Below are 230686 nucleotides of genomic sequence, written 5' to 3'. Positions count from 1 at the left end.
CCGCGCGCCGCCAACGGCACCACCATCAACGAGTGGACGCCCAGCTCGAGCGCGCGCTCCCCCGGCTCCGGGGTGCCGGACGACCACGGACGGCGGCTGTCGAGTTGCGTTTCGAGGATCGGGCGTTGCTCGATCACACACCGGAAGTGCGGGGAATCCGGGGGGAAGGACGTCACGTCGCCGACCGGGACCATGACCTGCGACATCTCCGGCGGGACACAGTGGACGGCCATCCTGCGCGCCGGTCCGGACGCCCCCGGCATCGGCTCGTCACCGCGGATCACCGGCTGCAGCAGGTCCACGGAGGCACAGTCGGCCAGGTCGGGCACCACCGCCTCGGCCAGTTCGCGAGCGGTCTTCGCCACGTTCAGGGTGGTGCCGATGCGGCCACTGGCCTCGTTGAGCAGCGCCAGCCGGTGGCGGGCCCGGTAGCGGTCGGTCACGTCCTCGACCGTCTGCGCCACCCCGAAGACCCGCCCGGCGGGGTTCTGCATCCGGAAGGCGGAGACCGACACGATCATCTCCCGGGCAGGGTCCAGGGTGGTCCGGCAGAGCTGCTCGGCGAAGAGCGAGGACGTCCCCGACTCCAGTACCTCCCGTAGTTGCGCGTCGACCGCCTCAGCATCCGGCTGCAGCAGGAAGTCGCCCACCCGTCGGCCGCTGTGTTCCTCCGCCGAGAAGTCGCTGAACTTCGCGATCGCCCGGTTCACCCGCAGGATGCTCAGGTCCGGGGCGAACACCGCGAGTCCGATCGGGCACTTGCGGAACAGCCCGTACAGCAAAGACCGCTCCGTCTCCCAGCGGTCCACGTCTTCGGCCGGGGCGCCGACGAAGATCCACTCCCGGCTGGAATCGGGCCTGACGACAGCCCTGGCGCGGCAGCCCAGCTCCACGCGATGCCCATCGCGGTGCCGCACGGGCACGACGCCGAACCATCCCCGGCCATCCCGGCATGCCGCCACCGACTCCATGACCGCTTCGCGATCACCGGGGTCCACCAGGACGTCACAGGCCGGGCGGCCGAGCACCTCTTCGGGCGAATGGCCGAGCAGCTGCTCGGCAGGCTCACTCCAGCCCACGACCGTTCCGTGATCGTCGAGTACGAGCGAGGCCGCGGGACCCACCGCGAATGGGTCCTCCGGCCCCTCGCCGAACAACGACGCGTCCATCACCACCACCTCGTGCCTTCCCAGCGGGACCACGCGGGAGCACCGCTCGAGGGTGGCTCCTCACCGTGACCCGATGGCAGCACCTACGATGCTGAACCCAGTATCGGCCCCGGGCGCAATCCTCGCGTTCTCGCGATCGCACGCCGCGGGGTCACCCGGTTGCCGCGGATCGGCGACGGTACGCCCCCGCGGCGCTCATTCCGAGGCCCCCAGCGCTGCCCGGTACGAGGGCAGCCCGCGAGCCGGGCCTGAACGTCACGGCGCCGCGCCCCGCCCGCGTTCATGGATGAGGGACGGACCGCTGCCGCACCCTTGTCAGCGCCTACCTCCCGTTGAGACGTTGCGCGAACCCTGCGCGGAGAAGTCGCTCGTCCCGCGTACGAAGCGAGCGCCGCTCGTGATCCGGCAACAGACGCTTGGAGAAGCCATGCCCACCCTGACCCGCGGTGCCGCTCGGATCCACTACACCGATACCGGTGCCCCCCGGAGAAGCCCGACGCCCCGACGATCGTCTTCGGGCACGGTCTGCTGTTCAGCGGCTGGATGTTCGAGCCGCAGGTGCGGGCGCTGGCACACGAGTTCCGTTGTGTGACGCTCGACTGGCGGGGGCAGGGCGAGTCGAACGCACCGGCCGGAAAGTTCGACATGGACACCCTCAGCCTCGACGCCATCGCGCTCATCGAGCATCTGGACGTGGGGGCCGTGCACTTTGCCGGGCTCTCCATGGGGGGTTTCGTCGGCATGCGGATCGCCGCACGCCGCCCCGAACTGATCCGCTCGCTCACGCTCCTCGACACCAGTGCCGGTCCCGAGGACCCCGACAAGGTGTCCCGCTACCGCCTGCTCGCAAGCGTCTACCGGCTCATCGGCATCAAACCGGTCAAGAAGCAGGTGCTGCCGATCATGTTCGCGCCGAGCTCCCTGTCGGATCCCGCGTTCGCGGAGGTCATCGACGAATGGGTGGCGCGCCTTGCAAGGGTCAAGCGGTCGGGAATGACCAAGGCGATCCACGGTGTCACCGACCGGGAACCGATCGAGGGCGAGCTCGGCGCCGTCACCGCGCCGACGCTCGTCATAGTGGGCCAGGACGATGCGGCGACCCCCGTGCACAAGGCCGAACTCATCGCCGAACGGATCGCCGAGGCCCGCCTGGAGGTCGTCGAGGACTGCGGACATTCGAGCAGCGTGGAACAACCGGCTCGGATCAGCGAGTTGATCGCGGATTTCATCCGCGGTCACTGAGGGTTTCTCCGGGCGCGGGGCACTCCCCGGCGCCCGGCCCGCTCCTCAAGTGCAGGGGCCCCGTTCGCGGGCTGGGCCCACAGACTCGCGAGGGCTCTCGCACATCCGCTGGATGCGGCCGAGGCCGGCCAGCCTGCCCCGGGTCCTTGGTACCAAGCCGAGTTGAGCAACGTTGAGCAAGACGACGGATACGGGGCCGACTTGGGGGTATCGCTCGCCGTTGCAGGCGCGGCAGGCCAAGGGCCCACCCGGGCCTGCGCCTTGACCACTGTGCGCGTAACGGTCGGGCCCCCTCTCTCTCCCGGCCGGGACCCGCGCGACTCGCGCGTAGGCGTAGCGCCGCGGTGAACCCCCGTGTGTGGCGGTGGAAATCGCCCGTTCGGGGAGTATTGTCGCCGACCACATCGCGGCGGGAGGCCTCCCGCCGGCGCCGGTCCGGCCCGCCGACTGCACCGATCGGGGGCCCCAGGACGCACGCACCGCATCAGACGGAGGTCGTCGGTGCGACGACCGGCTCCGGAGGGCCACGCGACCACCGGCGAGAGTCCGGTCAGTGCGGTCGGGATGGCCGTCCCTGTCGCCCCGACCGGTCCATGAGGAGCGCTGACCCATGAATCCCCCTCCCCAGGAGAGCGCACAGCCCCAAGAGCACGCGCAGCCGCTGTGGTTGAACGACAACCTCGTGTATGTCCACGTCGGCGGCGAGCAGTCCGGCGGCGCGTACAGCCTGAGCGAGACCTTGGGTGCGCGCGGCAACATGCCTCCGCTGCACGTCCACCGGCGGAACGAGGAGACGTTCTACGTACTGGAGGGCGAGGTCCGGCTGTTCCTGGGCGATCGCGAGGTCGTGCTGACCGCCGGCCGGGCGGCGCTCGCTCCGCGCGGAGTACCGCACACCTACAGGGTCGAATCCGAACGAGCCCGCTGGCTCGTGATCAACTCGCCTGCAGGGTATGAGGAGTTCCTGCGCGCCACCGCCGAGCCCGCGCCCCGCGCCGAACTTCCGCCCGCAGGCCGGCGCAGCGACCCGGCCGCGCTCGCCGGTGCAGCGGCAGAGCAGGGCATCGACATCCTCGGCCCTCCCGGGACGCTTCCCACGCAGCTGTGAGCGTGACCAGCACCCGACGTCACCCCGTGAATCCCGGTGCCGACCCTGAGGCCGGTTCCACCCCGCGCTCGGCAAGCCTGCCGAGTGGCCGCCGGTCGCCGGATCGTGCCCGGAGGCAGCGGGTGAAGCGGGCGGTCGCGAGACATCTGGTGCACCCGCCACCGTTCTCACACAATGGGCACGCTCGGACAGACCGTCCGATAACGGGCTCAACACGCAAGCTGTGGCGGGCAGTTCAGCAATTCGGCCGCAGCGCAGCCAACCAGGAGGACTCGACGATGAGATCACGAAGATCCCGAAGACCCGACGCAGCCCCGCGTGCCGGGACGCGCCGCCGCCTTGCCGCAGGTGGCGCCTTACTCGCCGTACTGCTTCTCGGTTCACTGCCCGCGCAGGCCGCACACGCAACGCCGGGCGCGGACGCGTCCGTTGCGGCGAGCACTGACACGCAGCAGAACCGGCACGCCGCCAACCGGCAGGTGACCGTCCGAGGCGGAGACTCCCTCTACGCGGCAGGGCGCGTCTGCACCGTGAGCTTCAACGCCACCGACGGAACCAACGACTACGCCATCAGCCCGGGCCACTGCGTGGAAGGCGCGACCACTTGGTACGCCGACCCCGCCATGACCGTCGCCGTCGGCACGACGGCCGGCTCGTCCTTCCCCGTCAACGACTACGGGCTGATCCGCTACACCAACCCCGACGTCGCACGCCCGGGCGAGATCAATACCGGCAGCGGCGGGACGGTCGACATCACCCGCGCCGCCTCCCCCACCGTCGGCCAGTCGATGTGCCATGTGGGACGCGTCAGCGGCTTCCAGTGCGGCACCGTCCAGGCGGTCAACGTCTCGGTCAGCTACCCGGAAGGCACCGTCAACGGCCTCTTCCGGTCCACCGCCCACTCGGAGCCGGGCGACCAGGGCGGACCCGCCTTCTCCGGTGGCACCGCCCTCGGCTTCATCGTCGGGGCAAGCGCCGGTTCGACCTTCTACCAGCCCATCACCGAAGTCCTCAGCATGTACGGCCTGAGCCTCTCCTGATCCGCGCGCGTAGCCGCTCAACGGCCGCCGCCCGCTGTGCAGGCCGGCGGCGGCCGTCCGTCCATCCCGTCCACCCCCGTCCGTCCGGCGGACCGAGGGATCGGCGCACTGCCGAGGCGGGGCGCCGACAGGTGTGAATACTCGCTTGCACGGTGGCCCACGGCTCGGCATCGTCAACAAGGTGAGCGACGTACCCGAGCGGTGGAGCCAGGCGAACGTCTACCCGGACATGTGGGCGGACCCCGACGAGGATCCGCGCAACAAGGACGGGGCCAGCCCTGACGGCGAGTTGGCGACGCTGCAGGACTTCCTGAGCGGCTATCGGCTGACCCTGCGGATGAAGTGCGAGGGGTTGGATCCGCAGCAGCTGGCGCGCCGGTCCGTACCGCCGTCGACCATGTCCCTGCTGGGACTGGTCCGCCACCTTGCCGAGGTGGAGCGCGACTGGCGCAACTGGCTCCTGCCGGAGGACCCGGCACCGAAGCTGTACGGCGCGGGCGACGGCGACTTCGAGGGCGCCGTCGCGGAGCAGGCGGTCGTCGAGGGCGCGTTCGCCGACCTTGCTCGCGAACAGGCGGCGACCGATGCGGTGCTGGAAGAGCACTCGGATCTGGGCGCGCGGGTGGGTCAGGACGGCACCGCTGTCCGGGAGTTGTGGGTGCACCGGGTCGAGGAGTACGCCCGCCACTGCGGGCACGCCGATCTGCTGCGCGAATGCATCGACGGCCGGGTGGGGCAGTAACGCGGTAACCCCTCCGCGCCCGCCGGGCGCAGGGCCCGTGCGTCGTTCTCCGGTGGTCAACGAAGCGGCGCGGGGCGGGCGTTGGTGCCGGCAATGCCCGGCCCGGCATCACCCAGCGGTCAGAGGCTGGTGAGCAGTTCGTCGAGTGGGGCGGGTGTGCGGCCGGGTTCGAGGGCCTCGACGAGGACTCGGCCGTAGCGGATCTTGCGCCCCTTCTTCGTGCCGAGGAAGCGCCGCAGCTGCTGCTGCGAGGTACGGCCGCGCTGTGCGGGCTGGCGCAGGAAGGTCCGCAGTGCGCGCAGGTCGCCCTCCGCCCGGACGAGCTCCTCCACCCGTGCGGGGCCCAGCGCGCGGATGAGTTCGTCCTCCAGATCCGCCGCGCAGACGAAGAACCCTTGCTCTGCCGCGCCGGCCTGCGCCAAGCCGCGGGCGTAGTAACGGCGTTCCCCCTCGTCGCACAGTCCGGTGAGGCGGAGGCCCAGGCCGGACGGGCCGAGGATGCGGGTGAAGCGCCCGACGCTCATCGCCCCGCCCATCGCCAGGACGCAGACTCCTTCGGCGGCCAGGTTCCGGCCGCGGCTCGCGGCCAGCGCGCTGACCGCTGCGACATCGCTCGGCCCTTCGACCAGGACGACTGTCCGGACGGGCAGGCGCGCGGCCAGCTCTCGTGCGGGGTCGCCGGGACCGCCGGCCGCCCACGCGGTGACCGCCTCACGGAACGCCCCCATGTCAGACATGGGACGAGTCTGCGCCCTTTCCGGCCGCGGCGGTACGGAATTTTCTCCGGGGCGGGGTCCCGGCGGGGCGTGCCGTGCGCCCGTCAGGAGCGGTGGCCGACCGTCACGCGCCACCGTCTTCGCTCGTTACCACAGCACCGGACGTCCCCGCCCTACGCGCCGCCGCCCGCAAACTGGTGGTCGCCGTGGGGCGGGATTCCCGTAGCAGGAACCGCTGCACGGTCCAGCCTCCCGGCTGGCGGAACTGCTGGACCGGCAGCTCGCCGAATTCCCGGGCGGCCACGTCGGCTGCACCCAGTATCCGCAGGAGTTCGCCGAACAGCTGATCACCGTGCTCGACCAGGCCTGGTTCAGAGTTCCTTCGTCATGAACACCCTGCTCGTGCCGGGCGGCAGGCAGGGAATCGCGCCGAAGACGGACCAGCCGTTCTTCTGATAGAAGCCCGGTGCCTGAAAGCTCAGTGTGTAGAGGACGGCGTTGCGGCAGCCGCGCCGGCGTCCTTCTTCCTCGGCGGCTCTGAGGATCTCACTGCCCAGGCCGGAGCCCCGTGCCTCAGGCGGCAGGTGGAAGGAGTCGACGAAGAGGAGACCGAAGGATGTCCGGCCGACCAGGCCGCCGATCACCTTGTCCGTTGCGGGGTCCTTCACCAGCACGGCGAGCTCGCGCTGATCGTCGGCGCCCGTCTCCTGGGTGTTGAACTCGTCGAGCCCGTTGGAGATCGCGGCTGTCTCGTCCTCGCGTGGCCTGTCCGTCACGCACACGGTCGGTGTCAGCATTCCGTCCTTCCTGCTGCTCTCGCTGCCCGCGCGGGACGGGACAACGGCGGGACGAGCGGCGTTCAGCTGCATCAACTCAGCGCTCTCGCCCGCTGGTTCGCTTCATCTCCAGCTGGTCCGCGTCCTCGGTGCTCCGGGCCGGCGGTTGCTCTCCGCTTCGGCCGGCAGTTGCTGCTCGGCAGATCGGTCATGGCTGCGCTCCTTGTGGGGGTGGCAGGGTCGTCCGGCTGCAGGAGAACGGAGTCTCAACTGGTCAACTGCGGCAGGACCTTGGTCCGGTAGAAGTCGAAGAACCCCCGTATGTCGGGGCCGATCTGGCTGACGTTGACGGCGTCGAACCCGGCATCGGCGTAGGCCTTCAGGTTGCTGACGTGTTCATCGGGGTCGTCACCGCACGCCATGCCCGCGTCCAGCACGTGCTGCCGCGTCACCAGTTGACTCGCCTGCTCGAAGTGGGCGGGCGTGGGCAGCACCTGGTTCAGTTCGCCCGGCAGGAACATGTTCGGCCAGCGGTCACGGACGGTCTTCACCGCCGCCGCGCGGTCCGTGTCGTAGCAGACCTTCAGGCCGCCGAGAGCCGGCTTCTGCCCTCCGCCGCCGCGCCTGAACCGCGCGACGGACTCCTCGTCGGGGTCCATGGTGATGAACCCGTCGCCGATCCGGGCGGCCAACTCGACTGCGGCGGGACCGAAGCCACTGACGTCGATGGGCACGGGCTCGGACGGCACGTCGTAGAGCCGGGCGTTCTCGACGGTGTAGTGCCTGCCGCGGTGGCTGACCTGGTCGCCGCTCATCAGCTGCCTGATGACCCCGACGGCCTCCTCCAGCATCTCCAGGCGCACCGGCGCCTCGGGCCAGGCCTTCCCGAGGATGTGTTCGTTGAGCGCTTCGCCGCTGCCCACGCCGAGCCTGAACCGGTCCGCGCCGAGCATCACGGCACAGGTCGCCGCCGCGTGCGCGACGACGGCCGGATGGGTGCGCAGCGTCGGACACGTCACGGCGGTCTCCACCGGCAGCGAAGTGGCCTCCGCCAGCGCCCCGATCACGGACCAGACGAAGGGCGAATGACCCTGCGTGTTGTTCCAGGGGTGGTAGTGGTCCGAGATCCACAGCGACGTGAAGCCCGCCTGTTCGGCCATGCGGGCTTGCTCCACCAGCTCGCGGGGCCCGTGGTCCTCGCAGGCCAGGAAGTATCCGACGGTCATTGCCCGGTGAGTCATGCGGGACGGGTTACCAGCCGGCCGCTGAGATAACGGGTCCTCGTCGGAGACATCGGAACGGCTCCTGACCCGTATTCGGAACGGCTCCTCACCCGTATCAGGTTTCGCCCGGCGCTCCGTGGACACGCAGGGCCCGAGTGCTTCGGCCAGCAGGCATCTCACGGGAGACAACAACGCCCCCGCCGTGCGCGGTTCGGGGCGTCGGCTCGTGCAGTGCCGTTGCTCCCACCGGAATCTCCGTACCGAGACTGGCAGGAGCAGCGAGACGAGTGCCGCACCGCAGCAGGCCGTGCGAAGGCTTCGACGCCCCCGCGTCCCCGGACGACCCCGACCACGGCACACACGCACGGGCACGGACACGCACAGGCACCGCACAGGCACCCGCACCGGCGCGCGCACACGCTCCGTTCATGCCGCGGACGGCCCGACCCGGTCGGCCCCGTTGGCGCGTCGCCGCTCGGCGGCCGAAAGGCCACCCCAGACCCCGTCGTACTCACCGAATCCGAAGGTCTCGCACTGACTTCTCACAGGGCAGACGCGGCAGACCGCCTTGGCCTCCTCGATCTGCATCAGCGCGGGCCCCGATGAGCCGATGGGAAAGAACAGCTCAGGGTCTTCGTCCCGGCACGCGGCCCGGTACCGCCAGTCCATTGCGCACCCTCCAGAGCGCTTGTCGCGGGGGACCACCTGTCGCCGCCCACCGAGTCCCGGGGGCAACCGAGAGACAGGTGCCCGGTACCGCCTCGAAGCCGTTCCGACGTCCGAGGCTCACGTCCGTTTGACCCCGTACGCGGCGTTCAAACCGGAGGTCCCGCGTCGGCGAAGCATTCGAGCCGCTCTTCCGGGTCGTGAGGGCCGTGGAGCGCGGCGAGTTGGGGACGGACACCGAGCGGCAGGGAGCACTCCGGAAGGACCGGTCAGCAGCAGCCAGAAGGGAGTCGTGGAGCACGTGCAAGAAGCCAATGACCCGATGATGAGTCCCCCGGGCAACGCCCGCCGGGCCGTCGAATGGTTCCGCCGTGTCCGGCGGGCCGAGGGCTACGAACGTCACCTCGTGCTTCTCGTCGTGAAGAGCGCCTTTGCCGCGACGCTCGCGTGGGGCGTGGCCCATGAACTCATGGCAGCTCAGGCCCCGGCCTTCGCCCCGTTCTCCGCCGTGCTGATGATGCAGGTGACCGTCTACCAGTCGGTGGTGCAGTCGCTCCGGTACGTCGTCGCCGTGGCCGCAGGCGTGGTCCTGCAGGGTCTGCTGGCGTTCGCGCTGGGCCCGAACCTGCTGGCCTTCGCGGTCATGGCACTTGTCGCGCTGACGCTCTCCCGCTGGCCGAAGCTCGGCGCCCAGGGCACGCAGGTGAGCACCGCCGCGTTCTTCGCCTTCTCCCTCTACGTGATGGCCACGCAGACCGTGGCTCGCTTCGAGCAACTCGGGCAGATCCTTCTGCTCGTCCTGATCGGCTGCGGGTTGGGAATCGCCGTGAACATGCTCGTCTTCCCGCCGATGCGTTACCGCAGCGCCGAAAGGGGAATCCAGATCGTCTGCCGCTCGATGACGGATCTGTTCCGGGACGTCGTCTCGGGAGTGCGCGAGGGTGACCTGGAGGCCGAACGCACCAGCAACTGGCGCCATCGTGCGGGGGAGTTGGAGAAGACCGTTGCCCAGGCCCGTACGCACGTGGCCACCGCGTGGGAGAGCATCCACTACAACCCCCGGCGCAGCGCCCGCCACCACCGGCACACCGGATTCTCCACCTACGGCCCACTGGTTGAGGCGCTGGACCGCATCACCCGGCAACTGGTCTCGATGACCCGCTCGTTGGACCTCTGGTACGAGGAGACGTGGACGTCCCCCTACGCCGACTTCCTGCGCGAGTACGCCGACTTCCTCGGTGCCGTCAGCGACGTGACGGACGCCCTCTGCGATCTCGGCTCGGCCCCCCGGACCGAACAGCTGAAGGAGCTCCAGGACTTGGTCCGGCGCGCCGACGAGCGCCGCGTCCGGCTGGCCGACGGCGCCGACGAGCGGGGTTTGCCCAGCGGTGACCACTCCCGGCCGTACGGCGTCCTTCTCGTCGAAGCCACCCGCCTCACGGAGGAGTTCCGGTACGTCTGCGAGATCCTCGGCAAGGGCGACGACGGCAACCGGCCCGACTGACCTCGTCCGGCACCGAATTGGCACCCCCGCCCCGGAGCCCGACCGCAGGGATCCGCCCATCGAGGGCACTCCGTACTGCATTCGGAACGACATCCACGGACGCAGCGGGAAGGCCGACGGCTCAGCGCTCGTCCGGCTCCTCATCGGCACCAGGATCGAAGGCGTCCAGCAGACGAGCCGGAGCGGCCTGCCTCCAGGAATCGGCCAGGATGTCGCGCATCTCGTCACGGTCGTCCAGAGCGGCGATACGCACGCGCACCCACGGCGTACCCGCCTCGTGCGGCGGAACCCAGAACTTCTCCGGCTCGGCCGCGATCAGTTCGCCCCGCTCGTGCCTGGGACAACGCACGGCGAACGACGTCTCGTCGTCGGGGACCGTGATGAACATCTTGCCGGCGACGCGGAACGTGGGCATGCTCCACGCCTCCTTCTCCACTGTCTCCGGGAATGACAGCGCGATACGGCGGACGTCCTCTGAGTCGAGCATGGCACCAACCTATGGCGGCCCCGGGCCGCTGCTCCCTCACAGCGAGCTTCGCCGTGTCATCCGACGACGCCCTCCGGCATCACGCCGTGCCACGACTTCGGCGGTTGTTCATCCTGGCGCCCCCATCGCACACGCTCCCCCTGAAAGAATCTTCGGGCCCGCTCCCCACACCCCGCGAGGTCGCAGACTCATGCCAGGACTCGATCGACGCCGCTTCCTCAAGATCGCAGGCGCGACCGCGGGCTTCACCGCCCTGTCGAGCAGCATCGAGCGCGCCGCCGCGATTCCCGCGGCGCGCCGTTCGGGCACCATCCAGGACGTCGAGCACATCGTCGTCCTGATGCAGGAGAACCGGTCCTTCGACCACTACTTCGGCTCCCTCAGGGGAGTACGCGGGTTCGGCGACCCCCGCCCGGCGTCACCTGGCGGAAGCAAGACGGTCTGGCACCAGTCGGACGGCACCAAGGACGTGCTGCCCTACCACCCGGACGCCGAGAACCTCGGCATGCAGTTCATCGAGGGCCTCAACCACGACTGGCCGGGCGGCCAACAGGCCTGGCACGAGGGCAAGTACGACCAGTGGATCCCCGCGAAGGGCACCGGGACGATGGCGTATCTGACGCGCCAGGACATCCCGTTCCACTACGCGCTCGCCGACAACTTCACCGTCTGCGACGCCTACCACTGCTCGATGATCGGAGCCACCGACCCGAACCGCTTCTACATGTGGACGGGTTACACGGGTAACGACGGCAAGGGCGGCGGTCCCGTCCTCGGCAACGAGGAGGCCGGGTACGGCTGGACGACGTATCCCGAGCGCCTGGAGAAGGCCGGGATCTCGTGGAAGATCTACCAGGACATCGGCGACGGTCTGGACGAAGAGGGCTCCTGGGGCTGGATCGAGGACGCCTACCGGGGCAACTACGGGGACAACTCGCTGCTCTGGTTCAACAGTTACCGCAGCGCCGAGCCCGGCAGCCCCCTCTACGACAAGGCCCGCACGGGCACCGACGCCAAGAAGGGCGACGGCTACTTCGACGTCCTCAAGTCCGACGTGCGGACCGGCAGACTTCCGCGGATCTCCTGGATAGCCGCCCCCGAGGCCTTCTCGGAGCACCCCAACTTCCCCGCGAACTACGGCGCCTGGTACATCTCCCAGGTCCTCGACGCCCTCACCTCCGACCCGGACGTGTGGAGCCGCACGGCGCTCTTCATCACCTACGACGAGAACGACGGCTACTTCGACCATGTCGTCCCACCGTTCCCTCCGGCCTCCGCCGCCCAGGGAGCCAGCACCGTCGACACCGCGCCCGACCGCTACACAGGTGGCGTCAGCGGCTATGCACCCGGCCCGTACGGACTCGGCCAGCGCGTCCCCATGCTCGTCATCTCCCCCTGGAGCACGGGCGGTTACGTCTGCTCGGAGGTCCTCGACCACACCTCCATCCTCCGCTTCATGGAGCGCCGCTTCGGCGTGCGGGAGCCGAACATCTCGCCCTGGCGGCGCGCGATCTGCGGCGATCTGACGTCGGCGTTCGACTTCGCCCTCAAGGACACCGACCCCGCCTCGCTCCCGGACACCGACGCATACGAGCCCCCCGACAAGGAGCGGCACGAGAGCTACATACCGAAGCCGCCCGCCAACCCCTCCCTCCCCAAGCAGGAGGCGGGTTCGCGGCCCACGCGCCCGCTGCCGTACGCGCCGCGCGTCGACGGGGCGGCAGGGTCCGGGGAGGGCACGTTCACGCTCACCTTCAGCGGCGGCGAGGCGGCGGGTGCCTGCTTCCTGGTCACGTCGGCGAACCGTACGGACGGCCCTTGGACGTACACCGCGGAGGCCGGCAAGGAGCTCGCCGACACCTGGAACACGGTCCACTCGGGGGGCACTTACGACCTCTCGGTCCACGGGCCGAACGGATTTCTCCGCGTCTTCAAGGGGCCCGGCGCCACCCGGGGGCCCGAAGTGACCGGCCGCCATCTCCCGGCGAGCGGTGACGTCGAGCTGACCATGACGAACCGGGGTGACGCCGACTGCCACCTCACGCTGACGAACGCGTACACCGGATCGAAGGAGACGTTCACCGTGCGCGCCGGCGGCCGCAAGGTGCACCGGGTGAACCTGCGGGCGAGCAAGCGCTGGTACGACCTGTCCGTGTCCTCCGAGACGGACGATTCGTGGCGGCGCCGTCTCGCGGGACATGTGGAGACGGGCGCCCCGGGCGTCAGCGACCCGGCGACGATGACGAGCTGAGCCGGCCGGGACCTGGTACCGGTTCCCCGGGCATCCGACGCCTCCACGGCCGTTCACCGAACGGCAGAATGCCGACATCGCTTCTCTTGCGACGCTGCTCCCCGGCCCTGCGGGAAGAGACAGTCCGCACAGGATGCACACTGTGCGCATTTGCGCTCACATCATGCGACATGGCATCCGAATCAATTGATTGTCCCTGGACAGCGAGGGGAAATCCGAAGTGTGGCCCGGGCACTTCTCCCGCGATTCGGATTGAGCCACGGATCAGAATGCGCCACATCGTGCCGCACATGGCTTGTGCTTTCGCATCGTCCTGCAGAGTCTGCTGTTTCTGGACAATGACGCAACGATCCGGAAATCGCGAACAAAGCTTGTCCGGGGCCCACGCGTCGCGCATGTTTCCTGTTGCTCGGCAAGCCTGCCCGAAGAAGCGAACTCGCCCGCACAGCAGGGGAGTTGGCGCCGTGACGTTTGTCACGGAGCGAGGCATCGACAAGCCCACCGCCCATGTGGTCGAAGTCGAGCCAAACGGGCATTCCACGAACCATTCTGCCCGCATTGGTTCACGGACGTGCGATACGTTCCCGCGTCCGTATTGCGAACCGGGCAATCCCTGTTCGGTCGAGGGGTAGCCATTCCCTGCCGCCCTGCATCAGATTGTGACTGCGGAAGTATTAGCGTCTCCCCGCGCCATTCGCATGTGCGACAACCTCTGGCCGGACAAAGGAGGGCGCCGACCCATGAACCGCAGGATTCTTACGTCACCCGCCCTGGCCGGGCTGCTTGTCTCCGCCCTCGTTGCCTGCAGCGCCGCGGTGGACGGAAAAGAGGACCAGGGAAAGACCATCGTGGTGGGTACGACGGCGAGGGTCGCGGTCACCAAGGACGCTCCCGCGCCCTTCGACCCGGCCGCCTCCTACGACATCAGCTCCTGGAACATCATGCGCAACACCTTCCAGACGCTGCTGCGGCCGCCCCGCTCGGGCACGGAACCGGTGACGGACGCGGCACAGAAGTGCGGCTTCACCGACAAACGCAACGACCGGTACAGCTGCACTCTGCGGGACGGGCTCACCTTCTCCAACGGCAACGAACTCAAGGCCAGGGACGTCGAGTTCTCCATCAAGCGCCTGCTCCGCATCAACTACAAGGCCGGCCCGGCCTCGCTGCTGAGCAACGTCGGCAAGGTCGAGGCTCAAGGCGGCAACAAGGTCGTCTTCCAGCTGAAGAAGCCCGACGCCACCTTCCCGTACAAGCTCGCCACGCCTGCCGCCGCGATCGTCGACAGCCGGACGTATCCCGCCGACCGCCTCGTCAAGGGCTTCAAGGGAACCGGCTCGGGTCCGTACGCCATCGACGACTTCGACCCCAAGGCCCGCAAGCTGCTCCTCAGCGGGAACGAGGACTACCAGGGCGGTTCCGCGGCCAAGAGCGACAAGGTCGAGCTGCGCTTCTTCACCACCGCGGCCTCCCTGCAGAAGGCGATGGACTCCGGCGACATCGACGTGATGAACCGCGGTATCACCTCGCGGTACGTGCAGCGGCTGGAGGCGGACCGGGACGATCACATCAGGCTCGTCGAGCAGCCGGGACAGGGCGTGCGCTACCTCGTCTTCGACACGGAGGACAAGACGGTGGGACGGCGTGCGGTGCGGCAGGCCTTCGCCCAGGTCGTCGACCGCAAGCAGCTGGTCGGTGACGTGTACTCGCGTACCGCCGAGCCGCTGTACTCCATCGTCCCCGGCGGCCTGCTGGGGCACACGAACTCCTTCTTCAACGAGTACGGCGAGCCCAACGTGAAGGCCGCGAAGCGCACCCTGCGCAAGTCCAAGGTGAAGACGCCGGTGAAGATCTCGCTTCACTACCCTCGAACCGGCCGGGGCAGCTCGTCCGCCAACGAGTTCGCGGTGCTCGAGAAGCAGCTGAACGAGAGCGGAATCTTCGACGCGACGGTCAGGCCCGAGGCCCCGAATTCCTACAGCTCCGCAGCGTTCGAGGGGAAGTACCAGGTCTACGGCTTCGGCTGGCTCCCGGACTTCCCGGACGCGGACAACTTCATCGCACCCTTCCTCCAGAAGAACAACGTCCTCAACTCGCCTTACTCCAACAAGGAGATCAGGGACGAGCTGATACCGCGGACCCGGCGCGAGCCCAACCGCGCGGACGCCACGAAGAGCTTCGCGCGCGCCCAGAACATCGTCGCCGGCGACGTCCCCGTGCTGCCGCTGTGGCAGGGCAAGCAGTACGTCGCGGCCCACGACGACATCACGGGCGTGGAGTGGGCGCTCAACTCCTCGGCGCTGCTTCAGCTTTGGGAGCTCGACCGCGGGGTGAGCAGCTGAGGCGTGCGGCGCACCCGGACCGCGGCGCCGGCCGGGACGGTTCGAGTGCCCCGGGGCCGGCACGGGACGAAACTCCCTGTCGGCCCCGGGGCTTTGTTGCGCCGGCTGTTCCCGGTGTTTTCCGAGCGTCGCGTGACCGTCACATGCCGCATCCTCCCCACGGACCGGCCTGTGCAATTCAGGACCAACACCCCTAACCTGGACACAGGAACGCAATGAACGGATGTGGCGCACGGGGCCACCGATCCGGGCGCCGCGTTCGCACCTCGCGACGGTTCAGGAGTGAGGACCATGACGACCCAGACATCGAATGCGACGTACTACGTCGTACGGACAGGCGACACGCTCAGCGAGATCGCCGAGATGTACGGGACGACCGTCGAGCAGCTCGCCAAGTGGAACGACATCCCAGACGTCGACGTGATCAAGGCCGGACAGAAACTGATCGTGAGGAAGTCGGCCTCGCCTCACGAGACCCACTACACGGTCAAGCGTGGTGACACGCTCAGCGAGATCGCCGAGATGTACGAGACGACCGTCGACCAACTCGCCAAGTGGAACAACATCCCAGACGTCGACGTGATCAAGGCCGGACAGAAACTGATCGTGGCGAAGTCGGAGCACTCCGCTGCGGCAGCCTGACGGTCCACCCGGGCCGCCGAAGCCGGTCCGAGCAGGCGGGTGGGGACGGAACACAGGTCACGCCGAAGGCCGAGGCAGTGACCCGGGTCTTCGGCGTGGCCGGAGAATGCTCGGGCTCGTCAGGCCCCATGGCCGGGACCGTCGTGGCGGGCGCCCGCCGCTACCCGGCCCGCCCCGCCGGAGTTGCGCTCAGGACTGCGGCCGGCCGATGTTGACCATCCAGGGGATGCCGAAGCGGTCCGTGCACATGCCGAACACGTCGCCCCACATCTGCTTCTCCAAGGGCACTGCCACGTCGCCGCCGACGGACAACTTGTCCCAGTAACCGCGCAGTTCGCTCTCGTCGTCGCCGCTGAGGCTCACCGAGAAGTTGTTGCCCGGTGTGTGCTCCATTCCCGGAGGAGAGTCGGCGCACATCAGCGTGAAGCCGCTCGGCGTCTCCAGCATGCCGTGCATGATCTTGTCGGCCTCCGGCGTACCGGCCTGGCCGAACTCCGCGTAGGTGTTCAGTGCCAGCGTGCCGCCGAAGACCTCCTTGTAGAACTCCATCGCCTGCCGGGCGTCGCCGCCGAAGCTGAGATACGGATTGAGGCGCGTGGCCATGAGAACCTCCTGAATTCGAGCAAATCGGTCGGATTCAGCACACTAGCCGGAACTGATGACAAACGGCACCCCCCCTCTCCGCTTGGAGCCGGACCTCGGCGCGACGTACCGTCGGGGCCCCTCGGGCCGCTGCCCAACTGGCTTGCAGCCACGGAAGGTTGACAGCAGAGGCGTCTCCCACCACCCTTTCACTACTTGATTAGTGAAAGGGTGGTGGAGGTGCGTGCTCACGTTCCGGATCGACCGGCGCAGCGGAGTGGCCACGTACCTCCAGATCGTCCAGCAGACCAGGCAGGCACTCCGGCTCGGTCTGTTGGAGCCGGGCGACCGGCTGCCCACCGCCCGCGAGGTCGTCGAGGCGACCGCCGTCAATCCGAACACCGTGCTCAAGGCGTACCGCGAGCTGGAACGCGAGGGGCTCGTGGAGGCGCGCCGCGGCCTCGGCACGTTCGTACGGAGATCACTGGACGGCGCGTCCGCCGGCTCACCTCTCGGCACGGAGCTGGCCGACTGGCTGAAACGCGCACGCGAGGCGGGACTTGACCGCGACGTCGTCACGGCGTTGTTCAATTCCGCACTGGACCAGGAGTTTCCCGAGGGGGATCGATGACTGAGGCCGAGGACGCCGAGGAGAACGGGAACAGCGAGGCCGGGCAGAGCGCCGGACGGACCGCCGGACAGGCCATCGGGGAAGCCGGGAGCGGCGAGGGGACAACCGCCGCGCTCGAAGCGTTCGGCCTCGGCATGGGCTATGCGCGCAGCCGCCGGCACGTGCTGCGGGACTGCACCTTCCGGTTGCCCGCGGGGCGCATCTGCGGGCTCGTCGGGCCCAACGGCGCGGGCAAGTCCACCCTGCTGGCGATAGCGGCCGGGCTGATGCGGCCGACCGAGGGGACCGTACGGCTGCTGGGCACGACCCCGGCAGCGGCACGTGAGCGCATCGCGTACGTCGCCCAGCACAAGCCGCTCTACCCGCAGTTGACCGTCGAGGCGACGCTGCGGCTCGGCGCCGAACTCAACCCCGGCCGCTGGGACCAGGACGCCGCCGAGCGCATCGCGTACGGCGGGGAGGGGATCACTCCCCGGGCGAAGATCCGGACACTCTCGGGCGGCCTGCGCACGCGCGTCTCGCTCGCCCTCGCGTTCGGCAAGAGTCCCGAACTGCTCCTGCTGGACGAGCCGATGGCCGACATCGACCCGCTCGCACGGCACGAACTGACCGGCGCCCTGATGGCCGACGCGGCCGAGCGCGGCACCACCATCGTGATGTCCTCGCACGTCGTCGCCGAGCTGGAGGGCGCCTGCGACTACCTGCTGCTGCTCGGCTCCGGCCGTATACGGCTGGGCGGCGACTACGACGGCATCCTCGACGCGCACCGGGTGCTGACGGGGCTGAGCGAGGACTTCGGCCCGCACGAGGTCGTCGAGGAGTACGAGGCGGGCCGCGGCCGTACGGTGCTGGTCCGTACGGCACCGGTCGGCACGGCACCGGTCCGTACGGCACCGGTCCGTACGGACGGCGAACTTGCCGCCGCGGCCGATGCGTTTGCCGATGAGCCGCGCGATGCTCCCGCCCCGGAGCCCGAGCCCGGCGCCGAGCCGGACACCGAGTCCGGCGCCGGGTCCGACTCCGACTCCGTCGCCGAGCGCGACGCGGGGTCCGGCGCCGGCTCCGATTTCGAGCCCGATTTCGAGCCCCGCGCCGAGTCCGGTTCAGAGTCCGGCTCCCGGCCGCGCGACTCGGAGGGGCTGGCCGGCTGGGCCGTGGAGGAGCCCACGCTGGAGGAGTTGCTCCTCGCCTATCTCCGCAACCCGGACGTGCCGGACCTGCTGCTCGCCGACGCGGTGCCTGCCGGTGCCGTGCCCGAAGCCCGTCAGGAGGCCGTCGCATGAGCGCGCCGAACGTCACGCTGATCGAGGCATCACCGGAGCCGGTCGTTCGTCTCAGGCCCCGCGGCGCGGTCTGGGCGGTGCTGCGCGTGCACCGCGCCGCGCTGTGGATGTGGACCGGGTTCGTAGTTCTCGGCGTCGCGGGGCTCACCTGGCTCCACTTCGCAGGCATGGAGGTCCACGAAGCACGGAAGGCCTGCGCGGGGCCGGTACCCCAGGGCATGTGCTCCGAGGCGTCCGCCGTACTCCCTGGCTGGGACTACACGAGTCTCATAGACCTGGCGGCGTTCCTGATCGCGGGCGTGCCGTTCGCCGTCGCCGCTTACGCCGGCGGTGTGCTCATCGGACGCGACGTGGAGACGGGCACCGTCGACCTCGTCTGGACGCAGTCGATCAGCCCGCTCCGCTGGCTCGCCGTCAAACTCGGCGTCGCGGCACTGCTGATCGCGATCGGTACGGCAGCGACGGCAGTCGCCTTCCGCCTGATGTGGCTCTCGGGCGAGAAGAGTCTGCTCGACCCCTGGTACGCGTCCGACGTCTTCAACGCCATGGGGCCGACCGTCCTCGCCTACTCGATGTTCGGACTGGCCGTCGGCGCGCTGGTCGCGCTGCTGACGGGCCGGGCGCTGCCGGCTCTGGGCGCGGCCTTCGGCGTGACCCTGCTCGTGCGGCTGCTCGGCGACGTCTTCCGCTCCGAGCTGTGGCCGAAGGTCCGCTGGGACTGGAAGGGCCGAATGCCCGACGACGCGCAGGAGTTCCTGTACGAGGTGCCGGGCTCGCCGGGCCGGTTCCCGAACGTCCCGTCGCGGTATGCCTCCGGCGCCACGCGCGAGATCATGCAGATCCATCCCGCCTCGCACTTCTGGCCCATCCAGTACGTCGAGGCAGGTCTCGTTCTCGGCATGGCGGCACTCGCGGCCGCCGTCGCGTTCTGGGTGCTGCGGGGCCGCCTGCCGTGAGGGCGATCGCCCACCCGGACTCGGCGCCGCCGCTGCCCGTGAACGGCCCACATGGCCGCACCACTTCATGTGACGGCGTGACGGAGCCCGACGAGGAGCAGGCCGCGGTGGCGGACCGGGGTGGCGAACCGCCGTGGCGGACCGGGGTGCGGTCAGGACCGGCCCCGGTTCTCCTTGCGGCGGACGAACTTCAGCCCGGACCAGTCCTCGCCGAGGGCGGCCACCTTCACGTCGACGATGCCGAGCGGCAGGAAGAGGTCCCGCAGGGCGTTCTCGGTGATGTCGCTGTCGTGGCCCGCCGCACGCCGCGGCCAGGCGATCCACAGCATCGCGCGGTCGGCAAGGTCCCGGACCAGACCGGAGGACTCGGCAGTCGCGTCGGCGAACGCACGGTAGAAGGCGACGGCGACATCGGCACCCTCCGGGCCGCCGTCGGCGACCGTGCAGCCGTCGGGCAGGCCGGGGATCTCCCAGGCGCGCGGTCCGTGGAGGAGGCGGACCTCGTGCCCGTCCTTGATTCCGATCTTCCTCGCGAGAGGCGTGCCGGAGTATCCGCCGCCCGCCGTGGAGGCGGCGCTCATGCCTGGATGAGGGTGAGGACGTTGCCCGCGGGGTCCTGGACCTGGGCCTTGGTCACCCAGCCGTTGTCGGTCGGCGGCATGACGACGGTGCCGCCCAGTTCGCCGGCGTGACCGATCGCCTGCTCGAGGTCGGGGACCGCCACGCCCAGGACGACACCCGGGTGTTCGGCGCCGACGATCGCTCCGCCCAGGCCGGACGGAGTCTCCACCAGCGCGTAGCCCGGACCCTTGGGGTCCACCTGCCAGCCGAGCAGGCCGCCGTAGAAGCGGTGCAGGTCCTCGTCGTCGGAGCCGCTGATGTCGAAGTGCACCACCGCGTTGGCGGGGCGGCCACTCTGCTCACTCATCTTCAAGCCTCTCTCCTGGGGCGTGCCGGTTCTCCTCGTCATGAGTGGCGGCCGGAAAGGTCTCGCCGATCAACTCCGTGAGCCGGCACAGCCGTTCGGGACAGGCCCGGTAGAGCCGATACGTGCCGTCGGCCCGCATCGTGACCAGACCCGTCTTGCGCAGCACCTTCAGATGCTCCGAAACGCTCGCCGGAGCCAGGCCGAGCCGTTCGGTCAGCTCTCCCGCGCCGCGCTCACGCCTCCACACCTCGAAGAGGATCCGACGTCGGTGTCTGCTGGCCACGGCGCGCAGGAGTTCATCGAGATCATCCGGTTCCACCACGGTGCACAGTCTATTTCGGGAGAACCCGAAATTACGATGGGGGCGACGACGGCTGTCCCGCTACCGTTTGCGTCACCCGCGACGGCACGTACGGGCCGCGGGCAATGCGGGGTCCCGGCCGCGAGGCCGCGCCAGGCCGGGACGGTCCGTGAAGCACGGAAAGGGTGATCGCGTGATCGAGTTCCGTTGCGCCGGCCCGGACGACGGGGACGTGCTCGGCGAGATCCATGCCGCCGCCTGGGAGAGGGCCTACGCCCCCTTCTTCGAGCCGGAGTTCGCGGCGCGCGCCGTTCGGAGCAGACGTACGCGATGGCACGAGCGGGTCGCACAGGGGACCGGAACGATCCTTCTCGCCGCACTCGACGGACGCCCCCTGGCCCTGTCCGTCTTCCTTCCGTCGCCGGCCCGGCCGGGCTTCGCGGAGATCGGCAGCTTCTACAACCACCCCGACGGCTGGGGCTGCGGCGTCGCAGGTGCACTGATGACAGAGACGCTGCGCTGCATTCAGGACGAAGGATTCGACCGTGCACACCTGTGGACGCTGCGCGACACCGCGCAGTCGCGACGCTTCTACGCCAAGTGCGGCTTCGCCGAAACGGGCGCCGCGCGAACCTTCGACTTCGGCGACGGCAACCCTCTCGGTCAGGTCGAGTACGCGCGGCCCTGCTGACGAGGGCAAGCACGTTGCCGGCCACACTCGGACCCCCCGCCGGGACCCCTCACCGGGACGCGGCCCGCTGACGGCCCGGATCGAGCGCTCCGCGCGGCTTGCATCCCCGGGTGCAGACGGACGTACGGTCCCCGGCACCGAACGTCCGTGATGGACCGGGGCTTCGGAGGGTCCCGGTCAGGTGTTCCAGGTGTCTCGGACCGGTCAGTTGGTGTCCTGCTTGAGAGCCGTGTCGACGGCGAGCGCGGTCGCGACGATGAGGCTGCGCAGAGGCTCCTCGGACTGACGGTGGACCTCCAGGACGTAGTTGTCCGCGGTGGTGAACGCCGCCTTGGCCAGTCCGGCCCACTTCTTGGTGATGCGGGCGACCTCGGTGCCGCTCCTGTCCGTGATGGAGAAGTTCCAGGCGCGCCAGTTCTCGGCCTTCAGGGTGCCGATCTGCCGGCCCCCCGCCTCCATCGAGAAGTTGATCTTCCCGAAGACGTTCTGCTGCACGATCTCGCCGACCTGAGCTCCGTCGGGACGCTCGACGATCATGCGGGACTTCACGATCTTCCTCGGCCGGGTGAGGACGAGCTGCAGGGCTCCGTGGGCGTCCCGTACCTCGAGGCGGTGCGTGAGGAACTGGTCGGCGTCGGTGAGGAACCGGACCACCTTCTTCGCCTTGCTCTGGCCCGCCTGCACGACGGATCCCAGAACCCGGCCCTCCCCGTCGAACACCCGGTATTCATTGGTGAGCTCGACCAGCTTGCCCTTCTGGTTCACCACGACGACCGGTGAGTCGAAGAGAGTGTGGCCGCTCGGCGCTGCGTGCTGCGATGTCATGCCCAGGAACCTAGGCCCGGTTGTGCCCTGGAGCCCTGAGTAAGGGCTACTTGTGACGGGGGGCACATCGAGAGGGCACAGCCGGATCGAAGAGTCGTGCTTGCGGCAGCCGGTCGATCAGCGCCCGTTCCCGGCGGCGGGTGCGCAGTAGCCTCGGGTTATGCCCGGGACATCAGTGGCCCGCTTCTACGACGAACTGGCCGACGACTACCACCTGATCTACGCCGACTGGGAAGCGAGCATGCGCCGCCAGGGGCGCGCGCTGGACGCGCTGATCGGCCACGAGCACGCGACGGTCCTGGACTGCTCCTGCGGCATCGGCACGCAGGCCATCGGCCTGGCGCTGCATGGCCACAGCGTCACGGGGACGGATCTCAGTGTGCGTGCCGTCGCCCGCGCGTCACACGAGGCCGGTCGCCGTGGCCTGGCACTCAGCACTGCCGCCGCCGACATGCGGCAACTCCCCTTCGGCGACGGCCGGTTCGACGCCGTCGTCTGCGCCGACAACTCGCTGCCCCACCTGCTGACGGAGCAGGACGTGCACACCGCGCTGGCCGGGATGCGCCGTGTGCTGCGTCCGCGGGGGCGCCTGCTGATCAGCACCCGGCCGTACGACGAACTGCTGCGCGAGCGCCCCTCCTCGGCGCCCCCGTCGGTCCACAGGATCGCCGACGGGGAAAGGACCATCACCTTCCAGCTCTGGCACTGGCACGACGACGGCGAGCACTACGACCTGGAGCTCTTCCAGCTCCTCCCGGAAGGCGGGAGTTGGCGCGTCGAGGCCCACCGGACCACCTACTGGGCGCTCGGCCGGGACCGGCTGGCCGGCCTCGCCGCCCTCTCGGGTTTCGTGGACGTCGAGTGGCGCATGCCGCAGGAGACGGGCTTCTTCCAGCCGCTGCTGGTGGCGCGCGCGTCCGACGACTAGCCGATCGCCGCCGGAGGAGAGGCCCGGCGCGACCAGGGCCTGTCCGGTGAGTCGCGTGACCATTGAGTGTGCTGATCCTTCCGGCCGACATGGGGCGGGGTGACTCGACGAACGAGGAGCCGCTTCACCTCAGCAGGCGCAGCAGGGCGTGGGCGGTCTCTTCAGGCGCATCTTCGGCGGGGAAGTGCCCCGCCGCGGACAGCGTTTCCAGGCGGGCTCCCGGGATGGCGCGGGCGAGGCGCCGGGCGGTCGCGGTGCTGAGCCACTCGTCGCGCTCGCCCCACAGGACCAGCGTGGGGACGGCGATCTCGGCCAGCTGGGCGACGACCTCTCTGGTGTCCTCGAAGCTCACGCTCTCCACTTGATCGAGCCAGCGGTGCTGCCCGGCCGTCCCCGCCCAGGGCCGCAGATACGCGGCGACGACTTCGGGTGGCATGGGGTGGTGGGTGGCGGACTGGAAGCGTGTGGTGACCAGGTCGGTGAAGGCGTCGTGCGGCATGGTGCGGTAGGCCTCCGCGTGGCGCTGCTGGTGCTCCGTGAACGGGGTGTTCCACGGTCCCAGTACGGCGGCGTCCAGCAGCGCGAGGCGGCGTGCGGGCGTCCGGTGCAGCAGGTGGGCGCGGAGCACGATGCCGCCACCGATGTCGTGGCCGACCAGTGCGGGGTCCGTCAGCCCCCAGTGGGCGAGGAGTTGGGTGAGGGTCGCCGCCTGTCGGGCGATGGAGGGGCAGACGCCGGAGTCGGGGCGTGAGTCGCCGAAGCCGAGCAGGTCCCAGACGTGCACCGTGCAGTGTTCGGCGAGCAGTGGAATGACCTTGCGCCACAGGTAGGACCACGCGGGCGTGCCGTGGACAAGGACGACGGGCGGGCCGTGGCCGAAGACGCCCGTGGCGACCTCTCCGCCCTCGACCCGTATCCGGTCGGGAAGTTGCCACCCGCCGTACGCATCGCTCCGGACGTGGTCAGGTGCGTGTGGACTGTCGTGCTGAGCGTGCGCGGGCATGCGGCCTCGCCTCCGAACTAAGAGGTAAAGTCTTCTTTCTCCGCTTACATCGGCTACGGTAACCGTTGCGGCAGCGGGAGGTAAGGCGTGCAGATCTATTTTTCCGATTACACGGTGGGTGCGGGTGTGGCCACTGCCATGGCGAACAGCTCACCCGCGATCCGCCTGCGGACCAGCGAGACGCTGGGTGACCCCGCCGCGCTGGCGCGCTTCCTCGCCGAGCACGCTGTCGAGTCCGCGGACACCCGCCGGATCACCCGACGCGATCTCGCCCAGGTGCACGCGCTGCGCGAGGAGGTGCGCGCGGCCCTGGCGGCACCCACCGAGCGGGAGGCGGTCGAGCGGGCCAACACGCTGGTCCAACGCGCCGGCCGGGGACCCCTCTTGGTGCCGGATGCGGACGGTTGGCGCTGGGTTGTCGGCACCGCACCCGAGGCGAGCGTCGCCGACGAACTGGCGGTCCTTACGGGCGCCGGGCTGCTCGGCTCGCTCCACGCCCTGGGCCACGACCGGTTCCGGGACTGCGCGGCGCCCGAGTGCGCGGGGGTGTTCGTGGATACCAGCCGCGCCGGACGCCGCCGTTACTGCAGCCCCCAGATCTGCGGCAACCGCCACAACGTCGCCCAGCACCGGGCACGCCGGAAACGCAACTCACCGGACGGGCCCTAGGTGTATTGACCTGATGCGTTGTTCACGCGGCTGATGGGTGGCTTGCCTCCGAGAGCGGTGTGGCAGCGGTGGTAGTTGTAGCTATGGAGGAAGTCTGTCAGGGCTGCGGTGCGTTGGGCGTTGCTGGTGTAGGGCCGCAGGTAGGCCCATTCGTCGAGCAGGGTGCGGTTGAAGCGCTCTACTTTCCCGTTGGTCTGCGGCCGGTAGGGGCGGGTGCGTTTGCCGGTGGCGCCCAGATGGCTGAGGGCTTGCTTCCAGGCGGTGCTGTGGCGGTAGGCGAAGGCGTTGTCGGTGATGACGCGTTCGATGCGGTCGATGCCCAGGCGGGCGAAGTGGACTGCTGCTCGGCGCAGGAAGTCGGCGCAGGTGGTGGCCTTCTCATCGGGGTGGATCTCGCTGTAGGCGAGGCGAGTGTGATCATCGACGGCGGAGTGGATGTAGTCGTAGCCGACTCCGGTCTTGGTCGCACGGGAAGCTTGGCGACCGAGGACTTTGTGGCCTCCCCCGTCGGGGATACGGCCGAGTTTCTTCACATCGACGTGGAGGAGTTCGCCGGGTCGGTCACGTTCGTAGCGGCGGATGACTTGGCCGGTGGGCCGGTCAAGGAAGCACAGACGGTTCAGCCGGTTGCGGGTCAGGACACGGTGGACCGTGGAGGGCGGCAGGCCCAGGATCGGTCCGATCCGGGCCGGCCCGAGTTTGTGTTCGGTGCGAAGAACGCAAACGCGCATCTCCACGTCCGGCGGAGTGCGGTTCGGCAGCCGGTGCGGGCGGCTGGAACGATCGGCCAGACCGGTATCGCCTTCTGCAGCGAATCGCCGCATCCACTTGTGTGCGGTGGTGCGAGAAACGCCCATCTGGGCAGCCACATGCGCTACCGGAAACCCCGAGCGGACACGTTCGACCAGCAACCGCCTGCCGTGCACGGTCAGCCGGGCATTACGGTGGGACACGAAGACCTCCGTTGTGCGGTGAAGCCTAGACACCTCCACCACACCGGAGGTCTTCGCCATGATCAAGACCCACGAACGTCAACAACGCTCGTGATCAATACACCTAGGCCCTGTCTGACAAATCCCGTCTGGGTTGCGGTGTCTGGCACGCACGTTCGCTGCGTTGTCGTTCGTCGGCGCAGCCCGCTGCGCTCTCCTCCTCCGCCTTGCGACCGCACGCACCAGACACCGCAACCCACGTCCTGACGGACGTACCACGCTATTTGTCAGACAGGGCCTAGAAAGCACGGTGGCAACTGCCCCCGTACCGCCCGGCGTTGAAGCCGCTCGGCCAGGTCAACGCCCCATGACCACGCCGAACCGGGCCGGGACCGCGTCCCGTTGTCAGGATGTGCCGTGGAGGCGGCGGTGCAGGTCGCGGACCTGATCGTCCAGGCCCGGGACCGGGCCCTCCACCACTGCTCCCGGGACGACCTCCTGGATCGGGAGGGTCCGTACAGGAGGCGCGGGAACTCCCAATTCGGCCAGCCACGCCGCGAGTTGCTCCGAAGAACTCGCGTAGACGATGCGGCCCAGCCCGACCCAGCCGTGCGCGGCGGCGCACATCGGGCAGTGCTCGCCCGAGGTGAAGACGGTCGCCGCCGCCCGTTCGCCGGGAGTCATGTTGGCGACGGCCCAGCGCGCCAGTTCGAACTCCGGGTGGCGGGTCCGGTCGCCGAGGGCCACGCGGTTACGGTCCTCGGCCAGGGCCGTTCCGTCCGCAGCGGCGAGTACGGAGCCGAACGGCTCGTCGCCCGCCTCCAGGGCCTCGCTCGCCAGTTCCACGCAGCGGCGCAGGTGCCGCAGATCGACGTCATCCATCGTGATGCCCCCAGAGTGCGATCGTCCGCGGATGCTAGGCCCCAGGCCGTCCCGGCGCACCCGAATTGGGGCCTGCTCGATAATCAGCCGCTTTGTTTTCCACAGGAGTCCGCCGCGCCGTATGAGGGCATGTTCACGCCAACATCTGAGCTCTGTCCCCCACCAGGAGGCTGATGTGTTGGTCCGAAATGTCGTCAGAGCGACCCTCGCCGGGACGCTGACGCTTGTCGCACTGCTGGGCGGCCAGGCGGTGGCCGCCCCGGCGGATTCCCCCCGCGCCGCCGCACCGAGGGTCCTCACCTACGACTCCAGCGGGTCCGCCGAGTTCGCCGACGCGGTGGACGCCGGCGTGCAGGTGTGGAACGAGAGCGTCACATCCGTCCGTCTCGAGAAGGCCGGGAGCGGCGAGCAGGCCAATGTGCGGATCGTCGCCGACGACGGCTGGCCGCGCGCCGTCACCACCAGCCTCGGCAACGGCACTGTCTACTTCGGCCGTGAGGCGGTGCAGCAGGGCTACGACACCACGCGCATCGCGTCGCACGAACTCGGGCACATCCTCGGCCTGCCCGACATGAAGCCGGGTCCGTGCTCCAGCCTGATGTCCGGGTCCAGCGCCGGGGTCTCGTGCACCAACCCCAACCCCGACGCCGCGGAGAAGGCCGAGGTCGAGGACAACTTCGGCAGCGGCGCGGCCGGGGCGGCCGACCGGCAGGGCACCCTGGTCTTCCAGGACTGACCGGCCGAGCACCAGCTGCCGAGGCCGCGGTGGACCGCGCTCGTCCCGCGGTTCACCGCGGCCTCGCGTTGTGTCGCCACTCTCCGGCGCGCCCCCGGCGCTCGTCCGGCCTGCACGCCCGCGTCCACCGCGTCGGGCCGCCGCGGGAACCGATCCCGCGTACCCCCTGCTGGTGGCTCCGATGATGGCCGCCGGGTTCGGAACGTCGTTCGCGCTCACCGGCTCGACCGCGTCGGTGATGGGCGCCGCACCGCCGGAGTACTCGGGCGCCGCCTCCGGCCTGTTCAACACCGCCCGCCAGATCGGCAGCGCCACCGGCGTGGCGCTGAGCGGCAGCCTCCTCGCCACGGCCACCGGTGCGGGCAGCGGGCTGCGGGCTGCGGGCTGCGGGCTGCGGGCTGCGGGCTGCGGGCTGCGCACCAGCATGGCCATCGGCGCCCTCGCCTACCTGATCGCCGCCGGGCTCGCATGGCTGTGCGTGCCCGCGAAGCCCGAAAGGACGAAGGGTTCTTGAGGCCGCCGGACGTACGGGGACAGCCTGCGCCTCAGCCGGCAAAGGGGGATCGCCCGGCGGGACGGAGATAGAACCCCGGTCGGGAATACAAGATCGGCAGGGCCTTCCGGTTCCGTCCGCGAGCGGGTTATCCCTGAACGGAACGCCCGTGGACCGGGGAGTTCTCCAGAGGGAAGGGGACCTGTCATGGACGGCTGGTACGTGGACGACCGCTGCACCAACTGCGACGCCGCCCGCCAGTTCGCGCCCGGACTCGTCGATGAGAGAGCCGGGAAGTCCGAGATCCTGCGCCCGCCGCGCGACGAAGGGGAGTTGCGGCGATTGCACGCCGCCGCGTTCGCGTGCCCCACCCGCTCGATCCGTCCCGTGTCGGGTCGGCCCGACGATGCGCTCGACCCGTTCCCGATGGCTCTCGACGACAAGGTGCTGATCTGCGGGCACAACTCCGGCCGGACCGCGGGCGCCAACTCGTACCTGCTCGTGCGCGCATCCGGCGCGGTGATGATGGTCGACACCCCGCGCTGGAGCGCCGAACTGGCCGGTCGTTACGCGAAGTCGGGCCGCGTCACCGATGTGCTGCTCACCCATCGCGACCACGCCGCGCACGGCCGCCGCTATGCCGATCACTTCGGAGCCAGGCTGTGGATCCACGAGGGTGACCTCGCCGCGGCTCCGGACGCGGACCGGGTGATCCGGGGCGTCGAGCCCGTGGAGATCGGCGAGGGGGTCACCGCCCTTCCGCTGCCCGGGCACACCGAGGGCAGCGTGCTCTACCTCGCGGACGACCGGTACTGCTTCAGCGGCGACAGCTTCTACTGGTCGCGCTCGACCGGCGATCTGGAGGTGGCGGAGAGCGTGACCTGGTACTCCATCGAGGAGCTGGCCGCCTCGCTGACCAGGGCCGCCGGACAGGTGCGGTTCGAGTGGGTCCTCCCCGGGCACGGCGACCGGCGCCGGCTCCCCGCGGATGAGATGTCCCGCCGGTTGCAGGCCCTGGCGGAACGGACGGGGCGGCTGCGTCCCCGTCCCGTCGACTTCACGGCCGTCAGGTGGTGAGGGCGCCGGACCGGCCCTGCTGGGCCGAATGAGGTCCGGCGAAGAGGAGCCGTCACCGCCCGGGGCGTCCGGGAGCCGGGCATCACCCGTCTGCAGCAGCGCGCCGCCGTTGAACCCTTGAGCCCAGCGCGGCACTCCGAAACGAAAGTGCCAGGCCAGAGCGTTACCGGGCGGCGATGCGAGCACGCGCGCTGCGCGGCCGCCGGTGCTGTACTGGCCGGGTGAAGCGCAAGCACACATCGGCCACTTCCTCGCCGGCCGGGCAGTCCGGCAAGGCGGCTTCCGAGTCCGGCAGGACCCCGCAGCCCGAGGAGCAGCGCCGCAGGGTCCGGCTCATGATCGAGATCACCGCTCGGGCAGGGGCGTACCGGAAGGGGCTCGTGTCGGCCGTCGGCCGCCTCAGCCCGGATGAGGCGACGATCCTCGCCGACCTGGAGCGGAACGGGCTGCAGGTGCCGCAGCTGCACGACGTACTGTGCGGCGGCCACGTGCTGGTGGACGATCCGCAGCTGTACGAGGACTGGCGGTCCGCCAAGGGCAGTCGGGCACGGCTCTCCAGCCACCACCGGGACATCGACAAGGAGCGCTATCCCGACATCGGGATGCGCGGCCAGGTCGTACGGGAGAAGCTGCACGGCCGCACGACGCAGGGCACCTGGGTGCAGCTGGAGAAGACCCCGGCGGCCTTCGGCAAGAGCAAGCTGCCCAGCCTGAACGACCTCCGGCATCTCGCGGACTACGTGGTGTACCGGGTCACCCGCAGCAACGTCGGGCCCTGGGGCCTGTCGCGGATGACCGAGCGCTACCCGATGTACCTGTCGCCGGTCCTGGCGGTGCCCACGTCCCTGACGCCTCCGGTCGCGCGGTCGCTGACCCGGGCGCTGCGCCGGATCGAGACGGACGACGATGTGACCGCCGTTTCCCGGGACTTGGCGTCCCGGTTCCCTCCCCCCGACCGGGAGGACCTCGCCGGCGAGCTGGGGCAGTCGCTGTCCGGCAGGGCCGGAAGGGGCCTGTTCGGCAGCTCCGAGGTGTGGGTGACCGAGACGCCGTCGCGCAGCGCCGCCGCAGTTCTGCGGGAGGAACCCCGACCGCCCAGTACCGCCCGCGCCTGGCTGGAGCGACCGGAGAGACGGGACAGACCGGAGAGAGGGGCAGCATGAGCGACGCGGAACGTGACGGGTCTTCACCGGAGCCGGAGATCGGCGATGCGTCGGTCCCCGAGGGACTGGTCTCGGCCGTGCTGCATCTGGTGGACACGGGGCCGGTGCTGCTCGGTGCGTACACGGTCGCCGAACTCACGGCCGTGGACGCGATCGTGGACTTTCTCGAGGCCCGGCCGTCCGACGAGGTGCTCGCCGAGGCCGTCCGCTCCCTGGCGGCACGCCAGTTGCTCGTGGCGGGATCCGACGGCGAGCAGGTCCAGGTCAGAGGGGACCTGGGCATCACCGTTGCGTTCCAGCGGCGGGCCCGGATGGTGCTCGACGCCCGTACGACGGGCACGGGCCCGGGGGAGCCGTGGCGGATCCTGCTGCTCCCCCAGCCCGAGCAGATCTGCCTGATGGTCCGTATCGACGCGCTCGGCGTCCACCAGATCGGCCTGTACAAGCTCGAGGAAGCGCTCCGCATGCTCACGGACTGGCTGCCACGAGGCCATCTGGCGGACCCCGACCAGCCCATGGACACCGATGCCGTGCTCGCCGCGTCGGAGCGTTCCGCGCTGGTCACCGTCACCCACTACTCCGCGCAGGGATCGGCCGAGGTCGCGTCCGACAGCACCGATCTGATCCTCGCCCGCAACGACGGACGGCTCCATGTCCTCTCCCGGGATCCGCGCGACCGGGAGACGCTGGTGCCGGACCGGGCGGACGGCAAGGACGGCGTGCGCGACAGGCTCGTCGGCCTGCTGGGATAGCCCTGGCCAGGGACGCGGCCCGGACGGTCGCCCGGTCTGGCCCACCGGGGCAGGCACCGCCAGGGCCGTTCGACCTGCCGGGCCATGGCCGGGGCGCGGCGGCGACGGGCACGGTGGAGAGCGATCCATCGACCGGAATCAGCTCAGCGGGAGGGCCGCCATGACTTCCAGAGCAACGCTCCACCGCAAGGACTGGCGGACCGCCCTCGACGAGTTCGATGCCGGGCACAAGGGAGAACTGGTCACCATCGAGGTGCTGGACCCGGCGGTCGGGCACCAGTACGAGGCGGAGCGCCTGCCGTTCTCCTCGCTCGCATACGACCCGAGGGACGACACGGTGATCGTCGCCGTCGGCGGAGTCCCGCCGCGGTATCCGGTCGTGCTGCGCCACATGGTGCCGCACCCCAAGGAGGTCGAGGTCGCGACCCGGGACGTCCCGGAGCCCGTGGTCCGGCTCGTCGATCAGGACGGGAGCATCACCTTGATCACCTTCTACCCGGCGGAGTCCGGGAAGCGATCCTGAACTCGTCCCGGCCGGCTCACCGCCCCTCAGGCCGGTCCGGGGCGTCCCACGTGGCTGCGCGGCGCCTGCGCGTGATCCGAAAGAACGCCCCTCCGGCCGGAGGGGCCATTCGCGTCCGATCGGCGGCTTTCGGCCACAGGGCGTCGGGCGGTGGGGCAGGCGGTGACCAGGCCCGGCCGCCGGTGGTCAGCTGCGCAGGGTGTGGCTGGGCAGCTGCCCGAAGACGTCCTGGTAGGCGGCCGAGAACTTCGCCGGGTTGGGGAAGCCCCAGCGTGCGGCGACGGAGTCGACCCTCGCGCCGGACGTGGGGTCGGCGAACTGCAGGTCACGACGCGCGCGTTCGAGGCGGACCCGACGCAGATACCCCAGCGGACTCGTTCCGTACTGGCGGACGAACCCGTGCTGCAGCGAGCGGGGAGAGACGGACACGGCCGCGGCGATGTCGGTCAGCGTGAGGGGCCGGTCGGCGTTCGTCTCGATGAACGCGACGGCCCGGCGCAGCACTGCAGGCGCTATCTGGCCGGGACCTGGCTGGTAGTCGGCCGTCATCGTGCTGTTCGGGAACGTCTTCACCGCCGCCGTGCCGAGCAGATTGAGGGTCCGTGAATAGACCAGCGGCTCGGACAGAGGGCTGTCGGGGGACTCCAGCTGACTGGCGACGAACCCGACCGTGGAGCGCCAGAACCTGTCCATCGCCGGGTTGACCGGTGTCGTTCCGACGAAGCCGAATCCGCCTTCGGTGCCGTACTCCTCCGCTGCTTCCTGAGCGGCCTGGATGGGCACCGAGATGACTTCCTTGTTGAGCCGGTCCCAGCTGATCGTCAGGGGAACGCCGGTCGGACAGACCGCGGTGTCCCCCATGCGGAGCCTGGTCTCCGTGTCACCACCGGCGAAGGTGAGGGTGCCTCCCCGGACGAAGACGAACATCAAGTAGTTGAGAGGAGCGCATTCGATGCTCATGGCCGAGTGCGTGAGATGGTCCAGGCTCATCTCCCCGGCGCTCGTACGCCGGCCGTCGAATGTGAATCCCTCGGTCTGGCCGTACTGCGGATGGAAGGCGCCGTACATCTCGGCGCTCAGAACCTCCGCGGCTCCCGGATCCGTCGTACGGAACTCGGACTGCTCGACCGGCAGCCGCTCGACATCCACCGACATGGTCGCCTCCCCGCTCAGCACGGGCTGCGCTTGTTTCAGGCCTTCTCATTCGACCGTACTCCTCACCGCGCCGGGCACGGACCGACGGCGGGAGAGCGAGGGGCGGCCGCCACATCTAGGCCCGTCATGCCTGCTCAGGGGGGAGTGCGCTCACATACGGAGGTCCGCGGACAGAGGCTGTCCGGCCTGGTTCGGGGGTGCCGGAGCAGGAGCCGGGCCGCGGTGCCAGGGACGGGCGGCGCCGGGCGCCGTCGGCGGAACTGACAGCTCCACGGTCCCCGGGCGGGCGTGCCGGGGCCGCCGTGCCGGACGGGGCGGGCGCTCGTGATGTGCGGCGCTGACGAGCCGTACGGGCAGCACCAGGTGGCGCCCCGGCACGGAGGCACGTGTGGGTGGCAGCGCCGCGTTGCGTACCCCGGAGAGGCGCTCGTGCAGGCCCAGCCCCCGGGGATGCCGCAGGACGGTCAGCGGCATCAGCGCACCCAGGCCGAGCGCCGTGGCAGCGAGGGCGATCTCCTCGGAGTACGCGTCCACGCGGACCGCCGCCTGGGCAAGATCCGCCGGCCAGGCCGAGGAGGCGAGGGCGAAGGGTGAGGGGTGCTGGGCGAGCGTCAGGCCCGCGACCAGCAGCAGGGAGAACAGTGGCAGCACCACACCGCCCAGCAGCATGACGCGCAGCACGAGCCGCCACAGCACCGCGGCTCCGCCGTGCTCCGTGACCAGGCACAGGCGCAGCAGCCGCTTGCCCGGTGTCGCACCCGTCGCATACGGGAGCACCACGAACCAGACGGCGATCACCGCCAGGGGCACCCCGAGGAGCGAGCCGGAATCGTCCCAGTAGCCGCTGTACGCGGCCACGACGACACAGACCGCGCCGGTCAGCGAGACCCCGATCAGATCGACGAGCAATGCGGTCAGGCGCCTGCCGAAGGGCACGGGAACGCGGGAGAGCGCCTTGCCGTCCAGCACCTCCAGCGTGGGCAGCAGCCTCGTGAGAGGTCCCGTGAGGGCCCAGCCCAGAACGGCGCCCGAGGTGTTGATGGCCAGGTCGTCGACGTCGAAGAGGCGGTACGGGCACTCGTAGATGCCCCACACGCCCGTCCACTGGGTCAGTTCGAAGGCGAGCGACAGTCCGAATCCGGCACAGGCCGTGCCGCACAGGCCGCGCCGGAAGTGGTAGCGGAGGAAGGCGCCGAGCGGGACGAGCAGCAGGAGGTTGAAGAGGGCCCCGGCCACGGCCGGGTTGTGGATCACCAGCGCACCCGGAGCGACCTGGTGGTGGGCCTCCTTCCACACGTCCCCGAAGGTGTTGCCGGGAGTGAGCTGCGGCGACTTCATCACCGCGTACCGGACGCAGACGTCCACGCTCCTGCTCGGCAGCGGGACGACCGTCATGCAGGCGGCGGTGAGCAGGTAGTGGACGAAGGCGAACACGGAGAGGAAGCGGCCGGAGGTCATCACGCCGTGCCGTCTGTAGAGCACCACCGCGGTCGGAAGCAGAAGTAACAGCGCCAGCAGCGGGAAGAGCACCGCGGCCGTCTTGATCGGCAGCAGATACGTGTGGGTCATGGACGGACTCCGGGGCATGACGGGCCGGCAGGGTTGGACCACGGCTCCGTCGGGCCCGGAGAGGGTCCTGCTTGCACGGGTTCGAACTATACACTCGCTGTATACATCGCGTGCATAGTTGACGGATCCCCTCGCCGAGCAGCCGGAGAATGCCGGTTGAGCAGGGATTTCACGGTCTCAGGTCAGGGGCTCACGTCCGATCGCGTCCGCTGACGGCGCCCCGCATCGGCCCCGTCGGCTCACCCGATCCGGTCGCCCCGCGATCCCCCGCGGCTCCTCCCGGGCCCCCGCCCGCCGGTCACCGAGAGGTGCGCACGCGCTGACCGCAGTGCGGGCAGTCCGGATCGCCGTCCGCCCAGCGCCAGCAGAAGAGGACTTCCGCCCGGGTCTCCTCCGCGAGGCGGCCCGCGAGCACGCGGCCATGCTCCTGGTGGACCTCACGATCCGCGTCCGTCGCCCGGCGGCGGCCGGACCACTCACTGTGGGCGTCGATCCACTCCGACCACGCGAGCAGATCCGCGGCCAGTCCCGTGGAGATCCCCAGGTGCGCGGGGTTCAGCATGCCGTGCAGCTCACGCCGGGGGCGGTCACGGACGGGCGGCGCGGTGAACCCACCCCACACCGGGAAGGCCCCGTAGTCGTGGAACACGTCCAGCCGGCGCGTGCCGTCGGGCCGGCCCTGAGGACACGTGTAGTGGTGACGCCGGAACTCCTCCATGACCGCCTCCCGCTCCCGCCGCGCAGGCTCCTTCCCGTTGCGCAGATACGGGGCCCAGCCTAGGCACGGCCGCCACCGACGGGCGTCCCGTACGACGGAAGAGGCCGGCGGCCACGCGTCGTCGCGCTGCACGGGGCGGGCGGCGCGCGAGCATGTCGGGACCTGGAACTCCTCCCGCACCGAGGCGATCTGATGCCCGACCACGACAGGCCCGCCCTGCCCACTGCCGACGCGGCACTCACGTGGCTCCGGCGGTACCGGCCGCATGAGCACGCGCTGTTCGGGGTCACGTACGGGCTCGTACTGGCCAGCGCGCTCGTGGCGGCGGTGGAGAACCCGGGGGAGAACCCCGACCCGGAGGCGGACCTGCTGTGGGTGCTGCTCACCGCTGTGGCGACGGCCGCCGCCCACGGCTACGCGCACGTGGTCGCCCACCGCGCCGCCGAGCGCCGCGCCACCACGACGAGCACCGCGGGGACGGTGCTTGCCGAGTGGCCGCTGATCGCCGCCGTGCTGCCCACGGTCGTGCTGATGTGCTTCTCCGTTGCCGGGTGGTGGAGCGAGGCCGAGGCCGTGGACGCGGCGCTGTGGTTCAACACAGCCGCGCTGTTCACCTGGGGCACCTGGGCCGCCCGCATCGCGGGGCGCGGATGGCCGGCGTCGTTCCGTTCCGGCGGCGTGGACCTCGCGATCGGACTCGTCATCATCTTCGCGAACTCCCTCATCCACTGAAGCGTGTCCGGCGATTGACTTCAACGAAGGTTCAAGTTGAAGACTCGCGCCATGACCACAAGCGAAGCGCCCCCGAGCGGGGCCGTCCTCATGCACAACACGATGAAGATCACCGAGGGGCATCTGGAGGGTTTCAGGGAGGCCATCCGGCGTGCGGTCGCCTTCGTCGAGGAGCACGGGCCGCAGCTCATGGTCAGGGTGTTCGTCGAGGAGTCCGAAATGCGGGCCCACAGCTTCCAGTTGTACGGGGACTCCGAGGCGATCCGCACCCACTGGAAGCTGTCCGACCCTTATATCGCCGGGGTGATGGAGCACTGCTCCGTCGAACGGCTGGACCTCTACGGCGATCCGGACGAGGACGTGCGGGCCGCCCTCGCACCGGGAGCCGCGGGCCCTTTTCCGGTGAGCATCACTCCGCTCTTCACGGGATTCCTCCGCCTGACCGGCACGGGCACGGCCGGCGGCAGAGGCCCGGACGCGGCCGGGGAGGCGAGCACGCACGGGGGAACGGACACGGGCACGGACGGGGCAGCACACACCGGCACCCGATAGATCCGGAGCGGCTCGTACCGCCGTGACCTGCACATCTGGTGACGTTCACTCCGCTTCGGGGAGATCCCGGAGCGGAGTTACGCATGAGTAGCACTTACTCACGAATACCTCCTCGGCACGTGTTGGGCTCGGGCACAGCGGTGGCACGGCTGCGATCCATGACGGCCGCGCCGCCGCGTACCGATGACCGATCAAGTGCTGAGGAAGACCATGCGCAACCGTCTCCGGCTCCACGCCATGAGTACGACAGTCCTGGCCGCCTGTCTGGTGATCACCGGCTGCGGGCCCGAGGACAAGTCCGGCGCCCCCGCCACGCCCACCAGCTCGACGTCCAGCCCCGACGACCCGTCGAAGGGAGCCGGCGGCAAGGGCAAGGACAACCAGGGCGCCGGTGAAGGCGGTTCGGCAGGCGGGGAGGCCGGGGACGGCGGCACCGGCAATCACAAGCCGGACCCGAAGGCCTGCACCTCGAAGAACTCCTCGATCACCATCAGGACGTCCGTCGGCTCGGGCAAGGGCGCGATACAGCTGATCAACAACAGCGGCAAGGAGTGCTCCGTCTACGGGGCGCCGAACCTGGTGCTGAAGTCCTCCGGCGGCGTGGTCCTCAACGACGATCCGCGCACCGACGAGACGAAGGAGGCACCCCTCGTCGCCGTCCCGCCCAACGGCGGCCTGGTCAGCGCCGATCTGAGCTACGAGAGCGGCCCGGTGAGCGAAGGCGGCTCCCAGGACGGGATCACCTGCGGCGACGCGGCGGCGTCCGCGGAGGTCTCCAACCAGGACGCGACCTGGCAGGCGGAGATCCGCGCCAACGAGCCCGGGAACGCCGACCCGGTCGAGGACGGCATGATCGTCTGCGGTCCGAAGACCACCGTGGGGCCGTTCCAGGAGTGAGTGCGCGGTGTGACGACGGCAGCGCCGGCGCCGGAGGGTTCCGTTCCGGAATCGCCCGGGCCGGCCGCCGTGCACCGTCCGCATGCCTTCCCGGGTACCGGGCCTTCGCAGGGGAGTAGTGATTACTCATGCGTACCTCCCCGTTCCGTTCGAGAATCCTGGCTGTCGAACGGACCCCGTACGACAGGCCCCTCGCGTGACCGGCGAGGGGCGCTTCTTCCAATGACCGTCCCCCGCGGCCCCCCCACTGTCGCGGGCGGCGGTTCGAGCGAGGAATGGGGATGGGCCTGGTGCCGGTTTCACGTCGCAAGATGCTGACCTTCGCCGCGGCGGGTGTCGCCGCGGCAGCCATCGACGCGGGCGGCGGGGGCCGTGCCGCGCTTGCCGTATCGGAGCTGTTCTCCTCGGGCACCCCACTGCCCAGGAAGGGAGCCGGCACCACGCTGGACCGTACGGTTCTGCCGGGGCCGCCGGACGGGAAGGGCTTCAGGAAGCTCGTCGAGGGTCAGGGTGAGAAGCATCTGCTGCGCACGGACATCACGTCCGTACGGGCCGAGAAGCTGAAACCGCTCGTGGCGTTCGGGCACCTGAGCGATCTGCACATCGTCGACGACCAGTCGCCGTCCCGCGTGGAGTTCCTCGACCGCTACAACGACGACCCGGACTCGGGCTATCCCTTCTCGGCCGGCTACCGCGCGCACGAGTTCCTCTCGCTGCACCTCGTCGACGCCATGTGCCGTTCGCTCAGAGAGCTCGGCGAGGGCCCGAGAACGGGGCTCCCCCTGTCCTTCACGGTGGTGACGGGTGACGCCGTCGACAACGCCCAGCTCAACGAGACCCGTTGGTACATCGACCTGCTCGACGGAGGTAAGTCCGTCCAGGCCGACTCCGGTTCGCCGGACGAGGACGAGAGCGTCGCGAACGGGACCTTCGGCCGCAACGATCACTACTGGCGGCCCGAGGACCCGGTGGATCCCGCGAACCGCTACGGCAGCCGCGGATTCCCCCAGATCCAGGGCCTGCTGGGCGCGGCGCGCAAGCCCTTCACCGGCGGCGGCCTGGGGATGCCCTGGTACGCCGTCTACGGGAACCACGACGTGATGGCGCAGGGCAACCTGCCCATCGACACCGACCTGCCGTTCTTCCACTCGCTCAAGTACCACACCGTCAACGGCTCCAAGTGGACCGAAGGCCCCGAGCTCCCGGACAAGTTGGAGGACGTGGACCTCTTCGACGTGATCAAGGCCGTCTTCGACGGCGTCGAGTCCGAGGACGTCACGGCCGATCCGGCCAGGCGCCTGCTGAGCCCCGGGGAGTTCGTCGAGGAGCATCACCGCACCAGCGGCCTGCCGCAGGGCCACGGGTTCGAGGCCGGGAGCGAGAAGGCCTACTACGCGATACCGGCCGGCGAGAACGACGTCATCCAGTACATAACCCTGGACTCGACCAACCCCGGCGGGCTCGACAACATCACGCACAACGCGAACGGCGGGATCGACGAGGACCAGTTCAACTGGCTCGAGGAGCGGCTGAAGGAGTCCAGCAGCACCTACTTCGACGCCTCGGGCAACCCCGTCACGCAGCAGGGGGTACGGGACAGGCTCATCGTCGTCTTCTGTCACCACCCGATTCACACGATGACGAATCTGGAGAACGACTACCGTTCGGGAGAGGAAGTGGAAGCCCTGCTGCTGCGCTTCCCCAACGTCGTCCTGATGGCGAACGGCCACACGCACCGCAACGAGATCAGACCCCACGCACGGCCCGCGGGCCACGCCAAGCCGGGCGGGTTCTGGGAGGTCTCGGCGGCCGCGCACATCGACTGGCCCGTCCAGAGCCGCGTCATCGAGATCGCCGCTGGTCAGGACAGTGCGGGCAAGGAGTCGATCTCCGTCTTCACCACCGTGCTGGACATCGACGCGCCGCTGTCCAACGGCGGCGACCTGAGCAACCCGCGTGCACTGGCGTCGCTGGCACGGGAATTGTCGGTCAACGACATCCAGGTCGACGAGAGCCACCGCGGCGGCGAGAAGGACCGCAACGCCGAATTGCTCCTGCCGGCTCCGTTCCCCGTATCCGGAATGAAAGCGCCGCGTAAGGGCTCTGTCGCGCGCCGCTCCGGAGCTCGCGAAGAGCCTGTGCATACCGGCTGACGCGGGCGTTTGCGTGCGTAGAGTTGCGCCATGGAGGACTCTCGTATGCCGGCGTCAGGGGCGGGCTGGCCCCTGTACGGACGGGACGAGGAGCTCGGCCGACTCACGGGGGCACTGACCGCCAACCGCTTCTCCGGGCTCATCGTCTTCGGCCGGGCCGGCGTGGGCAAGTCGCGCCTGGCCGAGGAGTGCCTGGCGGTGGCGGCGCGGGCCGGTTTCCGTACCGGGCGGGCCGTGGCGAGCAACGCCGCCGCGGCCGTGCCCCTCGGTGCCATCGCGCACCTTCTGCCGACGGGGGTGGACCTCTCCGACCCGGTGAGAGGGTTCGCCGCGGTGGCCGAGGCCATCCGGGGCGGCCGTGGTCCGCGGGAACGGCACGCGGTGTTCGTCGACGACATCCATCTGCTCGACGCGACGTCGGCAATGCTGCTGCGCCAGCTGATGGACGCGGGCGTCATCACGCTCATCGCGACGATCCGCACGGGAGAGCACGCGACCGAGGCGGTGCAGGCGCTGACCTCGGGCGAGACGATTCTCCACGTCGGGCTCGACGCGTTCGACCTCCAGCGGACCGAAGGGCTGCTCCAGGAGGCGCTGGGCGGACCGGTCGCCCGCAGCACCGTGCGGGACCTGCACGAGGCCTCCGGCGGGAACGTGCTCTTCCTGCGCGAACTCGTACGCGGAGCGCTGGAGAACGACACGCTCACCAGCGACGGCGAGGTCTGGGAGGCGGTCCCGGGCGACTGGACGACGGTGCGGCTGGCCGAGCTGATACGCGTGAAGGTGGACGCCGTCGCCGGGCCCGGCCGTGACGCTCTCGAACTCCTCGCCAGCTGCGGGTCACTGCCACTGACGGCTCTCGAGGCGGACGTACCGCAGCACGTGCTGACGGAGCTCGAACGCAAGGGCCTCATACGCTTCGGCACGGACGGGCGCCGCACACGCGTCTCGCTGGCGCATCCGCTCTACGAGGAGGTCCTGCGCACCGAGGTCCCGAATCTGCGGCACAGGGCGATCCAGCTCGAACAGGCCGACAGGATCGAGGCGTTCGGGGCACGCAGACGCGGTGACGCGCTGCGCATCGCCACCTGGCGGCTCGACGCCACCGGCAAGGCCGATCCCGCGCTGCTGCTGCGGGCCGCCCGCCTCGCCCACTACGCGCACGACCACCCGCGGATCCTCGCCTTCCTCAACGCGCTGCCGGAGTCGCACCACGACACGGCGACCCGGCTCATGCTGGGCGAGGCATACTTCATCACGGGCAGCTGGGACCTCGCCGACGCCGTACTCGCGCAGGCGGCCGAGTCCGCGAGCGACGAGGCGGAACGAATAGCGATCACCGTGACCAGGACGACGAACCTCCTGGTGAGCAACACACCTCTCGACGAGATCCTCGAGGTCAACGAGGCCGCGCGCAACGCAGCGTCCCATGAACTCCTCCGCGAACCCCTACTGGTCAACGAGGGGTTCCTCAGGCTCGCAAGCGGACAGCCCGTCGCCGGACTGGAGTTGCTGGACCGGCTCGACCCGCACGCCGACCAGTCCATCGACAGACGGATGTGGCTGTGCGGAGCGGCGGTTCGAACCCTTGGGCTCGCCTTCGTGGGCCGCGTCAAGGAGGCCGTGGACTGGGCGGAAGGCGCCTACGCCGCACATGTTCTGACGGACGAGGAGGCACGCCCCGCGCACCCGGCCGTGCAGCAGGGGACCATGGTCCTCGCACTCGCGGAGGACGGACGGCTCGGGGAGGCCGCGGCGCTCTGCGAGAGCGTGAGCGTCGATCTCGCCATCCACAGCCCCCTGTTGAGGATCTTCCCTGCGCTGCTGAGCGCCCGTACGCAGTGGCTTGCCGGTCATCCCACGACGGCCCGCCGCATGTACGCCGAACTCGCCGCGCTCGCCCGCCGGGAACACCAGGTCAAAGTGCTGCGCTTCGCCCTGAGCGGGCTCGCCGCGTGCGCGGCCGTCCTCGGGGACACCGAAGGGGCGGGGAACGCGCTCACCGAGCTGAACGCCATGGCAGGAGGGGCCCCGGGCTACTTCTCCGTCGGGGAGGAACAGCTCGGCGAGGCCTGGCTGCTGGCGGCGGGCGGTCATTACAGCAAGGCACGAGGCGTGCTGATGAAGGCGGCGGACGCGGCGCACGCCACCGGCCACGTCGCGTCCGAGGGGCTGCTGCTGACCGACGTCGCACGCCTGGGCGGTGCGGACGCCGTCGCCGCGCGCCTCGACGGCATCGCCGAGCGGTGCGACGGCGAACTGGCTGCTGTGCGTGCCCGGCTGGCCACGTCGCTCGCGACCGGCGACCCCGACCAACTCCTCAAGGTCACCGATGAGTTGGAGGCCGTGGGCGCTCATCTTCCGGCCGCGGAGGCCGCCGCCGCTGCCGCGGGGATCTGGCGCCGTCGTGGTGAGAGGCGTCAGGCGACGGCCGCGTCGGTGCGCTCGAGCTCCATCGCGGAGGCGCACTGCGAGGGGGCCAGGACCTTCCTGCTCGACACGGTGCGGGCCGCGACTCCCCTGACCGACCGGGAACGTGAGATCGCGACCCTGGCCGCCGCCGGTGAGCCGAGCAAGGAGATAGCGGCGGCGCTGACCTTGTCCGTGCGTACCGTCGACAACCATCTGCAGAAGGCCTACGCCAAGCTCGGCATCGCCACCCGTCGCGAACTCGCCGCCCACCTGGGGAACTTCGGGTCGCCCGGATCGTGAGCGACCTTCGCCGGGCCCCGATTCGGCTCCGGCTCCGCTCGTGATCCGCGACCGGTCAGCCGTCCGAGCCGGTGGCCGACGGCGGTACCTCCACGACGAAGAACAGGAAGCACGTCTTGGTCGAGAGGTCGTGGAAGTCGTCGGGGAACAGCTCACGGGCGGCCGGATCGGGCTGCGGCTCGCTGATGGCGGAAAGGCGGAAACCGGCGGTGGTGAAGGCGTCGGTCATCGCGTGAATCGGCTTGCGCCAGAACCTCATCGGGACGGACTGCCCGTTGAACGTCCAGTCGAAGGTGTAGCTGGTGGTCGCGAAGTAGTCGGGCCGAGGATCCTGGAACGTGTAGGCCACGAAGGGGTGTTCCACCGACGCGATCAGCCGGCCGCCGGGCCTGAGCACTCGCCTCAACTCGGCCAGCGTCGGCCCCCAGTCCTCCAGGTAGTGCAGCACCAGCGACGCGACCACGTCGTCGAACGCACCGTCGGCGAACGGCAGTCGGTCGCTCAGGTCGACCACGTGCAGGGCCACGTCGTCACCGAGCCGCCGCCTGGCCAGGGCCAGCATCCCGGCGCTGGCGTCGATGCCGGTGACGAGAGCACCGCGGTCGCGCAGTGCGGCGGACAGCGGGCCCGAGCCGCAACCGGCGTCCAGGATCCGGCGGCCGGCCACGTCTCCGGTGAGGGCCAGCATCGCGGGGCGCTCGTAGTAGGCGTTCACGAGGCTGTTCTCGTTCTCCGCCGAGTACGCCTCGGCGAAGCTGTCGTAGTCGTTCGCCCGGTCCCGGACTGCGGACGGGGCCAGGTTCTCGGGCACGTCGGTCACGCGATCCATCGTCGCAGCGCGATAGGGACCGATTCGCCGGAAGGGCTAACCGCGACCGTATTTCGCCTCGGCCTTCCAGAAGAAGACGAACCCACCGGCGCCGAGAAGAACGGCCCAGAGGGCAGCAGCGAGCCACACGTGCGGCGGCAGGTTGGACGAGGTGTATCCGTCGATCAGGGCGAACCGGATCAGGTCCATGTAGATCGCCGCAGGGTTCCATTGGAGCAGGTCGATGACCCAGCCCGGCACGCCCTTTCGCCCTTCCAGCATCAGCGGGATGCTGAACATCACCCCGGACGCATACATCCATGTGCGAAGAACGAAGGGCATCAGCTGCGCCAGGTCCGGTGTCTTGCTGCCCAGGCGTGCCAGGACCATCGCCAGCCCGGAGTTGAAGACGAACTGGAGCACGAGGGCAGGAATCACCAGCAGCCAGGAGAGTCGCGGGTAACTGCCGAAGGACACGACGAACGCGAGCACGACGATCATCGAGAAGAGCAGTTGCTGGAGCTGCTGCAAAGACAACGAGATCGGCAGCGAGGCGCGGGGGAAATGCAGGGCCCGGACCAGGCCTAGGTTTCCTGAAACCGCTCTGACGCCGGACAGGGCGGAACTCTGGGTGAAGGTGAACACGAACACGCCGGTCACGAGGAACGGTATGTAGACCTCCGTCGCCATACCTCGGCCCGTCTGCAGGATCAGTCCGAAGATGACGTAGTAGACACCGGCGTTGAGAACCGGCGTCACGACCTGCCACAGCTGCCCCAGCTTGGCCTGGCTGTACTGCGCCCGCAATTTCGACCGCGAGAAGGTCAGAATGAAGTGGCGCCGGTGCCAGAGTTGCCGCACGTACTCGGGAAGGCTCGGGCGGGCTCCGCTGACCGTCAGCCCGTACTTCTCCGCCAGCTCCGCCGGAGTGAGTCCGGCGTCTTCTGGATTTCCGGGAGGGCTGGTCGTTGATTCCTGAGTGACAGTCATCGAAAGGTCCTGGATCCCCGTTTTCGCATGGTTTGTACGTGGTCGCGAAATGGTGGCCCGACGGCCGCCGCCTCAATTGCGATACTCCCCCTCGTCGCACGAATTCGCCACCGCATCGGGAAGTCGAGGACGCGGGCCTTCCCGTACGGCCCGCGGTCGCGCGGGAGCTTTCGGCGTCGTCCTACGAGGCCCCGGGAAGAACCTGCTCCGTCCAGATGACCTTGCCGTCCTTCGTGTAGCGGGTGCCCCAGCGGTCGGCGAACTGGGCGACGAGGAAGAGGCCCCGTCCGCCCTCGTCCGTCGTCGCGGCGTAACGCAGATGGGGCGAGGTGCTGCTGTGGTCGGAGACCTCGCAGATGAGGGCACGGTCGCGCAGCAGCCGCACCTTGATGGGCCCGGAGGCGTACCGGATGGAGTTGGTGATCAGTTCGCTGAGGATCAGCTCGGTGATGAAGCCCTGTTCCTCCAGGCCCCACTGGGCAAGCTGGGAGGAGACGGCAGCGCGCACTCCGGCGACGGCCGAGGGGTCCGACTCCACGCTCCACTCGGCGACCTGACCGGGATCCAGCACCCGCGTACGGGCGACGAGCAGGGCGATGTCGTCGCCCTGGCGGTCGGGAAGGAGCGCGTCAAGCACCGCGTCGCAGCTCTCCTCGGGCGTCTGGTCCACGTGCGCCACGGCATCGCGCATCAGCTGGAGCCCGATGTCGATGTCCTTGTCGCGGCGTTCGACGAGGCCGTCCGTGTAGAGGACGAGCCTGCTGCCCTCCGGAAGCCGCAACTCGGCGGCCTCGAAGGGCAGTCCGCCTATGCCGAGGGGCAGTCCCGGCGGCACGTCGGGGAACTCCACGGTCCCGTCGGGGAGTGCCAGCGCGGGCGTCGGGTGGCCCGCCCTCGCCATCACGCACGTACGGGCGACCGGGTCGTAGACCGCGTACAGGCAGGTGGCGCCCGTTATCGCCGTCTCGTCGCCCGCGTCGATCGCGTCCTTGTCGATGCGGGCGGCCAACTCGTCGAGGTGACCGAGGATTTCGTCGGGCGGCAGATCGAGGGCGGAGAAGTTGTGCACGGCTGTGCGCAGTCGGCCCATGGTGGCGGCCGCGTGCAGGCCGTGCCCGACGACGTCCCCGACGGCGAGCGCGACGCGTGCGCCCGGCAACGGGATGACGTCGAACCAGTCGCCGCCGACTCCCGCCTGCGCGGGCAGATACCGGGAGGCCACCTCGACGGCGCTGTGCTCCGGCAGGGCACGCGGCAACAGACTCCGCTGCAGGGCGACGGCCATGCCGTGTTCGCGCGTGTACCGGCGCGCGTTGTCGATGGACACCGCGGCGCGGGAGGCCAGTTCGGCGGCGAGCGAGAGGTCGTCGTCCTCGAACGGCTCGGGCTTCTCCGAGCGCCAGAAGTTGACCACGCCCAGCAGCACCCCGCGGGCGCGGAGCGGCGCCGCGATGAGCGAGTGGATCCCGTACTCCAGGACCCGGTCGGTGCGTTCGGGGTCCTGCTCGCGCCAGCCGGCCGCCTCGCTCAGCCGCGGCTCGATCACCGCCTGCCCGCTCTCGAAGCAGCGGCCCTGCGGCGAGAGCGCGTCGAACCTGATCAACTCCTTGAGCGGATACAGGGGTTGGTCGTCGCGGATCCCGTGGACGGCGGTGCGCCGCATGGACGGGTTGCCGCCGCTCGGTTCGTCCCCGCGCAGCACGGCCTCCGCCAGGTCCACGGTGACGAAGTCCGCGAAGCGCGGGACGGCGACCTGCGCGAGTTCCTCGGCGGTGCGCCGCACACCGAGGGTGGTTCCGATGCCGCCGCTGGCGTCGTAGAGCAACTCAAGGCGTTTGCGGGCCACTTCGACCCTGCTGGAGAGGAGGCGCAGCTCGGTGGTGTCGCGGATCGTCGCGACCCAGCCGGGAGGGCCTCCGTTGCGGTCGGTGGAACGATTGTTCACGGCGAGCAGCCGGTCACCCGCGGGCAGCACCTCGTCGGTGGCCACGCGCCCCGGGTACAGCAGCCCGCTCATGGGTGCCTCGAGGCCGAGCTCGGAGACGTCGCGCCCTTGGGCGTCGGGAGGCAGGTCGAGCAGCCGGGTCGCCTCGTCGTTGGCGAGCAGCAGCCTGCCCTCGCCGCTGACGATCAGGACGCCCTCGTGGACGGCGTGCAGCACCGCGTCGTGGTGCTCGTACATGCGCGTCATCTCGAGCGTGCCGAGGCCGTGGGTCTGTCTGCGCAGCCGCCTGCTGACCAGAGCCGTACCGCCCGTGGCGAGCGCGAGCCCGGCGGCCGCGGCGAAGAGCAGGATCGGCAGCTGCCGGTTCACGACGCCGCTGACCTTGTCGACCTTGATCCCCGCGGAGACGAGGCCGACGACCTTGCCGTCCTGTCCGGTCACGGGCACCACGACCTGGACGATGCGGCCGATGGTGCCCTCGATGGTCTCGGCGTGCACACGTCCGGCGAGGGCGGGCCCGAGCGTGCCGACGAACTTCTTCCCGATCCTGTCCCTGAGCGGGTGGGTGTACCGGATGCCCTGCTTGTTCATCACGACGACGAAGTCGACGCCGGTACGTTTCCGTGCGGCCTCGGCAGGCCCCTGGAGCCGTGCACTCGGATCGGACGAGCGGAGAGCGCTCACCGTCCCCGGCGAGTTCGCGAGGGTCTCGGCGACGGCGAGCGACCGGTCGCGGGCGGCCTGCGTGCCGTCCCGCCGCACCTGGAGCACCAGCGCCACGACGGCCGCGACGACGAGCAGCAGCACGACGACGACCTGCAGGACGAAGACCTGCCCCGCGACGCTTCCCCCGCCCAGCAGCGGCCGCCGCAGGCGCCTGCCGGGGTTCAGCGTGGCGGCCAGGGCCCGGGGACGTGTCAGCGGTCCTGCCATTGCCCCTGTTTACACTGCTTGTCCCTGTCAGTCGACAGGCGGTCGGCTGGCTCGCAGGTGCGGTCGGGTACGGGGCGGCCTGCCCGCACGCCCCGTACCCGCTCCTCGCGCGCTCCCTCGGGACTCCTCACGTCATCAGGCTTCGGCCTTCTCGGCGCCGCTCTTCACGGGTTCCTCGAGCGCGGTGCCGGGCTCGGCGGTGCCGCGCGGCATGAGGATCAGGGCGGCCATGGCGAGCACGCAGCAGCCGACCATGTACCAGCTGATGCCGATGCTGGAGTCGGTGCTCTCGAGGATCGCCGCGGCGATGAGCGGAGCCGGGCCGCCCGCGATCACCGAGGCGAGCTGGTAGCCGAGACCGGCGCCGCTGTAGCGGACGTTGGCCCCGAAGCTCTCGGCGATCAGCGCGGCCTGAGGCCCGTACTGGATGTCGTGGAAGAACAGCGACAGCACGATCGCGGCCATCACCAGTCCCGAACTGCCGGTGTTGAGCATCGCGAAGTACGGGAACGCGAAGGCACCGACGCAGGCGATGCCGATCCCGTACGTCAGCCGGCGCCCGATGATGTCGGAGAGATATCCCCACAGCGGCACGCTGACCAGGCCCACGGCCGCGGCGATGAGGGTGTCGTTGAGCAGTTCCTCCTTGGACAGCCCCACCTTCTCCGTGCCGTAGGTGAGGACGAAGGTGATGAAGAGGTAGAACGGCGCCTGCTCGGAGAGGCGCACGAAGGCGGAGGTGATGACCTCGCGGGGCTGATCGCGCAGCACGCGCAGCACCGGCATCTTCACGACCTCCCGCTCCTCCTTCACCTCCTGGAAGGCGGGGCTCTCCAGGACACGCAGCCGCACGTACATGCCGATGCCGATCAGCACGAAGCTCGCCAGGAACGGCACGCGCCAGCCCCAGCTCTCGAAGCCGTCACCCGACGCGGAACTCATCAGCTGGACCATGGCGGTCGAGGCGAGCAGCCCGACCGGGACGCCGAGTTGCGGCCAACTGGCCATCAGCCCCCGGCGCTTCTTGGAGCCCCACTCCATCGACAGCAGGACCGAACCGCCCCACTCGCCGCCGACACCTATGCCCTGGATGATGCGGAGGAGGACCAGGAGCACCGGCGCCGCGATACCGATCGACGCGTATGTGGGCAGCAGCCCGATGAGGAAGGTGCTGACTCCCATGAGCATGAGCGTGATCACGAGGGTGGACTTGCGGCCGACGCGGTCTCCGAAGTGGCCGAATATCGCGGCGCCGATGGGGCGCGCGGCGAAGCCCACGAACTGCGTGCCGAAGGCAGCGAGCACGCCGACATAGGTGGACGATTCGGGGAAGAAGAGCTGCGGGAAGACCAGGGCCGCGGCGGTGCCGTAGAGGAAGAAGTCGTACCACTCGATGGCGGTGCCGACCGTGCTGGCGACCACTGCGCGGCGTCGCTGGCTGCGCACGGTCTCCGGCTCGGTTGCGGGTGTGGACGTGGTCATGGCGGACTCCTCAGGGTGGACTGGCCAGTGATCCACTGAACGCGAGATGCCGGAAGGTTCGAGCCAATGGGCCGCCCTGTCAAGGGAATGCGTCGCACGGGCCGCGGACGGGGCGGCGGCCGGTGGAGAACGAAGCACGACGAGGCGGATCCTGTGAGGAAGTCGGTGGAAGGGTGCCGCCTTCGCCGGGCCGGCCGATGCTTCGCCGGGTCAGCCGGTGCCTCGGCCGGGCCCCCCGGTGGTCCCGTTCGTCAGTGGTCGCCAGCGGTCCCCAGCGGTCCCCAGCGGTCCCCAGCGGCCTCAGCGGCCTCAGCGGCTGAGCTTCCGGCGGATCCCGTCATAGGTCAGCCCGTCCCAGCCGAGGCGGGCGAGTGTGCGCCCGGTGCGCCGGTAGTCCTCGCCACCGAGCGCGGAGAACAGGCTGACCAGCGCATCGGTCATCGGTGTCGGCACGGCGGCGCGTTCCGCGAGCTGCGTCAGGGGGACGAGCGTGGAGGCCACGTCCTCCCTGAGAAAGCGGTGGTCCAGGGAGCGCGGCGCGGTGATGTCCCGGTAGACGCGCACGCTGCGCATGGCCTCCAGCAGCGTCTCGCCCTCGCAGCCGTAGTACCGGTCCAGGAGTTCCACCATGGACGGGACGGGCGCTTCGTACGCCTCGCCGACGCGCTGGAACTCGCGTTCCACCTGCTCCATGAGGACCACGGTCCGCTCGGAGAGCCCCTCGCGGTAGAAGAGGAGCTCCTCGGCGCGGTCGATGCGGCTGATGTTGGCCAGGGCGATCGTGGCGTGCGCGACCGCGCCGAAGTCCGTGAGTCCGCGCTGCACTTGGCAGCTGGCGCGCTCGAGTCCCGGGAAGAGGCCGCGCAGACGCTCCTCGTGCCGTTCGGTCGCCGCGCGGTCGAGGCCCGTGAAGAGGTTCCACTTCTTCTCGCCGTGGATGACCACGCCCTCGTCCTCCCAGGCGCGTGCCGCGAAGAGCGCGTCGGTCTCCACCACGTCGACGGGGGCGGCTCCGCATCCGGCCAGCGCATGGCCGAACTCGGCGCTGCCGCACAGCTTTCCGGAGAAGAGCACGACGACGTGACCGGAGCGGAGATGAGGTGCGAGGGCGGCGGCGACGGACCGGTAGGCGGTGGTGACCGTCGCGACGAAGAGCACTCCGCACCGTTCGGCGACCTCCTCCAGGTCGCTGCTGACGGCCGCCAGCGGGAAGCGTCCCTGGAGCAGTCCCCGCGCCCGGATCTCACGGGACCGGCCGATCGCCCGGATCCGTCCCGGGTGGCGAGTGTGCAGATGGACCGGCTCGCCGCGGGACGCCAGGTGCGCGGCGAGAGCCAGACCTTCGCTGCCGGCTCCCAGAACCCCGGTCTCGCCGGAGCGGCGTTCAGGGGACACGCCCGCGGTACCTCCCGTGGTCCTCGCCGGCGGGTGGTCGGTCCGCCCCGGCGTGCACCAGCGTAGATCGCGCGGATCATCCGCCTGAAGGCGCCCTCCCGTCCCTTTCGTACAACCCTGTACCACACGGTGAACCGACCGGCGATCGCGGGTACGGCGGGCGGACCGGCGCGGCCGCTCACGCCGAACGGGACGGCACCCGGCGGCAGTTGCTCACTCCCCCGTGGTGGTGACCGGCGGCGTCCGACGGCCCATGCGGTCCCGGATCGGGGCGTAGTGCCTGACGATCGCTCCGCGCAGCAGCGCGCTGTCCGCCGCTCCGATCGCATCCAGGACGGCGACGTGCACGGAGGCCGTCTGAGCCAGGTCCGTCGTGCCGGGCAGCGCGCCGAGGGCGATCGAGTGGACGTCCCAGAAGGCACCGGTGAGCTGGACGGCGAGCGCGTTACCGGTCGCCTGCATCAGCAGCAGGTGGAACTCCCGGTCCTCCGCGAGGAATTCCTCCCCGCGCGCCGCCCGCTCGTGCATCGTCGCGGTCAACTCCCGCATGGCGGACATCACTTCGGGAGTCGTCCGCTCGACGATCACCTCGGCGAGGCTCGTCTCGATCAGCTCGCGCACGTCGATCAGGTCGGCCATGACGTCCTGGTCGTCCTGCGCGTTGAGCATCCCGCGGAAGGCCAGCGACTCGACCATCGCCGTGAGGCCGAGCCGGCCCACGTAGGTGCCGTAGCCGTGCCGCACCTCGACGATGTCGAGCGCCGAGAGCGTCTTCATCGCCTCGCGGATGCGTGACCTGCTCACGGCGAGCTGCTCGCTGAGCTCGTTCTCGGTGGGCATGGGATCGCCGGGCGCGAGCCTGTTGAGGAGGATGTACTCCTTGATCCGGTCCACCACGGACAGCTCCGCCGGGCGGGACCCGCGCAGGTCACGGCCTAGGAGACCGGGCCGTTCACGCGGATCGCGGGAGTCGCGGAGGCGGCGGGGATCGCCGGGGCCGTGCTCCGCGGGAAGCTTCTTCGCCGGCATCCGAGGGCGGACCTCCGAGGTCAGGAGCGACCTTCGCGGTCGCCCGGAGCGTGTGCGTCCTGACATCGGACATCCTATGTCCGCCCCGGCAGGTCCCGGCCGGGGGCCGAGGTGGTCTTGCCGGGCCGGGCGGCACCCTCTAGCGTCAGGACATCAGACATCCGACGTCCGATGTGGGGGGCGAGGGCGGGCCATGACCGACAAGAGCGAGAGCCCGGAACGGCGGACGGCCTGGTACCGGGAGGTGTCCCGCACCCAGTGGCGGTCCTTCACCGCCGCCTGGCTCGGCTATCTGCTCGACGGCTTCGACTTCGTGATCATCACCCTCGTACTGACCGAGGTGACCGACGAGTTCGGCCTCTCACCCGTGACGGCCGCGGCGCTGGTCTCCGCAGCGTTCATCTCCCGGTGGTTCGGCGGCCTCGCGCTCGGCGCGTTCGCCGACCGCTTCGGACGCAGGAACGCCATGGTCGTCAGCATCGTCCTGTTCTCCGCCGGGTCGGCGCTGTGCGCGCTGGCCCCCGCCTACTGGGTGCTCTTCGCGGCCCGGCTGCTGATCGGGCTGGGCATGGCAGGCGAGTACGGATCGAGCTCGACGTACGTCATCGAGTCGTGGCCGGAGCACCTGCGCAACAAGGCCTCCGGCTTTCTGATCAGCGGGTTCTCCATCGGGGCCGCGCTGTGCGCCCAGGCCTACCGCTTCATCGTGCCCGAGTGGGGCTGGCGGGCCCTGTTCGCCGTCGGGCTCGTGCCGATCGTGGTCGCGCTGTGGTTGCGCCGCGCCCTGCCCGAGTCCGGCGACTGGGAGCGGGCGCGTGACGCGCACAAGGCGGGAGCGCGGGGAACGCCCGACATGTTCCGCACGCTCTACCGGGGTGCGCGCGCCCGCGTCAACGCCGCCAACACGGTGCTGACGCTCGTCGCCTTCGGCGCTCTGCTGCTCGTATTCGCCGGAATCGTCCAGGGCGCGCTGCCCGTGACGGGCCTCGCCGTCGTGGTCACCGCGGTCTTCGTCTGCTTCATGGCGCAGTTCTCGGGCCGCAGGTGGCCGACGGGAGTCACGCTGATGATCGTCGTCTTCACGGCGTTCCTGTACTCGTGGCCCATCCAGGCCCTGCTGCCGACGTATCTCAAGTCGGACCTGGGTCTCGACGCCGGGCACGTCGCCGACCTGCTGTTCTTCTCCGGCTTCGGCGCGGCCGCCGGCTGCGTGCTCGGCGGCTTCCTGGGCGACCGCTTCGGCACGCGCAGGGCTTACTGGACGAGCCTCGTCGTCTCGCAGGTCCTCGTCTTCCCGGTCTTCCTCGCCGGGGGCGGGTCGCTGTTCCTGCTCGGGGCGCTCCTCTTCCTCCAGCAGGTCTTCGGTCAGGGCATCTCGGGTCTGCTGCCCAAGTGGATCGGCGGCTACTTCGCGGTGGAGCAGCGGGCGGCGGGCCTCGGCTTCGCGTACAACGTGGGTGCTCTGGGCGGTGCGGTGGCTCCCGTGCTCGGTGCGGGACTGGCGCAGACGATGCCGCTCGGCACGGCGCTGGCGGTGCTCTCCTTCGCACTGACGGCCGTCGTGATCGTCCTCGTTGCGGTGAACGCACCGCTCCGCGCGCAGCGAGCGCTCGCGCCCGCGCACGTGTGGGAGACGGACGCCCTCGATGTCATTCCACGCGCTCCGGCGCCGGTGGCAGCTGCCGACGCCGGCCGGGAAGGCATGACCACATGACGACCTCCGCGAACCCCGGCTCGACCGGCACAGGCCCCGCGACCCCACGTCCGCCGCTCACGGGCGGCGTCGTGCCACCCCTGGTCACCCCGCTCACCACGGACCGAACGCTGGACGTCCCCTCGTTCGAGCGGCTGATCGGCCGGCTCCTCGCGGCCGGGGTCGACGGGCTGTTCGTGCTCGGCTCGACGGGTGAAGCGGCGTTCTGCACCGACGAGTTGCGGGCCCGGGTCATCAGGGAGGCCGTGCGTGCCGCGGCGGGCCGGGTGCCGGTCCTCGCGGGCGTGATCGACACCCAGACGGGCCGGGTCCTGCGGCAGCTCGACGCCGCTCAGGAGGCGGGTGCGGACGCGGTGGTCGCGACCGCGCCGTTCTACGCCGTCACCCACACCCCGCAGATCAGGCGCCACTTCGAGATCCTCGGCGAGCGGGCGGACGTCCCGGTCTACGCGTACGACATCCCGCTCTGCGTGCACACGAAGCTCGACCCGGACATGCTCGTCGAGCTCGGGCTGGGAGGGGTGCTCGCCGGGGTGAAGGACTCATCCGGCGACGACATCTCCTTCCGGCGGCTCGCGCTGCGCAACCGCGCCGAGGGCGGCCCGCTCACCCTCTTCACGGGGCACGAGGTAGTCGTCGACGGGGCGTACCTCGCGGGCGCGGAGGGCGTCGTGCCCGGCCTGGCGAACGTCGATCCGGACGGGTACGTACGCATGCACGCGGCCTTCCGCCGGGGCGACTGGGCGGCGGTGCGCACCGAACAGGACCGGCTGGCGGCCCTCATGGAGATCACCCGCACCGCCTCGTCCGTCACGGGTTGGGGCGCGGGCGTCGGTGCGTTCAAGACCGCGCTGATGCTGCAGGGCGTCATCGCGCACAACCAGCTCCCCGAGCCCTTCGAGGCGCTCGACGGCGACGACGTGGAGGCCGTCAAGGCGATCCTCGGCACGGCGGGCCTGCTCCCACCGTCTCTCCCTCCGCTTCCCTGACAGCGTTCTTCCCGTTCTTCCCGATCTTCCCCCCGCTTCCGTGACCGTGCGAACACACCTCCGCACGACCGGTGTCACTTGTCTATCGTGCTGGCAAAACCCTGCTGCCAGGGCACCGTCCACGTCGTACGCTTCCGGCGCGGCCGGTCCGTGATCACTGGTCCGCCGTGACACCACCGCGCCAGGCACGGAAGGACCCTCGGGTTGTCGCTCTTCACGCGTTCGCTTCGGCAGCAGCGGAACAAGGACAAGGAAGATACGGAGAAGGGCGTGAACCCTGAGGCCGGAACCGGCTCCGCCGCGGCCGCGACCACGGACGGGACCACGAGCGGGACGACCACGGACGGGACCGGGACCGGGACCAACAGCACGGACGCGGACGCCGCCGAATCCACGGGCTGCGCGGATGCGCCCGAATCCACGGACGCCGCGGATGCGCCCGGCGCCGATGACGCCTCGCCCGGCGCGGACGCCCCGGACGCCTCCGCCGGTGACGGCGGCGACGGCAGCGCCGGTGCCGGCAGCGGCGGCGGCTGGCGCGGACGGCACCCCGCCGCGGCCCGCGCCGTCTCCGTCACGACCACCGTCCTGGCGGCCGCCCTCGTGCTCGCCGCGCTCCTCCTGCCGAACGCGCTCATGCGGCTCACGCCCAGCGCCTTCGCGCGAATACCCGTGGAGGGGATATTCGGCGCGGTCGTGCTGCTGGTCCTGCCGCCACGGGTCAGACGGTGGGCAGCCGTCCTCGCGGGGGCCCTGCTGGGCCTGGTGACCATCCTGAAGTTCATCGACATGGGCTTCTACGAGGTACTCGCCCGCCCCTTCGACCTCGTCCTCGACTGGATCCTCTTCGACGACGCGAACTCGTTCCTCAAGGACACCCTCGGCCGGACCGGAGCCGTCGTCGCCCTCGTCGGCATCGTGATCCTGGCACTGTCCGTCGTCGTCTTCATGGCGCTGGCTGTGCGGCGGCTGAGCCGCATAATGTCCCGGCACAGCGTGGCGACGGGCCGCGCGGCTCTCGCGCTCGGGACCGTCTGGATCGTCTGCGCCGTCTTCGGCCTGCAGACGGGCGACCACGTCAACGTCGCCTCCAGGAACACGGCCCTGCTGGTCCAGCACCGCGTGAAGGCGGTCAAGGCCGGCATGGAGGACGAAAAGGCGTTCGCCAAGGAGTCCCGCGTCGACCGCTTCGACGGCACCCCGGGCGACAAGCTCGTGCCCGCCCTGCGCGGCAAGAACGTCATCTTCACCTTCATCGAGAGCTACGGCCGCAGCGCGATCGAGGACCCCGAGATGGCTCCGGGAGTCAACTCCGTACTCGCGGACAGGACCAAGGCGCTGGACGACGCCGGCTTCTCCTCCAAGAGCGGCTGGCTCACCTCACCGATCTCCGGAGCGGGAAGCTGGATGGGCCACTCCACTCTGATGTCGGGCCTGTGGATCGCGAACCAGCAGCGCTACCGCAGCGTCACCTCGAACGACCGCCTCACCATCACCAGGGCGTTCCGCAGGACGGGCGACTACCGCATGGTCGGCATCATGCCGGGCGTGCGCCGCTCGTGGCCCGAGGCGAAGTTCTACGGCATGGACCACGTCTACGACTCCCGCCAACTGGGCTACAAGGGCCCGTACTTCAGCTGGTCGCCCGTGCCCGACCAGTTCAGCCTGAAGGCGTTCGAGCGGCTGGAGCACAGCAAGGCCGACCACAAGCCGCTGATGGCGACGATCATCCTCGCCTCCAGCCACAACCCGTGGTCGCCGCTGCCGACGATGCTGCCCTGGGACGAGCTCGGCGACGGCTCGGTCTACAAGCCCATCCACGACGCCGGCGCACGGCCCACGGAGGTGTGGAAGGACCCGCACCGGGTGCGCGCCCAGTACAGGAAGGCCATCGAGTACTCGGTCCAGAGCCTCACCGAGTACATGGAGAAGTACGCCGACAAGGACACCGTGCTCGTCTTCCTCGGCGACCACCAGCCCGTGCCGACCGTGACGAGCGGCAGCAAGAACAAGGACGTGCCGATCTCCATCGTCGCCAAGGACAAGAAGGTGATGGACAAGATCTCCGGCTGGGGCTGGAACGAGGGTCTGAAGCCGGACCACAAGGCACCGGTCTGGCGGATGGACAAGTTCCGCGACCGCTTCCTGACCGCGTACGGGTCGGAGCCCGAGTCCAGCTCCAAGTCCGGGTCCGAGTAGGGGGATTGCGGCCTGGGCCCCGGGCGGCCCGTTGACCTGCCGCGAACCCTTCGTCCACAGTGGCGGGCATTCCGGCCCGGGCGGTACGCCGTCCGGACCGACGGCTCCGTGTGCGAGGAGGTTGTGGACGTGACCCCGACGACCCGCCGGCACCCCGCGATTCCGGACGCGGCCGGGCATGCGTGCCCGGGACACCGTCACGCCCGTGCCCTCCGCCGCCTCGCTCCCGACGCACTCGCCGGCGCCGCGCACCCCGTACGGACGGCGGAAGGATGAGCGCCTACGCGGAGCGCCGGTGGCTCGGTCTGTACACGGAGGGCACTCCGTCCGGCATCGTCCCCGAACACGGCACGCTGCTGGAGATGTTCCGCGCGTCCCTCGAACGCGGCCCCGGCACCGAGGCGATCCGCTACTTCGACGGCGTACTCACGCTGGCCGACCTGGACGAGGCATCCGACGCGCTCGCCCTGGCACTCGCGGACCGCGGCTTCGCGCGCGGCGACCGGCTCGCGGTGTACGTGCAGAACAACCCCGCCTTCGTCGTCGGCCTGCTCGCGGCGTGGAAAGCGGGTGGCAGCGCCGTTGCCGTCAACCCGATGAACAAGGCACGCGAAGTGACGTATCTGCTCGCGGACTCCGGTGCGACGGCGCTGCTCTGCCTGGACGAGCTCCACGAGAGCGTGACCGCCGGGGTGGTCGCCTCGGGGGACACGCGCGTCGGCACCGTCGTCACGTGCTCGGCGCGGGACTGGCAGACCCGCGACGACCCCCGGCTGTTCGCGTCCCCGGACGGGCGCGCGGCAGCGGACGCGGCCCGTGACGCGGGCACGCTCGATCTGCTCACCCTCGTCGAGGAGAACGCGGGACGCACGCCCGAGCCGCACCCGCCCGAGCCGGACGACGTCGCCGTGCTCACCTACACCTCCGGTACGACGGGTGTGCCGAAGGGCGCGATGAACACACACGCAGGGATGGTCTTCAACACCTGCACCTACCGGGACTGGATGGGCCTGACCTCGGCGGACAGCGTGCTCGGCGTCGCCCCGCTCTTCCACATCACCGGCCTGATCGGTCATCTCACGCTCGCGCTGCTGCTGCCGTGCCCGCTGGTGCTGGCCCACCGCTTCCACCCGGAGGTGATGCTCGACGCGCTGCGCGAGCACAGGCCGACCTTCACCGTCGGCGCCATCACCGTGTTCATCAGCCTCTCCACGACGCCCGGTGCCCGGCGGGAGGACTTCTCGTCGCTGCGCGTCGTGTACTCGGGAGGAGCGCCCGTCGCTCCCGCGGTCACGGCCCGGCTGCGGGAGGCCACCGGGATGTTCGTCCACAACTGCTACGGACTGACGGAGACCAACTCGCCGTCCCACATGGTCCCGTTGTACGCGGACGCGCCCGTCGACCCCGCGTCCGGGGCGCTGTCGGTGGGAGTGCCGGTCTTCGACACCTTCGTGCGCATCGTGGACGACGACGGCCGCGAGGTCCCGGTCGGGGACGCGGGGGAGATCGCCACGTCCGGCCCGCAGGTCGTCCCGGGCTACTGGGGCAAGCCCGAGGCGACCGCCGAGTCGCTGCCGGGCGGCGAACTGCGCACCGGCGACGTCGGGTTCATGGACGAGCAGGGCTGGTTCTACCTCGTCGACCGCAAGAAGGACATGATCAACGCGGCGGGCTACAAGGTGTGGCCACGCGAGGTGGAGGACGTCCTCTACGGGCACCCCGCCGTGCGCGAAGCGGCAGTCGTCGGCGTCCCGGACGAATACCGCGGCGAGACGGTGAAGGCCTTCGTCTCCCTCAACTCCCCCGACGGGCAAGGCGCGGAGGGGGCCGGGGGAGGGGAACCCGTCACGGAGGACGCCCTGATCGCCTACTGCAAGGAGCGGATGGCGGCGTACAAGTACCCCAGGTCGGTCGTCTTCCTCGACGACCTGCCGAAGACGTCCACGGGCAAGATCCTCCGGCGCCAACTGCGCGCGGGCACACGGGAGAACGACCAGCCCGCCTGAGAAGCGCCGCTTCTGCGGCTGCCCGACGCTCCTCAGGCTGCTCGGCTCTGTCGGAGCGCGACCGAGCCGTGCTAGTTTTTTGGTCATTCGCCCAAGGCGAATGCCCAGTCCAGGACGGAGGGCTTCACATGCCCCGTGGCTACGAGCGATTCGCATCCCGCCGACGTGCCGAACTCGATGCCGCCGGCACCCTGCTCACCACGCGCGCCGGAACCGTCGAATACGCCGAACTCGGCCCGGCCACGGGCCTGCCGGTCCTGTTCTTCCCCGGCGGCCACGCCGGCCACGACCAGACACAGCTCCTCTCCCGCATCGCCGCGTCGGGGTGCCGGGTCATCGGATGGTCCCGGCCGGGATATCTGCGCACGCCCCTGACCACGGGTAGCAGCTTCGCCGCACAGGCCGACGCCGCAGCCGCGCTGCTCGACGAACTCGCCGTCCCAGGTGCGGTCGCATACGGGATCAGCGGAGGCGGACCCATGGCCATCGAGTTCGCACGCCGGCATCCCATGATGGCGCGGGGCCTCGTGCTGGAGTCGGCGGTGAGCAGGCGCTACGCACCGAAGATCTCGCCGCTCGCCAGGGCGCTGTTCCTCACGCCTCGCGGCACCTGGCTGACCACCCGGTTCGCGCATCGCCTGCCACGGACCTACACGGCCGGCTTCGTCCGCCAGGAGTCGACACTCGACCGCCGGAGCAGGCGACAGGTCGTCGACTGGATACTCGCCGACAGCAGGCGCCGTGCGATTCTGCGGGCCGTCACGGACCTCATCACTCCGTACGAGGACCGTGCCGCGGGTTCGCGGAACGACCTGCGCCGGTGGGCCGCGCTCGACGACTCACTCACCGCCGGCGTCCGCTGCCCCACTCTGGTGCTGCACGGCAGCCACGATGGGGACGTCGATCCCGCGCACGCGCACCACTCCGCCTCCACTATCCCGGGCGCGCGCCTGCACATGGTCGAAGAGGGCTGGCATCTGCTGCCGCTCTCGATGGGCGGCGAGTCGGCGTACGAAGCCACGTGCTCCTTCCTCGGCATCGGCGCCGCGGACCGGCCGGATCAGTGAGCGCCGTTGCTGAGGCCGCGCATGTAGGTGCGGCGGGCGTGCTCCACGAGGGCGATCAGCACCTCCTTGGCCGATTCCCGCTCCCGGGCGTCGCACAGCACGACGGGTGTCTCCGGGTCCAGGTCGAGAGCGTCACGTACGTCCTGGGACGCGTAAGTGTGCGCTCCCGTGAAGCAGTTGACGGCGACCACGAAGGGCAGACCCCGGCGCTCGAAGTAGTCGACGGCCGGGAAGCAGTCCTGGAGACGACGGGTGTCCGCGAGGACCGCCGCTCCGAGCGCCCCGTTGGCCAACTCGTCCCACAGGAACCAGAACCGGTCCTGGCCGGGGGTGCCGAATAGGTACAGCGACAGGGTGTCCTCGAAGGTGATGCGCCCGAAGTCCATGGCGACCGTCGTGGTCGTCTTGGCCTCGACGCCGCCGAGGTCGTCGATGGGCCGACCGGCCTCGGTGAGGCGTTCCTCGGTGCGCAGCGGGCGGATCTCGCTGACCGCGCCGACGAAGGTCGTCTTGCCCACGCCGAAGCCGCCGGCCACGAGGATCTTCAACGACACGAACGAGCCGCCGACCCGGTCGGGCCTTCGCTCTTCAGAGTGCACGGAGTCCATTGATCACTTCCCTGAGAATGCGCTCATCGGGCAACTGGGCCGGTGCCAACGGCCTTCCGACGCTGATGTGGCCGGCGTCCAGCAGGTCGCCGAGGAGCACGCGCACGACGCCGACCGGAAGGTCCGAGTCGGCCGCGACGTCGGCGACGGACCGCGAGGCGACTCGGCACAGCGAGACGATCGCGGCGTGCTCGGGCGACGGGAAGGGCGGCGCGTCCTCGGGGGGCTCCGCGGCGTGGATGATCGCGATCAGGTCGAACGACTCACTGGTGGGACGCGCTCGGCCCGCCGTCATCGCGAACAGGCGGACGAGCGGCCCCGCTTCGTCGTCGAACCACTCCGGGTGCTCCGGCGGTGCCTCCGGTTGCGGTCCGAGCGGCGCGACATCGTGCGAACCGTCGTCGAACCAGTTCCTGTGGGAGTCGGTCATGGCGGTCCGGTCACTCCTGCGCGGCTGTGGCGGGCAGCGATCCGTCGGAGCGTGTCGGCACCCCGAGGTGCTCGGCCACACGCCTCACCAGGCGGGCCATCTCGTAGGCGACCAGGCCCACATCGGCGTCGGCGTCCGTGAACAGGGAGAGGCACGACCCCTCGCCCGCCGCGGCGACGAAGAGGAACCCGCCTTCCAGTTCGACCATCGTCTGCACCACGTGACCTGCCTGGAAGTGACGGCCGACCCCCTTGGCCAGGCTGTGGAAGCCCGAGGCGATGGCGGCGAACCGCTCGCCCTCGTCCCGTGAGAGTTCGGCGGACGCCCCGATGGCCAGGCCGTCGCCAGAGAGGACCACCGCATGTCTGACCTGCGGCACCTGGGAGACCAACTCATCGAGCAGCCAGTTGAGTTCGCCGGTTGTTTCCATCGTCCCGGACATCAGGCGTCGTCTCCTTGTGACGGTGTCTCGGCTGTCTCCCCCGTCTCGGACCTTCCGGCGCTCTCGCCGGGGTGGCGCGGCACGGACGGCGGCCGCTCCTCACCGGCCGCGTTCCCGTCCGCGTGTCCGTCCGCGTGTCCGTCCGTGTGTCCGGCCCCGGGTCTGCCCCAGTGGCCGTCCGCGTCGCCGCCCGCGGGTCCGTCGGCGCCTGCGGGCCGCGCGTGTTCACCGGCGCGGCCTCCGCTGAGCCATCCGCTGCGCAGGGCCGACATGGTGGCGCGGGCCCGGTCCGGCGTCCGCTGAGCGGCGGGAGCCGGCGGTGCCGCGGCCGCCGGGTCGTGCGGCGAGGCGGCCGGGGGGCCGGGCGGTGCGTCGCGCAGCTGCGGGGCGAGGCTCGCCTGCCGCACCCGGCGCGGCAGCGGCGCGGGCTCCCCGGGTTGGGACGGTGTCCGCGGACCGGCTTCGGACGGTGCCTGCGGCGCGGCAGGGTGAGCCCGCGCCGTGGGGTGGTCGGGCGCCGTTGGGCCGTCCGTCGCGGTGGAGTGGTCGGGCGCCGTGGGGTGGTCCGTCGCCATGGGCCACTTCGGCTCCGTGGGCCGCTCGGGCTCGGGGCGCTGGTCCGGCCGGACGGGCCGGTCCGGCTCGGCGACGGGCAGCGGACCCGGAGGCGCCGATGACGCCCTGCCGGATCCCAGGACGGTGCGCACCGGGGCGACGCCCGCGTCCGCGTTGTGGGAGTGCCCCGCCCCGACCCGGTCGCGGGCCCTGTGCGCCGCGGTCCGCCGGGCCTGCAGTACGGGGAACTCCCCCGTCGGCGGCTGGTGTTCGGGCATGCTTCCGTCGGCCGCACCGGGCTGCCCCGCCGAGCCCTCCCTCTCCAGCAGCTCCTCGGGGATGAGCACGACGGCCGTGACGCCGCCGTACGCCGAACGCTGCAAGGAGACCTGGATGTTGCGGCGGTGAGCGAGCCGGTTGACCACGAACAGGCCGAGGCGGTCCGTGTCGAGCAGGTCGACCTGGGAGGCGTCCGCGATCTTGCTGTTGGCGTCCTCGAGGGACTCGCGGCTCATGCCCAGGCCCCGGTCCTCGATCTCCAACGCGAGGCCGGTGCCCACGCGTTCGCCGCGCACCCGCACCTTGGTGTGGGGAGGCGAGAAGACCACGGCGTTCTCGACGAGTTCGGCGACGAGGTGCGTGAGGTCGGCGACGGCCGAACCGGACACGCGGACCGACTCCGGCACCCGTACCTCGACGCGGGTGAAGTCCTCGACCTCGGCCACTGCCGCCCGCACGATGTCGAGCATCGGCACGGGCCTGCGCCAGCCGCGCACGGGCGCGGCACCGGAGAGGATGATCAGACTCTCGGCGTGGCGGCGCATGCGGGTCGTGAGGTGGTCGAGCCGGAAGAGGTCCTCCAGCTCGGCCGGATCGTCGACCCGGCGCTCCATGCTGTCGAGCAGGCTGAGCTGCCGGTGCAGCAGCACCTGGCTGCGGCGCGCCAGCTTCACGTAGACACCGGAGATCCCGCTGAGCACCTCGGCACGCTCCGCCGCGGCTTTGATCGCGGCCCGGTGCACCGCGTTCAGCGCGGCGCCGACCTGCCCGATCTCGTCCTCGCCGCGGCGCTGGACGGGGGCCTCGGCATCGATGTCCACGTCCTCGCCGGAGTGCAGCCGCCGCAGCGACTGGGGGAGTTTGTGTCCCGCCATCTCCAGAGCGGAGTTGCGCATTCCGACGAGCTCGACGACGAGCCCGCGGCCGATCTGCATCGAGATCAGCAGCGAGAGCAGCACACCCGCCAGGCCGAGGACGACCGCCACACCCGAGCTGCCGATGACGTCGAAGGAGAACGGATCGGCCTTGCCGGCCGCGGTCGTGCTCGCCTTGCGCTCCGCCCCCCGCAGATCCCGCAGGACGGATCCGGCGGCCTCGTCCCATGACACGGCGGAGACTCCGGATGCCACGCTGCCCGCTCCCGCCTCCTCCAACTCCCGTTCCATGGCGGTCAGTTGCTTGTACTGGTCGCTGCCGGCGGCGGCGCGGAAGGCGGGACGGTCGGCGGGCCGCAGATCCTCGACGGCGGACTTGAACAGAGTCCTGTGGGCGGCGACGGAACCCGTGAAGAGGCGGTAGCCCTCCTTGGTCATCTGCTTCCCGGCGAGTGCGGCGCCGACGACGGCGTCCTCGCGGGCGATCATCTCCCGGGCGCGGGAGAGTTCCTGGACGACGCGTGCCTCGGAGGCGACCGCCTCCTCCTCGTCCTGTCCCGGCCCTGAGGGATTCACGCCGGTCAGCGCGCCGCCCACGGCGAACCCTCGCTCGATGGTCTCCGAGTACGCGGTGTAGGCGTCCTCCCAGCCGGTCTTCTCCGAGGTCACGCGCTTGCGCAGGGCCGGCAGCTTCTTCGACGCATCGGTCAGCCGGTCCGCCCTCGCGGGGAGTTCGGACTGGAGCGCGGCGGTGTCGGTACTGCTTGCGTTGATGCCGCGCCGGAGACTTGCGGCGGCGGAATCGGTGGACTTGGCCCGTGTGTTGAGGACGCCGAGCCGCGCGGAGTCAGGCTTCGCCAGAAAGCGGGCCGCGGCGCTCCGCTCGGCCTGGACCGCGGTGATGTAGTCGCTCGTGGGGGCGAGGAGGCTGGCGCTGACCTCCTTGAACCGGGAGATGTCGGAGACGCTCTGCGCCGTCGTGACCGTCGCGAAGCCCCACAGCGCCATCAGCGAGACGACGGGGACCATCAGCAGCGAAACGATCTTCGCTCGTACGGACTTGGGACGCAGCCGTCCCGGAACCGGAGACCACGGGCGGCCGGGACGCGATGCCTGCGGCTCGCGGAATGCGTGCTTCGGTCCGCTCTGCGCAGGCGGTGGCAGCTGCGGCGGGCTCTCATCATCGTGGCGGCCCTCGACCAGGACCGGCGCGCGGGTTGGACGCATGACTTCCTCGATAGGGAGTGACGAAGGGGCGGGCGCCTGGTCAGGGCGTTGGTATCTCGGTGCTGGCAGGAAGGGCAGTCAAGGGACTTCGCGGGCCGGGGCGCGTCAGGGCGCCATCTCGACTCCGTGCGCCTCCACGTCGTGCAGGCGTTGTACGGCCGACTCGGATTCCCGGCGCTGCTGCGCGGTGGGCGACAGCGCGACGAACGCGGAGGTGAGGAAGAGGAAGGAGCCGAGGACCACCGTGAGCGGGAAGATGAACTCCGTGGCGGTGGCGCCGGAGAGCACCGCCCGGCCCGGCGAGAGCTGGATGCTCACGGCGGCCATGCCGGTGTAGTGCATGCTGCTGACGGCCAGCCCCATGACGAGGGAGGCGGCGGTGGCGCCGGCGGCGCCGTGCACGGTGAGCGCCGCCCACAGGCCGGCGGTCGCGGCGGCCACCGCGATCAGCACGGAAAGGCCCACCAGCACCGGGTCGTAGTCGACGCCGCCGTGGAGACGCAGCGCTGCCATACCGATGTAGTGCATGGCAGCGACACCGACGCCGGTGCCGAGCCCGCCCATCAGCAGGTAGCTGACGCGTGAGCTGCCCTGCCCGACGGTGAAGACTCCGGCTCCCACGACGAGGACGGCGACGAGGAGGCTGAGCACGGTGAGGGGTACGTCGTAGCGGATCGCCGAGCCCGAGACCCCGAAGCCGAGCATCGCCACGAAGTGCATGGTCCAGATGCCCGAGCCGATGGCGAGGGCGGCGGTCAGCAGCCAGTTGCGGCGTGAGCCGGGCGTCGAAGCGGCGAGTGCCCGGACGGTACAGCGCAGGCCGAGCGCCGAACCGACGCACGCCATCACATAGGACAGGACGGGCGTCAGCCATCCGTAAGTGAAGTGATGCATCTGTTCCACAAAGGTCCCCTTCGCGACTGCTGCTCTGGGGCGTCGGACGCTAACACAGGAAATTCACACTCGGCAGAATTCCTTCCGCATTCAACAGCTCACAGGCACGGATACTCGCTGGTATACCTCTGGTAACGATGCCCACGTCAGAGGCCCCGTCAGGGGGTGCCGAGCCGTGCACGGAATTACGAACTCCCCCCGCACGGAGGCGAGTTGGGACGGCGGCCGAATTCTCCACCCGGCCCTGCCATGTGAATGTGACGGGCAATCAGGAAATCGCTGAAATCAACTGCGCTTCACAGGATTCCAATTCAGACATTACGGTCAAGGAGGAACCCGGACAGAACGCCGTCCTCGGCGCCCAGTCGTAGCACCACAAATACGCCTTCGGAACCATTCGGGCGCTGACGCCCGCAAGCCCGGACTGGCGCCTTGTGCACCAAATGGTCCCTACGTCTCTTCCGTTCTTCCTCGTTCCCGCCGGCCCGCCCGCGAATCGGGCGGCTACGCCGACCCGATGCCGGACACCCGCAGGATCGCGCGGTCCAACCACCGGTCGCTCAGCACACGTCGGAGCATCAGCAGCCCCGTGCTCAGCCGGCCGGCGCCAGCACCACCCACACCTGACCGCGCGCGAAGGCGAGCCGCTTCCCGTCTGCGTCGGTGAACGTCGTGCCGTCCGTCGCCGACGGACGCTTCCAGCGGGCCTCGTGCTCCTTGCCGTCCCGCAGCACCAGCGCCCGTCCCTCGCCCACCGTCTCGTTGAACGGCGTGATGTTGCCGCCCTTGTCGCCGAGCTCGGAATCGCGGATCTTCACGTACTGCACCACCACGGTGGACGCCTCCAGCCGCCCGTCATCGGTCGTGCGGGCCGGGGAGCCGTCGAACGAGACGAGCCAGCGTTTCTTGTCCGCCGACCAGTCGAAGGTGTAGCGCGCGGACGGGAAGCGGACGGTGCGCCCCGAGGTCTTCTCGCCGCCCTTGGGCGCGGAGCCGAACCGGAAGCCGATGTCCTTGGGCGCCCCCACGTCGGAGGCGGCGTCCGAGTCGAGGGCACGGCTTGGGCGCAGAAAGAGGTTGTGCGGCGCGGGCCGGCCGCCCTTCCGCACGTACGCCTCGCGGACACGGCCGGGGAACAGCGCGGCCAGCGGCGCGGACTCGATCTTGGAGCGGAGCTTGGACTGGACGCCCGAGTAGGCGAGCCCCGGGTGGTCGTACTGGCGCAGCAGCTCCAGGTCGGACTCGCGGGCGCTGCGCACGGGCCCGACGATCGACGGCAGCCGGGAGGCGAAGACGGCCATTATCCGGGTGAGGCCCGCCTCGACCTGCTCGATGTAGACGATGTCGGCCTTCTGCAGGCCGGTGTGCGGCCGGGCGGCCTCCACGTTGTCGATCTTCACGGCGAGCACCTTGTCGCCGACGCCCTCCCGGCCGGTGAACGGCGAACGCTCCGGCTCGTCGCCGCCTCCGCCACCTCCCCCGCCGTTCCCCGAATCACAGGCGGCCCCAAGGAGCGACAGCCCCGCCGTGAGCAGCACCGTGCGCCGCGTCCCCGTCCACTCCATGGCGACCGCCTCCTCCGCGCTTTGGGGGTGAGCTTTCCACGTGATCGGGGCCTGACGGCACATGGCGGACGAGAAATGTCCGTATGGCCGCCGCGGGCAGCCGGGACGGCGGGCCGGGGGCCGCAGCCGGTGGCCGGCCCCGCTCACGTCGGCATTCCCGGACGGGCGGTCGGTGCGGCCGCGCCGCCCGGTCTCTCCCCGGACGTGGGCGGGCCCCGCACACCGGCTGCCGGTGTGCGGGGCCCGCGTGATGTCCGCGGCGTGCGCTCAGCCGCCCGCGTACGCCTTGCGCAACGCCTCGATGTCGAACTTCGTCATCGACAGCATCGCCTCCGTGGTGCGCCTGGCCCTCTCCGGATCGGAGTCCGTCATCAGGTCGACCAGCTCGGACGGATCCACCTGCCAGGCCACCCCGTACTTGTCCCTGAGCCAGCCGCAGGCGACTTCCTGCCCGCCGTCCTCGGTCAGCCTGTCCCAGTAGTAGTCGATCTCGTCCTGGTTCTCGCAGTGGATCTGGAACGAGACGGCCTCGTTGAACTTGAATTCCGGCCCGCCGTTCAGCCCCAGGAACTTCTGGCCGTTGATCTCGAACTCGACGGCCATGACCGAGCCCACGGGGCCCGGACCGGCCTCGGTGTGCCGCATGACCCTTCCGGGCTTGGAGTCCTTGAAGACGGACATGTAGAACTCCGCCGCCTCTTCGGCCTGCCCGTCGAACCACAGGCATGTGGTGAAGCCGTCGGCCGTCATGGTTGCCTCCCGAAGGTGCGTGTCTGTGTCAGTACGGACCGGGCGGGGGCGGGGAATTCATCGCAGGCGGGTGAAGGATGCCGGATGCGCAAGTCGTGGATCACCTGTGCTCGGGGTTCTCGTGGTCGTGACGGCAGCCCGCCTCCCAGCCCGTCCGCTGGTTCCCGTACGCGGGAATGCCGCCGGCGTCCTTCAGCATCCGGGCCATGTGCATCAGGTTCCACGTCATGAAGGTGACGTTGCGATTGGTGAAGCTGTTCTCCGGGCCGCCGGAGCCGGGGTCGAGGTACGAGGGCCCCGGCCCCGCCTCGCCGATCCACCCGGCGTCGGCCTGCGGCGGGATGGTGTAGCCGAGGTGCTGAAGGCTGTAGAGCACGTTCATCGCGCAGTGTTTGACGCCGTCCTCGTTCCCGGTGATGAGGCAGCCGCCGACGCGCCCGTAGTACGAGTACTGGCCACGGTCGTTGAGCAGGCTGGAGCAGGCATAGAGACGCTCGATGACGCGCTTGGTCACCGAGCTGTTGTCGCCGAGCCAGATGGGGCCGGCCAGCACGAGGATGTCGGAGTCCAGGGCCTGCTGGTACAGCTGTGGCCAGGCGTCGCTCTCCCAGCCGTGCTCCGTCATGTCCGGCCACACGCCCGTCGCGATGTCACGGTCGACGGCTCTGACGACGTCCACCTGCACGCCCTGCCCGGTCATGATGGCGGCGCAGCGGTCGATGATTCCCCGCGTGTTGCTTCGTTCCGGGGACCGCTTGAGCGTGCAGTTGAAGATCAACGCACGCAGATCGTCGTAGCGCGCGGGCGGCGGTCCCTGCTCTTGCTGGGCCTGCTCCGGTTCGTGGGGGGCGGCGGACGCGTTCACATGCGCTCCTTCTCGGGACCGGCGGCGGCGTCCGGCGGGCCGCCGCCCGGGCGGGGAGTTGATGCCTCCGGTCGACGGGCCGCGGGCCACCGGACAGGGCACGGGTCACGGCGCCGCCCGCATCAGGCCGTGCGCCGTGACCCCCTTGCTTGCCGGTGTGTGCAGCCGACCCGTCCTGTCAGTGGTGCGCCCGGACGGAGGCGGTGTCCGTGCTGGCCTTGTAGGCGTCGGTACCGGGGAAGGACGCGCGGTAGCCGTTGCGGAGCAGATCACCGTAGAGACGGTCGATCTGCGACTTGCTGCCGCGCACCGTGGCGTCGCACCGGGCCACGCCCTTTCGGTCGGTGACCGCCCGGCACAGCGACCTGCTCTGCGATGTGTTGCTGAACTTGACCGTCCGGCCGGCGAGAGGCTTGCCGTGCGGCCCGGTCAGCTTCGCGGAAAGGCCCCTCACCGTCAGCAGCGGAGGGTGGAACCGGCGTTCGGCGGTGGCGGGCCGTGCCTCGAGCCGGGTGCGGACGGCCTCCTGCCGGGTCACGAGGCCGACGGGCGTCGTCAGCCCCACGAAGGGCACGGTGGTCTGTCCTCCACCGCCCGCGGACACCCGCACGACCCGGTCGTTCCCGAAGTCCGCGACGTACAGGTTGCGTGCACGGTCGAGCGCCAGCCCCTGCGGGCTCGCGAGGCCGTTGGTGGGCACAGTCGTCTGCCCGGAGCCGGCCGTCGGCACCCTCACCACACGGTTGTTGCCCGAGTCCGAGATGAAGAGCCGGTTACCGCGCGGAGCGAGCGCCAGGCCGGTCGGCTGGGAGAGACCGGTGGTGGGAACGGTCGTCTGCCCGCCACCGCCGGTCGGCACCTTCACCACACGGTCGTTGACGAAGTCGGAGATGTAGAGCTCGTTCCGCTTCTCGTCGAGCGCCAGGCCGTCGGGGTGCAGAAGGCCTTCCGTGGGGACGGTCGTCTGCCCGCCGCCCGCCGCCACCTTCACCACGCGGTCGTTGAAGCTGTCGGCGATGTAGAGGTCTCCGGCCTTGCTGAGTGCCAGCCCGAGGGGACGCAGGAGGCCCTCCGTCGGGACCGTCGTCTGCTCGCCGTCGGCGGAGACCTTCACGATCCTGCTGTTGACGGTGTCGGAGATGTAGAGCGCGCCGGTGCGGTCCAGCGCCAGGTAGGTCGGACGGGACAGGCCCGTGGTGGGGACCGTGACCTGCGGACCTTGGGGCAGGAAGAGCCTCTGGATGTCGTTCGCGGCGAAGTCGCTGACGTACAGCGACTCACGGCCCGACCCGGACGGCTTGTCGCTGCCCGGCGCCGGCGACGCGGAGGCGGAGGGAGAGGACGAGGCGGCGAGACCGGCCGTGCACAGCACGGCGACCGCCGCCATGGCTGTCGCGCGGCGCCACGAACGGCCGCGCCGGAGAAGGCGTTCGCGCCACGACTCCCGTTCCGCGCGGGGTGGCGGTGACGGTCGTCGCGAGTACGGATCGCCGCAGTTGCCGGGGAGTGAATAAGGGCTCATCGACACCCACCTGTTCTGGGCCGCAGACATGTGCCGTGGGCCCGAGGGGACAGCGGGCGCCCCCGCGGGTCGCACTTGGGAAGCGAGGGGGCGCCGGTTGACATGACGAGCCGTCATCGCGTCCACGTCCTGAGCGACTCAGGCCGGGCCACGCGGATCGGTCCGTCAGCGGCGACACTAGGAAGCCGCCGCGGCGCCGCGGACTCACCACGCCATGAGCCGCGGGCGTCCACCCGAAGGCGGGCGGGCTGGAGCCGAGCGCGTCGGGGCGGGCTGGACAAAGCGCGCGCAGATGGTGTGTAGTCTGTATACAGGCTGTATGCAAGAAGCTGTGTGCAGCACGACCAACACGGGGGCCGTGGCCGGGCCGGGCGGAGTGCCCCGGGCAGGCCGGGCGCGGACGACGCCGGCGGGGAGGCTGGCTGTGGCATCCGGACGTGAGAAGGCGTACAGGTTTCTCAAGGAGACCGTGCTGACCGATCCCGCCATGCAGGGCGAGTTCCTCTCCGAGCAGATGATCGCCGACCGCGTCGGCATCTCCCGAACCCCCATCCGCGAGGCACTGCTGCTGCTCGCCGCCGAGGAACTCGTCAGTCTCGTCCCGAAGCGCGGGGCCTACATCGCGCCGCTCTCGGGCCGGGAGATCAGCGAACTGATGGAGATGCGCGCCTTGCTGGAACGGTACGCCGCCCGCCGTACGGTCGAGGCGGGCACGGCGCCCGTCGCCGAGATGGACAGGATCCTCGAGGAGCAGGCGCAGCTGCGCGGCAGCGACAAGGCCAAGGAGTTCATCGAGGCCGACCACCGCTTCCACGCGACCCTCATCGCCGCCGCCGGCAACAAGCTGATGGCCAAGCAGTACGAGGCCCTGCGCAGCCGCCAGGTCAGGGCCGGTGTCAGCGCCCTGTACCGCTCACCGGGACGGCAGAGCGAGGTCTGCGTCGAACACCGCCACATCGTCACGGCGTTGGCGGCCGAACGCGCGGACGTCGCGTGCGCGGCCATCGACGACCACATCGCGGCGACGCGGCGCATCCTCACCGAGGGCTGACCCGGACGCGGCGGGCCCGCCCTCGCGGACCCGCCCGGCGTCGCCGGGACCGGCCGGGCCACCGGGACCGGGGCTCCGCCGGCAAGCGGTTCACAGCCGGCGGTTGTCCAGGACGGCCACCGCTCGGCGGACCTTGGCCACTTCGTCCACGTCCACGTCGGACACGATCAACTCGGGTGTCTCCCCGGCCTCTTCGTGCACCCGGCCGTCGGGGCCCACGAGCAGGCTGTGCCCGATGCCCGTCGGCGCCTTCGTCGGCTGACGGATGTCCGCGTCGGGGCCGGGCGGCGCCTGGCCGACCGCGGCCACCCACAGCGTGGCGTCCAGTGCGCGCGCCCTGGTGAGCAGCCGCCAGTGGTCGAGCTTCGCGGGGCCCGCGCCCCACGACGCGGGAAGCACGGAGAGCACGGCACCCTCGTCCGCGTGAGCGCGGAAGAGCTCGGGGAACCGGATGTCGTAGCAGGTGGCCAGGCCGACGCGCACGCCCGCGACGTCGATGGTGACGACCTTGTCCCCGGGAGCGACCGTGTCCGACTCGGAGAAGCCGAACGCGTCGTACAGATGGATCTTGTCGTATGCCGCGTCGACGTCCGGGCCGGTGGCGAGCAGGGTGTTGGTGACACGGCCGTCGGAGGACCCGGTGAACATCCCCGCCACCACGGTGAGTCCGTGACGGCGGGCGACCTCGCGCACGCCCTCCGCCCACGGCCCGTCCAACGGCTCGGCCACCGGTCCCAGCGGGATGCCGAAGCGGGCCATCGCCGCTTCCGGGAAAACGGCCAGCTGGGCGCCCTCCCCGGCCGCCTGCCCGGCCATGGTGTCGATGGTGCGCAGGTTCTCCTCCGGGTCGGTGGACGCGGTGAACTGGCACAGCGCTGTGCGGAGCGTCGTCACTGCATGTCTCCTTTCCGCACGGTCGAGTGGTCGGGTCGAAGGTCCGGCACGGGACTGTCGGGCTTCGAGCGCCGGGACGCCCGGCCCGCGGTCACCGCGATTTCGAGGCGTACGACGAGGAGGCCGCCGGCTCCGCGCCGCCCGCCCCGTGGCCGTGGCCGCCGTCGCCGTTGCTGCCGACCAGCCTCGTGTACTCCTCGTCCTCCGCGTGGTCGGCGTCCCGTCCGAGCAGCACACCCGTCACCGTAAGCACGGCGGTTAGCACGATGTACCCCGCGAGCGGCAGCCATGTGCCGAACTTGCCCAGCAGCGCCGTGAACACGAGCGGAGCGACGGCGCCGCCGATGACCCCCGCCAGCGTGTAGGCGAGCGAGGAACCGGTGTAGCGCAGCCGCGGGCTGAACTGCTCGGCGACGAAGGCGGCCTGCGGGCCGTAGAGCATCGAGTGGATGACGAGCGCGCCGATGACGCCGAGCACGATCAGCAGCCACGAACGCGTCTCCGCCAGCGGGAAGAAGACGAACGGCCAGACGCCCGCCGCGACGGCCGCCCCCAGGTACAGGCGCCGGCGGTTCCAGCGGTCGGAGAGCGCGCCCGCGAGCGGAATGAGGAAGATCTGCAGCCCGGAGCCGATGAGCACCGCGGTGAGTGCCTGGCCGCTCGGCATGCCGAGTTCCTCCGTCACGTACGTCAGGACGAAGACGGTGAACATGGCGTAGAGGACGTCGGGCGCGACCCGGGAGAGGATCGCGGCGACGAGCGGCCTGCGCTGCTGGGCGAAGACCTCACGGACCGGCGCCTCGGGGCGTTCGCCGCCCGCTTCCACCGCCTTGAAGACCGGCGTCTCCTCCAGGTGCGTACGGACCCACAGCCCGAAGACGACCAGCACGCCGGAGAGCAGGAACGCGATGCGCCAGCCGAAGGAGAGGAACTGCTCCTCCGTGAGCATCGCTCCCAGTGCGGCCAGGGCGCCGTTTGCCATGAGGTTGCCGACGGGCGGCCCGACCTGGGCGGCCGAGGCCCAGAACCCTCGCTGCCTCGTGTTGCCGAACTCGCTGGTGAGCAGCACGGCGCCGCCCCATTCGCCGCCGACGCCGACGCCTTGGGCGAAGCGCAGCAGGACCAGCATCGCGGGGGCGACCGGTCCGGCGACGGCGTGGGTGGGCAGGCAGCCGATGAGGAAGGTGGCGACGCCGACGAGGACGAGCGTGGCGACGAGGACGCGCTTGCGCCCGATGACGTCGCCGAGGCGTCCGAAGACGAAGCCGCCGACCGGGCGCGAGACATAGCCGACCGCGTACGTGGAGAAGGCGAGCAGCGTGCCCGTGAGCGGGTCACCGGAGGGGAAGAAGAGCTTGCCGAAGACGAGCGCGGACGCCGCCGAGTAGACGGCGAAGTCGTACCACTCGAGCGAGGTCCCGGTGAGGCTGGCGGTGAACGCCTTCATCAGGTCCTTGCGGTGTGCACGGCTCCCTCCGCCGTCCTCGGCCGGATCGCCCGTGCCGCTGTGCGGATGGGGCTCCTCCGCTGCCGCCTTGTGCGACGTGTTGTGGTCCACGGGGGCTTCCTCACGTTCGGGTTCCTTTCGGGTACGGGGCATACTTGCTGTATACAGCTCGTATGCGCAACCCTCGGGGCGTGGAATTTACCCCTGTGAAACCGAGAACGACCTGGAGGAATCCCATGACCGGCCTGTCCTTCACGCTGCCCGACGGCACCCGGCGCACCGTGACCGTGAAGCGTCTCCTCAACGCCGGCTACGCCGGCCGCAGCCAGGAGGACGTGGCCGCGCACGTGGCTGAGCTCGCCGAACTGGGAGTGCCGGCACCGTCCACGACTCCCGCGCTCTACCCCGTCTCGCCCTACCTCGCGCAGCAGACCGGAACGGTTCTCGCGCAGCACGGTAAGACCTCCGGCGAGGCCGAGTGGGCGCTCGTCGTCGACGACACGGGGGACCTGCTGCTGACGGCGGCCTGCGACCACACCGACCGCGAGCTGGAGACGTACGGCGTGGCCTGGAGCAAGAACGCCGCTCCCGACGTGCTCGCGACGAGCGCATGGCGGCTCGACGACGTCGCCGACCGGATCGACAGCCTCACCCTTCGCGCCTGGGTGAGCGGCACTCCCGAGGACGCGAGCGGCACCGGCACAGGCACCGCGGAGCAGCTGATCCAGGACGGCACCGGCGCCGACCTGCTCACCCCGCACCACTGGGCGGAGGTGCTGCGTGAGCGGGGCGAGCTGGAGCCCGGCACGGTGCTGATCTCCGGGACGATCCCGATGCTCAACGGCGACGGCCAGTTCGCCGGGCACTGGCGCGTGCAGCTCGGCGACCCGGCAACGGGCCGCGAGATCTCCCTGGACTACGACGTGGTGCCCATGCCGGAGCCCATCGGCTGAGCCCGTCACGCGCCTTCGGCGTCCCGGGCTCCCCGGGCGCCCAGGCGTTGGGCGTAGGCGGCGACGATCTGCCTGCGGGAGTCCTCCAGGTACTCCCGCAGCATCCGCTCCGCCCTCGGCGCGTCGCCCGAGCGCAGGGTCCGCAGGATCTCCCGGTTGCGTGCGAGGTAGGGCTCGTGGAGGCGGCGCGGGCTGTCCATGACGTGGAGGGCGAGCCGCAGTTCGGCCAGGACGCTGCCCATCACCTCGTCCGTGCGTGGGCTGCGTGCGAGCGCGACCAGTTCGCGGTGGAAGTGGATGTTCGCAGTCGCCAGGTCCTTCCATCGCCACTCCCGCGCGGCGCTCTGCCCCTCGGCGACGGTCGCGGCGAGCGCGTCCAGCGTGAACGGCGGCCCCGTGCCGGCCAGTTGGTGGACCACCCCGCACTCGATGAGTTTCCGCACGCGGTAGATGTCGAGCACGTCGTCGACGGTCAGGACCCGGACGAAGACGCCCCTGTTGAGCTGGTGTTCCAGCAGCCGTTCATGGGTGAGCAGCCGGAACGACTCCCGCAGCGTGTTGCGCGAGACTCCGAGCGCGCCGCCGATGTCGCCCTCCGAGAGCCGGACCCCCGGCGGGAAGAACCCCTCCGCGATGCGGCTGCGCAGCACGTCCGCGACGCGTTCCGCCGTGCTGGTACGGCTCAGCAGCACGCGGTCGCCCGCCAGTTCCCCGTGCCGGACGGGAACCGCGGGCGTCGCCGCGGGTTCCCCGGGTTCCCCGGTGGACGGCACGACCGAGGGCACCGCCGGTTGTACGGCAGGAAGTCGTGCGGGCTCCGGATCTGTCGTCCCCAACTCGCGCCCCCTTCTTGCGTCCCGGCTCCTCCCGGGTGTCCGCCGCGCATACAGCGCTACGAACCCCTTGAAGGATCGTTCAACGATCCTCTACGTTATCCCGGACATCGAGCAGGCACCACAGGCCGGCCCACATCCGCGGCGGCACCCTCTTCCCTCTGCGAGGTGCACATGAACAGCAACCCGATACCCGACGCCCCCCAGGAGGGCACAGGGTCCGAGAGTGTCTCCGTCCGGGACTCCGGCGGCGAGTCCGGCGCAGGCCGGGGCGAGAGCGGCGGCGGCCCGTTCGCCTGGTTCAAGGAGCTCGGCGCCTCCGGACGCCGTGCGTTCGCCGGCTCGTTCGGCGGCTACGCGCTGGACTCCTACGACTTCTTCACGCTGCCGCTCGGCATGGTCGCCATCGGGGCGTACTTCAGCCTCGACCCCGGCCAGACCGGTCTCCTCACCACCGTCACGCTCGTCGTCTCCGCCGTGGGCGGCGCGGTCGCGGGCATCCTCGCCGACCGCATCGGACGCGTCAGGACGCTGATCCTCACCGTCGTCACCTACGCCCTCTTCACGCTGCTGTGCGGCTTCGCGCCCAACTACGAGACGCTGCTGGTCTTCCGCGGCCTGCAGGGCCTCGGCTTCGGTGGCGAGTGGGCCGTCGGCGCGATCCTCGTCGCCGAGTACGCCACGGCGAAGCACCGCGGACGCACCCTCGGCGTCATCCAGAGCTCGTGGGCCGTGGGCTGGGCACTGGCCGTCATCGTCTACACGGCCGTCTTCCAGCTCTTCGACGAATCGACCGCCTGGCGTGTGCTGTTCTGGACCGGTGCCCTTCCCGCGCTGCTGATCCTCTATGTGCGACGCAACGTCGAGGACGCGCCGCAGGCGGCCGCCCAGCGCAAGAGCAGCCGCGAACGCGGTTCCTTCTCCGCGATCTTCACGCCTGAACTGCGCCGCACGACGATCTTCGGCGTGCTGCTCTCCACCGGCGTGCAGGGCGGGTACTACACGCTCGCCACCTGGGTGCCCAGCTACCTCAAGACGGACCGCGGACTCACCGTCGTCGGCACCGGCGGATTCCTGACGTTCCTGATCTCCGGCGCCTTCATCGGCTACCTCACCGGTGGTTATCTCACCGACAAGCTGGGCCGGAAGCGCAATGTCGCGGTGTTCGCGGTGCTCTCAGCGCTCGCCGTCCTCGCCTACACCAACGTGCCGACCGGCTCCAACACGCTCGTTCTGCTGCTCGGTTTCCCGCTCGGCTTCTGCATGTCGGCCATCTTCAGTGGCTTCGGCTCCTTCCTGAGCGAGCTCTACCCGACGGCCGTGCGCGGCACCGGGCAGGGCTTCGTCTACAACACGGGCCGCGCCGTCGGCGCCTTCTTCCCCACGCTGGTCGGCTTCCTCGCCAACAGCTGGGGCGTGAGCGGTGCGCTCGTCTTCGGTGCCGCCGGCTACGGACTCGCCCTCGTCGCCCTGCTCGGTCTGCCCGAGACCAAGGGCCGGGCGCTCGTCTGACCACCCGCCGCAACCGCGTGGCCGGGGCCGGGAAACACCGGTCCCGGCCCACCGGTCCGCACAGTGCGGCTCTCCCGACCGACGGAGGTCACACGTCATGTCCCCTACGACGCACGGCACTTCGGCCGCCCGCCCGGGGCGGACGCCCACACCCGCCGGCCCCGCCGAGGCGCGGACGCTGATCCGCGACGGCGATGCCGGCCCCACCACCGGCAGGGCACCCGGATACACACAGGCCAACCTCGTCTCCGTACCGCGCGACTGGGCCTACGACGTGCTGCTCTTCTGCCAGCGCAACCCCAAGCCGTGCCCCGTGCTCGACGTGACGGACCCCGGCGAGACCTCCACCGTGCTCGCGCCGGGTGCCGATCTGCGCACCGACCTGCCCGCGTACCGGGTCTGGGAGCACGGCGAACTGGTCGAGGAACCTGCCGACGTGACGGGCCGTTGGCGGAAGGACCTGGTGACCTTCCTCATCGGGTGCAGCTTCACCTTCGAGTGGGCGCTGGCCGATGCCGGGGTTCCGCTGCGCCACATCGAGCAGGGGCGCAACGTCGCCATGTACGTCACGGACCGCCGCTGCCGCCCCGCGGGCGCGATGCACGGGCCGATGGTCGTCTCGATGCGGCCCGTGCCGCAGGAGTCGGTGGCGACCGCGGTCCGGGTGACGGGCCGCATGCCCGCGGTCCACGGCGCCCCCGTGCACACCGGCGACCCCTCGCTGCTCGGCATAGCGGACATCGACGAGCCGGACTTCGGCGACCGCACCGCGATGCTCCCCGGAGACGTGCCCGTCTTCTGGGCCTGCGGCGTGACGCCCCAGGCGGCCGTGATGGCGTCCCGGCCGCCGTTCGCGATCACTCACGCGCCCGGCCGGATGTTCATCACGGACGTACGGGACGAGGAGTATCTCGTCGCGTGAGAGTCCTGCCGGCGGCGAGCACCCCGGAGTTCATGCAGCTCGGTGAGACCTGGCCCTTGATCCGTCGGGACGGTCGCCGCTGCGCAAGGACCGGCAACGGTCCCGGTGCCGGCGGCGGGACGTCCGCCCGCCGCCGACACCACAGACCGCACGCGCGTCGGCGCGTGAGGCGTACGAGGCGTGCGCCGGGGCTCAGGCCTCCTCGTAGACGAGCCAGACGTTGCCTCGGTCGAAGGGCATCCGGTCGCCGTCGGGAAGCGTGAAGGTCGTGCCCGACTCCGCGGTCGGCCGCTCCCACTTCGTCTCGTACGCCTTGCCGTCGCGCAGCACCGTCGCCTCGCCGCTGCCGACGGTCTTCTCGTACGGGGTACCGCCGTCGTCCGGCGGCATCTCGACCTTCTGCACGATCACGGTCTTGCCGCCCAGCCGCTCGCCGCCGGTGCTCGTCGCTGGAGCGCCGTCGAAGGAGGTGAGCCAGCGGTCCTCCTTCTCGGACCAGTTGAAGGTGGTCTCGGCCGAGCCGTAGTCGACGGAGCGCTCGTTGGTGGGCTCGCCACCGGCCGGGGCGTCGACCGCGAAGCGGAAACCTATGTCGGCGCTCTTGCTGGCCTCCGGCGCGGTGTCGAGGAGCTCGTCGGGGTGCACGTAGAGGTTGTGCGGGGCCTCGTTGTCGCCGCCGCGGAAGTAGGGCGCCGGGTACTTGTCGTGCGAGCGGGCGTGGAGCGTCGACTTCTCTATGAGGTCCTCGACGCCCGCGCGCGCACCCGAGTAGGACAGCGCGGGGCGGTCGAACATCCGCAGCTGCTCGACGTTGTACGCGCGGGCGCTGCGCACGGGCCCGAGCGAGTCGGGGAACTTGCTCGAGTAGATGCCGAGCAGCCGGCTCAGCCCGCCCTCGACCTTCTCCACGACGGTGATGTCGGCGTCCTCGAGCGCGGTGTGGGGCCGTGCGTCCTTGTGGTTGTCGATCTTCACCGCCAGCACCGGGGCCGGTTCGGCGGGCAGCCCGGTGAAGGGGGACGTCGCCTCCTCGGGCGACTTGGGGGGTGAGTCCTGGCGGGGCTGCTGAGCACTGTCCGTCCTCTTCCCCGCGGCCGCCGAGTCCTGGGCGGACGAGGGACCCGCACCGCTTCCGGCGGCCAGCGCCACCACTGTCAGCGTGGCCAGGAAGCGTGCGGTCCTGCGTATGCCTCCCGCTCTGCCGTCGGGGGAGGGCGAGCCGGTGGTCATGCCCTGCATGTGAACTGCCTTCCGTCATGTGGGGGTAGGACAGCCACCTCACCGGCGCCGGGCCGGACCGTCAATACCCCGCGTAGCTCTTCGCACACGGCGGCAGCCGGGCATCGCAACGGGCAAGGAGAGAGAGGCGCCCCGACGGCCGCGGGCCCGGCCCGGCGGCGGAGCCCCCGGAAACCAGGGACGCGCGGGCCGCGGACCCACCCCCGACGGCTTCAGTGCTCCGCGGGCACGGGCGAGTCCACGAGCGAGACCCGGATCTTGGACTGGCCGTGTGGCAGCTTCTCCCAGTCGTCCATGAAGCGGGCACTGAGCCCGTGCTTCTCCGCGAGCGCGACGAGCGTCGCCGTCCGGTAGTAGAAGTCCTCACGCAGCACCTGGTGTTCGGCGCCCTCCGTACGGTCGAAGGTGAAGTCGAAGAAGCCCGTCGGCTTCAGGATCCGCCCGACATTGGCCAGGCACTCGTCGATGACCTCGATCGGTGAGTGGGAGAAGACGCTGTGCGCGTGCACGACGTCGAAGTGCCCGCTGGGCAGGAAGTCGAGCTTCAGGTCGTGCGTGATCGTCAAGTGGGGGAGTTTCTCCTGCAGTTCGTAGTGGGTGAGCGTCTTCTTCGCGGAGATGAGGATGTCGGGGGAGATGTCGATGCCGTAGTAGTTGCCGGCGTCGAGGTACTGGATGAACCGCCAGCCCGCCCGCAGATTGCCGCAGCCGATGTCGAGCATGCGGTGCTGCGGCTGGAGGCCGTGCTGCTTGAGGAAGCCGAACTGCATCTGCCCCAGCGCGAGCCACCGGTCGTGGCTGCCGCTCCCGACGGCCGCCTCGGGGTTGTTCGCCGTGTCCGAGGCCATCACGGCCCGGTAGTAGTCGACGTGGCTCGGGTGCCGGAAGCGCAGCCAGCGGTCACGGAGCGCTCGGCGCACGTACGGGGCCACCCGTGCCGGGTTGCGCAGGGCGTACGCGGCCTTGTGCGACAGCTTCGAGCGGTCGGCGGCCAGCGATCGTGCGGTCTTCTTGGGCATGACGTTGTACTCCTCGGGTGTTGCTGCGCTGCCCCCGGCGGCGCTTTGACACTTGGCGGAACGAATGACAGTGCATGTCGGACACGTTCAAGTACGGGGCCTGGTCGGCGACATGGCCTTGTCGTGCTGGGAATCGGTTCGGGATCGGTGATGTGAGGGCATCCGGCCCGCGGCGGCGTGGCGCCCCCCGGCTCAGCCGGTGGCCGGGCGTCTGCCCTTGTGGACGCCCGTCTCTGTAGTGTCCGCGCCCTGCTCCGTACCGCGAGCGGCGACAACTCCGCTCTCGTAGGCGAAGACCGCGGCCTGCGTGCGGTCACGCAGTGCGAGTTTGTCGAGGATGCGGCTGACGTGGGTCTTCACCGTCGACTCCGCGACCAAGATGTGCTCGCCGATCTCGGCGTTCGAGAGTCCCTGCGCCACCAGTGCAAGCACCTCCGTCTCCCTCCCGGTCAGTTCGGCGACGCGTGTCACGAGCGGGGCGCGCAGCCCGCCGGGGGCTGCGGGCGTGCGGCTGAACTCCTCGATCAGCCTGCGGGTGACGGTGGGCGCGAGCAGAGCGCCTCCCGTGGCCACGACCCTTATGCCTTCGGCGAGTTGACGCGCCGGGGCGTCCTTGAGCAGGAAGCCGCTCGCCCCTGCCCGCAGCGCCCGGTAGACGTACTCGTCCACGTCGTACGTCGTGAGTATCAGCACCTTCGTCGCGGGGGAAGCCGCGACGATCTCACGGGTGGCCTCCAGCCCGTCCATGCCGGGCATCCGCACGTCGAGGAGTGCGACGTCGGGGCGCAGCGCAGCCGTCTTCTCCACGGCGTCGAGGCCGTCGACGGCCTCGCCGACGACGTCGATGCCGGGCCGGCTCGTGAGCAGCACGGAGATGCCTTCGCGCACCATCTCCTGGTCGTCGGCGATCAGGACGCGTATCGCGGGCTCGTCAGCCATCGGCGGCCTCCACCCGCTCGTGGGCGCCGGTCCCGGCGACGGCCGCGCTCGGCAGGAATCCCGTCACCTCGAAACCACCTTCCTCCGTCGGCCCGGCGTGCAGTTTCCCGCCCAGCATGGCAACACGCTCCCGCATGCCCGTGAGCCCGTGGCCGGCGCCGGGCGAGGGCGGAGCCGGGTGTGCGGACGGCTCGTTGACGATGCGGAGGTCCAACCCGTCCCGCCCGTACCGGAGTTCGACGGTGACCGGTGCCTTCGGAGCGTGGCGTACGGCGTTGCTCAGCGCCTCCTGCACGATGCGGTACGCCGACAACTCGACGCCGCGCGGCAGTTCGCGCACCTCGCCCGTAACCGTCTTGCCGACGGGGGTGCCGACGGCGCGTACGCCCGTGAGCAGGGCATCCAGATCGGCCAGGGCCGGCTGCGGCGCCTCGGCGCCACGGTCACCGGACGCCGCGGCGGGCGGCGCCGACTGCTCCGCCCGTACGACGCCGAGCACGCGGCGCAGCTCGGCGAGAGCGGCGACGGCGTTCTCCCGCACATCACCGAACGCCTTCACGAGTTCGGGCGGCGGCGCCTCCACGCGGTACGGCGCGGCCTCGGCCTGGATCGCGACGACGGACATGTGATGCGCCACGACGTCGTGCAACTCCCGTGCGATGACGGCGCGTTCCTCGAGCAGCATGCGGCGCGAGCGCTCCTCCTCGGTCGCCGCCGCGTGTGCGGCCGCCTCCGCGCGGGCCTCACGCAGACCCGTCGCGACGAGGGCGGCCAGCGGCATCGGCGCCGAGACGAGCGCCATCGCCCAAGTGCCCACGCTCAAGGGGCCGTTGCCGGCTGCCGCGAGCGCGACGACGAGACCCCACAGACAGACCACGGCCCGCAGCCGCAGCCTCAGCGCGACGATCGTCATCACCGCGAGGAAGGCCAGGAGGCCCGCCGTCGCCCACGGCCGCCCCTGGGAGTCGTAGAAGAGCAGGCCGGGCCAGGACCTGACGTCGGCGAACGGGAAAGGGCCCGCCAGGCCGCCGGGGTGGAAGACGCTGACCGCGGTGGCGGCCACCAGCAGCCATCCCGAGAGAACCGGCCGGTTCAGCGTCAGCAGCAGCGAGCCCACGACGAGCGTGACGCCCGCGATCTTGTCGGCGTCCCCGACACCGGCCTCGTACTGGAAGCTCACCAGGAGCAGGACCAGCGCCAGCACCGCCGCGTGCGGCGCCCGGCGAAGCACCGCCCCGGCCGGGGCAGGCAGCACCCGGCGGGCCCGCGCCGGCAGCGGCAGCCGGGCCAGGGGCGGCAGCGGACGCCGGGCGAGGGCGTCCCGTACGAGATCGCCGAAGAGTTCGCGCACGAGCTGGACGGGCATGGCAGCGACCATATGAGGGCCGCCCGGCGTGAGCATCCGCCGCAGGTCGCATCGGTTCGCGTCCCTCTCAGGGACTACGCGGAAGCGCGCGGAGGACTTAAGGTCCACGTCAGGGGGCAGGCCACCCGGATTCCCCGCACGGCTCCGCAACCCGGGCGCCGTGGCCCGGTGGCCCCCGGATGACAGTGAATTCCCGACAACACCGTGGTCCGCCGAGACCCGTGGTCCCCGTGATCCCGTACGAAAGGAACGACCGTGCGCGTCGCCGTCCTTGACGACTACCAGCAGGCCGCCCACCACTTCGCCGACTGGCAGAGTCTGGACGCCGAAGTCACCTTCCTCCACGAGCACATCACCGACGACGACGCACTCGCCGAGGCACTGCGCGGCTACGACGTGGTCGTCGCGATGCGCGAGCGAACACCGTTCACCGCCGAGCGGTTCGAGCGCCTTCCCGACCTGCGGCTGCTCGTCACGACCGGGATGGCCAACGCCTCGATCGACGTAGCCGCCGCCGAACGCCACGGGGTGACCGTCTGCGGCACACAGAGCCCGGCGACCGCGACGCCGGAACTCACCTGGGGGCTCATCCTCTCCCTGCTGCGCCACATCCCCGCCGAGTCCACCGGGGTGCGCGAGGGGCAGTGGCAGCACTCCATAGGCGGCGACCTGTACGGGCGCACCCTCGGCATCGTCGGCCTCGGGCGGCTCGGATCGAGGGTGGCCGCCGTCGGCCGGGCCTTCGGCATGCGCGTACTGGCCTGGAGCAGCAACCTCGAACCGGCCACCGCCCGCGAGCGCGGTGCCGAGCCCGTCAGCAAGCAGACGCTGTTCTCCGAGGCCGACATCGTGACCGTCCACTACAAACTCAGCGAACGCAGCATGGGGTTGATCGGCACCGAGGAGTTGTCGTGGATGAAGTCCACGGCGTATCTCGTCAACACCTCGCGCGGGCCGCTGATCGACACCGAGGCCCTCGTCGACGCCCTGATCGAGGGCCGCATCGCCGGCGCGGGCCTGGACGTCTACGAGGTGGAGCCGCTGCCCGCCGACGCCGCGCTGCGCACCGCGCCCCGCACCGTGCTGACCCCTCACATCGGATACGTGACCGAGGGGACCTACCGGGTCTTCTACGGGGAGGCCGTGGAGGACATCGCCGCCTGGGCGGCGGGAGAGCCGGTGCGCAGGCTCACGCCGTGAACGGGCGGCGTGGCTGCCGGGGCCGGCTCCGGTCGGGCCGGTTCCGGCTCCGGTCGTGATCCGGGCGGGCATGGCTCCGGGGCCGGTCCTGGGTCCCCTCCGGGTCCGGTCCGGTCCGGTCCCGGGTCCGGCGCACGGCCCGGGGCGGGCTCCTAGGGCGGCCCCCGGACCTGGCCCTTCGGCCGCTTCCGGCCCGCCGCGCGTACCGCCCCGGCCGATGCGACCCTGGCGGGTGACGGACACCCGAGTGAAGGGACCGCGGCATGGCTAAGCGAGTGGTGGCCGACTCCTACGGCGGCCCTGAAGTTCTCTCCCTCATCGACTCCGACGTCCCGGCCCCGGGACCCGGCGAGGTCACGGTGCGCGCCATGGCCATAGGGGTCAATCCCGTCGACTACAAGCTCTACAGCGGCGACATGGGCGCCGACCCGGCGGCGCTGCCGATGCCCGTGGGGCTGGAGCTGTCCGGAGTGGTGACTGCCGTCGGCCGGGACGCCCGGGGCCCGGCAGGGCCCCTGTCCGTTGGTGACGAGGTGATGGTCAACCCGGCGCCCGGCGCCTACGCGACCGAGTTGACGGTGCCCGCGTCGAGCACCGCGCCGAAGCCCCCGGAACTCTCGTGGGAGGAGGCCGCCGGGCTGCGGCTCGCCGGTTCGACGGCGGTGCACGCACTGACGGTCATCGGTGTGTCCGCGGGCGAGACGCTGCTGATCCACGGTGCGTCGGGCGGCGTCGGGCTCCTCGCCGTGCAGATCGCGGTGGCGGACGGCGTGAGGGTCATCGGCACTGCGAGCGAGGAGCATCTCGGTGTCGTCGAACGTTATGGGGCGACCGCGCTGCGTTACGGCGAAGGCCTGCGTGAACGCGTGCTCGAGGTGGCGCCCGGCGGCGTGGACGCGGTGATCGACACCTCCGGCAAGCGTGAGGCGATCGACCTCTCCCTCGAACTCGTGCCGGATCCCTCCCGCATCGTGTCCATCCTCGCCTTCGACCGTGGCGACACGGGCATCAAGCTGATCGGCGGCGCCCCGAACGCCGATCCCGGCACGGAGATCAGAGCCGCGTCGTGGCAGCGGCTCGCCGACCTCGCGCGCCAGGGCGAGTTGGAGGTCCGCGTCGCCCGTACGTACGCGCTGTCGGAGGCGGCCGAGGCGGACCGGTTCGTCGCGGAGGGCCACCCGGGCGGCAAGGTCGTCCTCCTGCCCTGACGGAACCCGGCGGGGCGTTGCCGCCCGGTGGCCACGGCGCCGCGCGCGGCGGGCGCCCTGCCGACCCGCCACCGGAAGTCAGCTGCGGCTGGTGCCGACCGCGGTTTCCGCAACGGCGGGGACGCTGCCCCGGGGCATCCGCGGGGCCCGCCGCCGGTTGGGTGGGACGGCGAGGCGGGAGAGGGCCGACCGCTTGGCCGCAAAGGGCCACCTCGGCGGCGAGGTCGTCCTCTGCCCTGGCGGAGCCGGCGGGGCGTTGCCGCCCGGTGGCCACGGCGCCTGTCGCGGTGGCGCCCCGACCACCCGGCCACCTCGGGAAGCCGCAGCGAACGGCGCTGACCGCGATGTTCGCAGCGACGCGAGGGTTGACACGGAACGGCCCCGTCCCGTTGTGTGAAGCAACGCACATCACGCAAATCGATTTGCACGATCGATTCACACGAACTCGGACCGGCCGGAGGTGACGCGATGCCGCAGCAGAAGGACCGCCCGAGCATCGCCAGCGTCGCCGCGGCCGCCGGCGTCAGTCCGACCACGGTCTCGCACGCGCTCAGCGGCAAGCGGGCCGTCTCGCCGCACACCCGCCGGCGGATCCTCAAAGCCGTCGAGGAGCAGAACTACCGCACGAACATGGTCGCCAGGAGCCTGCGCAGCCGGAAGACCCACTCGGTGGCGCTGCTCCTCGTCGACATCGCCAACCCCTACTACCCGGCCGTCGCGCGCGCCGTGCACGACGTGCTGGCCACCGAGGGCTACGTGTCGTTCATCGGGAACACCGACGGCGACGCCGCCACGGAGCGGCGGCTGCTGGAGGAGATGGCGGCACGGGGCGTGGACGGCGTGGCCATGCAGCCCATGGCGCTGACAGCGGCCGAGGTGCGCGAGATCGTCGGCCCTGCCATGCCGCTGGTCCTGGCGACCCCGGAGACCGGCGACGTGCCCGCCGACCGCGTACTGACCGACGACACCCGCGGCCTCACCGAGGCCGTCCGTCACCTCGCGGACCAAGGCGTGCGCGAGATCGGGTTCGCGGGCGGAACGACGGACGCGGCCGCAGGCCCGCTCCGCGTCGCCGGCTTCGAGGCGGCCATGGCCGCCGCCGGGCTGGAGGTGCGGCAGCAGTGGATCGAGCACGGGCCGTTCACGCGCGGCGGCGGCGCGGGGGCCGTGGCCCGGCTGCTGAAGCGCAAGGACCGGCCCCGCGCCGTCCTCTGTGCCAACGACCTCATGGCGATCGGCGCCGTGGAGGCCGCCCACGAGGCGGGCCTGCGCGTGCCCGACGACCTCGCGGTCATCGGGTTCGACGACATCGAGACGGCGGACCTCGTCACACCGCGGCTGACCACCGTCGTCAACCCCGCTGCGGCCGTCGGGGACGCCTGCGCGCGCACCATCCTCTGGCGCGTCGAGCAGGGCCCGGACGCCCCGTACCGCAGCGTCCTCCTACCGACCCACCTGGTGGTCAGGCAGTCCGCCTGACCGCACCTGCCCCCGAACCGACCACGACTCGACCCGCCCCGGCGCATCCGATCCGAATGCAAAACGATTTGCATCCCACCCTGACCCACCCCGACCCGTCTCCCGCACCCGCCACCCACGTCGCACGACGTCCCCGGCCCACCGAAGAAGGAAGCCGAGCACATGACCCAGCCGTCTCACCGCTCCGCCCCCGAGCTCGACGAGGCGTACCGGCACAGCACCTTCGACGCGTGCCGGCCGCGCGACCTCCTCGCGGACGAGGTCGCCCAGCGCCGTGAGAGCGGATACGACGTGGACGACGTGGTGCGCGCCGCGAACGGCACCGACCCCGAGGACCGCGCCGCCGTGCTGGCCCTGGTCGACTCGATGGAGGACAGCACGCGCCTGCCCGGCTGGTCCTACGAGGAGCCCGACACCCTCGACGGCATCCGCACCGCCGCGGACCCCGCGCCCGCCGCCGCCTCCGGCTCCGTGACCGGCAGCGACCGGTACGCCGACCGCGTGCACGCCGCGTGGCTCGGCCGCATTGCCGGATGCAACCTCGGCAAGCCCGTCGAGTACGGCGACCACTGGACCGTGGAACACATCCGCGACTACCTGACGCTCGCCGGCGCGTACCCGCTCACCGACTACTTCCCGGTCCTCGACCCCATGCCCGAGGGCTTCGAGTTCCGCGACTGCTGGCCCGAGACGACCCGGGGCGGCATCGCCGGTTCGGCGCGCGACGACGACATCGACTACCCGATCCTCGCGCTGCACCTGCTGGAGACGCACGGCCGCGCGCTCCGTCCCGAGCATGTCGCCGAGGCGTGGACGACGCTCTTCCCGGTGCTGCAGATATTCACCGCCGAGCGGGCCGCGTACATCAACCTCGTGAACGGCCTGCGGGTGCCGCGTGTGGCACGCTTCCGCAACCCCTACCGCGAGTGGATCGGCGCCCAGATCCGCGGTGACGTCTTCGGCTACGTCAACCCCGGCGATCCCTGGGCCGCCGCCGAACTCGCCCACCGGGACGCCTCCCTCTCGCACACCGGCAACGGCGTGTACGGGGAGATGTGGGCCGCCGCTCTCGTCGCGAGCGCGTTCACCGCGTCCGACGCGGCCGGCGCCGTCGAGGCCTCGCTCGGCGTCGTCCCGCCGCGCTCGCGTCTGCACGAGGCGCTCAGTCACGTGGTGCGGATGCACGCCGAGGGCGCCACCTGGGAGTCGGCGCTGGCCGCCGTCCGCGCCGGTTACGGCCACTACTCGTGGGTGCACACCGTCAACAACGCGGCCGCCGTCACCGCTGCCCTCCTGTGGTCCGGCGACGACTTCACCAGCGCCGTCGGCAAGGTCGTCATGAGCGGCTGGGACACCGATTCCAACGGCGCGACCGTCGGCTCCGTCGCCGGCATCCTCGCCGGCACCGCCGCGCTGCCCCCGCACCTGATCGAACCGCTGCACGACCGGACCAGGTCCGCCCTGTTCGGCTTCGACAACTCCGTCATCTCCGACCTGGCCGACCGCACCGTGCGGTTCGCCCGGGCCGGCTGACGCAACAGGCCCGCACCTCAGGCCCGTCCACCACCCTTCGAGCAACGGAGAAGAGGATGCCCCCAATCACCCGCCGCAGGCTCCTGGGAGCCGGTGGTGCGCTGGGCGCGTCGGCGCTCCTCGGCGCGTGCGGGCCGGGTCCGGGCGGGCCCGCGGGCGCCGTCACGATCTGGAACAACCTGGCCGACGCGAAGCAGAACGCGTACTTCCGCAAGCATCACGTCGGCAAGTACCGCGGCCCGCGGCCCGTCCGGTTCAGCCCGAAGCCCAGCGGAACCATCGACCGGCTCATACAGACGGCGCTGGCCGCGGGCGGGGGGCCCTCGATCATCGTCACCCCGGGCCCTTCGAGTTTCGTCTCCGCCTACGACTCGGCCGGATACCTCGCCGACCTCACGCCGTACGCCCAACGGTACGGCTGGCGGAAGAAGTTCGCGCCGTGGGCGCTGGCGGCCTCCGAGGTGGACGGCAAGCTCGTCACCCTGCCCGCCTCCTACGAGACGATGGCCTTCTACACGAATCCTGCCACGCTCGACGATCTCGGACTCGAACCCCCCACCACCCGCGAGGAGTTCGAGAACTTCTGCACCGAGGCGAAAGGCAGGGGATACATACCGCTCGCCGCCGGCAATGCGGACTACAAGGGCGCCAACGAGTGGTTCGCGGGCGTCGGCCTGAACCACGGCGCCGGGCCCGAGGCGGTGTACTCCGCTCTGCGCGGCGAGACGAAGTGGACCGACCCGGTCTTCGTGGACGCGATCGACCGACTCGCGTCGTACTTCCGGAAGGGATGGTTCGGCGGCGCAGTCGACCTGTACTTCACGAACAGCTTCCCCACGGTCTACCGCCAGCTGGCCACCGGCAAGGCAGCTGCGATGATCTCGGGCACGTGGGAGTTCGCGACCCTGCCGGTGTACTTCGGCAAGTCCGCCGGCAACGACGCCACATGGGAATGGAACACCCTGCCGTCGCTGGGTGACGACGTGCCGCGCGTGGTGTGGGACCTGGCCATCGGACAGTCCGCCGGCATCAACACGAACTTCGAGGACACCGCCGCGGCCGCCGACTTCCTCGACTTCTACACCACGGACGTGCGGACCATCATCGCCGGCGTCGAGGAGATGAACTTCGCGCCGCCGCCCGTCCGCATCCGCGCCTCCGACTTCTCCGCGCGTGCCGACCGCCGGATCGCGCGCCTTTACTCGGAGCTCTCCGCCGCGACGTCGATCGGCTATACCACCTGGACCTTCTTCCCGCAGCAGACCGAGACCTACATGATCGACTACTTCGAGAACGTCATCACCGGGCAGATGAGCGCCAAGCAGTACTGCCAAGGCATCGCGACGCGCTTCGTGGCGGAGAAGTCCAAGGGCGCGGTGCCCACCGCGCCGAAGCCGGGCGGAGGGCTGTCATGACGACTCAGCAAGCTGCCGCGGCGGCGGGCGGCACGGTCACCGGACGCCGCACGCCCGCACCGGCCTCCCGACGCCGCCTCGCCGCCCGGCTGCGCGACCGCAAGGTGGCCGGCTGGCTGTTCCTCCTGCCGCTGATCCTGGTCAACCTGTTCATCGTCCTCATCCCGAGCGTCTTCTCGGTGTGGTACTCGTTCACCGACTGGACGGGCATCAGCGGCCGGGCCGGCTTCGTCGGCCTCGACAACTACCGCAACCTCCTCGGCGACCCGGAGTTCGTGCAGGGCCTGGTGCACAACATCCTGTGGACGCTGTTCTTCCTGACCGTGCCGATGGCCATGGGGCTCTTCGGCGCCTACGCCCTCTCACGCATCCGCCGCTTCCGGCTGCTGCTGCGCACCCTGTACTTCATCCCGTACGTCGTGGCGAGCGTGGTGAACGCCTCCATCTGGCGAAGCATCCTCGACCCGCAGACCGGGCTGGGGAACCTGTTGGGCATCAACCCGCTGGGCGACCCGCGACTCGCCCTGTGGTCGGTGGAGTTCGTGAACAACTGGGCGTGGTGGGGATTCCTGGTGGTGGTGTTCCTCGCCGCGATGCAGGGCGTGGACCCGACCCTCTACGAGGCCGCCACGGTCGACGGCGCGGGAGCCGTACGGCAGTTCTTCTCCGTGACGCTGCCCGCCATCCGTCCCACCTTCGCCTTCCTCGGGCTGATGACGATCATCTGGTCGTTCCTCGCCTTCGACTACGTGTACATCCTGACGAAGGGCGGCCCAGCGGGCGCCACCGACCTGCTGTCGACGGTGCTGTACCGGGACGCGTTCTCCAACCTCCAAGCCGGCTACGCCTCGGCCATGGGCGTCGTCATGGCGCTGATCAGCGGTGTGGTGGTCGCCGCCTACCTCGTCATACGCAAAGTGAGGAAGTGGGAGACATGAGTGCCCCTGCATCACCGCAGGCGCCCGCCCGCGACGCCGCGGGCGGTCCGTCCGCGCCCCGTTCGAAGACCGGCGGCCGCCGCCCGTCGGTCGGCCGCACGGCCGTCCACATCGTCCTCGCCGCCCTGGCGGTCTTCTCCATCGGCCCGATCGTCCTCTTCTTCTTCAACGCGCTGAAGACGAACGGCCAGTACGCGGCCGACTCCCTCGGCCTGCCCAGGAGCTGGGAATGGGGCAACTTCCTCACCGCCTGGACGCAGGCCAACATGGGCGCCGGGCTGTGGAACTCGGTGGTGATCGTGCTCGGCACCGTCGCCCTCACCTGCGTCGTGTCGTGCTGCGCGGCCTACGCGCTGGCGCGGCTGCTGGTGCACGGTGCCTCGGCGTTCATGACGTATCTGCTCGTCGCGAGCGCGCTGCCGGCTCAGATGTTCCTGGTGCCTCTGTTCTACATGTGGGCCAAGGCGGGCCTGTACGACTCGCGTTTGGGGCTCGTCCTCATCTACTGCGGCCTCTTCTCACCGTTCGCCACGCTCCTGCTGCGGTCGTTCATGCTGGGCCTGCCGCAGGAGATGGAGGAGGCGGCACGCGTCGACGGAGCCGGCGAACTGCGCGCCTTCACTCGCATCGTGCTGCCGAACGTGCTGCCCGGCATCCTGACGGTGGCGCTGACGACGGGTCTGTCCGCCTACAACGAGTTCCTGTTCGCGGTGACGATGATCCAGACGGACGAGATGATGCCGCTGTCGACGACGTTCTTCACCTTCCAGCAGGGCTTCACTCAGAACTTCACGCTGATCAGCGCCGCCGGCTTCATCATGATCGCCCCCATGCTCGTCCTCTTCCTGCTGCTTCAGCGCAGGTTCATCGACGGGCTGGCGAGTTCCGGGCTGGGAGGCAAGTGAGCGGAGGTGGGCGGCGGAGACCGCGCCGCCGCCGGCCCTCCTCCGAATCAGATCCCGCCGGGCCCGCCGATGCCCGGACCGCGCCGACCGCCCGCCGGCGGGCCGGGCCGCTCAGAGCCGCTCGCCGAGGAAGGTGAGGGTGCGCTCCCAGGCGAGGTGCTTCGCATCCGGGTCGTAGGTGCCCAGGTGGTTCTCCTCGTTCGCGAAGGCGTGGCCCGCCGGATAGCGCTCGATGGTCACCTTCGCCCCGGACTCCCTGCGGATGCGGGCGGCGATCTCCTCGGCGCGCTCCGGTGTGGCGTTCTCGTCCAACTCGCCGTAGTGGCCCAGGACATCGGCGCTGAGGTTCGCGAAGTTCACCTCGTCGTCGCTGGCCACGCCGTAGTACGGAACGGCCGCGGCGATCTTCTCCCCCGCCTCCGCGGCGAGCGCCAGGACGAAGCCGCCGCCCATGCAGAAGCCCACGGCACCCACGGCGTCTCCCCGTACGGCCTCGTGGCCGAGCAAGTAGTCGACGGCGCCGACGAGTTCGCGCACGGCCCGGCCCATGGGCAGCTCCGAGGCGAGACGCGCCGCGTCGTCGCTGTCGTGGGTGGTGCGGCCGCCGTAGAGGTCGGGGGCGAGCGCCACGTAGCCGGCGGCCGCGAACTCGTCCGCCACCTCGGCGATCTGGTCGGTCAGCCCCCACCACTCCTGGATGACGATGACTCCGGGACCGGTGCCGCTCTCGGGGAGCGCCAGATAGCCGTAGATCTCCACGCCGTCGGCGTCGAAGCGCAGGTTCTGGCGCAGCGGTGGTGCAGACACGGGTGTCCAGCCTTTCTGCTCGGTGTCGTCCGTACGGACACGACTGGTGACGGGCCGCGCGCCGGCCCGCGAGTCCGGAGAGTGCCCGGCCGCGACGCAGATAACCCGCCATGGCCGAATCACACACGTACGGGCCCGGACGCGAGCCGTTCGTCAGGCGCCCCGGGCTCCGGCGCGGTGGGTGCGCATCGCTCTGACGTGGCAGGACGTGACGTGGCGGCGTGTCAGCACTCCCCGGGCACCGAGGAGTCCGCCGCGAGTTGCCGGACCCGCTCCGGCGTGGGGTAGTCACCGGTGTGCTCGAAGCCGGCGAGCGTCGCGTGGCGGCCGGACAGGTAGCCGGTGCGGAAGAAGTCGTTGCCGGTGGTGGCGTCGAGAAGCCAGCTGGCCGCGGTGCGCATGCGGGCGTTGCCGGTCCTCAGCGCCGCGAGGTGGTAGCCACGCGTGACCAACTGGGCGGGCAGACCGCTCAGTTCGACGCCGAGCGGACGCGCCAGGGCGTCCAGCCCGCCGAGGTCGACGACGAGTCCCAGGTTCTTGTGCTCGTAGGGCCGCGTGGGCCTGCCCCGCAGCACGGCCGCGACGTTGCTCGCGGCCCGCCGCCCCTGGCGCATCGCGTGCTGCGCGGTGGGCGGGCAGAGGGGAACGCCCTCGTCGCAGGCACGGCCGTGGTGCCTGGCGCCGCCCGCCGCCAGATCGGGCACGGCCGCCGCGTCACCGAGCGCGAAGACGCCGTCCCTGCCGGGCACCCGCAGGTCCGCACCGACCGCGAGGCGCCCTTTGACGGTCTCGGCGCCGAGTGTGGCGATCAGCGGGCTGGCGGCCACTCCCGCCGTCCAGATGAGCGTGTGCGTGGCCAGCGAACGCCCGTCGGTGAGCCCGACCGTGCGCTCGGACACGTCCGACACGGAGACACCGAGCGAGACCTGCGTGCCCCGTGCCTCGATGATCGCCAGCGCCTTGCGGCCGAGGCGGTCGCCGAGTTCAGGCATCAGCTTCGGGGAGTGGTCGACCAGGTGCCACTTGATCCAGCGCGGGTCGATGCGGCGGTAGCGGGACGCGGCGGCGGCCGTCAGCCGCTGAAGGCAGGCGACGCTCTCCGTCCCCGCGTAGCCGCCGCCGACCACGACGAACCGCAGCCGCGCCGCGCGCTCCGCCTCGTCGTGCGTGACGGCGGCGAGGTCGAGCTGGGCGATGACGTGATCGCGGATGTAGGCGGCTTCGGCCAGCGTCTTCATGCCGCGCGCCCGCCGGTCCAGCCCCGGGATGTCGAAGGTGCGGGTGACGCTGCCCGGCGTGAGGACGAGACAGTCGTAGCGCTGGTTGACCAGCTCGCCTGTGATCATCCGTACGACGCACACCTTCGCGTCGGTGTCCACGCCGATGGCGGTGCCCGGGACGATGCGCGTACGCCGCAGGACGCGGCGCAACGCCGGTGCGACGGCCTCGGGGGTCAGCACGCCCGAGGCGACCTGGGGAAGGAGCGGCAGGTAGAGCTGGTAGTCGTCCGGGGTGACCAGCGAGATCTCGGCCTCGCTGTCGTCGAGTTCGCGCTCCAGGCCGAGCGCGCACCGCACCCCCGCGAAGCCGCCGCCCACGATGAACACCCTGGGTCGGTCCATGGCTGCTTCGCCGCCCCTCGCTCGCCAGGGTTCGTCGGTCCGGACCCGTCCGTCCGCGCAGGGGCGGCTCCGTGCGAAAAGGCTCGCACGGGGCGGGTGGGGCCGCATCCGCACGCGTACGGACGGCTATGGCCTACCCCGCCCCGCAGGCCGCTCGGCCCCCTTGCCGGTGGACCGGACCCCACCCGTCAGTGCAGGAGCTTGAGCCCGACCACACCGGCGACGATCAGCAGCAGACACAGCACGCGTGCCGCCGTGACGGGGTCGCCGAGCACCGCCATCCCGTACGCGGCGGTGCCGATGGCTCCGATCCCCACCCAGACGCCGTAGGCGGTGCCGAGCGGGATGTGTGCCACCGCGTACGACAGTCCGGCCATGCTGCACGCCAGCGCCCCGACGAAGAGCAGCGAAGGCCACAGCCTGTGGAAATTGCCGGACGCCTCCAGGGCGCTCGCCCATACGGTCTCCAGCACCCCCGAGACGATGAGAACCACCCAGGCGAGAGTCATCCGACGCGCTCCACTCCGCTCGCTTCGCACGCTGCCGTGCCGACTGCCGCTCAGCAGTCGATCACACGCGTACGGCGGCCGGTGCCAGGAGGCTCCCGTCAGACGCCGATGTCACCGCCGTCCTTGCGCCAGACGCTGACGACGGAGGGGCGTACGTATGCGTCCGGTCCGTCGGGCCACTGGGAGGCGGGCTTCTCGACGCTCGCGCCGTCCTCCTCGCCCGGGTGCTGCACGGCGACCAGGACGCGCCGGTCCTGCACGATGGGCCCGCAGGTCTCGGCGGCGTTGGGCATGGTCAGGAACTGCCGCACCTCACCGCGCCGCGGTCCCGACGTGGCCACGCCGAACAGGCCGTCGTGGAAGCCGAGTTGGGCGTCGTCGGTGGAGATCCACAGATTGCCGAAGTCGTCGAATGCGACGTTGTCGGGGCAGGAGATGGGGCTGACCTGGTCTTTGGGGAAGCCGCCGAAGTAGGTGTCCGGGTCCTCCGGGTCGCCGCACACCAGGAACAGCCGCCATGTGAAGCGGCGGGCTGCCGGGTCGTCGCCGTGCTCCGCGAACTCCAGCACGTGGCCGTGCTTGTTGCCCTTGCGCGGGTTGGCCTCGTCCGGGCCCGCCTTGCCCGAGGCGCCGCGGTCGGTGTTGTTGGTGAGGGCGGCGTAGACGCGGCCGGTGCGGGGGCTGGGTTCGACGTCCTCGGGGCGGTCCATCTTGGTGGCCCCGGCCTTGTCGCCCGCGATGCGCGTGAAGACGTAGACCTCCTCCGCGGTCATGCCCTCCACGTGCGACTCGTCGCCGGTGGCCAGCGGGATCCACTTGCCGCGGCCGTCGAACTCGTGGTCGTCCGACGGCAGTTCGCCCGAGCCGTCGATGTCGTCCTCCGGGCTGTCACCCGTCAGCTTGGCGACGTACAGCGTGCCGTGGTCCAGGAGCGTCATGTTGTGCTCGTGGTCGGACCGGCTGTCGCCGCGCCGCATCCGCTTCGACGAGACGAACTTGTAGAGGTACTCGAAGCGTTCGTCGTCGCCCATGTAGACCACGGCCCGGCCGTCGCTCGTCAGCCGCGGCTGCGCGCCCTCGTGCTTGAAGCGGCCGAGCGCTGTGCGCTTGCGGGGCTTCGAGTCCGGGTCGTACGGGTCGAGTTCGACGACCCAGCCGAAGCGGTGCGGCTCGTACGGCTCCTTCGTGACGTCGAAGCGGTCGTCGAACCGCTCCCACTTCCGCTCTGTGTCGGTGCCCTTGAGGGCGTACCGCTCCAGCCGCTTGCGGTGCTCGTCGTCCTTGACCTTCTCGGTGTTGGCGAAGTACTGGTCGACGTTCTCCTCGCCGTGCAGCGTCGTGCCCCACGGAGTCGTGCCGCCCGAGCAGTTGTTGAGGGTGCCGAGCACCGTGGTGCCGTCCGGATCCGCCGAGGTGCGCAGCCACTTGCTGCCCGCGGCCGGGCCGGTGACCTCGAAGGGAGTGGTACCGGTGACGCGGCGGTTGAGGCGGTGGCGCGGCACGGCCCGCAGCGCGCCCGAGCCCTTCTCGCCCTCGACGACCACGACGGAGAGGCCGTGCGCGGCCCAGCCGATCTCTGCCTGCTCACGAGTGGGGTCGTCCGCGTCGTAGCCCGCGAACATCAGGACCTCGTCGGTGTACTCGTGGTTGGCGACGAGCAACTGCCGCCTGCTGCCGCCCTCCTTCTCGCTCAGCGGGAGCAGCGACAGGAAGTCGTTGTTGTAGCCGAACTGTCCTTCCTGCGCCTTCGCGGACTGCTTCTCCGGGTCGAAGTCGGGAGCACCGCGCAGGATCGGTTCGCCCCAGCGGATCACGATGTTCTGCTCGTAACCCTTCGGGACGGTCACCTTGTCGTCGGTGTTCGGCTCGACGGGCGTGAAGCGCAGGCCCTTGGCGGGCTTGCCCTTCGCCTTGCCGTCCGCGGCCGACACCGCGCCGGCGGAGTCCGAGCTGCAGGCCCCCGTACCGGCGGCGGCCACAACGCCGGCGACGGCACCGGCACGCAGCACTGAACGGCGCGAGAGCGCGCGGGCGATGAGGTCACCGGCGTACTCGTTGCCGCTGGTGTTGGGCGCCTCGTGGAAGCAGGCGTCACCACACCGGTAACGGCAGGTCATGGCCGACCTGCCGCCCGGGTGCGAGCCGAGCACCGTCAGCAGCTTGCGCATGTTCCCCTCCGGATCTCCGTGCATACGGCGGTGAAGCGACGCTATGGGCGCAGGCCCGCGAGGAGACGACCTGACGATGAACCCCGGGTGAATCCCGGCCCAGCCTCAGGAAGCGGCGTCAGGGAGACGCCGGACCGGGCGGCGCGCCCTCCCTGCGCCCTGTCGGACCCGCGCTCCCTGCTGGTTCGATTGTCGCGCTGACCCCTGTCCGTCCCGAGCCCGTGGAACAGGAGTTTCCGTGACGATGACGATCCGCGCCGCCGAGAACCGCGACGCCCTGGCAGTGGCCGAACTGATCGAGGAGGTCGAGCGGTTCTACGCGGCGCGCGTCAAGGCGCCGGAACCGCCCCTCGAGGAACGCAGGCGCGATGTCGAGGAGGCTCTCTTCGGCTCGCCGCCCATCGCCTCGGCGCTTCTCGCGGTCGACGGCGCGGGCGGCGTCGTCGCCCTGGCCGCGTACTCGTTCCTGTGGCCCGCGGCGTGGACGTCCCATTCGCTCTTCCTCAAGGAGCTGTACATCCGCGACGCGGCACGCGGGAAGGGCCTGGGCACCCGGCTGATGCGGGAGTTGCGGGCCATCGCCGCCGCGCGCCCCGGGTGCAGCCGCATCGAGTGGACGTCGGACACCGGCAATCCGGACGCGCGCGCCTTCTACCGGTCGCTCGGCTTCACCGAACTGGAAGGCAAGGTCATCTACCGGGTGGACGCGGGTGTGCCCTGAGCCCGTCGGTTCAGCACGGCGGATCGGAGCAGGGGTCCGGCGCGATCCAGTCGACGCGGTGCTCCAGCCAGACCCCGCAGGCCCATGACAACAGCAGCAGTGTCAGGGCCACCACGGCTGCGATGACCACCGCCCGCGTGCCGCGCCGGCCCCGCCCGCGGAAGACGGCGCGCGTGAGGGACCAGGTGAGCAGCGCGATCAGGGGGAAGCCGGCCACCATGCCCGGCAGTTCGATGTACAGCAGGCTCCAGTCGCGCTGATCCTCGAAGCCCCCGATCACCCCGGAGCGCGCGACGGCGAACCACACCCCGAACCCGGTCGCCGCCGCGACAGCGGCGACGAGGCACCCGGCAGCGGCAGCGCCCGTCCCCTCACGCCCGTCACGGACCTCACGCGATTCCATGCCAACACGGACGCCCCGCTTCGGCACGGCAGTTCCCCTGCGCGGCGTCTGCGAGCCATCTCACGGACCGTGCGCCCGGACCGGGTCGGTGGGACGGTCCCGCGCTCCCGTGTGCTGCGGCGACGAGGACGGATCAGGCGTCGCGGACCAACACGCCGCGGACCAACACGCCGCGGATCGACGCGCCGACCGGATCAACGCGCCTGGCGACGCCGCTTCGCGGGCGCCGGCGCCGGGGTCGGCGCCGACGCGGGGGCCGGGACCTTCGCGCGGACCATCAGCGTCCCCACGTTGTCCGGGTCGGGCGCGGGCAGGACGCACGCGTCGATGCCCGTGAAGCCGTTGCGCTCCAGCAGGTCCGCCCACATCTCGGTGGAGTACGACCAGCGCAGCACCGTCAGCCGGCGCCCGCTGAGGCCGTTGCCGTACATCGCCTGGGGACCGTAGAAGCCCTCGATGGGCTCGGCCTGCGAAAGGGCAAGCACACCACCGGGGTTGAGCCGGCGGCGCACCAGCGGCACCAGCCGCTCGGGGTCGGTGAACCAGACGGCGCCCCACCGCGAGAAGATTGCGTCGAACGTCGCCGTCGTCTCCGCGAGATAGTCGCAGGCCTCCGCGGTGACGAAGGAGAGCCCGGGGGTGCCCTCCCACCACAGCCGCGCGCGTGCGGTCTGCGCGGGCGAGAAGTCGAGCGCGGTCACCTCGACTCCCGTACGGGCGAGGAAGACGGCCTCCTTCCCTTCGGCTGAGCCCAACTCCAAGGCCGTGCGCGGCTCTCCGATGAAGCCCGCTCCAGGGCCGTGCCCGGGGTACTGCGTCCACTCGAACGAGTCGACAGCGGGGGCGGACGGCGTCCCGTCCCCCTTGTGCGGCTTGTAGGTGTCCCAGTACTCGGGGAGGCTCTTCGACGTGAGAGGCATGTGCGTGTTTCCTCGCGGGGTGCGGGCGCTGATGTCACCTGCCCCGTCACCGTAGGGTCCGCCTCCGCCGGTCCGGGCCGTGACGGCCTTGCTTCACCCGAACGTGCTTCGGCTCGTACGGACGGCTGGGCCGCGGCCTGCCCCACGGCCCGCGACGTCCCGAACTCGCAGCCGGGCTCCGTCCGTTCGGCCGACGAACGAGCCCCAATCCGCCCGGTGCGCCGCCACGGTGCGGGCCCCGCTTCCGCGGGACGACCCGGCGGATCGCCGTCACCGGGGTACGGTCCGCGACCCCGGGTACGGTCCGGTCAGCGCAGGCCCTTCCCGGTACGCACTTCCCGGGAAGGGCGCGAGGATCCACAGAAAGGCGGCGAGAGGCCCGTGAGCACATTCGATTCACCCGTCCCGCGGTTCCATCTGGCCATGCCCGTCAACGACTTGGAGGCCGCCCGCCGCTTCTACGGTGAGGTGCTCGGCCTCGAGCAGGGGCGCAGCTCGCAGACGTGGACGGACTGGAATCTCCACGGGCATCAGTTCGTCACCCACCTCGCGCCCGGCGACGGCGCTCGCCGCGCGCACAATCCCGTCGACGGACACGACGTGCCCGTACCGCACTTCGGCCTGATCCTCGCCGTGCCCGAGTTCCACAGGCTGGCGGACCGGCTGCGCGCGGCGGGCACGGAGTTCGTCATCGAGCCGTACGTGCGCTTCGAGGGACAGCCGGGCGAGCAGTGGACGATGTTCCTTCGCGATCCGGCCGGCAACGCCCTGGAGTTCAAGGCGTTCGCCGACGACTCGCAGGTCTTCGCGACCGGCTGACGCCGCCCCTCCGGGCCGTCCGGCCGCAGCTCACCGCACAGCACAAGGGCCCTGGCACGCACAACTCGCATGCGTGCCAGGGCCCTTGGCACCAGTGGTGCCAGTGGTGGAGCCGGTCAGCCGACGATGCCGGAGGCACCCTCGACGGCGGGGACACCGGCGTTCAGCGTGGCGCTGACGCCGCCGACGCCGGGGACGGCACCGCTCACGGTGGCGGCGGCACCGCCCGGGCCGGGGGTGACGTCGACGCCGGCGAGGCCCCCGGGGAGGGAGGCGCCCACGCCGCCGGAGACGTTGTCGAGGTCGGCGTCGGAAAGCTCGGCGGTCTCGATCTGGTCGCGCATGAAGGTTCCAATCAACGAGCGGGGAACGTCTGTCCGGTGATACCGGAGGTGAGGGATCAGAACATCTCCGCGGTCCCTGCTGCCACTCGTCACACTCGTCTCTTTCATCATCGTCACGTGATCTTCCGATTCGTTACCGATCTCTGCATCGGTGACGGCCCGGGGCCGCAGAGGCCCGGAATGACCGGGGCACGCACAAGGGCCCCGGCACGCATGCTTCACATGCGGCTCGGGGCCCCTGAGAGCGAAGGTGCTCAGGCGCGCGCTCAGCCCACCAGGCCGGTGACGCCGCCGACGCTCGGAACGGCGCCGGTCAGACCGGAGGCGTCGCCGCTGACGCTGCCCGTGACGCCACCGACGCCGTCGACGGCGCCGGCCACGCTGCCGGTCACGCCTTCCAGGCCGGCGGCGAGGTTCCCGCCGACGGAGGCGCCCACGCCGCCGGAGACGTTGTCGAGGTCGGCGTCGGAGAGCTCGGCGGTCTCGATCTGAGGTGTCATGTCACGCATGGAAGTTCCAATCAACGAGCGGGGGGAACGTCTTTCCGGTGAGACCGGAGGTCCGGGGATCAGAACATCCGGGGAGCGCTCGATTCCACTCGCAGAAACCTTCTCCATTCGATCCTCACGTGATCTCTCGATTTGTCACGGTGATCTGACCAGTAGACCCGCGACGCGCACAGAACCGTTTCACTCGACGCCAGTTGTGGCCGCGACTCCTCCGGCTCGGAGCCGGAGCGGCACGGCCGTGAACTCGCAAACCGCCGCGGGCAGTTGGGCCCCGGCGCGTCGGCGCCCCGGCGGGCGTTCAGCGCCGCGACGTGGCGGGGAGATCGAGGCGGGCCCACACCTGCTTGTGGTCGGAGTGCTCCGAGTGACTCAAGGTGCCCGACCGGACCCGCACCGACGGTGAGACGAAAACATAGTCGATCTTGCCCTTGCTGTGGCTGGGCTGACCGGACCGGCACGGCGCGTACCTGGCGCGCGGCAGCTGAGCGGCACGGCGCTCGGGCTTCATCGCGTCGAGGCAGGGGCCCGATGCCTCCTTGAACGCTCCTCGGGCCCCGTGCCCGTAGTCGGGGTGGTAGAGGCGGTCGAGGACGCCGGAGAGCGGGAGGTCGTTGATGTCCCCGCCGAGCAGCACCGTGTAGTCCTTGTACCGCGAGGTCAGGATCCGCTGGACCGTGGCGACCTCGCGCTTCCGGCTCGCCAGGTAGTCGCCCCCGGACGGCGTGAGGTGGGCGGAGCAGACCACCAGCTTCCGGGGCTCGGAGCGCACGCAGACCATCTCGCGGTACTCGTCACCGGAGGTGGAGCCCAACTGGTGGACGTCGGTGTCGTCCTTGTCGAAGCCGAGGCCGTTGCGGAAGACGATCGTGTTGCCGAAGTCGGTGGGGTGATGGCAGCGCGCGGGCGTTCCCGGATTCCTCTCCAGGTTGTCGACGGGGCTGAACAGCACCGTGTAGCCGGGCAGTCGGTCCTCGAGCCGCTCGTCCCAGTCCTGGCAGGTCTCCTGCATCGTGAGGAAGGCCGCCTTGCGGTCCTTCACGTCCTCGGCGAGCGCGTCGGGCGCGGTGTTGCCCTCGTCGCCGTACTCGGTCGTCCCGCCGGCCATGTTGAACTGGCCGATCACGAACGTGTCCGGCTCCGGCTCGGACGGTTCCCCCGGATCCGACCCGGTGAGCAGCACGCCGGCGGCCACGAGGCCCGCAACGACCACAGCGGAGAGCGGAGCGATCACGCGACGGATAACGCCCTCCATGGTCCGGTCCCCGTGTGTGAAGTTCGGTACGCGCGCAAGCATGCAGAGGCGCGCGAGAAGCGTCAACAGACGGACCCGGCCGCAGCCCCGCCCGCGCCCGCACCCTCCGCACCGTTCCCCCGGCGGTCACACAGGGTTATGGGAAGGAAACCGGTGCCCGCGGACAGTTAGGATTTCGACCATGGCGGCCACTGGAACAGAGCAGACGGGATCGAAGGCGTACTACGTCACGACCCCCATTTACTACGTCAATGACGCTCCCCACCTGGGCCACGCCTACACGACCGTCGCGGGCGACGTGCTCACGCGCTGGCACCGTCAGCGCGGCGAGAAGGTGTGGTACCTCACCGGCACGGACGAGCACGGTCAGAAGATCATGCGCACCGCCGAGGCGAACGGGGTCTCACCGCAGGAGTGGTGCGACCGCCTCGTCGAGGAGGCATGGAAGCCACTCTGGGAGCACCTGGAGATCGGCAACGACGACTTCATCCGTACGACGGAGAAGCGGCACACCGAGCGCGTCGGCGAGTTCGTCCAGGATCTCTACGACAAGGGCGAGATCTACCAGGGCGGATACGAGGGCCCGTACTGCGTGGGCTGCGAGGAGTACAAGACCTACGGCGAACTCCTCGACGGAGAGGGGGAGTTCGCGGGGCAGAAGCTGTGCCCCATCCACCGCACGCCGGTCGAGATGCTCCAGGAGGAGAACTACTTCTTCAAGCTGTCCGAGTACGGCCCGAAGCTGCTGGAGCACTACGAGCGGCACCCGGAGTTCATCCAGCCCGAGTCCGCGCGGAACGAGGTGATGAACTTCGTCCGCCAGGGCCTGGACGACCTGTCGATCTCACGCTCGACCTTCGACTGGGGCGTCAAGGTGCCCTGGGACGACAAGCACGTCATCTACGTCTGGATCGACGCGCTGCTCAACTACGCCACGGCGGTGGGCTACGGGGCCGACCAGGAGCGCTTCGAGGGGACCTTCCCCGCGGACGTGCACCTCGTGGGCAAGGACATCCTCCGCTTCCACACGGTGATCTGGCCCGCGATGCTGATGGCCAACGGACTGCCGCTGCCCGGCAAGATCGTCGCCAACGGCTGGCTGATGGTCGGCGGCGAGAAGATGTCCAAGTCGAATCTGACGGGCATCTCCCCGCAGCAGCTCACGGAGCACTTCGGAGTCGACGCCTACCGCTGGTACTTCATGCGGGCAATCGCCTTCGGGCAGGACGGCTCGTTCTCCTGGGAGGACTTCTCCGCCCGCTACACCAGCGAACTGGCCAACGACTACGGCAACTTGGCCTCCCGCGTCGCCGCCATGGTCGGCAAGTACTTCGGCGGCACACTGCCGGAGGCGACGGCGCACGGCGAGGCTGAGCAGGCCGTCGTGGACGGTCTCGCGAAGGCGGTCGCCTCGGCGGACGAACGCATCGGCGACGAGCTGGACTTCGCCGGCGGCATCGCGGCGGTCTTCGACTTCATCAAGCAGGTCAACGGCTATCTGACGGAGCAGGAGCCCTGGAAGGTCGCCAAAGCCGTGTCGTCCGATGCCGCTGACGCGGCGGCGACCGGCGAGGCCCAGGCCCGGCTGGCGACGATCCTCTACACCGCGGCAGAGTCGCTGCGCGCGTGCGCGGTGCTGCTGAACCCGATCATGCCGCAGTCCTCGGCGAAGCTGTGGGCGTCGCTGGGCGCCGAGCCGCACCTCGGCCGGCTCTCCGACCAGAACATGGGCGATGCCGCCCGCTGGGGCCAGCTTCCCGCGGGAGCAACGGTGACGAAGGGCGCGTCCCTCTTCCCGCGCCTGGAGGACCCGGCCAAGTAGCCTTCACACAGCGGTGAACCCCCGGGCTCTGCCCGGGGGTTCGTCATGTCACGGGGCGGTCCGGCAGCGGCGGACCACCGGGCAGCGAGCCGTCCACAACGATCAATCGCCTTTGCCCTTGCGACGAGCTTCGACGCCGTCGTGCGTGGAAAGGTCTGCGGAGCTGACGGCGTCTCCGTAGAGCGGGAGGCAGGACGTGTCGACCGGAAGTGTGAACGGGGACGGCAGCAACAACTCCTCGCCGTACCTGCCGTGGAGGACTCCCTGGTAGCTGCCGTCCCGGGGGTGTGTGTACAGAGCCCAGGCGCCTACGCGCGGATCAACGACCAGCAGGGTGCGCACCCCCGCGGCGGCATACCAGCCGTTCTTCGCGGTGACGTCCTTCGCCTTTTCCGACTGGGAGATGACCTCGACCGCCAGCTCCGCGTCCCGGGGGTCGGCGAGCCACTCATCGTCCTCCTCCCACTCGGTCGGCAGGACGACGAGATCCGGCGTGCAGTAATCGTCGGTGTCGTCCGGGAGGGCAATGGACGACATCTCGTATGCGTCGAGCCCCTCCGGAAGCTGCGGTGAGAGCTGCCGGAGCAGCCGCTTGACCGTACCCGCGTGCTTCCCTCGCGGCGTCGGGGACGTCACGAGGCTTCCTCCGAGGATCTCCACCCGCAGGCCGGTCGCCCGCTCGATCTCCTCCGCGACCTCGCGCAGGTTGCCGGGGCGGGAACTCAGGGCGGGCACAGTCATGATCGTTCGCTTCCCTCGGCGGCCGTACGGGTCTGCGTACGACACCACGTTACGGGCGCAGGCCGGGCCTGACACTTTCCTGCCGGTCAACGGCGCGCAAGGACAACCCCGGCTGCTACGGGCCCCGCACCCGGCACCCGCGCGATCGCCCGTACGCAGCGAGCCGGAACCCGACCCGCCGCCCGCCGAAGGGGGCCCGCCGAAGGCTAGAGCTTCGGCTTGCGCACCGAGAGGTGCAGCTCCCGCAGGCGGGCCTCGTCGACCTCGCTGGGGGCGCCCATCATCAGGTCCAGCGCGTTGCCGTTGAGCGGGAACGCGATCGTCTCGCGGATGTTGGGCTCGTCCGCCAGCAGCATCACGATGCGGTCGATGCCCGGGGCGATGCCGCCGTGCGGCGGGGCGCCGAAGCGGAACGCCCGCAGCATGCCGCCGAATTCGCGCTCGACGTCCTCGTTCGAGTAGCCCGCGATCTCGAACGCCTTGAACATGATGTCCGGTTCGTGGTTTCGGATGGCGCCCGAGGAGAGCTCCACGCCGTTGCAGACGATGTCGTACTGCCACGCCAGGATCGACAGCGGGTCCTGCGTCTGCAGTGCTTCCAGACCGCCCTGCGGCATGGAGAAGGGGTTGTGGGAGAACTGGACCGCGCCGGTCTCCTCGTCCTTCTCGTACATCGGGAAGTCCACGATCCAGCAGAAGCGGAAGACGCCTTCCTCGAAGTGGCCGGCGCGCTTCGCGGCCTCGACACGGACCGCGCCCATGATCTTCGAGACCTCGTCGAACTCGCCCGCACCGAAGAAGATCGCCGTGCCCGGCTCGGCCTTCAGCGCGGTCAGCAGCTGCGTGACGTCGTTCTCCTCGAGGAACTTGGCGATCGGTCCCGTGAGCGTGCGGTCCTCGCCCACGCGGACCCATGCCAGGCCCTTCGCGCCCTGCTCGACGGCGAACTCGCCCATCTGGTCGAAGAACTTGCGCGGCTGGTCCGCGGTGTCCGGCACCGCCAGCGCCCGTACGTGCTTGCCTGCGAAGGCTTTGAAGCCCGATGACTTGAAGACGTCGGAGACGTCCACGAGTTCCAGCCGCGCACGCAGATCCGGCTTGTCGGAGCCGTACTTGAGCATCGCCTCGCGGAACGGCACGCGCGGGAACGGCGAGGTGCACTCGCGGCCGCCGCCCAGTTCTTGGAAGAGCTGGGTCATCACCCGCTCGATGACGGCGAAGACGTCCTCCTGCTCGACGAAGCTCATCTCCATGTCGAGCTGGTAGAACTCGCCGGGCGAGCGGTCGGCGCGGGCGTCCTCGTCACGGAAGCAGGGCGCGATCTGGAAGTAGCGGTCGAAGCCCGCGATCATCAGCAGCTGCTTGAACTGCTGCGGCGCCTGCGGCAGCGCGTAGAACTTCCCCGCGTGCAGCCTGGAGGGCACCAGGAAGTCCCGCGCACCCTCGGGCGAAGTGGCCGACAGGATGGGCGTGGCCAGCTCGTTGAAGCCCTCGGCGACCATCTTCTCGCGGATCTTCGCGATGACCTGCGAGCGCAGCACGATGTTGCGGTGCATGCGTTCGCGGCGCAGGTCCAGGAAGCGGTATTCGAGGCGCTTCTCCTCGTTGACCCCGTCCTCCGCGTTGATCGTGAAGGGGATCTGCTCGGAGGCGCCGAGCACCTCCACCTCGCCGACCTCGACCTCGATCTCACCCGTCGGCAACTCGGAGTTGACGTTGTCGGTACCCCGCGCCCGGACCTTGCCGTCGACGCGTACGACGGACTCCTTGGACAGCGAGCTCAGCTGCTCCTGAACCTCGGTCTGCTCGGGCCGCACCAAGAGCTGCACGATCCCGTAGTGGTCACGGAGATCGATGAAGAGGATGCCGCCCAGGTTCCGCCGGTTGTGCAGCCAGCCGCTGAGGCGGACGTCGGTACCGACGTCCGGAGCACGGAGCTCGCCGCAGGTGTGGGAACGGTACCGGTGCATCAGTCATCCAGTCGTGGGTCGGCAGCATCTGGGCCAGTTACTTGGGGGCACCCCCATGCCGGAGGCTATGGGGGAGGTCGGCCCTTCAGACTACCGCCCTGGCTCAGCCCCACTCGCCCCGTTTTCCCCAACGCACATAAAGTGGGGCAATGCACACCGAGGACGTGCTGAGGGCCACCGGGACCGGGCTGTGGCGTTGGGACAGCGAGACCGGTGCTTCCACCGTAGACGTCCTCACCGCGGAGCTCCTCGGCGTCCCGTTCAGACGGGGGGACGTGACGGACACCGACCGTTCCGTCTCCGTCGCCGGACCGGGCTCGGACACCCCCTCGGAAGAGGCCGGACCGGGCCGCCCGCAGGACGTGCCCGCCGAGGGCGGCACCCTCACGCTCGCCGAGCCCTCCATCCGCTCCCGGATCCACTTCTCCGACTACGTGGAACTGACAGAGACCGCAACCCTCGCCCTGGCCGAGTGGACCCTCGTCGAAACGGTGCTGCGCATCGTCGACGAGCAGGGCGACGTGGTGCGCAGGGTGCGGACCCGGATCATGCCCGTCGACGAGGACGGGACGATCTCCCTTATCGGGACGATCTCGCTGGTGCCCGAGCCCGGCGCCGCGGAGCCTGCGGCCGCCGAGCACGTGCGGCGGCCGTCCGGGGTGCCGTCCGGGGAGGAGGACACCCTTCAGCAGAACCGGGAGGCATTCCTGCTGCACACGGGCCTCGCGCTCGCGGAGGCCCGCACCACCGCGGAGGTGCTGCGGATCGGGGGCTCGCTGGTCATCCCCGGCTTCAAGCCCCGCGCCCTCGCCGTCTTCAGTCTCGAACGGGGCCGGCTGATCCTGGTCGGGCCTCCGGGCCAGCGGCCGGTGCCGCAGCATCTGCTTCCGTTCCTCGAAATGCCCGTCGAGACCGACCATCCGGCCGCCGCCGTCGTACGGTCCGGGCGGCCGGTCTACCTGCCGGCCCCGGAGGACTACCAGCGCGAGTTCCCGGCCGCCTGGCCGCAGGTGGAGCCGGTCGGCAACCGGGGCTGGGCGTTCCTGCCGCTCACCGTCTCCAAGCGCACGCTGGGCGCGTGGATGGTGGCCTTTGGGGAGCCCGTCCGGTTCACCCCGGAGGGCCGGTCGCTGCTGGCCAACGTCGCGCGGATGCTCGCCCAGGCGATCTCCCGCACGTCCATGCACGAGACGGAGCTCCAGCTCTCCTCCGGCCTGCAGCGCACACTGAGGCCCACGCGCAGGCCCGGCATCGAGGGCATGAAGCTGGCGGCCCGGTACATGCCCTCGGGCGGCGGGCTGGAGGTCGGCGGCGACTGGTACGACGTGATCCCGCTGCCGTCGGGCCGCACGGGACTGGTGATCGGCGACGTGCAGGGCCACGACGTGCGCGCGGCCGGCGTCATGGCGCAGCTGCGCATCGCGCTGCGCGCCTACGCGGCGGAGGGCCACCGCCCGGACGCGATCCTGGCGCGTGCCTCGCGCTATCTGGCGGGGATCGGGCGGCCCGAGGTGATGACGGGCGACCCGGGAGAAAGGCCGAGCGACGAGGCGCCCGCGGTCGGGGCCTTCGGAGGTCTCCTCGAGGACGAACGATTCGCCACCTGTCTCTACATGGAGGCCGACCCCGTCACCGGCACCCTCGACATCGCGCGCGCGGGCCATCCCGACCCCGCGATCTGGCTGGCCGACGGCACGATGCTGATCAGAGCCACCGCGGGCGGACTGCCGCTGGGGGTGGAGCCGGGCACCGAGTACCCGACGACGCGGCTCGTGCTGGAGCCGGGCGAGACGCTGCTGGTGTGCACGGACGGGCTGATCGAGGTCGGCGGGCACACCATGGACACCGGGTGGCGGCGCATCCAAGCCGTCTTCCGGGATCAGTCCGCCAAGGACTCGGGAACGCCCACCGACCTGGAGCAGCTCGCGGACGCGCTCATCGGCTCGGCGCAGCAGCCGCTCACCGGTGAGGCCACCGGCCCGCTGGCCGACCGCCGCGAGGACGACATCGCGCTGCTGCTGCTCACCCTCGACCCCGCTTACGCGGCCGGGCGTGCGGCGGCGGCCGCCGGCATCGCACGCCGCACGACGTTCACCGTCGCGCAGGCGGAGCCGGACCGCATCGGCGAGGCCCGGCACCAGCTCCAGGGCATGCTCTTCGACTGGGAGAGCGAGGACCAGATCGACGGGGCCGTGCTGATGCTCTCCGAGATGCTGACGAACGTCCTGGTCCACACCGAGGGCGACGCCATGATGGTCGCCGAGTGCAGCGGCGAACGGGGCAACAGGCTGCTGCGCGTCGAGGTGGCCGACACCAGCGACGCACTGCCGCACCGCCGCACTCCCGGCGAACTGGCCTCGTCCGGCCGGGGGTTGATGATGATGGAGCTGCTGGCGGGATCGTGGGGCGTCGACCCGCGCGGCGAGGGCAAGAGCATCTGGTTCGAGATGCGCGAGAACGTTTCGTCACCGGCCTGGGCGTGATGCCCCCTAAGGCGGCTCGGCCTGACGCGCAGACCGGCGCCGTCTTCACGCCGCCGGACCCGGAATATCCAAGGGACCGGCCGCAAGGCTCAGGGGCGAAACCGCGCTCGGCTCACCCGCCGGGGCACCCTCAGCCGTACATGCGGCGCATCGCGAAGTCGACCATCTCCTCGACGGCCTTCGCGTCGATGACCACGCGGTGCTCGCCCTCCATGTCCAGCACGAAGCCGTAGCCGGAGGGCAGCAGGTCCAGCACCTCGGCACCCGTGATCACGAAGTAGCGGGACTCCTTGCCCGCGTAGCGCCGCAGCTCCTTGAGCGTCGTGAACATCGGGATCACCGGCTGCTGGGTGTTGTGCAGCGCCAGGAAGCCCGGGGTCTCACCGCGCGGGCAGTAGACCTTCGACGTCGAGAAGATCGACTGGAAGTCCTCCGAGGTGATCGTTCCGTTGGTGAACGCGCGCACGGTCTCGCGCAGTGACGGCGGCGACGCCTGCTCGGGGTAGAGCGGCTGCCCGTTCCCTGGCTGACCTTGCTGCCCGTAGGGGGGAGGGGGCGCCTGCTGGGCTGCGTACTGCTGGTGAGCGGCCTGCTGATGTCCGGCCTGCTGCTGGTGGCCGTACTGCTGCCCGGCGTGTGGGTAGCCCTGCCCCGCGGCGGCGGTCTGGTCGTAGCCGTACATAGGAGAAAGAGTAACGAGTCACAGATGGGCGGTTAGGGGTTGCTTCTTATTACCGGCCGGTAGCATCATTGTCCGTAGACACAGCTGACTACCTGTCCGTCGAGTGAGACCACACGGAGCCGTTGCCATGGGGCACTACAAGTCGAATCTCCGCGACATCGAGTTCAACCTCTTCGAGGTGCTCGGCCGCGACACGGTGTACGGCACCGGACCGTTCGCGGAGATGGACGTGGACACCGCGAAGAGCGTGCTGACCGAGATCGCGCGCCTCGCCGAGAACGAGCTGGCCGAGTCCTACGAGGACTCCGACCGCAACCCGCCGGTCTTCGACCCGGAGACCAACACGGCTCCCGTTCCCGAGTCGTTCAAGAAGAGCTACAAGGCCTACATGGACGCCGAGTGGTGGCGCCTGGGCACCCCGGAAGCCATCGGCGGCACCACCGCGCCGCGCTCGCTGCTGTGGAGCTTCGCCGAGACCGTGCTGGGCTCCAACCCGGCGGTCTGGATGTACGCGTCCGGCCCGGCCTTCGCCGGTGTCATCCACGACGAGGGCACCGAAGAGCAGCTGAAGGTCGCCCAGTTGATGGTGGACAAGCAGTGGGGCTCCACGATGGTGCTGACCGAGCCGGACGCCGGTTCGGACGTCGGCGCGGGCCGCGCCAAGGCCACCCAGCAGGACGACGGCAGCTGGCACATCGAGGGCGTCAAGCGCTTCATCACCTCCGGTGAGCACGACCTCTCCGAGAACATCGTGCACTTCGTGCTCGCGCGCCCCGAGGGCCACGGCCCCGGCACCAAGGGCCTCTCGCTCTTCCTCGTCCCGAAGTACGACTTCGACTGGGAGACCGGCGAACTCGGCGACCGCAACGGCGTCTACGCCACCAACGTCGAGCACAAGATGGGCCTGAAGGCCTCCAACACCTGCGAGCTGACCTTCGGCGCCAACGCACCGGCCAAGGGATGGCTGCTCGGCGAGAAGCACGACGGCATCCGCCAGATGTTCAAGGTCATCGAGTTCGCGCGGATGATGGTGGGCACCAAGGCCATCGCGACGCTCTCCACCGGCTACCTCAACGCCCTGGAGTACGCCAAGGAGCGCGTGCAGGGCGCCGACCTGGCGCAGTTCACCGACAAGACCGCGCCGCGCGTGACCATCACGCACCACCCGGACGTGCGCCGCTCGCTGATGACGCAGAAGGCGTACGCGGAGGGTATGCGCGCGCTCGTCCTCTACACCGCGTCGGTGCAGGACGAGATCGTGATCAAGGAGTACCGCGGTGAGGACGCCTCCGCCGCCGAGCGTCTGAACGACCTGCTCCTGCCGATCGTGAAGGGCTACGGCTCGGAGAAGTCCTACGAGCAGCTCGCACAGTCGCTGCAGACCCTGGGCGGCTCCGGCTACCTGCAGGAGTACCCGGTCGAGCAGTACATCCGCGACGCCAAGATCGACACCCTCTACGAGGGCACCACCGCGATCCAGGGTCAGGACTACTTCTTCCGCAAGGTCGTACGCGACCAGGGCCAAGCGCTCACCACGCTGTCCGAGGAGATCAAGAAGTTCCTGGCCGAGGCGAAGGGCGGCGAGGAGCTGGCCGGCGCCCGCGAGGAGCTCTCCCGCGCGGCGGTGGAGCTGGAGGCGATGGTCGGCGCGATGCTGACCGACCTCGCCGCCACGGAGAAGGACGTGAAGTCGATCTACAAGGTCGGTCTGAACACCACGCGCTTCCTCCTCTCCTCCGGCGACGTCGTCATCGGCTACCTGCTGCTGCGCGGCGCCACGGTCGCCGCGGAGAAGCTGGCCGACGCCTCGCTGACGCTCTCCGCCAAGGACAAGGCGTTCTACCAGGGGAAGGTCGCCGCGGCGAAGTTCTTCACCGCCAACGTGCTGCCCTCGGTGGCCGTCGAGCGCACCCTGGCCGAGAACGTCGACTCCTCCGTGATGGAGCTCGACGAAGCGGCCTTCTGACCCGCTCTTCCGCCCGCTCGGACCGAGCGCCGGATCCCCCCATGCGGAACGTCCTTCTCCTCCCTCCGGGGCAGGAGAAGGACGTTTCGCCTTCGTATGCTGAGCGTATGACCCCACGCTCCCAGAGCCCCGCGCCGCCGCACCACGCGGGCCGGGCACACACCGACGGCCTCATCGGCTTCCTCTCGGACTCACCCACGCCGTACCACGCGGTGCGCAGCGCGGCGGAGTTGCTGGAGAAGGCGGGCTTCCGGCAGCTCGACGAGACGGAAGCCTGGGACGCGGCCGGCGGCGGCACGGGCGGCCGCGGCCACTACGTCGTGCGCGGCGGCGCGCTGATCGCCTGGTACGTGCCGGCCGGCGCGGGCCCGGCAACTCCGTACCGCATCATCGGCGCTCACACCGACTCCCCCAATCTGCGCGTCAAGCCGGTCCCCGACACCGGGAGCAACGGCTGGCGGCAGATCGGCATGGAGATCTACGGCGGCACCCTGCTCAACACCTGGCTCGACAGGGACCTCGGCCTGGCCGGACGCCTCTCGATGCGCGACGGAACGACGCGGCTGGTGGACATCAGCCGGCCGCTGCTGCGCGTGCCGCAGCTCGCCATCCACCTCGACCGGCAGGTCAACGACGGGCTCAAGCTGGACCGTCAGCGCCACATGACACCCGTGTGGGGCCTCGGCACGCCGCGGGAGGGCGACCTGATCGGCTTCGTGGCCGAGGAGGCGGGCGTCGCCCCCGAGGAGATCACCGGCTGGGACCTGATGGCGCACAGCGTGGAGCCGCCCGCGTACATCGGACGGGACGAGGAGCTGCTGGCCGGCCCGCGCATGGACAACCTCCTCTCCGTGCACGCCGGTGCCGTCGCGCTCGCGGACGCGGCCGCGCGCGGCGAGCTTCCCGCCATTCCCGTGCTGGCCGCCTTCGACCACGAGGAGAACGGCAGCCAGTCGGACACCGGTGCCGAGGGACCGCTCCTCGGCTCGGTACTCGAACGCTCCGTCTTCGCCCGCGGCGGCGGCTACGAGGACCGCGCGCGGGCGTACGCGGGGAGTGTGTGCCTCTCCTCGGACACCGGCCACGCGGTGCACCCCAACTACTCGGAGCGGCACGACCCCGGGCACCTGCCGAAGCCCAACGGCGGGCCGATCCTGAAGGTCAACGTCAACCAGCGCTACGCCACGGACGGTTCGGGCCGTGCGGTCTTCGCGGCGGCCTGCGAGCGGGCCGGGGTGCCCTGGCAGACGTTCGTGTCGAACAACGAGATGCCCTGCGGGACGACGATCGGGCCCATCACCGCGGCCAGGCACGGCATTTCGACCGTCGACGTCGGCGTGGCCATCCTGTCCATGCACTCGGCGCGTGAGCTGTGCGGCGTGGACGACCCGCACCTGCTGACCCGTTGCATGAGCGGATTCCTCACGGGCTGAAATCCCGGCAGGCGGAGCGCGGGTGGATCCATGCATCCCAACGCCCGCGCTCCGCCTCCCCGTTGGCGCCACCGCACAGGTACGGATTGATTGACGTTCACTTCGGGGGGCACCCGGACCGCGTACGAAAGCCGTACAGCAGGACAACCGCCAATCGGAGGCAAGGAATCCATGGGCATCGTCTTCTGCATCGGCATGCTGGCAGTGGGGGCCATCCTGACCTTGGCCGTCGACATGAACACCGACGTCGTCAATCTCGATGTGGTGGGGCTCGTCCTGATGGCCGTCGGGCTGATCGGTCTCTCCGTCTACGTCAGCATCTTCAAGCGCCGCAAGACCCAGCCGCCGTCCCCGGCCGCACCGGTGATGGTGGAAGAGGAGCGCCACCACCTGGGGTGACCGGTGAACCGCCGGAACGCCCCCGGGCGATCCGGTGAGATCGGCACACTCGCGGTCCGCGGCCTCCGCACGCAGCGGAAGCCGCGGGCCGCTCCCGCAGGTCTCGTGCTCGGTGCCGGAGACCGCCCTCGTGACCCGGTCGGACGGGCCGATCAGCGCAGCCCGGCGAAGAGATCGTTCTCGGGTACGGCCGCGCCGGTGGCGTCCTTGACACGTACGAAGGTCTCCATGCCCATCAACTCGCCGAACCTCTCCTTGCCCATCTTGAGGAAGAAGATGTTCTCGCCCTGACTGGCGTGCGCGGCCAGCGCATCGAACTTCTGACCGCTGAATGCGACGGTGTCCACCCACGTGGTGACCTCATCGTCGGGGAGGCCGATCTCGGCCATCGCGGCGGCCTCTGCAGGATCCGGCTCCGGCATGTCCTCATCGAACTCGCGCAGTGTCTCCCCGAACCGCTGCATCATCGAGCGGGGCACCGTCGTCCAGTACACCTTCGGCCTCAGCTCGGTCATCTCCAGCGCCGCCATCGTGATGCGGTGGGCCTGGATGTGGTCGGGGTGACCGTAGAAGCCGTTCTCGTCGTAGGTGACGACCACATCGGGCCGGTAGTGCCGCATGAGTTCCGCGAGCCGGGCGGCGCCTTCCTCCACGGGGGTCTGCCAGAAGGATCCGGGGGCGTCGTTGCTCGGCCAGCCCGTCATCCCGGAGTCGGCATAGTCCAGCATCTCCAGATCGCTGACCTTCAGCACGTCACAGCTCGCCTTGAGTTCCTGACGGCGCATCAAGGCGACGGCCGCCGGATCATGTCTGGGGTCGCCCGGCTTGACACCCCCCGGTCCGTCACCGCAACCGCCGTCGGTACACGTCACGAGAACCGTGCGGATGCCCTCGGCCGCGTACCGCGCGAGGATCCCTCCGGTTCCGGTGGCTTCGTCGTCGGGATGGGCATGTACTGCCATGAGCGTCAAGGGCCGGTCAGTCATGAAACAGTCCTCCTGCAGAAATACGTCCTGGTCCGAGTGGGCGGCGGGCGCACCGCGATCGTGGGGGACAGATCCTGGCGGGGCTCATGACCTTGTGGTCTCCGTGTTCCCCACCCGTGCGGCACCGGTCCCTCGGTCGATGCAACCGTGCCGACCGGACCGGCTGTTCCCGGCAAGACCAGGCCGCTTTGCCATCCATGCGCGGGCATTCCGTCGCGAACGAGGCATAAGGCGCCACCCGCGCCTCTCAGGGGCTGCCTGGGCGTCCGCTCAGGAAGGCGCATCAGCAGCAGCCGCCCCCGAGTCCATGCCCGCGAGCACGAGCGGCAGCCGGGACGTGCCCGACGCCGTGACACGGACCGGGACGCCCCAGTCCTGCTGGTGCACATGGCACGCCGGGTACTCCACCGGCTCCGCCGACCCGTCGGGGTCGTCGCACGAGGCCGCCATCGCCGACACGTGCAGCACGCCCTCCGTCACGCCGTCCGCGAGCCGCACTGCGCGAGTCAGGTCCGTGCCCGTACCGGCTCCCTCCGCCAGCAGGTCCTCCGGCGTCGAGCCGACGAGCAGCCGGGTCGCGGGGCCGTACCGGTCGTCGAGCTTCTGGCCGCCGGGCGCCTGGAAGACGACCTCCAACAGCAGCTCCCCGGGCGCCACTTCGGTCGCCGAGCGCTGTGTGCGGTGGGCCACCGGCTCGACCCGTACGGCCTCCTCGGGGAGCCGCAACCGCGTCAGCCGGTGACGGGCCGACTCGACGACCACGATCTCGGTCCCCTGCCCGGGCCCGTCCCGTCCTTCGTGGTCGTCCACGAGCAACGCCCCCGAAGGCTCACGCAAGTCCGTGGCGAGGGTGGTGACTTCGCCGCTCTCCGGGTCGTAGCAGCGCAGCGCGTTGTTGTAGGTGTCGCTGACGGCGACCCGCCCGCCGGGCAGCGCCGTGACGCCCAACGGGTGCTGGAACAGGGCCTGTTCGGCGCTGCCGTCCCGGTGTCCGAAGTCGAACAGGCCCGTGCCCACGGCTGTGCGCACCTGGAGAGCCCTGCCGGCCCCCGTCCGCTCGATCCGGCGCAGGGCGCTCGTCTCCGAGTCGGCGACCCACAGCCGCTCACCGTCCGCCGAGGCCGACAGGCCCGAGGGCTGGGCGAACCACGCCTCGGCCACCGGCCCGTCGACCAGGCCCTCGTTGGTGGTCCCTGCCTCGACCCGCACGCGTCCCTGCCGCTCACCCGCCCCGGGCGGCGTCCACGACCACAGCTGGTGCACGCCCGCCATGGCGATCCACAGCCGCCCGTCGAACCACTCCACGTCCCACGGTGAGGAGAGGGCGACCTCAAGGGCGGGCCCGTCCGTCGCGGCGCCCTGCCACCACTGCTCGCCGGTGCCCGCGAGCGTGCCCACCTCGCCGGTGACCGGATCGTAGGAGCGCAGCGCGTGATTGACGGTGTCGGCGACGACGACCGTCCTCCCGTCGGGCAGCAGCGCGAGTCCCTGGGGCTCGCTGAAGCGCGCCTGGCCGGGGCCGCCGTCCACCAGGCCGCGCTCGCCGCTGCCCACGCGGCGCAGCACGGTCTCACCGTCGGGAGCCAGCTCGACCAGCTGATGGCGGGTGGTGTCGGAGACGAGGAAGTTCCGTCCCCCAGGGCCCGTGGCCTCGGTGGGGCCCCTGCCAGGCAGCCGCAGCGCCTTCCCGGGGAAGCGCAGTGCGGTCGGCTCGGGCTCCGGGGGCACATACGGGCCGTCGCCGCGCCGCAGCGTGCCTTTCGCCTCGTGCTCGCGCTCCAGATCCTCCACGAGCGTCGCGATGGCGTGCGCGTGGCCCTCGCCGGCGTGCTGGGCGACGACGTAGCCCTCGGGGTCGATCACGACGAGCGTGGGCCAGGCCCGTACCGCGTACTGCTTCCAGGTCGCCAGCTGAGGATCGTCCAGCACCGGGTGCTCGACCTGGTAACGCTCCACGGCGTCAACGACCGCCTCGTGATCGGCCTCGTGTGCGAACTTCGGTGAGTGCACGCCCACGATCACGAGGGTGTCGCGGTGCCGCTCCTCGAGCTCGCGCAACTCGTCGAGCACATGCAGGCAGTTGACGCAGCAAAAGGTCCAGAAGTCGATCAGAGTGATCCGCCCCCGCAGGTCGGCGAGGGTGAGGTCCCTGCCGCCGGTGTTCAGCCAGCCGCCCTCCCCTTGCAGCTCGGGCGCCCGTACGCGTGCGTGAGAAGCCATGGCCGGAGCAACAATCGCCTCCGGGCGAGCATTCCGCCGCCGTGCGGGGAAGTCGTCTGCCATGAGGTATCTCGTACGCGAACGGATCTTCGGCATCGGCGACGACTACTGGATCGACGACGAGCACGGGGAGCACGCCTTCCTCGTCGACGGAAAGGCGCTGCGGGTACGGCAGACGTTCCAGCTCAAGGACGTGCAGGGGGAGGTCGTCGCCGTCATCCGACGGAAGATGATCAGCCTCTGGGAGACGATGGAGATCGAGCGCGGCGGCCAGAAGCTGGCGACGGTGCGAAAGAAGCGGTTCACGCCCCTGCGCCACCGCTTCAAGGCGCGGCTCGCGGACGGCGGTGCGCTGTCGGTGCACGGCAACGTGCTCGACAAGGAGTACGACATCGAGCTCGGCGGCGGGCGTCTGGCACGCATCTCCCGAAGGTGGTTCAGGGTGCGCGACACCTACGCCGTGGACATCGAACAGCCGGGCGCCGACGTGCCGTTGCTGCTGTCGCTGGCGGTGTGCGTCGACGCTCTGACGGGCGACGACTGAGGGGCGCGCGGGCATCCACCGGGGCACCCGCGGGACGGCCGCGTACCGGGTGCCGCAGGCCGGACGAACCGGGGCGTACGGCAGGCGAATTGACCGCTTTGCATGACTTCATACGTGTTCGTACCGAACAGGCGCGCACAGTACCACCGCCGGTGCGCAAAAGGGGTCCGAATGGGCCTAGCATCGTGCCCCGAAAGCACTGCCGCGTGGGCCGCGCGCAGCGTAACTTGAGAGCACCGCACGCACCGAAGACGACGAACGTCCGTACCGCCCGAGGGGTCTCGTGACCGACCACCCAAGCCTTCAGCCATACGTCGACGCCTGGACCGAGTCCATCGAAGCGATATCCGAACTGGTGAGGCCGCTCGTAGAGGGCGAGTGGAACCGGCGCACCGCCTGCCCGGCGTGGTCGGTCCGGGATGTGGTCTCGCACATCATCGGCATGGAGTGCGAACTTCTCGGCGATCCGCGGCCGATCCACACCCTGCCGCGCGACCTCTACCACGTCGTCGACGAACCCAGCCGGCACATGGAGATCCAGGTCGACGTGCGGCGGCACCACACCGGTCCGGAGATGACGGGCGAGCTGGAGTACACGATCATCCGCCGCTCCCGTCAGCTGCGCAACGAGAAGCGTGCGCCGGACGCCGAGGTGCGGGACATCATGCCGGGCGGCACGAAGATCACCCTCGAACACCAGCTGCGGCTGCGGGCGTTCGACCTGTGGGTGCACGAGCAGGATCTGCGCAGGGCGCTCGGCAAGCCGGGCAACCTCGACTCGGCGGGCGCGACCGTGGCGCGCGATCTGATGGTGGAGGGCCTGCCGAAGGTGGTCGCCAAGAAGGCGGGCGCACCCCCGAACACGGCGGTGGTCTTCGACGTGAGCGGTCCGCTCGAGTTCATGCGCACGGTGCGGGTCGGCTCGGACGGACGGGGCACGGTCGACGGCAGCCCGTCCCTGGGTCCCGCGGTGACGCTGTCTCTGGACTGGGAGACCTATGTGCGGCTCGCGGCCGGGCGGGTGCGTGCCGATGCCGTCGCGGACCAGGTGAAGATCGAAGGCGACACCAAGCTGGCGAAGGCGATCCTGGAGAACTTCTCCGTCACGCCGTGACGGGGCCGGTCACGGCTTGACCCGGGCGGTCATGGCGTGACCGGCGGTCACGCCATGAACGGCAGTCACGCCATGAACGGGCGGCGGGCGGCGCCGTGAGCGCGCCGCCACATGCCGCTCCGGCCACTGCCCGCACCCGTTCCCTTGCGCGCACCGGCCCGGCGCCGTCCGGCGCACAGCCCGTCGGGCCCGTGCCGGGACCGTCCCGTCCCGCCTGTTCCGTCCCGTCCGAAGGTCAGGAGACCGGGACGTGCACCGCCTCCACGCGGCTGGCGACCACGCGCTCACGCTCACGACGGTGCGCCCGCTTGCGGAGCCTCAGGATCTGCGCGATGCCCAGCGCCTCCAGCACGAAGATGCTCGCGAAGCCGGCCCGGAAACTGCCGCCGGTGAGGTCCAGCAGGACGCCGACGGCCAGAAGCGTCGTCATCGAGGCAGTGAAACCACCCATGTTGACGATTCCCGAGGCCGTGCCCTGCCGCTCCGGAGGGTTGGCCGGCCGTGCGAAGTCGAAGCCGATCATGGACGCGGGCCCGCACGCGCCCAGCACCGTGCACAGCAGCACCAGCAGCCAGACCGGGGCATGGCCCGGCCAGAGCAGGACCGTCGCCCAGACCCCGGCGGTCACGGCCACCGTGCCGAGCGCGAGCGGGGCGCGGGCCGCGTGGTGACGGGAGATCAGCTGCCCGTAGACCAGACCCACGACCATGTTCGACAGCACGATGAGCGTGAGCAGTTCACCGGCGGTGGCGCGTGCGAGCCCCTGCCCCTGTACGAGGAACGGCATCCCCCACAGCAGCAGGAAGACCATGCCGGGGAACTGCGTCGTGAAGTGCACCCACATGCCGAGGCGGGTCCCGGGCTCCCGCCAGGCCCGTACGATCTGGCGCCGTATGTACCCGCCGCCCATGTGCGGCACCGGGACCGGCGCGTACGACTTCGGGTGGTCCCTGAGGAACGCCACGACGAGGACGAGCAGCAGCACGCCGCCCACCGCGCTCCCCGCGAAGGTGGCCGTCCAGCCGAAGGCGTCGAGCACGCGGGCCAGCACCAGCGTGGTGACCAGGTTGCCCGCCATGCCGATGAGGCCGGCGATCTGCGCGATGACCGGACCGCACCTGGCCGGGAACCAGCGCGATCCGAGCCGCAGGACGCTGATGAACGTCATCGCGTCGCCGCATCCCAGCAGGGCGCGGCAGGCCAGCGCCGCGGCGTAGGAGCCGGAGAAGGCGAAGCCCAACTGCCCCAGGGTGAAGAGCACCACGCCCAGCGTCAGCACCTTCTTGGTGCCCAGCCTGTCCACCAGCAGCCCGACCGGTATCTGCATCCCCGCGTAGACGAGCAGTTGGAGGATGGAGAACGTGGAGAGGGCGGAGGCGCTGATGTCGAAGCGCTCGGCGGCGTCGAGCGCTGCCACGCCGAGGCTCGTGCGGTAGGTGATGGCGACGAAGTAGACGGTGACGCCCAGGCCCCAGACCGCGACCGCTCGGGAGCCCCCGGGCGGGTCGCTGTGGACCGGGAGGCCCGCGGAGGTGGGTGCGCTCACCGCACATCACCGTGCACCAGGTCCCGCACCCATGTGACGTGGCGGCGTACGGCGCCCGCGGCGGCGTCCGCGTCACCGGCGCGCACAGCCTCCACGATCTCCGCGTGCTCGGCGATGCTCTTGGCGATCCTGTCCGGCTGCGCGTGCATCATCGCGACACCCATCCGCAGCTGCCTGTCGCGGAGTTGGTCGTACAGGCGGGTGAGGATCTCGTTGCCGGTGCTCCGGACGATCTCCGCGTGGAAGCAGCGGTCGCTGACCGCGAACGCCGTCAGATCGCCGGCGTCGGCGTGCGCGCGCTGCTCCTCCAGCAGCTCCTCGAGGCGCGCGATCAGCCCGGCACGCACCGGGTCCGAGGACTTGCGGACGGCGTGCTGCTCGACGAGGAGCCGCGTCTCCACGACGTCGGTGATCTCCTGCGCCGACACGGGCAGTACGAGGGCGCCCTTCTTCGGGTAGAGCTTGATCAGCCCCTCGACCTCGAGGCGAAGCAGCCCCTCCCGTACGGGCGTTCGCGAGACGCCGACGGCCTCGGCGAGCTCGCCCTCCGTGAGCAGCATCCCGCCCTCGTAACGGCGGTCCAGCACGGCCTGTTTGACGTGTGCGTACACGCGCTCGGCAGCGGCCGGACGCCGTGCCGGGGCAGTGGTCGTGAGGTCGGTGGAAACGGACATGTGCACAGCTTAGATACAACAAAGATGCGTGCGTGTTCGCGTCCGCGATATGGACGCGAGCCCTCCCGGGACGGGAACCCCGGTGCTCGATCTCGGCGAGACTCCCACGCCGGAGCCCGGCGCGCAGCAGCATGTGTTGCCGGGGGAGAACCGCGGAACAGCCAGGGGGCCGTGCGCAGGAGTTCACGCGCGACGCCGTCGCCGCGGCCTTCCAGGACGGCGACGAGCTCGTCCCTGCTCGGCACCGACGGGGGCGAACTCACCCGGCAGGACTGCGACCTGGAAGCCGACGATGTCGCAGCCGCGTTTCACCGCGCACGCCCTGGAATGAACGAGCCTGCGCCGGCCGCAACACCTCGCACCCGCGCTGCCGCGCATCCGCGGTGAACACCCTGTCACCGCACCCCTGATCACGTGACCGACCGGGCTCCCGCCAGCAGCGCTACTCCCGGCACGCAGATGCCGGGCACCTCCTGAGGAAGGTGCCCGGCATCGTGCTCACTGCCTCGCGCGTGCGGCCCGGCGTCAGGTCCAGGTCATCAGGCGCTTGGGGTGCTCCAGGACCGCCGCCACGTCCGCCAGCACCTTCGAGCCCAGTTCGCCGTCGATCAGACGGTGGTCGAAGGCGAGCGCGAGCGTGGTGACGTCGCGCGGCTTGACCTTGCCCTTGTGCACCCACGGCTGCTGCCGGACCTGCCCGAAGGCCAGAATCGCCGACTCGCCGGGGTTGAGGATGGGCGTCCCAGTGTCGACGCCGAAGACGCCGACGTTGGTGATCGTCACCGTGCCGCCCTGCATGTCCGCCGGACTCGTCTTGCCCTCGCGGGCAGTCGTTACCAACTCGCCGAGTGCTTCCGCGAGTTCGGGCAGGGTCTTGGCCTGCGCGTCCTTGATGTTGGGGACGATCAGGCCGCGCGGTGTGGCCGCGGCGATGCCCAGGTTGACGTAGTGCTTCTGCACGATCTCCTGATTCGCCTCGTCCCAGGCGGCGTTGGCCTCCGGGTGGCGGCGCAGGGCGACCAGGAACGCCTTGGCGACCAGCAGCAGCGGGTTGACCCGCAGCCCCTGCATGTCCGGGTCCTGCTTCAGTTCCCGTACGAGCTTCATCGTGCGCGTCACGTCGACGGTCACGAACTCCGTGACCTGCGGCGCGGTGAAGGCGCTTTCGACCATGGCCTGAGCCGTGGCCTTCCGTACGCCGCGCACCGGGATCCGCGTCTCTCGCGCGGCCGGGCCGCCGGCCTGAGCCCCTGTCTGCGGTGCGGCGGCAGCGGGAGCGGGAGCGGCGGCCGGTGCCGGCCCCGCCGGGGCGGGGACGCGGGCGCCCGCTGTGGCCGCCGCCGCGTGCACGTCGTCGCGCGTGATGACGCCGTCGGGCCCGGTCGGCACCACCGTCGTGAGGTCGATGCCGAGGTCCTTGGCCAGCTTGCGCACCGGCGGCTTGGCCAGGGGACGGTCCACGGCACCCGGTGCCTCCGCCACCGCTCCGACGGTGGGCGCGGCGGCCTCGTGGTGACCGTTCAACTCGCCCTGGACGGCCTCCTGTACGGACTCCTGCTTGCCGTTCCCGTTCTGTGCGGTGTCCGACGGGGGCTGCTTGCGCGGGCGGCGCTTCGTCGGGGACGCCGCGACGCCGTAGCCGACCAGCACGGGCTTCCGGCCCTCTCCCTCTCCTTCGTCGGCGGACGCCTCGGCAGGCGCCTCCTCCGCGCCTGCTCCGCCCTCCGGCGGCCCGGCCGAGGGGTCGGTGTCCACCGCGATGATCGCGGTGCCGACGTCCACGGTCGTGCCCTCGGTGAAGCGCAGCTCGTGCACGGCTCCGTTGAAGGGGATGGGCAGTTCGACGGCCGCCTTGGCCGTCTCGACCTCGCAGACGACCTGGCCGTCCGTGACCGTGTCACCGGGCTGGACGTACCACTTGAGGATCTCCGCCTCCGTGAGGCCCTCACCCACATCGGGCATCTTGAACTCGCGGATGCGGGTAGCGCTCTCAGTCATCGTCACGACTCTCCTCAGTACGCCAGCGCGCGGTCGACGGCATCGAGCACCCGGTCGAGCCCCGGAAGGTACTCGTCCTCCAGCCGGGCCGGCGGATACGGCGCATGGAAGCCTCCCACGCGCAGCACCGGAGCCTCCAGGTGGTAGAAGCACCGCTCCGTGATCCTGGCAGCCACCTCCGAGCCGGTTCCCAGGAATACGGGTGCCTCGTGCACCACCACAAGCCTTCCGGTCTTCTCGACCGACTTCTGGATGCTGTCGAAGTCGATCGGCGACATCGAGCGCATGTCGATCACTTCGAGGGAATGCCCCTCCTCCTGCGCGGCGGCCGCAACCTCCAGGCAGGTCTTCACCATCGGCCCGTAGGCGGCCAGCGTCACGTCGCTGCCCTGGCGCGCCACGCGTGCCGCGTGCAACGGCGCCGGGATCGCGGTGACGTCCACCTCGCCCTTGTCCCAGTACCGGCGCTTGGGCTCGAAGAAGATGACGGGGTCGTCGCTCTCGATGGACTGACGCATCATCCAGTAGGCGTCCGAAGCGTTCGACGGCGAGACGCACTTGAGGCCGGCGACGTGCGCGAACAGCGCCTCCGGGGACTCGCTGTGGTGCTCGACGGCGCCGATGCCCCCCGCATACGGGATGCGGATGACGACGGGAAGCTTGATCTTGCCCAGCGCGCGGGCGTGCATCTTCGCGAGCTGCGTGACGATCTGGTCGTACGCAGGGAAGACGAAACCGTCGAACTGGATCTCCACGACGGGGCGGTAGCCGCGCAGCGCGAGTCCGATCGCGCTGCCGACGATGCCGGACTCGGCGAGCGGGGTGTCGATGACCCTCTGCTCGCCGAAGTCCTTCTGAAGGCCGTCCGTGATGCGGAAGACCCCGCCGAGCTTGCCGACGTCCTCCCCCATGATCAGGACCTTCGGGTCGTTCTCCATCGCGGTGCGCAGGGATTCGTTGAGCGCCTTGGCGATGGGCATCTTCCGCACGTCCGGGGTCGTGGACGCGGCGGCGGTCGAAGTAGCGGCAGCGGCCATGTCAGCGGCCCTCCCCTGCGGAGTCGGCTGGGTCGGCGAAGGACGCGAGGTACTCGGCGAACTGGGCGCGCTCCTCGTCGACCAGCGCGTGACCGTCCGCGTAGACGTTCTCGAAGATGGCCATGGTGTCAGGGTCGGGCATGGTGCGGATCGCTTCGCGCACGTGCTTGCCCATGGCCTCGCTCTCCTCCTCGATGGAGGCGAAGAACGCGTCGTCGGCCAGCCCGTCCTTCTCCAGGTACGCGCGCAGCCGCGCGATCGGGTCCTTGGCCTCCCACTCCGCCCGCTCCTCGTCCCGGCGGTAGCGGCTCGGGTCGTCGGAGGTGGTGTGGGCGCCCATCCGGTAGGTGAAAGCCTCGACGAGCATGGGCCCTTGGCCGCTCCGCGCCCGTTCGACGGCGGCGCGGGTGACGGCGAGACAAGCCAGCACGTCGTTCCCGTCGACGCGTACACCCGGGAAGCCGTAGCCGGCGGCACGCTGGTAGAGCGGCACGCGGGACTGCCGCTCGGCGGGCTCGGAGATCGCCCACTGGTTGTTCTGGCAGAAGAAGACGACCGGTGCGTTGTAGACCGCGGAGAAGGTGAACGCCTCGGCCACGTCGCCCTGCGAGGAGGCGCCGTCGCCGAAGTAGGCGATGACCGCGGAGTCGGCGCCGTCCAGGTTGACGCCCATCGCATAGCCGGTGGCGTGCAGGGCCTGGGAGCCGATGACGATCGTGTAGAGGTGGAAGTTGTTCGACGTCGGGTCCCAGCCGCCGTTGTTCACGCCTCGGAACATGCCCAGCAGCTTCGTCGGGTCGACGCCGCGGCACCACGCGACGCCGTGCTCGCGGTAGGTGGGGAAGACGTAGTCGTCGTCGCGCAGCGCGCGCCCCGAGCCGATCTGCGCCGCCTCCTGGCCCAACAGGGAGGCCCACAGGCCGAGTTCACCCTGGCGCTGGAGCGAGGTCGCCTCGCTGTCGAAGCGCCGGGTGAGAACCATGTCGCGGTACAGGCCGCGGAGTTCCTCGGCGGTCAGGTCGATGGCGTAGTCGGGGTGCTCGACCCGGTCGCCCTCGGGGGTCAGCAGCTGTACGAGTTCGGTGCCGGATCCATTCGCGGCGGGCGCCGCGGCGCGTGGCTTCGCGGACTTGGCGGTCTTCGCCGTCCGGGCGGTCTTGGCGGGCTTGGCCGTCTTCGCGGGCTTCGAACGCTTCGCGGCCTTCGCCGTCGTCCCGGTCGTGCCTCCGGCGTCGCCCGGCGCGGGCGCCGCCTTCTTCGTCTCGCGCTTGCCTCCGGCGCCGCTGCGGCGCGACGTGCTGCGCGCGGCAGTGCTCTCCACGGTCACGTGTGCTCCTCTTCTGTCCGGCCCCCGGGGTCGCCGGTGGCCTGGGGTTCCTCCACCCGGGGGTGGAGGGAGGCTCGCCCGGTCCCGTACGGCGCACGGGGTGGGTGCGGCACGGACGGCAACCGGACGGTGAAGCTGTCTCGGTTGAGGCCCGCTGAAGCAGTTCCCAGGACTCCATACATGCATGAAGCAGCCCTGACCTGCAACTTTGCTCGGATTTCCAAGTAAACGAACCGGAAGTCCTGGCGAGCTGAAGGATCAGGGACATCACTGGTCACAGCCTCGCGGGCCTCGTAGACCTCTGCACGGTATCCCGCGGCTCCAGAGTGCGGGAAGGGCGGAGCGGAGACCAGTGTGTGAGACTGAAAAAATGGAAGAAAGCACGCAAATCACTGTCTTCCTGCTCGATGATCACGAGGTGATCCGCCGCGGCGTGCACGAGATGCTCGCGGCGGAGACCGACATCGAGGTGATCGGTGAGTCGGACAACGCGGCCGATGCGGTGAAGCGCATTCCCGACGCCCGTCCCGATGTCGCGGTGCTCGACGTACGCCTCCCGGACGGCAGCGGGATCGAGGTCTGCCGTGAGCTGCGCTCCCGCGATCCGCGCATCGCGTGCCTGATCCTCACCTCGTTCCCGGACGAGGAGGCGCTCGTGCACGCCGTGCTGGCCGGGGCGTCCGGCTACGTGCTGAAGGGGATCCGCGGCAAGGAGCTCCAGTCGGCGGTACGGGACGCGGCCGCCGGGAGGGTGCTGATCGGCCCCGACGCCGCGCGCCGCGTGGTGGAGCGGCTGCGCAGAGGGGCGAGCCGCGCGGACGCGGGCGGCGAGGGCAAGCTCTCCTCGCTCACCGGCCAGGAACGCATCATCCTGGATCTGATCGGCGCGGGCATGACCAACAGGGCCATCGGCGACGAGCTGAACCTGGCCGAGAAGACGATCAAGAACTACGTCTCGCAGCTGCTCTCGAAGCTGGGAATGAGACGCAGGTCCCAGGCCGCCGCGTACGTCGCCCGCATGCAGGCGGAAGGCGGCGGAGGGGACGGCCAGGGCGTCTGAGCCATCCCCTGGTGAGCGCTTCGCCGGCGGACACGCGGGGACTGCCGTCGAGATGGCCCCCGCCCCGTTCGGGCCGGCCGCCGCGTCGCCTCCGACGGCGGGGCCGGCCGGTCAGGTCACTCCTCGGGTTCTCCCTGGCCGCTGTTCTCGCCGCCCTCGTCGGCGCCGCCGGTGTCGCTGGGCGTCTCGGTCGGCGTGCCGGTGGGGCCGCCCTGGCCGCCGCCGTTGCCGGAGTTGCCGCCGTTGCCGGAGTCCGTCTCGCTCGGGGTGCCGGTCGGCTCGTCGGAGGGCGAGCTCTCGGTCTCGCTCGGCGTCTGCGACGGCGTCTGGCTGGGCGTGTTCTCGCCGGTGTCGCCCGTCGTGGTGCCCGGCTCCTGCTCGGTCTCCGTCGGCGTGGGGGTCGGCTTGTCCTTGGTCTTCTTGTCCTTCGGCTCCGTCGTGGAGGAGTCCGGGGTGGTCTTGTTGCCGCTGTCGTCTTTGAAGGCCGTCGCGAAGTAGATGCCCGCCGCGGCCACGATCACGGCGACAAGGGCGATGAACGCGTTCCTCACGCCGTTGCCGCGCCTGCCGTCGCGGCGCGGCCCGCCCTCGAAGCCTCCGTCGTCCCGGCCGGGGGCGCCCATCAGCATCCCCGGGGCCAGCTGCGAGGTCTCGCTGTGCGCGGGGTGCTGCATGGCGCCCGCGCCGGGGACGCCCATCGCCGGGGTCGAACCGCCGGCGTGGGCGACGGGGCCGGTGTTCCACATCCCGCCCGTGTGGCTGCCCTGCTCGTGCAGCATCTGGAGCGCGTACTGGGCGAGGCCGCGCATCTCCTCGGCGCTCTGGAAGCGGTCGTCCGGGTCCTTCGCCAGGGCACGCATCACAAGGCCGTCCAGCTCTGGCGGGACGGTCTCCGAGGATTCGGACGGCGGCGCCGCCTCGTCCTGCACGTGCTGATAGACGACGGACAGCGGCGTCTCACCCGTGAACGGGGGTCTGAGCGTGAGCAGTTCGTAGAGAAGGCAGCCGGTGGCGTACAGGTCGGAGCGGATGTCGACCGTCTTGCCCAGCGCCTGCTCGGGGGAGAGGTACTGCGGCGTGCCCATCACCATGCCGGTCTGCGTCATGGTGTTGGAGGCGCCGTGCAGCGCCCGGGCGATGCCGAAGTCCATCACCTTCACCGCGCCGGTGTTGGTGATGATGACGTTGGCCGGCTTGATGTCGCGGTGCACGATGCCGTGCTGGTGGCTGTAGGCCAGGGCCTCCAGGACACCGGAGACGATGATCAGCGCCTGGTCGGGCGGCGGCGCCTCCGCGTTCATCAGCAGATCGCGGATCGTACGGCCCTCGACCAGCTCCATCACGATGTACGGCGTGACGCTGCCGCCGATGATCTCCTCGCCGGAGTCGTAGACCGCGACGACGGCGTGATGGTTGAGGCCCGCGACGGACTGTGCCTCACGCGTGAAACGGGCCTTGGAGACCGGGTCCTCCGCGAGGTCGGAGCGCAGCAGCTTCACCGCGACCGTACGGCCCAGGCGCAGATCCTCGGCGGCGAAGACCTCCGCCATGCCGCCGCGCCCGAGACGGTGCGTGAGGCGGTAGCGGCCGTCACCGACAAGGCCGTTCCTCCCCCACAGCTCCGGCGATTCGGCCATGGAGCCGCCCATGGCGTCAGGGTCCGAGGGACCCCCGCCGGCCTGCGTCTGTGCCATCTGTCCTCGCCGTGGATCGAAATGCCGTCATGCCCGGGTCGCGCGGATGCCCCTACCCCCTGACCCTTGACTCATGCCCGTACGCCGGGAGCGCCCCGCTCCCGCTTTGGAGGCTACAGGCTCAGGGGAGTCGCATGGACGGGGACGGATCAGCCATCCAATCGGCTGCGGTACCCGGCTGGCAAGTTCGCAGGCGACGGCCCCGAGGCCTGGCCGGACGGCATCCGAGCCCATGAGCACGGGGCGCACACCCCGATTTGTGGTGCAAGAGTCACGAAGCAGCAGAGCTGCCACAGTTGTGGCCTCAGGTTGCGCATCCGGTTACGGAACGGGCACTGCGCTTGACGTAGAGGTGCCCTCCGGCAGACTTGGGCGGGTATAAGAATCAGGGAGTTCCGGGGCTTGAAATCTGCCCTGAAAAAACTGTGCGGGGGCATGCCGCCGAGGGGGAGCAGTCAGATGAGTGACGACGGCGGACAGACAGACGCGGAGTACGCGGGCCGCACGGTCGGGAACGGCCGCTTCGAGCTGCAGAGTCTGCTCGGCGCCGGCGGAATGGCGTCGGTCTACCTCGCATACGACTCCGTCCTCGACCGCAAGGTCGCGGTCAAGACCCTCCACACCGAGCTGGGCCGCGAGCAGTCCTTCCGCGAGCGCTTCCGCCGCGAGGCACAGGCTGTCGCGAAGCTCACACACACCAACATCGTCTCGGTCTTCGACTCCGGCGAGGACGAGATCGACGGCTCGATGGTGCCGTACATCGTCATGGAGTACGTCGAGGGCAAGCCGCTGCGCTCCGTGCTGGACGAGGACATCGCGAGCCTCGGTGCGATGCCCGCGGAGAAGGCGCTGAAGATCACCAGCGACGTGCTGGCGGCGCTCGAGGTCAGCCACGAGATGGGGCTGGTCCACCGGGACATCAAGCCCGGCAACGTGATGATCACCAAGCGCGGTGTCGTCAAGGTCATGGACTTCGGCATCGCGCGGGCCATGCAGTCCGGGGTCACGTCGATGACGCAGACCGGCATGGTCGTCGGCACGCCGCAGTACCTGTCGCCGGAACAGGCCCTGGGCCGGGGCGTGGACGCCCGATCCGACCTGTACTCGGTCGGCATCATGCTCTTCGAACTGCTCACCGGGCGGCTGCCGTTCGACGCCGACTCCCCGCTCGCCATCGCGTACGCGCACGTACAGGAGGAAGCGCCCACGCCGTCGGCGATCAACCAGTCGCTGACTCCGGCCGTCGACTCGCTGGTGGCGCGGACCCTGCGGAAGAACCCGAACGAGCGCTTCGACTCCGCGGAGACGATGAACGAGGAGTGCACACGCGTCGCGCGGCAGGCCGCCGGCGGCGCTCCCTCGATCATCCAGGGCGGACTGCCGTCGCAGAGCGGCGCCGGTGTCGGGCATGCCGTCTTCCCGCAGGTGGGCGAGGGCACCCCGCCACCGCCCGGAGCACAGCAGCCCTACCCGCCGCAGCACCAGTACGGGTTCGGGCCCTCCACGCCCCCGCCGCCCAGCACGGCTCCGATGGGCCAGTACGCGCCGTACGGTCAGCAGCGGAGCGTGGGCCAGCACACCCCTCCGCCGTACACGCTCTCCCCGCAGCCGCCGGGCGGCGGGGGGCGCAAGAACAACGCCCCGTTGATCGTCGGTTCGGTGGTCGCGGTGGTCGTCGCATTGACCGCGGTGATCGTCGCGGTGCTGGTGAGCAACGGCTCGGACGAGGACGACCCGAACGCCATCCGGACCAGCCCCTCCGCTTCGGCACGGGCCCCTGAGGTGGAGCCCACCGACACGGGTGAAACCGGCGACGATGCAGACGGGGTCGGTGGGTTCAAGCCCGAGGACAAGTCCAAGACCATCGAGACCACGCGGTGCACGAACGCGTCCGACAGCTACTCGGACAGGGGCAAGAAGATCGTCCCCGACTTCACCTACAAGAACCTGGACTCGGTGAAGAAGTGCATCAAGGCGGCGGGCTGGAAGCTCGGTGAGATCTCGCACGAGGACGAGAACATCTGGGGCAAGAACATGGTCCTGGAGCAGTCTCCCGACGGCATCGAGTACCTGGACCCGGAGAAGGACAAGATCGACCTGACCGTCTCCACCGGCAAGCCCAGCGACTGACGGGCCCACCCGGCTGGTTCCGCAGCCGGCCGAGCCGGAAGGGGCGCCCGACGCGCATCGCATGCGCCGGGCGCCCCTTCCGTCTGACGGGGTCCGCCTGCCGATTCCGTCCGACGGACCCGCCGGTATGACGGGCACGTCCGACGGTTCCGGCTGACGGTCGTCTCAGCCTTCCGCGGGCGCGGACTCCGCGGGCCTGCGCACCTCGACGGTACGGAAGCGGTCGGCCACGAACGCGCCGTCGCACAGCGCGGCGTTCGCGGCCGGATTGCCGCCGGAACCGTGGAAGTCGGAGAAGGCCGCGGTCTGATTGACGTAGACACCGCCGGTGAGGTTGAGGGAGAGCTGCGCGCACTCGTCCATGCAGGCGTCCTCGATCAGGCGCTCGGCAGCCGGTGACGTGGTGTACGCACCGACCGTCATCGCGCCCTTCTCACGCACCGTGCGCCGCAAGAGCGCCACGGCGTCGGCGGTGGAGTCGACTGCGACCGCGAAGGAGACGGGGCCGAAGCACTCCGAGAAGCACACCGCCTCGGACTCCGGCTTCGCGGACTCCAGCTTGACGATGACCGGCGTGCGCACGTGGGCCCCCGGGAACTCGGGGTGCTCGACCGACCGTGATTCCAGGGCCACTTCACCCAGCGAGGACGCCGACTCGACGCGCTCACGGACCTGCTGGCTGACGATGGCGCCCAGGATCGCGTTCGCACGGGCGTCGTCGCCGAGCAACTTGCCCACGGCGGTGGCCAGATCGGCGACCACCTCGTCGTAGGTCTTCTCACCGGCGTCCGTGCTGATGCCGTTCCGCGGGATCAGCAGATTCTGCGGGGTGGTGCACATCTGGCCGCTGTAGAGCGAGAGCGAGAAGGCGAGGTTGCCCAGCATGCCCTTGTAGTCGTCGGTGGAGTCGATCACGACCGTGTTGACCCCTGCCTTCTCTGTGAAGACGCGGGCCTGGGGGGCGTTGCTCTCCAGCCAGTCACCGAAGGACGTCGAGCCGGTGTAGTCGATGATGCGGATCTCGGGGCGGACCGCCAGCTCCTTGGCGATGCCCTCGCCCTCGCGCTCGGCGGCGAGCGCCACGAGATTGGCCTCGAAGCCGGCCTCCGTCAGCACCTCGCGGGCGATGCGGACCGTCAGCGCCAGCGGCAGCACAGCACGCGGGTGCGGCTTGACCAGCACCGGATTGCCCGTGGCGAGGGAGGCGAAGAATCCGGGGTAGCCGTTCCACGTCGGGAAGGTGTTGCAGCCGATCAGCAGCGAGATGCCGCGGCCGACCGCCGTGAACCGCTTGCTGAGTTCGAGCGGCTCCCGCTTGCCCTGCGGCTTGGACCACCCCGCGGCCTCGGGCGTGCGGACCTGCTCCGCGTAGGCGTAGGCCACGGCCTCCATGCCGCGGTCCTGAGCATGCGGGCCGCCGGCCTGGAACGCCATCATGAAGGCCTGGCCGCTGGTGTGCATGACCGCGTGCGCGAACTCGTGCGTACGGGCGCTGATGCGGGCCAGGATCTCCAGGCAGACCGCCGCCCGCACCTTCGGACCCGCCTCGCGCCACGCCGGCATCGCCTTGCGCATCTCGGGCAGCAGCACGTCGATGTCGGGCCGCGGATACTCGATGCCCATCTCGAGGCCGTACGGCGAGACCTCGGTCGAGGCCCAGCCGCCCTGCGGCCCCGCGGTGCCGGGCTGACCGTCGATCTCGAAGCGGCTGCCCCGCAGCGCGTCGAACGCGGCCTGGCCCTGCCCGGCGCTCAGCGAGCCGGCGATGGCCGACTCCTCCCCGTACGCCTTGGGGTGCTCGGGGTGCGGCGACCAGTACTCGCGGCTGCGGATCGCCTCCAGCGCGCGGTCGAGCGTGGGACTGTGCTTCTCGATCAGCCCGGCCGCGGAGAGCGGGGGGCTGCCGGCCGTAGTCGCGGATGTGGTCACGGGTGCGGTCACGAACGACCAACTCCTCGTCGAGCTGGGGGCTGGGTGGCTGGCGCTGTGCTGCGCTGCATCGCCTGCCGGCCCTGCGTGGATGTGCACGGCTGTGCAGGCCCTGCATGGCTGCGCGGGCTGTCGGTCCTGCAGCGACAGGTAGATACTGCAACCGAACGATCGGTCGGTGCAAGGGGGGAAGGTCAGCCTGTGGACAACGCGGATAGCATCGGCCGCATGCCGGTCAAGCGCGACACCTACACGCCCGATTCGCTGCTGAAAGTCGCCGTGGAGGTGTTCATCGAGCGCGGTTACGACGGCACCTCCATGGAGCACCTGTCGCAGGCCGCCGGCATCTCGAAATCGTCGATCTACCACCACGTGCGCGGCAAGGAGGAACTCCTGCGCCGCGCCATAAACCGCGCCCTAAGCGGGCTGTTCGGCGTCCTCGACGAGCCGCGCGCCCGGGAGGGACGTGCGATCGACCGGCTCGAACACGTCACGCGCCGCACGGTCGAGGTGCTCATGGCGGAGCTGCCCTACGTGACGCTGCTGCTGCGCGTCCGCGGCAACACCGACACGGAGCGATGGGCGATGGCGCGCCGCCGCGAGTTCGACCACCGCGTGTCCGAGCTGCTGAAGCGGGCGGTGGCGGACGGCGATCTGCGCGGCGACGTGGAGGTCCGGCTGGCGACCCGGCTCCTCTTCGGCATGATCAACTCCATCGTGGAGTGGTACCGGCCCTCACGCGCGGGCCGTGCCGGCGCGGCCACCAGCGACGAGGTCGCGGAGGCCGTCGTACGCGTCGCTTTCAGCGGCCTGCGCAACTGACCAGCCGTCACAGGCACCGGCCGCCGGAAGCGACCCGTTCGAAACGCGACCGGCGGGCCCGGCGCCGAAGGCCCGTCAGGCAACCTCGCGCGGCGGCGGGTCCATCAGGACGCCCGGGTTGAGGATGCCTCGCGGGTCGAGCGCCGACTTGGCGGCCCGCAGGGCGAGGGCGAACGGCTCCGGGCGCTGGCGGTCGTAGCCCGGTCTGTGGTCCCTGCCGACCGCGTGATGGTGGGTGACCGTGGCACGGTGCGTCGCGAGGATCTCCATGGCGGCGCTCTTGATCTCGTCCCACATCGCGCCCTCCGCTCCGCGGCGGCCCGTGGCGATCACCGTGTAGTACGGGGCGGCGCCGTCCGGATACACGTGCGTCATACGGCAGTTGACGAGCCCCGGGCTGCCCGTGACCTCCTCGACGGCTGCCCCGATTCCGGTGCGTACCGCCTCGTGGAGTTCCGTGAACCGGTCCCATGTGCACGCGGTCTCGAACGTCTCGGTGATCGCGCTCATCCGTGCCAGCCCGTCCCGCAGATACGGCATGCGCAGGAACGCCGACCGCCAGGCGCCCACGGCCGTATCGCCGCCCCCCGAGTCATCGCCGCCGGAACCGCTGACGGTGCCGCCGTGGTCGCGGGCGAGGGTGCGCAGCTCCGCGAGACGCCCGTCCACCGGGTGGTGCGCCGACTCGACGCCGAGCACCAGCACGCTCTCCCCGTCGTGCGCGGCGCCCGCGAGAGCCGCCTCCCCCGGATCGAGCAGCCTGCAGTTGGCCGGATGGAGCCCGGCCTGCGAGATCGCTCGCACGGCCTCCACGGCGTCACCGAATTCGGCGAAGCGAACGGCGGTCGACGCCTTGTGCACGGGACGGTCCTGAAGACGCATCCACGCCTCGGTGATCACACCGAGGGCGCCCTCGGAGCCCAGGAACAGCCGGTCGGGGGACGGTCCAGCGCCTGAACCGGGCAGCCGCCACGACTCGCTGGTCCCGGCCGGGGTGACCACGCGCATCGATTCGACGAGGTCGTCGATGTGCGTGTGCAGGGTCGCGTAGTGGCCGCCGGCGCGGGTGGCCAGCCAGCCGCCCAGCGTGGAGAACTCGAAGCTCTGCGGGAAGTGGCGAAGCGTCAGGCCCCCGCCCTGCTCGCGCAGCTGGTCCTCCAGCGCGGGCCCGTACACGCCGGCCTGGATGCGGGCGGCCCTGCTCCTGGTGTCGACCTCCAGCACCCGGTCCATGGCTGACAGATCGAGGGAGAGGACTCCGGCGTGGTCACCACCGCGGTACTCGACTCCGCCGGTGACCGAACTGCCGCCGCCGTAGGGGATGACGGCCACGTCCGCCGTGCCCGCCCAGTCGAGCAGGTCCACCAGGTCGGCCTCCGAACGCGGGTGGGCGACGAGGTCGGGTGCGGGGGTCATGTCGCCGTGCAGGGCGCGTACGACGTCCCGGTATGCCTTGCCGTAGGTGTGGGAGGCGCGGTCCGCAGGCCCGTCCGAGACCAGGTGCGCGAGCGCGCCGGGCGGCCGGACGCGCGGCGGCGCAAGGGTCAGCTCGCCGACGTCGGGCACCGGAAGGGGATCCGGCGGTAGACCCGGGAGCAGTGCGGCGAGAGCCGTGCATTCGCTGTCCGGCAGGGCCTCGTCCGTACGTCCCCAGCCCCACCACGACCTGCCCGAACCGGCAGGTGCCGTCCCGCCGGGGCGGGCGGGAGCGCCGCTCGCGCCCGATGGGTCCTCCGTAGCCGCCATGAGTGACCTTTCGCTCCGGCCGGGCCGCGGCCGGGGCGACCGCGGCCCGGAAAGTTACCGAAGGGTAAGGACGCGCGGGTTCCCAGCGCAAGATCCTCCGGGCCCCGGTCCGCGGACGCTCAAGACCTTGTCCAAGGACGTGAACAGACCACGTCCCGCCAGGTCTCCGTGCCACGGGGCCGAACCGTTGCCTCCGTGACCGCCCGTTCGTCCTCACATGCACGTCGGCACAGGTCTTGACGCACCGATTCCGCACTTCTACGTTGTGTCCGCCAACTTGGACTGCGTTTTCATATATGGACGGTTCCGCTTCACCCCTGCTGCATCCACGCTGTGTCCCGGCCGCCGGCCCGATGCGCGACGGCCCTGGAGGAACGAGATGCCACTGCCCTCGACGCCCGAGCTGCACCCGCCGCCGCGGCCGTCCCGGTGCCGCCCCGGGTCCCGGTTCGGCGTCGGGCCCGGGTTCCGCGTCGCCCTGGTGCGCCGGCGCCGCACGGCGGTCGCGCTCCTCGCCGCGGGCTCCGCGGTCCTCGCCTCCTCGTGCACGGTGGCCAACAGCGACTCCCTGGGCGGCAGCGGTTCGGGGCTGCGCATCGTGCTGCCGGAGGAGCCGCCGACCCTCGAACCGTGCGAGTCCTCGCTCACCTCGACCGGTGTCGTCGTCCGCTCCAACATCACGGAGCCGCTGATCGAGCGGGACCCGAGTACGGGCGACCTCGACCCCCTCCTGTCCACGGGCTGGAAGCGCACCTCGGACACCGAGTGGACGTTCACGATGCGCAAGGACGTCAGCTTCCAGGACGGCTCACGGTTCGACGCGCACGACGCCGCCTTCTCCATCGAGCGCGCCGTCAACTCGAAGCTCGGCTGCAACGTCGACGGCTACGTCTTCGGCGAGGACCCCCTCGACGTGGAGGCGGCCGACGCGAGGACGCTGACCGTGGAGAGCAAGGAGCCGGACCCGATCCTGCCGCTGCGGCTGTCCTTCGTGGAGATCGTCCCGACCTCCACCAGCACGGCCAAGAAGGTGCGCCGGCCGGTGGGCACGGGCCCGTACGAGATCGGGCGCTGGGACACCGGCCTGAAGCTGCGCCTCGACCGCAATAAGCGCTACTGGGGCAAGGCACCCGCGTACGAGGACGTCACCTACCAGTGGCGCACCGAGGGCACCGTGCGGGCCGCGATGGTCACCAGCGACGAGGCGGACATCGCCCTGAAGCTGGGGCCGCTCGACGGCGCGGGCGACCTCGGCGTCAACCACCCCAACAACGAGACGACGGCGCTGCGCCTGTCCGGCAAGGAGCCGCCGCTGGACGACCCGCGCATCCGCCGCGCGATCAACTACGCGCTCGACAAGCGGGGGATCGTCAAGTCCCTCTTCAGCGGGCTCGGGGAGCCCGCAGGTCAGCTCGTTCCGCCCCGCGTCGTCGGCCACAACCCGGCGATCAGGCCGTGGCCGCACGACCTGAAGAAGGCCAGGGCACTGGTGAAGGCCGCGAAGGCGGACGGAGTGCCGACGGACAAGCAGATCCTCATGGTCGGCCGCCACGAGCTCTTCCCACGGGTCTCGGAGACCTCCGAGGTGCTCCAGGAGCAGCTGACGCAGGCCGGTCTCAACGTGAAGCTCAAGATGGTCGACGAATCCGCCCATCTCGAGTACCAGCTGCGGCCGTTCGTGCCCGGCGCCGGACCGGTCGCACTGCTGATGCAGCACGGCAACCAGGCGGGCGACGCGGCCTTCACCGTCGACCAGTACATGACGTCGAAGGGCGCGCAGAGCGTCATGGGCACCAAGGCCTTCGACAAGACGATCGAGCAGGCGGGCCGGAAGTCGGGCAAGGAGCGGCAGGACGCGTACGCGGCGCTTCTGAAGCAACAGAACAGCGAGATCACGCAGTTCGCCCACATCGCGCACATGCGGGGCGTCATCGCGGTCTCGCCGCACGTCTCCTACAAGCCCAACCCCGCGACCAACGACGAGATGCGTCTCGCCGACGTACGGCCCAAGGGCTGAGAGGAGAATGCCGGTGATCACCTTCCTGCGGCGCCGTGCCCTCTCCAGCGTCGTCCCGCTGGTCGTCGTCGTGCTCGGCGTGTTCTGCCTGGCGCGGCTGACGGGCGATCCCGCCAGCCTCTATCTGCCGCTCAACGCGACGGACCGGATGCGCGAGGAGTTCGCCGAGCGCAACGGCTTCGACCAGCCCGTGCTGTCCCAGATGTTCGACTATCTCGGGGGCGTGCTGCACCTCGACTTCGGTGAGTCGCTGCGTACGGGACAGGCCGCGGGCGGCATGGCGCTCGACGCCTTCCCGGCAACGCTTCAGCTCGCCGGGTTCACGATGCTGATCGCCGTCCTCGGGGCGGCGGTGGTGGGCAGCTGGGCGGCGCTCCGGCCGAACGGACTGGCCGACCGTGTGTGCAGCACGATGTCGATGGTCGCGGCCAGCGTGCCCGACTTCTGGCTGGCCATCGTCGGTGTGTGGATCTTCGCGGTCACGCTTGGCTGGCTGCCGACCTCCGGTGTGACGGGCCACGGCATCTGGATCCTGCCGATAGCCACCCTCGCGGTGCGGCCCTTCGGGGTGCTCGTACAGGTCGTGCGGGGGGCGATGGTCTCGGCGCTGTCCTCCCCGTACGTGAAGCTCGCGCGCAGCAAGGGCGCCGACGACCGCCGTGTCGTCACGCACCACGCGCTGCGCAACGCCGCCGCGCCCGCGCTGACGGTGGCAGGCGACCTCACCGTCGGGCTGGTCAACGGCGCCGTCGTGGTCGAGACGATCTTCGGCTGGCCGGGCATCGGCAAGCTCATGATCGACTCGATCCTCCAGCGGGACTTCGCGGTACTTCAGGCCGCGGTCCTGGTGACGGCCGTGGCGATCTTCGTCCTGAACATCCTCATCGACGTCTGCTACGCGCTGCTCGACGCACGCGTGCGGCAGCCCGTTGGGGCGACGTGACGAGAGACGACGTGACGAGCGACGACCTGACCAGCCACGACGTGACGAGAGGAGGCCCGATGTCCCACACCGCACAGGAACCGCAGGACTCCCCTTCAGAGGGCGGTCCCCGTCCCGCGGCAGCGCACGCGGACGGACCGGGCACGGAGCCCGCTTCCGCTGCGGGGTCCGCCGCCGGGCCCGGCCGCGACGCCGGGTCGTCCCCCCGTGCACAAGGCCGTGGCCTGCTCAGGCTGCTGCTGCGCGACCGGGCGGCCGTCGCCGCCGCCGGCACCCTGCTGCTGGTCGCGCTGACGGCGGTCCTCGGTCCCTGGCTGATGGGCGATCTGGCCACCAGGCAGAACCTCGACGCCGTGAACACCGAGCCCTTCGACCCGGACAACGGCTGGGCCTACCTCCTGGGCAGCGACTCCCTCGGGCGCTCCATGCTCGCCCGGCTCGTCGTCGCGACCCGCACCACGCTCTCCGTGGCCGTACCGGCCGTCGCGATCTCGCTGGTCGCCGGATCGATTTGGGGCATGTGGGCCGGATACCACCGGGGGCGGCGCGAGACGGTCAGCATGCGGATCGGCGACGTCATCCTCAGCTTCCCCTCGCTGCTGCTCGCGGTCGTCGTCCTGTACGTCTTCTCGCCGAGCGCCGCGAACATCGTCGCGATCCTCGCCATCGCGCGTATCCCGGTCTATCTGCGTACGGCGCGAGCCGAGTCCGCGGAGCTGCGCAGCCGGCTCTTCGTGGACGCGGCACGCACCTTCGGCACCCGCAGCGGCGCGATCATCCGCAGGCACGTGCTGCCGACGGTGCTGCCCACCCTGCTGACCGTCGCGACGGTCGACTTCTGCTTCGTCATGCTCTCGGAGTCCTCGCTGAGCTTCCTCGGCATAGGCATCCAGCCGCCGGACGTCAGCTGGGGGCTGATGACCGCTCAGGGACGGCAGTACCTGCAGACGTCCTGGTGGATGTCGATCTTCCCCGGGCTCGCCATCGTCATCACCACGGTGTCGGCGTCCGTGCTGGCGTCCTGGTTCCGCATGGCCACCGACCCCGCCCAGCGGCGGCTTCTCGGGCTGCCGCGCCGGAAGCGGTCGTCCCGCAAGTCCGGTCAGGAGGTACCGCGATGAGCACCGAGGCGACCACGACCGCCCCCGGCCCGGCCGCTGAGTCCGCCGTCGCGCTGGAGGTGACGGGCCTGACCGTGCGCATCGACACCGCACGCGGTCCGGTCGTCGCGGTCGACGACGTCGGATTCCGCGCGCACTCCGGGGAGACGCTCGCGCTCCTCGGGGAATCCGGGTGCGGGAAGAGCATCACGGCGCAGGCGATCGCCGGTCTCCTCGATCCCGTCGCGGAGGTCTCCGGCGGGGAGGCCCGGCTCGGGGACGTCGATCTGCTGAGGCTGGACCCCGCCGCCCGGCGTGCGACGGCCGGACCGGAGCTGGCGATCGTCTTCCAGGACGCGCTGACCGCGCTCAACCCCGTCTACACGGTGGGCACCCAGCTCGCCGAGCCCTTCCGGATCCACCAGGGCCTGAGCGCCGCGGCCGCACATGAGCGTGCCGTCGAACTGATGCGTCGCGTCGGCATACCTGAGCCGGAGAACCGGGCCGGTGACCATCCGCACCAGTTCTCCGGTGGCATGCGTCAGCGCCTGCTGATCGCGATGGCGGTCGCCCTCGGCCCGCGGGTACTGCTGGCGGACGAGCCGACCACCGCTCTCGACGTGACCGTCCAGGCGCAGATCATGGAGCTGCTGCGGGACCTGCGCGCCGAGCACAGCATGGCCGTCGTGCTGATCACCCACGACCTCGCCCTCGTCTCCGAGCAGGCCGACCGGGTGGCGGTCATGTACGCGGGAGCCGTCGTCGAGACCGGGCCGGTCCACGAGGTGTTCGGCCGGCCTCTCCACCCGTACACACGGGGGCTGTTGGACTCTGTGCCCTCGGCCGGGCCCGGCCCCGGAGGAGACGGATCCGCGGAGGGTGCGGGCGGCCGTCGCCGGGAGCTGGCGTCGATTCCGGGTGCCCCTCCGGACCTCCACTCGATCCCCTCCGGCTGCGTCTACCAGGACCGCTGCCCGCTGGTGCGGGACGTCTGCCGCACTCGGCGGCCCGCCCTCGAGGCCACCGGCGAGGACCGGACGTCCGCCTGCCACTTCTGGAAGGAGCTGGAACATGGCTGACGCCGCTCCGCTGCTGGAGGTCTCCGGCCTGACCAAGACGTTCCGTGTCGCGAAGGGCCCGTCGGGCGACGGGTCTTCGTCCGGCAGGCTGCGCGCGCTGGACTCCGTCGGCCTGACGCTGGGACGGGGCGAGACGCTGGGCCTCGTGGGCGAGTCGGGCTGCGGCAAGTCCACACTCGCGCGCACGCTGCTGCGGCTGGAGCAGCCCGACGAGGGGCGCATCCGCTTCGACGGCGTGGACCCCTTCCGTCTCAAGGGGAAAGAACTGCTGGCCTGGCGGCGGCGGATCCAGATGGTCTTCCAGGACCCCTTCGCCTCGCTCAACGCCCGCATGACCGCGGCGGAGATCATCGCCGAGCCCTGGTCCGTCCACAGGGACCTGTACCCGACCGCCCGCCAACGGGCGGCACGCGCCGCCGAGTTGCTGGAGATGGTCGGGCTGCGCGGCTCCGACGCGGACCGCTGTCCCCAGGAGTTCTCCGGCGGGCAGCGGCAGCGCATCGGGATCGCACGTGCGCTCGCTCTCGACCCCGACGTGATCGTCTGCGACGAACCCGTCTCGGCGCTGGACCTGTCGGTGCAGGCCCAAGTCGTCAACCTGCTCGGTGAGTTGCAGCGGCAGCTTTCGGTGTCGTACCTCTTCATCTCGCACGACCTGTCGGTGGTCCGGCACATCGCGGACCGGGTCGCCGTCATGTACCTGGGCCGGATCATCGAGACGGGCAGCACCGAGGACGTCCTGGACCGGCCACGGCACCCCTACACCGCCGCGCTGACCGCGGCGGCGCCCGTCCTGGACGTCACGCGGAGTGGAGGGGCCACCCGGGCCGCCAGGCCCGTGCTGAAGGGCGAGATCCCGTCACCCACCAACCCGCCCTCCGGCTGCCACTTCCGCACCCGGTGCGAGCGGGCGGAGGACCTGTGCGCACAGCGGACGCCCGCGCGGGAGCCGGTGGGCGAGCCGGGCGGGCGTGCGGACGGCGGTCCGCACGCTGGGACGGACGACGGGGCGGGCACTGCGGGCGCGGCGTGCACTGCGGACGCTGCTGCGGGCAGTGCCGGCGCGGCGGCGCACACCGCGGCCTGCCACTTCCCGCTCGATGGCGGCACTCCGCCTCGCTCTGCCGGGCGGACCCCCACGCGTACGGAGCCCGGGGGAGGACCGGAGGACGGGACGGCGGAGGGAGCACAGCTCACGGTGAACCCGTGAGCGGTCCCGACTTCGTGCTCGTCGCGGCTGCCATCACCGCCGCTTCCTGCCTCCAGGCGTCGATCGGGTTCGGCATCGGCATGCTCGCGGCGCCCGTGATCGCCCTCGTCGATCCGACGCTGATCCCGGGGACCATCATCATGCTCGCGACCGTGGTCACCTTGCTGATCACCGTCCTCGACCGCACCCATCTGGACCTCGGCGGGACCGGCTGGGCGCTCGCCGGGCGGCTGCCCGGTTCGGCGCTGGGAGCGCTGCTCGCCGTGCGGCTGCCGTCCCGGCTGCTCGCGCTGCTGATCGCCGCCGTGGTGCTCGCCGGTGTCGTGGTGACGGCGGCCGGCTGGCGGCCGAGGCCCCGGCGGCTCGCGCTGCTGTCCGCGGGCGCCGTCTCCGGCGTCATGGGAACGGCGACCTCGATCGGCGGTCCGCCCATGGCGCTGGTCTGGCAGCGGTATCCCGGGCCGCGGCTGCGGTCGAACATGAGCGCGTTCTTCCTCGTGGGCTCGGTGGCCTCGCTGGCGGCCCTGTGGCTGACCGGCGGCGTCGACGGTTCCACCGTGGGGACGTTCGCGACGCTGGTGCCTGCCGCGTTCGCCGGGTGCGTGCTGTCGCGGTTCGTCAACCGCCGGCTGAACCGTGAGCGCCTCCGGTGGACGGCGATCGCGGTGTCGGTCGCCGGAGCGGTCACACTCATCGTCCAGCAGTTCGTCTGACGGGTCCGGGCCGAGGGGACGGTACGAGGAGTCCGTTACAAGGAGGGGAGGTCCCCGGGCGGGATCCGGCGCGTCCCGGTCAGCCCGCGGCGGCCCGTACGACGTTGAGGAGCGGCTCCCCCTGCGCCAACCGCCGGATGTTCTCGGCGATTTCGCGGGCCCGCGCCTCGAACGTGTCCCTGGTGTGGCCCGAGTTGTGCGGCGTGAGCACGACGTTGTCCAGCTTCTCGAACGGGTGGCGCGACGGGATCGCGCGGCCGTCCCCCTGCGCGTCCCACCACACGTCGAGCGCGGCCCCGGCGATCGCGCCGCTGCTCAGCGCGGCGAACGCGGCGTCCTCGTCGACGACGGGCCCGCGGGCGACGTTGATCAGGAACGACGTGGGCTTCATGGCACGGAATTCCTCCGCCCCGACGAGGCCGCGCGTGTCCTCCGTGAGCGGCGCGCTGACGACGACGGCGTCGGACGTGGCCATCAGCCGGCGGAGTTCGCCCACGCCGCCCGTCCACTCCAGCTCGACGCCGGGAGGCGGCGGGGCGTCCGGGTTCCTGCGCACCGCCTGTACGCGCATTCCCAGCGCCGACGCCAGACGTGCCGTGCGGGCCCCGGTCTCGCCGAGCCCGATCAGTCCCATCGTCCTGCCCTCGAGCGTCGTCCCGAAGGGGGTCCCGGGATCGGTCGCGACGGTGCGCCAGAGCCCGGACCGCAGCTCGCGGTCGGCGGTCAGCACCCTGCGGGAGAGCATCATGAGGCACATCAGCACGTGTTCGGCGAGCGAGCGCCCGTGGTGGTAGGTGTTGGCGACCGCCGTGCCGGGGGCGAGGGAGCCGAAGGGGATCCCTTCGCACCCCGCGCCGCCGACCTGCACCAGCCGCAGTGCCGAACCCGCCCGCGCCATGTCCGCTGACATCCCGTTGCCCGTGCAGACGAGCACGTCGGTCTGCGGGAGCAGCTCGCAGACCTCGGCGGGCGTGAGGCCGACGGCATTCGTCCAGAGGTTGCCGTCCCGGCCCTCCGAGGTCAGCTCGGACTCGAACCGGCCGATGATCTCGTCCGTGACGAGGATCCGCAGCGGCGACGGGGGCGGCGACGGAGCCAGGGGCGGGGTCAGGGGCGGGCGCGTCGGTTCTGCCGGTTCGGCCACGGAGGACGTTCCTTCGGTCGCGGCGCATTGCCGTCCGTACGGGCGTCCGAGTCTCCCATTGGTTCATGGATGAGGACAACGGCCAGGATTCGTTCTCGTATGTGACCGCACTTGGTCGCGCCTGCAACCCTCCGAGCGCCGCCGGGGCCGCGACCCGTCACCGCCCGTCAGATGTCGGGCTCCAGATGGGTCTCCTCGAAGACGAGCAGCGTGCGCGTACTGATCACCTCCGGGATCGAATGGATCCGCGTGAGCACCAGTTCGCGCAGCGACCTGTTGTCAGCCGTGTGCACCAGCAGCAGCACGTCGAAGTCGCCGCTGACCAGCGCCATATGGGCGGCTCCGGGCAGCCGCAGCAGTTTCTCGCGGACGCTGCGCCAGGAGTCCTGCACGATCTTGAGCGTGATGTACGCGGAGGCGCCCTGCCCCGCCCGCTCCTCATCGATGCGGGCACTGAAGCCGCGGATGACGCCGTCGTCCACCAGACGGTTGATCCGGGCGTAGGCGTTGGCGCGTGAGATGTGGACCTGCTCGGCCAGCGCGCGTACAGACATCCGGCCGTCCGCGCGGAGCAGCCGCAGTATGTCCCTGTCGACGGGGTCGAGCGGGCGGACCGGAGGGCGAACTTCCAGTCCGTCGGGCCCGGTTGGGCCGGCACCCTCGGGACCGCTGGACGAATCGGCAATCTGTCCGTCCGGCATGCCCTGCGACCTCCCCTCGTTGGACGTCTTGCATCCATCGAACGCACGATCGCTCAACTTGTCCACAGCCTGGCGCCGCCTGTAGCCAAAATGTGCCGTCAACCGAACAATCGGTAGGGGAGCGCAGGAGCAACATGCCTCCACGCCCATCGGGGCCTGTCCGGGTACCCGCACCCGGACAGGCCCTGGCTCCGCTCAACCCGGCCCCCTTCGAGTGAGGTGCTCACCCATGACGGTTCTCGAGCAGTCCGGTGCCTACCACCTCGCACCACCCCCGGCCTGGCGCCCCCGCCGAGACCCTGACCCGCTGCTGCCCGACCGTGAGCCGCTGCGGCTGCTCGGGACGGGTGCGGAACTCGACGGCGAGCTGCTTCTCGAGCTGTACGGGCAACTGGTGCGGGGCCGCCGGTTCAACGAGCAGGCCACGGCGCTGACCAAGCAGGGCCGCCTCGCCGTCTACCCGTCCTCCACCGGCCAGGAGGCCGCCGAGGTCGCTGCGGCGCTGGCCCTGCAGGAGCAGGACTGGCTCTTCCCCAGCTACCGGGACACCCTCGCCGCCGTGGCGCGCGGGCTCGACCCGGTCGCCGTGCTGTCGCTGCTCCGCGGCGACTGGCACAGCGGATACGACCCGCGCGCCAGCCGCGTCGCCCCGCTCAGCACGCCCCTGGCCACCCAGCTGCCGCACGCGGTGGGGCTGGCGCACGCGGCCCGCCTAAAGGGCGACGACGTGGTCGCGCTCGCGATGGTCGGCGACGGCGGCACGAGCGAGGGCGACTTCCACGAGGCCCTCAACTTCGCGGCCGTGTGGCAGGCCCCCGTCGTCTTCCTCGTGCAGAACAACGGCTTCGCGATCTCCGTACCGCTGGCGAAGCAGACGGCCGCGCCGTCCCTCGCGCACAAGGCGGTCGGTTACGGCATGCCCGGCCGCCTCGTCGACGGCAACGACGCGGCAGCCATGCACCACGTGCTCACGGACGCGGTCGAGCGGGCCCGCAGGGGCGAGGGCCCCTGCCTCGTGGAGGCCGTGACGTACCGCCTGGACGCACACACCAACGCCGATGACGCCACCCGCTACCGGGAGGCCTCCGAGGTGGACGCCTGGCGCGAGCACGATCCGCTCGTGCTCATGGAGCAGGAGCTGCGCTCGCGCGGACTCCTGGACGACGCGGGCGCGCAGAAGGCCGGAGAGGAGGCCGAGCGGATGGCCGGCGACATGCGCGAGCGCATGCACCAGGAGCCCGAGCTGCACCCGATGGACCTCTTCGACCACGTCTTCGCCCACAGGACGACGCAGTTGCAGCAGCAGGCCGAGCGGCTGCGCGCCGAGCTCGAGGCCGCCGAGGCGGAGGGGATCCCGGCGGCCGGCGAGCAGGACCGGCACGGGCAGGCGCACACCGACGAGCAGGGGAGCCGGAAATGAGCACAGCGACCGGCACGTCGCTGCAGCCCGGTGCGCAGCCGCCACGGGAGCCCGCACGCAAGCCGTCCACGATGGCGCAGGCCCTCAACCGCGCGCTGCGGGACTCCCTCGCCGCCGACCCGGACGTGCACGTCTTCGGTGAGGACGTCGGCACGCTCGGCGGTGTCTTCCGAGTGACGGACGGCCTGGCGGCGGAGTTCGGGGAGGACCGCTGCACCGACACCCCGCTGGCCGAGGCCGGCATCCTCGGCACGGCCGTCGGCATGGCCATGTACGGCATGCGGCCCGTGGTCGAGATGCAGTTCGACGCCTTCGCGTACCCCGGTTTCGAGCAACTGGTCTCGCACATCTCCCGGATGAGGAACCGCACGCGGGGCGCCCTGCCCATGCCGCTCACGGTGCGCGTGCCCTACGGCGGCGGGATCGGCGGCGTCGAGCACCACAGCGACTCCTCCGAGGCGTACTACATGGCCACGCCCGGGCTGCACGTCGTCACGCCGGCGACGGTCGCCGACGCCTACGGGCTGCTGCGCCGCTCCATCGCGAGCGACGACCCGGTGATCTTCCTGGAGCCGAAGCGGCTGTACTGGGGCAAGGACGACTGGTCGCCGGAGCAGCCGGCCGAGGTGCCCGCCATCGGCCGCGCCGTGGTCCGCCGCCCTGGCACCTCCGCGACGCTCATCACCTACGGCCCGTCGCTGCCCGTCTGCATGGAGGCCGCCGAGGCCGCCGCGCGGGACGAGGGCCTGGAGCTGGAGGTCGTCGACCTGCGCTCGCTGGTCCCATTCGACGAGGAGACGGTGGTGGCGTCCGTGCGGCGCACCGGGCGTGCCGTGGTCGTGCACGAGTCGACGGGCTTCGCCGGTCCGGGCGCGGAGGTGGCGGCACGAGTGAGCGAGCGCTGCTTCCACTACCTGGAGGCGCCGGTGCTGCGCGTCGCGGGCTTCGACATCCCGTATCCGCCGCCGATGCTGGAGAAGCACCATCTGCCGGACGTGGACCGGGTGCTGGACGCCGTCTCCAGGCTCCAGTGGGAGAGCGAGTGGCGCGACGGCGAGGGCAGCGGAAGCGCAGGGGAAGGGGTCCGCTGATGGCCTCCGTACGGGAATTCACCCTCCCCGACCTGGGAGAAGGGCTGACGGAAGCGACCGTCGTGCGGTGGCTGGTGGCCGTGGGCGACGTGGTGGCGGTGGACCAGTCCGTCGTCGAGGTCGAAACGGCCAAGGCACTCGTGGACGTTCCCTGCCCATACGGCGGTGTCGTCACGGCGCGCTACGGGGACGAGGGCGCGGAGATCCCGGTCGGCGCACCCCTGTTGACGGTCGCCGTGGGCGCGCCGCAGGGCGAGACGCAGCCCACCGGCACCGGCACCGGCCCGGGCACCGAGGCGGACGTCCTGGCGGGAGCGGGCGCCGCGGCGGAGAGCTCCGGCAACGTGCTGGTCGGCTACGGCACGGCAGCCCCGGCGGGCCGCCGTCGCCGCGCACGGCCGGTGGACGGCTTCCGGCCCGATGCCGTGCCGTCCCATCCGGCAGAGCCGGCTCCCGCGGCTGTGCCGCAAGGCCCCGTCGCGGTCATCTCCCCGCTCGTGCGGCGGATCGCCCGCGAGCACGACCTCGATCTGCGCGGTGTCACAGGCTCGGGCCCGGACGGGCTGATCCTCCGCGCGGACGTCGAGCGCGCGGCCCGCTCCCGCACGGCGCCGACCGCCCAGCCGACTGCCCAGCCACCTGCACAGCCGCCGGTGCGTCCTGCGCCGCTGCCCGAGGCCCGGCCCGTCGCGCCGCGGCCCGAGGAGTCGGCGACCCGCATTCCGCTGACCGGATTCCGCCGCACCGTCGCCGACAAGATGTCCCGCAGCCGCCGGGAGATCCCCGACGCCACCTGCTGGGTCGACGTCGACGCGACCGAACTGCTCGCCGCGCGCAGAGCGATGAACTCCCACTCGTCGGTGGCACAGGGCGACTCGCCCAAGGTCTCCCTGCTGGCCCTGCTGGCCCGCATCTGCACGGCGGCGCTGGCACGCTTCCCCGACCTCAACGCGACCGTCGACACCGAGGCGGGCGAGGTGGTGCGCCATTCCGCGGTGCATCTCGGATTCGCCGCGCAGACCCCACGGGGCCTCGTCGTCCCGGTCGTACGGGATGCGCACAGGCTCGACGCCGTCGGGCTCAGCGAGGAGCTCACGCGGCTCACCGGGTCCGCCCGCAACGGCGAACTGAAGCCGGCAGACATGACCGGCGGCACCTTCACCCTCAACAACTACGGCGTCTTCGGCGTCGACGGCTCGACCCCGATCATCAACCACCCCGAGGCGGCCATGCTCGGCGTGGGCCGGATCGCCGAGAAACCGTGGGTCCACGAGGGGCAGCTGGCCGTGCGCCAGGTCGTGCAGCTCTCCTTCACCTTCGACCACAGGGTGTGCGACGGCGGGACGGCGGGCGGCTTCCTGCGTCACGTCGCGGACTGCGTCGAACAGCCGGCGGTGCTGCTCCGTACGCTCTAGGGCGTGACACCTGACGCCCGAGCGCACACGCACGACGCCGTCGTCCTCGCGGGCGGCGGCGCCAGGCGCCTCGGCGGCACCGACAAACCGTCGCTGACCGTCGGCGCCCGCACCCTCCTCGACCGGGTGCTGGCCGCCTCCGCCGGCGCGTCCACCACGGTCGTCGTCGGCCCGCGCATGCCCACGTACCGGCCGGTGAAGTGGGTGCGGGAGGACCCGCCGGGCGGCGGCCCGGTCCCGGCGCTCGACGCGGGTCTGCACGGCGTCACCGAGGAGACGGTGGTCGTCCTCTCCGCCGATCTGCCCTTCCTGCGCCCGGAGACCGTACGGACGCTCCTCTCGGCCGTTGCCGCTGCGCCGGGCGCGTACGCGGAAGGCGGCGCGAGCGGAAACGGGGAGACGGAAGGGGAGACGGAAGGGGACGAAGCCATCGAGGGTGCGCTCGTGAACGACGGCCGCGACCGGCCGCTCCTCGCCGCGTACCGGACCGAATCCCTGCGCCGCGAACTGGCTCTGCTGCGCACCGAATACGGAAGCCTCAGCGGTCTCCCCTTGCGGCTGATCCTTCCTGAGCTGAGACTTCGTCGCATCGACATCGATGGTGGTCGCCGCCCGACCGACTCCGATGCCCTCGACTGCGACACCTGGGAAGACGTCGCCGCGGCGAGGGCCCGTATCAGGGAGCATGACACTGTGCTGTACGAATGGATGGCCGCAGCGAAGGCCGAACTCGGCATCGACCTCGATGTCGACACCGCCGCGCTGCTCGACCTGGCCCGCGACGCGGCACACGGCGTCGCCCGGCCCGCGGCGCCGCTGACGACCTTCCTCGTGGGTTACGCCGCCGCCCAGCGGGGCGGCTCCCCCGAAGACGTCGCGGAGGCCCTGCAGAAGACGGCCCGGCTGGCCGCGCGTTGGGCCGAGGAGGGCGAAAGGGAGCAGGGCGACGGGCGATGAGCGGCGCCGACGAACTCGACGAGGCCATCGCCCTGGCCAACGGCGCTGCCGGCGGCGCCCGTCGCGGTGACGGCCGGGCGGCTCCGGCGGACAGCGAGGCTCCGCGGCCCCGCAGCGGCGGCGGAAGCACCCGGAGCAAAGGCGGCCACGAGCCCGGCCCGGGCTCCCACGGCTCCGGCACTCCTGCCAACTCCGGCTCCGGAGGCTCGGCCTCGGCGACGGCCTCCGGCGACGGCGACGAACTGGCCGCCCCGGACTGGCTCACCCCCCGCTCCGCCCGAGCGGGCGGCCGCGGTTCGGCGCGGCCGGCGGAGGACACCCCGTCCCACGCCCGCGACGCCCCCTGGCCCGACGCCCGCACGTACGCCTCACGGGCCGCCGGCCCGCTCCCCTCCCTCGCCCTGCCCCTCGAGCAGGCGCTGCACCACACCCTCGGCGCCCCGATCGACGCCCTCACCGACCTGCCGTCCTTCGACACCTCCGCCATGGACGGCTGGGCCGTCGCCGGCCCCGGCCCGTGGACCCTGGAGGAAGACCCCACGGGCATACTCGCCGGGGCCGTGTCCGAGCCCCGCCAGCTGCCCGACGGCCGCGCGATCCCCATAGCTACGGGTGCGCGCATACCGCCCGGCGCGAGCGCGGTGCTGCGTTCCGAGTACGGCGAGCGCGACGGAAGGCGTCTGCGCACGACGCGGCGCCCGCAGCCCGGAACGGACATCCGGCCCCGCGGGCAGGAGTGCCGCTCCGGCGACCGGCTGCTGCCCACCGGAACCCGGGTCACCCCCGCCGTGCTCGGACTCGCCGCCGCGGCGGGCTACGACCGGCTGACCGTCACCAGGCGCCCGCGCGCCGAAGTCCTCGTGCTGGGTGACGAGTTGCTGCACCGCGGCGTACCGCACGAAGGCCGCATCCGCGACGCGCTCGGCCCGGCTGTCGCGCCCTGGCTCGCGGCTCTCGGTGCCGATGTGATCGTCACCCGCCGTCTCGGCGACGACGCCGAGGCGCTCCACGAAGCCGTCGCCACGACGACCGCCGACCTCCTCGTCACCACCGGAGGCACCGCACGCGGCCCCGTCGACCATCTGCGTCCCACGCTCACCCGCGTCGGAGCGCGTCTCCTCGTCGAGGGCGTACGCGTACGCCCGGGGCACCCCATGCTGCTGGCCCGGCTGCCGGAGCGGCGGGAATCCGGCCCGGACGGCGGTCCGCTTCTGGTGGGGCTGCCCGGCAATCCCCTCGCGGCGATCTCCGGTCTGATGACGCTCGCCGCGCCGCTGATCCGTGCGCTCGGCGACCAGCCCGCCGAGCGGGAGGTGTTCGCGCGGATCACCGATGACGTGCAGGGCCATCCGCGCGACACGCGACTGGTGCCGGTCGCCTTCGCGCCCGCGGCCTCGCGGGCCCGGCCGCTCCACTACAACGGGCCGGCCATGCTCCGCGGTGTCGCCACCGCCTCGGCCCTCGCCGTGGTCCGGCCCGGCGGCGCCGCCTCCGGCACCGACGTCCAGGTGCTGCCGCTCCCCTGGTTCACCTGGTGAGGGGCAGGACCGACGGGAGCGACCAGTACCGGATACTGCTGCCGCGTTCCGAGGTCAGCCCGCAGCTCCAGGTCGGACGACGCATACTGGCGGCGCTCGCGGTGCTGTTCCTGACCGTCCTGATCGTCTACCTCGACCGCGCCGGCTACAACGACAACGCCGACGGCAAGGTCTCCTTCCTCGACGCCGTCTACTACACGACCGTCACCCTCTCCACCACCGGCTACGGCGACATCGCGCCCGCGAGCGACAGCGCCCGCATCGCGAACGTCCTGCTCGTCACGCCGCTTCGCATCCTGTTCCTGATCATCCTCATCGGCACCACGCTCGAAGCTCTCACCGACCGCACCCGAGAGCAGTGGCGCCTGTCCCGCTGGAGGTCCCAGTTGCGCGACCACACCGTCGTCGTCGGCTTCGGCACGAAGGGCCGCTCGGCTGCGCAGACGCTGCTGTCCACCGGTGTGCGCCGGGACCGGGTCGTGGTCATCGACCCGAACCACCACGTCGCGAAGGCCGCGAACGACGAGGGCTATGTGACCGTCGTCGGCGACGCCACCCGCAGCGACGTGCTGGCACGCGCCGAGGTGCGCCGCGCCAAGCAGATCGTGATCGCGACCCAGCGCGACGACACCGCGGTGCTCGTCACGCTCACCGCGCGCCAGCTCAACCGCCGCCTCAAGATCGTCGCCGCGGTGCGCGAGGAGGAGAACGTGCCGCTGCTGCGGCAGTCGGGAGCGGACTCCGTGATCACGAGCGCCAGCGCCGCCGGCCGCCTCCTCGGCCTCTCCGTGCTCAGCCCGAACGCCAGCTCCGTGATGGAGGACCTCATCCAGCAGGGAGCGGGGCTCAGCCTGAGCGAACGTCCCGTCACCAAGGCCGAGGTGGGCGGTTCGCCGAGGGAGTGCAGGGATCTGGTCGTGACGGTCGTACGGGGCCACCGCCTGCTCGGGTACGACGATCCGCAGGCGGATCCGCTCCAGTCCACGGACCGCCTCGTGGTGATCCACCGTTCGGCGGCGCCGCACCCGGCGGAGGCGCGCGGCAGCACCGACCCCACGCACAGCGGCACCGGCGGCGTCACGGGCGGTGCCGGCGATTCCGGGGACGAACGGGGTCCGGGCGGTACATCCGGTCCCGGCACCGTCGGCTTCTGGCGCGGCGACCGCGGGGGCGGCAGCTGAACCACCTGCCGCGGCCGGCCACCCGCTTCCGCGGTCCGACGGCCCCGGCGCGGCAGCGCCCGCGGGAGCGCCGGGAGTTGGGACGCAGCGGCGGCCCGCCACCGGGGTTCGGGCGGTGCACCTGGAGGCCGAGACGGCCCGCGGGCGCGGAAGTTGAGCGCGTGCCCGCCCGCCGGGCGCGTGGGAGGGCCACGGATACGAAGTGCGGGGCGGTGCCGTACCGGTCGGTCCCCGGAGTAGCGTTCGGCCCCATGGGTACGTCCAACTCCACGATGCACGCGGTCACCATTCCCGAACCAGGCGGCCCCGAGGCCCTCGTCTGGGCCGAGGTCCCCGTCCCCGAACCCGGCGAGGGCGAGGTGCTGGTCGAGGTCGCGGCGAGTGCCGTCAACCGCGCCGACACCCTCCAGCGGCAGGGCTTCTACGATCCGCCGCCCGGCGCCTCCCCGTATCCCGGCCTCGAGTGCTCGGGCCGGATCTCGGCACTCGGCCCCGGCGTGAACACGTGGGCCGTCGGCGACGAGGTCTGCGCGCTGCTCGGCGGCGGCGGTTACGCGGAGCAGGTCGCCGTCCCGACCGGCCAACTGCTGCCCGTACCGGACGGCGTCGACCTGAAGACCGCCGCATCCCTGCCCGAGGTGACCAGCACGATCTGGTCGAACGTCTTCATGGTGGCGCATCTGCGTCCCGGTGAGACGCTGCTCGTGCACGGAGGCGGCAGCGGCATCGGCACCATGGCGATCCAGCTGGCGAAGGCCGTCGGCGCGAAGGTGGCGGTGACCGCGGGCAGCAAGGAGAAGCTCGACCGCTGCGCGGAACTCGGCGCGGACATCCTGATCAACTATCGCGAGCAGGACTTCGTCGAAGAGGTGCGCGCGGGCACGGACGGCAAGGGTGCCGACGTCATCCTCGACATCATCGGCGCCAAGTACCTGGAGCAGAACATCAAGGCGCTCGCGGTCAACGGACGTCTCGCCATCATCGGTCTGCAGGGCGGACGCAAGGGCGAGTTGAACCTGGGCGCGCTGCTGGCCAAGCGGGCTGCCGTGACGGCGACTTCGCTGCGCGCACGTCCCGCCGCGGAGAAGGCGGCGATCGTCGCCGCCGTGCGCGAACACGTGTGGCCGCTGGTCTCGGACGGCCGGGTGCGGCCCGTCGTCGACAGGACCGTGCCGATGAGGAATGCCACGGACGCGCACATCGCCATGGAGGAGAGCAGCCACGTGGGAAAGATCCTGCTGGTTCCTTAGAGTTCTTCGGAGCACAGGACGCGGCCGACAGAGACCCTTCCGGATGCCGGACTTGTCCAATTATGTAACGCTGATTGCATTATTGGACGCTCCGCAACGGGAGGGTCTCTGCCGTGCGGCACAGACGCGACACCCTCACCCCTGCCCCATCTCGCAGACTCCGCGTGACCGCGGTGATGCCCTGCGTGGCCGCGATGCTGGTCGCGGCCCTCACCGGGGCCGTACCCGCTCCCGAATCACCCGCCGACGGACACGGGGGCTCGTCCAGGGTCTCCGCAGTGGTGCGCGAGGACACGGACACCACTGCGAAGTCGCCGGATGATCACGGTACTTCGCAGGACGGTCCCGCTCCGGCGGCTCCACACCGTCCGGATGCGGGCGGCGGCCCCGAGAGCGGCGGCACCGGCGAGGACGCCGGAGGCGGCGCGGGGGTCTTCGGCACTCACGATCTCTACGAGCCCGACCCGGGCGCCGAAGAGGACTCCGCCCCGTCCTCGCAGCATCCCCCCACGACGGCCGCCACGGGCGAGGTCTCCCCCGTGCTGCCCCTCGGCGCAGGGATGACGCTCATCGGTCTGGGACTCGCCCTGATCGCGCTGAGGTTGAGGCACTTGTGACGCACGGGGACGGCGGGCGGCTCCGCCGGGCCCCTGACCCGTACCGAGCCCTGTGAGGGACTCCGAGGACATCGGGCCACGGCATCAGTGCAGAATGGGGGTCATGACACAGCCGAACAACGAACGCCCGAAGGAGAACAAGCACGTCCTGGTGGTCGGACCGGACGGCATGGCTCTGGGCAGCGCCGACTCCACGGCCGGCGGCGAGGACGGCGAAGAGCAGGCTGAGGTCCCGGTCACGGAGATGGTCGAGCAGCCCGCGAAGGTCATGCGCATCGGCAGCATGATCAAGCAGCTGCTCGAAGAGGTGAAGTCGGCCCCGCTGGACGAGGCGAGCCGGGTGCGGCTGAAGGAGATCCACACCAGCTCCATCAAGGAGCTCGAGGACGGTCTCGCACCGGAGCTGATCGAGGAACTGGAAAGGCTCTCGCTGCCCTTCACCGAAGACACGGTGCCGACCGACGCCGAGCTGCGCATCGCACAGGCACAGCTCGTGGGCTGGCTCGAAGGGCTCTTCCACGGCATCCAGACGGCGCTCTTCGCCCAGCAGATGGCCGCGCGGGCCCAGCTGGAGCAGATGCGCCGGGCGCTGCCTCCGGGGACGCTCCCCGAGGACGGCACCCTCGGCGACGAGGAGCCGGGGCGCCCCACCCGCTCGGGCGGCCCGTACCTGTAGACCCTGGGGACACCTCCGGCCGGAGACGGCCGCCGGGCGCTCAGCCCTGCCCCGGCGCGCCAGCGACGGGCTCCTGAGCCCGCCCCGCCATCCAGTGGTAGAGCGTCATCGCGACGCTGGTGGCCAAGTTGTAACTGGAGACCTGCGGCTGCATCGGCAGGGCCACCAGATGGTCGGCCCGGTCCCGCAGCCCGTCGGAGAGCCCGTGCCGTTCCGAGCCGAACGCCACGAGCGCGTCGTCGGGCAGTACGAGACCGCGGATGTCCCGTCCGGCCGGGTCGAGCGCGTAGAGCGGTCCCGGCGGCAGGCCGGACGGTTCGCACCGCCGCACGGCCGTCGCGAAGTGGAGCCCCGCGCTCGCCCTGACCACATTGGGGTGCCACGGGTCGACGGTGCCGGTCGTGAACACACCCGCCGCACCGGCTCCCGCGGCGAGCCGGATCACCGCACCCACGTTGCCCAGATGGCGTGGGTTGTCGAGCACGACGACGGGGGCCGTACGGACGTCCGGCACCTGCCCGGAGCCGCGCACGGCGAGCGCCGCGACGCCCGTGGGATGGGGGCGGGGAACCAGCCCGTTCAGCGTTCCCCCTGGCACCTCGCTCAGCAGCCCGTCCAGCGTCTCCATGAGATCGGGCGCGAGTCCGGCGGCGAGCGTGAGCACCGCCGCGCGGTCCTCCGTCAGCGCGAGCGGTACGACCGCGCCGAAGCGCAGCGCGTGCTTGAGCGCGTGGAAGCCGTCGAGCAGCACGCTGCCGTCCGCCAGCTCCCGCCACTGCCGCAGCACCGGGGCAGTGGACGCGCCGCCGCCGCCCGGTCCCGGGAAGGCGGCGCCCGCCCCTTTGTCCTCTCCGGCGATCATGGCGTCAGCGTACGGAAATCCCGTCGCCGCTCCGCTGCTGAGGCACCTGAGAGGCATGGGAAGTCCCGCCGGCTTCACCGTCACCGCTGTCGCCGGGACCGCCGCCACCGCGTCCGCGGTCGCCCCGTCCGGGAGCGAGCCGCGCGAGCACCCGCCGCCAGCCACCGTGGAAGCGGTCGCCGACCCAGATGAGAAGGACGGTCGGCAGGAAGACGGCATCCGCCGCGATCATGGCCATCGAGAAGAACGGCAGCCCGAGCAGTACCGCGATGCTCAGATGCTCCGTGATCATGGCCGCGAGGAGGACGTTCTTGACGCGCCTGTTGAACAGCGTGAACGGGAAGGCCACCTGGACCGCGACCGTGCCGTAGGTGATCAGCAGTATCAGCAGGCCACTGGCCGCCATGAACGAGCTGATCTCCGGCCAGGGTGAGAAGTAGTCCAGGTTCATCGGGTAGTAGACGGCCGTGCCGTCCTGCCACCGCGAGCCCTGGATCTTGTACCAGCCGGCCGTCGCGTAGATCAGGCAGACCTCGACCACGATGACCAGCAGCGTCGCGTTGTGCACGAGGTTGGCCAGCATGTCGCAGACGGTCCGCGCCTCGCTGCCGGGCATGTAGCGGTTGACCATCCACCAAGCGGCCTGTGCGGCCCACAGCGCCCAGAAGAACAGGCCCCAGCCGATGCTGAGCGCTCCGCCGACGGTCGACACGAGCATGATGACGCCGAAGACGGACCACAGCACGACGCCGGTCGCGTCACGCCCGCGGGGAGCGTACGGGTCGCTGCCCGCGGCGGCCGCCTTCCTCCGCTGCCGCCGTGCGTCCAGGGACCAGACCTCGGCGCAGCGCGTGAGGACCACGTACATCGCCATCAGGTGGATCACGTTGTCGCCGCCGTCGCCCATGAAGACGCTGCGGTTCTGCAGGCCGAGCACGCCCACCATGTAGACGACGGAGGCGGTGCGCGTGCGCCAGCCGAGGACCACCGCGAGGCTGGCGGCGATGGCCACCAGATAGACGAACTCGAACCATGCGGCGCTGTCGGACCACATCAGCACGGTGAAGGCGTTGTTGGACCCGATGAGCCGCTCGGCCAGCTTCCAGCTCCAGGGACCGTCGGGCCCGTACAGCTCGTGACGGTGCGGGAGTTCACGCAGGAGGAAGAAGAGCCAGGTGGCGGCGAAGCCGATCCGTACGACCGCTGTCTGGTACGGGGCGATCGCCTCCGAGGTCACCCGGGCGATGCCGCGCGCGACGAAGCTCTCGTCCGCCGGCTCGGCGTGGGACTCCTCGGGACGAGGGCGCTGCAGTTCGGTCACTTGTCCCAGCCCCCCGGAAGGTCGGCGCTGGCGATCTGCCACCAGGGCTGCACCCGGTAGTCGGTCTTCGAGTCCGTCTTCTCGTCACTCCAGGAGGGGGGAGCGACGGGCGTCGTCGCGGAACGGACCTGTATTCGCTCGACCGTTCCGCCGTTGAGCTCGGGGCCGAAGCGCAGCATCACTATTCGCTTGATGTAGCTCTCGGACAGCTCGCCGCGCAGGCCGAGGGGCTTGCCCTTGTCGTCGTGCGAGCCGCGGTAGAACTCCCAGCCCCTGCGGAGTTCGTTCTGCTCCGTGTGGCTGGGCGCGAGGCTGTGGTCGATGGCCTCGCCGTCCATCTTCGAGAGGTTGACCCAGCCCGTCGTCTCTGTGCTGCCGTCGTCCTTGGCGACGCGGGCGCGCGCGTGCACGTGGATGTTCTGCTGGAGGGGGTTGGGCGCGAAGAGCTTCCAGTTCTGCTCGAACTCGGGATAGACGTAGTCGTCGATGCCCTGACCGTGCTTCTTGCTGAGCGTGTTCGAGGGAGCTACGTGCAGGAAGACCATGGACAGGTGCACGGCGACGGCGAGGACCGCGGCCGCGGCGGCCACCGCCACGATCGTGCGGCCGAGGCGGGACAGCCCTGCCGGCCCCGGAACCCCGGCCTCGGCCGTGGCCGGCCCGGGGGGACCCCCGCCCTCCTGCGGTGGCCCGCGCCGCGCCTCCGCCTGCGGCGCCTGCTGCTCTTCTTGCTCCATGCCCTCCCCTGCTCCCCGCGTTCATGCGTCGATCGGCCGATACGACCTCAGACATTATCGAGCCTTGACACCCTGTGGGCCCTCGGCTCACCATTGAACCGAACGATCGGTCGGTTGGGATAGCGGCTTCGGCCGCCGGCAAGGGGGTCGGGATGACATCGGTGCTGCTCGGCGAGGGCGCACAGGCCGCCGGAGAGCCGGCGGAGCCGCTCGCGGCCTTCGACCGCGCCATCGCCGCGGACGAGCGGATCGAGCCGCGCGACTGGATGCCGGACGACTACCGGAGCACGCTCGTACGTCAGATGGCCCAGCACGCGCACTCCGAGATCATCGGCATGCAGCCCGAGGCGAACTGGATCACGCGGGCGCCGTCCCTGCGCCGCAAGGCCATCCTCATGGCCAAGGTGCAGGACGAGGCGGGGCACGGACTGTATCTCTACAGCGCCGCGGAGACGCTCGGCACGAGCCGCGACGAGCTGCTCGACAAGCTGCACTCCGGCCGCCAGAAGTACTCCTCGATCTTCAACTACCCGACGCTGACCTGGGCCGACGTCGGCGCGATCGGCTGGCTCGTCGACGGCGCCGCGATCACCAACCAGGTGCCGCTGTGCCGCTGCTCCTACGGTCCGTACGCGCGGGCGATGATCCGCATCTGCAAGGAGGAGTCCTTCCACCAGCGGCAGGGCTTCGAGCTGCTGCTCGCGCTGAGTCGCGGCACCGAGGCCCAGCACGCCATGGCACAGGACGCGGTGGACCGCTGGTGGTGGCCCTCGCTGATGATGTTCGGCCCGCCGGACGACGAGTCCGCGCACAGCGCCCGGTCCATGGAGTGGAAGATCAAGCGGCACTCCAACGACGAGCTGCGCCAGCGCTTCGTCGACATCTGCGTGCCGCAGGCCGAGGCGCTCGGCCTCACCCTCCCCGACCCCGAGCTGAGCTGGAACGAGTCGCGCGGGCACTGGGACTTCGGCCCGATCGACTGGGAGGAGTTCCGCCAGGTGCTGAAGGGCAACGGGCCGTGCAACGAGGAGCGGCTGAGGCGCCGCCGGGAGGCCCATGAGAACGGCGCCTGGGTGCGTGACGCCGCGGCGGCGTACGCGGCGAAGAACGCGGCCCCGGGCCGTGGCAGGGTGCGTGAGCAGGATCTGACGGAGACGGCGGTGAGCGCGTGATGAGCGGTACGGACTGGCCCCTCTGGGAGGTGTTCGTACGCAGCAGGCGCGGCCTGTCGCACACGCACGCCGGGAGTCTGCACGCCCCCGACGCCGAGATGGCCCTGCGCAACGCGCGGGATCTCTACACACGGCGCTCCGAGGGCGTCTCGGTGTGGGTGGTGCCGTCCCACGAGATCACAGCGTCCTCGCCGGACGAGAAGGACCCGTTCTTCGGGCCCGCCGCCGACAAGCCCTACCGCCACCCGACGTTCTACGAGGTGCCGGAAGGGGTGCGGAACCTGTGACGGGCACGGAGGGGCTCTCCTCGCGCAGCGCCGCCGCGCTCGACAACCCGCTGCTGCCGCTGGCGGACGACGCGCTCGTCCTCTCCCACCGCCTGGGGGAGTGGGCCGGGCACGCCCCCGTGCTGGAGGAGGAGCTGGCGCTTGCCAACATCGCCCTCGACCTGCTCGGCCAGGCGCGCGCCCTCTACGCCGAGCTCGGCGACGAGGACGAGCTGGCCTTCCTCCGTGAGGAACGCGCCTTCCGCAACTGCCAGTTGGCCGAGCAGCCCAACGGCGACTTCGCCCACACGATGATCCGCCAGCTGTACTTCTCCGCCTGGCAGGAGCTGCTCTACGGCCAGCTCGCCGAACTCGGTCAGCCGCTCGCCGCCAAGGCGGTCAAGGAGTCGGAGTACCACCGCGACCACGCCGAGCACTGGACGCTGCGGCTCGGCGACGGCACGGAGGAGAGCCACGAGCGCGCCCAGCGCGCAGCGGACTCCCTCTGGGGTTTCACCGGTGAGCTCTTCGAACCCGTGGAGGGGCCCGGGCCGGTCGGCGAGGTCGACTGGGATGCTCTGCGCACGGGCTGGACGGAGCGCATCACCGGGACGTTCGAGAAGGCCACCCTCACGGTGCCCGCGTCCCCTCAGCTCGGGGCCTGGAAGGCCGGAGCGGGCCGTCAGGGCCTGCACACCGAGCCCTTCGGCCGGATGCTCGCCGAGATGCAGCATCTGCACCGCAGCCATCCCGGAGCGTCGTGGTGACCGTCCCCCTCGGCCCCGGAGGACCTGGGGGAACCCCCACCGGGGCCGGCGCGGAGCCGGCCGCGAAGCGGCAGCGAGACCTGGAGGCGTGGGCCGGTTCCGTTCCCGACCCGGAGCTTCCCGTCATCACCCTCGCCGAGCTGGGAGTGCTGCGCGGCGTCCATGAGACGGCACCGCACGGCCCCGTCGAGGTCGAGCTGACCCCGACCTACACGGGCTGCCCGGCGGTGGAGGCCATGACCACCGACATCGAGCAGGTCCTGCGTGAGCACGGCGTCCCCGAGGTCACCGTGCGCGTCGTACTCGCGCCTCCGTGGAGCACCGACGACATATCCGACGAGGGGCGACGCAAGCTCGCCGCACACGGCATCGCGCCGCCACGCGCCGGCGTCGCGGGCGGCAGCGCCTCGCGGGGGCCGATCCCGCTGACGCTCGCCATCCGCTGCCCCAACTGCGGCTCAACGGAGACGACGCTGATCAGCCGTTTCTCGTCCACCGCATGCAAGGCGCTGCGCCGCTGCGAGTCCTGCCGGGAGCCGTTCGACCACTTCAAGGAGGTGTGAGGGCGCCGTGAGCACCTTCCATCCGCTGCGCGTCACGGCCGTCGACCGGCTCACCGACGACTCCGTCGCCCTCACCTTCGCCGTGCCGCCCGAGCTTCGCCCCCTCTACGGCTACTCGCCGGGTCAGCACATCGCGCTGCGCCGGCACCGTGCCGGGGCGGACACCGTGGTGGCGAGCGCCGAGGTCCGGCGCACGTACTCGCTCTGCGCGCCCGCCCACGACGAGCCGCCGGAGCTGCGCATCGGAATACGGGGCGTCGAGGGCGGCGACTTCTCCAGCTACGCGGTGAAGGAGCTGAGGCCCGGCGACACCGTGGACGTCCTGCCGCCCACGGGCCGCTTCGTTCTGGAGCCGCGCCCCGGCCGCTTCGCGGCCGTCGTGGGAGGCAGCGGGATCACCCCGGTGCTGTCCATCGCGTCCACGCTGCTCGCGCGTGAACCGGAGGCGCGCTTCTGCCTCGTACGGAGCGACAGGTCCGCGGCGTCGACGATGTTCCTGGAGGAGGTCGCCGACCTCAAGGACCGCTTCCCCGACCGCTTCCAGCTGGTCACGGCCCTCTCCCGCGAGGAGCAGCAGAGCGGGCTGCCGAGCGGCCGTCTGGACGAGGCACGGCTGAGCGGGCTGCTGCCGTCGCTGCTGTCCGTGCAGGACGTGGACGGCTGGTATCTGTGCGGGCCTCTGGGCCTTGTCGAGGAGGCCTCACGGGCGCTGCGCGGCCTCGGAGTGCCGCGTGCCCGCATCCACCAGGAGATCTTCCATGTCACGGAGGCGCCTTCGGCACCCGCCGCGTCCAGGCCGGACGTTGGCGGTTCCCGCTCGGCGTCCGTGACGGCCAACCTCGACGGCCGCTCGGGCTGCTGGCCCATGGCCGACGGGGAATCCGTGCTGGAGACGGTGCTGCGCCACCGCGCGGACGCGCCGTTCGCGTGCAAGGGCGGGGTCTGCGGCACCTGCCGGGTGCGCCTTGTCTCCGGTGAGGTGCGCATGGAGCGCAACTACGCGCTGGAACCGGACGAGTTGGAGGCCGGCTATGTGCTGGCCTGCCAGTCCCACCCGGTGACCGAGGCCGTGGAGGTCGACTTCGACGGCTGAGGCGCCGCCGCGCCGCCGGGACCGATCCGGGCGCTCCGGCGGTGCAGCCGGAGCGCCGGTGCGGGCTCGGAGTACGGATTCAGGACGGGCTCAGAGCACGTACGCGCTCTCGGCGTCGGCAGTCAGCGGCCGTCCGGCCGCCTCCCACGCGAGCATGCCGCCGTCGACGTTGACCGCGTCCACGCCCTGCTGCCGCAGATACTGCGTCACCTGAGCGGAGCGCCCGCCGACCCGGCAGACCACGTAGACCCGCTCGTCCTCACCGGCGCGCTCGGTCAACTCGCCCAGCCTGCCGACGAATTCACTCATCGGAATGTGCAGTGCGCCCTCGGCGCGCCCGGCTGCCCACTCGTCGTTCTCCCGGACGTCCAGCAACAGCGCGTCCGCCGGCACCGATGCGACATCGACCTGCGGCAACTGACCGAATTCCATGACGAAAAGCTCTCTCTCAGCTCTCTTGCTCACCGGCGCCGGCGTTCCCGGCCGCTCCGGCGTTCCCGGCCGCTGCGGCATTGCCTGCCGCTGCGGCGTCGCGCTGCTCCACGAGCCGCGCCAGTTCGCGCTCGCGATCGGCCACCTGTTCAAGCAGCTGCTCTGCGATCTCGTCGAGCAGCGCGTCGGGATCGTCGGGCGCCATCTTCAGCATGGCGCCGATCGCGCTCGCTTCCATCTCGGCGACCATCGCCGTGAGCACTTCCTTGCGCTCCGCCAGCCACTCCAGTCGTGCGTAGAGGAGTTCGCTCTGCGGCACCCGCGGTTCCGGTTCCTCTTCGCGCGGACCGTTCTCCCACTCCTCCAGCAGGTTCCGCAGGGCCTCCGCATCACCGTCCGCGTAAGCCTTGTTGACGCGTACGAGGAAGTCCTCGCGGCGCTGCCGCTCCCCGTCCTCCTGCGCCAGGTCGGGGTGCGCCTTGCGCACCAGCTCCCGGTACGCCTTGCGTGCCTCCTCGCTTGGACGCACACGTGCGGGCGGCTGCACGTTCTGCCCGGTGAGCATGGCGGTGGCCTCGGGCGGCATGCCGTCGGAGTCGATCCACCCGTGGAAGAGCTCCTCCACCCGCGGCATCGGCAGCACGGCGGCCCGCGCCTCCTGCGCCTTGCGCAGATCCTCGGGGTCTCCGCTGATCTCGGCGGTGACCTCGAGTATCGCGGCGTCCAGCTCGTCGAGACGCGCGTACATCGGCCCGAGGCGCTGGTGGTGCAGCCGCGAGAAGTTCTCCACCTCGACCCGGAAGGTCTCCACGGCGATCTCGAACTCGATCAGCGCGGTCTCGGCCGCCCGCACCGCCTTTTCCAGACGCTCGGTACCGGGTTCCGCGGAGCCACCGGCCTCCTGCGGCGCCGCGGCTTCGCCGGACGGCTCGGGCTTCTCGGGCTGTTCCGGCCGCTGCTCCGGCTCTTCGGCTTCCGCTTCCGGGTTCGCTGTCATCGGGCCCACCCTACGGAAGCACTGCCGGCCTTTCCCAGCTCGCCCGTGGATCAGGCCCTGAACTCCGTGGGGCAGCCCACCGCTTCGTCCGGAAGGTGGGTGTCGGCCCACCGCGTCAGCTCCGTCATCGCCGGGCGCAGCGCCAGCCCGGCCCCCGTGAGCTTGTAGCTGACCCGCAGCGGCGGGCCCTCCTCCACGGTGCGTACGACGAGGCCCAGCGACGCCAGCTCGGTCAGCCTGTCGGAGAGCATCCGCTCGCTGATGCCGGGCACCGCACGGCGCAGCTGCGCGAAATGGCCCGGCCCGTTCATCAGCGCCGCGAGAACGAGCCCCGTCCAGCGCTTGCCCAGCACCTGGAAGACGCGCGTGATGCTGCTCTCGGGCTCGCTGCACCCGCCGGCGGCGCCGAGCGTCCCCTCCTGCTGCGTCTGTTCCCGGGGCTCTGCCATGCCTCAAGAGTACTGCGCCCACACAAGGGGGTGCAGAAAAGTAAGTACCTGTGTTATCAATAGCTACGTACGCAATGCCACCTCCTTACGTACCCCAAGGAGCTTCCCTCATGGCCACACTGCTTCACCTCGACTCCTCCGTCTTCCCGCAGGACGCGTCCGTCTCCCGCGACGTCGCCGCGTCCTTCCGCAAGGCATGGGAGGCGGAGCACCCGGACGGGAGGGTCGTCCACCGCGATCTGGCCGCCGACCCGCTGCCGCACCTCGACGGCGTGGCCGCCTCCTCGGCCTTCGTGTCCCCCGAGGCCCGCACTCCCGAGCAGGCCACGGCCTACGCGCTGCGTGACGAGCTGGCCCGCGAGCTGGAACAGGCGGACGCCGTGCTGATCGGCGCACCCATGTACAACTTCACGATCCCCTCGACCCTCAAGGCGTGGATGGACCAGGTGATCCTCAACGGGCGCACCTTCGGGACCGACTCACCGTCGGCGGCGGGCACCCCCACCGTCGTCGTGGCCAGCCGCGGCGGCGGCTACGGGCCCGGAACGCCCCGTGAGAGCTGGGAGTTCGTGCAGAACTACCTGGGCAAGGTCCTCGGCGAGGGCATGGGCCTGGAGCTGGAGTTCATCGTGCCGGAGCTCACACTGGCCGGCCGCACCCCCGGCATGGAGTCCCTGGTCGACGTCGCCGAGGCCTCACGGACCAAGGCCCACGAGGAGGCCGGCACCCACGGCAAGTCCCTCGCGGCCCGTCTGGCTGCGGCAGCCTGACGCCGGCGCGGTGCGCCGTGTCGTCCCACCCCGCCCGTCCCGGAACGGTCCGGCCCACGGTCCGCCGCAGGACCGTGGGCCCGACGGGCGGGGCCGGCGCATCAGCCACGGCCGTCGGGGCCGCGTCCGCTCACCCCAGGTCGAACCGCACGTCCACGACGCCCGCGACCGAGTGGATGAGCCGCGCGGCGACCGGCGCCAACGAGGGATCGGGCAGCCGCCCGCGCACGGTGGCCACTCCCTTCTCGACCTCGACCCGTATCTCCGCCCCCGCTCCCGGCAGCAGAGCGAGCGCGTCCCGCCGGATCTCCTCGGCGATCTCCTCGTCCTCCCGCAGGAACACCTTCAGAAGATCACCGCGGCTGACGATGCCGGTCAGCCTGCCCTCGCCGTCCACGACCGGCAGGCGCTTGACCTGCTTCCGCGCCATGATGCGGGCGGCCTCGGTCAGCCGAGCGTCCTCACGGACGGAGACGGCGGGGCTGCTCATGAGGTCGCCGGCCGTCCGCGCACCCGACTTCAGCAGCCGCTCCCTGCGCTCGCGGGGCTCGTTCAGGCCCGGGGCCCCGTCGCGGTACTCCTCCATGGCCAGCAGATCGGCCTCGGAGACCACGCCGATGACGCGTCCGTCGGCCTCCAGGACGGGGACCGCACTCACGCGCCACTCCTGCATGTTCCGCGTGACGTCCTTGAACGCGGCCTGCCGCCCGACGGCGATGACGGCATGCGTCATGACGTCACCGACGGTTCGCGGCGATGCTCCTGCCTCCGGGTCCTGTCCATGAGCGCCGACGGGCCGCCGGGCCTGGTCGCGTACGTCGGCATCGTGTGCCATGTCGGCTCCCCTTCCCGGGCCGGTCCCCTTCGGGACGGAACGGCGAGCTCAGCGAGCTGCCGTGCGGGGCCTCTCCTTCGGCTCGGCTCCCTGTCTCCAGCGTGGGATCCGTCCGGCACGGCGAACCAGCTCCGAAGGGGCCTTCCCGGGGGAGCCGAAGGTCCCGGCCGCCGGGCCACTGCCGGAGTCACGCGGCCTCCCGGTCACTCGCACCGTCCGCGGAGGCGCCGCCGGTCCGCGGTGTCCCGTATCCGCCGCCGCCCGGCGTCTCGACCACCAGCACGTCGCCGGCATCCACCTCTGCCGAGTCGCACGCACCCATGACGAGGCTGCTGCCGTCCGCGCGTTCGACGCGGTTCGAGCCCAGTGCGCCCGTACCGCCGCCCGCCATTCCGTACGGAGGCACCCGCCGGTGACCCGAGAGCGTGCTCACCGTCATCGCCTCACGGAAGCGGATCCTGCGCACCGCGCCGTCGCCGCCCCTTCGCCGGCCCGCTCCTCCGCTGCCGTGCCGGACGGCGAACTCCTCGACGAGGACGGGCAGTTGCCATTCGAGGACCTCGGGGTCCGTGAGCCGCGAGTTGGTCATGTGCGTCTGCACGACGGACGCCCCGTCGAATCCGTCGCCGGCGCCCGAGCCGGACGCGACGGTCTCGTAGTACTGGTGGCGCTCGTTGCCGAACGTGACGTTGTTCATCGTCCCCGAGCCCTCCGCCTGCACGCCCATGGCGGCGTAGAGCGCACCGGTGATCGCCTGTGACGTCTCGACGTTGCCCGCGACGACGGCTGCCGGGTGCACCGGGGCGAGCATCGACCCGGGCGGAATGATGATCCGCAGCGGCCGCAGGCAGCCGTCGTTGAGCGGGATGTCGTCCGCGACGAGCGTGCGGAAGACGTAGAGGATGGCGGCGGTCACCACGGAGGTCGGAGCGTTGAGGTTCGATGCGAGCTGTGCCGAGGTGCCGGTGAAGTCCACTGTCGCGGAACGGTGTTCGCGGTCGACCGAGACCCGTACGGAGATGACCGAGCCGGAATCGGTCTCGTAGCGGTACTCGCCGTCCTCCAGCGCGTCGATGACCTTGCGCACGGCCTCCTCGGCGTTGTCCTGCACGTGGCGCATGTACGCCTGCACCACGTCCAGGCCGAAGTGGCCGATCATCTGGGCGACTTCCTCGACGCCCTTCCGGTTGGCGGCGATCTGCGCACGCAGGTCGGCGAGGTTCGTGTCCGGGTTGCGGGAGGGGTACGGCGCCTCGGTGAGCAGCCGCCGCGTCTCCTCCTCGCGGAGCCTGCCGTCCTCGACGAGCAGCCAGTTGTCGAAGAGCACACCCTCCTCGCGGATCTCCCGGCTGTCCGCGGGCATCGAACCGGGGGTCAGCCCGCCGATCTCGGCGTGATGCCCGCGCGAGGCGACGAAGAAGAGGATCCGCGCGCCGGCCGGGTCCTCGCAGCCCGCGGGATCCTCGAAGGCCGGGGTCACAACGGTGACGTCCGGCAGGTGCGTGCCGCCGTTGTACGGGTCGTTGACGGCATAGGCCTCACCGGGCTTCATCGTCCCGGCCCGGCGCCGGATCACTTCCTGGACGGTGGTGCCCATCGAACCGAGATGCACGGGGATGTGGGGCGCGTTGGCGACGAGATTGCCCTCCGGGTCGAAGAGCGCACACGAGAAGTCCAGCCGCTCCTTGATGTTGACCGACTGCGCCGTCGACTCCAGCCGCGCGCCCGTCTGTTCGGCGATGGACATGAAGAGGTTGTTGAAGATCTCCAGGAGGACGGGATCGGCTTCGGCTGTGACGTCAGCCTCCGTGGGCGCCGCCACGCGCTCCACGAGCAGGTGTCCCGTGGGCATCATGGACGCGCTCCAGTCCGCGTCCACGACCGTCGTGGCGTTGGCCTCGGTGATGATCGCGGGCCCGGTCACGCGGTCGCCGGTTCGCAGCGATCCGCGGCGGTGCAGGGGGACGTCACGCCATTCCCCGCCCGAGCAGAGCCGCACGGTGCCTCCGGCCGGCACCTCGCTCCCGCCGGGGCCGCCGATCCCGTCGTCCGCCCGGCCGTCCGGCTCGCCGGGGTCGCCGGGGCCGGGCTCCTCCGTGACGCCGACCGCCTCCACCGCGACGGCCTCCACGACGATGGGACGGTCCAGGAGGAACGAGTACATGGCGCGGTGACTCGCCTCGAACTCCTCGGTCATGGCGGCGCGTTCGGTGAGTTCGACGGGCACGGTCGTGTCCGTCCCGTCGTAGCGGAGCTGTGCGCGCCGCACCACGCGGACGTGCTCGTCGCGGACGTCCTGGTCCCGGAGTTCGGCGCGGGCCGCCTCCTCCAGGTCCGCGGCCTCGTCCCGGATCCGCTCCATGTGCCGCTCCTCCAGCGTGAGTTCGACGGACTGCTCACGCATGGCGGTGGTGTCGGCGAGGCCCATGCCGAGGGCGGAGAGCACGCCTGCCATCGGCGGTACGAGGACCGTGCGGATGCCCAGGGAGTCGGCGACGGCGCACGCGTGCTGGGCGCCGGCACCGCCGAAGGTGGTCAGTGCGTACCGCGTGACGTCGTGGCCCTTCTGGATCGAGATGCGCTTGATCGCGCTGCCGATGTTGGCCACGGCGATGTCGAGGAAGCCCTCGGCGACCTGCTCGGGGGAACGGCTGTCGCCCGTGCGCGCGTGGATGTCCTCGGCGAGGCCGGCGAACCGCTGCCGCACGGTCTCACGGTCCAGCGACTGGTCGCCCTCCGGTCCGAACACGTGGGGGAAGTAGGCGGGTTGGACGCGGCCCAGCATCACGTTGGCATCGGTGACGGTCAGCGGGCCGCCCCCTCGGTAGGAGGCCGGGCCGGGATGGGCGCCCGCGGAGTCCGGACCCACCCGGTAGCGGCTGCCGTCGAAGTGCAGGACCGATCCCCCGCCCGCGGCGACGGTGTGGATGTCCAGCATCGGAGCCTGGAGGCGTACTCCGCCAACCTGTGTGCTGAACACCCGCTCGTAGTCGCCGGCGTAGTGCGACACGTCCGTGGAGGTGCCGCCCATGTCGAAGCCGATCACCTCGTCGTAGCCCGCCAGCCGCGACATCCGGGCCATCCCGACGATGCCGCCCGCCGGGCCGGAGAGGATCGCGTCCTTCCCGCGGAAGTGCCCCGCCTCTGCGAGGCCGCCGTTCGACTGCATGAACATCAGGCGCACGCCCCGCATCTCATCGGCGACATGGTCCACGTAGCGCCGCAGAACCGGGGAGAGGTACGCGTCGACCACAGCGGTGTCGCCGCGCGGCACGAGCTTCATGAGGGGACTGACCTCGCTGGAGAGCGAGACCTGCGGGAACCCGGTGCGTGCGGCGAGCTCTCCGACGGCCCTCTCGTGCGCCGGGTGCAGATGGCTGTGCAGGCACACCACCGCGACCGCCCGGATGCCGTCGTCGTAGGCGCGCCGCAGTTCGGGCGCGAGCGCGTCGAGATCCGGGGCGCGCAGTACCGTGCCGTCTGCCGTGATGCGCTCGTCGACCTCGATCACCCGCTCGTACAGGGCTCGGGGGAGCGTGATCGCCCTGTCGAAGATGCGGGGACGGTTCTGGTAGCCGATGCGCAGCGCGTCGCCGAAGCCCCGTGTGATGATCAGGGCCGTCCGCTCGCCCTTGCGTTCCAGCAGGGCGTTGGTGGCCACGGTGGTTCCCATCCGTACCGCTTCGACCCGGCCGCCGGGGACGCTCGCGCCCTCCTCACCGCCGAGCAACGTGCGGATCCCTGCCACGGCGGCGTCGTCGTAGCGGTCCGGGTTCTCCGACAGGAGCTTGTGGGTCAGCAGCGTGCCGTCCGGGCGCCGGGCCACGATGTCCGTGAACGTGCCGCCCCGGTCCACCCAGAACTGCCACCGTCCACCGGCGCCGTCCGTCACGTCCGCTCCGCGTCCCACGCGTCAGACCCGGGCCCGCTCCGAGCGGAGCCGGGCCGCGATGTCGCCGCCCCAGGCGCTCACTTCCTGCTGGTCGCGGAAGTCGCCTCCCGGTCCCTCCCCGAGGAGCTGACCGGCGAGTACACCGCGCGCCCCGTCGGTGAGCCGGCCACCGAAGGTGCGGTGCTCCTCCGCGCCGAGCCTCCTCGCGATCCGCGCCACGCGCCGCGGGGGCGGTATCGGCTCCTCCCTGCCGGAGGTGTCGCGACGCCCGCTGCTGAAGAGCCACACGGGCATGCGCAGCAGCTGACGCCGGTGAAGGGCGGCGAAGCGCTTCGCGTCGCGGCGCCACCGTCCGGCGTAGACGGCGGAGCCCAGCACCACCGCGTCATAGCGGGTCACGTCGTGCGCCTTCTCCGCGGCGGTGATGTCCGCCTCCAGCCCTCTGTCACGCAGGGTCTCACCGATCCACGCGGCGATCTCGGCCGTGGAACGGTTCCTGCTGCTGTAGGCGACGAGTACGCGGAGCAGAGACATAGAGTCACCCCATCGTTGGTGCTCTCTCTCCCCAGGGTCGGCCCTTCCGGCACGGTGTGCCAGGACCGGTGGGCCCTGTAGGGGGCGGGCCGAAGGTCCCTGCCGGTCCGCCGCAGGCCGCCTCCGGCCGCTCGACGTCAGGGCGGCGTCAAGATCGCCCGTTGGGGCGTCAGAGGTTCGTCAAGGGCGTCCGCGCCCGGCGCCCGCGGGGAGTTTCCTCATGCGTGAGCTCGCGACCGCGGGCATCACCGGCCCGAGTTTCCCGGGAGCAAGCGGATGGCCGATCCGGCTTTCGTCGTCACCGTGGTCGCGGGTGTTCGCGCTGGTGGTTCTGGTCGCAGGAGGGGTGGCGAAGCTGTGAGCGCCGAGAACATCGCCGGTCTGGTCCTGTGCGTCCTGGTGCTGGGTTACCTGATCGTCTCGCTGATCTTCCCGGAGAGGTTCTGACGATGAACACCCCCAGCGGCGGCCTGACCATGGTGCTCACCCTGGCGACCGCTCCCGGCAGGACCCCCGCACGGCCCGATCTTCCCGCGGGAGTCACCTCATGACACGATCCACCCGACCCCAGGCGGACACGCCACGGCCCGAGGGAGGACGGATGCCGCGGGTCCTCGTCGTCGACGACGAACCACAGCTCGTACGGGCCCTCACGATCAACCTGCGCGCCCGCAAGTACCGCGTGGACTCCGCCCACGACGGTGCCACCGCCCTTCAACTCGCTGCCGCCGGGCACCCCGACGTGGTCATCCTCGACCTCGGGCTGCCCGACATCGACGGCATCGACGTCATCAAGGGGCTGCGCGGCTGGACGCGGGTGCCGATCATCGTGCTGTCCGCCCGCCACACCTCCGACGAGAAGGTGGACGCCCTCGACGCCGGCGCCGACGACTACGTCACCAAGCCCTTCGGCATGGACGAACTCCTCGCCCGCCTGCGCGCCGCCGTTCGCAGGGCGACCCCGGCCGACGAGGAGGACGTCGTCGTCGAGACCGAGACCCTGAGCGTCGACCTCGCGGCCAAGAGGGTCAGGCGCGACGGCAGCGACATCCGGCTCACCCCCACCGAGTGGCACGTCCTCGAGGTGCTCGTACGCAACTCCGGGCGCCTGGTCACCCAGCGGCAGCTGCTGCGGGACGTGTGGGGCCCCACGTACGAGACGGAGACGAACTACCTGCGCGTCTACATGGCCCAGTTGCGCCGCAAGCTCGAACAGGACCCGGCGCACCCGCGGCACTTGATCACCGAGGCCGGAATGGGCTACCGCTTCGAACGGTAGCCGGGCCCGGAATCCCGCCGGTCGACCGGACGGGACGGCCCCCGCCACCGGCGGATCCACCCCCACCACGACCGGGACACCGCAGGCGGAGAACGCCGACAGGGCAGCGTGCCCCGGCGCGGTGCCGGAGAACGCCGCCCCTGGAGCGGGACGAGCCCGCGGCCAGGCGGCCCGCAAGCCCGGGTCCTCTACTTCGGGTCGCGGTTGAACAGCGACTGGGACCAGACGTAGCCGAGGACGGCCAGTCCCACGCACCAGGCCATGGCCAGCCACCCGTTGTGGCCGATCTCGCTGCCGAGCAGCAGGCCGCGCAGGGTCTCGATGGCCGGAGTGAAGGGCTGGTACTCGGCGACCGGCTGGAACCAGCCCGGCATCGCGTCGACCGGGACGAACGTGCTGGAGATGAGCGGCAGGAAGATCAGAGGCATCGCGTTGTTGCTGGCCGCCTCGGCGTTCGGGCTGGACAGGCCCATCCCGACCGCGATCCAGGTGAGCGCCAGGGAGAACAGAACGAGCAGCCCGAGCGCCGCGATCCACTCCACAACGGTGGCATCCGTTGACCGGAAGCCGATGGCCACGGCGACGGCCCCGACGAGGACCACGCTCATCACGCACTGCAGCACGCTGCCGACGACGTGCCCGATGAGCACCGACCCGCGGTGGACCGCCATCGTGCGGAAGCGGGCGATGATGCCTTCGTTCATGTCCATCGCGACGGACACGGCGCTGCCGATCGTGGTGCTGCCGATGGTCATCAACAGCAGGCCAGGGACGAGGTAGGCGATGTACTCGGACCGGTCCGCCCCGCCGCCGCCGATCCCCGCGCTCATGGTGTCGCCGAAGATGTAGACGAAGAGCAGCAGCAGCATCACCGGCGTGAGCAGCAGGTTGAGGGTCAGGGACGGATAGCGGCGCACGTGCAGCAGGTTGCGGCGCAGCATCGTGGACGAGTCGCGCACGGCGAGCGAGATCCGGGCCGGGCGGGCGGGAGCCAGAGAAGTACTCATGGGCGCAGTCCATTCCTTGGAAGGGTGGCGGGGGGCGACGGGTGGGAGCTCATCGGACAGCCTCCTTCGGCTGGTCTGTCTGATCTGTCTGGCTGGTCCGGCCGGTCTCGCCGGAGCCGGTGAGGGCGAAGAACACGTCGTCGAGGTCGGGCGTGTGCACGGTCAGCTCGTCCGCGTCGATGCCGACGGAGTCGAGCCGGTCGAGTACGGAGCGCAGCTCGCGCTGGCTGCCGTCGCTGAGGATCTGGAGCGACAGCGCCTCGTCGTCCCGGCCGGCCTCGTCCAGGGCGGATGCGGCCGACCGGTACGCCGCCGGGTCGGAGAACCGGAGCCGGACGTGCCCGCCCGGGATGAGCCGCTTCAGCTCGTCGGCGCTCCCCTCGGCCACGATCCTGCCGTCGTTCAACACCGCGATCCGGTCGGCGAGTTCGTCGGCCTCGTCCAGGTACTGGGTGGTGAGGAAGACGGTGACGCCGTCGGAGACGAGCTCGCGGATGATCTGCCACATGTTGTGGCGGCTGCGCGGGTCCAGGCCGGTGGTCGGCTCGTCGAGGAAGATGATCCGCGGCCTGCCGACCAGGGTCATGGCGATGTCCAGGCGCCGCTTCATTCCGCCCGAGTAGCTCTGGGCGGGCTTCCCGGCGGCGTCGACGAGGTCGAACCGCTCGAGCAGTTCGGTGGTGACCTGCCGCCCCTCGCGCTTGGACAGGTGGTGCAGGTCCGCCATGAGGAGCATGTTCTCCTCGCCGGTGATCAGCCCGTCGACGGCGGAGAACTGCCCGGTGACGCCGATCGCGGCGCGCACCCCGTCCGGTGAGGTGGCGATGTCGTGGCCCGCGACCTGCGCCTGCCCGCCGTCGGCGGTGATGAGCGTGGACAGGATCTTCACGGCGGTGGTCTTGCCGGCCCCGTTGGGCCCGAGCAGCGCGAACACGGATCCGGCGGGGATACGCAGATCGATGCCGTCGAGGACGGTCTTGTCGCCGTACGACTTGCGCAGACCGACGGCGGAGACGGCGGCGGGCGAGGAGCGCCTGCCAACGCTTTTGGACGTGGGCATGACAGATGAAGCCATGGGAAACCCTCCTGTTAGAAGGCTGAAATGGTGGGAGGAGTGGGTGAGTTGGCGGAGCGGGTGCTCAGGCCCGGGCGCGGAGGACGTCGATGGTGCCCCAGTTCGTCCGTGCGCGGACCTTCACGGCGTCCTCGGTCTGTTCCGGGGCGTCGGATGCGGCGAGCCTGTTGCGTACCTGCCCGTGGGTGGAGCTGACGTCGAGCCAGGCGGCGGTGTCCTCGCGGATGCCGACCTCGATGGCGCCGTAGTTGGTCTCCAGCTGGACTGTGCCGCGCGCGACATCGGCGACGCGCAGGGTGCCGTGGGCGGTGGTGGCGGCGACCGAGCTCTCGGCTCGCGCGATGTCGATGTCGCCGTGGGCGCCGCTCACTCGCAGGTCACCGATGACCGCGCCGACGGTCGTGGTCCCGTGCGAGTTCTTCAGGACGGCGGTGCCCTCGACGGTGCCGACGCGCAGGCTGCCGGAGCTGGAGGTGATCTCGGCGTTGCCCTCGACCTGGTCGACGGTGATCGAACAGTGCGAGGCCGTCAGCCGGAGCGGCCCGGTCGTGTCGAGGCGGACGTCACTGCCCGAGGTCTTCAGCCGGACCTCCCCGAGCCGGCCCTCGCCGAGCACCTGGGTCCAGGAGCCGGTCATGTCGACGCGCGAGCCTGCGGGCAATTCGACGGCCACGTCGACGGAACCGGTGGGCCCGACGAGGCGGCGCTCCTTCGTCCTGACGGTCAGGACTCCGCTCACGTACTTGACCTCGGTCTGCTCGGCGGTCCGAACGTCCTTGTCCCGCTTCGGGTTTCCGGGCCGCACCTGGACGACGGTGTCGAGCCGGTCGCTCGCTGTGAACCGGATGGAACCGGCGCCGACATGGGCGGTGACCGAGATCGGTTCGGGGGTGTCGAAAGTAGGCATAGCTGTCCCGTCCTCTTGGGTCTCGATGACGTCCCCGCTGGTGGGACGTGGTGTGGGTGAAGTGGTGCGGGCGGGCGAGGAGTCAGCGCACCCAGCCCGTGAAGCTCTGTCCGATGGTCTGTGTCTTCTCCGTCGTACGAGGCCGCGTGCCGCCGTCGACCGCGGCCGACACGGCCCGCACCAGCCACGCGTTGACCGACAGGCCTTCGCGGGTCGCCGCCTCCTCGGCGCGGGCCTTGAGTTGGGCGGGCAGACGGAGGTTGACGCGGGCGGTGCCGCCCTCGTCGCTGTCGGCGTGTGCCGGGATCTTGTGCGGTTCGACGGGAGCCTGCTCCGCGGGGCCACTGTCGGCGGGCGGCGGCGTCACCACGAAGTCGGGGTCCATGCCGCGCAGCCGTACGTCGACCGATCCGGGAGCGAGTTCGCGGGTGATCTCGCCCATCGCGGCGGAGAGCACATTGAGCATGGTCAGACGAGTCGCCGACTCCAGGGGAGCGGTGAGGCGGTCGGCCAGCTCGCGGGCCTCGTCACCGCCGGCTTCGGCGGCCACCGCAAGTTCGCGGCGGAGGGTGTCGACATACGGCGTGAGATCCATGACGTCATAATGGCACCACTATGGCGCCATTCGCAAGTCCGATTGGCGCCCACTGCGGGGCGTGCATGGGGAAACCCGGGCTGAACTGGGATAAGACGTCGGGATCGGGTCGAGACATGGTGGCGCCATGGGTACCCATGCACCTCTTGAGGGTGCGGCTTCCACCCCGGAGGCACCGTCGTGGCACCATATGGCGCTGTTCAGCGCCACCTCGGCACCACCTGGCGCCAGACGACACCAAACGATGCCCTGTGATGGCGCCACCCGAGGGCAGCCTGCCCCTCCTCGCACTCAGCCGCCGCCCCACCGAACCCGTACTCGACGCCTCCGTACGGCCGTTGAAGCACGTGCTCTCCGAACTCCGCGACGTATCCGGCGCAGTTGACGTATCCGGCGCAGTTGATGCCGCCCGCCGCACGCACGCCCGCGGACAGGACCGGCGGTCCCCGGCCCGCGACGACGCAGTGGAGTAGTGATTACTCAGGCGTAGCCGCCGGGCGCCGCACGAGAATCCTCCGAGCCGCACGGACAGCCGTGCGCGACGGCCTCGCGCCGACCGTCGAGGCGTTGCCCGAGACTCCCGATCTGCACCCGCGCCGGGGTGGGCTCCTGCCCTCTTCGCGGAGGTCCTAGCGCCCGATTGCAAGCCCGTCGCATCGAAGGCCGGTCGTGGAGATCGCCGAGCCGCAATCGACGACCACACTGACCCGGAAGCCGGAAAGGAAGACATGAACAGCGCAACTCGATCGGTGGGGGCCAGGTTCACTCGCCCGAACCTCCTGCTGGACGGCATGCAGACGGCTGCCCGTCCCACCGGTCCGGCCCTCTCCATCGTCATGGGCCTTGTCATTTTCGGTGTGGGATCAGTACTCCTGGCGCCCGTTGTCGTGGCGCTGGAGGGCACCTCCCAACAAGGGGGCTTCCGGGAGACGTTGCTCGCGCTCCTCGGGGGCTTTCTTCCGCCCTTGCTTCTCCTCCTCCTCTGGGTGCGGTGGAAGGAAGGGCGCAGCGCGCTCACGCTCGGCTTCCAGACGTCCCGCGCCGGCAGGTCGATCGGCTTCGGCGCCGGACTCGCACTGGTGATGTTCTCCCTGCCGGTGTTCCTGAATGTGGTTTCGGGTCAGATGCACTTCACGGCGCACGACGGCGAGTGGGTGCGATCGTCCCAACTGGGCGCGGTCCTGGTTCTCCTGCTCGCGTTCACCGTCCAGGGCAGCACGGAGGAGATATTCACCCGTGGCTACCTGTTGCAGGCGGTGAACCGGAAATGGGGGCTGAGGTCGGCGATGGTGACGCAGACCGTCTTCTTCTCCGCGATGCACCTCGCCAATCCGTCCGCGCTGCGCCCGCTTCCCATACTCAGTCTGGCGCTGGTCGCCGTGTTCCTTGGCTTCTGGGCCCTCAGGGAAGGCGGCCTCGTGGCCGTGTGCGCCTGGCATGCGGTGTGGAACTGGACACAGGGCAATGTGTTCGGCATTCGCGTGTCGGGGAACGAGCTGCAGAACTCGCTGCTGACCGTCGCGGAATCGTCGGGCGCGAGTTCGCTGCTCACCGGTGGCGCTTCCGGAATCGAGGGCTCGGTCCTCGCCACGCTGGTGCTTTCCATCGGAATCGTCTTCGCCTGTCGCGCCTGGCGCCGGCGTCCTTGAGATCCGCTCGGGGCTTCGACTCCGTCACCCTCGGCCGCACTGGGGCCGAGGGTGGCGCGCGGGCCCGTCGAGTCGGCGCCGACGGGGACCGCCATACTCGGTGCTCGTCACCGACGTGAGAGCCGTGACGGATGCGCTGAGCGGAGAGGGAGGCTGACAGCGAAGTGGCGGACGCGAACGGGCAAGCCGTGCCGGAAGCGATGGACAGCCCTGCGCTGCGGGCCCAGCCGAACTCCGGCCTGGCGGGCTGGTTGCTTCGCCACCGGGTGCAGCCTGTCGGGCCGGAGTCGGGCGAGGGGCACACGGAGGCGCACTCCTGGTGGAAGGTGATGTGCCTGACCGGGGTGGACTACTTCTCCAGCCTCGCGTACGTGCCGGCCATCGCGGCGCTCGCGGCCGGGGCCATCTCCCCGTTGGCGACGCTGCTGATCGTGCTCCTGACGCTCGTGGGGATGCTGCCGATGTACCGGCGTGTGTCCCGGGAGAGCCCCCACGGCGCCGGGTCGGTGGCGATGCTGGAGGATCTGCTGCCGTTCTGGTGGGGCAAACTCTTCGTGCTCGCCCTGCTCGGCTTCGTCGCCACGTCGTGGATCATCACGATCACCCTCTCCGCGGCGGACGCTTCGGTCCACATGACCGAGAACCCCTACCTGCCCCAAGCCCTGCATGGCCATGAAGTCGCCATCACGGTCGGGTTGTTGCTGGTACTCGGAGGGGTGTTCCTGCTCGGGTTCAGCGAAGCGGTCAGCGTGGCGATCCCGCTGGTCGCGGTCTTCCTGGTACTGAACGCGGTGATCATCGCCGTCGGTCTGGCGCACGTCTTCACCACGCCCGGCGCCTGGTCGGAGTGGACGAACGCCCTTGTCGAAGGCGGAGGCGGCCTCGGCGATCTGGCCGGGCCGGCGCTCCTGGCGTTCCCGCTGCTGGTGCTGGGCCTGTCCGGCTTCGAGACCGGGGTGAGCATGATGCCGCTCGTGTCCGCCGACGGCTCCGATGCCGAGCAGCGGCTGCGCTCCCGTATCCGGAACACCCGCAAGCTGCTGACCACTGCCGCGCTCATCATGAGCGTCTACCTGCTGTCCGCGAGCTTCGTGACCACCGTCCTCATCCCCCACAAGGAGTTCGAGCCCGGCGGCGCCGCCAACGGCCGCGCACTGGCCTGGCTGGCACACGAGCACGTCGGAGAGGCGTTCGGCACCGTCTACGACATCAGCACCATCCTGATCCTCTGGTTCGCGGGCGCGTCGGCCATGGCGGGACTGGTCAACATCGTCCCGCGGTACCTGCCCGACTACGGCATGGCCCCCGAATGGGGCCGCGCGGTACGGCCCGTGGTGATGGTCTACACGGTCCTCTGCGTCCTCATCACCATCGGGTTCGAGGCCGACGTCGACGACCAGGCCGGCGCCTACGCCACCGGGATCCTGGCCATGATGGTCTCCGGTGCGTTCGCGGTCACCGTGTCGGTCGTACGCCGCCGCCGGCACGTGGCCGCAACAGGCTTCGGGCTGCTCACACTCGTGCTGCTCTACGCGCTGGTGGCCAACATCGTCGACAAGCCCGACGGCATCGCCATCTCGGGGCTGTTCATCCTCGGCATCATCGTCGTGTCGCTGATCTCCCGCGTCACGCGCACCACCGAACTGCGGGCCGACCGCATCGTCTTCGACCCGGCAGCCCGCCAGTTCATCACCGACACCCTCGAATACGACAACGCCATCGACATCATCGCCAACCAGCGTCAGGCCGGGGACGAGGCGGAGTACTCCGCCAAGGAGCGCGAGCAGCGCCTCGACAATCCGGTTCCCGGCCCGCACGACGTGCTGTTCCTGGAGATCGACGTGGTCGATCCGTCCGACTTCAGCGAATCCCTCGTCGTGCGCGGCGTCGAGGTCGAGGGTTACCGGATCCTGCGCGCCGAGGCACCGGCCGCCCCCAATGCCATCGCCGCGATCCTGCTCGCCCTGCGCGACGCCACGGGTGTGCAGCCGCACTGCTATTTCTCGTGGGCCGAGGGCAGCCCGCTGCGGCACATGTTCCGCTACTTCCTGCTCGGCCGCGGCGACACCGCCCCGGTCACCCGCGAGATCGTCCGCGGCCACGAGCCCGACCCCGAACGTCGCCCCGGCATCCACGTCGGCGGCTGACCCGCCGGCTCGGGCAGGGCCTCTCTCACCAAAGGCGGCCGGGGACAGGCTCCGCGTGGGGCACGGAACGAGTTCGGTCCGGTCCCGGACCCCACGCGGGTTGTTGCTACTTGCCCGAGTTCGCGCCGCGCCGCATCAGGAGCACTCCCGCTGCGCTGAGGGCGGCGAGGACGCCCGCCACGATGATGAACCAGACCGCCATGGGCAGTCCGTCGTCTTCCTTCGGGGCCGCCGCATCATCGGCCTGCTCGCTGGGAGACGGCTCAGCGCTGTCGTCACCGGAGGACTCCGGGGGCTCTGCCGATGCGCCGTCTTCGGCCGGTTCCAGCTTCAGCACCGGCGCGGGCGTCTCCGGTTCGGCCTTGCCCTCCTGCGGCACCTCGATCCACCGGTCGGTCCGGCCGTCGTCGTAGCTCTGCAGCGTCTTGAACGCCAGTTCCTCGGCGTCCGGCAACTGAGCTATCGAGATCGAGTGGTTCGCGTTCTCCCCTACGTCGACCTTGGGGCCTTCGACGGTGTATCCGTCGCCGGAAGCCTTGAACTTCCAGCCGTCGGGGCCGTCCTTGTAGGTGACGTCCTTCGCGTCGATGCCTTCGGGCAGGGTCACGTCGAGCTTGGTGATGCCCGCGCTGTCGGACTCCGATTCGGCTTCGAAGGTGATGGTGACGTCCTTCGCGAGCGCCCGTGCGCCTTCGGCCTCGACTTCGACATGCGCGGCAGCCGGCCCAGCGGTGGCCGTCACGAGCGCGGCAGTGACAGCCGCGACGATGCCCACGCGGCTCGCGCGGGCGGGTAGAGCTGTTCGGGACATGAGTGATGCTCCAAGAATGTGGTGGAAGAGGGCGGCCTCGGCCGCCCCGCGGGTTCAGGCGATCCCGAACCCCTGCGGAGGACCGCGCCGTACCACCACATCGGCGAGCACCGAGGTCTTCGGCGGTGAGCGTTCCCAGCACAGGCCCGGCCGGGGAACCGGCTTCGGGCCCCACCGGGCCGGCGACCAGCCCCATGCCGAGAACATCCGGCCGATGGCGGCCACGAGCAGCGCCACCGCGCCCGCTCCGCTCGTCGTCAAGGACCAGCACGCCGCGTCGGCGCGGTGCATCGCGACGGCGATGAGCAGCGCGACCAGTACGTGCGCCACCGTCATCGTCAGCGAGTGCTGCAGCCGGAAGTGCCATGCGCCGTGCGAAGCGAGCAGCCCACCGCCGGGGACGGCCGTGGAAGCCGCAGCGTGACCGTGGCCCTGGCCGGACATCGCCACGGCGGAGTGTGTGACGTGGAGACCGCCCAGCACCTCGTGCAGCCCGGCCTGCGCAGCCAGGCACCCGAGGGTGACTGCTCCCAGGGAACGCCGGCGCCTCGCTCCGAACAGCCCCGCGACGAACAGCAGTCCGGCTGCCGCGCCGACCCTCGCCGACGACACCGGCTGCCCGGTGAGCAGATGGTGGGCCCCTACGCCCAGGGCCAAGCTGATCAGTGCGAACAGGCCCGCACGTGCAGCGGCCAGGGGAGCTCCGGTCAGCAGGTCAAGAGCCTGCTGACCGGCAGTCGCCCGGCGCGTGCGTGGCATGGTCGCTCATCATCGGCCATGACACCTGGTACAGGAAGGCGAACCGATGAGCCCGTCGGCCGGTCGCCGGTCGGCAGCCCGGTCAGCAGCTCTCCGTAATCAGCGAGTCACCGCGAACATCAGCGCGACGACAAGAATCGCCAGGGCTCCGAGAGTGGCGCCTATGAGGGAGGGCCCGAAGTTCGTCGCGACGCCTCGTTCGCTGCGCCTGACACCTATCGCGCCGAGGACGAGCGCGAGCGGGCCGGCGACCGCGGCGACCACATCGCCCATGACCGGGACGAAGGAGAAGAGAAACGCGACCACGCCCATGGAGAGGGAGATGTCCCCGGGGCGGTTCGGACGCGAGGTCTCGCGCGTTCCGTCAGGCGCCATGCGGTCCTCAGACCTGCACTCTCCGGCATCGCCGAAAGTGCGGGGAAGTCGAAGCCAAGGGAGGCCGAGTGTAGGTCACTGTCCACAGTCATGTGACCGGAGCCGGGCTGCACGATGCGGGCCCTCGGTCTTTTGTCCCAGCAGCCTGACCGTTCAGGATCGGCGGGACGGTCGTTCACTCACACATCCCCGAGCGGGGCACATCGTTGCCGAACCCGGCGAGCGTGCACATGGTCTGCAGCGAGACCTTCCAGGTGCCGTCCTGCCGGACCGCTGTGCCCTCCTCGGACGATCTCACCACTTCGCCGTTCCGGGTCAGGGAATAGGTGACGTGTGCTTCGGTGGCCGAGTCGTAGCTCGTCTCTTCGATGTGTGAGCGCAGTTGCTCGGCGCCTTCGTCGTGAGCGAACGCCTCGATCATGAGCGCTTGTGTCTCTCCGTCCTCGACCACGCCAACCTTCTCCTTGACGGTCCGGCCCGGAGAGAAGAGTGACTCCCAATTCCTGGTCAGCTGCGCGGTGGCGCGCGCAGCGTCCTTGGGGGCGGTGGCCGTCGTCGACGGTGCCGACGGTGAAGGGGATCCGGTGGCGCTCTTCGCAGGAGGAGACGGCGTCGATGTGTGGGATGAGGGCGATGTGGTCGGCTTCCTTGCAGGCTTCTCCTCTCCGGAGCAGCCTGCGCCGAAGGCAAGCGCTACGGCGAGGGCCACGGCGCCCGCACTGCGCGGGATCGAGAGGGACACGGCACTCCCATCGCAGGATCAGCTCGGGACAAACGTACCCGTCGCAGCAGACCCTCTGACTGCGCGCGAGCATCGGCTCTCGCTGCTCTCGGAGTTCGGAGTCGACGCCTCCGTAAGGCCATTGAAGGACCTGCCGTCCGAACTCTCCAGCACTTCCACAGGAGTTGAGCCCCGCTCTCCGGGTCACGCCTGGGGCATGCGCAGCGCGTTCATCCAGAGCCGGGTGAGGGTCTCCACCAAGGTCTCGAAGGGCAGAGGCTGATCGGCGGCGAATGTCACGTACGCGAGACGGCTGACCATCGCGCTGAGCGCCCGGGCGGTGACGGCCGGGTCGAGTTCAGGGTCGGCGAGTCCCGCCTCCTGGAGCCGCGTGATCGCTGCGGCGCTGCGGTCGATGAACGCCTGCGAGCGCTGCAGCCGCAGCTGCAGGAACCGGCGGTCCACGGCGGCGGCCTGCTCCATGGCGGCCATCAGTGCGGCGTTGCGGCGGTATGACTCGAGATAGGCCCGGTTCGCTTCCTCGACACCGAGCCGCAGCTCGGTGCGGCTGGAATCGCTTACTCCCGCGTGCAGCATCTCGTCCTGCAGGTCCGCGAGGACGGCTGCGAAGACGTCGTCCTTGGAGGCGAAGTGGGTGTAGAAGCTGCCGGTGGCCACCCCTGCCTCGGCCGCGATGTCGACGATCCGGGAGTCCAGGTAACCGTCCCGTTCGAAGATCCGCCGAGCGCCCGCGACCAGGGCGTCCCGGGTGCGGGTCCCACGCGGGGTGCGCCGGGGGGCGGAGGTGTCGGACGGTGCGGGCTCGGCAGACGGCATGCTCGGCATACTAGTCACCATTGAATCCGAATCCGGATTCAAGTACGTTTCCCTGCCATGGACGCCACTGCCCTACCGGACGGCTGGAACCTGGTCGTCGGACGCACTGATCTCTCGACCGCGCAGCTGGTCGCCGCGCCGGTCCCGGAGCTGCGGGACGGGGAGGCGCTGCTGCGGGTCGATCGCGTCGGCCTCACCGCCAACAACGTCACCTACGCCGCGCTCGGAGACTCCTTCCGCTACTGGGAGTTCTTCCCCACCCGCGCAGGCTGGGGCATCGTCCCTCTCTGGGGCTTTGCAGAGGTCGTCGCCTCCCGGGTCGACGGCATCGAGCCCGGCAGCCGCCTCTACGGCTACTTGCCATCGGGGAGCCACCTGCTGGTGCGCCCGGGCCGGGTGGACGAGCGCGGCTTCCGGGACGCGAACCCCCACCGCGCGACGCTGCCGACGCCCTACAACGCCTACACGCTCACCACGAGCGATCTCGCATACGAAGCGGACCGCGAAGACCTGCAGATCCTCTACCGCCCGCTGTTCTGGACCTCTTTCATGCTGGCCGACTGGCTCGTCGACAACTCGTTCCTGGGGGCCCGCACCGTCGTCCTGTCGTCCGCGTCGAGCAAGACCGCCTACGGCGCGGCCTTCCTGCTCCAGGGACAGGGATGCGAGGTGGTGGGCCTGACTTCGCGGCGCAACGTGGACTTCACCGAGAGCCTCGGCTGCTACGACCAGGTGCTCGCCTACGAGGACGCCACCTCCCTCTCCCCCTCGCAGCCCGCCCTGTACGCCGACTTCGCAGGCGATGAGGCCCTGACCGCCACTCTGCGCACCCACCTCGGCGATGCTCTTGTGCACCACGTCGTGGTCGGCGTCACCAACCAGCAGCCCGGCCCCGCCGGCACCCTGGACGACACCGGACCGGGCATGTTCTTCGCACCCGACCAGATGCGAAAGCGCGTCGCCGAGTGGGGCCGCGAAGGGCTGAACCGCCGCTTCGCCGACGCCTGGCGGAGGTTCGCCCCTGTCGTCGAGGGGTGGGTCGACGTCGTTCACAGCCACGGCCCCTCGGCCCTGGAGAAGGTCTGGCACGAGGTCCAGTCCGGACAGACCGCCCCGCGCACCGGCCATGTCGTCGTCCTCTGACGAGGGGTGACAGGTCCCGCGGAGCGCCCGACTCGACGTGTGCGTCCCCCACTTCGACCGGGACCGCCACCACGTCGTCGAGGTCTGCCTCCACCGGCTGCCACCTCGCACCCGCTCCGGCGTGATCAACTCCTGCATGCGAAACGGAAGATCACCAGGCAGTTGACCGTCACTGCTCGCCGATCTCCACCTGGTCCTTGCGGATCGGCAGCCAGAATGGCCCGTGCCGCACCGCAGCCTCTCCGTCAACGCGGCGGCCTGACATCGCGACGGTGGATCGCCGCCGCGCCTCCCAGTTCGTCGAGGAGACCGACAAGTACCGACCGGGCTGCGTCAAAAGCCACCGGATCGGAGTGCTCACGCAGACGTCCCTCGAGTCGTTCGCGCGCACGCCGAGCGGCACTGACGGCGTCCCTGCCCCGGTGCGTGAGGACGACATGGCGGATGCGGGCGTCATGAGGGCTTGGCAGGCGTTCGACATAGCCGAGCCGCTCCAGCTCCGCGACAACCTTGGAGGCTCCCTGCTGGGTCATGTCGAGCTTCGCTGACAGGTCACTCACCGTCGGCCGCGCGTCGATCAAGTGCTGGAACACGTACCCGTGGGACATCCGTAGGTCGCCGAAGCCCATCGAGGCGAGGTCTGCCTGGATCGCGCTGGTGGCGGCGAAGCCGACGAACAGAGCGAGGCTGCCCAGATCGAGGCTGGATGGATCAACTGATTCGCGCATGCCCCCAGCATCTATTTGACAACCACGGTTGTGCAACTAGGGTTGTGCATATGATGCAATCCGACGGACCCCCCAACGTGCGTACCGCTCTCCGCTACCACGAAGCAGTGGCCCGGCTGGCGGCACCGGAGGAACTCAAGCAGTTCCTGCACCCGGACATGGTCCACGCCCAACTGCCCAACGCGCTGTTTCCGGCGGGCGTCGACCGTGATCTCACAGAGAGTCTCGCCGCATATGCGCAGGCCCGCACGCTGCTGACCGGTCAGCACTACGAAGTGATCAATGCAGTGGCCTCCGGCGACCAGGTCGCACTGGAGGTCAAATGGTCCGGCACGCTGGCTGTCCCCTTCGGGAACCTGCCGGCAGGCCACGTCATGCGCGCGCACATCGCGGCCTTCCTCGAATTCCGGGACGGGAAGATCATCGCTCAGCGCAATTACGACTGCTACGAGCCGCTCTCTTAGCCTCATGTCAGCGGGCGGCCCCGGGAGAAGACGTCCGCAGAGGAGGCTGGGTGAACGGGCCCCTGCCCGACCCGGCCTGATCCCCAAGCCTGGTGAACTCGGGCCACCGCAACTGAAGATCATCAAGTAGGGCCCGTATGGGGGGATTTGCCCCAGTGCGGACCTTATGCGTAGAAGATGGTCTTTCGTGGGAGATCAACCGTCTCAGCGAGACGCCTGAAGCACGCGCACCCAACGAGAAGCGGGCCCCGTCGCGACTTTCGTCACTGACCGGGACCCGCTCGGTGTCTCTCTGTGTGCGCGAGGGGGGAGTTGAACCCCCACGTCCTTTCGGACACTGGAACCTGAATCCAGCGCGTCTGCCTATTCCGCCACCCGCGCATCGGGTGCCCCCCGCCGTGAGCGGAGAGACGGCCGGAGGACCAACCTGAGGGGCCTGCCGACGCCCAAAAGATTAGCACGCTGGCAGCGGTGGCTTCACATCCCGGGTCGCCCCCGCAGGTGCCCGTACGACTACGGGACACTGGCTTCGGGGACGGTGCGATCCATGCGAGGGTGTGACGGCGAGGACGAGGGAGTGCGTGGTGTGAGAGGTGACACTCCTCTGTCGGGCCCCCTTGGGGAACCACCCGTTTTCCCCGCGCGTGGATACGATCAGTAAGCAGTACCGGACCGACGTACGAACACAGCATGCGCGCCCCCAGGTGACACTGGAAGGCGCACTAGAGCCGAGGGCATCTGGGAAGGAGGTGCAACGTGGGAGTTCTGAAGCGCTTCGAGCAGCGACTTGAGGGTCTGGTCAACGGCACCTTCGCGAAGGTGTTCAAGTCCGAGGTACAGCCTGTGGAGATCGCGGGCGCCCTCCAGCGTGAATGCGACAACAACGCGACGATCTGGAACCGCGACCGGACGGTCGTGCCGAACGACTTCATCGTCGAACTGAGCGCACCCGACTACGAGCGCCTCAGCCCGTACTCCGGTCAGCTGGGTGACGAACTGGGCGGAATGGTACGCGACTACGCAAAGCAGCAGCGATACACCTTCATGGGCTCGGTCAAGGTCCACCTGGAGAAGGCCGAGGAACTCGACACCGGTCTCTACCGTGTGCGCAGCCGCACCCTTGCCTCCAGCGCGTCGCAGCAGCCGCAGCGCGCTTCGGGCGCACCTAACAACGCCTATGGCGGCCAAGGCGGTTACCCGCCCGGAGCCAGCCCGGCGGGCGCACCGCCCATGCCGGCGGGACCGCCGCCCGGCTTCGCGCCCGGCGGCGGCGGAGGTTCCATGCCGCGCGCCGAGACGAGGCGCTGGATCGAGATCAACGGCAACCGCCACCAGATCTCCCGCCCGACCCTCGTTCTGGGCCGCAGCACCGAGGCCGACGTGCGCGTCGACGACCCCGGGGTCTCGCGTCGTCACTGCGAGATCCGCGCGGGAGACCCGGCGTCGATCCAGGATCTCGGATCGACGAACGGCATCGTGGTGGACGGACAGCACACCACTCGCGCTACGCTCCGCGACGGTTCACGCATCGTCGTGGGCAGCACCACGATCATTTACCGGCAAGCCGAAGGGTGAAGCGGGGGCATGTCAGAGCTGACCCTCACGGTCATGCGGCTGGGTTTTCTCGCCGTACTGTGGCTGTTCGTCATCGTGGCCGTGCAGGTCATCCGCAGCGATCTGTTCGGCACGCGCGTGACGCAGCGCGCCGCTCGCCGGGCCGAGGGGCAGCGGCCGCAGCAGCGCCAGCAGCCCTCGCGTCAGCAGAGCGGCCGCCGTGGCGGCGGTGGCCGGCGGAACGCACCCAGCAAGCTGGTCGTCACCGAAGGGTCGTTGACCGGCACCACGGTGGCGCTGCAGGGTCAGACCATCACGCTCGGCCGTGCGCACGATTCCACAATCGTGCTGGATGACGACTACGCCTCGAGCAGGCATGCCAGGATCTACCCGGACCGAGACGGCCAGTGGATCGTCGAGGATCTCGGGTCCACCAACGGCACCTATCTCGACCGGACCCGACTCACCACACCGACGCCGATTCAGCCCGGAGCGCCGATTCGCATCGGCAAGACGGTCATCGAGCTGCGGAAGTAGTACAGATCATGACGACCGGAGGGTGGGCACCGTGCGGATGTATCCGGAGCCGACGGGCGAGGTGCGCATGAGTCTGTCACTGCGCTTCGCCGCCGGATCTCACGACGGCATGATCCGGGACCACAACGAGGACTCCGGATACGCCGGCCCGCGCCTGCTCGCGGTCGCCGACGGCATGGGCGGCCAGGCCGCCGGCGAGGTCGCCAGTTCCGAGGTGATCTCCACGATCGTCCAGCTCGACGAGGACATCCCGGGCTCCGACCTCCTCACTTCGCTCGGCGTCGCAGTGCAGCGCGCCAACGACCAGCTGCGCGTGATGGTCGAGGAGGACCCGCAGCTGGAAGGCATGGGCACGACGCTCACCGCCCTGCTGTGGACGGGCCGCCGGCTCGGCCTCGTACACGTCGGCGACTCCCGCGCGTACCTGCTCCGTGACGGACAGCTCACGCAGATCACGCAGGACCACACCTGGGTGCAGAAGCTGGTCGACGAGGGCCGCATCACCGAGGAGGAAGCCACCACCCACCCGCAGCGCTCCCTGCTGATGCGCGCGCTGGGCAGCGGCGACCACGTCGAACCCGACCTGTCCATCAGGGAAGTTCGCGCCGGCGACCGGTACCTCATCTGCTCCGACGGCCTCCCGACCGTCGTCAGCCCGCAGACCATCGAGGAAGCGCTCGCCAGCTACCAGGGTCCGCAGGAGACGGTGCACGACCTGATCCAGCTGGCGCTGCGCGGCGGCGGTCCCGACAACATCACGTGCATCGTCGCGGACGTCGTCGATGTCGACGAGAACGACGCCATGGGGCGGCAGTTGAACGACACCCCTGTCGTCGTCGGCGCCGTCGCGGAGTCGCAGACGCCGCTCGGCGGCGACCTCGGTGCCATGCGGACCCCGGCCGCCCGCGCGGCCGAACTCGGCCGCAGCGCGGGCCAGTCCGTGCCGTCGCAGAACCCGGGCGAGGGCTTCGGGCCCCCCGGCAGCGGCAACATGGGCGGCGCGGGGGACGGGAGCTTCGGCCGGTACACCGAGGACGACTTCGTCAAGCACGGGGGCGGCAGAAGGTGGCTGCGCCGGTCCATGTGGATCGCCATGATCCTCATCATCGTCGGCGGCGGACTCTACGGCGGCTACCGCTGGACCCAGACCCAGTACTACGTCGGCGCCAACGACGACCACATCGCGCTCTACCGCGGCATCAGCCAGGAGCTCGCGGGGATCAGCCTCAACGAGGTCTACCAGGACCGTCCCGGGGTCGAACTCAAGTACCTGCCCGGCTACCAGCGCAACCAGGTCCGCGAGACCATCGCGTCCAGCAGCGTGGGTGAAGCCCGGGACAAGGCCGACGAGTTGGAGGAGCAGGCCAAGGTCTGCCGGATCATCGCCGAGCAGCCCGTCGAGCCCCCGGCCGACGAGAACAAGAAGAAGGACGAGCAGAACAAGCAGGGTGACGCGGACAAGAACTCCGCCCAGACCAAGGACCCCAGCGATTCTCCGTCGCCCTCGCCGAGCCCGAAGCTGTCGGAGAAGCAGCAGCAGCTCGCCAAGCAGTGCACCGCGCCGTAGGGGGGCTCCGGCAGCAATGAGCAGCAACGTGATGACCAACACCGGCAGCAATACGACGGTCTCCCCCGGAGGCCTGCCCAGCCGGCGCAACACCGAGATGGCGATGCTCATCTTCGCCGTGCTCATCCCGGTGTTCGCCTACGCCAACGTCGGCCTGGCCAAGGACGGGGCGCTCCCCGCCGGCATGCTCGGCTACGGCCTCGGCCTGTGCCTGCTCGCCGGCGTCGCGCACATGGTCGTCCGGCGCTGGGCCCCGTACGCGGACCCGCTGATGCTGCCCATCGCCACGCTCCTCAACGGCATGGGCCTCGTGCTCATCTACAGGCTCGACCTCGAGCCGCTGCCGGGCGGTGCCGCCGCCCCCACGCAGCTGATGTGGTCCACGCTCGGTGTCGGGCTCTTCGTCGCCGTCCTTGTCTTCCTCAAGGACCACCGTGTGCTCCAGCGCTACACCTACATCTCGATGGTGACGGCGCTGATCCTGCTGATCCTCCCGGTCTTCTTCCCGGCCCGCTTCGGCGCCCGCATCTGGATCACGATCCCCGGCGTCGGCTCCCTCCAGCCCGGAGAGTTCGCGAAGATCATCATCGCGGTGTTCTTCGCCGGCTACCTGATGGTCAAGCGCGACGCGCTCGCCCTCGCCAGCCGCCGCTTCATGGGCCTCTACCTGCCCCGCGGCCGCGACCTGGGCCCCATCCTCGTCATCTGGGCGCTCTCGGTCCTCATCCTCGTCTTCGAGACGGACCTGGGCACCTCGATGCTCTTCTTCGGCCTCTTCGTGGTCATGCTGTACGTCGCCACGGAGCGCACCAGCTGGATCGTCTTCGGCCTCGCGCTGACCGTCGTGGGCGCCGTCGCCGTCGCCAGCTTCGAGCCGCACGTCCAGAGCCGCGTCGACGACTGGCTCGACCCCATGCAGGCCTTCAAGAACGGCTCGGAGCAGCCCGCGCAGGCGCTGTGGGCCTTCGGCTCCGGCGGAGTCCTCGGCTCGGGGCTCGGGCAGGGCTTCTCGCGGCTCATCGGCTTCGCGGCCAAGAGCGACTACATCTTCGCCACGGTCGGCGAGGAACTGGGCCTCACCGGCGTCATGGCCATGCTGCTCCTGTACGGGCTGCTCGTGGAGCGCGGCATCCGCACCTCCCTCGCGGCCCGCGACCCCTTCGGCAAGCTGCTCGCCGTCGGCCTCTCCGCGGCGTTCGGCATCCAGGTCTTCGTCGTCGCCGGCGGCGTGATGGGGCTCATCCCGCTCACCGGCATGACGATGCCCTTCCTCGCGCAGGGCGGTTCGTCCGTCATCGCCAACTGGGCGCTGGTGGCGATCCTGCTCAAGATCAGCGATACGGCGCGCAGGCCTGCCCCGGCACCTGCGCCATCACCGGACGCCGAGATGACGCAGGTGGTCCGACCATGACGACGAGCGCGCACGTGACCCGGCAATCCGTGAGAGGTGAAGCACAGTGAACAAGCCGCTGCGCCGGATCGCGATCTTCTGCGGCCTGCTCGTGCTCGCCCTGCTGGCACGCGACAACTGGATCCAGCTCGTACAGGCCGACGAACTCAAGACCGATCCGAAGAACCGCCGCGTCGCCATCGCGCGCTACTCGCAGCCGCGCGGCAACATCATCGTCGACGGCAAGTCGATCACCGGCTCCACCGACACCAAGAGCGGCGACTTCCGCTACAAGCGCACGTACAAGAACGGCCCGATGTGGTCGCCGGTGACCGGCTACGCCTCACAGGCGTTCGGCGCGAACCAGCTCGAAGCCCTCAACGACGGCATCCTCACCGGCGACGACGACCGGCTCTTCTTCAACCGCACGATCGACATGCTCACGGGCAAGCCGCAGAAGGGCGGGAACGTCGTCACGACGCTCAACGCCAAGGCGCAGAAGGCGGCGTTCGACGGCCTCGGCGACAAGAAGGGCGCGGTCGCGGCGATAAACCCGAAGACCGGCGCCATCCTCGCCCTGGCGAGCACCCCGTCCTACGACCCGTCCAGCTTCGCGGGGAACGGCAAGTCCGACACCGCCGAGTGGTCGAAGCTGCAGAAGGAGCAGAACGACGAGGAGCCCATGCTCAACAGGGCCCTGCGGCAGACCTACCCGCCCGGTTCGACGTTCAAGGTCGTCACGGCGGCTGCAGGCCTGGAGAGCGGCGAGTACGACCTGGACAAGGCGACCGACAGCGAGGACCCGTACAAGCTGCCCGACTCGCAGACCAAGCTCGGCAACGAGGGCAACATCCCCTGCGAGAACGCCACGGTGCGCAACGCGCTGCGCTACTCCTGCAACACCGTCTTCGCGAAGATGAGCCACAAGATCGGCAACGAGCAGATGATCGAGACGGCGAACAAGTTCGGCTTCAACGACAAGGAGCTGGACACCCCGGTCCGCGCCGCCGAGAGCGTCTACCCGAAGGACAACAGGCCGCAGAACGCCATGGCCGGCATCGGACAGGCCAGCAACCGCGCGACGCCGCTGCAGATGGCGATGGTCGCCTCCTCGGTGGCCAACAACGGCGCCCTGATGAAGCCGTACATGGTGGACCAGCTGGTCGCGCCGAACCTGAACGTCGTCGAGCAGCACAAGCCCTCGGAGATGAGCCGGCCGCTCTCCTCGGAGAACGCGCAGAAGCTTCAGCAGGGCATGGAGACCGTGGTCCAGAAGGGCACGGGAACCAGTGCGCAGATCCCGGGCGTCACAGTCGGAGGCAAGACCGGCACCGCCCAGCGCGGTGAGAACAACAGCGAGAACCCGTACGCGTGGTTCATCTCATACGCGAAGGATCAGGACGGTTCCGTCCCCGTCGCGGTGGCCGTGGTCATCGAGGGTTCGGACACACTCCGCAGCGACATCGCGGGCGGCAAGCTCGCCGCTCCGGTCGCCAAGGGCGTGATGAAGGCAGTGCTCGAGGGCAAGCAATGACGTACTCGGCGCTCACCGCCAAGATCCACCAGGGCACGGCAGTTCCCCAGGTGGATTCCGGAGACGTGACCGAAACCACCCCGGCGGCACCGCAAGTGGTGACGTCAGTCACCTCAGTCACGACCGACCCGCACGAGTGGGCGGGTACCGTATCCCGAGCAGCACACCGCCGTGCCGTACGTCAGATACGGGCCCGGACGAACGGAGAGGGCTGGAGACTATGGAAGAGCCGCGTCGCCTCGGCGGCCGGTACGAGCTGGGCTCGGTGCTCGGCCGCGGTGGCATGGCCGAGGTGTACCTCGCCCATGACACGCGCCTGGGCAGGACCGTCGCGGTCAAGACGCTCCGCGTCGACCTGGCTCGTGACCCGTCGTTCCAGGCCCGGTTCCGCCGCGAGGCCCAGTCGGCCGCATCGCTGAACCATCCCGCGATCGTCGCTGTCTACGACACCGGCGAGGACTACGTGGACGGCGTCTCCATCCCGTACATCGTGATGGAGTACGTGGACGGCTCCACTCTCCGCGAACTGCTGCACTCCGGACGCAAGCTGCTGCCGGAGCGTGCGATGGAGATGTGCGTCGGGATCCTCCAGGCCCTGGAGTACTCCCACCGCAGCGGCATCGTGCACCGCGACATCAAGCCGGCCAACGTCATGCTCACCCGCAACGGCCAGGTCAAGGTCATGGACTTCGGCATCGCGCGGGCCATGGGCGACTCCGGCATGACCATGACGCAGACCGCCGCCGTGATCGGCACGGCTCAGTACCTCTCCCCGGAGCAGGCCAAGGGCGAGCAGGTCGACTCCCGCTCCGACCTGTACTCCACGGGCTGCCTGGTCTACGAACTGCTCACCAACCGCCCGCCGTTCGTCGGTGACTCACCGGTCGCGGTGGCCTACCAGCACGTACGGGAAGATCCTCAGCCACCGACGGTCTTCGATCCGGAGATCTCGCCGGACATGGAAGCGATCGTCCTGAAGGCCCTGGTCAAGGACCCGGACTACCGGTACCAGAGCGCCGATGAGATGCGCGCCGACATAGAGGCGTGCCTCGACGGTCAGCCCGTCGCCGCCACCGCCGCCATGGGCGCGGTCGGCTACGGCGGCTACCCCGACGACCAGCCCACCACGGCGCTGCGGGCGCAGGATCCACAGACCTCGATGATGCCCCCCGTCGGCGACGACAACGGGGGCTACTACGACGACGGACGCGGCAGGCGGCGCGGTGGGAACCGCAGCAACGCCTCCACCATCCTGCTCGTCCTCGCGGCGATCTTCATCCTCGTCGGCGCGATCTTCATCGGCAAGACGATCTTCGGCGGAGGGCCGGGGGACACCGTCGAGGTGCCCGCGCTCGCCGGGCAGAGCTACAAGCAGGCCAAGGCGCTCGGCAGCAACGGTGGCTTCGAAGTCGCAAAGGGCGAGGACAAGTTCTGCGACCAGAAGAAGAACACGGTCTGCTCGTCGGACCCGGCCAAGGGCGAGGAGATCAAGCGCGGCGACACGGTCACCGTGGCCATGTCGAAGGGCCCGGCCCCGGCCGAGGTCCCCGATGTGGAGGGGAAGTCCTACGCCAACGCCAAGCAGGAGCTGATCGGCGCGGGGTTCAAGGTCAAGCGGAAGTTCCAGCAGTCCGACGAGACGCCGGGCACCGTGCTGACGCAGGATCCGAACGGCGGCGGCAAGGCGCCGAAGAACTCGACCATAGTTCTGACCGTCGCGCAGGAGCAGACGCGGCAGGTGCCCAACGTGGTCGGCCAGCAGTTCGACGCCGCGAAGACGCAGCTGGAAGCCGCGGGCTTCGAGGTGGCCAGCAAGGAGCAGGACGCTCCCGACAAGCCCGCGGGCGAGGTTCTCGCGCAGGACCCGGCGGCCAACCAGGAGGCCAAGGCCGGCTCCCAGGTGACGCTGACCATCGCCAAGGCGCCCAACGACGAGCCCGCGACCGTCCCCGACGTCACGGACCAGCTGGTCAAGGACGCCCGGAAGACGCTTGAGGAGGCGGGCTTCCAGGTCCAGGTCCAGGGTGCGCCCGACGAGAACAACGCCACCGTGATCACCACCAACCCGCCCGCCAACACCCAGGGCAAGAAGGGCGACACGATCACCATCTTCGCCCGCCAGGGACAGCCGGGTGACGACGACGGTGACGACGGCATCTTCGGAGGCCCCGACGGGCAGGCCGGCAGGAAGGGCAAGAACTAGCGAAGGGCGCCGGAGCACGGCGCACACGTGAACGCGCCCCCGCGGCATCGCTGCGGGGGCGCATTCGTGTCGAGTGCTCGTCCTGCCGGGCGGTCAGGTCCTGCCAACAGGCAGGCGTATCAGCGCAGTTCCTCCGGCGGGGTCCGCTTCGAATCGACGTCCTCAGTGCGCTCCAGCTCGCCCCACACCACGTACCGGTACTTGGAGGTGAAGACCGGCGTGCAGGTGGTGAGCGTGATGTACCGCCCCTCGGTTTTCTTGCCCGAGCCCTTCGGCACCGGATCCAGCACGTCGACGTTGTACTTGCTCGTGCGCGGCAGGATCGAGAAGACCTTGTAGACGAACCACGTGTTCTTCGTCTCGAAGACGACCGCGTCGCCCTTCTCGATCTTGTCGATCTTGTGGAACTTCGCGCCGTGCCCGTCACGGTGGGCCGCCAGCGCGAAGTTGCCCGACTGGTCCTGCGGCATCCCCGACTTGACCGGCTTCGTGTAGTAGCCCGCCGCGCCCTTGTTGAGCTCCTTCGCGTCCGTGCCCTTCATCACCAGCACGTCGTCGCGCGACATGGACGGCACGTGCAGGAAGCCGATGCCGTCCTTGGTGTCGAGGGCTCCCGGGGTGCGGTCGTGAAGCCAGCTCTCGCGCACCTTCTCGCCCGCGCGCTTGGAATCGCGTTCGGCCAGCACGTTCGTCCACCACAGCGAATAGGCGACGAAGAGCGCGAGCACGACACCTGCCGTGATGAGGAGTTCACCCACGAAGCCCACCATCGCCCCCAGGCGGCGACGGCGTGTGGCCCGGCGTCCACGCTCGGACGCGGGGTGCGGTGGCGGGAGAGACGACGACGCGCCGGGCCCCCCGCCCTTGACGTGTTTGGTCTGTGACACCGCTTACCGCCCGTTTCTGCTGTCCCCTACTCGACGAGAGCGTCCGGTTTGCCCTTGCTCCGCGGACGCTCCTCGACCATTTTGCCCCAGACGATGAGCCGGTATTTCGAAGTGAATTCGGGCGTGCACGTCGTCAACGTGATGTACCGGCCCGGGCGTTCGAAACCGGCGCCCTCCGGAACGGGCTCGATGACCCGGGTGTTCGAAGGAGAGGTGGACGGCAGCCGGTTGGCCATCTTGTACGTGTAGAACTTGGTGGCGGTCTCCACGACGATGTCGTCGCCGCCGACGAGGCGGTTGATGTAACGGAACGGCTCACCATGGGTGTTGCGGTGGCCCGCCAGGGCGAAGTTGCCCTTCGTGTCCCACGGCATCGCGGTCTTGAAGGGCTGCTTGTCGTAGTGCCCGACGAGGCCCTTGTCGAGCACCGCCGGCTTCGAGATCCCTTGCGCGATGGGGACCCTGACGTCCAGCTTCGGAAGGTAGAGGATCGCGAATCCCTCACCGGGCGCGAAGTCCTCGGCCTTGCGCTCCGGGTCCAGCCCGCCCTTCTTGCCGCCCTTCCACTGGTCCTGGAGGCTCTGCGCGGCGCCGCCGGCTTCCTGTCCGGCCAGTACGTTCGTCCACCACAGCTGGTACGCGACGAACAGCAGCATCAACACACCGGCGGATATGAAGACTTCGCCCAGGAAGCGGCTGGCGATGATCGCGGGACCCTCGCGGCGTGCCCGCTCCGCGCGCCTGGCCTCCAGCCGGGTGCCGGCGGTGCGCGGCGGAGGCGCACTGCCGCCCCTGCCGCGGTGCTGGGCGGCGCGGCGGCGGGCCGCCCGTCCGCCGAACTCCTCCGAGCCGGGCCGTACCAGACCGACGGTGCGTGTGTTCGTCTGCTCGTCGTCGTCCGCGGCGTCACGCGGGGAGCGATCCGCCGCCGGGCCGGGCGAGGTCCCACGAGTCGTGCGGGGCGCAGCACTGCCGGGCTCGTCGACGACGGGCAGCTGTGAGGTCTCGGAGAGCCCTGGCGCAGGACGGTGCGGGGACGCGGGGCCGGACGCATCCCGTCCGTGCCCCGGGCGGCCCGCGCCCGGCGTCTGCGGCGTCTGGGTCGACTGAGGCGTCTGCGGACGGGGAGCGGGAGCATCAACGGGACGGTCCCCGGCGCCCGGCCGGCGAAGCTGCCTGGTGACGGGTGGCCCGGCGGCCGTTCCCGCGCCGGCCTGCCAGGCCTGGCTCCGGTCCTGGTCCTGCCACTGCCGCGGTGAGGCCGACTGCCCGCCGCCGTAAGGGACTTGGCGGCCGCCGTACTCCTGGCTCGGGGAGGAGTGCCGGTCCTGCGCAGAGTGTCCGCCGGGCAGATGTGCCGGCCGGCTCTGCTGCCCCTGACCCTGCGGTGCGGGTCCGCTGGCCCCCGTGCCCGGCCCCGCCTCACGGTGAGGACGGAACCAGGGCGAGACGCCCTCCGGCTGCTGCTCCGCCTGAGGGGTCCGGGGGCCTGCTGCCCTTGCTGCCGGCCTTCGTACGTCCCCGGTGCGTAGTTCTGGGAGGGGTAGCCCTGCGAGGCGCGGTCCTGGGACGCGTAAGCCTGGGACGAGTGGTCCTGCGAGCCATGGCCCTGCGTGGTGTAGCCCTGCGCCTGATACCCCTGCCCCGGCGGGTTCTGTGCCGCTGCGGGATAACCCTGAGCGGACCCTCCGCCCGTACGACGGGAGCTCTGGCCCGGCAGCGGGTCGCTCAGCGGATCGTCGAGCGCGTCGACCGCGCGCTGGAACTCCCCGCCCTGCCCGTAGGACCAGCCGTCCCGGGAGGCCCGTGGACTGTACGGGTCCTCGTCGTCCCGCTCACCATAGGGATCGCCGTACGCGTTCCCGTACGGATCGCCGCCGTACGGCCGCCCGTAGGCGTTCTCCCCTTCGGGGGGCATCCCCCTCACCTGCCCCCCGCGGCCGCGCCACCGGCAGCGCCGACCCGCACACCGGACAGACCGGCGGCACGCTCGACGGCACCCGGGTCGCCGCACTCCGCAAGCCAGTTGGCGAGCATCAGGTGGCCCCACTCGGTCAGCACCGACTCGGGGTGGAACTGCACGCCCTCGACCGGCAGTTCACGGTGGCGCAGCCCCATCACGAGACCGCCCGCGGTGCGCGCCGTCACCTCCAGGCCCTCGGGTACGTCGCCGCCGTCCACGCCCAGCGAGTGGTAGCGGGTGGCGGTGAACGGGGAGGGCAGGCCGGCGAAGACGCCGGACCCCTCGTGCAGCACCTGCGAGGTCTTCCCGTGCAGCAGCTCGGGCGCGCGCCCGACGGTCCCGCCGTACGCGACGGCCATCGACTGCATTCCGAGGCAGACGCCGAAGACGGGCACGCCGTTGGTGGCGCAGTGCCGCACCATCTCCACGCAGACACCGGCCTCTTCGGGGGTGCCGGGACCCGGCGAGAGGAGCACGCCGTCGAACCCGTCGTCGGCGTGGCGCAGTTCGGTCTCGTCGTTCCGCACGACCTCGCACTCGGCACCCAACTGGTACAGGTACTGGACGAGGTTGAAGACGAAGCTGTCGTAGTTGTCGACGACGAGAATGCGGGCCGTGCCCATCAGCTGCCACCGCCGTCGACGGTCACGTCGTTGAACGGCAGCAGCGGCTCCGCCCAGGGGAAGACGTACTGAAAGAGCAGAAAAACGACCCCGAGCGCCAGCACGAGCGAGCAGAACGCCCGCACCCACGTGTTGCCAGGCAGATGCCGCCAGATCCAGCCGTACATCCCTGCGTGCCGTCCCTTCCCTACCGTCGGTCCTCGCCTTTCGGGCGCGCACACCAGAGTACGGGGCCACGCCAGGGCGAAGTGGGCCAGTCGGTCAAGTGCGTCCGAGCCCGTGCCCGCTTCACCCGGTCGGCTTCGCGTAGCGAAGGTCGACGGTGCCGGAATAACCAGGGAGCGTCACGGACTTGCGCTCGTCGACCTTCCAGCCGAGGTCGTACGCGTCGACGTACTGGAGGTAGTTCTGGATCGCGGGCGAGCTGTCGAGTGCCTTCTGCAGCTGCTCCTGCTCGCCGACGGCGGTCACCTTGTACGGGGGTGAGTAGACGCGGCCCTGAAGGATCAGGGTGTTGCCGACGCAGCGCACGGCGCTCGTCGAGATCAGGCGCTGGTCCATGATCTTGATGCCCTTCGCGCCGCCCTGCCAGAGCGCGTTGACGACGGCCTGCAGGTCCTGCTGGTGGATGACGAGGTCGTTGGCCTGCGGCTCGGGCACTCCGGGGACCTGGGCGGTGGCGTTGGGAGGCGCGTCGTCGAGGGTGACGGTCAGACCCGCACCGGAGACCTTCTTGGTGCCGGCGTCCTTCTCCAAGCCGGACAGCTTCCGGTTCTCCTCGGTGCTGCTTCCGCTGTCGCGCTGTGCGAGGCGGTCGACCTGGCTGCGCACGGCGGCGGCGGAGGAGTCGAGTTCGGCGTTCTTGCGGCTGCGTTCCTGAATGAGGTCGGACAGCCGCAGCATCGAGGAGTCAGATCGCAGATCGGTACCATGTGCGGTGTTGAAACTGATCCAGAAAATGAGCCCGGCGAGGGCGAAGACCCCCAGAGTGGCCAGCCGTGCAGGACGGATTCGCAATCTGGTCACTACCCTCGTCTCCCTCCACCGCGGGGAAGCACTACGCTAACGGACCACCACAGCGTCACATCCCCCTCGGGTCCCCGTTCCGAGGGGCATCGCGGTAAGGGAAGCCGTCGACAGGAGAGACTCTCGTGCCGAAGTCACGGATCCGCAAAAAGGAAGATTTCACTCCGCCCCCGGAGAAGAAGGCGACCGAGATCAGTCTCGGCACGACGGGCGGCAGGTGGGTCGCGCCGTTGATGCTGGCCATGTTCCTCATCGGGCTCGCGTGGATCGTGCTGTTCTACGTGACCCAGAGCAAGCTGCCCGTCGAGGCGCTCGGCTCCTGGAACATCGTCGTCGGCTTCGGCTTCATCGCTGCGGGCTTCGTCGTCTCCACGCAGTGGAAGTAGCGGCTCCCTTCTCCGGCACGCGCTGAGTGCCGGTTCCTGCAGACGTTCGACTCCGCCCCGGGGCGCTCCCCCGAGGGGCGTGCTCACGTGCTGCGATGCCGCTCGCACGACGAGTTATCCACAGCCTGATCCACAGGGCTGGATAACTTTCACAAGATCTGTGGATAACTCTGAGTGAGTTGACGCCCGTACTATCGGTAATTTCTGCAGCTCAACTGCCCCCGGGGCCCCTGTGCAGGGAAAACGTACCTCTGAGCGAGTCTGGACAGCCGTTCCGTACGCCATGCACAAGATCCGGAACGTGCTGTGGACAACGAGTCGAAATGCCCGGTCAGAGCGGGTGTTCCGAGGGCGGAAGGACTCAGGGCACCAGCTGGAGCGTCCGTACGAGGCACGCCGCCACGATCAGCAGCGCCATCACCGCGCACGAGCCGTACTGCACCAGCAGACGGTTCTTCCGCGGCGCGTGCACCATGGCGTACGCGATCAGCGCGCCCACGACCAGTCCGCCGATGTGCGCCTGCCAGGAGATGCCCTGCCAGGTGAAGGTGAAGACCAGGTTGATGCCGAGCAGGATCAGGATGGGCCGCATGTCGTAGTTCAGGCGGCGCATGAGCACGGCCGTCGCACCGAAGAGCCCGAAGATCGCACCGGACGCACCGAGCGAGGCCTGTCCTGGAGCGGAGACCAGGAAGGTCAGGGCGCTGCCGCCCAGCCCGGAGAGCAGATAGAGCGCGCTGAAGCGCAGGCGTCCGAGCGCCGCCTCGAGCGGCGGGCCCAGGAACCACAGGCCCAGCATGTTCATCGCGATGTGCCAGACCTCCTGGTGCAGGAACATCGAGGTCAGCAGCCGGTACCACTGTCCCTCCGCCACGCCTTCGACCGGCCCGTACGGTTCGGTGACCGCCTGGCCGAACAGAAGCAGGCCGTTGACCAGCCGGTCGCCCGCGATGAGGACCGCGACGAAGACGGCCGCGTTGATGCCCAGCAGGATCTTGGTGATCAGGCGGCGGTCGGCGGCGATCACCCCGCCCGCTATCGTGCGCGGCGCACTCGCGGACGGCGAGTGACCGGTGCCGGATCCCGACTTCACGCACTCGGGGCACTGGAATCCGACGGAGGCCGGGACCATACATTCAGGACATATGGGGCGCTCGCAGCGGACACAGCTGATGCCGGTCTCCCGGTCCGGGTGCCGGTAGCAGTACGTCACCCGCGGTTCCGTCCGGTGCTGGTCCTCCACGGCCCTTCCCTCCCCCTCGTCCCGGTCTCACGTCGTGCGGAACTGTTCCGCCTCGTCTTCTCCTACGGTCAGGCGGGGCGGAACAGTTCCCGGCGGGGCCGCGCCCTCGCCGGAGAGAACGCCCGCCTCAGCGGCGCTCGATGGTGACCGACTCCAGGACGACGTCCTGCACGGGCCGGTCGGTGCGCGGGTTGGTCTGGATTCCCGCGATGGTGTCCACGACCTTCTGGGAGGCGGCATCCGTGACCTCGCCGAAGATGGTGTGCTTGCCGGTGAGCCAGGCTGTGGCGCCGACGGTGATGAAGAACTGCGAACCGTTCGTGCCCGGGCCGGCGTTCGCCATGGCAAGCAGGTACGGCTTGCTGAAGGCGAGGTCCGGGTGGATCTCGTCCCCGAACTCGTATCCCGGGCCACCCGTGCCGTTGCCCAGCGGGTCACCGCCCTGGATCATGAATCCGCTGATCACACGGTGGAAGACGGTTCCGTCGTAGAGCTTGCCGGTCGTCTTCTGGCCGGTCTCCGGGTGGGTCCATTCACGCGAGCCCTCTGCGAGCTCGACGAAGTTCTTGACCGTCTTCGGCGCGTGGTTCGGGAAGAGCTGTACCTCGATGTCGCCGTGATTGGTCTTCAGGGTGGCGTAGAGCTGCTCGGCCACGATCTACCTTCCATCTGTCTGCGTTGACCCGTCCGATCCTGCCACGTACCGGGGCGGCCGCGAGCACGTGCGGGTGACCCGGATGCCCCCACGCAACGGGCTTGAGTGGACGCAGCCAGGCATGATCTTCGAAACGGGTGGAAAACGACACTGTGTCCGGGGGAGGACCCACCAGCCCGTGACACGCCACCGAGGAGGAGGTACCTGTGACCCGCATGGACACCGTGCGCGCCGCGACCGGGAACACCAAGGAAAGCGTGCGGCACGCAGCGGAGGTCATGGCACCCTACGCAGAGAGTGCCAGGGACGCCGCAGTGCAGTACGCGCACGAGGCGGGTGAGCGGCTGGGGCCGAAGGTCTCGCACGCCGCGCGGCAGGCCCGGTCCTCAGCACGCGACGGATACGACCAGCTCGTCGTGCCCCGTATCGCCAAGGCCCGGAAGAGCCTTCCGCCCGAACTCGACAGGGCCGCGACCAAGGCCGCCAAGCGCACCCGCAAGGCCGCCCGCAAGGCCACCGACTACGCCGCGCCGCGCATCGAGAGCGCCGTCGCGGACGCCCGCAGCGCCTCGGGGCCGGTGCGGGAGGAAGCCGCGTCCCGCAGTGCCGCGGCATTCGCCGCCCTGCGGGGGCAGGTGTCGGCCAGGGAGATCGAGAAGCTCGTGCGCAAGCGTGAGAAGCGTGCGCGCCGAGGACGTCTTGCCAAGCGGCTCGGACTGCTGGGCCTGCTGGCGGGCGGCGCCTACGCCGCCTGGCGCTGGTGGGACAAGCAGGCCAACCCCGACTGGCTCGTCGAGCCGCCCGAGGCCACGGAGGTCGGCGACCGGGCTCCGCTGTCGTCGGTCGGCGGAGGTGCCGCCGCCGAACGCCGGGCCGGTGACGGGCAGCTGGACCCCGAGGTCGAGGCGAAGGCCAAGGAGGCCAAGGACGCCGAGACGAAGGCAAGGAAGCGCGGCCACTAGAACCCGGCCACCGCAGGAACGAAGGGCCGAGGAGACGGCCGGTCGCGACGCAACAGCGGGCCGGCGGGCAGAGCGGATGCCCGCCGGCCCGCGCGCGTCCGGCGGGACGCTTCCGGGTTACCGGTACGAGTGACGCGCGGGCGGCACGGCGGCGGGGACGCGGCGCACAACGGGCAAGCAGGCGGCAGCACTTGACGATGCGGGGGAGCCCGGGGGCGGCCGGGCGCCGCCGTGGCGGCGCTGCGTAAGCTCGCAGGACGGCGATCGTCCTTCGCCGTCCGCAGCTGGTTCCGTCCCGTCGTCCTCCGTCACGTCCTCCGTCACGTCCTCCGTCACGTCCGCCGTCACGTCCGCCGTCACGTCCGCCCAGAGCCCGTCGCCGCCCGGTCCCGACTCAGTGCCCTTCCCGCCTCAGCGCCCGTCCCGCCCCGGCCCACGAGGAACAACAGATGCCGTCCGCACAGCGCGCCACCCGCTGGATCACCCCGGCCCTCCTGCTCGTCGTCTGGCTCGTGCTCGGCGGTCTGCTCGGCCCGTACGCAGGCAAGCTCAGCGACGTGGCGGACAACGACCCGGCCTCCTTCCTGCCGCAGAGCGCCGAGTCCACCAAGGTCATCGACGCGCAGAAGAGCTTCCAGCAGGACGAGACGATGCCCGCGGTGGTCGTCTGGACGGCGCGGGAAGGGAAGATCCAGCCGCAGCAGCGGGAGGCCGCGACCCGCGCTCTGGCCTCGCTCAAGGGCAGCCACGGCATCGTCGGCACGCCCTCGCCGGCCGTGCCCAGCAAGGACGGACGCGCGCTGCAGGGCGCCGTGCAGATCCGCTCCGGCCTCGACCACGCGCTTCCGGGCGTGCTCGACGACGTACGCGACCGGGCAGGCCGCGTCGAGGGGACGAAGGCGCAGGTCACCGGGCCGGCGGCGACCCAGGCCGATCTGTCCGACGCGTTCGCCGGGATCGACGGCATCCTGCTCGTCGTCGCCCTCATCGTCGTGCTGCTGATCCTGCTGCTCGTCTACCGCAGCGTCCTGCTGCCGATCGTCATCATCCTCGGTGCTGTGCTCGGGCTCTCCCTCGCGTGCGCCGTCGTGTACGAGCTGGCCCAGGAGGGCATCGTCAGCGTCGACGGGCAGGTGCAGGGGATCCTCTCCATCCTGGTCATCGGCGCGGCCACGGACTACGCGCTGCTGCTCTCCGCACGCTTCCGCGAGGAACTCTCCAGGCACGGCGAACGGTTCGCCGCCATGCGCGCCGCGCTGCGCCGCTCCTTCGGCGCGATCACGGCCAGCGCCGCCACCGTCGCACTCGGGCTGCTCGCCCTGCTGCTGAGCGACCTCACGAACAACCGCGCGCTGGGGCCCGTCGGCGCCATCGGCATCGTCTGCGCCGTCATCAGCACGCTCACCTTCCTGCCGGCGACGCTCGTGCTCGTGGGCCGGGCCGCCTACTGGCCCGCACGGCCCGAGCCCGCCACCAGGCCCGTCGACGGCGAGGACGGCAGCGGTGCGGGCCGGGACACCGAGGGCGCCGCGGTCAACGGCGACGGAGACGTGGCCGCCGCCCCCGCGCACGGCGTGTGGGGCCGCATCGCCACCCGTGTCGACCGCATGCCGCGCCGCATCTGGGCGAGCACCCTCGTGGCGCTCATCGCCTGTGCCGCGTTCTCACCGCAGTTGACCTCGCACGGCGTCCCCATCGACGAGATCTTCGTCAAGGACGAGCCTTCCGTCGTGGGGCAGCGCACGCTCAGCGACCACTTCCCCGGGGGCTCCGGCAACCCGGCCGTCGTCATCGCGGACGCAGGCAAGGTGCGGGAGGTGACCCGTGCCGCGGACCGCACGGAGGGGGTCGCGAGCGCCGCACCGCTCACGGAGTCGGGGCGTCCGGGGCAGGGCGAACCGCTCGTGAAGGACGGCCGGGTGCTCATCGACTCCACGCTCGAGGCAGGCGCCTCCAGCGACGAGGCCAAGCGGACGGTGGACCGGCTGCGTTCGTCCGTGCACGCGGTGCCGGGAGCACACGCCCTGGTGGGCGGCTACACGGCGCAGCAGCACGACATCCAGACGACCGCCGAGGACGACCGGGCGCTCATCGTCCCCGTCGTGCTGCTGATCATCTTCGTGATCCTGACGATACTGCTGCGAGCGCTGGTCATCCCGGTGGTGCTGGTGGCCACCGTCGCGCTCAACTTCCTGGCCACGCTGGGAGTCGCCGCGCTGGTCTTCAACCATCTCCTGGACTTCACCGGCACGGACGCCTCGGTGCCGCTCTACGGCTTCGTCTTCCTCGTCGCGCTGGGCGTGGACTACAACATCTTCCTGCTCACACGCGTACGCGAGGAGGCCCAGCTGCACGGCACCCGGTCGGGCATCCGCCGAGGCCTGACCGCCACCGGCGGCGTCATCACCTCCGCCGGTGTGGTGCTCGCGGCGACCTTCGCGGCACTGGTCGTCATCCCGCTGTCCTTCCTCGTCCAGATCGCCTTCATCGTCGCCTTCGGGGTGCTGCTCGACACGCTCGTCGTCCGCTCGCTGCTGGTGCCCGCGCTCGCACGCGACATCGGCCCGGCCGTGTGGTGGCCGGGGGCGCTGCGCCGTCGCGGCTGAAACGGGGCGCGCGTGGTGAGCTGGCGCCGGACATAACGGGGCACCTCGGGGCACCCGGTCCCCACACGCCGGCCGCATCGCACCGCAGGAAGGACGACTGCGCATGAGCGCTTCCGTGGCCCTGTTCACCGCGGATCTGCGGATCCACGACAACCCGGTGCTGCGCGCCGCTCTCGACGCGGCGGACGAGGTGGTGCCGCTGTTCGTCATCGACGAAGGCGTGCGGGCAGCGGGCTTCGACGCACCCAACCGGCGTGCGTTCCTCGCGGACTGCCTCGCCGACCTCGACGCGGCGCTGCGGGAGCGCGGCGGCCGGCTGGTGCTGCGCACCGGCGACGTGGCGGAGGAGACCTGCGCGGTCGCGGCGGAGTGCGGCGCACGGCAGGTCCATGTGGCGGGAGACGTCAGCGGCTACGCGCAGCGCCGCGAGGAGCGGCTCCAGCGGCTCCTGGCCTCCGGCGGCCGGGAGTTGTGCGTGCACGACGCCGTCGTCACCGCGCTCCCTCCGGGCGAGGTCACGCCTCAGGGCCGGGACCACTTCGCGGTCTTCACGCCCTACTTCCGGCGCTGGGCGGCGAAGAGGCTGCGTCCGGTGCTGCGGGCGCCCCGAAGGGTGCGCGTGCCGGAAGGCCCCCGCTCCGCCGCGCTGCCCTCGCGTCCGGACGTGACGGGGGTGTCGCCGGGGCTGGCCGCGGGCGGTGAGAAGGAGGGCCGCGCGCGCTTCGATGCATGGCGGAAGTCGGGGATGAAGGCGTACGCCGAGAACCACGACGACCTGGCGGGGGACGCCACCTCGCGTCTGTCGCCGCATCTGCACTTCGGCACGGTCTCGGCGGTGGAACTCGTCCACAGGGCCTCGGAGACAGGGGGCGAGGGGCCCGACGCCTTCGTACGGCAGCTGGCGTGGCGGGACTTCCACCACCAGGTCCTCGCCGCCCGGCCCCGCGCCTCCCAGGAGGACTACCGGCCCCGCGGCGACCGATGGCGGCACGACGGGGAGGAGATCGCTGCCTGGCGGGAGGGACGCACCGGCTACCCGCTCGTCGACGCGGCGATGCGGCAGCTGCTCCACGAGGGGTGGATGCACAACCGGGCACGGCTGCTGGCGGCGAGCTTCCTCACCAAGACGCTGTACACGGACTGGCGCGTCGGCGCCCGCCACTTCCTCGACCTGCTCGTCGACGGCGACGTGGCGAACAACCAGCTCAACTGGCAGTGGGTGGCGGGCACGGGCAACGACACCCGGCCGAACCGCGTGCTGAACCCGCTCACGCAGGCCAAACGCTTCGATCCGCACGGGGACTACGTGCGCCGCTGGGTCCCCGAACTCGCCGGTGTCGAAGGCTCCGCCGTGCACCGGCCGTGGAAGCTGCCCGCGCGGGAGCGGGCGGGGCTGGACTATCCCGAGCCGCTGGTGGACCTGTCGGACGGTGCGGAACGCTTTCTGCGGGCGCGGGATCGGTGACCGTGCTCGCACGTAAGGGGGCGGTGGCCGCGGCGCTCTCCGGTAGGCCGGGTCGACTTCGCTCGGGTGAAGAGACGTGCCCGGGTGCCGTCCTGCGGTGTGACGTGACGCACAGCGGGTCAGCGCCCGTGCCTCCCTCACCTGGTCCGGGCAACGGCCCGGCGGCAGGCGCCCGATGACCGCCGTCGGCCCCCCGGTGCAGTTGGCGCTTGCGCGAGCCCGGGCGGCCGGGCCGAGCGGCCCGCACGCGGTGAGGCTGCGGGTGGGTGTGCGTGTGCGGATGGCGCGGGCCCCTCATTGAGGGGGTGCGGGTGGCGAAGCCCCCGCCTCGCGAGGCGAAGCCCAGCACGAACGACGAGGGCGAACCCGGCCGCGCTCTCCGCGGACACAACCCCCATTGAAGGGCCGCGGGCCCCTGATTGAGGGGGTGCGGGTGGCGAAGCCCCCGCCTCGCGAGGCGAAGCCGAGCACAAACGGCGAGGGCGAACCGGGCCGCGCTCTCCGCGGACACAGTTCGCCCTCGCACTCGTGGAGCCTAGGGGAGTCGAACCCCTGACATCTGCCATGCAAAGACAGCGCTCTACCAACTGAGCTAAGGCCCCGCGCGCATAAGACTACCGGCTCCCCGGAGCGAATTCCGACCGGGTATCGCCCGGCGTCCGCCACCCTCCGTAGGATGCACGGCAAGTTCGCGTCAGCGAAGCGCCAGGGGAGTCCAGGGGAGACGTGATGGACGCAGCACAGCAGGAATCCACTGCCAAAGCGCGTGAGCTGCAAAGTCAGTGGTACGGCGAGCCGCTGGGCACTCTCTTCCGCCGGCTCATCGACGATCTCGGCCTGAACCAGGCCAGGCTCGCCACCGTGCTGGGTCTCTCCGCACCCATGCTGTCCCAGCTGATGAGCGGCCAGCGAGCAAAGATCGGCAACCCTGCCGTCGTCCAGCGTGTGCAGGCTCTGCAGGAGCTCGCCGCGGAGGTCGCACGGGGGGACGTCAGCGCTGCCGATGCGACGCAGCGCATGGAGGAGGTGCGGCGCAGCGCGGGCGGCAGCGTCCTCAACAGCCAGTCGCAGGCCGCCTCTTCGGGTGCGTCGTCCCAGACGCCCGTCAAGCGGGTGGTGCGCGAGATCCAGGCTCTGCTGCGTTCCGTCTCCGACGCCGCGGACATCCTCGACGCCTCCTCCGCTCTCGCCTCCACTCATCCGGAGCTGGCAGAGTTCCTCCGGGTGTACGGGGCGGGACGCACCGCGGACGCCGTCAAGCACTACGAGTCGCATCAGAACTGACGCGAGCAGAGGGCACAGGGGGACACGGCGTCATGGGTGAGGTCTTCGCCGGACGGTACGAGCTGGCCGACCCGATCGGGCGCGGAGGGGTCGGTGCGGTGTGGCGCGCCTGGGACCGGCGCCGCAAGCGCTACGTGGCCGCCAAGGTGCTCCAGCAGAGCGACGCCCACTCCCTGCTGCGGTTCGTACGCGAACAGGCCCTGCGCATCGACCATCCGCACGTGCTGGCGCCCGCCAGCTGGGCCGCCGATGACGACAAGGTCCTCTTCACCATGGATCTCGTCGCCGGAGGCTCGCTCTCCCATCTCATCGGCGACTACGGGCCGTTGCCGCCGAGCTTCGTGTGCACGCTGCTGGACCAGCTGCTCGCCGGGCTCACGGCGGTGCACGCCGAGGACGTGGTGCACCGCGACATCAAGCCCGCCAACATCCTGCTGGAGCCGACCGGCAGGGGCCGGCCCCATCTGCGGCTGTCGGACTTCGGCATCTCCATGCGGAAGGGTGAGCCGCGGCTGACCGAGACCAACTTCGTGGTGGGCACGCCTGGTTACTTCGCGCCGGAGCAACTGATGGGCGCCGAGCCGGACTTCACCGCGGATCTGTACGCGGTGGGGCTCGTCGGGCTGTACCTGCTGACCGGGCACAAGCCCGACTCGATGGAGATGGTGTCCCGCTACGAGCACGGCGTTCCTCCGGCGCCCGACCGCGTGCCGGAACCCCTGTGGCAGGTGCTGGGTCAGCTGCTCCAGCCGGACCCGCAGTACCGCTTCCGTACGGCGACGGGTGCGCGCAAGGCTCTCGCGGGTGCGGCGGAGATGCTGACTCCCGACGCGACGGCCGAGCAGGAGACCGTCGAGGTCTTCGACCATCTCGGGCCGCTGCCGCAGGGCTTCGGACCGGACGGACCGCTGGCAGGCGGCGACTCCGCGGACCCGGTTGGGGGCGCAGGCGTTTCGGGCTCTCCCGCCGCTCCGGCGGCGGCCGCGACCGCTCCGTCCGCCACCGGCAGCTTCCATCTCGCGCCGCCGCAGGGCGGGTTCGGCGCTCCCGAGCAGCCCCGCACGCCGCCGGCCCCGGACAACCCGCCGACGCAGGCGTCCCCGCCCGCGGCGTCCGCGCCACCCGCTTCAGTTCCGTACGGGAGCGCGCCCTACGGTGCGGTGCCGCAGCGGACGGCAGGTGCGGCACCGTACGGTCTGACGGCGGGTGCTGCCCCCGCGGGCGCGCCCGCACGCAGACCGGGACCGCCCCCGAAGGTGGCGATCCCGGTCCTGGTCGTCGCGCTGATCTGTCTCACTGTCGGCGTCTGGGCGCTGATCGCCGCCTGACCCGTCCGAGCGCCGACCCGCGCGCTCCGGGGGCCGTCCGGGAGGCAGGGAGTGAGCCAGGCCGCCGCTCACGGCGGCTTCTGCCGCCGCTCACGGCGGCTTCTGCCGCCGGTCACGGCTGCTGCTGTCGTCGCCGGCCCGGACAGGGCCTAATACCGCTGCTGCTGCGGCCCCGGCCCGTAGCCCTGGTCGGCGCTGTACCCCTGGCCGTGTCCCTGGCCGTGTCCCTGGCCCTGTTGCTGCGGCCGGAGCGGAACCGTGCCCGACTGCCCGCCCTGGCCGGGGAAGCCGCCCGGTACGCCGGATCCCGGCGGCGGCACGGCACCCGGGCCCGCGGCCGTACGCCGCCGCGCCATCAGCGTCCACACCACCAGCACCAGGATCAGCACCACACCCGCGCCGATGCCCGCGTAGGCCACGAGCTCGAGGGTGCCGCTGCGCTCCGCCTCCGCCGCGCTCTGGCCCTTCTCCGCCTGCGCCTTGTCGTCCTCGCTGACACCGAACCCGGCAGCAGCGGCGTCCCCCGCGTACCGGGGCCCGGCCTCGGCCTTGCCGGTGACGTCGACGCGCAAGGTCAGCGGTGCGGTCGACTTGAAGTAGCCGGACAGCTTCGGCGAGACCGTCACTGCCAGATAGTGCCAACCGGCCACGCACGGCGTGTTGTCGGAGTAGGCGAAGCGGCGCCCGAAGTCCACAGGCTGTGTATGGACCGCGGCCTGCGCGGACTTGTCGGGGCTGTACGGGACGAACTGGTCCGCGTCGAACTGCCCGCGCGCCGGGTTGTAGGCCGTGACCCCGAGCCCGTCGTAGATCGTCGGCGGGTACTCCCCGGGTGAGCCGGAACTGCCCAGCTCCACCGCAGCGTTCAGACGCTGCCCCCAGTCGACCGGGACCCGGTAGAAGCGCGTCTCACCTGGCCGGATGCGGTCCTTCCACAGCCCCTTCGAGACGGCTCCGGCGTCGTTGAAGCCGCTGCCGCCATGTGCTTGCTTCTTCTCGCCGCCGGTGACGGGCTCGGGTGTCTCCTCCGGCGTTCCAGCGCTGTCGTTCGGGGCGCCCGGCAGGGCATCGAGGCCGCCCTTCAGACCCGGCTCCGACATGAAGCGGATCTCCAGCGGCCAGCGCGCCGGGTCCGACGTCGCCGGGCCCTCGCGTTCGACGGAGAAGAGGTACGGGCCCGCCTTCTGGCACTGGTCGCCGGCTCCGATGATGCGCGTCGCGTAGCTCGCGATCGGGTATGCGGCGCCCTCGGCGCTGAACTGCGGCTGGGTCGCGCCGTTGCAGGCGCTGCCGTCGACGTTCTCCAGTCCGATCTTCAGGCCCTCGCCGATGTCCTTCACGCGCGAGCCCGGCTTCGGTGCGGCGACGGCGGAGATGAAGGCGCTGGATTTCGCGTCCAGTTCGACGCGGTAGTACCTCTTCTCGCCGCGGCCTATGGAGTCGCTGTACGTCGCCGGCTCGATCTTGGGCGCGTCGCCGCTGCCGGCCGTGCCCTTGATCTTCTTGGCCTCGTCGGCCTGCTGGTACGCCGGTACGTCTCCGGCGCCGTCCGAGGGCGCGGCTGCCGCCTGCCCCGGCAGCGCTGCCACCAGGCAGAGTGCCACCGCCACGGCTGCCACAGGTGCGGCGGCCCGCCGCCTCGTACTGCCGGTGCTGCCACATCGCGCTGCGCTGCCGAAGCGCCGTGCGCTACCGATCCGCCCTGGTCGCCGCGTCACCATGCGCTCCCCTCATCGTTTCCGCCCCGCCCTCTCCACTGCCGCTGACTGCGGCGCCTGCGTCTCCTGTGGGGCCGCTCCGCCGGCGCGCGGCCACGAACCACCAGGCGAGCCCGGCCAGAAGCAGCAGCCCCACTCCACCGGCGACGGCCGCCACGACCAGCGCGTCACCGCCTCCCGTGCCGTCCTCCGCGGCACCGCCCGCACCGCTGCCCTTGCCGTCGGACGCCGGGTCAGCCGGAGATGCCTTCAACACCGGGGCGTTGTGCTGCGGTCCCGCCTTGGCCTCGCCCTTGACGTCGACGCGGAGCGTCACCCCGATGTCGGGATTCTCCGCGATGCGCGAGGCGTTGGCACCGAGCGTGACCGCGATGTAGTAGTCGCCGTCTGTGTGGACGGGGACGACGTGCGTACCGCTCTCGAAGCGGTTCGTCCAGGAGACCGGCACGGTACCGCCCGAGACCTTGCCCGGCTCGCCGTCGTAGGAGGACCGCGTGGTCAGTTCACCGGTCCCGGTGACCGGCTGCCGGTACGGCGTGTAGGTGTCGGTGCGGCTGAAGGAGTACTCGGTGTTGTATTCCTCCACCGTCGGCTCGTTGCTGAACTCCACGTCGTAGCGCAGCTGCTGGCCCCAGCCGACCGGCACCCGGTACCAGAGCGTCTGCGACGGCAGCACCTTGTCACGCCATACGCCCTTGCCGATCCGGGCCGCGTCGTTGAAGCCGGTGCCGCCGCCGATCTTCCTCGCGTTTCCCTGGGGCAGCGTCGCGTCCTGACCCCCGGCACCGTAGTCGGGCTCCGACTGCGCGGGCGTGGTGCCCCTCTTCAGCGGCTTCTCCACCGCGTACGTCAGCTCAAGTGGCCAGCGCGCGGCGTCGGAACGGCCGGCGCTCTCACTGCTCACCCGCTCCACCGACAGCAGATAGCGTCCGGGCCCGCGGTCGCACCGTCCGCTCGAACCGGCGTCGCCCGGGATGCGGCTGACTCCGGCGACGAGCGGCACTCCGCCCTCGTCCTGCCCGAAGTGCTCGGTGCTCGACTCGCAGCTGCTCGCGGACGGGCCCGGCGGGGTCAACTCCGTTCGCAGACCGTCCAGATCGTCGACCGCGGAGCCCGGCTTGGGCACGGCAGTGGCGGCGAAGCCGGCGGTACGGGCACCGTCCATGCGCACCGCGTACCAGCGCTTCTCACCCGGCCCGATGGTGTCCAGGTACTGGCCCGAGGCGCTGCCGAGCTTCGCCGCGTCGCCCGAGTCCGCTCCGCCCTCGATCTTCTTGCCCCTGAGCCGGTACCCGTCCACCGAGAGCCGGCCCGCGCGCTGCAGCTGCCGGGCGAGAGCATCGGCGTCCGGGGCGTCGTAGTACGTACCGTTGCCAGCGCCTGCCACGCACTCCAGCTGCTCGCGGGCCTTGCCGCGCACCTCGAAGCCGATGGCGTCGATCCGCAGGTCGATGCCCTGCTTGCCCAACTCCCGTGCCACCGCGCACGGTTCGGGATCGCCGCAGTTGTCCTCGCCGTCCGAGATCAGCACGATCGTGCGCTGGCCCGTCGCGCCGCCGGGAACCTCCGGGAGGTCCTCAGCGGCCTTGCGCAGCGAGTAGCCGATGGGCGTGTCCCCCTTCGGCCGCACCTTCGCGACCGCGTCCTTGATCCCGGCACGGTCCAGCGGACGCACGGGCTGGGCGAGCCGGGAGTCGGTGCAGCCCTTCTGCTTCTGCGAACCGTAGAGCCGCAGTCCCGTCGGATAGCCGTCAGGCAGGCTGTCGACGACTGTGCCGACGGCCTTGCGGGCGGAGGCGATGCGCGTGCTTCCGGAGCCGTCGTCCTCCGCCATGGAACCCGACGAGTCCAGCAGCATGACCATCGAACTGTTGCCGTCTGCAACGCCTGCAACCGCGTCCGTCGACTCCGCGGCCGGTGCGGCCGGTGCGGCTGCTGCGGCCGTGATCAGCGCGAAGAGCGCTCCGACCACCGTCACACTTGATGCCAGGCGCTTCGCCCGGCCAGCACCCCGCCGTGCTCCCATGTGTCCCCCGACCCCTCGCACGCGGGCGCGCCCGCCACATCTTTGCGCGAGACACTATTGCTTTGCTTAAGCACACTGCAAGGGGTGGTCCGTCACAGAACGGCAACGCCCTCCCGGCCCGGCCGGCCGATCCTCACGGGCGTCCCGTACCGCTCACGCACACAGTGAGGCCCCGACCGCCTGTGCGGTCGGGGCCTCACTGCGCGAAAGTCGTGGTTTCACACACCCGAACCTGCGGGCACGGAGTCGGTCGCCTCCGTCCACAGATCCTGCTCGGCGCGGTCCGCCTGGATCTGGCGGTACACGAGGAGCCCGCCGATGGCGGCCAGTGCGACCAGGAGAAGCTTCTTCACCGCGCTACCTCGTCCTTCTGAGAGACGTTGGGACCATCTGGCGCCCGATGATACCCAACCGGCTCCCGCCACCGCGGAGTCCGCCCCGGCGGGGAACCGCCTCCCTTGTGCCGCCCGCACATACGCGTACGGACGGACGTGGCGCGCGGATTCAGAGCGGCGAGGGCCTCATTCCCACACGTCGGCCTTCCCGCCCCTCCATTCGATCAGCACCGGGTCGTCGAGACGCACCTGGTCGGGGTCGAGCCCCGCCTCGCGCAGGATCCCGACCAGATCCGCGATGCCGCGGGCGAACCCGAGATCGTCCCCATCGACTCTGTCAGCGGTGATACGGCGCCCACCCGTGGGGGCGGGCGGATGCACGACGATCGACGCAGCCATAGCCAAAAGAGTGCGACGGTTCCGCGGCCACCGCATCTCGAACCGGTCACTCATGGTGCGGACTCCAACACACAGCGCTATACGCGCCGATGGCCGCGCCCGGCGTCCTACGTTGAGAGCCGAAACCCGAGAGGATCCGCCACCGTGACCGACTTCCCCGGCTTCCCCGACCGGCCACTGCTGATCGGCACCCGCAGCTCACCCATGGCGCTCGTCCAGGCAGGCCATGTCGCGGACCTCCTCGAACGTGTCGTCCCGGGCCTGACCACACGCACCGTGCCGACCACCACGTCCGGCGACACCTGGCCGGGCTCCCTCACACAGGCCGGCGGCAAGGGCCTGTTCGTCAAGGCCATCGACCAGCAACTGCAGCGCGGCGAGATCGATGTGGCGGTCCACTGCCTCAAGGACGTCCCCGGCGACCAGCCTCTGCCGAAGGGACTCGTCATCGCCGCGACGCCGCCCCGCGCCGACGTGCACGACGTGCTCCTCGTGCCCGCCGGTTCACCGGTGAACTCCCTCGCGGACCTCCCCGCCGGCGCGACGGTCGCCACCAGCGCGGTACGCCGCAGGGCCCAACTCCTCGCGCTGCGGCCCGACCTGCGCATGGTGGACGTCCGCGGCGCGGTCGCCACACGGCTGGAGAAACTGGACGGGCAGCGCGGCGGCCTCGAAGCGGACGCGATGGTGCTGGCCCAAGCGGGGCTCGAACGGCTCGGCCTCACCGACCGCATCCGCTGCCGGTTCCCGCTCGGCGAAGTGCTGCCGGCGGTCGGGGCGGGCGTGCTGGCGGTGCAGTGCCGACGGGACGACGAGGCCGTCGCCACGCTGCTCCACCGCATCGACGACCCACGTACACACGCGGAGGCGACAGCCGAACGCTCGATGCTCCGCGGCCTGCACGGCCACTGCAACTCACCTGTCGCCGCGCACTGCGTGACCGGTGCGGACGGCCAACTCGGCCTCCGCGGCACGGTGTTCACCCTCGACGGCACCCGCACGATCCGCGCTCACCTGCACGCCCCCTCCGCCGCACACGCCGCGGAACTGGGCACCCGCGTCTGCGCCGAACTGCTCGGCCGAGGCGCACGCGCCATCATCGACGCGACGTCCGCGGGCCCCGCCCCCACGGGAGGTCACCCGGCCCGCGGAGACTCCGGGCCGCGGCAATGACCCTCGAATCCCTGCGGATCAGTGGAGAGTCGGCCGGTAGATGAGTTCCTGGATGTCACCGTCGAGCGTCCGTGTCTCCATCAGTTCCAGGTCGAAATCCGCGGCACCGCGGAAGACCGGGTCCACCCCGTTCCGACCGGTGATGACGGGGAAGAGCGTCACCTGCACGCTATCGACCAGGCCCGCGCCCATCAGCGCCCGGTTCAACGACAGGCTGCCGTGCGAGCGCAACGGCACCGCGGACTCCTCCTTGAGGCGGGCGACGACGTCGACGGCGTCACCGCTCACGAGGGTCCCGTCCGGCCAGTCGAGGGGGCCTTCCAATGTCGTCGAGACCACCGTCGCCGGCAGGTTCCTCATCCGCGTGACCCAGGGGTCACGCACGTCGGACTCCTCGGTGCTCTCGGCCAGCATCCGCTCGAATGCCCGGTACGTGTTGGCCCCGAAGACCATCCGCTGCTCCGCGTCGTACAGGGCAAGCCGGCGCTCGAGCAATTCGGGGCCCTGCTTGCCCCAGTAGCCGGTCCAGTCGCCGCCGGCGGCGCCGTAGCCGTCGAGGCTGGAGAAGACATCGAAGGTGTAGGTAGCGGTCATGGCGTTCCCCTCGGGTGCGGTCGGTCCGTGTGAGTACGGACCAGAACCGCCGCGATACTCATCGCCGGAACGGGCCACATGGGCCGGAGACACAGCGGGGAGCCGGCGGGCTCGTGCTCAAGACCTGAGGAAGGAGCCGCTGACGGTGGTCACAACGGTTGTTCCGGCAGCCCCGGGGTGACTGGTTGGTCGGTGGAGTCTCCTGCGGCTGCCGTATCGGGCTGAGGCACGGCTCGCGCGTCATTGCGCAACAGGGCGAGGTTGTTACGGGTGGAAATGGTGTCCGGGTGGTCCTCACCGAGCAGTCGCTCGCGATCGGCCAGCACCCGCTCACACAGGTCGACGGCCTCCCGGGTGCGCCCGGCGTCGCCGTAGGAGAGGGCGAGATTGTTGCGGGCGATAAGGGTGTTGGGGTGTTCGTCGCCGAGCAGCCGCTCGTAGTCGGCCAGCACCCGCTCACGGATTTCGAGGGCGTCCTGGACCCGTCCGGCGTCGCCGTAGCAGTTGGCGAGGTTGTTGCGGACAGAAAGGGTGTCGGGGTGGTCGTCGACGAGCAGCCGCTCGCGATCGGCCAGCAACCTCTCGCACACATCCAGGGCATCTTGGACGCGTCCGGCGCCACGGTAGGAGCCGACGAGGTTGTTGCGGGCGGAAAGGGTGTCCGGGTGGTCCTCACCGAACAGCCGCTCGCGATCGGCCAGCACCCGCTCACACAGATCGACGGCCTCCCGAGTGCGCCCGGCCGCACCGTAGGAGAGCGCGAGGTTGCCGCGGGCGTCGAGGGTATAGGGGTGGTCCTCACCGAGCAGCCGCTCGTAGTCGGCCAGCACCCGCTCACACAGGTCGAGCGCATCCTGGACGCGCCCGGCGTCGCTGTACGACAGGGCGAGGTTGTTCCGAGCCGAAAGCGTGTGGAGGTGGTCCTCACCGAGCAGCCGCTCGCGGTCGGCCAGCACCCGCTCACGGACTTCGAGGGCGTCCTGGACCCGTCCCGCGTCGCCGTAGGAAAGGGCGAGATTGTTACGGGCGACGAGGGCGTACGGGTGATCGTCACCGAACAGCCGCTCGTAGTCGGCCAGCAACTTCTCGCACTGGTCGAGCGCATCCTGGACGCGTCCGGCTTCACGGTAGGAGTGGGAGAGGTTGACGCGGGCCAGGAGGGTGTCAGGGTCGTCGGGACCATGTAGCTCGATGCTGCGCTCGACCGTCCTCCGGTCGTACTCAAGTGCCTGGTTGTAGAGGCCGGCCGCCCTGAGACTGCTGCTGACGCGGTGAATGCACTGGTGGGTCGTTGGCTGCCACAGGACCGGGCGGGTGTGCTGGTCGAGTTGCACGGTGCTGGCACGCAGGTCTGCCGAGAGCTCCCTGTCGTGGTGGTCGAGGTCGGGCCAGAGATGCAGGAGTGCGTCTGCCGCGGCCTCGGCGGTTGCGGGCAGGTTGCCGGCCGGGATGGTCTCGCGCACGGCGCGGGCGGTCAGCGCATGGATGCGGATGGGCGCTTCGGCGGTGTCCTGGGCGATGAGCGCATAGGTGCGCAGGACGTCCAGGGCGTCGTGGATCTCCTGCTCGGTCACCGGCGGGTGGTGCCGGCGCAGACGGCGGCGGTGGCCGGGGCGTGCCGTGCGCAGGTACCGCATCGCGGGGGGTGTGGTCCACAGCTCGGCGGGGTGGCCAAGGGGGTCCAGGAGGGAGACGAGCTCCAGCAGCGGCCGCGCCAGCCGGCTGGTGTCGGTGGCCTGTACCTCGGTGAGGGAGAGCAGGAGTGCGGTGGTGACGGGGCGTCCGTAGCCCTCGGTGTCGGCCGTGGGCGGGAGCAGGTCGCCCACCCGGTTGCCGGCGTCGCGGAAGAGCGTCAAGTAGTCGCCGACGGTGCGCCGTTTGTTGATCACGTAGGCGGCGGCGTGGCCGAGTGCGAGGGGCAAATGGCCGAGTTCCGCGGCGAGTTGGTCAGCGTCATCCGGGTCGTAGAGGTGGGGGTGGCCGGCGTCGGTGAGGCGGCCGCGCAGATAGGAGCGGGCCTCCTCCGGGGAGTAGAGGTCCACGTCGAGGAGTTGACGGCCCTGGCCGCTGAGCAGGGCGTCACGGCGTCGGGTTGTGGCCAGGACCCAGCCGTTGTGGTTGCCGTCCGGCCACCACGCGTTCGCCGCTTCCGGGTCAGTGATGTCGTCCAGGACGACGAGCCACCGCCGAGAGGTGGACGCCAGCCATCCCAGGAACACCTGCGCCGCAGCGGCGCTGTCCTCCGATGTGCTGCCCGGAAGCTGCAACTTCGCGGCGGTCTCCGCGTAGGCGGCGATGATCTGGTCGGGCTCGGTGGCGTTCACCCACACCAGCAGATCCAGCTCCTGGCCTTCCGGTCGTTCCTCGTCGCGCGCCTCTCGTGCGAGTGAGGCCGCGAGTTGGCTCTTGCCGACGCCGCCATCCCCCGTGAGCACTTGTGAGAGGACCACCCCACCACCGGCGCGGGCCCGGGCAACCGAGTCCCGGGTGGCGGTGCGTGGCTGGAAGGCGGCGGCAAGCGGCGGAACCCTCCCCACCCGCACCGGCCACTCCACCTCCGGCCTCGGCGCTGGCGGGATGTGCACATGCACGTCACCGGCGCCCTGAACGACGTCACGTCCCGCGTGCGCGCTCTGCCGTGTGCGGCGTTTCCCCGAACTCTCCACTGCTGCCGGTCCCCCAGTTCAGGCGCGGTCGCCGCCCACCTGATCGATGTCCCCACCACCGCGCGCCTTCTGCCGCACGTCCTCCCGCCCCGGCCGTCGCCGGGCCGCGGAACCCGCACCGTGATCGCCGCCCGTCTGCGTCACGCTGCCCCTGCCTCGCGCGGACTGCCGCACCCGGCGAACCGCAGAGCCGCCAGGCGGTGACGCACCGGCCTGGGACGCCCACGAACCCAGCGCGGCGAGAACCCCCGCGGCGACCACGCCCGCCACCGGACCGATCACGTCCCACGGGTCATCACCGCCCTCGGACAGCAGAGCCCAGGGAACCGACACGACGAGGAAACCCATGGTCGAGCCGGCCACCGCCGCCAGCCACCGCAACACAGCCCGAGCCTGCACAACCGCCCCCGCCCGACACCGGCAACACCCGCTGAAACAACCATGTTCGCACGCACGGCCCCGCGCACACCGGGTCAAGCCGCAAACGGAACCGCTGGTCGCGGGGGACCGTCGTCGGCGCGGTCGGCGCAGGCCCGCAGAGAGCACGATGCGGGGGCTCTCGCTGATATCCGCGGTTGCGAACCGCCGTCTGGCCTCGTCGGCCGTCATCAGCGTCCTTCACGGACTCGCGCTCAGGACGACCGCTCCCCTGTGTAGGTCAGGCGCCGGGGAGTCAGGAAAACTCTGCGGATCGCCGGGAAGCCGGGGAGCACGAACCGCGGACCCTCACGTTCCGGCGGATCGTGCGGCAGCGACCCCCTGCTCGCCCGGCACACGCGCGGCTCACTGCTCGCCTGGGCAGCCAGAGATGTCAAAAGCCCCCGACCACTCATGGTTGGGGGCTTCAACGCTTGTGGGGCTAACAGGACTTGAACCTGTGGCCTCATCCTTATCAGGGATGCGCTCTAACCATCTGAGCTATAGCCCCTCGCTGCACCGAAAGGTTAGCGCACTTCACCCACGTGCCCAAATCCGTTCAGAGGCCCGATCCCGCTGCTCACTCGTCCTCGGCGAGCGTGACCTCGACGCCTCCGACGAAGCCCGCGGACAGGTTGTAGATGAAGGCACCCAGCGTCGCCAGAGCCGTGGCCAGCACCACGTCGATCGCGGCGATCACCGACGTGAACAGCAGCACCCGCGGCAGCGACAGGAACGACTCCACGTCGAAACCGCCGTCGCCGGACTGCGTCGCCTGGCTGACCGTGCCGGAGATGGCGGAGAAGACGCCCATCGCGTTCATCACCATCCACAGCACCGCCACCGCCACGATGGTGCACACGCCCAGCGCTATCGACAGCAGGAAGCTGACCTTCATCACCGACCACGGGTCGGCCTTGGCCACGCGCAGCCTCGCCTTGCGGGTGCGCGGCACCGTGCGGGCCCCGGTGCGGGGCTTGCGAACGGTGCTCGCGGACCCACCCAGACCGAGAGCGGTGCCGGTCTCCGTGTCGGTGCCCGAACCGTGGTGCTGCCCGCCGGCCGCCGGCCCCGCAGCCGTGCCCGCGTTCGTCCCCGCCGTCGGCGGATTCACCGGCGGGGCCGGGTACGCCTGCGGCGGACGGTGCGGCTGCGCCTGAGGCAGGGGCTGCGACTCCTGCGGCGGCTGCTGTCGCGGCTCGGCCTCCTGATGCGCATGGGGCTGCGGCTGAGCACCACTCACGCGTTACTCCTCGTCGTCCGGCTCGCTCGACGTGGCGGCCGGCTCCTCACCCAGCAACCCGCCGGGTTCGACAGCCGCCTCCACTTCCTCGGCCTCGCGACCGGCCTCGGCGTTACGAGCAACACCGACCACCGCGTCCCGCTTGCCCAGGTTGATCAGTTGGACGCCCATCGTGTCACGGCCCGTCTCCCTGACCCCACTCACACGTGTACGAATCACACCGCCACCGAGCGTGATGGCGAGGATCTCGTCGCTCTCCTCCACCACCAGCGCTCCGACCAGCGAACCGCGGTCCTCCACGATCTTGGCGGCCTTGATGCCCAAACCGCCGCGGCCTTGCACGCGGTAGTCGTCGACATTGGTCCGCTTCGCATACCCGCCGTCCGTGGCGGTGAAAACGAACGTACCCGCACGAACGACGTTCATCGAGAGCAGTTCGTCACCTTCACGGAAACTCATGCCCTTCACACCAGAAGTCGCACGTCCCATGGGCCTCAGCGCCTCGTCGGTCGCGGTGAAGCGGATCGACTGGGCCTTGCGGCTCACCAGCAGCAGATCGTCCTCGGGAGAGACCAGTTCCGCGCCGATCAGCTCGTCGTCGCGTCCGTCCTCCATCTGCCGCAGGTTGATCGCGATGACACCCCCGGAACGCGGGGAGTCGTAGTCCTTCAGCGGAGTCTTCTTCACCAGGCCCGACTTGGTGGCCAGCACCAGATACGGCACCGCCTCGTAGTCCCGGATCGCGATCATCTCCGCGATCTTCTCGTCCGGCTGGAACGCCAGCAGGTTCGCGACGTGCTGACCGCGCGCGTCCCGCCCCGCATCGGGCAGTTCGTACGCCTTCGCACGGTAGACACGGCCCTTGTTCGTGAAGAACAGCAGCCAGTGGTGCGTCGTCGAGACGAAGAAGTGGTCGACGATGTCGTCCTCTTTGAGCTTCGTGCCCCGCACGCCCTTGCCGCCGCGCTTCTGCGCCCGGTAGTCGCCCGTCTTCGTCCGCTTCACATAGCCGCCACGCGTGATCGTGACGACGATGTCCTCCTCCGCGATCAGGTCCTCGATGGACATGTCACCCTCGAAGGGGATCACCGTCGTGCGGCGCTCGTCACCGAACTTCTCGACCACCGCGGTGAGTTCCTCACCGATGATCTGCCGCTGACGGTCGGGCGAGGCCAGGATCGCCTTGTACTCATCGATCTTCGCCTGCAGTTCGTCGTGCTCGGCGGTGATCTTCTGACGCTCCAGGGCGGCCAGTCGCCGCAGCTGCATCTCAAGGATCGCGTTGGCCTGGATCTCGTCGATCTCCAGCAGGCCCATCAGGCCGCCGCGCGCGTCCTCGACGGTCTGGCTGCGCCGGATCAGCGCGATGACCTCGTCGATCGCGTCGAGCGCCTTCAGCAGACCGCGCAGAATGTGGGCCCGCTCCTCGGCCTTGCGCAGCCGGAAACGCGTCCTGCGGACGATGACGTCGATCTGGTGCGTCACCCAGTGCCGGATGAAGGCGTCCAGCGACAGCGTGCGCGGCACGCCCTCCACCAGGGCCAGCATGTTCGCGCCGAAGTTCGTCTGCAGGTCGGTGTGCTTGTAGAGGTTGTTCAGCACGACCTTCGCGACAGCGTCCCGCTTGAGGACGATCACCAGCCGCTGGCCCGTACGCGAGGACGTCTCGTCCCGCACGTCCGCGATGCCGCCGACCCGGCCGTCCTTCACCAACTCGGCGATCTTCAGCGCGAGATTGTCCGGATTGACCTGATACGGAAGCTCGGTGACCACCAGGCACTGGCGGCCCTGCAGCTCCTCGACCTCCACCACCGCGCGCATCGGGATCGAGCCGCGCCCGGTGCGGTAGGCATCCTCGATGCCCTTGCGTCCGACGATCAGCGCGCCCGTCGGGAAGTCCGGGCCCTTGATGCGCTCCATGAGCGCATCAAGCAGTTCCTCGTTGGAGGCGTCCGGGTGCTCCAGGTACCACTGAGCGCCGGAGGCGACCTCACGAAGGTTGTGCGGCGGGATGTTCGTCGCCATGCCGACCGCGATGCCCGCACTGCCGTTGATCAGCAGGTTCGGGAAGCGCGCCGGCAGAACCGTCGGCTCCTGGTTGCGACCGTCGTAGTTGTCCTGGAAGTCGACCGTCTGCTCGTCGATGTCCCGCAGCATCTCCATCGACAGCTGCGTCATCTTGCACTCGGTGTACCGCATGGCCGCCGCCGGGTCGTTGCCCGGCGAACCGAAGTTGCCGTTCGAGTCCACCAGCGGCATGCGCATCGACCAGGTCTGGGCGAGGCGCACGAGCGCGTCATAGATCGAGGAGTCGCCGTGCGGGTGGTACGTGCCCATCACGTCGCCGACGACGCGGGCGCATTTGTAGAAGCCCTTCTCCGGCCGGTAACCGCCGTCGTACATCGCGTACAGCACGCGCCTGTGCACCGGCTTCAGACCGTCACGGATGTCCGGCAGCGCACGAGAGACGATCACGCTCATCGCGTAGTCGAGATACGAGCGCTGCATCTCGGTCTCGAGGCTCACGGGATCGACGCGCGAGGCCGCGCCCTCGATCTGCACCGGAGCGGGGTCGCCGGCGACCACCGGCTCGACGCCGTCGCCCTCAGGGGTCTCAGGGGTGGGGGAAATCTCGTCGGCCATTGCTCAGCTCAAGTCCTTCAGTGTGTGGTGCGCGACGGAATACCTGCCTGCGGGCGCTACGGCGGGCGACCGGCTCAGATGTCGAGGCTCAAATGTCCAGGAAGCGGACGTCCTTGGCGTTGCGCTGAATGAACGAGCGCCTGGCTTCCACGTCCTCGCCCATGAGGATCGAGAACAGGTCGTCCGCAGCCGCGGCATCGTCCAGCGTCACCTGGCGCAGCACCCGGTGATCGGAGTCCATCGTGGTGATGCGCAGCTCCTCGGCGTTCATCTCGCCCAGACCCTTGAACCGCTGGATCGAGTCGTCCTTGATCCGCTTGCCCTGTTCACGGCCGAGCTGGATGAGGCTGTCGCGCTCGCGGTCGGAGTAGGCGTACTGGTGCTCGTCGCGACCCCACTTGATCTTGTACAGCGGCGGCTGCGAGAGGAAGACGTGCCCCGCCTCGACCAGCGGACGCATGAAGCGGAACAGCAGCGTCAGCAGAAGCGTGTTGATGTGCTGGCCGTCGACATCGGCGTCGGCCATCAGAATGATCTTCTGGTAGCGCAGCCTCGCGATGTCGAAGTCCTCGTGGATGCCGGTGCCGAACGCCGAGATCAGCGCCTGCACCTCCGCGTTCTGCAGCACCTTGTCGATCCGGGCCTTCTCGACGTTGAGGATCTTGCCGCGGATCGGGAGGATCGCCTGGAACTCCGGGTTGCGGCCGGACTTGGCCGAACCGCCGGCCGAGTCGCCCTCCACGATGAAGATCTCGCACTTCGCCGGGTCGTTCGACTGGCAGTCGCTCAGCTTGCCCGGCAGTGACGCCGTCTCCAACAGGCCCTTGCGGCGGGTGAGGTCCCGCGCCTTGCGCGCCGCCACGCGCGCCGTCGCCGCCTGGATGCCCTTGCGGATGATGTCCGCGGCCTCGTTCGGATTGCGGTCCAGCCAGTCGCTCAGGTGCTCGTGGGTGATCTTCTGGACGAAGGTCTTCGCCTCCGTGTTGCCCAGCTTCGTCTTCGTCTGGCCCTCGAACTGCGGCTCACCCAGCTTGACGGAGATGATCGCCGTCAAGCCCTCCCTGATGTCCTCACCCGTGAGGTTGTCGTCCTTGTCGCGCAGCAGACGCTTGTCACGCGCGTACCGGTTGATCAGACCCGTCAGCGCCGCACGGAAACCCTCCTCGTGCGTACCGCCCTCATGCGTGTGGATCGTATTGGCGAAGGAGTACACACCCTCGCTGTACTGGTTGTTCCACTGCATCGCAATCTCGACCGAGAGCAGACGCTCCTTGTCCTCGGCCTCCACGTCGATCACGGTCGGGTGCACCAACTCGCCCTTGCGGGAGTTGAGATAGCGCACGAAGTCGGAGATGCCGCCCTCGTAGTGGTAGCGGACGGAGAGCTGGTTGCCGTCCTCGTCCACATGCTCGGGACGCTCGTCCGTCAGCTCGATGGTCAGGCCCTTGTTGAGGAACGCCATCTCCTGGAAACGGCGCGAGAGCGTCTCGAACGAGTACTCCGTGCTCTCGAAGACCTCCGGGTCCGCCCAGAACGTCACGGTCGTACCCGTCTCGTCCGTGGCCTCGTTGCGCTTCAGCGGAGCCGTGGGGACACCCAGCTTGTAGTCCTGCGTCCAGCGGTAGCCGTCGCACTGGATCTCCACCGCCAGACGCTGCGACAGCGCGTTCACCACGGAGACGCCGACGCCGTGCAGACCACCGGACACCGCGTAGCCGCCGCCCCCGAACTTGCCGCCCGCGTGCAGCACGGTCAGGACGACCTCCACCGCCGGCTTGCCCTCGGACGGCACGATGCCCACCGGGATCCCGCGGCCGTTGTCGACGACCCGCACCCCGCCGTCACCGAGCAGCGTCACCTTGATCGTGTCCGCGTGGCCCGCCATGGCCTCATCGACCGCGTTGTCCACGACCTCCTGGACCAGGTGATGCAGACCACGCTCACCGGTCGACCCGATGTACATGCCGGGGCGCTTGCGCACCGCCTCCAGGCCCTCGAGAACCGTGATCGCGCTCGCGTCGTACGACGGCTCCGCAACCGCGGACACCGGCGACACCGGTGGACCCACCGGGGGACCTCCGCGCCCGCACCGTCGACGAGCGCGGCACCGGTGTCAGTGGAGTTGTTCTCGTACTCGTTGAGATCGCCGGAATCGGCCACGAAGCGCCCTTTCTGGCACAGCACAGGCCGCCTCCAGGATCAGTGGAGCGGCTGCGTCGTTCGACATGTTCCGCTACGGAGCGGTTCTCCACCAGTGTACCGGTGGCGGCGGCGCGAATGGGCGTTTGCCGGTGCCTGAGTCCGCATGTGCCGACCTGAACTGGCGTCCGGCGACTCCCCATATGCACACCGGGGGGCCAGAACGCTCACAGGGGCGCTCAGCGCTTCGGGCTGTCAACGCTCCATCACCGTGAGCGCCGTCACCAATCACCCGTAGGTGTCCCCTGGTCCCTTGCTACCCGGTGCACGCAGAGGACCACTGCGCGTACCCGGCGCCTGCGGGCCACGCACCTTCAGGAACGCCACCGTCCCCTCACCGAGGTCCTCGTTCAGACGCGCGACGAGCCTCGGCGCCAGCAGCCGCAACTGCGTCGCCCAGGCCGTGGAATCACAGCGCACCGTCAGCACCCGCTCCTCCTCGTCGAACCGCTGCGGCTCGCAGTGCTGGGCCACCTCCGGCCCGACCAGCTGCGGCCAGCGGCCCATCACGCCGCCCACCGCGGCCGGAACCTCCCAGCCCCGCTCCGTGATCAACCCCCGCACCGCAGACCCCAACGACAGCGGGTCACGCCCGTCACGGCCCGCGCCCGAACGCGGGACCCGCCCGCGCCGCACATCCTTCTTCTGCTGCGCCGCCGCACCGCGCGCCCGCGCCTGCTCCTTCGCCGCACGCAGCGCCACTCGCGCGAGATCCACACCCGTCGGCTCAGGGGGCTGTGGACGCTCCGCACCCGGCGGCACCTGCGCATCGGCCGGTCCCCGTGCCTGCTCGGACGAGGTCTCCGGAGACGACTCGTCGCTCATTCCGCCACGACCTCCCCGCCGGAGACCGCGAACCGCGCACCCGCCAGCACCTCCGGCACGTCGTCCGGCACCGCCGCCGTCACCAGGACCTGCTCGCCGGGCGCCACCAACTCCGCCAGCCGCGCACGCCGTTGCACGTCCAGCTCCGCGAAGACGTCGTCGAGGACCAGCACCGGCTCGTTGCCCTCGCTCTTGAGCAGCTCGTACGAAGCCAGCCGCAACGACAGGGCGAGCGACCACGACTCGCCATGGCTCGCATACCCCTTGGCCGGCAGCTCGCCCAACTTCAGCACCAGATCGTCCCGGTGCGGGCCCACCAGCGTCACGCCGCGCTCCATCTCCGCGCGGCGCGACTCCCGCAGAGCCCCCAGCAGCCCCTCGTACAGCTCCGCGGGGGAGACGGCGGAGCCGCCCTCTCCGTCAACGCCGCCGCGGCTGCCGTCCGCCGGGGCGCCCTTGTACTCCAGGCCCACCGGACCACCGCCGGGCGCCAGACGCTCGTACGCCTTGTCCGCCAGCGGCCGCAGCGCCGATATCAGCTCCAGCCGCCGCGCCAGCAACTCGGCGCCCACACGGGCCAGATGCTCGTCCCACACGTCGAGCGTCGAGGTGTCCACATCGCGACCGCCGTGCCGCCGCGCCATCACCGCCGACTTCAGCAGCGAATTGCGCTGCTTGAGCACCCGGTCGTAGTCGGAACGCACCCCGGCCATGCGCGGCGAACGCGCGGTCACCAACTCGTCGAGGAATCCGCGGCGTTCACCCGGGTCGCCCTTCACCAGCGACAGATCCTCCGGCGCGAACAGCACCGTCCGCACGATGCCCAGCACGTCACGCGGCTTGACCTGCGAGGACCTGTTGATCCGCGCACGGTTGGCCTTCCCGGGGTTCAGCTCCAGCTCGACCAGCTGCTGCCGGTCCCCCTGCCGCACAACCGCACGCACGACGGCACGCTGCGCACCCATCCGCACCAGCGGGGCGTCCGACGAGACCCGGTGGCTGCCGAGCGACGCGAGATAGCCGACGGCCTCCACCAGGTTCGTCTTGCCCTGCCCGTTCGGCCCGACGAACGTCGTCACGCCCGGACCGAGAGACACCTCGGCCCGGGCGTACGAGCGGAAGTCGGCGAGCGACAGATGCGTGACGTGCATCGGAACCGTCAACCACCCACAGGCGGAAGGACATCGGCGCCCGGAGTGTCACCGTCCACATGGGCACCGCTCGCCGAGACCGCGTGCCCGCCGAACTGATTCCGCAGAGCGGCCACCATCTTCATCTGCGGCGAGTCCTTCTGCCGGGACGAGAAGCGGGCGAAGAGCGACGCCGTGATCGCCGGCAGCGGCACCGCGTGGTCGATCGCCGCGTCGACCGTCCAGCGCCCCTCGCCCGAATCGGCGGCGTAGCCTCGCAGTTCGGCCAGGTGCTCGTCCGAATCCAGCGCCTTGACCGCGAGATCCAGCAGCCAGGAACGGATGACGGTGCCCTGCTGCCAGGAGCGGAAGACCTCGCGCACGTCGGTGACCGAGTCGACGGCCTCCAGCAGCTCCCAGCCCTCGGCGAAGGCTTGCATCATCGCGTACTCGATGCCGTTGTGGACCATCTTCGCGAAGTGGCCCGCACCGACCTTGCCCGCGTGTACGGCACCGAACTCGCCCTCTGGCTTGAGGGCGTCGAAGACGGGCTGCACGCGGGCGACGTGTTCGGCGTCGCCGCCGTACATCAGCGCATAGCCGTTCTCCAGGCCCCACACGCCACCGGAGACACCGCAGTCCACGAAGCCGATGCCCTTGGCGGCGAGCTCCTCCGCGTGCTGCTCGTCCTCCGTCCAGCGGGAGTTGCCGCCGTCGACGACGACGTCGCCGGGGGAGAGCAGCTCTGCCAGCTGGTCGATGGTCGTCTGAGTGGCATCGCCCGCAGGGACCATCACCCACACGACGCGCGGTCCCCCGAGCTTCGCCACCAGCTCCTCGACGGTCCGCACATCCGCGACGTCGGGATTGCGGTCGTAGCCGATGACTGTGTGGCCGGCCCGGCGGATGCGCTCGCGCATGTTGCCGCCCATCTTGCCGAGACCGATGAGACCGAGCTCCATCAGTGCCCCTTCTTTCACGATTCGTACCTCGGCCCGAGCCTACGCCCACAGGGTGCGCGCACACCTGTGGATAGGGGGCGCTCAGACGTTGCTGACCAGGGGCGACGGCCCGGTCACCGGAAGGAGCCTCAGCCCGACAACCGCACGGGCATGATCAGGTACTTGTACGCGTCGTCCGCCTCGACGTCCTTCGCGGGCTTGCCGCTCAGCAGCGCCGGCTTCGTCGACGTGGTGAACGAGAGCTGGGCGACGGGGGAGTCGATCGCGCTCAGACCCTCGAGCAGGAAGCCGGGGTTGAAGGCGATCGAGACGTCGTCGCCCTCAAGCTCGGCGTCCACACGCTCCACAGCCTGTGCATCGTCGCTCGAGCCCGCCTCAAGAGTCAGAACCCCCTGCTCGAAGCTCAGCCTGACGGGAGTGTTCCGCTCGGCGACGAGGGCGACGCGCTTGACGGCCTCGACGAACGGCGCCGTCTCGATCACCGCGACCGAGTTGAACTCCGTGGGGAACAGCGTCCGGTACTTGGGCAGATCGCCCTCCAGCAGCCTGGTCGTCGTACGTCGGCCCGCACCCTCGAAGCCGATCAGGCCCTCGCCCGAACCCGAACCCGACAGGGCCAGCGAGACGTTGTCTCCGCCGCTCAGCGACTTCGCCGTGTCCAGCAGCGTCTTGGCCGGTACGAGCGCCACCGAGGAGGCGTCGGGCGTTTCCGGCTTCCACAGGAACTCGCGGACGGCGAAGCGGTACCGGTCCGTCGAGGCCAGCGTGACGGTGTCGCCCTCGATCTCGATCCGCACACCCGTCAGCACGGGAAGCGTGTCGTCACGGCCGGCGGCGATGGCGACCTGGGCGACGGCGGAGGCGAACACCTCGCCGGGCACCGTGCCGGTGGCGGTGGGCATCTCCGGGAGCGCCGGGTACTCCTCCACAGGCAGTGTGTGCAGGGTGAAGCGGGAGGAGCCGCAGGAGACCGTCGCCCGTACACCGTCTGTGGAAATCTCCACGGGCCGGTTGGGGAGCGACCGGCAGATGTCGGCGAGCAGACGGCCGGAGACGAGGACCGTGCCCTCCTCCTCGACCTCGCCCTCGACCGAGACGCGGGCCGAGACCTCGTAGTCGAAGCCGGAGAGGCTCAGGGAGCCGTCCTCGGCCTTCAGGAGAAGGCCGGCAAGGACAGGCACGGGCGGACGAGCAGGGAGGCTCTTCGCCGCCCAGGCCACCGCCTCCGCGAGTACATCGCGCTCTACCCGGATCTTCACCTTCAGCCGCCTCCTGCTGTTGCTGGCTACTCGCCCTGCTGCTCGTCCTGGTCGGCTCGTTGCCGGGGACCAGTCTGACGCACGTCGCCGACAGTCGGCGCGGGTGTGGGTCAAGTCGTTGTGGGGTGGGTAGGAAGCGTCCGGCGCACGTTGTGCACAGCCCCCACTTCGAAACAGATTCAGCGCTATATATCCGTGGTCGTAGTAGTAGGGGTTGTGGAAACCGTGGACAACCCTGTTTCCCCAGCTCAGTGCGCGAATTCTGTCCACCGTCCCTGTGGGCGGGACCAGTGGACGAACGACGGTTTCTGTGGACAGCGGAAAGTTCTGCACACCCGGTTCACAGCCCAGGGCGACTTCCCCACAGCGCGATCCGAAGTTTTCCCCACCTTTCCCACAGGCCGGATCCGGGTCCGGTGTGACGCCTTTCACTCGAACCAGTGAGCAGGCGCGTTGAGTTGCCGAACAGTGGACAGGCCTGTGGAGAAGCTGGGGACAAGACCGCGTCGGCTGTGGGCAGCCGGTGGACAGAGGTCGCGCCCGTCCCGATGGCCACTTCCGGATCCACACCCTGTGGATCGGAGTTGCTCACAAATCCACACCCCGGTGACCTCCAAGGATCGGTGAACAGCGGACCTCTCTGTGGAAGCGATCGGGACAACTTCTGCGGCCCACAGGGTGTGGACGCCTCGTTCGCCCGCCGCCTGTGGAGCATGCCCTCCCACACCGTCGGATTCGAACAGCGAAGAGCCCCCGAGGAGTTGGCTCCCAGGGGGCTCGTGGAGAAGCGCCGCGGTCGAGCGGCGTGCTCAGGCGTTCTTGATGCGGTTGGTGAGCTCGGTGACCTGGTTGTAGATGGAGCGCCGCTCGGCCATGAGCGCCCGGATCTTCCGGTCCGCATGCATGACCGTCGTGTGGTCGCGGCCGCCGAACTGGCTGCCGATCTTCGGCAGTGACAGGTCCGTGAGCTCGCGGCACAGGTACATGGCGATCTGCCTGGCCGTCACGAGGACGCGGCTGCGGGAGGAGCCGCACAGGTCGTCGACGGTCAGGCCGAAGTAGTCGGCGGTGGCCGCCATGATGGCCGACGCGGTGATCTCCGGGGTCGCGTCCTCACCACCGGGGATCAGGTCCTTGAGGACGATCTCGGTCAGCCCGAGGTCGACGGGCTGCCTGTTGAGCGAGGCGAACGCGGTGACGCGGATGAGCGCGCCTTCGAGTTCGCGGATGTTGCGGGAGATCCGCGACGCGATGAACTCCAGCACCTCGGGCGGTGCGTTCAGCTGCTCCTGCACCGCCTTCTTGCGGAGGATCGCGATGCGCGTCTCAAGCTCCGGCGGCTGCACGTCCGTGATCAGGCCCCACTCGAAGCGGTTGCGGAGCCGGTCCTCCAGCGTGACGAGCGCCTTCGGAGGGCGGTCGCTGGAGAGCACGATCTGCTTGTTCGCGTTGTGCAGCGTGTTGAAGGTGTGGAAGAACTCCTCCTGCGTCGACTCCTTGTCGGCCAGGAACTGGATGTCGTCCACGAGCAGGATGTCCATGTCGCGGTAGCGCTTGCGGAACGCGTCCGCCTTGCCGTCGCGGATGGAGTTGATGAACTCGTTGGTGAACTCCTCGGAGCTCACATAGCGCACCCGCGTCCCCGGGTAGAGGCTCCGGGCGTAGTGACCGATCGCGTGCAGCAGGTGCGTCTTGCCGAGGCCCGACTCCCCGTAGATGAAGAGCGGGTTGTACGCCTTGGCCGGGGCCTCGGCGACAGCGACCGCCGCGGCGTGCGCGAAGCGGTTGGACGCGCCGATGACGAAGGTGTCGAAGAGGTACTTCGGGTTCAGGCGTGCCGTCGGCTCGCCCGGCCCCGTGGCCGGCGCGGGCTGCGCGGCGAGAGGCCCCGGAGCGCCGCTGGACGCGGGCAGTTGTGAGGGGCCGTCGTAGCGCGGGGCGGGCGGCTGGCCCTGTGGCGGCACCTGCGCCTGCGGCATCTGGCCCTGCGGTGGCGGCAGTTGCTGCTGGGCCTGGCGCTGGTGCTCGTAGGACTCGTACGACGGCTGAGGCCGCTCGTACTGCTGCTGGTGCGGCGCCCGGTGCTGGTCGTAGTGCTGTTCGTACGGCTGCTGCTGGTGCGGCTGCTGTGTCTGCTGGGGGTGCGTCTGCTGCTGCGCGTGGTGCGTCTGCTGGTTCTGGGGGGCGTACTGGTCGCGCTGGTGTTGCGGCCAGGCGCCGGTCTGACGCGGCGCCTCCGGGTATTCCGGGTAGGCGGGGCGCGGGCTGGGCAGGTCGCGGGTCTCGTAGCCCTCGTACCTGCTGCCCCCGTATCCGCCGCTGTCGTACCCGCCGCCGTCATAGCCGCTGCCGCCGCGGTCCTGGCTCGCCGGGCCGGAGCCCTCGTGGGGGGCTGGCGTGTGCTGAGCCGGGACGGACGGTGAGATGTGCTGCGAATCCGCTCCGGCCGCGGCAGCGGCGGCGGCCGCCGCATCGGTGGCCGCGGACTGGGCTGACGACTCCGGCGCGGGTCCCGTCACGGTGATCGCGAGCCGGATGGGCTGCTGGCACTCGCGGCTGAGAGCGTCGCTGATCACGGGTGAGAGGCGGCCCTCCAGAACACCCTTCGCGTACTCGTTCGGCACGCCGAGGAGCGCCGTGCCCGACACGAGGACGAGCGGCTGGGCCTCGCGCAGCCAGCGCTGGTCCTTGGCTTCGACGCCCTGGCCGTCCGAGAGGAGATGTTCCAGCACTCGTGGCCACACTGCGGCAAGATCGGCAGGCAGGTCAGCCACAGGTCACGCTTCTCTCGCTCGCTGGATGTGATGGTTCGGTGAAGCCGGCCAGATCCCACGAATGTGTGGTTCTGCGGACGGTCGGGAGGGATGGGAGTTCAATCACGGTAGTCAGGGCGACGCGCTGCATTCAAGTCGTTGTCCACAGGCTGTGCACGAGTGGCGTGCGGGCCCCGTGCGGGGCCTCGTGACGGGCCTTCTGTGGTTTGACCGAACGGCGTAGCCCCGCGTACCGTAACGAGGTCGAGTTGTCGATGGCTGCTGCCGCATGCCTCCGATGGGCAAGATCCTTGAGATTCTTCACGGATCATGAAGCGGTGCACACTCGGGCGTTGCGAGCTACTCGTGGGCGCACGGTGACAGCCTGTCGACGCCACACGCCCATCTCCCGCGACCACCGTGGGACACGAAGCTTTCCTGGAGCCCCCGAGTGAGCAAGCGCACCTTCCAGCCGAACAACCGCCGCCGCGCGAAGACCCACGGCTTCCGGCTGCGCATGCGTACCCGCGCCGGCCGCGCGATCATCGCGAACCGCCGCAGCAAGGGTCGCGGCCGTCTGTCGGCTTGAGCGCCTGACCACCGGTCCATGACGTGCTGCCTACCGAGAACCGGCTGAGGCGGCGCGAGGACTTCGCGGCCGCGGTACGCCGAGGACGCCGGGCGGGTCGCCCGCTTCTCGTCGTCCACCTTCGCAGCAACAGCAACTCATCGGACCCGCACGAGGCGGGGGGAGACGCTCCCCCGGCGCGTGCGGGTTTCGTCGTGAGCAAGGCGGTCGGGAACGCGGTCGTGCGCAACCGCGTCAAGCGCCGGCTGCGGCATCTGGTGCGCGACCGAATGGACGAGTTGGCGCCAGGTAGCCTGGTTGTCGTACGGGCGTTGCCGGGCGCGGGTGAAGCAGACCATGACGAGTTGGTGCGCGACCTGGACGCCGCTCTCGGGCGGCTGCTTGGAAGGCCTCCGTCATGAAGTACCCCCTGCTGTGGTTGATCAAGTTGTATCAGTGGACCATCAGCCCGATGCTCGGGCCGGTGTGCCGGTACTACCCGTCGTGTTCTCACTATGGCTACGCGGCCATCGCGCGGCACGGCGCCGTGAAAGGTACGGCACTCACGGCCTGGCGCATCCTGCGCTGTAATCCCTGGTCCCCCGGTGGCGTCGACCACGTCCCCGCCCGGAAGCATCCGGTTTGGCACCAGCGGCTGCGTTACCGCTGGCAGCAGTACCGGACCCAGTCCAACGCCCAAGGAGCCTGATGAACTTCCTGGACACGATCCTGAGTCCTCTCTATACCGCTGTCTCCTGGATCATTGTCCAGTTCCACTCGCTGTTCAGCCTGGTCTTCGCCCAGAGCAGCGGATGGGCCTGGGGTCTGTCCATCTTCTTCCTGGTGGTGCTGATCCGGATCTGCCTGATCCCGCTTTTCGTGAAGCAGATCAAGTCGACCCGGAACATGCAGGCGCTCCAGCCGAAGATGAAGGCGATCCAGGAGCGCTACAAGAGCGACAAGCAGCGTCAGTCCGAAGAGATGATGAAGCTGTACAAGGAGACGGGGACCAACCCGCTCTCCAGCTGTCTGCCGATCCTGGCGCAGTCGCCCTTCTTCATCGCGCTCTTCCAGGTGCTGAACCACATCGCGAACAACCGGCCCGTGGGCGTCCTCACCGCGGAGCAGGTGGACAGCGCCCGTAACGCGTCGGTCTTCGGCGCGCCGATCGCAGCGAAGTTCCTGGACAGCGCGGATAAGGTCGCCGAGCTGGGTGCCGCTCTGACGGATGTGCGCGTCGTCACGGTCGTCATGATCGTCATGATGTCGGCGTCGCAGTTCTACACGCAGCGCCAGCTGATGACGAAGAACGTCGACCTGACGGTGAAGACGCCGTTCATGCAGCAGCAGAAGATGCTGATGTACGTCTTCCCGGTCATGTTCGCCGTCTTCGGCATCAACTTCCCCGTGGGTGTTCTCATCTACTGGCTGACCACCAACGTCTGGACGCTCGGCCAGCAGATGTTCGTCATCAAGCGCAATCCGACGCCGGGCTCCCTCGCCTTCAAGCAGCGTCAGGAGAAGCTGCGGGCCGCGGGCAAGCTGAAGGAGGACCCGAAGGAGGTCGAGGCGCGGGAGGCCGTGGAGGCGGCGCGCGCGAAGCGTCAGCAGCCCAAGCGGCAGAGCAAGTCCCAGCGCCAGCAGGCCAAGCCCGGCTCCGGCGGATCGGCTTCCCTGGAGAAGGAGGGTGCCGGCGACGAGGCTCCCGCGGGAGGCTCCGGTGGGGCCGCAGCGAGCCAGCAGGCCAAGAAGCCCGGGCAGAAGTCCGGACAGAAGTCGGGACAGAAGAAGTCGGGGCAGCAGCGCAAGGGTGGAGCGCAGCGCCCCAAGCACCCCTCCAAGAAGTAGCGAGAAGGAGCCCACGGCGTGACGGAGACGACGGACACCACTGGCACGACTGCTTCGGACGAGGGGGACTCGCTCTCCCATCTGGAGCAGGAGGGCGAGATCGCGGCGGACTACCTCGAGGGTCTGCTCGACATCGCCGACCTCGACGGTGATATCGACATGGACGTCGAGGCCGACCGTGCCGCGGTGTCGATCATCAACGAGGGTTCCAGCCGTGATCTTCAGAAGCTGGTGGGCCGTGAGGGTGAGGTCCTGGAGGCGCTGCAGGAGCTGACTCGGCTCGCGGTGCACCGGGAGACGGGTGACCGCAGCAGGCTGATGCTGGACATCGCCGGCTTCCGGGCCCGCAAGCGCGAGGAGCTCGCGGAGCTGGGGGCCAAGGCGGCGCAGGACGCGAAGGGCTCGGGTGAGCCCGTGAAGCTGCGGCCGATGACTCCGTTCGAGCGCAAGGTCGTCCACGACGCTGTGAAGGCGGCGGGGCTGCGCAGCGAGTCCGAGGGCGAGGAACCGCAGCGCTGCGTGGTCGTGCTGCCGTGACCGACGGGTCGGTGGGGCAGGCCGGGCCGCCCGAGGGTGGCCCGGCGGAATTCAGCGAGCTGTCGAAGCTCGCACCGGCGCCCGAGGCGGCACGGAAACTCTTCGGCGAGTACCTCCCGGACGTGGAGCGCTATGCGGAGCTGCTCGCGGACGTGGGCGTGCGCCGTGGCCTGATCGGCCCGCGGGAGGTGCCCCGGCTGTGGGAGCGGCACCTCCTGAACTGCGCGGTCCTCTCGGAGATCGTCCCGGAGGGCGTGACGGTCTGTGACGTGGGTTCGGGTGCGGGACTGCCCGGAATCCCCCTGGCTCTCGTACGCCCGGATCTCGACATCACTCTGCTGGAGCCTCTGCTGCGGCGCACGACGTTCCTCGAGGAGGTCGTCGAGCTTCTGGGGCTGGAGCATGTGTCGGTCGCGCGCGGCCGCGCGGAGGAGATGCTCGGCGCGATCCAGCCCGTGCACGTGGTCACCGCTCGGGCCGTCGCACCGCTGGACCGCTTGGCGGGCTGGGGCATCCCGTTGCTCCGTCCGTACGGAGAGATGCTCGCGATCAAGGGCGACACCGCCGAGGAAGAGCTGAAGGGTGCCCGCGACGCCCTGCACAAGCTCGGCGTCGTGGACACATCGGTGGTCCAGGTTGGCACCGGCGTTGTGGATCCACTCTCGACTGTCGTACGCGCGGAGGTCGGGGAGAGCCCCGGCGGAGTGCGCTTCGCCGCGCGCAGGGCGAAGGCTCAGAAGGCACGGGGACGTGCGGCACGGGGTGGACGGCGCCAGCGCTGACTGTCCCGCCGAAAGGGATGTCCGTTTACTCCAAAAAAGCTCTTAAGACTATGCGTTACGGTGTGTCGTCCTGGTGTGCGGTGCCCGAGTGTGCATCGTGTTTCACGTGAAACGCCGCTCTCTCTTGCAAGGAATCATCAGCCGGGGTCGCGCTCAAGCCGCGCAGCGCGACCGGAAATCTGCGTCGAAGCCCCGCTCCTCGGTGGATTCATCCACAACTGAGCGGGGCTCGCTGGTTCATGACACCGAAAACATGGCAGGCTCTGTTCAGCACGAGCCTTATGTCGAGGAGAGTGAACCGTTGCGGTCCGACGCCAATACCGCGGGACCGATGGCCGACCCGGTCCCCGGCCCCCGTTCAGAATCGGTGGATGTTTCACGTGAAACTCCGCCCCCGATGGACGATACGCCGATCGGTCGCGCCGCCCAGCAGGCGGTAGAGGCGATGAACCGCGCCGGCGAAGGCCTTCCGAGGCCCGAGCAGACGCGGGTCATGGTCGTGGCCAACCAGAAGGGTGGAGTCGGGAAGACCACCACCACCGTGAACCTGGCCGCCTCCCTGGCCCTGCATGGCGCCCGGGTCCTCGTGATCGACCTTGACCCCCAGGGGAATGCGTCGACGGCCCTGGGCGTCGACCACCATTCGGAAGTTCCGTCGATCTACGACGTCTTGGTCGAAAGCATGCCGCTGGCCGACGTCGTCAAGCCCGTACCGGACGTGGAGGGGCTCTTCTGCGCACCCGCCACCATCGATCTCGCCGGTGCGGAGATCGAATTGGTGTCGCTGGTCGCACGGGAGAGCCGTCTCCAACGAGCGCTCAGCGCATACGAGCAGCCGCTGGACTACGTCTTGATCGACTGTCCGCCTTCCCTCGGATTGCTGACGGTCAATGCGTTGGTCGCCGGTGCCGAGGTCCTCATCCCGATTCAGTGTGAGTACTACGCCCTGGAGGGTCTGGGGCAGCTCCTCCGCAACGTCGATCTCGTCAAGGGCCACCTCAACACGCGACTGCACGTCTCGACGATCATCCTCACCATGTACGACGGCCGGACACGGCTTGCCTCGCAGGTTGCTGATGAGGTGCGCAGCCACTTCAGCGCAGAGGTGCTCCGGACCAACATTCCGCGCTCGGTGCGTATCTCGGAGGCCCCGAGCTACGGCCAGACAGTGCTGACCTACGATCCTGGTTCGAGCGGTTCGCTGTCCTATCTCGAGGCTGCTCGTGAGATCGCGTTGCGCGATCCGAACGTGAAGCAGCGGCACGACGAGTCCGTACAGCAGCTGCAGCAACAGCAGAACAGCACCATGCCGGAGGGGACGCAGTGAGTGATCGACGTAGGGGGCTCGGCCGGGGTCTGGGTGCCCTGATTCCGGCGGCGCCGGCGCCCGGAGCCGATGAGGGGAGTCCCTCGGTCGACTCCAACGGAGCCACGTCACCGAGCGCCGTTCCCGTGATCCCGCCCGATCGTGGTGTGGCGGCTGCGAAGGTGACCGCGCTGCCGGACAGCGAGGCGCACGACGATGTTCCACGTGAAACGTCCGGGGCCGAAGGCGACGATTCCACGAACGAAGTCGTGCCCGCCGGG

At 70.3% G+C, this 230686-nt stretch carries 204 protein-coding genes, 3 tRNA genes and 3 pseudogenes (2 of these 210 running past the window's edge); 103 read left to right on the top strand and 107 right to left on the bottom strand.

What is annotated here, in order from left to right; genetic code table 11:
• A protein-coding gene (locus G4Z16_RS17220; protein WP_197351654.1) for a SpoIIE family protein phosphatase crosses the window boundary here: on the bottom strand, positions 1-1169 show its start. 1264 nt of this gene lie to the left of the window's left edge; only the first 1169 of its 2433 coding nucleotides appear in the window; it begins with the start codon at positions 1167-1169; the stop codon falls past the left edge of the window.
• Positions 1170-1712: 543 nt separating this feature from the next.
• Here G4Z16_RS17220 and G4Z16_RS17215 point away from each other — a divergent pair.
• The 4 genes from G4Z16_RS17215 (at position 1713) to G4Z16_RS17200 (ending at position 5301) form a co-directional block, all read left to right on the top strand.
• Positions 1713-2411 carry an alpha/beta fold hydrolase gene (locus tag G4Z16_RS17215; protein WP_197351653.1) on the top strand — a complete coding sequence of 233 codons (699 nt, stop codon included), beginning with the start codon at positions 1713-1715 and terminating at the stop codon, positions 2409-2411.
• A 610-nt stretch (positions 2412-3021) separates the two neighbouring features.
• Positions 3022-3519 (top strand): quercetin 2,3-dioxygenase, encoded by a 498-nt coding sequence (locus G4Z16_RS17210; protein WP_197351652.1) that lies wholly within the window; start codon positions 3022-3024, stop codon positions 3517-3519.
• Between the two features lie 278 nt (positions 3520-3797).
• Positions 3798-4559, top strand: coding sequence for a S1 family peptidase (locus G4Z16_RS17205; RefSeq protein ID WP_197351651.1), 762 nt, complete (start codon positions 3798-3800; stop codon positions 4557-4559).
• A gap of 181 nt (positions 4560-4740) precedes the next feature.
• Positions 4741-5301: a DinB family protein gene (locus G4Z16_RS17200; protein ID WP_197351650.1), complete on the top strand. Its 561-nt coding sequence runs from the start codon at positions 4741-4743 to the stop codon at positions 5299-5301.
• Between the two features lie 119 nt (positions 5302-5420).
• Here the strand turns inward: G4Z16_RS17200 and G4Z16_RS17195 are convergent, their stop codons facing one another.
• From G4Z16_RS17195 to G4Z16_RS17180, 4 genes are all read right to left on the bottom strand, one after another.
• A complete protein-coding gene (locus G4Z16_RS17195) occupies positions 5421-6038 on the bottom strand; it encodes a TOPRIM nucleotidyl transferase/hydrolase domain-containing protein (protein WP_197351649.1) in 618 nt (205 codons plus the stop codon).
• Positions 6039-6388: 350 nt separating this feature from the next.
• The gene (locus tag G4Z16_RS17190; protein ID WP_197351648.1) at positions 6389-6814 is read right to left on the bottom strand and encodes a GNAT family N-acetyltransferase; all 426 of its coding nucleotides are present in this window, start codon (positions 6812-6814) and stop codon (positions 6389-6391) included.
• Between the two features lie 245 nt (positions 6815-7059).
• On the bottom strand, positions 7060-8034 hold the full coding sequence (locus G4Z16_RS17185) for a TIGR03557 family F420-dependent LLM class oxidoreductase (RefSeq protein ID WP_425508088.1): 975 nt from the start codon (positions 8032-8034) through the stop codon (positions 7060-7062).
• Positions 8035-8442: 408 nt separating this feature from the next.
• Positions 8443-8685 (bottom strand): WhiB family transcriptional regulator, encoded by a 243-nt coding sequence (locus G4Z16_RS17180; protein WP_197351647.1) that lies wholly within the window; start codon positions 8683-8685, stop codon positions 8443-8445.
• A 298-nt stretch (positions 8686-8983) separates the two neighbouring features.
• Between G4Z16_RS17180 and G4Z16_RS17175 the strand changes: the two genes are divergently transcribed.
• Positions 8984-10186: an FUSC family protein gene (locus G4Z16_RS17175; protein ID WP_246530905.1), complete on the top strand. Its 1203-nt coding sequence runs from the start codon at positions 8984-8986 to the stop codon at positions 10184-10186.
• A 121-nt stretch (positions 10187-10307) separates the two neighbouring features.
• On the opposite strand, the gene G4Z16_RS17170 is transcribed toward G4Z16_RS17175, so the two are convergent.
• Complete coding sequence (locus tag G4Z16_RS17170) at positions 10308-10673, bottom strand: MmcQ/YjbR family DNA-binding protein (RefSeq protein WP_197351646.1); 366 nt, start codon at positions 10671-10673, stop codon at positions 10308-10310.
• Between the two features lie 190 nt (positions 10674-10863).
• Here G4Z16_RS17170 and G4Z16_RS17165 point away from each other — a divergent pair, with 190 nt between their 5' ends.
• From G4Z16_RS17165 to G4Z16_RS17155, 3 genes are all read left to right on the top strand, one after another.
• Positions 10864-12924 (top strand): phosphocholine-specific phospholipase C, encoded by a 2061-nt coding sequence (locus G4Z16_RS17165; RefSeq protein ID WP_197351645.1) that lies wholly within the window; start codon positions 10864-10866, stop codon positions 12922-12924.
• Positions 12925-13664: 740 nt separating this feature from the next.
• Positions 13665-15266: an ABC transporter substrate-binding protein gene (locus G4Z16_RS17160; RefSeq protein WP_197351644.1), complete on the top strand. Its 1602-nt coding sequence runs from the start codon at positions 13665-13667 to the stop codon at positions 15264-15266.
• Positions 15267-15557: 291 nt separating this feature from the next.
• Positions 15558-15908 (top strand): LysM peptidoglycan-binding domain-containing protein, encoded by a 351-nt coding sequence (locus G4Z16_RS17155; protein WP_197351643.1) that lies wholly within the window; start codon positions 15558-15560, stop codon positions 15906-15908.
• A gap of 189 nt (positions 15909-16097) precedes the next feature.
• Here G4Z16_RS17155 and G4Z16_RS17150 read toward each other — a convergent pair whose 3' ends face one another.
• The gene (locus tag G4Z16_RS17150) at positions 16098-16511 is read right to left on the bottom strand and encodes a VOC family protein (RefSeq protein ID WP_197351642.1); all 414 of its coding nucleotides are present in this window, start codon (positions 16509-16511) and stop codon (positions 16098-16100) included.
• Positions 16512-16734: 223 nt separating this feature from the next.
• On the opposite strand from G4Z16_RS17150, the gene G4Z16_RS17145 reads away from it, so the two are divergent.
• The 3 genes and pseudogenes from G4Z16_RS17145 to G4Z16_RS17135 all read left to right on the top strand — a co-directional run bounded on the left by G4Z16_RS17145 (position 16735) and on the right by G4Z16_RS17135 (position 19360).
• Complete coding sequence (locus G4Z16_RS17145) at positions 16735-17121, top strand: GntR family transcriptional regulator (RefSeq protein WP_028438182.1); 387 nt, start codon at positions 16735-16737, stop codon at positions 17119-17121.
• A gap of 134 nt (positions 17122-17255) precedes the next feature.
• Positions 17256-17993 (top strand): annotated as a pseudogene (locus G4Z16_RS33285) (ABC transporter ATP-binding protein); the annotation flags it as partial.
• A gap of 407 nt (positions 17994-18400) precedes the next feature.
• Entirely contained in the window at positions 18401-19360 is a 960-nt protein-coding gene (locus tag G4Z16_RS17135; protein WP_197351641.1) for a hypothetical protein, read from the top strand.
• 152 nt (positions 19361-19512) lie between these two features.
• Here G4Z16_RS17135 and G4Z16_RS17130 read toward each other — a convergent pair whose 3' ends face one another.
• Genes G4Z16_RS17130 through G4Z16_RS17120 form a run of 3 tightly spaced genes read right to left on the bottom strand, consistent with a single transcriptional unit; the run spans position 19513 to position 20610 of the window.
• Complete coding sequence (locus G4Z16_RS17130) at positions 19513-19941, bottom strand: DUF3052 domain-containing protein (protein ID WP_197351640.1); 429 nt, start codon at positions 19939-19941, stop codon at positions 19513-19515.
• Positions 19938-20288, bottom strand: a complete 351-nt coding sequence (locus G4Z16_RS17125) for a VOC family protein (protein ID WP_197351639.1) — start codon at positions 20286-20288, stop codon at positions 19938-19940. Before G4Z16_RS17125 ends, G4Z16_RS17130 begins: the two co-directional genes overlap by 4 nt.
• Entirely contained in the window at positions 20281-20610 is a 330-nt protein-coding gene (locus G4Z16_RS17120) for an ArsR/SmtB family transcription factor (protein WP_197351638.1), read from the bottom strand. The genes G4Z16_RS17125 and G4Z16_RS17120 overlap by 8 nt, the downstream gene beginning before the upstream one ends.
• A 172-nt stretch (positions 20611-20782) precedes the next feature.
• On the opposite strand from G4Z16_RS17120, the gene G4Z16_RS17115 reads away from it, so the two are divergent.
• Positions 20783-21280, top strand: coding sequence for a GNAT family N-acetyltransferase (locus G4Z16_RS17115; RefSeq protein ID WP_197351637.1), 498 nt, complete (start codon positions 20783-20785; stop codon positions 21278-21280).
• Between the two features lie 204 nt (positions 21281-21484).
• On the opposite strand, the pseudogene G4Z16_RS17110 reads toward G4Z16_RS17115, so the two are convergent.
• Positions 21485-22081: pseudogene (locus G4Z16_RS17110) on the bottom strand (LURP-one-related/scramblase family protein); the annotation flags it as partial.
• A 184-nt stretch (positions 22082-22265) separates the two neighbouring features.
• Between G4Z16_RS17110 and G4Z16_RS17105 the strand changes: the two are divergent.
• On the top strand, positions 22266-23033 hold the full coding sequence (locus G4Z16_RS17105) for a class I SAM-dependent methyltransferase (protein ID WP_197351635.1): 768 nt from the start codon (positions 22266-22268) through the stop codon (positions 23031-23033).
• Positions 23034-23157: 124 nt separating this feature from the next.
• On the opposite strand, the gene G4Z16_RS17100 is transcribed toward G4Z16_RS17105, so the two are convergent.
• Positions 23158-24036, bottom strand: coding sequence for an alpha/beta fold hydrolase (locus G4Z16_RS17100; protein ID WP_197351634.1), 879 nt, complete (start codon positions 24034-24036; stop codon positions 23158-23160).
• Positions 24037-24123: 87 nt separating this feature from the next.
• Here G4Z16_RS17100 and G4Z16_RS17095 point away from each other — a divergent pair, with 87 nt between their 5' ends.
• Positions 24124-24705 carry a CGNR zinc finger domain-containing protein gene (locus tag G4Z16_RS17095; RefSeq protein ID WP_197351633.1) on the top strand — a complete coding sequence of 194 codons (582 nt, stop codon included), beginning with the start codon at positions 24124-24126 and terminating at the stop codon, positions 24703-24705.
• Here G4Z16_RS17095 and G4Z16_RS17090 read toward each other — a convergent pair.
• Together G4Z16_RS17090 and G4Z16_RS17085 are read right to left on the bottom strand one after the other, a co-directional pair.
• Positions 24702-25658 carry an IS481 family transposase gene (locus tag G4Z16_RS17090; protein WP_197354637.1) on the bottom strand — a complete coding sequence of 319 codons (957 nt, stop codon included), beginning with the start codon at positions 25656-25658 and terminating at the stop codon, positions 24702-24704. The genes G4Z16_RS17095 and G4Z16_RS17090 overlap by 4 nt on opposite strands.
• Positions 25659-26042: 384 nt before the next feature.
• The gene (locus G4Z16_RS17085; protein ID WP_425508087.1) at positions 26043-26519 is read right to left on the bottom strand and encodes a nucleoside deaminase; all 477 of its coding nucleotides are present in this window, start codon (positions 26517-26519) and stop codon (positions 26043-26045) included.
• Positions 26520-26694: 175 nt separating this feature from the next.
• On the opposite strand from G4Z16_RS17085, the gene G4Z16_RS17080 reads away from it, so the two are divergent.
• From G4Z16_RS17080 to G4Z16_RS17055, 6 genes are all read left to right on the top strand, one after another.
• Positions 26695-27255 (top strand): snapalysin family zinc-dependent metalloprotease, encoded by a 561-nt coding sequence (locus G4Z16_RS17080; protein ID WP_425508086.1) that lies wholly within the window; start codon positions 26695-26697, stop codon positions 27253-27255.
• A 172-nt stretch (positions 27256-27427) separates the two neighbouring features.
• Positions 27428-27769: an MFS transporter gene (locus G4Z16_RS17075; RefSeq protein ID WP_246530903.1), complete on the top strand. Its 342-nt coding sequence runs from the start codon at positions 27428-27430 to the stop codon at positions 27767-27769.
• A gap of 186 nt (positions 27770-27955) precedes the next feature.
• On the top strand, positions 27956-28825 hold the full coding sequence (locus tag G4Z16_RS17070) for an MBL fold metallo-hydrolase (protein ID WP_197351631.1): 870 nt from the start codon (positions 27956-27958) through the stop codon (positions 28823-28825).
• Between the two features lie 221 nt (positions 28826-29046).
• Positions 29047-29988, top strand: coding sequence for a hypothetical protein (locus G4Z16_RS17065; protein WP_197351630.1), 942 nt, complete (start codon positions 29047-29049; stop codon positions 29986-29988).
• On the top strand, positions 29985-30740 hold the full coding sequence (locus G4Z16_RS17060) for a hypothetical protein (protein WP_197351629.1): 756 nt from the start codon (positions 29985-29987) through the stop codon (positions 30738-30740). The genes G4Z16_RS17065 and G4Z16_RS17060 overlap by 4 nt, the downstream gene beginning before the upstream one ends.
• A 160-nt stretch (positions 30741-30900) precedes the next feature.
• On the top strand, positions 30901-31263 hold the full coding sequence (locus G4Z16_RS17055; RefSeq protein WP_197351628.1) for a DUF5335 family protein: 363 nt from the start codon (positions 30901-30903) through the stop codon (positions 31261-31263).
• 186 nt (positions 31264-31449) lie between these two features.
• Here the strand turns inward: G4Z16_RS17055 and G4Z16_RS17050 are convergent, their stop codons facing one another.
• The 3 genes from G4Z16_RS17050 to G4Z16_RS17040 all read right to left on the bottom strand — a co-directional run bounded on the left by G4Z16_RS17050 (position 31450) and on the right by G4Z16_RS17040 (position 34909).
• The gene (locus G4Z16_RS17050; RefSeq protein WP_197351627.1) at positions 31450-32418 is read right to left on the bottom strand and encodes an AraC family transcriptional regulator; all 969 of its coding nucleotides are present in this window, start codon (positions 32416-32418) and stop codon (positions 31450-31452) included.
• 150 nt (positions 32419-32568) lie between these two features.
• On the bottom strand, positions 32569-33987 hold the full coding sequence (locus tag G4Z16_RS17045; protein WP_197351626.1) for a VanZ family protein: 1419 nt from the start codon (positions 33985-33987) through the stop codon (positions 32569-32571).
• A gap of 298 nt (positions 33988-34285) precedes the next feature.
• The gene (locus tag G4Z16_RS17040) at positions 34286-34909 is read right to left on the bottom strand and encodes a hypothetical protein (RefSeq protein ID WP_197351625.1); all 624 of its coding nucleotides are present in this window, start codon (positions 34907-34909) and stop codon (positions 34286-34288) included.
• On the opposite strand from G4Z16_RS17040, the gene G4Z16_RS17035 reads away from it, so the two are divergent.
• From G4Z16_RS17035 to G4Z16_RS17015, 5 genes are all read left to right on the top strand, one after another.
• Positions 34898-35437 (top strand): hypothetical protein, encoded by a 540-nt coding sequence (locus tag G4Z16_RS17035; protein ID WP_197351624.1) that lies wholly within the window; start codon positions 34898-34900, stop codon positions 35435-35437. The two genes, G4Z16_RS17040 and G4Z16_RS17035, sit on opposite strands and share 12 nt — an antisense overlap.
• Positions 35438-35488: 51 nt before the next feature.
• The gene (locus G4Z16_RS17030; protein WP_197351623.1) at positions 35489-35989 is read left to right on the top strand and encodes a hypothetical protein; all 501 of its coding nucleotides are present in this window, start codon (positions 35489-35491) and stop codon (positions 35987-35989) included.
• Between the two features lie 237 nt (positions 35990-36226).
• Positions 36227-36886: a DUF4232 domain-containing protein gene (locus G4Z16_RS17025; RefSeq protein WP_197351622.1), complete on the top strand. Its 660-nt coding sequence runs from the start codon at positions 36227-36229 to the stop codon at positions 36884-36886.
• Positions 36887-37176: 290 nt separating this feature from the next.
• Complete coding sequence (locus G4Z16_RS17020) at positions 37177-39039, top strand: TIGR03767 family metallophosphoesterase (RefSeq protein ID WP_197351621.1); 1863 nt, start codon at positions 37177-37179, stop codon at positions 39037-39039.
• A gap of 30 nt (positions 39040-39069) precedes the next feature.
• Positions 39070-41751, top strand: coding sequence for a helix-turn-helix transcriptional regulator (locus G4Z16_RS17015; RefSeq protein WP_246530902.1), 2682 nt, complete (start codon positions 39070-39072; stop codon positions 41749-41751).
• Positions 41752-41806: 55 nt separating this feature from the next.
• Here G4Z16_RS17015 and G4Z16_RS17010 read toward each other — a convergent pair whose 3' ends face one another.
• The 6 genes from G4Z16_RS17010 to G4Z16_RS16985 form a co-directional block, all read right to left on the bottom strand.
• A complete protein-coding gene (locus G4Z16_RS17010) occupies positions 41807-42580 on the bottom strand; it encodes a class I SAM-dependent methyltransferase (RefSeq protein WP_197351620.1) in 774 nt (257 codons plus the stop codon).
• Between the two features lie 36 nt (positions 42581-42616).
• A complete protein-coding gene (locus G4Z16_RS17005) occupies positions 42617-43549 on the bottom strand; it encodes an ABC transporter permease (protein WP_197351619.1) in 933 nt (310 codons plus the stop codon).
• 181 nt (positions 43550-43730) lie between these two features.
• Entirely contained in the window at positions 43731-46427 is a 2697-nt protein-coding gene (locus tag G4Z16_RS17000; protein WP_197351618.1) for a SpoIIE family protein phosphatase, read from the bottom strand.
• Between the two features lie 135 nt (positions 46428-46562).
• Positions 46563-47909 (bottom strand): MFS transporter, encoded by a 1347-nt coding sequence (locus G4Z16_RS16995; RefSeq protein WP_197351617.1) that lies wholly within the window; start codon positions 47907-47909, stop codon positions 46563-46565.
• A gap of 309 nt (positions 47910-48218) precedes the next feature.
• Positions 48219-49304, bottom strand: a complete 1086-nt coding sequence (locus G4Z16_RS16990) for an NAD/NADP-dependent octopine/nopaline dehydrogenase family protein (protein WP_197351616.1) — start codon at positions 49302-49304, stop codon at positions 48219-48221.
• A gap of 213 nt (positions 49305-49517) precedes the next feature.
• A complete protein-coding gene (locus tag G4Z16_RS16985; protein WP_197351615.1) occupies positions 49518-50333 on the bottom strand; it encodes a FadR/GntR family transcriptional regulator in 816 nt (271 codons plus the stop codon).
• A 193-nt stretch (positions 50334-50526) separates the two neighbouring features.
• Between G4Z16_RS16985 and G4Z16_RS16980 the strand changes: the two genes are divergently transcribed.
• The 5 genes from G4Z16_RS16980 to G4Z16_RS16960 all read left to right on the top strand — a co-directional run bounded on the left by G4Z16_RS16980 (position 50527) and on the right by G4Z16_RS16960 (position 58308).
• Positions 50527-52047, top strand: coding sequence for an MFS transporter (locus G4Z16_RS16980; RefSeq protein ID WP_197351614.1), 1521 nt, complete (start codon positions 50527-50529; stop codon positions 52045-52047).
• Positions 52044-53036: a dihydrodipicolinate synthase family protein gene (locus tag G4Z16_RS16975; protein WP_197351613.1), complete on the top strand. Its 993-nt coding sequence runs from the start codon at positions 52044-52046 to the stop codon at positions 53034-53036. The genes G4Z16_RS16980 and G4Z16_RS16975 overlap by 4 nt, the downstream gene beginning before the upstream one ends.
• Before the next feature lie 204 nt (positions 53037-53240).
• Entirely contained in the window at positions 53241-55235 is a 1995-nt protein-coding gene (locus G4Z16_RS16970) for an LTA synthase family protein (protein ID WP_197351612.1), read from the top strand.
• Positions 55236-55507: 272 nt separating this feature from the next.
• Positions 55508-57241 (top strand): class I adenylate-forming enzyme family protein, encoded by a 1734-nt coding sequence (locus tag G4Z16_RS16965; RefSeq protein WP_197351611.1) that lies wholly within the window; start codon positions 55508-55510, stop codon positions 57239-57241.
• Positions 57242-57369: 128 nt separating this feature from the next.
• A complete protein-coding gene (locus tag G4Z16_RS16960) occupies positions 57370-58308 on the top strand; it encodes an alpha/beta fold hydrolase (RefSeq protein WP_197351610.1) in 939 nt (312 codons plus the stop codon).
• On the opposite strand, the gene G4Z16_RS16955 is transcribed toward G4Z16_RS16960, so the two are convergent.
• From G4Z16_RS16955 to G4Z16_RS16915, 9 genes are all read right to left on the bottom strand, one after another.
• Positions 58302-58916 (bottom strand): GTP-binding protein, encoded by a 615-nt coding sequence (locus tag G4Z16_RS16955; RefSeq protein WP_197351609.1) that lies wholly within the window; start codon positions 58914-58916, stop codon positions 58302-58304. The genes G4Z16_RS16960 and G4Z16_RS16955 overlap by 7 nt on opposite strands.
• Positions 58897-59346 carry a DUF742 domain-containing protein gene (locus G4Z16_RS16950; RefSeq protein WP_197351608.1) on the bottom strand — a complete coding sequence of 150 codons (450 nt, stop codon included), beginning with the start codon at positions 59344-59346 and terminating at the stop codon, positions 58897-58899. The genes G4Z16_RS16955 and G4Z16_RS16950 overlap by 20 nt, the downstream gene beginning before the upstream one ends.
• A 10-nt stretch (positions 59347-59356) precedes the next feature.
• Positions 59357-59788 (bottom strand): roadblock/LC7 domain-containing protein, encoded by a 432-nt coding sequence (locus tag G4Z16_RS16945; RefSeq protein WP_197351607.1) that lies wholly within the window; start codon positions 59786-59788, stop codon positions 59357-59359.
• On the bottom strand, positions 59788-62724 hold the full coding sequence (locus G4Z16_RS16940; RefSeq protein WP_197351606.1) for a sensor histidine kinase: 2937 nt from the start codon (positions 62722-62724) through the stop codon (positions 59788-59790). Before G4Z16_RS16940 ends, G4Z16_RS16945 begins: the two co-directional genes overlap by 1 nt.
• A gap of 105 nt (positions 62725-62829) precedes the next feature.
• Entirely contained in the window at positions 62830-63627 is a 798-nt protein-coding gene (locus G4Z16_RS16935; RefSeq protein ID WP_425508085.1) for an MHYT domain-containing protein, read from the bottom strand.
• 584 nt (positions 63628-64211) lie between these two features.
• On the bottom strand, positions 64212-65183 hold the full coding sequence (locus G4Z16_RS16930) for a DUF3048 domain-containing protein (RefSeq protein ID WP_197351605.1): 972 nt from the start codon (positions 65181-65183) through the stop codon (positions 64212-64214).
• A 267-nt stretch (positions 65184-65450) separates the two neighbouring features.
• On the bottom strand, positions 65451-65933 hold the full coding sequence (locus G4Z16_RS16925; RefSeq protein ID WP_197351604.1) for a VOC family protein: 483 nt from the start codon (positions 65931-65933) through the stop codon (positions 65451-65453).
• 100 nt (positions 65934-66033) lie between these two features.
• The gene (locus G4Z16_RS16920; RefSeq protein WP_197351603.1) at positions 66034-66798 is read right to left on the bottom strand and encodes a flavodoxin family protein; all 765 of its coding nucleotides are present in this window, start codon (positions 66796-66798) and stop codon (positions 66034-66036) included.
• A gap of 178 nt (positions 66799-66976) precedes the next feature.
• Entirely contained in the window at positions 66977-68320 is a 1344-nt protein-coding gene (locus tag G4Z16_RS16915) for an NHL repeat-containing protein (RefSeq protein WP_246530900.1), read from the bottom strand.
• 424 nt (positions 68321-68744) lie between these two features.
• Between G4Z16_RS16915 and G4Z16_RS16910 the strand changes: the two genes are divergently transcribed.
• On the top strand, positions 68745-69371 hold the full coding sequence (locus G4Z16_RS16910) for a GntR family transcriptional regulator (protein WP_197351602.1): 627 nt from the start codon (positions 68745-68747) through the stop codon (positions 69369-69371).
• 90 nt (positions 69372-69461) lie between these two features.
• Here G4Z16_RS16910 and G4Z16_RS16905 read toward each other — a convergent pair whose 3' ends face one another.
• Positions 69462-70265: a carbon-nitrogen hydrolase family protein gene (locus tag G4Z16_RS16905; RefSeq protein ID WP_197351601.1), complete on the bottom strand. Its 804-nt coding sequence runs from the start codon at positions 70263-70265 to the stop codon at positions 69462-69464.
• 91 nt (positions 70266-70356) lie between these two features.
• Positions 70357-71712 (bottom strand): MFS transporter, encoded by a 1356-nt coding sequence (locus G4Z16_RS16900; protein ID WP_197354697.1) that lies wholly within the window; start codon positions 71710-71712, stop codon positions 70357-70359.
• Positions 71713-71948: 236 nt separating this feature from the next.
• Here G4Z16_RS16900 and G4Z16_RS16895 point away from each other — a divergent pair, with 236 nt between their 5' ends.
• On the top strand, positions 71949-72665 hold the full coding sequence (locus G4Z16_RS16895) for a DUF2848 domain-containing protein (protein WP_197351600.1): 717 nt from the start codon (positions 71949-71951) through the stop codon (positions 72663-72665).
• Positions 72666-72670: 5 nt separating this feature from the next.
• On the opposite strand, the gene G4Z16_RS16890 is transcribed toward G4Z16_RS16895, so the two are convergent.
• Positions 72671-73372, bottom strand: a complete 702-nt coding sequence (locus G4Z16_RS16890) for a GntR family transcriptional regulator (RefSeq protein WP_197354696.1) — start codon at positions 73370-73372, stop codon at positions 72671-72673.
• Positions 73373-73672: 300 nt separating this feature from the next.
• Between G4Z16_RS16890 and G4Z16_RS16885 the strand changes: the two genes are divergently transcribed.
• Positions 73673-75010 carry an MFS transporter gene (locus G4Z16_RS16885; RefSeq protein ID WP_197351599.1) on the top strand — a complete coding sequence of 446 codons (1338 nt, stop codon included), beginning with the start codon at positions 73673-73675 and terminating at the stop codon, positions 75008-75010.
• A 97-nt stretch (positions 75011-75107) separates the two neighbouring features.
• Positions 75108-75932 (top strand): putative hydro-lyase, encoded by an 825-nt coding sequence (locus G4Z16_RS16880; RefSeq protein WP_197351598.1) that lies wholly within the window; start codon positions 75108-75110, stop codon positions 75930-75932.
• A 192-nt stretch (positions 75933-76124) separates the two neighbouring features.
• Here the strand turns inward: G4Z16_RS16880 and G4Z16_RS16875 are convergent, their stop codons facing one another.
• From G4Z16_RS16875 to G4Z16_RS16860, 4 genes are all read right to left on the bottom strand, one after another.
• Complete coding sequence (locus G4Z16_RS16875; RefSeq protein WP_197351597.1) at positions 76125-77162, bottom strand: DUF3048 domain-containing protein; 1038 nt, start codon at positions 77160-77162, stop codon at positions 76125-76127.
• Positions 77163-77383: 221 nt separating this feature from the next.
• Positions 77384-78190 (bottom strand): class I SAM-dependent methyltransferase, encoded by an 807-nt coding sequence (locus tag G4Z16_RS16870; RefSeq protein WP_197351596.1) that lies wholly within the window; start codon positions 78188-78190, stop codon positions 77384-77386.
• A gap of 192 nt (positions 78191-78382) precedes the next feature.
• Positions 78383-79129 (bottom strand): response regulator, encoded by a 747-nt coding sequence (locus G4Z16_RS16865; RefSeq protein WP_197351595.1) that lies wholly within the window; start codon positions 79127-79129, stop codon positions 78383-78385.
• Complete coding sequence (locus tag G4Z16_RS16860) at positions 79122-80495, bottom strand: sensor histidine kinase (RefSeq protein ID WP_246530899.1); 1374 nt, start codon at positions 80493-80495, stop codon at positions 79122-79124. Before G4Z16_RS16860 ends, G4Z16_RS16865 begins: the two co-directional genes overlap by 8 nt.
• 255 nt (positions 80496-80750) lie before the next feature.
• On the opposite strand from G4Z16_RS16860, the gene G4Z16_RS16855 reads away from it, so the two are divergent.
• The 7 genes from G4Z16_RS16855 (at position 80751) to G4Z16_RS16825 (ending at position 89173) form a co-directional block, all read left to right on the top strand.
• Entirely contained in the window at positions 80751-81695 is a 945-nt protein-coding gene (locus tag G4Z16_RS16855; protein ID WP_197351593.1) for a D-2-hydroxyacid dehydrogenase family protein, read from the top strand.
• Between the two features lie 263 nt (positions 81696-81958).
• The gene (locus G4Z16_RS16850; RefSeq protein WP_246530898.1) at positions 81959-82903 is read left to right on the top strand and encodes a quinone oxidoreductase family protein; all 945 of its coding nucleotides are present in this window, start codon (positions 81959-81961) and stop codon (positions 82901-82903) included.
• 468 nt (positions 82904-83371) lie between these two features.
• Entirely contained in the window at positions 83372-84382 is a 1011-nt protein-coding gene (locus G4Z16_RS16845; RefSeq protein ID WP_197351592.1) for a LacI family DNA-binding transcriptional regulator, read from the top strand.
• Positions 84383-84544: 162 nt separating this feature from the next.
• Positions 84545-85915: an ADP-ribosylglycohydrolase family protein gene (locus tag G4Z16_RS16840; RefSeq protein ID WP_343070842.1), complete on the top strand. Its 1371-nt coding sequence runs from the start codon at positions 84545-84547 to the stop codon at positions 85913-85915.
• A gap of 56 nt (positions 85916-85971) precedes the next feature.
• Positions 85972-87330 carry an ABC transporter substrate-binding protein gene (locus G4Z16_RS16835; protein WP_197351591.1) on the top strand — a complete coding sequence of 453 codons (1359 nt, stop codon included), beginning with the start codon at positions 85972-85974 and terminating at the stop codon, positions 87328-87330.
• Positions 87327-88268 (top strand): carbohydrate ABC transporter permease, encoded by a 942-nt coding sequence (locus G4Z16_RS16830; RefSeq protein WP_197351590.1) that lies wholly within the window; start codon positions 87327-87329, stop codon positions 88266-88268. Before G4Z16_RS16835 ends, G4Z16_RS16830 begins: the two co-directional genes overlap by 4 nt.
• Positions 88265-89173, top strand: a complete 909-nt coding sequence (locus G4Z16_RS16825) for a carbohydrate ABC transporter permease (protein ID WP_197351589.1) — start codon at positions 88265-88267, stop codon at positions 89171-89173. Before G4Z16_RS16830 ends, G4Z16_RS16825 begins: the two co-directional genes overlap by 4 nt.
• 111 nt (positions 89174-89284) lie before the next feature.
• On the opposite strand, the gene G4Z16_RS16820 is transcribed toward G4Z16_RS16825, so the two are convergent.
• The 4 genes from G4Z16_RS16820 to G4Z16_RS16805 all read right to left on the bottom strand — a co-directional run bounded on the left by G4Z16_RS16820 (position 89285) and on the right by G4Z16_RS16805 (position 94279).
• A complete protein-coding gene (locus G4Z16_RS16820; protein ID WP_197351588.1) occupies positions 89285-89980 on the bottom strand; it encodes a dienelactone hydrolase family protein in 696 nt (231 codons plus the stop codon).
• A gap of 224 nt (positions 89981-90204) precedes the next feature.
• Positions 90205-91602, bottom strand: coding sequence for an NAD(P)/FAD-dependent oxidoreductase (locus G4Z16_RS16815; RefSeq protein ID WP_197351587.1), 1398 nt, complete (start codon positions 91600-91602; stop codon positions 90205-90207).
• 188 nt (positions 91603-91790) lie between these two features.
• On the bottom strand, positions 91791-92111 hold the full coding sequence (locus tag G4Z16_RS16810; protein ID WP_197351586.1) for a DMT family transporter: 321 nt from the start codon (positions 92109-92111) through the stop codon (positions 91791-91793).
• Positions 92112-92209: 98 nt separating this feature from the next.
• Complete coding sequence (locus G4Z16_RS16805) at positions 92210-94279, bottom strand: PhoX family protein (RefSeq protein WP_197351585.1); 2070 nt, start codon at positions 94277-94279, stop codon at positions 92210-92212.
• Between the two features lie 244 nt (positions 94280-94523).
• Here G4Z16_RS16805 and G4Z16_RS16800 point away from each other — a divergent pair, with 244 nt between their 5' ends.
• Positions 94524-95000 carry a GNAT family N-acetyltransferase gene (locus G4Z16_RS16800; protein WP_343070939.1) on the top strand — a complete coding sequence of 159 codons (477 nt, stop codon included), beginning with the start codon at positions 94524-94526 and terminating at the stop codon, positions 94998-95000.
• A gap of 10 nt (positions 95001-95010) precedes the next feature.
• Here the strand turns inward: G4Z16_RS16800 and G4Z16_RS16795 are convergent, their stop codons facing one another.
• Together G4Z16_RS16795 and G4Z16_RS16790 are read right to left on the bottom strand one after the other, a co-directional pair.
• The gene (locus G4Z16_RS16795) at positions 95011-95403 is read right to left on the bottom strand and encodes a hypothetical protein (protein ID WP_197351583.1); all 393 of its coding nucleotides are present in this window, start codon (positions 95401-95403) and stop codon (positions 95011-95013) included.
• A 194-nt stretch (positions 95404-95597) separates the two neighbouring features.
• A complete protein-coding gene (locus G4Z16_RS16790; RefSeq protein WP_197351582.1) occupies positions 95598-96323 on the bottom strand; it encodes a class I SAM-dependent methyltransferase in 726 nt (241 codons plus the stop codon).
• Positions 96324-96704: 381 nt separating this feature from the next.
• Here G4Z16_RS16790 and G4Z16_RS16785 point away from each other — a divergent pair, with 381 nt between their 5' ends.
• Positions 96705-97142 carry a VOC family protein gene (locus tag G4Z16_RS16785; RefSeq protein ID WP_197351581.1) on the top strand — a complete coding sequence of 146 codons (438 nt, stop codon included), beginning with the start codon at positions 96705-96707 and terminating at the stop codon, positions 97140-97142.
• Positions 97143-97258: 116 nt separating this feature from the next.
• Here G4Z16_RS16785 and G4Z16_RS16780 read toward each other — a convergent pair whose 3' ends face one another.
• The 3 genes from G4Z16_RS16780 to G4Z16_RS16770 all read right to left on the bottom strand — a co-directional run bounded on the left by G4Z16_RS16780 (position 97259) and on the right by G4Z16_RS16770 (position 99247).
• Positions 97259-97486 carry a hypothetical protein gene (locus G4Z16_RS16780; RefSeq protein WP_028438221.1) on the bottom strand — a complete coding sequence of 76 codons (228 nt, stop codon included), beginning with the start codon at positions 97484-97486 and terminating at the stop codon, positions 97259-97261.
• A 266-nt stretch (positions 97487-97752) separates the two neighbouring features.
• Entirely contained in the window at positions 97753-97986 is a 234-nt protein-coding gene (locus tag G4Z16_RS16775; protein ID WP_197351580.1) for a type A2 lantipeptide, read from the bottom strand.
• A gap of 307 nt (positions 97987-98293) precedes the next feature.
• A complete protein-coding gene (locus G4Z16_RS16770; protein ID WP_197351579.1) occupies positions 98294-99247 on the bottom strand; it encodes an endonuclease/exonuclease/phosphatase family protein in 954 nt (317 codons plus the stop codon).
• 181 nt (positions 99248-99428) lie between these two features.
• On the opposite strand from G4Z16_RS16770, the gene metG reads away from it, so the two are divergent.
• Positions 99429-101069: a methionine--tRNA ligase gene (gene metG, locus G4Z16_RS16765; protein WP_197351578.1), complete on the top strand. Its 1641-nt coding sequence runs from the start codon at positions 99429-99431 to the stop codon at positions 101067-101069.
• Between the two features lie 102 nt (positions 101070-101171).
• On the opposite strand, the gene G4Z16_RS16760 is transcribed toward metG, so the two are convergent.
• Positions 101172-101810 carry a Uma2 family endonuclease gene (locus G4Z16_RS16760; RefSeq protein ID WP_197351577.1) on the bottom strand — a complete coding sequence of 213 codons (639 nt, stop codon included), beginning with the start codon at positions 101808-101810 and terminating at the stop codon, positions 101172-101174.
• A 206-nt stretch (positions 101811-102016) separates the two neighbouring features.
• On the bottom strand, positions 102017-103780 hold the full coding sequence (aspS, locus tag G4Z16_RS16755) for an aspartate--tRNA ligase (RefSeq protein WP_197351576.1): 1764 nt from the start codon (positions 103778-103780) through the stop codon (positions 102017-102019).
• 149 nt (positions 103781-103929) lie between these two features.
• Between aspS and G4Z16_RS16750 the strand changes: the two genes are divergently transcribed.
• Positions 103930-106263 (top strand): ATP-binding SpoIIE family protein phosphatase, encoded by a 2334-nt coding sequence (locus G4Z16_RS16750; RefSeq protein WP_197351575.1) that lies wholly within the window; start codon positions 103930-103932, stop codon positions 106261-106263.
• A 130-nt stretch (positions 106264-106393) separates the two neighbouring features.
• Here G4Z16_RS16750 and G4Z16_RS16745 read toward each other — a convergent pair whose 3' ends face one another.
• Positions 106394-106945 (bottom strand): SseB family protein, encoded by a 552-nt coding sequence (locus G4Z16_RS16745; RefSeq protein ID WP_197351574.1) that lies wholly within the window; start codon positions 106943-106945, stop codon positions 106394-106396.
• A gap of 127 nt (positions 106946-107072) precedes the next feature.
• Between G4Z16_RS16745 and G4Z16_RS16740 the strand changes: the two genes are divergently transcribed.
• From G4Z16_RS16740 to G4Z16_RS16730, 3 genes are all read left to right on the top strand, one after another.
• Complete coding sequence (locus G4Z16_RS16740) at positions 107073-108911, top strand: acyl-CoA dehydrogenase (RefSeq protein ID WP_197351573.1); 1839 nt, start codon at positions 107073-107075, stop codon at positions 108909-108911.
• Between the two features lie 107 nt (positions 108912-109018).
• Positions 109019-110344 (top strand): M18 family aminopeptidase, encoded by a 1326-nt coding sequence (locus tag G4Z16_RS16735; RefSeq protein ID WP_197351572.1) that lies wholly within the window; start codon positions 109019-109021, stop codon positions 110342-110344.
• Positions 110345-110515: 171 nt separating this feature from the next.
• Positions 110516-110743, top strand: coding sequence for a hypothetical protein (locus tag G4Z16_RS16730; protein ID WP_197351571.1), 228 nt, complete (start codon positions 110516-110518; stop codon positions 110741-110743).
• 152 nt (positions 110744-110895) lie between these two features.
• On the opposite strand, the gene G4Z16_RS16725 is transcribed toward G4Z16_RS16730, so the two are convergent.
• Entirely contained in the window at positions 110896-111729 is an 834-nt protein-coding gene (locus G4Z16_RS16725; protein WP_197351570.1) for a PIG-L family deacetylase, read from the bottom strand.
• A 270-nt stretch (positions 111730-111999) separates the two neighbouring features.
• On the bottom strand, positions 112000-113949 hold the full coding sequence (locus G4Z16_RS16720) for an NHL domain-containing thioredoxin family protein (RefSeq protein ID WP_197351569.1): 1950 nt from the start codon (positions 113947-113949) through the stop codon (positions 112000-112002).
• A 61-nt stretch (positions 113950-114010) separates the two neighbouring features.
• Here G4Z16_RS16720 and G4Z16_RS16715 point away from each other — a divergent pair, with 61 nt between their 5' ends.
• Complete coding sequence (locus G4Z16_RS16715) at positions 114011-114493, top strand: LURP-one-related/scramblase family protein (protein ID WP_197351568.1); 483 nt, start codon at positions 114011-114013, stop codon at positions 114491-114493.
• Positions 114494-114776: 283 nt separating this feature from the next.
• Positions 114777-115607, top strand: coding sequence for a maleylpyruvate isomerase family mycothiol-dependent enzyme (locus G4Z16_RS16710; protein WP_197351567.1), 831 nt, complete (start codon positions 114777-114779; stop codon positions 115605-115607).
• Positions 115608-115842: 235 nt separating this feature from the next.
• On the opposite strand, the gene G4Z16_RS16705 is transcribed toward G4Z16_RS16710, so the two are convergent.
• The 5 genes from G4Z16_RS16705 to pdhA (G4Z16_RS16685) form a co-directional block, all read right to left on the bottom strand.
• Complete coding sequence (locus tag G4Z16_RS16705; RefSeq protein WP_197351566.1) at positions 115843-117153, bottom strand: MFS transporter; 1311 nt, start codon at positions 117151-117153, stop codon at positions 115843-115845.
• Positions 117150-117827, bottom strand: coding sequence for a GntR family transcriptional regulator (locus G4Z16_RS16700; RefSeq protein ID WP_197351565.1), 678 nt, complete (start codon positions 117825-117827; stop codon positions 117150-117152). Before G4Z16_RS16700 ends, G4Z16_RS16705 begins: the two co-directional genes overlap by 4 nt.
• Before the next feature lie 525 nt (positions 117828-118352).
• A complete protein-coding gene (locus tag G4Z16_RS16695; RefSeq protein WP_197351564.1) occupies positions 118353-119825 on the bottom strand; it encodes a dihydrolipoamide acetyltransferase family protein in 1473 nt (490 codons plus the stop codon).
• 14 nt (positions 119826-119839) lie between these two features.
• Positions 119840-120862 carry an alpha-ketoacid dehydrogenase subunit beta gene (locus G4Z16_RS16690; RefSeq protein WP_197351563.1) on the bottom strand — a complete coding sequence of 341 codons (1023 nt, stop codon included), beginning with the start codon at positions 120860-120862 and terminating at the stop codon, positions 119840-119842.
• 1 nt (position 120863) lies between these two features.
• On the bottom strand, positions 120864-122183 hold the full coding sequence (gene pdhA / locus G4Z16_RS16685) for a pyruvate dehydrogenase (acetyl-transferring) E1 component subunit alpha (RefSeq protein ID WP_425508170.1): 1320 nt from the start codon (positions 122181-122183) through the stop codon (positions 120864-120866).
• Between the two features lie 376 nt (positions 122184-122559).
• Here pdhA (G4Z16_RS16685) and G4Z16_RS16680 point away from each other — a divergent pair, with 376 nt between their 5' ends.
• Positions 122560-123249, top strand: a complete 690-nt coding sequence (locus G4Z16_RS16680; protein WP_197351561.1) for a response regulator — start codon at positions 122560-122562, stop codon at positions 123247-123249.
• A gap of 116 nt (positions 123250-123365) precedes the next feature.
• Here the strand turns inward: G4Z16_RS16680 and G4Z16_RS16675 are convergent, their stop codons facing one another.
• Positions 123366-124943, bottom strand: coding sequence for a protein kinase domain-containing protein (locus tag G4Z16_RS16675; protein ID WP_197351560.1), 1578 nt, complete (start codon positions 124941-124943; stop codon positions 123366-123368).
• Positions 124944-125402: 459 nt separating this feature from the next.
• On the opposite strand from G4Z16_RS16675, the gene G4Z16_RS16670 reads away from it, so the two are divergent.
• Complete coding sequence (locus G4Z16_RS16670; protein ID WP_197351559.1) at positions 125403-127073, top strand: protein kinase domain-containing protein; 1671 nt, start codon at positions 125403-125405, stop codon at positions 127071-127073.
• Positions 127074-127238: 165 nt separating this feature from the next.
• Here G4Z16_RS16670 and paaN read toward each other — a convergent pair whose 3' ends face one another.
• Positions 127239-129002: a phenylacetic acid degradation protein PaaN gene (gene paaN / locus G4Z16_RS16665; RefSeq protein ID WP_197354693.1), complete on the bottom strand. Its 1764-nt coding sequence runs from the start codon at positions 129000-129002 to the stop codon at positions 127239-127241.
• A 228-nt stretch (positions 129003-129230) separates the two neighbouring features.
• On the opposite strand from paaN, the gene G4Z16_RS16660 reads away from it, so the two are divergent.
• Positions 129231-129824, top strand: a complete 594-nt coding sequence (locus G4Z16_RS16660; RefSeq protein WP_197351558.1) for a TetR/AcrR family transcriptional regulator — start codon at positions 129231-129233, stop codon at positions 129822-129824.
• A 75-nt stretch (positions 129825-129899) separates the two neighbouring features.
• Here G4Z16_RS16660 and G4Z16_RS16655 read toward each other — a convergent pair whose 3' ends face one another.
• Positions 129900-131570 (bottom strand): FAD-binding oxidoreductase, encoded by a 1671-nt coding sequence (locus G4Z16_RS16655; RefSeq protein ID WP_197351557.1) that lies wholly within the window; start codon positions 131568-131570, stop codon positions 129900-129902.
• Positions 131571-131949: 379 nt separating this feature from the next.
• Between G4Z16_RS16655 and G4Z16_RS16650 the strand changes: the two genes are divergently transcribed.
• The 6 genes from G4Z16_RS16650 to G4Z16_RS16625 are packed head-to-tail and all read left to right on the top strand — an operon-like array spanning position 131950 to position 138632.
• A complete protein-coding gene (locus tag G4Z16_RS16650; RefSeq protein WP_197351556.1) occupies positions 131950-133587 on the top strand; it encodes an ABC transporter substrate-binding protein in 1638 nt (545 codons plus the stop codon).
• 13 nt (positions 133588-133600) lie between these two features.
• Positions 133601-134530, top strand: coding sequence for an ABC transporter permease (locus G4Z16_RS16645; RefSeq protein ID WP_197351555.1), 930 nt, complete (start codon positions 133601-133603; stop codon positions 134528-134530).
• 59 nt (positions 134531-134589) lie between these two features.
• Positions 134590-135651, top strand: a complete 1062-nt coding sequence (locus G4Z16_RS16640; RefSeq protein ID WP_197351554.1) for an ABC transporter permease — start codon at positions 134590-134592, stop codon at positions 135649-135651.
• Complete coding sequence (locus G4Z16_RS16635; RefSeq protein ID WP_197351553.1) at positions 135648-136709, top strand: ABC transporter ATP-binding protein; 1062 nt, start codon at positions 135648-135650, stop codon at positions 136707-136709. The genes G4Z16_RS16640 and G4Z16_RS16635 overlap by 4 nt, the downstream gene beginning before the upstream one ends.
• Positions 136702-137919, top strand: coding sequence for an ABC transporter ATP-binding protein (locus G4Z16_RS16630; protein WP_197351552.1), 1218 nt, complete (start codon positions 136702-136704; stop codon positions 137917-137919). The genes G4Z16_RS16635 and G4Z16_RS16630 overlap by 8 nt, the downstream gene beginning before the upstream one ends.
• Positions 137916-138632 carry a sulfite exporter TauE/SafE family protein gene (locus G4Z16_RS16625; protein ID WP_197351551.1) on the top strand — a complete coding sequence of 239 codons (717 nt, stop codon included), beginning with the start codon at positions 137916-137918 and terminating at the stop codon, positions 138630-138632. Before G4Z16_RS16630 ends, G4Z16_RS16625 begins: the two co-directional genes overlap by 4 nt.
• 79 nt (positions 138633-138711) lie before the next feature.
• On the opposite strand, the gene G4Z16_RS16620 is transcribed toward G4Z16_RS16625, so the two are convergent.
• Both G4Z16_RS16620 and G4Z16_RS16615 read right to left on the bottom strand, forming a co-directional pair.
• Entirely contained in the window at positions 138712-139776 is a 1065-nt protein-coding gene (locus G4Z16_RS16620; protein WP_246530897.1) for a 2-hydroxyacid dehydrogenase, read from the bottom strand.
• 167 nt (positions 139777-139943) lie between these two features.
• Positions 139944-140477: an Lrp/AsnC family transcriptional regulator gene (locus G4Z16_RS16615; RefSeq protein ID WP_197351550.1), complete on the bottom strand. Its 534-nt coding sequence runs from the start codon at positions 140475-140477 to the stop codon at positions 139944-139946.
• A gap of 229 nt (positions 140478-140706) precedes the next feature.
• On the opposite strand from G4Z16_RS16615, the gene pdhA (G4Z16_RS16610) reads away from it, so the two are divergent.
• The 9 genes from pdhA (G4Z16_RS16610) to G4Z16_RS16570 all read left to right on the top strand — a co-directional run bounded on the left by pdhA (G4Z16_RS16610) (position 140707) and on the right by G4Z16_RS16570 (position 150622).
• Positions 140707-141897, top strand: a complete 1191-nt coding sequence (gene pdhA / locus G4Z16_RS16610; RefSeq protein WP_197351549.1) for a pyruvate dehydrogenase (acetyl-transferring) E1 component subunit alpha — start codon at positions 140707-140709, stop codon at positions 141895-141897.
• On the top strand, positions 141894-142988 hold the full coding sequence (locus G4Z16_RS16605) for an alpha-ketoacid dehydrogenase subunit beta (RefSeq protein WP_197351548.1): 1095 nt from the start codon (positions 141894-141896) through the stop codon (positions 142986-142988). The genes pdhA (G4Z16_RS16610) and G4Z16_RS16605 overlap by 4 nt, the downstream gene beginning before the upstream one ends.
• Positions 142988-144403 (top strand): dihydrolipoamide acetyltransferase family protein, encoded by a 1416-nt coding sequence (locus G4Z16_RS16600; RefSeq protein ID WP_197351547.1) that lies wholly within the window; start codon positions 142988-142990, stop codon positions 144401-144403. The genes G4Z16_RS16605 and G4Z16_RS16600 overlap by 1 nt, the downstream gene beginning before the upstream one ends.
• Before the next feature lie 3 nt (positions 144404-144406).
• On the top strand, positions 144407-145360 hold the full coding sequence (locus G4Z16_RS16595; RefSeq protein ID WP_197351546.1) for a DUF6457 domain-containing protein: 954 nt from the start codon (positions 144407-144409) through the stop codon (positions 145358-145360).
• The gene (locus G4Z16_RS16590; protein WP_197351545.1) at positions 145357-146898 is read left to right on the top strand and encodes a molybdopterin molybdotransferase MoeA; all 1542 of its coding nucleotides are present in this window, start codon (positions 145357-145359) and stop codon (positions 146896-146898) included. Before G4Z16_RS16595 ends, G4Z16_RS16590 begins: the two co-directional genes overlap by 4 nt.
• Positions 146895-148079 (top strand): potassium channel family protein, encoded by a 1185-nt coding sequence (locus tag G4Z16_RS16585; protein ID WP_246530896.1) that lies wholly within the window; start codon positions 146895-146897, stop codon positions 148077-148079. The genes G4Z16_RS16590 and G4Z16_RS16585 overlap by 4 nt, the downstream gene beginning before the upstream one ends.
• 272 nt (positions 148080-148351) lie before the next feature.
• Entirely contained in the window at positions 148352-149329 is a 978-nt protein-coding gene (locus G4Z16_RS16580; protein ID WP_197354682.1) for an NAD(P)H-quinone oxidoreductase, read from the top strand.
• 185 nt (positions 149330-149514) lie between these two features.
• On the top strand, positions 149515-149946 hold the full coding sequence (locus tag G4Z16_RS16575; protein ID WP_207794551.1) for a hypothetical protein: 432 nt from the start codon (positions 149515-149517) through the stop codon (positions 149944-149946).
• Between the two features lie 103 nt (positions 149947-150049).
• Complete coding sequence (locus G4Z16_RS16570) at positions 150050-150622, top strand: bacterial proteasome activator family protein (RefSeq protein WP_197351543.1); 573 nt, start codon at positions 150050-150052, stop codon at positions 150620-150622.
• 40 nt (positions 150623-150662) lie between these two features.
• On the opposite strand, the gene G4Z16_RS16565 is transcribed toward G4Z16_RS16570, so the two are convergent.
• The 3 genes from G4Z16_RS16565 to G4Z16_RS16555 are packed head-to-tail and all read right to left on the bottom strand — an operon-like array spanning position 150663 to position 153542.
• Positions 150663-151484: a TrmH family RNA methyltransferase gene (locus G4Z16_RS16565; RefSeq protein WP_197351542.1), complete on the bottom strand. Its 822-nt coding sequence runs from the start codon at positions 151482-151484 to the stop codon at positions 150663-150665.
• A gap of 4 nt (positions 151485-151488) precedes the next feature.
• On the bottom strand, positions 151489-152796 hold the full coding sequence (locus G4Z16_RS16560) for an HTTM domain-containing protein (protein WP_246531307.1): 1308 nt from the start codon (positions 152794-152796) through the stop codon (positions 151489-151491).
• 5 nt (positions 152797-152801) lie between these two features.
• Positions 152802-153542, bottom strand: a complete 741-nt coding sequence (locus tag G4Z16_RS16555) for a DUF5819 family protein (RefSeq protein WP_246530895.1) — start codon at positions 153540-153542, stop codon at positions 152802-152804.
• A gap of 152 nt (positions 153543-153694) precedes the next feature.
• On the opposite strand from G4Z16_RS16555, the gene paaA reads away from it, so the two are divergent.
• From paaA to G4Z16_RS16530, 5 genes are all read left to right on the top strand, one after another.
• Positions 153695-154714, top strand: a complete 1020-nt coding sequence (gene paaA / locus G4Z16_RS16550; RefSeq protein ID WP_197351540.1) for a 1,2-phenylacetyl-CoA epoxidase subunit PaaA — start codon at positions 153695-153697, stop codon at positions 154712-154714.
• Complete coding sequence (paaB, locus tag G4Z16_RS16545) at positions 154714-155001, top strand: 1,2-phenylacetyl-CoA epoxidase subunit PaaB (protein WP_055484808.1); 288 nt, start codon at positions 154714-154716, stop codon at positions 154999-155001. The genes paaA and paaB overlap by 1 nt, the downstream gene beginning before the upstream one ends.
• Entirely contained in the window at positions 154998-155747 is a 750-nt protein-coding gene (paaC, locus tag G4Z16_RS16540) for a 1,2-phenylacetyl-CoA epoxidase subunit PaaC (protein WP_197351539.1), read from the top strand. Before paaB ends, paaC begins: the two co-directional genes overlap by 4 nt.
• Positions 155748-155827: 80 nt before the next feature.
• The gene (gene paaD, locus G4Z16_RS16535; RefSeq protein ID WP_197354678.1) at positions 155828-156310 is read left to right on the top strand and encodes a 1,2-phenylacetyl-CoA epoxidase subunit PaaD; all 483 of its coding nucleotides are present in this window, start codon (positions 155828-155830) and stop codon (positions 156308-156310) included.
• Between the two features lie 7 nt (positions 156311-156317).
• Positions 156318-157403, top strand: a complete 1086-nt coding sequence (locus G4Z16_RS16530; RefSeq protein ID WP_197351538.1) for a 2Fe-2S iron-sulfur cluster-binding protein — start codon at positions 156318-156320, stop codon at positions 157401-157403.
• 90 nt (positions 157404-157493) lie between these two features.
• Here the strand turns inward: G4Z16_RS16530 and G4Z16_RS16525 are convergent, their stop codons facing one another.
• Genes G4Z16_RS16525 through G4Z16_RS16515 form a run of 3 tightly spaced genes read right to left on the bottom strand, consistent with a single transcriptional unit; the run spans position 157494 to position 159281 of the window.
• Complete coding sequence (locus G4Z16_RS16525) at positions 157494-157835, bottom strand: rhodanese-like domain-containing protein (protein WP_197351537.1); 342 nt, start codon at positions 157833-157835, stop codon at positions 157494-157496.
• A gap of 16 nt (positions 157836-157851) precedes the next feature.
• Positions 157852-158832 (bottom strand): J domain-containing protein, encoded by a 981-nt coding sequence (locus tag G4Z16_RS16520; protein WP_246530894.1) that lies wholly within the window; start codon positions 158830-158832, stop codon positions 157852-157854.
• A gap of 50 nt (positions 158833-158882) precedes the next feature.
• Positions 158883-159281 (bottom strand): winged helix-turn-helix transcriptional regulator, encoded by a 399-nt coding sequence (locus G4Z16_RS16515; RefSeq protein ID WP_197351536.1) that lies wholly within the window; start codon positions 159279-159281, stop codon positions 158883-158885.
• Between the two features lie 110 nt (positions 159282-159391).
• On the opposite strand from G4Z16_RS16515, the gene G4Z16_RS16510 reads away from it, so the two are divergent.
• The gene (locus tag G4Z16_RS16510; RefSeq protein WP_197351535.1) at positions 159392-160051 is read left to right on the top strand and encodes an FMN-dependent NADH-azoreductase; all 660 of its coding nucleotides are present in this window, start codon (positions 159392-159394) and stop codon (positions 160049-160051) included.
• Positions 160052-160181: 130 nt separating this feature from the next.
• Here G4Z16_RS16510 and G4Z16_RS16505 read toward each other — a convergent pair whose 3' ends face one another.
• From G4Z16_RS16505 to G4Z16_RS16495, 3 genes are all read right to left on the bottom strand, one after another.
• The gene (locus G4Z16_RS16505; protein ID WP_197351534.1) at positions 160182-160886 is read right to left on the bottom strand and encodes a CBS domain-containing protein; all 705 of its coding nucleotides are present in this window, start codon (positions 160884-160886) and stop codon (positions 160182-160184) included.
• Positions 160887-161073: 187 nt separating this feature from the next.
• Positions 161074-164778 carry a hydantoinase B/oxoprolinase family protein gene (locus G4Z16_RS16500; protein ID WP_197351533.1) on the bottom strand — a complete coding sequence of 1235 codons (3705 nt, stop codon included), beginning with the start codon at positions 164776-164778 and terminating at the stop codon, positions 161074-161076.
• A 21-nt stretch (positions 164779-164799) separates the two neighbouring features.
• Positions 164800-165312, bottom strand: a complete 513-nt coding sequence (locus G4Z16_RS16495; protein ID WP_197351532.1) for a flavodoxin domain-containing protein — start codon at positions 165310-165312, stop codon at positions 164800-164802.
• Positions 165313-165532: 220 nt separating this feature from the next.
• On the opposite strand from G4Z16_RS16495, the gene G4Z16_RS32180 reads away from it, so the two are divergent.
• From G4Z16_RS32180 to G4Z16_RS16485, 3 genes are all read left to right on the top strand, one after another.
• Positions 165533-165673, top strand: coding sequence for a hypothetical protein (locus G4Z16_RS32180; protein WP_207794550.1), 141 nt, complete (start codon positions 165533-165535; stop codon positions 165671-165673).
• Positions 165670-165759: a K(+)-transporting ATPase subunit F gene (kdpF, locus tag G4Z16_RS16490; RefSeq protein WP_197351531.1), complete on the top strand. Its 90-nt coding sequence runs from the start codon at positions 165670-165672 to the stop codon at positions 165757-165759. The genes G4Z16_RS32180 and kdpF overlap by 4 nt, the downstream gene beginning before the upstream one ends.
• A 154-nt stretch (positions 165760-165913) precedes the next feature.
• The gene (locus G4Z16_RS16485) at positions 165914-166591 is read left to right on the top strand and encodes a response regulator (protein ID WP_197354670.1); all 678 of its coding nucleotides are present in this window, start codon (positions 165914-165916) and stop codon (positions 166589-166591) included.
• Between the two features lie 188 nt (positions 166592-166779).
• Here G4Z16_RS16485 and G4Z16_RS16480 read toward each other — a convergent pair whose 3' ends face one another.
• From G4Z16_RS16480 to G4Z16_RS16465, 4 genes are all read right to left on the bottom strand, one after another.
• Positions 166780-167598 carry an ABC transporter permease gene (locus tag G4Z16_RS16480; RefSeq protein ID WP_197351530.1) on the bottom strand — a complete coding sequence of 273 codons (819 nt, stop codon included), beginning with the start codon at positions 167596-167598 and terminating at the stop codon, positions 166780-166782.
• 49 nt (positions 167599-167647) lie between these two features.
• Positions 167648-168658, bottom strand: a complete 1011-nt coding sequence (locus tag G4Z16_RS16475; protein ID WP_197354668.1) for an ATP-binding cassette domain-containing protein — start codon at positions 168656-168658, stop codon at positions 167648-167650.
• 79 nt (positions 168659-168737) lie between these two features.
• Positions 168738-169580, bottom strand: coding sequence for a DUF4097 family beta strand repeat-containing protein (locus G4Z16_RS16470; protein WP_197351529.1), 843 nt, complete (start codon positions 169578-169580; stop codon positions 168738-168740).
• 82 nt (positions 169581-169662) lie between these two features.
• Positions 169663-170175, bottom strand: coding sequence for a toxin-antitoxin system HicB family antitoxin (locus G4Z16_RS16465; protein ID WP_197351528.1), 513 nt, complete (start codon positions 170173-170175; stop codon positions 169663-169665).
• A gap of 254 nt (positions 170176-170429) precedes the next feature.
• Between G4Z16_RS16465 and G4Z16_RS16460 the strand changes: the two genes are divergently transcribed.
• The 3 genes from G4Z16_RS16460 (at position 170430) to G4Z16_RS16450 (ending at position 173971) form a co-directional block, all read left to right on the top strand.
• Positions 170430-170648, top strand: a complete 219-nt coding sequence (locus G4Z16_RS16460; RefSeq protein ID WP_197351527.1) for a hypothetical protein — start codon at positions 170430-170432, stop codon at positions 170646-170648.
• Positions 170649-170903: 255 nt separating this feature from the next.
• Positions 170904-171824, top strand: a complete 921-nt coding sequence (locus G4Z16_RS16455; protein WP_197351526.1) for a CPBP family intramembrane glutamic endopeptidase — start codon at positions 170904-170906, stop codon at positions 171822-171824.
• Between the two features lie 200 nt (positions 171825-172024).
• Entirely contained in the window at positions 172025-173971 is a 1947-nt protein-coding gene (locus G4Z16_RS16450; RefSeq protein WP_197354660.1) for an APC family permease, read from the top strand.
• Positions 173972-174077: 106 nt separating this feature from the next.
• Here the strand turns inward: G4Z16_RS16450 and G4Z16_RS16445 are convergent, their stop codons facing one another.
• The 5 genes from G4Z16_RS16445 to G4Z16_RS16425 all read right to left on the bottom strand — a co-directional run bounded on the left by G4Z16_RS16445 (position 174078) and on the right by G4Z16_RS16425 (position 177474).
• Positions 174078-174782: a DUF1775 domain-containing protein gene (locus G4Z16_RS16445; RefSeq protein WP_197351525.1), complete on the bottom strand. Its 705-nt coding sequence runs from the start codon at positions 174780-174782 to the stop codon at positions 174078-174080.
• A 54-nt stretch (positions 174783-174836) separates the two neighbouring features.
• Positions 174837-175541, bottom strand: a complete 705-nt coding sequence (locus G4Z16_RS16440) for a hypothetical protein (RefSeq protein WP_197351524.1) — start codon at positions 175539-175541, stop codon at positions 174837-174839.
• Positions 175542-175640: 99 nt separating this feature from the next.
• Complete coding sequence (locus G4Z16_RS16435) at positions 175641-175916, bottom strand: hypothetical protein (protein WP_197351523.1); 276 nt, start codon at positions 175914-175916, stop codon at positions 175641-175643.
• Between the two features lie 175 nt (positions 175917-176091).
• Complete coding sequence (locus tag G4Z16_RS33425) at positions 176092-176625, bottom strand: MTB12 C-terminal domain-containing protein (protein WP_484600487.1); 534 nt, start codon at positions 176623-176625, stop codon at positions 176092-176094.
• A gap of 216 nt (positions 176626-176841) precedes the next feature.
• Positions 176842-177474, bottom strand: coding sequence for a TetR/AcrR family transcriptional regulator (locus tag G4Z16_RS16425; protein WP_197351521.1), 633 nt, complete (start codon positions 177472-177474; stop codon positions 176842-176844).
• Positions 177475-177531: 57 nt separating this feature from the next.
• Between G4Z16_RS16425 and G4Z16_RS16420 the strand changes: the two genes are divergently transcribed.
• Positions 177532-178617, top strand: coding sequence for a DUF2855 family protein (locus G4Z16_RS16420; RefSeq protein ID WP_197351520.1), 1086 nt, complete (start codon positions 177532-177534; stop codon positions 178615-178617).
• A gap of 245 nt (positions 178618-178862) precedes the next feature.
• Here the strand turns inward: G4Z16_RS16420 and G4Z16_RS16415 are convergent, their stop codons facing one another.
• Entirely contained in the window at positions 178863-179345 is a 483-nt protein-coding gene (locus G4Z16_RS16415; RefSeq protein ID WP_197351519.1) for a MarR family winged helix-turn-helix transcriptional regulator, read from the bottom strand.
• Positions 179346-179395: 50 nt separating this feature from the next.
• On the opposite strand from G4Z16_RS16415, the gene G4Z16_RS16410 reads away from it, so the two are divergent.
• Positions 179396-179809: a nuclear transport factor 2 family protein gene (locus G4Z16_RS16410; RefSeq protein WP_197351518.1), complete on the top strand. Its 414-nt coding sequence runs from the start codon at positions 179396-179398 to the stop codon at positions 179807-179809.
• 297 nt (positions 179810-180106) lie between these two features.
• Here the strand turns inward: G4Z16_RS16410 and G4Z16_RS16405 are convergent.
• Positions 180107-180190: transfer RNA gene (locus G4Z16_RS16405), tRNA-Leu, on the bottom strand.
• A 375-nt stretch (positions 180191-180565) separates the two neighbouring features.
• Between G4Z16_RS16405 and G4Z16_RS16400 the strand changes: the two genes are divergently transcribed.
• The 6 genes from G4Z16_RS16400 (at position 180566) to pknB (ending at position 188594) form a co-directional block, all read left to right on the top strand.
• Entirely contained in the window at positions 180566-181384 is an 819-nt protein-coding gene (locus G4Z16_RS16400; RefSeq protein WP_197351517.1) for an FHA domain-containing protein, read from the top strand.
• A 9-nt stretch (positions 181385-181393) separates the two neighbouring features.
• Positions 181394-181900 carry an FHA domain-containing protein FhaB/FipA gene (locus G4Z16_RS16395; RefSeq protein ID WP_197351516.1) on the top strand — a complete coding sequence of 169 codons (507 nt, stop codon included), beginning with the start codon at positions 181394-181396 and terminating at the stop codon, positions 181898-181900.
• Positions 181901-181967: 67 nt separating this feature from the next.
• The gene (locus tag G4Z16_RS16390; RefSeq protein ID WP_425508084.1) at positions 181968-183467 is read left to right on the top strand and encodes a PP2C family protein-serine/threonine phosphatase; all 1500 of its coding nucleotides are present in this window, start codon (positions 181968-181970) and stop codon (positions 183465-183467) included.
• 16 nt (positions 183468-183483) lie between these two features.
• Positions 183484-184878: an FtsW/RodA/SpoVE family cell cycle protein gene (locus tag G4Z16_RS16385; RefSeq protein ID WP_197351514.1), complete on the top strand. Its 1395-nt coding sequence runs from the start codon at positions 183484-183486 to the stop codon at positions 184876-184878.
• Positions 184879-184924: 46 nt separating this feature from the next.
• Positions 184925-186391 (top strand): peptidoglycan D,D-transpeptidase FtsI family protein, encoded by a 1467-nt coding sequence (locus tag G4Z16_RS16380; protein WP_197351513.1) that lies wholly within the window; start codon positions 184925-184927, stop codon positions 186389-186391.
• 220 nt (positions 186392-186611) lie between these two features.
• The gene (gene pknB, locus G4Z16_RS16375) at positions 186612-188594 is read left to right on the top strand and encodes a Stk1 family PASTA domain-containing Ser/Thr kinase (protein ID WP_197351512.1); all 1983 of its coding nucleotides are present in this window, start codon (positions 186612-186614) and stop codon (positions 188592-188594) included.
• Positions 188595-188713: 119 nt separating this feature from the next.
• Here the strand turns inward: pknB and G4Z16_RS16370 are convergent, their stop codons facing one another.
• From G4Z16_RS16370 to G4Z16_RS16350, 5 genes are all read right to left on the bottom strand, one after another.
• The gene (locus G4Z16_RS16370) at positions 188714-189481 is read right to left on the bottom strand and encodes a class E sortase (protein ID WP_343070835.1); all 768 of its coding nucleotides are present in this window, start codon (positions 189479-189481) and stop codon (positions 188714-188716) included.
• Positions 189482-189507: 26 nt separating this feature from the next.
• Positions 189508-190833, bottom strand: a complete 1326-nt coding sequence (locus tag G4Z16_RS33280; protein ID WP_197354658.1) for a class E sortase — start codon at positions 190831-190833, stop codon at positions 189508-189510.
• A 571-nt stretch (positions 190834-191404) separates the two neighbouring features.
• On the bottom strand, positions 191405-192067 hold the full coding sequence (locus G4Z16_RS16360; protein WP_197351510.1) for an aminodeoxychorismate/anthranilate synthase component II: 663 nt from the start codon (positions 192065-192067) through the stop codon (positions 191405-191407).
• Positions 192067-192234, bottom strand: a complete 168-nt coding sequence (locus tag G4Z16_RS16355; protein ID WP_028438332.1) for a hypothetical protein — start codon at positions 192232-192234, stop codon at positions 192067-192069. Before G4Z16_RS16355 ends, G4Z16_RS16360 begins: the two co-directional genes overlap by 1 nt.
• Positions 192235-192355: 121 nt before the next feature.
• The gene (locus G4Z16_RS16350) at positions 192356-193093 is read right to left on the bottom strand and encodes a DUF881 domain-containing protein (protein WP_197351509.1); all 738 of its coding nucleotides are present in this window, start codon (positions 193091-193093) and stop codon (positions 192356-192358) included.
• 125 nt (positions 193094-193218) lie between these two features.
• On the opposite strand from G4Z16_RS16350, the gene crgA reads away from it, so the two are divergent.
• On the top strand, positions 193219-193479 hold the full coding sequence (crgA, locus tag G4Z16_RS16345) for a cell division protein CrgA (protein WP_197351508.1): 261 nt from the start codon (positions 193219-193221) through the stop codon (positions 193477-193479).
• 361 nt (positions 193480-193840) lie between these two features.
• On the opposite strand, the gene G4Z16_RS16340 is transcribed toward crgA, so the two are convergent.
• On the bottom strand, positions 193841-194722 hold the full coding sequence (locus tag G4Z16_RS16340; RefSeq protein WP_343070834.1) for a rhomboid family intramembrane serine protease: 882 nt from the start codon (positions 194720-194722) through the stop codon (positions 193841-193843).
• Between the two features lie 127 nt (positions 194723-194849).
• Complete coding sequence (locus tag G4Z16_RS16335; protein WP_197351506.1) at positions 194850-195377, bottom strand: peptidylprolyl isomerase; 528 nt, start codon at positions 195375-195377, stop codon at positions 194850-194852.
• A gap of 206 nt (positions 195378-195583) precedes the next feature.
• Here G4Z16_RS16335 and G4Z16_RS16330 point away from each other — a divergent pair, with 206 nt between their 5' ends.
• From G4Z16_RS16330 to G4Z16_RS16320, 3 genes are all read left to right on the top strand, one after another.
• On the top strand, positions 195584-196339 hold the full coding sequence (locus G4Z16_RS16330; RefSeq protein WP_197351505.1) for a DUF5324 family protein: 756 nt from the start codon (positions 195584-195586) through the stop codon (positions 196337-196339).
• A 449-nt stretch (positions 196340-196788) separates the two neighbouring features.
• Entirely contained in the window at positions 196789-198945 is a 2157-nt protein-coding gene (locus G4Z16_RS16325) for an MMPL family transporter (RefSeq protein ID WP_197351504.1), read from the top strand.
• Positions 198946-199048: 103 nt separating this feature from the next.
• On the top strand, positions 199049-200410 hold the full coding sequence (locus G4Z16_RS16320) for a cryptochrome/photolyase family protein (RefSeq protein WP_197351503.1): 1362 nt from the start codon (positions 199049-199051) through the stop codon (positions 200408-200410).
• A 529-nt stretch (positions 200411-200939) separates the two neighbouring features.
• On the opposite strand, the gene G4Z16_RS16315 is transcribed toward G4Z16_RS16320, so the two are convergent.
• Positions 200940-201012: transfer RNA gene (locus tag G4Z16_RS16315), tRNA-Ala, on the bottom strand.
• Positions 201013-201139: 127 nt separating this feature from the next.
• Between G4Z16_RS16315 and G4Z16_RS16310 the strand changes: the two genes are divergently transcribed.
• Positions 201140-201694 (top strand): helix-turn-helix domain-containing protein, encoded by a 555-nt coding sequence (locus G4Z16_RS16310; protein ID WP_197351502.1) that lies wholly within the window; start codon positions 201140-201142, stop codon positions 201692-201694.
• A 32-nt stretch (positions 201695-201726) separates the two neighbouring features.
• Positions 201727-203022 (top strand): serine/threonine-protein kinase, encoded by a 1296-nt coding sequence (locus G4Z16_RS16305; RefSeq protein WP_197351501.1) that lies wholly within the window; start codon positions 201727-201729, stop codon positions 203020-203022.
• Positions 203023-203171: 149 nt separating this feature from the next.
• Here G4Z16_RS16305 and G4Z16_RS16300 read toward each other — a convergent pair whose 3' ends face one another.
• The 4 genes from G4Z16_RS16300 to G4Z16_RS16285 form a co-directional block, all read right to left on the bottom strand.
• A complete protein-coding gene (locus tag G4Z16_RS16300; protein ID WP_207794549.1) occupies positions 203172-204611 on the bottom strand; it encodes a hypothetical protein in 1440 nt (479 codons plus the stop codon).
• 100 nt (positions 204612-204711) lie between these two features.
• A complete protein-coding gene (locus tag G4Z16_RS16295) occupies positions 204712-206766 on the bottom strand; it encodes a vWA domain-containing protein (RefSeq protein WP_197351499.1) in 2055 nt (684 codons plus the stop codon).
• A 218-nt stretch (positions 206767-206984) separates the two neighbouring features.
• Positions 206985-207119, bottom strand: coding sequence for a DLW-39 family protein (locus G4Z16_RS16290; protein WP_003958712.1), 135 nt, complete (start codon positions 207117-207119; stop codon positions 206985-206987).
• Between the two features lie 168 nt (positions 207120-207287).
• Positions 207288-207500, bottom strand: coding sequence for a hypothetical protein (locus G4Z16_RS16285; RefSeq protein ID WP_197351498.1), 213 nt, complete (start codon positions 207498-207500; stop codon positions 207288-207290).
• Between the two features lie 144 nt (positions 207501-207644).
• On the opposite strand from G4Z16_RS16285, the gene hemC reads away from it, so the two are divergent.
• Complete coding sequence (gene hemC, locus G4Z16_RS16280) at positions 207645-208673, top strand: hydroxymethylbilane synthase (protein ID WP_246530892.1); 1029 nt, start codon at positions 207645-207647, stop codon at positions 208671-208673.
• Between the two features lie 18 nt (positions 208674-208691).
• On the opposite strand, the gene G4Z16_RS16275 is transcribed toward hemC, so the two are convergent.
• From G4Z16_RS16275 to dnaA, 12 genes and pseudogenes are all read right to left on the bottom strand, one after another.
• Positions 208692-209267 carry a dihydrofolate reductase family protein gene (locus tag G4Z16_RS16275; RefSeq protein ID WP_197351496.1) on the bottom strand — a complete coding sequence of 192 codons (576 nt, stop codon included), beginning with the start codon at positions 209265-209267 and terminating at the stop codon, positions 208692-208694.
• A gap of 149 nt (positions 209268-209416) precedes the next feature.
• Positions 209417-211717, bottom strand: a complete 2301-nt coding sequence (locus tag G4Z16_RS16270) for a tetratricopeptide repeat protein (RefSeq protein ID WP_197351495.1) — start codon at positions 211715-211717, stop codon at positions 209417-209419.
• A 234-nt stretch (positions 211718-211951) separates the two neighbouring features.
• Complete coding sequence (locus G4Z16_RS16265) at positions 211952-212317, bottom strand: hypothetical protein (protein ID WP_197351494.1); 366 nt, start codon at positions 212315-212317, stop codon at positions 211952-211954.
• Between the two features lie 470 nt (positions 212318-212787).
• Positions 212788-212861: transfer RNA gene (locus G4Z16_RS16260), tRNA-Ile, on the bottom strand.
• Positions 212862-212930: 69 nt separating this feature from the next.
• Positions 212931-213593, bottom strand: a complete 663-nt coding sequence (locus G4Z16_RS16255; protein ID WP_197351493.1) for a DUF3566 domain-containing protein — start codon at positions 213591-213593, stop codon at positions 212931-212933.
• A 3-nt stretch (positions 213594-213596) separates the two neighbouring features.
• A complete protein-coding gene (gyrA, locus tag G4Z16_RS16250) occupies positions 213597-216236 on the bottom strand; it encodes a DNA gyrase subunit A (protein WP_197351492.1) in 2640 nt (879 codons plus the stop codon).
• An 88-nt stretch (positions 216237-216324) separates the two neighbouring features.
• Positions 216325-218420 (bottom strand): annotated as a pseudogene (gene gyrB / locus G4Z16_RS16245) (DNA topoisomerase (ATP-hydrolyzing) subunit B).
• A gap of 243 nt (positions 218421-218663) precedes the next feature.
• Entirely contained in the window at positions 218664-219260 is a 597-nt protein-coding gene (locus G4Z16_RS16240) for a DciA family protein (protein ID WP_197351490.1), read from the bottom strand.
• Positions 219257-220411, bottom strand: a complete 1155-nt coding sequence (gene recF, locus G4Z16_RS16235; RefSeq protein WP_197351489.1) for a DNA replication/repair protein RecF — start codon at positions 220409-220411, stop codon at positions 219257-219259. Before recF ends, G4Z16_RS16240 begins: the two co-directional genes overlap by 4 nt.
• Positions 220412-220419: 8 nt before the next feature.
• Positions 220420-221352 (bottom strand): phosphogluconate dehydrogenase (NAD(+)-dependent, decarboxylating), encoded by a 933-nt coding sequence (gnd, locus tag G4Z16_RS16230; RefSeq protein WP_197351488.1) that lies wholly within the window; start codon positions 221350-221352, stop codon positions 220420-220422.
• Positions 221353-221480: 128 nt separating this feature from the next.
• The gene (gene dnaN / locus G4Z16_RS16225) at positions 221481-222611 is read right to left on the bottom strand and encodes a DNA polymerase III subunit beta (RefSeq protein ID WP_028438352.1); all 1131 of its coding nucleotides are present in this window, start codon (positions 222609-222611) and stop codon (positions 221481-221483) included.
• Between the two features lie 809 nt (positions 222612-223420).
• Entirely contained in the window at positions 223421-225385 is a 1965-nt protein-coding gene (dnaA, locus tag G4Z16_RS16220; protein ID WP_197351487.1) for a chromosomal replication initiator protein DnaA, read from the bottom strand.
• A gap of 430 nt (positions 225386-225815) precedes the next feature.
• Between dnaA and rpmH the strand changes: the two genes are divergently transcribed.
• The 8 genes from rpmH to G4Z16_RS16180 all read left to right on the top strand — a co-directional run.
• The gene (gene rpmH / locus G4Z16_RS16215) at positions 225816-225953 is read left to right on the top strand and encodes a 50S ribosomal protein L34 (RefSeq protein WP_028438354.1); all 138 of its coding nucleotides are present in this window, start codon (positions 225816-225818) and stop codon (positions 225951-225953) included.
• 23 nt (positions 225954-225976) lie between these two features.
• The gene (rnpA, locus tag G4Z16_RS16210) at positions 225977-226354 is read left to right on the top strand and encodes a ribonuclease P protein component (protein ID WP_197351486.1); all 378 of its coding nucleotides are present in this window, start codon (positions 225977-225979) and stop codon (positions 226352-226354) included.
• Positions 226351-226641 (top strand): membrane protein insertion efficiency factor YidD, encoded by a 291-nt coding sequence (gene yidD, locus G4Z16_RS16205; protein WP_028438355.1) that lies wholly within the window; start codon positions 226351-226353, stop codon positions 226639-226641. The genes rnpA and yidD overlap by 4 nt, the downstream gene beginning before the upstream one ends.
• Before the next feature lie 8 nt (positions 226642-226649).
• Positions 226650-227780: a membrane protein insertase YidC gene (gene yidC, locus G4Z16_RS16200; RefSeq protein ID WP_197354650.1), complete on the top strand. Its 1131-nt coding sequence runs from the start codon at positions 226650-226652 to the stop codon at positions 227778-227780.
• An 18-nt stretch (positions 227781-227798) separates the two neighbouring features.
• A complete protein-coding gene (locus G4Z16_RS16195; protein ID WP_197351485.1) occupies positions 227799-228317 on the top strand; it encodes a Jag family protein in 519 nt (172 codons plus the stop codon).
• A gap of 59 nt (positions 228318-228376) precedes the next feature.
• Positions 228377-229099 (top strand): 16S rRNA (guanine(527)-N(7))-methyltransferase RsmG, encoded by a 723-nt coding sequence (gene rsmG, locus G4Z16_RS16190; protein ID WP_425508169.1) that lies wholly within the window; start codon positions 228377-228379, stop codon positions 229097-229099.
• Between the two features lie 253 nt (positions 229100-229352).
• Positions 229353-230426: a ParA family protein gene (locus G4Z16_RS16185; protein WP_246531303.1), complete on the top strand. Its 1074-nt coding sequence runs from the start codon at positions 229353-229355 to the stop codon at positions 230424-230426.
• Positions 230423-230686, top strand: the 5' portion of a protein-coding gene (locus G4Z16_RS16180; protein WP_197351484.1) for a ParB/RepB/Spo0J family partition protein. The gene runs 864 nt beyond the window's last position; only the first 264 of its 1128 coding nucleotides appear in the window; its start codon is at positions 230423-230425; the stop codon falls past the right edge of the window. Before G4Z16_RS16185 ends, G4Z16_RS16180 begins: the two co-directional genes overlap by 4 nt.

The sequence above is a fragment of the Streptomyces bathyalis genome (assembly GCF_015910445.1).
In the GTDB taxonomy this organism is placed as follows: domain Bacteria; phylum Actinomycetota; class Actinomycetes; order Streptomycetales; family Streptomycetaceae; genus Streptomyces; species Streptomyces bathyalis.
Note: the sequence above shows the minus strand (reverse complement) of the source record. Positions and strands in the feature narration are given on the sequence as shown.

Excerpts from the sequence above, each read along its gene's own strand:
- G4Z16_RS16555 (WP_246530895.1), bottom strand. The coding sequence starts at position 153,542 with ATGGAGCAAGAAGAGCAGCAGGCGCCGCAGGCGGAGGCGCGGCGCGGG.
- gyrA (WP_197351492.1), bottom strand. The coding sequence starts at position 216,236 with ATGGCCGACGAGATTTCCCCCACCCCTGAGACCCCTGAGGGCGACGGC.
- G4Z16_RS16680 (WP_197351561.1), top strand. The coding sequence starts at position 122,560 with ATGGAAGAAAGCACGCAAATCACTGTCTTCCTGCTCGATGATCACGAG.
- G4Z16_RS17010 (WP_197351620.1), bottom strand. The coding sequence starts at position 42,580 with ATGGATCGCGTGACCGACGTGCCCGAGAACCTGGCCCCGTCCGCAGTC.
- G4Z16_RS16515 (WP_197351536.1), bottom strand. The coding sequence starts at position 159,281 with ATGGCAGAGCCCCGGGAACAGACGCAGCAGGAGGGGACGCTCGGCGCC.
- G4Z16_RS16670 (WP_197351559.1), top strand. The coding sequence starts at position 125,403 with ATGAGTGACGACGGCGGACAGACAGACGCGGAGTACGCGGGCCGCACG.
- G4Z16_RS16565 (WP_197351542.1), bottom strand. The coding sequence starts at position 151,484 with ATGATCGCCGGAGAGGACAAAGGGGCGGGCGCCGCCTTCCCGGGACCG.
- G4Z16_RS17125 (WP_197351639.1), bottom strand. The coding sequence starts at position 20,288 with ATGAGTGAGCAGAGTGGCCGCCCCGCCAACGCGGTGGTGCACTTCGAC.
- G4Z16_RS16720 (WP_197351569.1), bottom strand. The coding sequence starts at position 113,949 with ATGGCTTCTCACGCACGCGTACGGGCGCCCGAGCTGCAAGGGGAGGGC.
- G4Z16_RS16275 (WP_197351496.1), bottom strand. The coding sequence starts at position 209,267 with ATGACCGCTACCTACACCTTCGATGTCTTCTCCAGCCTCGACGGCTAC.
- G4Z16_RS16385 (WP_197351514.1), top strand. The coding sequence starts at position 183,484 with ATGAGCAGCAACGTGATGACCAACACCGGCAGCAATACGACGGTCTCC.
- G4Z16_RS16505 (WP_197351534.1), bottom strand. The coding sequence starts at position 160,886 with ATGGCACACGATGCCGACGTACGCGACCAGGCCCGGCGGCCCGTCGGC.
- G4Z16_RS16730 (WP_197351571.1), top strand. The coding sequence starts at position 110,516 with ATGGGCATCGTCTTCTGCATCGGCATGCTGGCAGTGGGGGCCATCCTG.
- pknB (WP_197351512.1), top strand. The coding sequence starts at position 186,612 with ATGGAAGAGCCGCGTCGCCTCGGCGGCCGGTACGAGCTGGGCTCGGTG.
- G4Z16_RS16295 (WP_197351499.1), bottom strand. The coding sequence starts at position 206,766 with ATGGGAGCACGGCGGGGTGCTGGCCGGGCGAAGCGCCTGGCATCAAGT.
- gnd (WP_197351488.1), bottom strand. The coding sequence starts at position 221,352 with ATGGAGCTCGGTCTCATCGGTCTCGGCAAGATGGGCGGCAACATGCGC.
- G4Z16_RS16445 (WP_197351525.1), bottom strand. The coding sequence starts at position 174,782 with ATGTCCCGAACAGCTCTACCCGCCCGCGCGAGCCGCGTGGGCATCGTC.
- G4Z16_RS16360 (WP_197351510.1), bottom strand. The coding sequence starts at position 192,067 with ATGGGCACGGCCCGCATTCTCGTCGTCGACAACTACGACAGCTTCGTC.
- G4Z16_RS16655 (WP_197351557.1), bottom strand. The coding sequence starts at position 131,570 with ATGGCGGCTACGGAGGACCCATCGGGCGCGAGCGGCGCTCCCGCCCGC.
- G4Z16_RS16880 (WP_197351598.1), top strand. The coding sequence starts at position 75,108 with ATGTCCCCTACGACGCACGGCACTTCGGCCGCCCGCCCGGGGCGGACG.
- G4Z16_RS16570 (WP_197351543.1), top strand. The coding sequence starts at position 150,050 with ATGACACAGCCGAACAACGAACGCCCGAAGGAGAACAAGCACGTCCTG.
- G4Z16_RS16735 (WP_197351572.1), top strand. The coding sequence starts at position 109,019 with ATGACCCCACGCTCCCAGAGCCCCGCGCCGCCGCACCACGCGGGCCGG.
- G4Z16_RS16930 (WP_197351605.1), bottom strand. The coding sequence starts at position 65,183 with ATGGAGTGGACGGGGACGCGGCGCACGGTGCTGCTCACGGCGGGGCTG.
- G4Z16_RS16830 (WP_197351590.1), top strand. The coding sequence starts at position 87,327 with ATGACGACTCAGCAAGCTGCCGCGGCGGCGGGCGGCACGGTCACCGGA.
- G4Z16_RS16950 (WP_197351608.1), bottom strand. The coding sequence starts at position 59,346 with ATGACCGACTCCCACAGGAACTGGTTCGACGACGGTTCGCACGATGTC.
- G4Z16_RS32180 (WP_207794550.1), top strand. The coding sequence starts at position 165,533 with ATGCGTGAGCTCGCGACCGCGGGCATCACCGGCCCGAGTTTCCCGGGA.
- G4Z16_RS16940 (WP_197351606.1), bottom strand. The coding sequence starts at position 62,724 with ATGCGTCCAACCCGCGCGCCGGTCCTGGTCGAGGGCCGCCACGATGAT.
- G4Z16_RS16700 (WP_197351565.1), bottom strand. The coding sequence starts at position 117,827 with ATGTCCGTTTCCACCGACCTCACGACCACTGCCCCGGCACGGCGTCCG.
- recF (WP_197351489.1), bottom strand. The coding sequence starts at position 220,411 with ATGCACGTCACGCATCTGTCGCTCGCCGACTTCCGCTCGTACGCCCGG.
- G4Z16_RS17170 (WP_197351646.1), bottom strand. The coding sequence starts at position 10,673 with ATGCTCGACTCAGAGGACGTCCGCCGTATCGCGCTGTCATTCCCGGAG.
- G4Z16_RS16955 (WP_197351609.1), bottom strand. The coding sequence starts at position 58,916 with ATGGACTCCGTGCACTCTGAAGAGCGAAGGCCCGACCGGGTCGGCGGC.
- G4Z16_RS17215 (WP_197351653.1), top strand. The coding sequence starts at position 1,713 with ATGTTCGAGCCGCAGGTGCGGGCGCTGGCACACGAGTTCCGTTGTGTG.
- G4Z16_RS16325 (WP_197351504.1), top strand. The coding sequence starts at position 196,789 with ATGCCGTCCGCACAGCGCGCCACCCGCTGGATCACCCCGGCCCTCCTG.
- G4Z16_RS16525 (WP_197351537.1), bottom strand. The coding sequence starts at position 157,835 with ATGGAATTCGGTCAGTTGCCGCAGGTCGATGTCGCATCGGTGCCGGCG.
- paaA (WP_197351540.1), top strand. The coding sequence starts at position 153,695 with ATGACATCGGTGCTGCTCGGCGAGGGCGCACAGGCCGCCGGAGAGCCG.
- G4Z16_RS16455 (WP_197351526.1), top strand. The coding sequence starts at position 170,904 with ATGAACAGCGCAACTCGATCGGTGGGGGCCAGGTTCACTCGCCCGAAC.
- G4Z16_RS16815 (WP_197351587.1), bottom strand. The coding sequence starts at position 91,602 with ATGGACCGACCCAGGGTGTTCATCGTGGGCGGCGGCTTCGCGGGGGTG.
- G4Z16_RS16590 (WP_197351545.1), top strand. The coding sequence starts at position 145,357 with ATGAGCGGCGCCGACGAACTCGACGAGGCCATCGCCCTGGCCAACGGC.
- G4Z16_RS16185 (WP_246531303.1), top strand. The coding sequence starts at position 229,353 with ATGGCAGGCTCTGTTCAGCACGAGCCTTATGTCGAGGAGAGTGAACCG.
- G4Z16_RS17150 (WP_197351642.1), bottom strand. The coding sequence starts at position 16,511 with ATGGCCACGCGCCTCAATCCGTATCTCAGCTTCGGCGGCGACGCCCGG.
- G4Z16_RS16630 (WP_197351552.1), top strand. The coding sequence starts at position 136,702 with ATGGCTGACGCCGCTCCGCTGCTGGAGGTCTCCGGCCTGACCAAGACG.
- G4Z16_RS16775 (WP_197351580.1), bottom strand. The coding sequence starts at position 97,986 with ATGACACCTCAGATCGAGACCGCCGAGCTCTCCGACGCCGACCTCGAC.
- G4Z16_RS17085 (WP_425508087.1), bottom strand. The coding sequence starts at position 26,519 with ATGGATGACGTCGATCTGCGGCACCTGCGCCGCTGCGTGGAACTGGCG.
- G4Z16_RS16660 (WP_197351558.1), top strand. The coding sequence starts at position 129,231 with ATGCCGGTCAAGCGCGACACCTACACGCCCGATTCGCTGCTGAAAGTC.
- aspS (WP_197351576.1), bottom strand. The coding sequence starts at position 103,780 with ATGCACCGGTACCGTTCCCACACCTGCGGCGAGCTCCGTGCTCCGGAC.
- G4Z16_RS16690 (WP_197351563.1), bottom strand. The coding sequence starts at position 120,862 with ATGGCCGCTGCCGCTACTTCGACCGCCGCCGCGTCCACGACCCCGGAC.
- G4Z16_RS16750 (WP_197351575.1), top strand. The coding sequence starts at position 103,930 with ATGCACACCGAGGACGTGCTGAGGGCCACCGGGACCGGGCTGTGGCGT.
- G4Z16_RS16435 (WP_197351523.1), bottom strand. The coding sequence starts at position 175,916 with ATGGCGCCTGACGGAACGCGCGAGACCTCGCGTCCGAACCGCCCCGGG.
- G4Z16_RS17060 (WP_197351629.1), top strand. The coding sequence starts at position 29,985 with ATGAGCGACGCGGAACGTGACGGGTCTTCACCGGAGCCGGAGATCGGC.
- G4Z16_RS16425 (WP_197351521.1), bottom strand. The coding sequence starts at position 177,474 with ATGCCGTCTGCCGAGCCCGCACCGTCCGACACCTCCGCCCCCCGGCGC.
- G4Z16_RS16975 (WP_197351613.1), top strand. The coding sequence starts at position 52,044 with ATGACGACCTCCGCGAACCCCGGCTCGACCGGCACAGGCCCCGCGACC.
- G4Z16_RS16650 (WP_197351556.1), top strand. The coding sequence starts at position 131,950 with ATGCCACTGCCCTCGACGCCCGAGCTGCACCCGCCGCCGCGGCCGTCC.
- G4Z16_RS16355 (WP_028438332.1), bottom strand. The coding sequence starts at position 192,234 with ATGTACGGCTGGATCTGGCGGCATCTGCCTGGCAACACGTGGGTGCGG.
- G4Z16_RS16800 (WP_343070939.1), top strand. The coding sequence starts at position 94,524 with ATGACGATCCGCGCCGCCGAGAACCGCGACGCCCTGGCAGTGGCCGAA.
- G4Z16_RS16770 (WP_197351579.1), bottom strand. The coding sequence starts at position 99,247 with ATGGAGGGCGTTATCCGTCGCGTGATCGCTCCGCTCTCCGCTGTGGTC.
- G4Z16_RS16795 (WP_197351583.1), bottom strand. The coding sequence starts at position 95,403 with ATGGAATCGCGTGAGGTCCGTGACGGGCGTGAGGGGACGGGCGCTGCC.
- G4Z16_RS16450 (WP_197354660.1), top strand. The coding sequence starts at position 172,025 with ATGGACAGCCCTGCGCTGCGGGCCCAGCCGAACTCCGGCCTGGCGGGC.
- G4Z16_RS16410 (WP_197351518.1), top strand. The coding sequence starts at position 179,396 with ATGATGCAATCCGACGGACCCCCCAACGTGCGTACCGCTCTCCGCTAC.
- G4Z16_RS16440 (WP_197351524.1), bottom strand. The coding sequence starts at position 175,541 with ATGCCACGCACGCGCCGGGCGACTGCCGGTCAGCAGGCTCTTGACCTG.
- G4Z16_RS16780 (WP_028438221.1), bottom strand. The coding sequence starts at position 97,486 with ATGCGCGACCAGATCGAGACCGCCGAGCTTTCCGACGCCGACCTCGAC.
- G4Z16_RS16900 (WP_197354697.1), bottom strand. The coding sequence starts at position 71,712 with ATGAAGGCGTTCACCGCCAGCCTCACCGGGACCTCGCTCGAGTGGTAC.
- G4Z16_RS17045 (WP_197351626.1), bottom strand. The coding sequence starts at position 33,987 with ATGACCCACACGTATCTGCTGCCGATCAAGACGGCCGCGGTGCTCTTC.
- G4Z16_RS16875 (WP_197351597.1), bottom strand. The coding sequence starts at position 77,162 with ATGACCACCGGCTCGCCCTCCCCCGACGGCAGAGCGGGAGGCATACGC.
- G4Z16_RS16675 (WP_197351560.1), bottom strand. The coding sequence starts at position 124,943 with ATGGCACAGACGCAGGCCGGCGGGGGTCCCTCGGACCCTGACGCCATG.
- G4Z16_RS16870 (WP_197351596.1), bottom strand. The coding sequence starts at position 78,190 with ATGCCCAAGAAGACCGCACGATCGCTGGCCGCCGACCGCTCGAAGCTG.
- G4Z16_RS16725 (WP_197351570.1), bottom strand. The coding sequence starts at position 111,729 with ATGACTGACCGGCCCTTGACGCTCATGGCAGTACATGCCCATCCCGAC.
- G4Z16_RS16790 (WP_197351582.1), bottom strand. The coding sequence starts at position 96,323 with ATGCCTCTCACGTCGAAGAGCCTCCCCGAGTACTGGGACACCTACAAG.
- G4Z16_RS16240 (WP_197351490.1), bottom strand. The coding sequence starts at position 219,260 with ATGAGCGACGAGTCGTCTCCGGAGACCTCGTCCGAGCAGGCACGGGGA.
- G4Z16_RS16925 (WP_197351604.1), bottom strand. The coding sequence starts at position 65,933 with ATGACGGCCGACGGCTTCACCACATGCCTGTGGTTCGACGGGCAGGCC.
- G4Z16_RS16395 (WP_197351516.1), top strand. The coding sequence starts at position 181,394 with ATGTCAGAGCTGACCCTCACGGTCATGCGGCTGGGTTTTCTCGCCGTA.
- G4Z16_RS16600 (WP_197351547.1), top strand. The coding sequence starts at position 142,988 with ATGGCCTCCGTACGGGAATTCACCCTCCCCGACCTGGGAGAAGGGCTG.
- G4Z16_RS16835 (WP_197351591.1), top strand. The coding sequence starts at position 85,972 with ATGCCCCCAATCACCCGCCGCAGGCTCCTGGGAGCCGGTGGTGCGCTG.
- G4Z16_RS16475 (WP_197354668.1), bottom strand. The coding sequence starts at position 168,658 with ATGCCCACGTCCAAAAGCGTTGGCAGGCGCTCCTCGCCCGCCGCCGTC.
- yidD (WP_028438355.1), top strand. The coding sequence starts at position 226,351 with ATGAAGTACCCCCTGCTGTGGTTGATCAAGTTGTATCAGTGGACCATC.
- G4Z16_RS16520 (WP_246530894.1), bottom strand. The coding sequence starts at position 158,832 with ATGACAGCGAACCCGGAAGCGGAAGCCGAAGAGCCGGAGCAGCGGCCG.
- G4Z16_RS16745 (WP_197351574.1), bottom strand. The coding sequence starts at position 106,945 with ATGTACGGCTACGACCAGACCGCCGCCGCGGGGCAGGGCTACCCACAC.
- G4Z16_RS16865 (WP_197351595.1), bottom strand. The coding sequence starts at position 79,129 with ATGGCTGACGAGCCCGCGATACGCGTCCTGATCGCCGACGACCAGGAG.
- G4Z16_RS16640 (WP_197351554.1), top strand. The coding sequence starts at position 134,590 with ATGTCCCACACCGCACAGGAACCGCAGGACTCCCCTTCAGAGGGCGGT.
- G4Z16_RS16845 (WP_197351592.1), top strand. The coding sequence starts at position 83,372 with ATGCCGCAGCAGAAGGACCGCCCGAGCATCGCCAGCGTCGCCGCGGCC.
- G4Z16_RS17165 (WP_197351645.1), top strand. The coding sequence starts at position 10,864 with ATGCCAGGACTCGATCGACGCCGCTTCCTCAAGATCGCAGGCGCGACC.
- G4Z16_RS16480 (WP_197351530.1), bottom strand. The coding sequence starts at position 167,598 with ATGAGTACTTCTCTGGCTCCCGCCCGCCCGGCCCGGATCTCGCTCGCC.
- G4Z16_RS16465 (WP_197351528.1), bottom strand. The coding sequence starts at position 170,175 with ATGGATCTCACGCCGTATGTCGACACCCTCCGCCGCGAACTTGCGGTG.
- paaB (WP_055484808.1), top strand. The coding sequence starts at position 154,714 with ATGAGCGGTACGGACTGGCCCCTCTGGGAGGTGTTCGTACGCAGCAGG.
- G4Z16_RS16285 (WP_197351498.1), bottom strand. The coding sequence starts at position 207,500 with ATGGCTGCGTCGATCGTCGTGCATCCGCCCGCCCCCACGGGTGGGCGC.
- G4Z16_RS17160 (WP_197351644.1), top strand. The coding sequence starts at position 13,665 with ATGAACCGCAGGATTCTTACGTCACCCGCCCTGGCCGGGCTGCTTGTC.
- G4Z16_RS16825 (WP_197351589.1), top strand. The coding sequence starts at position 88,265 with ATGAGTGCCCCTGCATCACCGCAGGCGCCCGCCCGCGACGCCGCGGGC.
- G4Z16_RS17130 (WP_197351640.1), bottom strand. The coding sequence starts at position 19,941 with ATGAGCGCCGCCTCCACGGCGGGCGGCGGATACTCCGGCACGCCTCTC.
- G4Z16_RS16310 (WP_197351502.1), top strand. The coding sequence starts at position 201,140 with ATGGACGCAGCACAGCAGGAATCCACTGCCAAAGCGCGTGAGCTGCAA.
- G4Z16_RS17050 (WP_197351627.1), bottom strand. The coding sequence starts at position 32,418 with ATGTCGGTGGATGTCGAGCGGCTGCCGGTCGAGCAGTCCGAGTTCCGT.
- G4Z16_RS17015 (WP_246530902.1), top strand. The coding sequence starts at position 39,070 with ATGGAGGACTCTCGTATGCCGGCGTCAGGGGCGGGCTGGCCCCTGTAC.
- G4Z16_RS16760 (WP_197351577.1), bottom strand. The coding sequence starts at position 101,810 with ATGACTGTGCCCGCCCTGAGTTCCCGCCCCGGCAACCTGCGCGAGGTC.
- G4Z16_RS16980 (WP_197351614.1), top strand. The coding sequence starts at position 50,527 with ATGACCGACAAGAGCGAGAGCCCGGAACGGCGGACGGCCTGGTACCGG.
- G4Z16_RS16635 (WP_197351553.1), top strand. The coding sequence starts at position 135,648 with ATGAGCACCGAGGCGACCACGACCGCCCCCGGCCCGGCCGCTGAGTCC.
- G4Z16_RS16860 (WP_246530899.1), bottom strand. The coding sequence starts at position 80,495 with ATGCCCGTCCAGCTCGTGCGCGAACTCTTCGGCGATCTCGTACGGGAC.
- G4Z16_RS16305 (WP_197351501.1), top strand. The coding sequence starts at position 201,727 with ATGGGTGAGGTCTTCGCCGGACGGTACGAGCTGGCCGACCCGATCGGG.
- G4Z16_RS17180 (WP_197351647.1), bottom strand. The coding sequence starts at position 8,685 with ATGGACTGGCGGTACCGGGCCGCGTGCCGGGACGAAGACCCTGAGCTG.
- G4Z16_RS16510 (WP_197351535.1), top strand. The coding sequence starts at position 159,392 with ATGGCCACACTGCTTCACCTCGACTCCTCCGTCTTCCCGCAGGACGCG.
- G4Z16_RS16715 (WP_197351568.1), top strand. The coding sequence starts at position 114,011 with ATGAGGTATCTCGTACGCGAACGGATCTTCGGCATCGGCGACGACTAC.
- G4Z16_RS16995 (WP_197351617.1), bottom strand. The coding sequence starts at position 47,909 with ATGACCACGTCCACACCCGCAACCGAGCCGGAGACCGTGCGCAGCCAG.
- G4Z16_RS17185 (WP_425508088.1), bottom strand. The coding sequence starts at position 8,034 with ATGACTCACCGGGCAATGACCGTCGGATACTTCCTGGCCTGCGAGGAC.
- G4Z16_RS17035 (WP_197351624.1), top strand. The coding sequence starts at position 34,898 with ATGCCCGACCACGACAGGCCCGCCCTGCCCACTGCCGACGCGGCACTC.
- pdhA (WP_197351549.1), top strand. The coding sequence starts at position 140,707 with ATGACGGTTCTCGAGCAGTCCGGTGCCTACCACCTCGCACCACCCCCG.
- G4Z16_RS17055 (WP_197351628.1), top strand. The coding sequence starts at position 30,901 with ATGACTTCCAGAGCAACGCTCCACCGCAAGGACTGGCGGACCGCCCTC.
- G4Z16_RS16420 (WP_197351520.1), top strand. The coding sequence starts at position 177,532 with ATGGACGCCACTGCCCTACCGGACGGCTGGAACCTGGTCGTCGGACGC.
- G4Z16_RS17190 (WP_197351648.1), bottom strand. The coding sequence starts at position 6,814 with ATGCTGACACCGACCGTGTGCGTGACGGACAGGCCACGCGAGGACGAG.
- G4Z16_RS17155 (WP_197351643.1), top strand. The coding sequence starts at position 15,558 with ATGACGACCCAGACATCGAATGCGACGTACTACGTCGTACGGACAGGC.
- G4Z16_RS16605 (WP_197351548.1), top strand. The coding sequence starts at position 141,894 with ATGAGCACAGCGACCGGCACGTCGCTGCAGCCCGGTGCGCAGCCGCCA.
- G4Z16_RS16320 (WP_197351503.1), top strand. The coding sequence starts at position 199,049 with ATGAGCGCTTCCGTGGCCCTGTTCACCGCGGATCTGCGGATCCACGAC.
- G4Z16_RS16915 (WP_246530900.1), bottom strand. The coding sequence starts at position 68,320 with ATGAGCCCTTATTCACTCCCCGGCAACTGCGGCGATCCGTACTCGCGA.
- G4Z16_RS16805 (WP_197351585.1), bottom strand. The coding sequence starts at position 94,279 with ATGCGCAAGCTGCTGACGGTGCTCGGCTCGCACCCGGGCGGCAGGTCG.
- G4Z16_RS16985 (WP_197351615.1), bottom strand. The coding sequence starts at position 50,333 with ATGCCGGCGAAGAAGCTTCCCGCGGAGCACGGCCCCGGCGATCCCCGC.
- G4Z16_RS16895 (WP_197351600.1), top strand. The coding sequence starts at position 71,949 with ATGACCGGCCTGTCCTTCACGCTGCCCGACGGCACCCGGCGCACCGTG.
- G4Z16_RS17025 (WP_197351622.1), top strand. The coding sequence starts at position 36,227 with ATGAGTACGACAGTCCTGGCCGCCTGTCTGGTGATCACCGGCTGCGGG.
- G4Z16_RS16885 (WP_197351599.1), top strand. The coding sequence starts at position 73,673 with ATGAACAGCAACCCGATACCCGACGCCCCCCAGGAGGGCACAGGGTCC.
- G4Z16_RS17135 (WP_197351641.1), top strand. The coding sequence starts at position 18,401 with ATGAGCGCGCCGAACGTCACGCTGATCGAGGCATCACCGGAGCCGGTC.
- G4Z16_RS16415 (WP_197351519.1), bottom strand. The coding sequence starts at position 179,345 with ATGCGCGAATCAGTTGATCCATCCAGCCTCGATCTGGGCAGCCTCGCT.
- G4Z16_RS16580 (WP_197354682.1), top strand. The coding sequence starts at position 148,352 with ATGCACGCGGTCACCATTCCCGAACCAGGCGGCCCCGAGGCCCTCGTC.
- G4Z16_RS17210 (WP_197351652.1), top strand. The coding sequence starts at position 3,022 with ATGAATCCCCCTCCCCAGGAGAGCGCACAGCCCCAAGAGCACGCGCAG.
- G4Z16_RS17070 (WP_197351631.1), top strand. The coding sequence starts at position 27,956 with ATGGACGGCTGGTACGTGGACGACCGCTGCACCAACTGCGACGCCGCC.
- G4Z16_RS17195 (WP_197351649.1), bottom strand. The coding sequence starts at position 6,038 with ATGTCTGACATGGGGGCGTTCCGTGAGGCGGTCACCGCGTGGGCGGCC.
- G4Z16_RS16965 (WP_197351611.1), top strand. The coding sequence starts at position 55,508 with ATGAGCGCCTACGCGGAGCGCCGGTGGCTCGGTCTGTACACGGAGGGC.
- G4Z16_RS16740 (WP_197351573.1), top strand. The coding sequence starts at position 107,073 with ATGGGGCACTACAAGTCGAATCTCCGCGACATCGAGTTCAACCTCTTC.
- G4Z16_RS16960 (WP_197351610.1), top strand. The coding sequence starts at position 57,370 with ATGCCCCGTGGCTACGAGCGATTCGCATCCCGCCGACGTGCCGAACTC.
- G4Z16_RS16810 (WP_197351586.1), bottom strand. The coding sequence starts at position 92,111 with ATGACTCTCGCCTGGGTGGTTCTCATCGTCTCGGGGGTGCTGGAGACC.
- G4Z16_RS16495 (WP_197351532.1), bottom strand. The coding sequence starts at position 165,312 with ATGTCTCTGCTCCGCGTACTCGTCGCCTACAGCAGCAGGAACCGTTCC.
- G4Z16_RS17030 (WP_197351623.1), top strand. The coding sequence starts at position 35,489 with ATGACCACAAGCGAAGCGCCCCCGAGCGGGGCCGTCCTCATGCACAAC.
- G4Z16_RS16695 (WP_197351564.1), bottom strand. The coding sequence starts at position 119,825 with ATGACTGAGAGCGCTACCCGCATCCGCGAGTTCAAGATGCCCGATGTG.
- G4Z16_RS16840 (WP_343070842.1), top strand. The coding sequence starts at position 84,545 with ATGACCCAGCCGTCTCACCGCTCCGCCCCCGAGCTCGACGAGGCGTAC.
- G4Z16_RS16390 (WP_425508084.1), top strand. The coding sequence starts at position 181,968 with ATGAGTCTGTCACTGCGCTTCGCCGCCGGATCTCACGACGGCATGATC.
- G4Z16_RS17105 (WP_197351635.1), top strand. The coding sequence starts at position 22,266 with ATGCCCGGGACATCAGTGGCCCGCTTCTACGACGAACTGGCCGACGAC.
- G4Z16_RS16470 (WP_197351529.1), bottom strand. The coding sequence starts at position 169,580 with ATGCCTACTTTCGACACCCCCGAACCGATCTCGGTCACCGCCCATGTC.
- G4Z16_RS17100 (WP_197351634.1), bottom strand. The coding sequence starts at position 24,036 with ATGCCCGCGCACGCTCAGCACGACAGTCCACACGCACCTGACCACGTC.
- G4Z16_RS16945 (WP_197351607.1), bottom strand. The coding sequence starts at position 59,788 with ATGTCCGGGACGATGGAAACAACCGGCGAACTCAACTGGCTGCTCGAT.
- G4Z16_RS17005 (WP_197351619.1), bottom strand. The coding sequence starts at position 43,549 with ATGACTGTCACTCAGGAATCAACGACCAGCCCTCCCGGAAATCCAGAA.
- metG (WP_197351578.1), top strand. The coding sequence starts at position 99,429 with ATGGCGGCCACTGGAACAGAGCAGACGGGATCGAAGGCGTACTACGTC.
- G4Z16_RS16850 (WP_246530898.1), top strand. The coding sequence starts at position 81,959 with ATGGCTAAGCGAGTGGTGGCCGACTCCTACGGCGGCCCTGAAGTTCTC.
- G4Z16_RS16460 (WP_197351527.1), top strand. The coding sequence starts at position 170,430 with ATGGCGCCACCCGAGGGCAGCCTGCCCCTCCTCGCACTCAGCCGCCGC.
- G4Z16_RS16615 (WP_197351550.1), bottom strand. The coding sequence starts at position 140,477 with ATGCCGGACGGACAGATTGCCGATTCGTCCAGCGGTCCCGAGGGTGCC.
- G4Z16_RS17205 (WP_197351651.1), top strand. The coding sequence starts at position 3,798 with ATGAGATCACGAAGATCCCGAAGACCCGACGCAGCCCCGCGTGCCGGG.
- G4Z16_RS17000 (WP_197351618.1), bottom strand. The coding sequence starts at position 46,427 with ATGGCAGGACCGCTGACACGTCCCCGGGCCCTGGCCGCCACGCTGAAC.
- G4Z16_RS16485 (WP_197354670.1), top strand. The coding sequence starts at position 165,914 with ATGCCGCGGGTCCTCGTCGTCGACGACGAACCACAGCTCGTACGGGCC.